Raw genomic sequence first — 217,753 nt, forward strand, 5'->3', positions numbered from 1 at the left:
TGGGTTGCTTGATATAAGTCTGCCGTAACAATTGATGGCCGATTGTGCTCTTTCAGGTACGAACAAACCCTGGAATAGAGGTGGTTCATGGTTTTTGGTGTGCCGATTTTATCGCGCAGCAGCAGCACTAGCCTATCTTCAAAATCCAGGGTCTTGGGATCAACATCTTTGGCCAGGCCATTGAGCCATTCTTCTCGATCTAAGAGGACGCCAGCTTGAAAATAATGATAGTCACGATTAAACAGGTGGCACAGCGCCAGAAAAAACTTCCAGGTTCCTCCCTGCACCAGACCGCCCAAGAGGTAGCTGACAAAGGCAAGGGCAATCACCACCTGAATTGAGAAACTGGTTTGAACGGCAACAATCAAGTCCTGCAAGCTGATCGCTGGGTTGTAGAGCAAGGCTATTGCCAGTATGAGGGGCACACCGCCGATAATGGCGGCAAAAAACTCATAGGGGCCAAGCGCAAATTTGAATAGATCCATAACCTCAGGGTGGCCAGTTTAACGGCAGACAGGTTTAGAAAAATCTCCCAAAGGCTGCCAACACATTGGCTTTGAGCGCAGGGCCAATCCCTTTGATCGGGCATTTGCCGTGCTTCAGCCCATTATGGTAGCCCAACAGCAGGGATCGCACTCCCTGCATCGCTCACCCATCATGCCACTAGACCTGCGGCGGCTTGGGAAAACCGTTGGGAATCTCGAAGCGATCGCCCGTGCGGCAGTACTCGTAGCCCGCCATGCGCCCAATCGCCCCCACTTTATCGACGTCAATGCGGTTGTTCGCTTGCAGCACGTCGTCGCGCACAAACAGGTGCACCACCTGGCCAATCACAACGTGAAACTCGCCCACCGGCACAATTTGCAGCGTGCGACACTCAAAGGCAACCGGCGACTCGGCTACGCGCGGCGGCTGAATCACCCGGCTGGGGGCGGGCGATAGGTTTACATAGTCAAACTCCGACTCGCCGTAGGCCAGCGGTTCGGCACATTCTGCCACCTGGTGGGCGTAGGACTCAATCGCCAGGTTGATCACGTATTCCCCAAGCCCCCCTTCGCTGGGCGGGCGCACATTGCGCAGGGTGTCTTTTTCGCTGCCGTCGGGCTTGAGGCTGATGCTGAACATCAGCGATACGGGCTTGTGGCCCACGGCGTTGAAGTAGGAAAAGGGGGCCAAATTGGCGACGCCCTGGGGCGACAGGCTGGAGACAAAGGCGATCGGCCGGGGCACGATGCTGCCAATCATCAGCTTGTAGCGGGTGGAGGGGTCTAACAGCTCGGGGTCAATTTCCATGGGGGGTTGGGGGTGGGGTGGGCAATGCCACGAATTCTGCCATGAGTTGCCCTGTCAACGGCCTGATTTAGCCAAATTTTAGCTTTGGCGGGTGAGCGCCACCACCGCCTGCACCAGTCGCTCTGGCTCCAGCGGCTTGGTGACATGCTGCTGAAAACCACTGGCGATCGCCTGCTGGCGATCCTCCTCGCGGGCGTAGGCGGTGAGCGCGACGGCGGGCGTTTGGCCCCCTTGAGCAGGCGGCAAGGCCCGAATCTGGCGCAGCAGGCTGTAGCCATCGACGCTGGGCATGCCGATGTCGCTGACCAGTACATCAGGCTGAAAGGAGGCCAGATTTTCCAGCACCGCCGCCGCCGAGGTTACGGCCAGCACCTCGGCCCCGTACTGGGTCAAGATCATGTTCAACAGCTCACGGCTGTCGGGGTCATCATCCACGGCCAGCACGCGAATGCCAGTGAGATCAAGCGCCGGGGCTGGCACCTCATCGCTGGATGTCGTAGCCGGTGCGCTAGTGAGCAGGGGCAGCCGCACCGTAAATGTGGCCCCCAGCTGTTCCCCAGGGCTTTCTGCTGTGACTGTACCCGCGTGGGCTTCTACCAACTCGCGCACAATGGCCAGGCCCAGACCCAGGCCTCCATAGTTGCGCGTGGTCGATCCGTCCTCCTGGCGGAAGGATTCAAAAATGTAGGGCAAAAAGTCGGGGTTGATGCCCTTGCCCCGATCGCTCACCGTAATTTCGGCTGAGCCGTCAACCTGGGCCAGCCGAATCTCTACGTCTGCCTGGGCGGGCGAAAATTTAATCGCGTTGGTCAGCAGGTTCCACACCACCTGCTGGAGCCGGGCCGCATCCCCAGAGACCTGACCGACATTGGGCAGTACCGCATTCAGCGCGATCAACTTGGCCAAGGCAGCGGCTCTCACCGTGTCGACCGCCGCCTCCACCACGGTCGCCAGATTGACCGCCGTCATCGTCAGGCTGAGCTTGCCGCGCAAAATTTTGGCGACATCGAGGAGATCGTCGATCAGCTGAGCCTGGAGTTTGGCATTGCGCTCGATGGTGGCCAGGGCGGCGGCAGTTTTGGCCGCATCCATCGGACGCATCTGCAGGAGCTTGGCCCAGCCCAAAATCGGGTTGAGGGGCGAGCGCAGCTCGTGGGACAGGACGGCCAGAAATTCATCTTTAATGCGGTTGGCGCGCTCGGCGGCTTGGCGAGCAGCTTGCTCCTGCTGGAGCAGGCGATCGCGATCGTGCTCCAGCTGCTTTTGAGCTTCAATATCCGTGGCGGTGCCAAACCATTTGACAATGTGCCCCTGCCCGTCGCGCTGGGGAATGGCCTGGTGCAGATGCCACAGGTAGGCTCCATCGGCCCGTCGCATGCGCCCTTCGGCTTGATAATTGGTACCGAGACTGACCGCCTCGCCCCACCGTTGCACCATCTCGGCCAGGTCGTCGGGGTGCACAATCTGCTCCCACCCAGCGGCGCGGGCCCGGTCGAGCGTCAGCCCGGTAAAGGCCACCCAGCGTTCGCTGACATCCAGCAGCGTACCGTCGCTAATGGCCGTCCACACCAGCTGCGGAATGGATTCGATCAGGTACCGATAGCGCTCTTCACTCTGGCGCAGCGCGTTCTCGGCCAGCTGGCGATCGGTAATGTCGGTATTGGTGCCAAACCAGCGAGACACGTTGCCCTGCCCATCGCGCACCGGAATGGCGCGGGAGAGAAACCAGCGATATTCTCCGTCCCGGCCTCTGAGCGGAAAGGTATCCTCCCAGACTTCGCCGGTTTGAAAACACCGGTTAATTTTCTCCACCACGCGATCGACGTGGTCGGGGTGATGGACCGCTCGCCAGCCATCGCCCTGCATGGCGTCCAGGGTTGTGCCCGTGTAGTCAAACCAGCGCTGGTTGTACCAAAAAATCCAGCCCGTCTCGTTGGCCATCCAGGCCAGGGGGGCAATGTTGTCGGCCAGGGTGCGAAACCGGGCTTCGCTTTCCTGCAGCCTGCGCTCAGCCTGTTTGCGTTCGCTAATCTCTTTAAACAAAATGGCAACGGTGCGGCCGGCGGGGGGACCAATCCGAAAGGCGGAGACCTCAAACCACCGTCTCATGACATCAGAGCCGTTTTCAAACCGGGCTGGCTCCCCGGTGAGGGCGACGCGGCCATAAATTTCAAACCAGTGGGGCTCTAAATCGGGAAGCAGCTGGCGAGCGGTTTGGCCGACCGCGTTCACCAGCCCCGTCTGCTGCTCAAAGACAGAGTTAACCTCTACAAAGCGGTAGTCGGTGGGAGTATCGTGCTCGTCAAACAGCATTTCCACCACGCAAAAGCCTTCATGCATCGACTCAAAGAGCGTGCGATAGCGCTCCTCAGACAGGCGAAGGGCGGCTTCTACGGCTTTGCGCTCTGAAATATCGCGATCCACCCCCGCCATCATCAGCGGGGTGCCCGTGGCGTCATAAAACACTTTGCCGACGCCCAGCGCCCAGCGCACCGTGCCATCGGGTTTGATAAAGCGAAACTCAATGTTGTAGTCGTCTCGCTCGTAGACGGCGCGATCGATCGCCTGCTCAACCCGAGGCAAATCGTCGGGGTGAATCATCGCCTTGACGGTCTCAAATCGACCATCAAAGCCCCCGGTCGCCATGCCAAACAGGTGTTCCAGGTTGGCCGACCAGTGCACCTCTCCCGTCTGAATGTTCCAGTCCCAGCTGCCCATGTTGGCCGCTTTCATGGCCAGATTCAGCCGGTTCTGCTGCTGCTGTAGCGCAATTTCAGTCTGCTTTTGGCAGTCGATATCGGTCATCGTGCCAATCCAGCCTGTGATCTGGCCCTGGCTGGTTTTGGTGGGTACGGCGCGATCGATGAACCAGCGATACTCGCCCCCTCGGCTAAGGATCCGGTGCTCAATTTCAAACGATTCACCGTTGGCGATCGCCTGGCTCCAGCGATCGAAGATGGGCTGCCGCTCGTCAGGATGCAGGGCCTGTACACAAGTCTGGCCAGAGGACTCAGCTTCCTCTAGCCCGGTGTAGTCGTACCACTCTCGATTCCAGTAGTTGACCGTCCCTGCCGCATCCGCCGTCCAGACAATTTGAGGCATCGCCTCGGCCAGATCGCGGCGCTGCTGCTGGCTGGCTTGCAGGGCCGCCAGGGCGCGCTGCAGGTCTAGCTCGGTCTGCCGACGCTCGGTGACATCGCGCCAGGAGGCCACAAAACCATCGTTTAGCCGGGTAGCCCGAATATCAAAGGCCCGCACCAGGCGGCGATCGCCATAGGTGTCGTCATAGATCAGCGAGTCTTTGATCAACGGCTCCCCCGTCTCGACGAGCCGACAGTAGTCGTCAAATAGCCCGGTCTCCCGATGGGCGGGCAGCACTTCACACAGCCCCCGCCCAATTTGCGCCTCCCTCGGCATTTGGTTGCTGTCGCACGCCGCCCCGTTCAAATAATCAATGCGAAAGTCAACGATCTGACCCGCCTCATCGCGCAGGGCTGAAAAAAGGCCGAAGCAGTCGAGCATATTCTCGACGGAGGTTTGAAACTGCGCCTGACTGTAACGCAGGGCTGCCGCAGCTCGGCATTTTCGATGGCGCTTCGCATCGCCAGACGCAGGTCGTCGGGCGTGGTCTGATCCTGGACCAAATAGTCGGCAGCCCCCTGTTTAATGGCCTGAACAGCGGTCCTGGTGTTGCCGCCGCCAACAATGACGATGGGCGGGCAGCGATCGCCCATCTGCTGTTTTAACTGCTGCAGCAGCGCCATACTGTTCTCCTGAGGCCGACTCAGCCCCAAAAGAATGCCGTCGACTAACGGTGTTTGAGACAACAACGACGCAGCGCCGCTGTACTGCTCTAGCAAAATGCTGTAAGCCACGCTCCCATCCTGCTGCAACTGCTGCCTGTAGGGGTTAGCCTGCTCCTGCGTGTCAGCAATTACCAGAACTGTCCGGGGAGTTGACATAGGCAGACTCTAAGTTGCAAGGGACAAAAAGCTGCTACAGCCCAAAGGCGCAGGAGTCGGTAATCACAGTATCACAGTAGGTATAATTTTATCAGCTAAATAGCCCCGTCCAGGCATAATTAAATCGGAATCGGGATGCAGCAGGGAATGACGAAACAGCCGCCCTGAGCCTGTTGAGATTGCAGCACCTGGGCCGCCGATTGGCAGTTTCTAAACTGTTGCGGAGCAAGCCGAATCGCGGCGCTTAAATTTTGATTGAGCAAAATGCGCTGGACATAGTCTGAGCACGATTCGCCATAGAGCACGCCATGGGGGCAAGCAAAGCCTTTGCGCGGTGAAATGTGGGTGCGGTAAACATTGAGCGAGGCGATCGCAGCCCTAGTAGCCGCCAATTCAAGCGTATAGACCGTCATGGGATTTAGCTGAAGATAAACGTCACCCACACTGTCGTTCAAAGCTGCCGCTGGAGGGCTCTATCAGGCGGTCTAAGTTAGCAAGATATAGCCCTAGTCCATCGGGTTAAGACATTCAAAAGTCTGAGGAACGTTAGAACGTTCAAACGTTCTTAAAAAAACTGTCCTCACCCGACTGGCTACAGCTATGTCCGCCCAAACTAGCGCCCGAACTAGCGACAATAGCGATCAATCGGCTGCACTGCCTCAACGGCGATGGGCGACCATTGGCGAATGACAAACTCGCTCAGGCCCACGTGGGCCGGGCGATCGCGATCGAGGCTAGCCCAATCGGCGCTGCTGCCCCAGTCGTAGGTATAGCCCAGCTGAGTCCAGGGGTAGGGCAGAACATTCGCGGTCTGGCGGGCGATCGGCTGCCCCTGGTACTGGTAGCGCTGATCGTACTGGGCATAAAACCAGTGCTGATAGGCGATCGGCACCGCAACAAATTCGTTGGCGGTGCGAAAGGTCAGCTCGGCCTCGTGGTCGGTAATTTCGGGGTCGGGGCTGGGGCGAAAGAGAAACTGCGGGTCAACCCAGACTTCAACCACCTGACGCTGGGCGGCCTGCTCGGCGGGTTCGGGCGGCAAACCCAGCAGTTGGCCAAGGCGAGCCGCTAAAGACACCTCGGCAGTTGGAGTATAAGCCTTACAGAAGCTTTGCAGGTCGGGAACAGCTGTCACCCACACATCGCGAGTGGCAATCAGCCGACTCCCCACATTTTGGGTGTAGCCCGCCCAGTCGGCCCAGGTTGCCACCAGCACGCGGCCCTGGGCATCCCAGGTAAGGGCGCTGTTTTGGCGCGTAATGGCGGTGAGGTCTCGAAAGACTTCGCTGGGTTCCGGCGTTCTGGCATCTTCGACGGCCTCCCAATAGGCCTGGGGAAACTCGGCAGACGAGCCGACCTGGGCCTGGGCTGGAGGCGCGATCGCCCCACCCACCTCAGCCAGGCTCAGCACCATGGCCCCAATACCGAACCGCAGCGTTTGTCGAAGGTGAAGGACCATGCAGTGCAACAGAATTCTATAGCCCTTAGCGTACCCAGATGGTGCGATCGCAGACGGGGGTGCGATCGCACCATCTCGGGGCTACTTATTCGCTTGATTCGCTTGCCACCAGGCCCGCAGATCTTGCACAGCAGCAATTTCATCGTCTTTGGCGGTGCTCAAAAACTCGTAGAGACGTTCCTTGGGCACCTGAGGAAACGTTGGGCTCAGTTCTACCTCGCCGTAAACGCCGTCTTGCAGCACATACACCCGCCAAACCTCACCGTTGAAGCGCCAAAACTCCGGCACCCCTAGGCTGGCGTAAAACTGATTTTTGGCAATATCGGTGTGGGTGATATCGACCTCAACTACCAGATCAGGCGGCGGGTCTTCGCCAAACACCACATTGCGCCCCTTCACCAGGGGTTGGTTCTGGATATAGTAGGCGTTGTCGGGTTCGGCCCCCTTTTTGAGGCTGGGGTAATTCATTGTCGTAGACCCCATGGTTTTGATGCGTAGACCCATGAGTTCTACGAGGGTCAAAATAAATCGCTCAATCAGCCGCCCCGAAAACTCGTGTTCTTCTAACGGCGCGGTGATTTCTAACACTCCGTCGTCGTAGGTGAGCCGCGCCCCGCGCGACTGGGGCAGCGCGGCTAAAATTTGTAGATACCCCTGCCAAGAGACGCCCTGCAACAGCACCCGCTGTTCTCCCACCGGGTGCAGGGCAGATTTAGGTTCTGGGGCAGCGATAACCATTACGTTAAGTGATACTTCCTCTGTATTTCAATTTGGCCTTGCTTCTCCAGAAGCAAGCCCTTCAAGCAGGAGAGGTTCGAGGTGCTCTTTGCGGGCTTTGTCTTGTTGAATGAGAGCCTGAATATAATCGTCGGGAGTATTGTAGTGGCCAGCTGCAATCTGCTCTTGCAAATAGGCTGTAAGGGTCTCGGAGAGCGAAACGGTTAAATTAGTCATAGAGTTTTTCCATGTAGGGCTTCGAGGATTTGTGTGAGCCAATCCAGTAGCAGACCGTCATCAGACATAGATGGCTTCTCTATCTAAACGAGCCTTGAAGCGAGGATTCATGTTTTCGCGGTAGCGGATAACGTCTACAGGACGGTTGAGAAGCCCCATTAGATCCAGTCGCAGCCGCGAGGTGAGCAATAGGTTGGGATAATCTGTCTTGAAAACAATATCTATGTCGCTGTCAGGGCTCGCTTCCCCACGGGCGTAGGAACCAAAATAACCCAAAGCAGTTAGCCGAAGGCTTTCTCCCCGCTGCTCTTTAAATTCTCGCAGAAGCCTTTGCAACTGCTCTGGAGAAACTATGAGCCGACTCTCTAGGGGGGAAATAGTCATGGCATTACCTAGCTTATGATTAGCCTGCCTGTAGTAATTCTAACGTGTGTGTTTTTGAAATAGATAGCGCTTTAAGCTAGATAGAGCGCTAGCGGAACCCAAAAACACTGGTTTTATTGCTGGATTACACTTATGCTGCGCTGTTTTAGTAGTTGTAAACAGGAACCTGAACGAAATGATCGGGTTCTTGCTGATTCAAGATTGTTTGCTGCAAGCGCTCTACAGTTGCTGGAGAAAAAAACTGCTCGCCAGTTTCTTCATTAACGCGAGCTGGCACATTTTGGATCAGGATAACTTGACCGTTCAGGTTCAGAGAATAAGTAACCTGCTTTTCGACTAGGGTTTCTTGCCATTCAGTTGTCATTTCTAGCCTATCTCCTGGTTGTCAAATCGCTTAGGACTTTAACGGAGCGGTAGATATTGCACTTGTCCTTTCAACTCTGGCGTTGATTGTCAAGCCTTGCCATTAGCCGATCGCGGATGCCAATTGGGTTGAAACGACGCTCGTTTTCTTGACGAACTTGCGCGGCACGCTCTTGTCGAATTTTTAGATAAGCATCAACTTCAGTTTTTCGTCGCAGGTAGTAAGCAATCACCGAGTAGACATCTGCAAGTTGAAGAGATGGATACTGCTCGACAATCTCTTCTGCTGTAGCACCCTCCAAGAAGGCAGCAACCACAATATCCAAGGTGACGCGAGTGTTACCGACAAGAACTACGCCGTCCTCATTGGATGTGAGCGGTGTGGGCTCAGTTGAGATCGCTACTGTCATAGGTACCACCAGGTGCGCTAATTTGATGGTAGCAGACCTTCACAAGGTTCAGGGTATACGATTAGCTTCCCCATAACGCCCCATTTACTCGCCGCCAATCGCCTCTCTAACTTCTCGCACCAAAATCTGGTGCGCAATAGACTGATCAACGGCATGCTTAGAAAACTCAAATTGGTCTTCAGCGAACTTCTGGCGTATGCTTTTAATGCTTGCAGCCACAATAGCCATCATAGCCTCGTGGATAGTAGTTTTCTTGGTGTCAGTTAGCCTACATAGACAAGTAATCACACTTGACCAGTTGATGTATTGCAGCGAATCTAAGTAGACAGCAACGGGCAATTCGTGCAAGACCAACTAATGTAGGAGCCAGGTTTAAGATCTTAGCTAACTCTTTATCCTGAGTTGGAGCAGGGACTGTTCTCAACTCTTCGTTACTTGTTCCAGCATCTATTCCAATAAGTGCTCCAAAAGGCACTCCAGTGTGGACATACTTGCTCCTTAAATCATATGCTGCAGCTACAGTTTTCGGGAAAGAGGTTATCTCAAAGCAACCTATTGAACGCAAGTTCTCGGTTCGCGAAAAGAATTCTTGCGTTATTGAAGACAAAACAAAATCAACAAAACGTCTCTTAATTTGTCGCATTCGCGACTCAAAGTGGTTAGCAATTTTCTTGCCATTTTCAAGCTCTTGACGGATCTTCGCAAGATGTTCCGTTGTTACTTCATCAAGGAATTCATGGTTTGAGCGTTTATCTGCTTCAGAGAGAATCTCAAGAGATGTGATGAGATGGAGGTAAGCGATTTCAGAATCTGACTCAAATGAGCGTAGAGCAAGACAATAGAACTTTGCAGCTGTTTGAAAAAGCCGAGCAGGAGGGTTATCTGTGGAGCCATCTTTCAACATCGGTTCGAGGCGGACTACCTGTTCTAAATTCAAAGGAACCTGAAAGTCGACTCTGAAATTATGACTATTGTGAGGAAAATTTGACCGCGCAAATTGATTATAGTGGCTTAAATCAGGTAAGCGAAAATTACCTCGAGTTTGAATAAGACCATGGTTGTCAAATCGCTTGCCAAATAAAAGGCTGAGAAGATGGCTGAGATTCTCAGCCAGAGGTGAATAATCTAGATGCGGCGTTCCCACGGGTGTTTTGTCAGGAGGTGTCCGAAAAACACACATCAGTGCGTTTCTAGACGACGCACCTTCCATAATACGAGCTAACCCTGAAGCATTACGAAAGTCCGGTGATGCGTGCATGATCAACAAATCTGATGACTCGTATTCACCAACTAGGCGACTTGTCGTAGAAATGATAGCTGTTTGGATGGTTTGGGAAGGACGTAGCATTATCTTTAATGTTTAACTATAGACTTTGCAGTCTAGCGGTTGTATTCGGGAGCATGTCACCTTTGCGCCCCAATCATGCCATTGAGGTAAGCGCAGCGATGGGCTAAGGCCTGTGGAACGTTGTCTTCGTTCCACTGAGCACCCGAGATTTTAATGCGGCGAGCAATCTGCTTGATGCCTGATTCGACGGCTCCTGAACCAATCGAACAAATCTGCTCCCGCTGATAGTAGTCGTAGTTGAGGATGCGGTGCTGGTGCTTGCGTAGATACTGACAGAAGTTCTTGGCCGCTTTCTTTTTTAGCGGCTCAAACAAGGTCAGTACTTCATCGACTTTGCCTCGCCATAGCAGCGTTTCAGCTTGGTTGATGCGTTTGATAGAGCCACCAACTTTGTTGAGGTTTTCCACCAAGTGATACCAGTCCAGCACCTCTCGACGCTCTGCTTCAGCCCCCATCTGGGCCACCAGATTCCAGACCCCGTCATGCCCGTCGCCCAAGCAGGTTAAAGGGTTGGCTAGGGGCTGTTGATTGACCCACTCGACCAACTCATCGTTCTGCTGGTAGCAGGCGACAATTGCCGCTTCGCTGGCCACGGCTTTGTAGTCTTTCCACTGGCAGGGCTCTCCCCCAGGGGTTCGCAGACGCACCTTACCGCCATCGACGCTGACTTCCTCGAGTTCTGGTACCTCCGGTTGAGCGAAGTTATGAGACTGAACCAGGCGTTGCTGGGTCTTAGCTGGCACTCGCATACCAGTCAGATAGCTGACATCTTCGCAGGCTTTCGCATAAGACACATTAGCGCTGATGCGCAAACAGCAGTTCTCTAGATGCGGACTAATCTGACGGTAGGCCTCAACTGACAGGCACTCTGCCTGAGCACTGGTCAACACCAGCTCACCTAGGGTGCTTTTGAGCTTACGTTCTTTGCCGGTCTGCGTACCGCTGACTGAACCGATAAAAAAAGCCCCACTTCTGGACTCACATGGGCTTGGATCTGCTCTCGTACCCTCAACTCAATCGCTTCGAGGGTCTGCAGCGACGCTGGGTCACTGTCTTCGTAGAGGATATTAGCGATAGCATCGAGATGCGGTTGCAGCTGGGCTTTTTGCTCCGGGGTCATGGTCGCTACCAGATGTCACGATAGCTACATACTCCACGCTTTCGCTTAATTCTGCAAACCTGACATGCTCCCGTTGTATTCAGAGGCTTGCAATAGCCTCAAGCTTGCGTCGAGATCTCCAAAGTTTGCTGTAATACTGTAATCATTGACATCTCTCATCGCCTAGTCTATTTGTATGGAAGTTGATACTTGGTGCTAACTCCATCAGTTTGAAGTTCAAAATAAATCATCATTTCTCCATCCCAAGTCATTGGCGGAGCACCAGAAGTGTCGATTAATAGCTCCGTGCTTGTGGTACTTCGAGAAAACCTTATTTCTGGCGTTGCTTTTGTACACTCATCTTGAAAGAACAAAATAGGTAGCTTACTGATCTGTTCGGCTATTGATTCTATATTGTACTGACTTACTGGCTCTTGAACTGCAGAAGGGTAAGAAAGTCTAATGCCATGACAACTTTTTATAGATAGAGAGACTGCACTCCTTAAGTGATGACCAATTCGATAGATGTTCGCAAAATGATAGCGCAAGTCCCGATTCAACGAAATTGCTGTCTTACCATCAGGATGGATATCACAATCAGGGCCAATTCTTCCATTTGGCTGAACTCCCTCTAAAAAGTATCCAATAATACGAGCATTTTGTTGAGGAATTTGAATACCCTGATTTGGTGTACGTAAAACTACACCTGTCCCCTTTGAGCACATCATTATAGGGCGTATCTGACCACCATTATGCTTAATTTTATTAACAATAGGAGCGAAAGAGTTTCGATAGTCACTAATAGCAGCTTTGAAGCTCGGATATGCCGGATGCTTCACTTTCTCTAACCAACCTTCTACAAATTTTCCATTTGTTGGCGTGAATGGATAAAGCACTTTTAGAATTCGATAACAGTCATCAATATATGACTGCAAGCTGTGCAAAAGATCTTTCTGTAGATCTGGCAATTTGCCTAAGCGATAATTTAGCTCTCCAGTAGCATCAAATAGAGAGGTATAAATCTTTCCTGCTTCATTCAACAGCTTATCGAGGGATTGCAAAACTTTTTGAATCGAAAGGTTGTAAATTGCAAATGGATGCCGTTCATTGTGATCTTGATGATAACTAGTATTATCAGGAAGATGCTTTAAACAGTTATATACATCAGGAAGTAGATTTCCATCTCTGTAAGTTTTTCTTTCAATCTTCATAAAATAGGAACTTAAGTTGTTTTGATCAATTCTTTTAGTATAGCGAGCTACATCTAGGAGATTTTTTCGATTCTTAAGTAAGGTGCAAGAGCAACTTGTCAGTATCAAATACTAAAACATAGAAGGAACCCCAAGTTTTTCAAAAACTCGGGGTTCTTTGGGAGCTTCTACAGTGGACGATAGACGCGGTAGTTGATCTTGGGGAAGATATTGTCTACCACCTCGATCTTCTCCAGCCAGCCGGAGTCGATTTTTTCGCGCAGAATGTCATCCCACAGCTTTTGGAAGCGCATTAAGTGGGTGCGGGTGCGGCGCACCGCATAGGGCACCATTGTGCCGGTACGCATAATGAAGGCCCAGTCAGACGACTGCGCCAGCAGCAGTTCCCGCGCCGCCTGGTTGAGGGCACGCCACTCTAGCTCGTCGGCGGGTTCGCGGCGGGCCAGGTCGATCATGCGCTCGGCGGCCTTGTGCAGGTGGGGGTAAATCCAGGAGTTGGTTTCATTCAGCCAGTACTCGTGGAAGCCCTTGTAGCCCCAGCTCGACTGGGAAGGACGGGCCACCTGCTGGGTGGGGTGACCCTGGAGGTAGTCAGCCAGGTGAGTCATTTCGTAGGTGCTTTGGTCAAACCAGCTCTTGCGGAACAGGTAGTCGAGGAACCAGGGGCCTTCGTACCACCAGTGGCCAAACAGCTCGGCGTCGTAGGGCGACACGATAATCGGCGGGCGCTGCATCAGGCCGTGCAGGTGGCCGATCTGCTGCTCGCGGTTGTACATAAAGTTGGCGGCGTGCTCGGCGGCTTTTTCTTTGGCCCAGTAGGGGTCGTAAAGCTGCTTGTCAGAGAGGCCCAGGCCCTTGCCGGTGATCTTGTGATACTTGATGCCCACATTCTTGCGCTGGCCGTTGGGCATGATGTAGGGCTTGATGTACTCGTATTCGGCATCCCAGCCCAGGTCGCGGTAAAACTCGCGGTACTCGGGCGCACCGGGGTAGCCCACCTGGGACGACCACACCTGCTGCGACGACTCGTGGTCGCGGCCAAAGGCGGCCACACCGCTCTCGGTGAAGATGGGGGCATAGCTGCCAAACCGGGGCCGAGGGCGGGCGTAGAGAATGCCGTGGCCATCGGTTAAAAAGTAGCGCAGACCCGCATCGGCCACCAGGCGCTCTAGGCCTTCGTAGTAGGCGCACTCGGGCAGCCAAATGCCCTTGGGGGGCTGGCCAAAGGTGTCTTCGTAGTGCTCGGCAGCGACCTGAATTTGCGCCCACACCGCTTCGGGGTACATTTTCATCAGCGGCAGGTAGCCGTGGGTGGCCCCGCAGGTGATGATATCGAGGTTGTTGCTGTCTTGGTACTGCTTAAAGGCGGTGACCAGGTTGCCGCTGTAGCTCTCCCATACGTTGCGGACGTGGTTGAACTCTTTGGCGTAGGTTTCGGCCAGGTATTGCAGGTGGCCGTTGTGGACGTGGCGCTCGACCTCTAGCTCGGTGAGCTCTTCGAGCATGGCCAGGTGGGCGTCGAAGCGCTCTTGCAGCAGCGGGTCTTGCAGCATGGAGACCAGGGGCGGGGTCATGCTCATGGTGAGCTTGAAGTCGACGCCGTCGCGCTTGAGCCCCTCAAACATGGAGAGCAGCGGCACGTAGGTCTCGATGATGGCTTCGTAGAGCCACTCTTCCTCCAGCACGTAGTCACTTTCGGGGTGACGCACGTAGGGCAAATGGGCGTGGAGTACAAGCGCGAGATATCCGGTAGCCATAGGGTGCCGCTGAAGGAAGTGAACTGGGAGCCGAGCTGTCGGGAGGGTAACCGCCGTTGACCAAATTCTAAGGCAAAAGGTAATCGCTAACGGCACTCTGGGCTGTATCCACTAGCTGGGCATGCCCAAGGCGATTGATGACAGTCTGTTTTATTACAGTTTGTGAGATCGGCACTGGTATCCCATGAAACGATGACCTCAGAAAGTTCCGAGAGAACTTTCTGAGGTCCTTTTTGCGATCGCAGTTTATTTAGCCGCACCCACAGCTTCCGGCTCCGCCTCGGCATCCGCGTCATCCGTCTCGGCTGCGATCGCTGCTTCTATGGTTTCAGGGGTTTCGGAGGTTTCGGGTTCGGCAGGAACTTCAGCAACGGGTTCGGCGGCTGCCACAGGTTCGGCGGCAGTGGGTTCCACGGCAACAGCTTCCACTTCAGGGACTTCCGTTTCAGGGACATCTAATTGAGCAGCTTCGGCTTCAGGAACTTCCACTTCAGAAGCTTCCACTTTAGAAGCTTCCACTTCAGGGACTTCCACTTCAGGGACTTCTGTTTCAGGGACATCTAATTGAGCAAGTTCGGCTTCAGAAGCTTCGACTTCAGGAACTTCCACTTCAGGGACTTCCACTTTAGGGACTTCCACGTCGGGGACTTCTACCGCTACGGGGGCGGGGATCGGCTCTGGAGTCTTAGGCACAGCTACCACTACTGGTGCCGTCTTAGCAGGCTTGGTCATTACCTTAGTGACGGTAGGAATTTCGCCGGTCAGCATCATCTGGCGAACGATGCCGCCATCCAGGTCGGTTTTGCCTTGGGCCTGGGAGATTTCGACGATTTTTTGCCCCAGGGCCTGGCCGGTCTGGGTGGCTTCTTCTAAATTGCTGTAGGTCTGCTGGGCCAGCCGCTGCACAGCGAGGTCTAGCTCCTTGTTGCCGCGCCGGGTGGAGGGCTGAATGCCGCTGGCTACCAGCACGTCTTTGGCCCCGCGTCGGAGGGCCTGCTGAAGCTGGCGGATGCTCAGGGGAGATGACTTGATCGATGCCATAGCGTTGTCCTCGGTTGCTGCGTTTTGATGGGTCAGAACCCAAGGCCACGCTACAGCAGGGCCTTGGGTTTGCCGTGCTGTGTGGAATACATCGGGCTTTTGGGAAGGTGAGGGGGTGGGGAAGTGGGGGGGTGAGGAGTGCGGGAGTAGGGGAGTAGATACGATCGCATATCCTCCACGGGTCGGGAGCGTCGTATGATTTGCCGCAGGACCCGATTGCAGTAGTAAGCGCTTTGTCCTTCCTTCCACCCAGAACGCTACGGAAGAACAGCCCTATGGGAAAAACCTGTTACTGGATACTGCTTGCTGCCTTGGCCCTGGTGGGCTGCCAGCGCGAGGCGGCGGTGCCATGGCAGCAGACGTCTCTTTCGGCGGCGGCGTTAGAGACGATGATCTATCCACCGTTTTTAGTGGATGCGGCGACGGCGGCGCGCTACCGACAGGAGGGGCTGACCTTTCGCCAGCAGGGGGATTTTGAACGGGCGATCGCCACCCTCAAAATTGCCGCTGCCCTCGACCCGCGCAACCCCGAGGGTCAGGTGCTCCTGGGCTGGACCCAGCACCTGGCCGGGTACGCCTCCCCTGCGGTTACTGCTTTAAAGACAGCTTTAGCCTACAACCCCGACCACGTGCCCGCCCTCAACGCCCTGGGCATTGTCTATTTGGTAGATGGTCAGCTAGAGGCGGCGGTAGAGACCCACACCCGCGCCGCTGCCCTGGAGCCAGACAACGAAATCCCCCACTACAACCTCAGCCTGGCCTATCAGCGGTTGGGGCAGCAGGAGCAGGCGATCGCTGAGGCCCAGACCGCCACCCAGCTAGAGCCGAGTAACCCACACCCTTGGGTCGCCCTGGCATTGGCCTACTGGTCGGCAGAGGATAGCGCCCAGGCCGTGGCCAACTATCGCCAGGCACTTTCCCTCGATGGCCGTTACGCCAGCCGGGCGTATTTGGATCACCTGGAGCAGGCCGGATTCAGCCAGGAGCAAATTGCAGCCACAGAGGAGATCCGTCAGGCAGCGAAGCCGTAGGAAAATTGTTGCGGTGCTGCTGCTAACTAGACCCTGGCTTTTAACCTCTCCGCGAATAGCTTTGAATAGAATTGTCCCTAGGCGGGCTATGCGGCCCTTTTGTAAACAATTCAGGTGTCTCATCAGCTATGCCAACTCATCTACGACCTGAGCTATCGGCCCAAAACGTGCTCCATGCCCGCGCCCGCCTGGGAGAAGGCCCCCTGTGGGACAGCGCCAAACAGGTGCTCTACTGGGTGGATATTTACAATCACCGGGTTCATGTGTTTGAGCCCAGCAGCGGCGACGACTGCCACTGGGACGTGGGCGATCTGGTGAGCACTCTGGCGCTGATGGCAGGTGAAAAGCTGTTGATGGCCCTGGGTTCTCGCATTGCTTACCTAGATTTGACCTCTGGGGCGATCGAAACCCTTTACTCCTTTGATTTTTCCTCTCCTGGCACCCGCTTTAACGACGGCAAGTGCGACCCCCAGGGACGCTTTTGGGTGGGCACCTGTAGCTCCAACTCTGGCCAGGCCTCGCTCTACCGCTACGACCCCAATGGCTCGGTACAGATGATGGAGACGGGGCTGACGATCTCTAACGGGCTGGGCTGGAGCCCCGACGGCCACACCTTTTATTTGACCAACTCGCCCCAGCGCAAGATCTTCGCCTACCGGTTTGACGGGGAGACGGGGGACATCAGCGATCGCACCGTTGTCGTCGATCTGGGCGATGAACCCGTGGAGCCTGACGGGCTGGCGATCGACCGCGACGGCAACCTCTGGACAGCCCTGTGGGACGGCTGGGGGGTGGCCTGTTTTAGCCCCACGGGCGAGGCCCTAGGGCGGGTTGAGCTGCCCGTACAGCGCCCCACCTGCCCCACCTTTGGTGGCTCCAACCTGTCTACGCTCTACGTCACCACCGCCTCCGTAGGGCTGAGCCAGCAGGAGATTCAGCAGGGGTTTTATGCGGGGGATATCTTTGCAATCGCCGCTCCGGTGCCAGGGCTGCCGACCAACCCCTTCGGCAGTTAGCTCACTGGGATGATTGGTTCAGGTTTTGGGGCTGCTCTATCTTGGGAGAATGACCACCTCTGGCCTTTGGTACAGGCGCAGCACAGGGCAATAGCTCTAGTATGACGACTACTGCTCCCGTGGTTCCTGTAGATGACTTCTCCCTCCAATCCAGACCTGGCTAACCCTGGGGTGCGGCAACCCTCCTGGTTCGATCGCATCTTTCGCGATCGCGACGGCAATATTGTGATTGCCCAACCGCCCAATCTACCAATTCTAGTGGCGGTGGCGGCGACCTTTGTGCAGGCCATTCTCCCCGACGGCGCGCTGCAAACCGCGATCGACCTAATTGCCTTCGGGGCCTGGTTTACCTGGGCCTGGCAGGAGCTGTTTGAGGGGGTCAACTACTTCCGCCGCGCGATCGGCCTGGTGGCGCTGATTGGCCTGATTGCCTTCAGGCTGACGCTGGGCTGAGCAAGAGTCACCTCCGGTGCACCACCATTCATAATTCCATCAGCCAAGAACCCGCCAGGGGAGATTATTCTTCCTTGGCGGGTTCTTCTTTTTGCTGGCGCATCAGCTCTACCCCACGGGAGGTACCAATGCGGGTGGCCCCTGCCTGCACCAGGGCCACGGCCTGGGCCGCCGTGCCAATGCCACCCGAGGCCTTAATGCCCACACGCCCCTGGGTAATTTCCCACAGCTGGCGCACCACTTCGACGGTGGCTCCCCCCTGCCAGCCGGTGCTGGTCTTTAAAAACGATGCCCCCGCGTCCATGCAGACCTCGGCAGCCAGGGCAATCTCCGCCGGGGAGAGCACGGCGGTTTCGAGAATGGCCTTCACCAGCAGCCCAGTTTCTTCGCAGATGGTGGCCACCTCTCGGTGCAGGGCATCGGTTTTACCCGCCTTCAGCCAGCCCAGGTTGATCACCATATCCAGCTCATCAGCGCCCCGCTCGGCGGCCTCCTGAGCTTCGTAGAGCTTGGTGGCCGAGGTGGTTGCCCCGGTGGGAAAGCCAATCACCGTGCAGACTTTGACCTTGCTGTTGTGCAGCAGATCGACCGCCTGGGCCACGTGGCAGGGGGCAATGCAGACGGCGGCAAACCCGTAGCGATCGCCCTCGGCGCACCACTGGGCCACCTGATCTGCGGTTGCCGCGGGGCTGAGCAGCGAGTGATCGATATATGGAGCCAGATCTACCCCGTCATCTGCCGTTGGTCGTCGGGCCATGGGTTTAACCGCCTCTAGTTTCACCAGATTGCACTTCACTATATAGCGTCCCGGCTGCGGCTTATACGGGTGCCGATGCTCTACAGCCCTGCGATGGCCCCATCAGTTAAAGAAATGTGTCGCAGGCATCCGTAAATCTACGCACCCTTCACCCCGACATCACAGAGATTTGCTTTAGGCAACTTAAACAAGCTGGCCTGTAATCCTCGTTTAAGTTAATCAATCTAAAAAACCAGCCGCAAAGCCATGCTTATCTGGCTGAGAAAAAGCCATGGTTGTTCACAAACACAATTTTCAATTCCCGCGATCCCGAAATAAACAATTCAGGGGTTCCTAAAGTGCGATCGCTCAAACATTAGCCCCAGCATTCATTCAACCACATAAACATCCTTGGAATTGCCTAAGTCGTTTACAACACTTTATCCCGGCGAGGGTATCGCTATCTACTTCTTAAGAAATAAGACCCTTCCCGCTTTTGGATGGCATTGGCCAAGATTGTCATCAATCTACAAAATTAGCGGCTATTTTCTGGCCCCTGAATAGACCATTTTGTGTTTCAAGGTTTAAGTGTTCATGCCCTGTTAATAGCTACCACAAAAACGATAAAACAAGGATGTTGAAACACAGCCCTCTGTTAAGGATTAGCTAAATGAGTCTTCAACCAAACGAATTTATGTCAAAGATGGTGTCGCGCATTGACTTTGGTGTCGACGACAAAAAAGTGCTTCAGTCCGCTGCCACTTGGGGCTTAGAAATTGCGCCCGAAATGTCTGATTACTTCTATGAGTATTTGGGCCGCGATGCTGAGATGAACGCCATCCTCAATGAGTCTGAAGGCAGAATTCATCGCCTGCGTGAAACCTTTGTGGCCTGGTTCCACGAAATGTTCACCGGCATGGACGGCTGGGGCAATGACTACGCCGAGCGGCGCTGGCGCATTGGCCTGATTCACGTTCGCATTGGCATCGGCCCCCAGCATGTGGTGCCCGCCATGGCGGTCGTCGTCCACGAGGCCGGCAAGCGCGCCCTGGCCGATGGCAAAGACCAGCAGCTGTGCGATGCCCTGAGCAAAATCTGCATGGTCGATTTAGCCTTCATTGAGCAGGCCTACATCGAAGTATCGGCAGCGGCGGTACTAAAAGAAACAGGCTGGTCAGAGGGCCTATTTAGACGGCTGATCGCAACCGGGGCCGGGGCAATGTAGCCGTCCGCAGGGCTATTTTTCAGCGTTTACGATCTATCCATTTTCCCCTACAAAAAGAGAGAATTACCATGGCGATTAGCACCGAAAAACTGATCAACAGTCTGCAAAGCTTTGTCACCTCCACCACCGACATTCAGGGGGCAGCGGTGGTCACTCCCGATGGGTTACCCCTGGCGGCTGTCCTGCCCGGCGGCATGGACGAAGAGCGGGTTTCGGCCATGTCGGCGGCCATGCTTTCCCTGGGCGATCGCATTGGTAGCGAACTGGCCCGAGGCGGCATCGATCGCATTTTTGTGGAAGGCGACAAGGGCTACGGCATTCTCACCAGCTGCGGCGAAGACGCGGTATTTCTGGTGCTGGCCGACAAAGCGGCTAAGCAGGGCCTGCTGATGCTTGAAATTAAGCGCACCCTGGGCGATCTCAAGGCCATTTTGATGTAGCGCCCGATCCTCCCCGCCCCTTTTTTCAGGGAGGTTTGAGTTCGCTTCAAGATCCCCTTTTTTAAGAGGATGTCGGAAAAGTCTTTTTAAGTACAAGTGAAATTCCCCCAAACTCCCCTTTAAAGGGGGAACCTTTACCCCCCTTTTTAAGGGAGGCAGGGGGGATCAGCAGATGGCTAAAGCTACAGCAGATCACTTTTCAAACGCCCGCTAAGGGGGATCCAGGAGGATCGCTAGCTGATGCGCCTGGCCGGGGATGATTCCTAACACTTGCCAGCCCATTCCTGCTTTTCACCCTTGAATTTAAGCTCCGCCCCAACGACGTTTGACCCTGTTCTTAATTGCCTCCGCCCAGCCATGGAAATCATGCGTTTAGTGGTCACCGGCCCCGTGGGGGCTGGCAAGTCGACCTTTATACGATCTGTTAGTGAAATTGAGGTGGTCGATACCGATCGCCGCGCCACCGACGAGGCGCTGCTGCTTAAAAAGCGGACCACCGTCGCCTTTGACTTTGGCCGCCTACAGTTTGGCCCCGACATGGCGCTGCACCTCTACGGCACCCCCGGCCAGTCGCGCTTCGACTTCATGTGGGACATTTTGATTCAAAAGGCCCACGCCTACATTTTGCTGGTGGCGGCCCATCGGCCCCACGAGTTTCGCGAGGCCCGTCGCATTATGTCCTTTATGAAGCAGCGATCGCCCGTGCCCATGATCATTGGCCTCACCCACACCGACTGCCCCGGCGCCTGGGACGCCGCCAACATTGCCCTGGCCCTGGGCTACCCCAACCCCAATCACCGCCCCCCCGTAGTTGCCGTCAACGCCAACGAAGCTGCTTCAGTGGCCGAGGCGGTGATTGCCCTGGTGCAGCACGCCTGGTCTGGCAGTTTGGCCACCGTCCCCTAAGGATGCGCAACAGGGCTACCACAACGCAGCCACCAGCCACAGCACCGTGGCCAACCACCAGTTCTTTAAACCTCTGCAAAAGGGGACAGTACCCATGAGTGTTACCGGATATCTCGCCGACTTCTCCCTGCCCGAGCTGTTTCAGCTGCTGGAGCAGGGCCATAAAACAGGGTTACTCACCATTTGCACCCTCAAAGAGCCCGCCAGCGGCGATCGCCACAATCACCACATCTGGTTTAGCCAGGGGCAAATTGTAGCCGCTGGCAACAGCCTCGACCAGCAGGGGCTGATGCGGCTGATTGCCCAGCGGGGCTGGATGGGCGACAACGCCGTTTCTCGGCTGTCTCAGACCTGCCAGATCCACACGCCCCTGGGTCTGTGCCTCAAAAACAAGGGGGTGCTCACCGCCGAACAGCTCAAGCTGCTGTTTTATACCCAGGTCATGCGTCAGGTGTGCGCCCTGTTTGCCCTGCCCGACGGCTGGTTTCAGTTTGACCCCAAGGCCCCGCTGCCCTCTGCGGAGATGACCGGGCTGATCGCCACCGCCACCGATGTCACCCTGGCCGGGCTGCGCGCCCTCAAAGACTGGAAAGCCCTCGATGAAAAACTGCCCGACCCCTCGTCGGCCCTGATTGGCGTCATTGAGGGCAAACCCTCCCTGCGGCTCAACCCGAACGAATGGCAGGTGTGGGAGTTTACCAACGGCACCGTGGCCCTAGCCGATGTGGCCACACAGCTCAACTTAACCGTAGCCAAGGCCCAGCAAATCGCCTTTCGCCTGATTGTGACCGGCCTGGCCGAAGAAATGCCTCTAATCGTCGCCCCGCCTCCGGCCTTCTTAGCATCGACTGAGCCCGAGGAACTCGAACTCAGCATTGCCTCTAGATCCGCGCCTAAAACCGCTGCTGGGGCTGCCCCGGTCAGCCAATCGTTTCTCCACAACTTAGTTGGCTTCCTCAAAGGCAAGGTGTAGCCATGACCCACGATGCCCTGCGACTGCTGCAAGGATTTCTCGGTTTGCTCAAGCTAGCCGACCTCATGACCAGCCCCCTGAGCCTAGCCATAACCCTATGGATCTGGCTCCACCTCACTCTGCCCTACCACAGCGCCCTGACCCTCTGGCTGATCGCCCTGCTCCCCCTGCTAGACCACGAATCCCACACCAGCATCTACCCATAGCCCCTCCACCCCCATCCCCCCCATCTCCTCATCCCCCTCACTCCCTCACTCCCCCACTCCCCACCCACCATGACCACCCCAACCCCCATCCACCCCTTCACCTGGAACGACACCCTCAGCACCGGCGTACCGATGATCGACGCCCACCATAAGGAGTTAATCGCTGCGGTCAACGATCTGGGCGTGGCGATCGCCGAGAACAAAGGGGCCACCGCGATCAAAAAGCTGTTTGCCTTTCTCAAGTTCTACGCCGAGTGGCATTTCGAGCACGAAGAAGCCTGCGCGGCTAAGCACCAGTGCGCGATCGCCGACGTCAACCAGAAGGCCCACGCCACCTTCATCGCCACCTTTGGCCACCTGCACGATCGCTACAAAGCCAGCGACGCCAGCGAGGCCGTGGCCCTAGAAATTTATCAGCAGCTGGCCGACTGGCTGGTCAGCCACATTCTCAAAATAGACACCAACATTGGCCGCTGCATCCGCAGTGCCGCCCAGGTTTAGCGCTAGTACTCGGAGGCTGAAATATGCCGACTATTCCAGCTCGCTTGGCTCCCTGGCTCCCCTGCTCCCTCGCGATTGACAATAGCCGTCACACTTGTGCCGCAGTCTACTAGCCAGAGGCATCCCCAGCCCCAGCGCCGCTGGTCAGCCGCGCGCTTTCGTCAAACTGGGTCTGATCAAACATGTGCACCGTGCGAATTGGGTAGGGAATGGTGATGCCGGCCTCGTCGCAGGCGGCCTTGAGGGCGATCGCCACCTGCGACTTAATCCGGCGCACCTCGGCGATCTGCGGCGTGGTCCAGTAGCGCACCTTAAAGTCGATCGAGCTGTCGCCAAAGCCCACCACATCCACCTCAGGAACCGGGGCATTGAGAATGCCCTCCATGTTCATTACGACGTCGAGGAAGGTTTGCTTGGCCAGGGGCAGGGGCGTGGTGTAGTCAACGCCAATATCCAGGTCGGTGCGGCGGCTGCGAAAGGCGGTCATCACCCGCACCGGGTTGGTAAACACGATCGCATTGGGAATTTCCACCAGCTCTCCGGTGTAGGTGCGCAGCTGGGTTGAGCGAATTTTGATTGCCTCCACCGTGCCCTCGTAGTCGCTCATAATCACCTGATCGCCCAGGCGAAAGGGCTCTTCGATTAGCAGCAAAATCCCGGCCAAAAAGTTCTTGAAAATGTCCTGAAAGGCAAAGCCAATCGCCACCGAGCCCAGCCCCAGCAGGCCAATCATGTCTCCCAACCGCAGATCGGGGAAGGCCACCACCGCTGCGATCGTCAAGCCCAACGCCCAGGTGCCAATGCGGGCCACCTGAACGGCCAGCAGCTGCAGCGATCGGCTGGGCACCAGCCGCTGGCTCATTTTGCCCACCACCCGCTGGGCCACTTTAGCGGCATACCCGGTCACCAGAACTAGAACCAGCCCGATCAGGAGACCGGGCAAAAGCTGAACAAACTGCCCAACCAAATCCAGCAGACTGGTCTGGATGCGCTCAATCAGGGGGTTCATAGGGCTATAGCAATCAATCGAGATGGGCTGTTCGCAGCCTAGCACTGAGTCGCCAGCTCGTCATCTGCCCTGAAGGGATTGCCTGGATTCCTCCCATCGCCTTTGCTTCCCTACCTCGGAGGGCGAGTCTAGTAGTGATAACGACAGGAAATAATAGTCAAATAGTGGGTATCTACGGCATAGACAAGGCGATGCGTGTCGTCTATGCGGCGCGACCAAAAGCCAGATAGGTTTTCTTTCAGGGGTTCAGGCTTACCGATGCCTTCAAAGGGGAGAGTTTTAGCGGCTTGGATCAGCGCGTTGATTCGCTTGAGGGTCTTTTTGTCCTGGGTTTGCCAGTAGAGATAATCTTTCCAGGCGGCATCGGTCCATGCCAGCTTGCGATCACTCATCGAGCAGATTTTGCTCTTGGGTTTGGCCCTGGCGATACTGGGCGATCGATCGCTCCAAATGGGCAGCATTAGCAGGAGATTTGAGCAAATAAACGGTTTCTAGCAGGCTATTGAAGTAGTCTAGCGACATGACGACGGCATCCTCGGCATCTCGCCGGGTGATGATGGTATAGTCAGCGTCATTTACCACTTGATCAAGAATGGCTTTGAGCTTGTTTCTGGCTTCGCTGAAGGTAACAACTCGCATAGAACATGTCCAATCGCTTGTACAAGTTTAGCGCGATTCCCGTTCCGAGACCTTGCCTGAACGCCCCGGTGACATAGCCTGTTACTGGTGGTGGGCATCACCCACCTTCCTCATCCCCTCACATCCTCATCCTTCCCTACGGCAGCCAGGGATATTGGCGAAAATTGGGCGATCGCTTTTCTAGAAACGCCTGCCTGCCCTCGGAGCCCTCTTCGGTCATGTAGTAGAGCAGGGTGGCATTGCCCGCCAGCTCTTGCAGGCCTGCCTGACCGTCGCAGTCGGCGTTAAAGGCCGCCTTGAGGCAGCGAATGGCGATCGGGCTTTTTTGCAAAATTTCCTGCGCCCACTGCACCCCCTCGGCCTCCAGATCTTCCACCGGCACCACGCAGTTCACCATCCCCATCTCCAGCGCCTCCTGGGCGCTGTACTGGCGGCACAGGTACCAGATTTCGCGGGCTTTCTTCTGGCCCACCATGCGGGCTAGGTAGCTGGCCCCAAAGCCGCCGTCAAAGCTGCCCACCTTGGGGCCGGTCTGGCCAAAGATGGCGTTGTCGGCAGCAATGGTGAGGTCGCACACCACGTGCAGCACGTGGCCGCCCCCGATCGCGTAGCCCGCCACCAGGGCAATCACCACCTTGGGCATGGAGCGAATCAGCCGCTGCAAATCGAGCACGTTGAGCCGAGGAGTGCCTTCGTCGTCGATGTAGCCGCCGTGGCCGCGCACGCTCTGGTCGCCGCCGGAGCAAAAGGCGTACTTGCCGTCGGTGTGCGGCCCTGCCCCGGTCAGCAGCACCACCCCAATGCGGCTGTCTTCGCGGGCGTTTAGAAAAGCCTCGTACAGCTCGACAATGGTTTTGGGGCGAAAGGCATTGCGCTTGTGGGGCCGATTGATGGTGATTTTGGCAATGCCATCGGCCTTTTGATAAACAATGTCGTCGTAGGACTTAACGTCTTGCCAATCAACCTGCATAGGGGGCGCATCCAGCTAACACTGGTGTCTAGCGTCTCATACCAACTGCGGATTTTGGATTGGCGATTTTGGATTGCAGCTCTCCTACATCTGCTTCAAGTGGTGCAGGCTAAAGAGCTGATCCGCATCGGTCCACACCTGCACGGGCTTAAACCCAGCTTCCATGGCCAAGAGCTGAAACTCGTCGATGGTGTATTTGTAGGAATGCTCAGTGCGCAGGGTTTCGCCCTGGCGAAAGGAAATCTCGGCCTCGCCCAGGCGCACGGTTTGATCGCTCAGGCTGGCGATCGCCATCTCAATCCGCCCTGCCGCGTCGTTGTAGCGGGCCTGATACTCAAACTGGCCCAGGTCAAAATTGGCCCCCAACTCCCGATTGATGCGCTCCAGCACATTCAGGGCAAAGGCGGCAGACACGCCCTGGGCATCGTCGTAGGCGGGTTCGAGAATGGCGGCAGGTTTCTTCAGGTCGACCCCCACGATCAGATCGCCCAGCACCGCCACAGTTTTGAGAAAGGCGATTACCTCGGCTGGCTCCAGGTTGCCAATGGAGGAACCGGGAAAAAAGCCGATGGTGGGCTGGTTTTGTAGTTCAGGGATAGCGGCAATCGGCAGTGGCTGGGTGTAGTCGGCGCAGACGGCGATCGCATCTAGCCCCTCAAAATCGGCCATCAGCGCCGCGCAGGCCTCCTGCAAATGCTGGCGCGAAATATCGACCCCCACGTAGGTTTTGGCCTGGGGAGCCGCACCAAGCAAAATGCGAATTTTTTGGCTGCTGCCGCTGCCCAGTTCAACCAGGGCGCGATCGCCCAATGCCGCCGCAATGTCCGCCGCGTTGGCCCGCAGAATGCTCATCTCCGTGCGGGTCAGGTAATACTCCGGCAGCTGGCAGATGGCGTCAAACAGCTCAGACCCCCGTTTGTCATAGAGAAACTGAGGCGAAAGCGACTTTTGGGGCAGGCTGAGCCCCCGCAGCACCGCGCTGCGAAAATCCTCCACGGGGGGATGAAAGTCGTACAGCTTGACGGCGGGCTGCTGGGTTTGGGGAGAGTGGATGGGGGGCATGGGGGTGGATGGGGGGATGAGTGGGAGGGTAGATGGGTGGGAGGGTGGATGGGTGGGCGGGTGGGCGGGTAGATGGGTGGGCGGGTGGGCGGGTGAGGGTTCAAGTCGCTCCCTTCACTCATCCACTCATCCACCCATCTACCCCTTCGCCAACCGCAGGCCGCTGAACTGCCAGCGAGCGCTGGGCGGGAAAAAGTTGCGGTAGCTGGGGCGCACATGTCCCGGCGGCGTGACGCAGGAGCCGCCCCGCAGCACCATCTGGTTGCACATAAACTTGCCGTTGTATTCTCCCACGGCACCGGGGGCAGGGCGAAAGCCGGGGTAGGGCAGGTAGGCGCTCTGGGTCCATTCCCAGGTGTCGCCGTAGAGCTGCTCTAGCTGACCAGAGCCAGCGGCAGGCTGAGGATGCAGATGGTCGGTCGCCAGCAGGTTGCCCTGGGTAGGGGCCGTTGCCGCCGCCACTTCCCACTCGGCCTCGGTGGGCAGGCGGCAGCCCCGCCACTGGGCGAAGGCATCGGCCTCAAAATAGCTGACGTGGCTCACCGGCTCAGCCAGATTCACGGGTTTCAGTCCGCCCAGGGTAAACACCATCCACTGACCGTCGCGCTGCTGCCAGTAGAGCGGGGCCTGCCAGCCTTCGCTTTGCACCATGGCCCAGCCCTCGGCCAGCCAGTGTGCGGCGGTTTGGTAGCCGCCATCGGCCATGAACTCCAGGTATTCGCCGTTGGTGACCAGGCGGTTGGCCAGGGCAAAGTCTTGCAGGTAGGCGGGGTGGGCCGGGCCTTCGTTATCAAAGGCAAAGCCAGCGGCTTGGTGGCCGATGGTATACAGCCCGCCAGGAAAGCCAACAAAGTCTAGCGGCGTTGGGGGTTTGGCAGCTGCGATCGCGACATCCTTGCGGTAGGCCGGGTACAGCGGATTGACGGCCAAATTGTATTTCAGGTCGGTGAGCAGCAGCTCCTGGTGCTGCTGCTCGTGGTGCAGACCCAGGGTGACGAGTTCTGCTACGGCAGAAGACTGGTCCGGCTGCTGCAACAGCTGCTCCATGGCCTCATTTACGTAGGCGCGATAGTCGTAGACCTCGGCCACCGTGGGCCGCGACAGCAGACCGCGCTGGGGGCGGGGGTGGCGATCGCCCACCGCCTCGTAGTAGGAGTTAAACAGATACCCGTAGCCGGGGTGAAACTCCCGATATTCACTTAAATACGGACGCAATAAAAATGTCTCGAAGAACCAGGTAGTGTGGGCCAAGTGCCACTTCGGGGGGCTGACGTCGGCCATGGCCTGCACGCCGTAGTCTTCGACCTCAAGGGGCTGACAAAGCGTTTCGCTAAGACTACGTACAGCCCGATACTGGGCGATTAGGTCATGATTGGCTGACCTGGCCTCTAAAGGCAGAGCAACGGGAGGAGAAAGCGTCATTATTGGAGCTTTTGGGGACATTGCTGGCAATTGTGTCAGATAGGGGCCATGGCAAGATGATGATTACCTTAAATTGCCTAAGACCTTGCTTAGAAAGCATCGCTTCAGCTTGACCGCTAGGCCCAGCGCGGACATCTACCTACAGAACAACATTGTGAATTCATTCAGCGGGGGCAAAACCCATCCAAAGTGAGTACGGTTCTACCTACCCAGGGGCAAAACGCAGCCTGTTAACTTAATCACATGGGTTTCAGGAATGACCACCTTCCCCAATGTAGGCATTAATTGTGATGTAGATAACCGATAGTCATCTTCTACACATTGATGGGGAATACTAATCACATCCAGCTCAATCTGATAAACCCAGGCCGCACTTACTGCCAGCCAAGCGAGGTATCCACTGTGAGCAATTCTTCCGGCAAAGCCCAAGACCTTTTTAACGGCTTTAAAAACAATTCTGAGCAAGTTAACTCTCTCATGCAGTACGTTCACAGCATGAGTCCAGAAACCATCTCCCAGCTCTCTAACCCGGCCTCCACCGAAGTTCAGCAAATGATGGAGCACAACATCATCGGCCTGCTCGGCGGACTGCCCTCCCAGCATTTCGACGTAGAAATTACCACCAACCGCGAAAGCCTGGGTCGACTGCTGGCCTCTGCTATGATGAGCGGGTATTTTCTGCGAGGTGCCGAGCAGCGCATGGCCTTTGAGCATTCGCTGATGTCGGCAGACTCCTCCTTTGAGGTTGAGTGAGCGACAGACAACGGCCAGCCCAGGCGGAAAATCGCCCTTCCGTTTCCTCCCCAAACCGTCGCCGTTCTACCGCGCGCGATGTTGAGGGTTCTTACACAACGAGTACAGCAAGGGTTTTAAACCAGCCCCTGCTTTCCCCCAATCCGGCCCAGGCGACTCTGCCCTGGCCGGATTTTCCTGTTCAGGCGCTGCGGGGGGCACTGCTGACCTGGTATGCCGACTGGGGCCGCGCCCTGCCCTGGCGCAACATCGACAGCCCCTACGCCATCTGGGTATCAGAAATGATGCTGCAGCAGACCCAGGTGAAAACGGTGCTGCCCTACTACCAGCGCTGGCTAGAGCAGTTTCCCACGGTGGCAAGCCTGGCGGCAGCCGACCAGCAAACGGTGCTCAAGGCCTGGGAGGGGCTGGGCTACTACGCCCGCGCCCGCAACCTGCACCGGGCGGCCCAGCGCATTGTCAGCGAGCACGGCGGCGAAATCCCCCAGGGCTTTGACGTGATTACAGCCCTCCCCGGCATCGGCAAAACCACCGCCGGGGGCATTCTCAGCTCGGCTTTTAACCTGCCCTATGCCATTCTCGACGGCAATGTAAAGCGGGTGCTGGCCCGGCTGGTGGCGCTGCCCGTGCCTCCCGCTAAAGCCATCAGCAATCTCTGGCGGCTCTCGGAACACCTGCTCGACCCCGATCGCCCCCGCGACTTCAACCAGGCCCTGATGGATCTGGGCGCCACCCTCTGCACCCGTCGCCAGCCCCAGTGCGATCGCTGCCCCTGGCAAGCCCACTGCCAGGCCTATAATCGCAATATTCAATCGGAGCTGCCCATGTCAGAAGCCAAAGGCCCCCTGCCCCACAAGCACATCGGCGTCGCCGTGATCTGGAATGACGATGGGCAGATTCTGATCGATCGCCGCAAGCAGTCGGGGCTGCTGGGCGGCCTGTGGGAGTTTCCCGGCGGCAAAATCGAGCCGGGCGAAACCATCGAAGCCTGCATCGCCAGAGAAATTCAGGAGGAGCTGGGAATTGAGATTGCCGTGGGCGATCGCCTCTGCACCGTCACCCACGCCTATTCCCACTTCAAGGTCACCCTCAACGTGCACCACTGCACGCACCTGGGCGGCGAGCCGCAGCCGCTCGAGTGCGACGAGGTGCGCTGGGTCACCCTCGACACCATCGAAGAGTTTCCCTTCCCCAAGGCCAATATTCACATCATCGAGGCGCTAAAGGCCTACACGGCGGGGCAGCCAATAGAGGAGGTGGGTGATGGGGTGATGGGGTGATGGGGAAGGTAGGGAAGGTGGGGGAGATGATGAGTTGGCATTAGGCCGATCGCAGCTGCAAAAAGGCCGATTTGCAGAACAGGGGTTTAAACCGATGATCAACCCCTCCTTTCCGTTGGGTCCAGGGCGACCGATGTTTGTTTGCGCCCCAGTGGGGGCGACGTCCCTGGTCGAGGGGGGCCGGGGAAAACGAAATTCCCCCGGCGGCAGGCTTGGCTTCAAACGTTTACTAAGGCAAGCGCAGAAATCAGGCAGCAAATAACCCCAACAGCAGGCTTTGCTTTCCTACTCCTCACCTCCGTTACCATCGACCCAGAGAACGTAAACAAAAACCTGCATCTTTACAAACTTAGTCCCAGTGCTCGGGTATTGATAGAAAAGCATTACGGAGCACAGGCAGCTATGGGCAGGCATAGGCAAGCGTGGAAACGCCTTCTTCCAGTGGGGCTGGTGAGCGCGGGGCTAGCTACAGGCGCACCCTCAACCCGCGCCGATGAAGCCAGCCTGTGGCACCACCTGCCCCAAAACACCGCCCTGGTGATGCTGATCGACACCACCGCCGACACCTGGGGCCAGCTCAACCAGTTTCAGCTCTTTAAGCTTTTAGAAGAGGAGCAGGGACTCAGCCCTCACCTGCCGGGGCTGCCCTACCTGCCCTACGGCTTTGATTTTGAGAGCGACATTGCCCCCTGGGTGGGCGATACAGCGGTGGTCGCTCTGCTGCCTGCCCCGCCCGACGCAGCGGCGGCCTTCGCCGACCACGCCGTCATGGTGGCCCCGGTGACCAGTAGTGAAGGCTTCGAGCATTTTCGCAGCACCTTTTTTGAGATCCAGGGGGATGATCCTGAAATCACCTCCGCCCTGGGCACCGACATCTACTTCTGGCCCGCCCCTGCCCCAGAGGACTGGCCCGAGGGCGAACCCGGATCGGCCTGTGGCCCTGCCGAAGCCGAGGCAGAACTCTGCGACGACGAAACTCCGCCGCTTCCAGTCAATCTAGAAGAAGGGGCTGGCCAAGCCTCAGGGGATTTGATCCAGACTCAGGTACTGCATTTCAGCGGTGGCGTCGGTCTGCCCCTCACCGCCAGCCCTCGGCCTAAAGGGTCTGAGTCACCGGAGAGCCTTGCCCCCCAGGATACCGGTCCCGAGAATACTGGTCCCGAGAACACTGGTCCCGAGAACACTGGTCCCGAGAATACTGGTCCCGAGAACCTTGAGGTGGAGGTGCCGCTGCCGCTGCCAAAATTTGGGCCGACGGGTCTGGCCGTAGCTTTTTTGCCCGATGCTGTGGTCACCGCAGAAACCCCAGCCGCCATTGAGCAATATCTGCGCCAGGCAGAGGGCACCCCATCGCTGGCGGATAGCCGGGAGTTTCAGCGCACCCTGGTCAACCGGCAGCGGAGCCGAGCGCTGTTTGCGGTCTACGGCAACGCCCTGGAGCTACTCAACTACGACATCTCTACGGCGGGCCTGCCTGACCTACCGCTGCCGCTGCCGCTGCCGCCCACCCCCACGCTCGATATAGAGACGCTGCGATCGCTCAACTTTGGCGGCACCCTGGAGGCGCTGGTGTACCCCCAGGCGGCGGGTATGCAGTTTCGGGGCCGTTACTACTACGACGCGGCGCCCTTTACCTTTGGCCTTACCCCCACCGTGGCCAACGCCGACAGCCCCCTGGCGCTGCTGCCCGCCGCCACGTTTTTGGTCATGAGCGGACGCAACCTGGCCGGACTCTGGCACAATGTCACCCGCGTTTTGGAGGCGGCCAGCGATGTCACCCGCGAGGGGCTGGCCAGCGCCCGCTCCTTCTTTACCCTGGCCACCGGGCTAGACCTCGATCGCGACGTTTTTGGCTGGATGGACGGGGAAGTGGCGATCGCGGCCTTTCCCACCGAGGGCGGCCCCTTGCAGTACCTGGGGCTGGGGCTGCTGGTGCAGACGAGCGATCGCCCCACCGCCGAAAGTACCCTGGCCGCTGTCGATGACCTGGTGGCAGGCTTCGGCGTCTCGGCCCACCCCAGAACCGTCAATCGGCAGCCCGTCACCAGTTGGGAGCTGCTGACGAGCGAAAACGAGGACCAGCCCGCGCTCAGCGTGGGCAGCCACGGCTGGGTGACCGCAGACACTCTGGCCCTCACCTCTGGCGTGGTGCCAATGGCGCAGGTTTTGGCTCCCTCGCCCCGCGACCCCCTGGCCGATTTCTTTTTGTTTGACCAGGCCACGGCGGGGTTTCCTGACCCGAACAACGGCTACTTTTACCTCAACGTGGGTGCCACCCTGGCCCTGGCCTACCAGGTGTTTGATCTCCACAATGACCCCGCCTTTGATGCCACCAAACCCATCCTCGGCAGCATTCGCAGCCTCAGCGCCACCACGGCCCAAACCCCCAACTACCTCGAAATGCAGGCCCAGATGGGCCTGGCCCGCCGCCAGAATTAATCAATCGGCCACGGCCCCTGGCTGAATGCACCGATGCCTGAGCGACGGCGCAGCGGCGCCCTCTGGGTCAGCGGCGGCCTGGGGCAGGTAATCGCAAATAAAGGCCTCAAACTGAGCCATCAGGGCGGGGTCGCGCCAGCCTCGCTCTACCTCCTGGCGCATAATGTCCAGGGAATCTTCCAGGGAAAAGGCGGGTTTGTAGGGGCGATCGTGGGTCAGCGCGTCAAAAATATCAATCAGCTGAAAAATCTGCGCCAGCCGAGGAATAGCCGCTCCGGTCAGCCCGTCGGGGTAGCCGCTGCCGTTCCAGCGCTCATGGTGGTGGCGAATGACGGGCAGCACCCCCTGCATGGTGCGCAGGGGGCGGCAGATGGTTTCCCCGATGGCAACATGCTGCTCCATAACGGCCCGCTCGGCCCCGCTGAGGGGGCCAGTCTTGAGCAGCACCGCATCGGGAATGCCGACCTTGCCAATGTCGTGGAGATAGCCCGCCCAGGCCAGATCGCGAATGTTGATCGGACTCAGCCCCAGGTATTCGCCAAAGCTGCGGCCCAGAACGACGAGGCGATCGCAGTGGTCGCCGGTATTGGGGTCGCGGCTCTCGATGGTGCGGGCAATGGAGAACAGAACCTTTTCGGCGTGGTCCAGATCTTCGTTGAGGCGCTTTTGGTGAATCAGCGACTTGACTCGGGCCGACAGCTCCAGCTGGTCAAAGGGTTTGGTTAAAAAGTCGTCGCCGCCCGCCTCAATCCCCCGCAGCCTGGCCTCGCGATCGCCCAAGGCCGTCACAAACACCACCGGAATCAGCCGCGTATTTTCATTCTCCTTGAGCTGCCGACACACCTCAAAGCCGTCCAGGCCGGGCATCATCACATCCAGCAAAATCAGATCGGGCTGGTGCTGAAAGACGCTGTAAAGGGCGCTTTGCCCACAGTCGGCCTGGGCCACCTGGTAGCCGTCTACCGACAGAAGCGCAACGGCGGTCATGCGGCTGGGGGCATGGTCATCGACGACAAGCACGCGGGGCGGCAAAGAGTTTCGGTAAAGCACAGCAACAACCTGAGGGTGGCAACAACCAGCAAAGGGCACGAATCTTTAGCCTATCGAGGCGGGGAAACTTTTTCACGCGGGGGCAGCCACCGCTTGCGCCAGTGCGCCGTCGGTACTAAGCCTGAAACCGCCTGCTCCTGCTGCCGGCGCTGGCGAATGGCGGCGGCACTGTCGCGGAGAGTTGGATCCCGGTAGGGCACCGCCGCCCGGGTGAGCAAATGCTCCTGCTCCTGGGCCGACAGCGGCGCCAGCCCCAGGGAACTTGCCTGAACCAGAGTACCCGGCCAGCGGCGGCCCGCAGCATTCACCGGGCCAACCGACAGCCCGGCCAGCAGAAACGCCGTTCGCACCGCCGCCGCACAGGAATAGGTAACCAGCTTGCCCTGGGGATGCAGGCAGGTCGCCACCCGCCGAACAAAGTCCACCGTCCACAGCTCGGGGCAGTGGGGCGGCGAAAACGGATCAAAGAAAATCACATCGGCCTGAAATTCTACCCCTTCCAGCTCCTGGATGCGCTGCCGGGCGTCGCCCCACAGCAGCGTCGCCTCCAGCCAGGGACGCTGGGCCTGCCCGGTGGCCGCCAGATCTGCCAGGCAGTCCTGCACCGGGGTAGGCCAGCCGTCAATTAGCCCATCGTCTACGGCCTGGCGGGGCACGCGGGGGTCTAGCTCCAGGCCCACCAGCCGCACCCGACAGGCGGGGTTGACCCGCAAAATAGTTTCCAGGGCCGCCGCCGTGTTGTAGCCCAGGCCATAGCACACATCCAGCAGGGTCAGGGTAGAGGCCTGAGCCAGGCTAGCCAGATCGACGGCCTCGACGTAGGTGGTGTAGGCTTCGGTGTAGGCCCCCTGGCGGCTGTGAAACCACTCGCCAAAATCCTCTGAGAACATCGTCTTCGACCCGTCGGCGGTGGGTTCTACGACCAAAGCTCCGGTGGGAGACAGCATAGGCGGTACGGCGTAGAGAACAGCGGCAGAATGGTTTGGGCGGGTTTTGGATGGCCCAGGCCTGACTCAGAGGCGGGAACCTGCCATTAACTATTGTCAATGGTTACCAATTGCAATTGAAGTGATAAGGGATTTTAACCCCCAGCCCCCGGGTTTAAAGCGAGAATAGAGATATTAAGAAACGTTAGAAGCGTTTTAATTGCTAGACCCAAAGCATAAAGCTCAAGCCTTTGGTTGGCAGCACCTAAGTTTTGCAGGAGGTTCTCCATGGTTGTAGCGGCCCCAGCGCAAAAGCGCCTCACCATTCAAGTCGAAGCGGTGGCGGACGACACCACCACCATTCGCTCCTTGGATTGGGATCGCGATCGCTTCGACATTGAGTTTGGCCTGCAAAACGGCACCACCTACAACTCCTTCATCATTCGCGGCGAGAAGGTGGCCTTAGTCGATACCTCCCACGCCAAGTTTCGGGAGCTCTATCAAAAGACGCTGACCGGCGAAATCGACCCTAAAACCATCGACTACCTGGTGATTAGCCACACTGAGCCCGACCACAGCGGCCTGGTGCGCGACGTGCTGGAGCTGGCTCCCCAGGCGGTGGTGGTGGGCGCTAAGGTGGCCATCACGTTCCTCGAAGATTTGGTGCACCGCCCCTTTGAGCGCCTCGTCGTCAAAAACGGCGACACCCTGGAGCTGGGCAACGGCCATACCCTGGAGTTTGTCAGCGCCCCCAACCTGCACTGGCCCGACACAATCTTCACCTACGACCACAAAACTGGCCTGCTGTTTACCTGCGATGCCTTTGGCCTGCACTTTTGCAGCGACGCCACCTACGACGAAGACTTAGAGGTTATTTCCCCCGATTTTCGCTTTTACTACGAGTGCCTGATGGCCCCCAACGCGCGATCGGTGCTGGGCGCCATGAAGCGGATGGATGCCCTACCCCCGGTGAAGATGGTGGCCACGGGCCACGGCCCCCTGCTGCGCTACAACGTGGAAGAACTCACCGGGCGCTATCGGCGCTGGAGCCAGGAGAAGGCCAAGGCCGAAGATCTGGTGGCGGTGTTCTACGTGTCGGATTACGGATTTAGCGATCGCCTCTCCCAGTCCATCGCTCGCGGCATCACCAAAACCGGCGTCGCCGTCGAAATGATGGACATGCGCTCCGCCGATCCCCAGGAGGTGACCGAACTGGTGGGCCGCGCCAAGGGCCTGGTCATTGGCATGCCTCCCGCCTCCGGAAGCGGCGCCCAAGAAACCCAAACGACCCTAGGCACCATTCTGGCGGCGGTGCACGGCAAGCAAACCATCGGCCTGTTTGAGTCCTACGGCGGCGACGACGAACCCGTAGACCCGCTGGCCAACAAATTTCAGGACCTGGAGCTGATTGCAGCCTTTGCTCCCATTCGCATCAAAGACACCCCCACCGAAGGGGTTTACCAATCTTGTGAAGAGGCGGGCACCGACCTGGGCCAGGGTCTTGCCCAGGCCAACAAAATGAAGAAGCTCAAATCTCTAGACGCCGACCTGGAGAAAGCCCTGGGCCGGATCAGCAGCGGACTTTATATCATCACCGCCCAAAAGGGCGAGCTGTCTAGCGCCATGCTGGCCTCCTGGGTGTCTCAAGCCAGCTTCCAGCCCCTGGGCTTTACGGTGGCGGTGGCCAAGGATCGCGCCATTGAATCGCTGATGCAGGTGGGCGACACCTTTGTGCTCAACATCCTCGAAGAGGGCAAGCACCTGGGCCTGATGAAGCACTTTCTCAAGCGGTTTGCCCCTGGCGCCGATCGCTTTGCCGGCGTGCGCACCCGCCCCGCCAGCAACGGTTCGCCCCTGCTGGCCGATGCCCTGGCCTACCTGGAGTGCGAAGTCACCACCCGGATGGAGGTGAGCGACCACTGGATCGTCTACTGCACGGTACAGGACGGCAAGGTATCTGACCCCGAGAGCCAAACCGCCGTGCACCACCGCAAGGTCGGCAACTACTACTAGCGTCTGACAGGTTAAGGCTATACCTCCGATCAAAGCGGCAGCGGTATGCTTAGGGGCACTTCCCCCTACAGCGGCAGCTATGGAACGCAACCAGTTTCGCATCGGCACCTTCAACCTCAACAATCTGATGCTGCCCGAGCGGGAGTTTTACCAGGGCGAAGTCTATTCCCAGACCGACTACCTCAAGAAACTCACATGGATTGGGGCACAGCTCGATCGCATGAGGGTAGACATCTGCGGCTTTCAGGAAGTGTTTCACCGGGGAGCGCTAAAGGAGGCGCTGCACCGCAGCGAGTACCACCAGCAGCACGAGATTGTGATGGCGGAGGGGTTTGGGCGCGGGCCGGGGCTGGCCCTGGCGACCAACTTTCCGGTGGTGGGGCAGCGGGTGTACGACGAATTTCCGCCGGAGAGCATCCTCGATCTGGAGGGGGCCGAAATTCCGATTCGGCGGTTTTCCCACCCGGTGCTGGCGGTGGATCTGGCCCTGAGCGAAACGATTCACTGCACCGTGTTTGTGGTGCATTTGAAGTCGAAGCGGCCCATGATGGCCAACGGCGTTGATCGCAGCGACCCGGTCGAAATCGCCAAGGGCCACGCCCGATCGCTGATTCGCCGCACCGCCGAGGCGGCCGCCCTGCGGTTTTTGCTGATGGAGGGGCTGCGCGATCGCAACTATCCCGTGATTGTGGTCGGCGATGTCAACGACAACCACACCGCCGTCACCACCCAGATTGTGGCCGGACAGCCCCCCTGGGAATGCTGGCCCTACCGCAAAAAAGCCCCCGTGTGGGACGTGCTGCTGTACCAGGTCAAAGACATTCAGGCCCGGCTCGGCTACGGCGACCACTACTACACCCACATTCACAACGGCCACTACGACAGTCTCGACCACATCATGGTGAGCGAAGAATTTTCGGCCCAAAACCGCGATCGCATTGGCCGGGTCACCTACGTTTCGGTCTTCAACGACCATATTTTTGACCAAACCCTGCTGGAAGACAGTATTGAACCCTGGCAGTCTGACCACGGCCAGGTGGTCGCTACCATCGAGCTGAACCCGCCCCAGTCGAGCCGCCCCCAGCTAGTGGAGCGCTAGGGCGCTGGGCCGTAACCACTGCGGATTTTGGATTGGCGATTTTGGATTAGGCCATTCCTGCTTCGCTAATCCGGTCCCATAGCCACCGGCATCAATGGATAGGGTCCTCCCTCTGCCGATCGTAGACTGCCACCCAGATAACTGAACGAGCCGACCGCACGCGGTATCCTGGGGCAACGATCTGTGACGGGCGAACCAGCGGTGCGCGTATTTTTTGATTTTGTGGTGGGCACCATTGCCGCCCTGTTTCCGGTAGTAGACCCGATTGGCAGCGTGCCGATTTTTTTGGTGCTCACAGCTGGGGTGCCCGCTAGCCTGCGCCATCGCTATGCCCTGCACATTGCCCGCAACGTGGTGGTGCTGCTGGTTGGCACCCTGCTGGTGGGGGGCAGCGTGCTGCGGTTCTTTGGCGTGTCCCTGGCGGTGGTGCGCATCGCCGGGGGCATTGTCGTGTTCCACGCCGCTTGGCGGGCGATGAACTCTGACCCCAAACTCACCGACATCGACAACCAGGAAGCCGTGCAGCGCATCGGCGAGCACAAGGACATCTCCTTTATGCCCATGACCATACCGCTGCTGGGGGGACCAGGGGCGATCGCCGTTACCCTTGGCCTGGCGGCCCAGGCTGGGGGCGATCTCTCGGCCTCTACGGCGATCAACCTGCTGGCAATCGCCACCGCCATTGGGCTGATTGGCCTGGTGATTTTTCTGTCGCTGCGATCGTCCACGCTGCTGCTCAAGGTGCTGGGGGCCAGCGGTATTCAGGCCATGAGTCGGCTGCTGGGGCTGTTTGTGATGGCGATCGGGGTGCAGCTGATCCTAAACGGCCTGGCCGACTGGTTGACCTCCTTGGGATGGGTACCCTAGATCAGCGCCCATGCAACGTCCAACCGCCCGCCGCCGCCGGCCACGTCTGGAGATGCGGCCCGACCCGCGCCCGCCGCCTGGTTTTGGCTTAAACTTGGGGTGTTCCCTGAAAACAATGACTACCCCGGCTCCACTGATTCGGCAACCGAGGTTGGGTGCGCGCTAAGGCGGCAGCACTCTCCGTTGGAGTAGCTGGCCAATGTATCCACCGGATCCCTAGTCCACTGGTGCTCTACAAAGCCTGCAGCGCTCTGTCTGGTCATACTGGTCATATTTGTCTTGTTTGCCGCAGGCCCTCCCAGGGAACCCTTGACCCATGAGCTACCCCAGCTTCCACAGTTTTATTAAACTGCTGCGCAGTCTGCTTAAGCGTAGGCAGCCCTGGCTGTTTGAAGAATCGATCTTTCTGGCCGACCTGTGTTTGGCCTACGGCACCATTGCGGGCCTCAGCGATCGCGACAAAAAAACCCTGTTTTTAGCCGCCCACTTTAAAAATCTGGGGGCCATCTACCTCGAGGATCAAAGCCTCAAGCAAGAGTATCTCGACCACCGCGACGCCATTGTGCAGATGGAGGTGCTGTTTAGGGAAAGTGCCCAACTGGCCAGAGACGCGGGTCTGGCTGAGGTGGCCGACGTGCTAGATCAGTACCACCTGCGGGCGATTCCGCAAAATTCGCTGGCCCGTATTTTTCAGGTGCTCAACGCCTGGGTGTCGTGCCGCCAGCGCAAAGGGTGGCGCAGCTCCATGAGCGACAAAGAGGCGCTGATTATTCTCAAACAGCGGGCCGAGATGAAGTGGTCTGACCCCAAGGTGGTGTTTCACTTTATCGAGCACCTCTGCCGCTACTCGTCGCGGGCTGAGCGCCGCCAGGCCTGCACCATCACCGGGTTTGAGGTGCCCCCCGAGGTGCCCGAGGTGAGAGACTACAGCTTTGATACCCTCGAAGACCAGTTTCAAGAGCAGATCGAAGCAGCCGGCTGACCCAGGCCCTTTGACTGGGCCAGCCTGCCCCCGATAGCATTGGGGGATAGCCAGAAAAAGCGCGAGAGGATACAGTTGGGGAGGCCTTACCGCTGCCCAGCGGCGGGCCAACCGAAGGCCACTGTCTTCTTCGAAGCCCAGGGATTAATCTCGCTATTCTGTACGTTGCAGACTGGTCTTACAATAGTTTTTTCAACAGCTAACCAAGGGTTTGTCATGGCTAATGACGCGATCGATACGGAACTGTCCTACGCCAGCTCACTGTCTGCGGATGAACTGGAGTCGGCTCCTTACGTAGACACCATTGAGGCGGTGATCGCTAGCCTTGACCAGGGAGATGGGGCCATGGTTAGCCACCCCCCTGAGGGCCGGTTGTGGCGGTTTAAGTACGGCAGCGTGGACGTATATGTGCAGCTGACTGGCGAAACCGAGACCGACACGCTGACGGCGTGGTCGCCCGTGCTGCGGCTGCCCGCTAAGGACGAGCCTAAGCTGATGAAGCGGCTGCTAGAGAAAAACTGCAATGAGACCCTGGAGGCCCGTTTTGGCATCTCTGGGGATCAGGTGCTGGTGATTTCGAGCCGCATCCTAAAAGATATTTCCGCCGCCGAAATCTCTCGCATCCTGACCATTGTGGCCACCATCGCCGACGACTCGGACGAGGCGCTGATAGCCGAATTTGGCATGGGCTAAGTCCTTTGGGTGGCTTCTCCCGTCGGTAGCTCGACTCCGCTCAGCTACTGAAGATACTGGCGGCTGAGCGAAGCCGTTCAAGCAGAGAGATCTGGCGGAGAAAGCCAAGGGCTACGGTTAAGCCCGCGCCTCTTCGATGACCGATTTGGCGATCGAGGGCAGCTGTAGCCCCGGCGGATACTGCCCTTCCTCCTTGATGCGCTGAATCATTGCGGGGGAGACGCGCAGGCCCAGACGATCGGCGATCGCGCGCACCACGTCGCCGCGATCGATCGTGCCCGCCACGGCGTCGGCGGGGGTGAGTACCGTCAGCCGCGCCAGCTCTAGCGCTTCGAGCTGATCGATGGCCTCGGTCAGCGGCGTGCCCTCCCGCACCGAAGGAATATCTAGCAGCGGCTTGGCAATGTGGCTGAGGGGCAGCGTTTCCCACTGGCTGCGCTCGATCGCCCGCATGTCATCGACGCTGACCAGCCCTCGGTAGCGTCCGTCGGAGGCGGCAAAGTAGGCCGGAGCGCGGTTCTCATCGAGCAGGTAGGTGTCGGCAAACTGGCGCAGCGACATGTTGGCATCCACCACTTTGAAGTCGCGGGCCATTGCGTCAACGGCTGTGAGGGCCAGCATGGCCTCTTGCAGGTTGGTGACCTGGTTGTAGGCGGCGGCATTGCGGAGGGCAAACCAGCCAATGGCGGCAATCCAGAAGCCAGAAAACGCCTGGTAGGCCAGCGCCATCACCAGGCCAAAGGTAATCGCTAGCCAGCCTAGCAGCTGACCCGAGCGCGCCGCCCAGCGAATGCCCTTGATGCGGCTGTTCGTCACCTTCCACACCAGGGCCTTGAGCACCTGGCCCCCGTCCAGGGGCAGGCCGGGAATCAGGTTGAACAGCGTGAGGACCAGATTGATCTGGGCGACGCTGCCGGTGATCACGCTCACCGGGGTAGGCAGGCTCGGAATCTGGGAGACGGCAGTGAGCAGCAGAAACAGGCCAAAGCTGACCAACGGGCCTGCGATCGCCACCTTGAGCGCATCCTCGGGGGTTTTAGATTCTTTGTCGATGGAGGCAATGCCGCCGAACAAAAACAGCGTGATGGAGTTGACCGCAATGCCCTGGGTTTTGGCGGCAATGCTGTGGCCCAGCTCGTGCAGCAGCACCGAGGCAAACAGCAGCAGGGCCAGGGCAAAGCCCATCACCCAGGCCAGATTCCCCCAGGCCGAGTGCCAGCTGGGCTCTAGCCCGTAGGAGACAGTGACCAGCAGCAAAATGATGAACCAGGAGCTATCGACAAACAGGGGAATCCCCAAAATAGCTCCGACACGCCAGCTGGATTGCATTGCCTAGCTCCCAATAGTTGCTGTAAAAAACCAAGCCAGACCCGATGGCATCTAGTGAGCACTAGGGCGATCGGGCCTGGGGTATGGCTTTATTCTATCAATCGCCCCATCAAGTCGTCGGACAGAGGCTGCTGGAGGGATCGTTGCAGGAGTCTCTGGGTAGCTAGAGCAGCCCGGCGTTGCCCAGGCCCAGCACCATGCCAGCGCCAAGGATGTGGCCCAGGCTTGCGATCGCCAGTAGCTCAGGCAGGCCAAACCCTTCAAACACCATGGGCAGGCTGACGGGCAGCGCCGGACCCACTCCAGGCTTTTGAATGGCGTACTTGCCAATGGCCAGCACAAACAGGTTGCAGGTAATCATGATCAGCGCCACTTTAAAGGACCACTCTGGGGTGGTGGGCACGGTATAGGCGGCAAGCAGGGTAGAAAACAGCAATGTTATTTCTCCGCTAGAGGTCTAAAATTGGGGCTTGAGCAGTAAAACCAGGCTTGAGAAGCAAATTTAACGGCGATCGCCAAGCGCTCAGCCCAGGGGCACCAGGCTTTGGGCATGGTTGGATTATAAAAATCCAGCGACACATACCTAACGGAATGTTTAACAGAGTTAACATGCGGGTCAAGATTTGTGGCATTACTCAGGCGGAGCAGGCGATCGCGATCGCCCGCCACGGTGCCACCCATCTGGGCTTTATCTGCGTGCCCCAGTCGCCCCGCTACCTGTCTCCCGCCGCCCTGGCTGACATCACCCAGGCCCTAAACGCGGCGGGGGTCGTGACCAAAACCGTGGGCGTTTTTGCCGATGCCCCCCTGGCCGAGATGGCTGCCATCGCCCGCCAGGCCCGCCTCAGCCACATTCAGCTCCACGGCCAAGAAACTCCAGAGCAGTGCCAGCAGCTTCTGGCTGAGCTGCCGGGTATTTTCTTGATCAAGGCCATTCGCGTTCGCACCGCCGCCGACCTGGCGCGGGCCGAAACCTATGCCCCCTACGTCGATGCGCTGCTGCTCGATGCCTACCACCCCCAGCAGCTCGGCGGCACTGGGTTAACGCTGGATTGGGATGCCTTGGTGTCGTTCAGGCCCGATTGCCCGTGGATGCTGGCCGGAGGGCTAACTCCTGAGAACATCTCCACCGCGCTTTCGACGCTCCAGCCCGACGGCATCGACCTCTCCAGCGGTGTTGAGCAGTGCCCCGGCGTGAAGGACTTGGCGTTGGTTCAACACCTGTTTGAGCAATTGCAGCCCTGGTTAAACCTCACGGCTTAGATATAGTGGTTTGTTCCGGCCTGGACTGAACGTCTTTCCTATGTTGTGGAGGTGTTAAATGCAAGGCAAGGTTGAGCTGACAACAGCGGAAAAGAACCCATCAGCATAGTTAGAACTCTGCCAAAGATCCTCGCAAAATCTTGGTTCGGGCAGAACCTCACCATCAGCGAGTAACCCTTCTATATGGCAGTTGATAGCCTCAGCAGCATTGTAGAGCGCTTCGTTCAATGTTTCCCCCGCTGAGAAGCAGCCCGGCAAATCTGGCACGGTCACGCCGTAATCGCTGTTTTCATCTTTATGAATCACAACTGCGTAACGCATACTTCCCATGGCGGAAACAGAATTCACTTTGAATCGGGTTTAGGAAAAGTCAACGAGACATCCGAGGAGGAAGGGCTGATGGCGGCGATCGCCAGGTCTTTGCCAGCTTCGTGGTGGGCGACTTCTTGAGCCATTACCTCGATCGCCTCGGGTTGGCAGACGGCGACGTCAAACCAGAACGTGGTGCCAATGCCCACTTCGCTGACCAAATGCACCTGGCTGCTGTGCTTTTCGATGATGTTTTTGACGATCGAGAGGCCCAGGCCGGTGCCCTCCAGGGTGTGAACCCGGTTTTCGACCCGGAAGAAGCGATCGAAGATGGCCTGCTGATCTTCGGGGGCAATGCCGATGCCGGTGTCAGAAATTTCGACGCGAATAAAACCCGTTTCAGCCGGGTTATCGCCCGGGGGAATGATCTGATGCGCCCGCAGCATCACCTGACCGCCAGACTCAGTAAACTTGAGGGCGTTGCCGACCAGGTTGCTAAACACTTGCAGCAGCAGGTCATAGTTGCCCAAAGCCGGGGGTAGATCCGGCTCTACATCCTGCAAAAGCTGAATCTGCTTGTCTTTGGCGTTGAGGCGGTGGGTGCGCAGGGTCTGCTCGATGGGCTGGATGATGTCAACGGCTTCGAGCTGGTACTGGCGGCTCGACTCCAGGCGCGACAGGTCGAGCACGTCGTTGACCAGGCGGGTGAGGCGATCGGTTTCGTGGTTGGCAGTTTCGAGAAATTCTTTGCGCTCGCCGTCGCTGAGGTCTTCGCCGTACTCGTGCAGAGTTTCGATAAACGACTTGATGTTGAACAGCGGCGTACGCAGCTCGTGGGACACATTGCTGATGAACTGGGCCTTGGCCTCGTTGAGGGCTACCTCGCGGGTAATATCCTGCACGGTGATAGCCAAACCCTTGACGTTTTCCTTGGCCTGGTCGAGCACGGTATTGAGCAAAATCCGCAGGGTGCGGCTGCTGGGCTCGGTGATCGGCACCCGAAACTCCATCGCTTCCGCCTCGCCCTTGACCGCCTGAAACAGGGGCCGAGTCAGCTGCACCCGCACGGGGCCAGGAAAATGCTCCAGAATATTTTTGCCGTCTAGAATCTGATTGTCCCAGCCAAAAATGCGGCGGGCGGTGGGGTTGACCAGCACCGCGTGCATGTCGCTGTCGAGCAAAATAGCGCCGTCGGCAATGGTCGAGACCAGGGTTTCGAGCTTGGCCTTTTCGGCAGTGAGTTCCTCAATGTTTTGCTCTTCGTAGCGCTCAAGGCGCTCGGCCATGTCGTTAAAGCTGTAGATCAGCTCGCCGAGTTCGCCCCCCAGGGGCAAATTAATGCGCTGGTTGAAGTTTCCGGCGGCGATGTTTTTGACCCCCAGCACCAGCTCTTTAATTGGCTGGGTAATGGTGAGAGCGTTGAACACCGCGCCTAAAATTACCATCACCCAGATCGAGACAAACACGGCAATGGTGACATCTCGGGTCAGGTGGGAGGAAGCAACTACAGTGGGGTTGGGGTTGATGCCCAGGGCCAGCACCCCCAGGTGGGTGCCGTTGTAGTTGAGGGGTACAAACACATCGGTCACCTCCCCAGCGGGGGTGAGGTGCTGGCGCACCAGGGGGCGATCGGTGTTTTGGGCATAGCCCTCGGGCAGCTGCATGCGCCGCCTCAGGGTCAGCGAGCTCTGCACCGCCGCCTCAGAGAAGGGAATACCAAAAAAGATATCGCCGTTCTCGTCGGCGTAGAGCATGTAGCGGACGCTGGAGGTGCTCTGGTAAAAGCTGTAGGAGAAGCGGGCCAGCTCGGTGCGATCGGCCTCGTTGACCAGGGGTGCCACGTTGGCGGCCAGCAGCAGCCCCAGGTCGCGGGCAAAGCGGGTGTCGTTGAGGCGGGCATCCATTTGGATGGTGTTGACCGCCCAAAAGGTGAGGGCACTGGTAATCAGCGACACCACCAGCGTTGCCCCGGCCATGAGTCGGGTTTGCAGGGTGAAGTCGCCCCACCAGCGCAGGAAGATATCGCGAATTTTAGCCAGGAGCCTGATCAACAGAATCTATCAAATGTCGGATATCAGCCTTCATTCTGGCATGTTCTTTGCATCTTGGCCCTGTCGCTAGCCGTCGAACAGGGTTTCAAACTCGTGGCGCAGGCTGTCGTAGTTGACCACACGGGCCACAATCAAGGCTTGGTTGCCCAGAGTTTGATCGTCCTTGGCGGCGGCAAGCTGCTGCTTCCAGTGGAGCACGTCTTTTTCTTGCCTGAGCCAGAAGGCGACCATGGTGCCTACGATCGCGTCCCAATCCCAATCGGGCCTGCGATGGACGGCTTCGGTGGCATTGATAAACGCGTCGAGGGTGCAGCAGTAGCTGCCCAGAAAAGCCTGGCTGCGATCGGGCTTGGTCTCCACCCGCTGCTGGTGGTTAAAGAATTGCAGCACCGGGGCAATGCCAATGATGTCAAAGCTGTAGCTCATGGCTCGTGGCTCGTGGGAGTGAAGCAAGTTAAGGCCTATTCTAGGCAGTTCTCCCAGGAGAGTTGTTCGCCCGCAACGGTTTTGACGATTCCCACGGATAGGACGTCGTTACCATAGGCCTCATTACCGCTGGATTCACCCGCCAGCTTCAGAGCAACCGCCATGACCACTCTGGGTTTGACCCTCGAAATCAGCCAGCCGTGCAGCTGACCAATCACCAGTTCTATCAGCTCTGCATCCATAGCCCAGATCTGGACTATGAATTATGGCGATCGCGCAAAGCGCGTCAGTGACCGCCATCACACTTCGCACAACGCTTGAGCCCCACCCCTGGGCGATCAACCTGCCGTAAAGATGCCAAAAAAGTGGTGACGCTGCCCTGGAACCAGGGCATTCTAGATACAGATAAGACGGCTTCACGCAATCTATAAGCTAACTCCCTATACTAAACAGCCCCCGGTGCCGTGGCATCGGGGGTTATTTAATGATCACCATCGCAAAAAATCGGGCTTTCTTCGCTATTTTGGGCGGCCTGTTACAGCCAGCGGAAGAAGCCCGGTTTTTGAGCTAGCGAACCAGCGCCTAGGTGCCCACGGTCCAGGAGTTGATGTAAATTTCCTGCTCGGGGGTGAGACTATCGACCTCAATGCCCATGGCCACCAGCTTCAGCCGGGCAATTTCCTTGTCCACCGCTTCGGGAATGGAGTGCAGACCGGGTTCGAGGGAGCCCTGGTTTTTCACCAGGTACTCGCAGGCCAGGGCCTGGTTGGCAAAGCTCATATCCATAACCGCGCTGGGGTGGCCTTCGGCGGCGGCCAGGTTGACCAGGCGGCCCTCACCCAGCACGATCACCGATTTGCCGTTGGTGAGCATATATTGCTGGGTAAAGTTGCGCACCTGCTTGACCTCAGAGGCCATTTCGCCCAGGGATTTGAGGTCGATTTCGATGTCAAAGTGGCCGGAGTTGCAGACCATGGCGCCGTCTTTCATGGCCTCGAAGTGCTCGCGGCGGATGACGTGCTTGTTGCCGGTGACGGTAATAAACAGATCGCCGACGGTGGCCGCCTGGGCCATGGGCATCACCCGAAAGCCATCCATGACGGCTTCGATCGCCCGCACCGGGTCAATCTCGGTGACGATGACGTTGGCCCCCATGCCTTTGGCCCGCATGGCGGTGCCTTTGCCACACCAGCCGTAGCCTGACACCACAATGGTTTTGCCCGCCAGCAGCACGTTGGTGGCGCGAATAATGCCGTCTAGGGTCGACTGGCCCGTGCCGTAGCGGTTGTCGAAGAAATGCTTGGTGTCGGCGTCGTTGACGTTCATGGCGGGGAAGCTGAGCACCCCGTCTTTGAACATAGCCTTGAGCCGCACGATGCCCGTGGTGGTCTCTTCGGTGGTGCCGATAATGTCGGCCAGCTGGGCCTGGCGGTTTTGCACCAGGGTGGCCACTACGTCGCTGCCGTCGTCGATGATGATGTTGGGGCGGTGATCGAGGGCGGTTTCGACGTGGCGGTGGTAGGTGGCGCTGTCTTCACCGCGAAAGGCAAAGACGGGAATGCCGTAGTCGGCAACCAGGCTGGCCGCAACGTCGTCCTGGGTGGAGAGGGGATTGCTGGCAATGAGGACTGCATCGGCACCGCCGTTTTTGAGCGCGATCGCCAGGTGAGCAGTCTCGGTGGTGACGTGGCAGCAGGCCGAAATGCGAATGCCGGCCAGGGGCTTTTCCTGGGCAAAGCGATCTTGAATTTGGCGCAGCACGGGCATCTCGCGCCCGGCCCACTCGATCCGCTGCTTGCCCTGGGTCGCCAGGGCAATGTCTTTGACGTCGTACTTAAATTTAAGAGTTGTGGTCATAGCAAAGTGTCAACCGTAGTGAATCGTTCATCTGCCAGCGTACTTAGCTTAGCGGAATTTTAGGCGGGGTACTGCCCGGATAGGTCAGGCGGGGTACTGACCCGATCGCACCTCCCCACAGAACTGCTGGGCCGCCTCAATCGCCTGCTGTCTGAGGTTAGCGTAGACCTTGGCAAAGGGGGGCTGCCAGGCCGAAAGCCCCAGCACATCCGCCGTCACCAAGACCTGCCCATCGCAGTGCACCCCGGCCCCGATGCCAATGGTGGGAATGCCCAGCGCCTTGGTAATATCGCGGGCTAGCTCGGCGGGAATGTGCTCTAGCACCACACAAAACGCCCCGGCCTGCTCCAGAGCCCTGGCCTCGGCCAGAATGCGATCGGCCTCAGCCTCGGTTTTGCCCTGCTTGCGAAAGCCGCCAAACTGGTTCACCGACTGGGGGGTCAACCCCACGTGGCCCATCACCGGAATGCCCCACTGCACCAGGCGTCGCACGGTGTCAACCACGCCCTCGTGGCCGCCCTCCAGCTTCACCGCCTGGGCACCGGCCTCTTTTAGCATTTGACCCGCCGCGCGAATGGCGTCTTCTACGCTGGTCTGGTAGCTGAGAAAGGGCAAATCTACCACCACCAGGGCATTCTTGACGCCCCGCCGCACGGCCTTGGCGCAGATCAATATATCTTCGGTGGTGAGGGGCAGGGTGGTGTCGTAGCCCAGGGCTACCATTGCCAGCGAGTCGCCCACCAGCGCAATGTCGGCCCCCGCCGCATCGACAATTTGCCCCGACATGAAATCCCAGGCGGTGAGCACGGCGAGGGGTGGGGCGGGCGTACCCGACTGCTTCCACCGCAAAATTTGGTCAACGCTAACGGCCATAGCTGCGCCTGGGGAAGGGTGTAGTTGCCAGGATAACAAACCGACGGAGCCAGAATTTGCCCACTCCTGAGGCGATCGCTCCGGAGTTTGGATCGGCTATCCCCCCAATCGATTTCTCCCCTGGGGAACACAACTCGCTAGAATCAAGAAAACCCGTACAAAGTGGCTGATACGATGATTCCAACCGTTATTGAGCAGTCCGGGCGTGGCGAACGCGCGTTTGACATTTATTCCCGGCTTTTGCGGGAGCGCATTATCTTTCTTGGCCAGGAAGTCACCGCCGACTCGGCCAACCTGATCGTGGCCCAAATGCTGTTTCTCGAAGCTGAAGACCCCGACAAAGATATTTATCTGTACATCAACTCCCCCGGCGGGTCGGTGAGCGCGGGGCTGGGCATCTACGACACCATGAAACACATTCGCCCCCAGATCTGCACCATTTGCCTGGGTCTGGCGGCCAGCATGGGGGCCTTTTTGCTAACAGCGGGCGAAAAAGGCAAGCGCATGAGCCTGCCCAACTCGCGGATTATGATTCACCAGCCCTTGGGCGGTGCCCAGGGTCAGGCCACCGATATTGAGATTCAGGCCAAGGAAATTCTCTACCTGAAGAAGCAGCTCAACGAAGCCATGGCCGAAAATACCGGCCAGCCCTACAACAAAATTGCCGAAGATACCGAGCGCGACTTCTTTATGAGCCCCCAGGAGGCGGTAGAGTACGGCCTGATTGACCAGGTGATCGATCGCACCGCCGTAGGCAGCCGCCCCCTCACCGTGATGTAGAGGCCGCGATGTAGAGCAACAGGGCCGAGGATCAGCCCCTGGCGATCAGTCGCCGGGGGCTGACTGGGTTTCTAAGAACAGTAAAAACTCCAGCAGTTCGTCGTCGGTGAGGTCGTGGCGCGATCGCTTGCCGTAGGTCTTCTCTAAAAACTCGCGGCCCTGGTTCACGCCCCAGCCCAGCCGCTGTAGCTCCACATCGGTCTGGGCGATGATGTCGGATAGATCGATGGAGACCCCTGGCTCGGCCCCCAGAGTTATAAACTCATCAGCCGGGGCGTTGAGGGCATCGGAGGCTTCGTCTTTGGCCTGGGCAGGCAGCTTGGGCAGCGGTGGAATCGCCATGGCGACGGGGGGGAAGTCAAGGGTGGACACGGCCAGCGGAAGCTCCAGCTCTGGAGCTGGCTGAGCCAGGGGCAGCTTGCCTCGGGGTGAAGTCGGCTGCGGCGGCAGAGCGGCGTCGGTTTCAGCCGTGAGCAGGGCCGGTTCGGGCTGGGGGGATGGGGCTGCGGCACTAGCGAGGGGGTCAGGTCCGAGCGGTTGAGGGCCGCTGGTCTTACCTGGGCTGGCGGGGGTGACGGCGGACAGCCCCAGGCGCTCTAGGGCGCGGGCGGTGGCACCATCCTCAGCCGCTTCCAGGGCAGTATTGGCCCCGAGGCCGCTGGCCAGGGTGGTGCCGTCTACCCCAGCGCAGACCTGCACCACGTACAGCCCGTCGTGAATAGTTAGCAGTTCTGACGTCAGGCTGCCCTGGGGATAGCGTTGGCGAAATTGACTCAGCAGCGAACTTAGCACTCCGGCGTCTCCCCTGCGGATGGATGGTAGTGGATGTTAACCGTACTATTCTAAGGAAGTGGGGCGCGTTAGACTAAGGCCATTACGCCGCTGGCTGGGCGGGCTAGATGCAGGCTGGGAGGTTTCCCTCGGTGGTTTAGAATCCCAGGGTCTGCGATCGCCAGTCAGCTGTGCGCCTTTCCTTCAGACCTTTACCATTGCTGCCCTGGGCGGCTGACCTGAGCTGATGCTAGACCGACTGCTGGATATTTCTGCCAATTTTGGGGTTGATACCCTGCTGCTGCTGCCGGTGCTGATTGCCCTGGAGGCGGTGCTGTCGGCAGACAATGCGATCGCCCTGGCTGCGATCGCCCAGGGGCTAGACAGCGAAGCCATGCAGCGCCGGGCCTTAAATTTTGGCCTGCTGATTGCCTTTGTCCTCAGGGTCGGGCTAATTTTGACGGCGGGCTGGGTGCTTCAGTTTTGGCAGTTTGAGGTGATGGGGGCGGCCTACCTGCTGTGGCTTGTCTATCAGCATTTCACCGCTGAAACCGATACCGAAGCCCATCACCACGGGCCGAGGTTTGCCAGCGTTTTGCAGGCGATTCCGGTGATCGCGTTTACCGATTTAGCCTTTTCCCTCGACAGTGTGACTACCGCTCTGGCTCTCTCCAAGGATGTGGTAGTAATTTTGCTGGGCGGCACCATCGGCATTATTACCCTGCGGTTTATGGCGGGGCTATTTATCCGCTGGCTAGAAGAGTTTGAGCATTTAGAAGACGCCGGGTTTATTACCGTCGCCTTTGTGGGAGTTCGCCTGCTGGTGCGGGTGCTTGACCCCACCCTGGTGCCCCCCGAGTGGGCCATGGTGCTGGTGATCGCCCTGGTCTTTACCTGGGGGTTCTCAAAACGCACCGAAATACAAGATGGCGAAACCACGGCGGACCCAGGGAGCGAGGCCAGCCATGGGACCAACGGCAAAGTGCCCACTGTTGCTGAGCTAGAGCCCCAGGGCAGTCATGCCAACCAGGTCTCCTCCAGCCAGGATGACCCCACTCCGGCAGTGCCTCTCCATCAAGATTAGCTAGAGAATTGCCTGGGGACAGAATGAGCTAGAGATAGGAGCACCAGTCGCTCCAGCCGCCCAGGTATAGCTTGGCCATCGGTCGCCCGGCCAGGGTTTGGGCCAGCAGGTTGACGCAGGCCGTAACCCCCGAGCCGCAGTAGACGATCGCCTCGTCGGCGGCATCCAGGGCAGCCCAGTGATTGGCCAGAGCTTCAGGAGACTTGAGCTGGCCGCTGGGTTCTGAAGCATCTTGCCAAAAATAGTTCACCGCGCCGGGAATGCTGCCCGCAACAGGGTCGATGGGTTCCAGCTCGCCCCGGTAGCGCTCGGGCGATCGCGAATCGATCAGCAGGGCCGCCGGGGGGCGATCGCGCACCGCCTCAATATCCACCAGCCAGCCCTGACGCGGGGCAGGCGTGAACTGGCCAGGGCGGGGAGCAGGGGTTTCAGTGCTGGTGGGCCGCCCTGCCCCTACCCAGCCCGACCAGCCGCCGTCTAAAACCGCTACATCGTCGTGGCCCAGGTAGCGCAGCAGCCACCAGAGGCGGGCCGCAAAGGCAAAGCGCGAGTCGTCGTAGGCCACCACCAGGGTGGGCTCTTGGCCCTGGGAGTCTGCGCACTGGGAATGGACGCCCATAGCCGCCAGTTTTTTGCTGAAGCCATCTAGGTCGGGCAGAGGATGGCGACCGCCGTGGGCCTGCACCGGGCTGGACAGGTCTTGGTTGAGATCTAGGTACCAGGCGCCGGGAATATGGCCAGCGGCGTACTGCTGCCGCCCCTGGTGGGGGTCGCTCAGGGCAAAGCGACAGTCCACCACAATCACCTGCGGGTCTGTGAGATGGTGGGCTAGCCAGTCGGCGGTGACACGATTGCGAGGATGGGCCATGGGAGTTTTCAACTGCGGGTAGGGTGTAGGGGCTATCCCGTTTAGGGATAGCGTTGCTCAACAAAAGTAGGGTATAAGTTTGCTGGACTGTAGAAAACCACTGCCCTGGGCGTTCGCCTAGGCGGCGTTCAAATTCGCGAGCATCAACCCCTTTTTAATCCACAGACCTATTGCACAGACCTATTTCACTGAGGCGCTGTTATGACTATGGAACCTCCACCGAGTAGTGAGATTAAAGCGGCAACGGGCTGGATGATTGCCCTCAGCATAGGTTTGATTATGCTGGGTATTCTGGCGATTTTAATGCCGGGCATCGCCTCTGCTCTGTTCACCTCCATGATTGGTTGGATTGCCTTAATTGGCGGCGTTTTACAGATTTTTCAGGCATTTCAGGCCAGGGCGGTGCGGGGGCTGGGGCTGAACCTGGGGGTGGGCGTCCTCTACGCGATCGCAGGACTTTACATATTATTCAACCTGGTCAAGGCCACGGCGGTGCTGACCCTGGCCTTTGGGCTGCTGTTTATCGCCGAAGGTATTTTTACCATTATCATGGCCTTTACCTACCGGGCGGGCCGCAGCATGTCGTGGTTTGTGGCTATCAACGGCATCATCACGCTCATTTTGGGGATTTTGGTGATCAACCGCTGGCCTTTTAGCGCCCTCTGGCTCATCGGCTTGTACGTGGGCATCAGCCTGCTGTTTAGCGGGGCCTCGCTGCTGGGGGCAGCCCTGGCGGCGCGCCAGGAAGTGGCCTAGGCTGTCCAATCCTATAACTGGCCCTATGACCGGAGACTATATTCTTTTTGCCCAGCACGGCTGGGCCGATACCAATCAGTCGATGATGTCTTTGGCCGGGCAGCTGGCCTCGACGGAGGCGCAGATTGTTGCCCCCAGCCTCAACTACGCCATGACCTGGCTGCGCATCGCCCCGCTCATCGATGAGGTCGATGCCCTGGCCACGGCCACCCTGGCGCGGCAGCCCGCTCTGCCCGTGCGCATTGTCGGCCACTCGATGGGGGGGCTGATTTGGCTGGAGGTGCTGAACCGGCACCCGGAGTGGTGGCCGCGCGTGGAGTTTTTGGTGCTGGTGGGTTCTCCCGTGGGCGGGGCCGATCTGGGCCGCATTCTTGACCCGCTCCAGGTGGGGGTGGGCATTGCTGCCGATCTGGGCCGCGATCGCCGCCCTCTAGCCGCTCGCATTGCCGCCGCCATCGCTACCCTATCGATTGCGGGCGATATCGACGGGGGCAGCGACGGCACCATTCCAGTGGAAAGCACGCGGGTGCCCAATGCGCAGTTTGTGTGTCTAAGCGGTATTAACCATCCGGCGCTGCGCTGCCACCCTGAGGTGGTGGAGCAAATTCAGCAATTTTGGGGCGGCGGCAGCCTCAGCGCCCCGCTGTTGCCCCACCCCCTGGTAGACCAGCTGCGCCAGATACCGGGCATGACCGACGCCCATCGGCGCGATTTTGGTCGGGCGGCTGCCTGGCACACCTTTGCCGATGGCACCAGTATTCGCCTGTGGCAAAGTCCTTTGGGCGTCCACCATGTGTTTTTGGCTTCGCCCCAGGGCGACTGTCTTTACTCAGGGTATGTGGGATGGCTGCACCTCACAGAGATGTGGCACAGCCTGGAGGCCCTGCGCGCCGAGGCCGACCGATCCCAGAGCCAGGAAGGCTGAGGGCGACTAAGTTGATGGCCCCTCTGGCGGGCGGCGGCTGGAGGTCAGCGGGCTGGAGACGGAAAGCCCGTCGCCGCTAATCAGGCCAGTGGTGACATTGACATGGCCTTCGCGGTCTTGCAGGTACTGCTCGACGGCGGTATTGACCTGGCTCGCGATCGCTCGCGCCGCCTTTGAGGGGGTCGGCTGCTGCTGCAAAATGTTGAGCTGAAAGCTGACCTGCTCGATCAGCAGTTTCTCGTCGGCGATCGTCAGCTGGGTATCGATGTTAAAGTCCACCTGGTTCTGGAGCACGGCACTGAGGGCCGTCGAGATCAGGTCGGCGCCGATATTGAGCAGAGTCGGGGCGTATTTTTGGACGTAGGCGATGACGGTTTCGCCCACGGCATCGGCCATCGGTTTTTGGCTCAGGGCCGTGGCCAGGGTTTGGGCCAGCTCCAGGTAGACGGGGTTGATCGCGGTGGCGATCGCCCCATCGATGTCAAAGGTCTGCACCACCTGGCTAACCAGGCCCAGGGCCTCGGCGCGGGTGATGGCGTGATCGCTCACCAGGGGTAGAATCGCCGTTGCCATGCTGTTCAGGGTATCGGGGGTTAGCGCAGGCGCGTAGCGCTGCACGTAGGCAGCCATCACCCCCGTTATTTTTTCCCCCAGCTGCTGCTGCCAGCGGTGGGCCTGCTTGGCCAGGGCGCTGCTGGCGCGGCTGACAATGGCATTTTTCAAATCTTCAGGGGTGAGGCCATCGAGCACCTGCTGGGCCACGGCGTCGACCAGGGCGGCGGGCTGCTCGGGCAGATGCAGGCGCAGCAGCGTGCCGAGAATGCCCTGCACCTGCTCGGGGGAGTTGGGCAGCCCGTAGAGTCGCCCGTAGGCGCTGAGGCCGCTAATTAATGTCTGGACAAGCTCAGGGGGTGGGGCGGCGGCATTGATAGCTTCAGAGGGCATCGTCAGCGTCTCCTCTCGGCGGGTATGGGAAATTATTCAGAGAAAATATCCCAGCAGCTTGGAGATATCTTTGGTTCGCAGCACCCTCCTCAATCCTAGTTGACGATTCTGCCGGTGGCGCAGCACAGGTATGACGATTTGCATCCCCAGAGCTGTGCCCTTACAACCGCTACCCACCGCCGCCGTTGTAGCCGCGGGGAGTAATCAGCCAGGGGCCATGGCGCTGGGTGCTCTGGTTGCCGATCAGCACCACCGTCAGCATGTCGATGGGGGCCTCTAGCAGTGCCCCCAGGGTGGTGCGGTGAATGGCTTCATCGGCCCGGTAGACTGCCCTGACCACCGCCACAGGAGTGTCGGGGGAACGGTGGGCCATGAAGATGCCGTGGGCGATCGCAATCTGCCGGGTGCGCGTTTTTGACTTGGGGTTGTAGAGGGCCACCACAAAATCGGCCGCCGCCGCCGCCTCTAGCCGTTTGACAATCACCTCCCAGGGGGTGAGCAGATCGCTGAGGCTGATGGCGCAGAAGTCGTGCATCAGCGGTGCCCCCACCCGCGCCGCCGCCGCCTGGAGCGCCGAAATGCCGGGCAGGACCTCCACCGAGGGGGTGGCGCCATCCCAGCCCGTGGCCTGGAGTTGCTCTAGCACCAGGCCCGCCATGCCGTAGATGCCGCAGTCGCCTGAGGACACCACCGCCACGCTCAGCCCCCAGCGGGCCAGGTCAATGGCGCGATCGGCCCGCTGGCGCTCCTGGGTGATCGGCCAGGGTTCAACAATTTGACCGGGGCGGCAGAGGGGGCGAATCTGCTCGATGTAGAGGCCGTAGCCAATCACCACATCGGCGCGGGCGATCGCCGCCTTGGCCGCCGGAGTGATCTGATTCAGGTCGCCGGGGCCGGTGCCCACCAGCGCCAGGTGGCCGGGGTGGGGAATGTATTCGCGCTCGGCCTGGGCGATCGCCACCGTGACGGCACCGGGCTGCCCTTCGAGGCGGCTCACCTGCTTAGACACCCGCAGCTCTCCCCCAGAGCCGCTTTCAGAGGCCGCCAGAATCGCCGCCGCCTCCGCTACGCTGGGGGTCTGCACCGCCTGTTCCACAACGGTGGACGGGTTGGGCACGGGAATCGCCTTGAGCTGCTCAGCGGTAAAGCAGCGCAGAGGCCACTGGCGTTCGGCGCAGAGCGAGACTAACCCCGCCTCGTCGGCCTTGAGGTCGAGGCTGGCCAGACCTGCGATCGCCCCCTCCGCCAGATGATTGACCCGGCAGGCCTGGGCGATCGCCGCCGCAATCACCACCCGGGGCGTACCCCGCTCGCAGCCCACCCCCACCCACAGCACGCGCGGGTGCCACTGGGCTTTGGGCAGGGCCGCCTTGGGCGCGAACTGCCGCTGGATCGGGCCAATCCACAGGCGGGCCGTTGGCGCTTCGGCCGGCTCAAAGACGAAGGGATGCCCCTGGGGTAAATGGTCTTGCCAGAGGGTAGAGCCAGCGTCCTGGAAAACTTCGACGGGGCGGCCAGTGGACCAGCCGTGGGCGATCGCGGCGCTCACCCCGGTCCAGTCGCCGCCGCCTTTGCTCCAGCCAAAGGGAAGGCCCAGCACATCTACCCCCGGCAGCCCGTGGGCCGGGGCCGAGCCGGTGATAGTCGCATCGGCGCTGAGCCAGTGAGCTACCTGGCGCGTTAGGTCATCCGCGCCGCCCTGGTGCCCGCCGCAGAGACTGATCACCTGACCGCCGGTTTCGGCCACCACCACCACCGCCGGATCGGTGGCTTTGTCACCTAGCAGCGGCGCAATTAGCCGCACCACGGCCCCGGTAGCGAGGGCAAAGATCAGCCCGTCGTAGGCAGACCACAGCTCCGGCAGCGTCGCCTTGAGAGAACCGCCGTAGACCTGGGCCGCCAGGCCGTAGGCCTCCGATTCTGCCGCCAGGGTCGGCGGAATCCACAGCGTTGCGGGCAGAGCAGAGGTCAGGGGCAGCAGCGCCCTCAGGCCCGCCGGAGTAGTCGTAATCGCCGCGAAGGAAGGCAAGATCAAGCCTCAAGGTGAGAGTGAAAAAGCAATCAGAACGGTTAGCCTGGGACAGTTCTCAAGAATAACGCGCCCGATCGCCTCTCGGATCGCAGCTGGGCTAGGGCAGCTCCTCTACGGTGGCTTCCAGCTCAGATCGCGTCGGCAGCGGGCGGCTAAAGCCGTTGATCAAGGGGCTGTTGTCCAAACGCTCCAGGGCCGTGGCGCGATCGAGGGGCTGCACCCGCTGGCGCAGCTGGTCGATATCGCGATCGCCGGGAGACACAAACAGCTGTTCGCCACTATTCAAAATCACCTCCTCCTGGCTGCCCACCAGCCGAAAGGCCACCCGCCCCTCCCAGGAAAAAATCTCGGTGGGGGCACTGGGGTCATCGCCGATATTGACAAACACCGTAGTGCCGCGAATGCCCGCAATACCGACGGGGGTAACGATATCTACGGGTTCTGGCAGAGAACCTTCTACCCAGGTAATCATTTGCCCTGAGGTGAGCTGGAGCTGGCTGGGTTGCAGGGTGAGGGTTGCATCGCCCCCGATGCGAAACATCGCTCCGTTGACCAAGCCCACCTCGGCCAGGGCCTGATCGGCGGTGCGAATTTGGTCGCCGTAGGCCATCGTTTGATTGACTTGGGCTGGCTCTGGCTCGCCTCGGTTGAGGATAACGGATACAGGGCTGGCGACAATGGCCTGGATGGTGGCAATGGCCGGTGATGCCGCTGGCGCTGGTTCAACCGTAGCCTTGGGTTCAGCCCGCCCCTGCACCCCGCCATGGCCACAGCGCCTGCCATCAACAGCGCGATCGCCCAAGTCCCGCCACCAAGTCCGCCTCTGCGGTGAATGGCCCCAGGAGGGATGGACCGAGACCCGTCCCTACGGGCAAACGCGATTCCTCTGGAAAGCTGTTGCATAGTATTGGTGGGGCTAGGTGCCATAGTGCTCAGTCGTATCTATAAGGTATTCAGTGGATGCCGCTGGTTTTCCGGCAGGGTGCGATGTCAGGCCAGAAGTCAGCGATACGGCTTGCTTAGCCGCCGCCCCCTTGCCGCGATTTCAAAACAAGTTTTGCTCTACCTATTTGGAGGTTACATTCTGTGGAACTGGCGATCTGGCTATCGGTGGTACTGGCGGTGCTGGGCTTTGGCATGGGGGTAATGGTGTGGGCCTACCGCCGCCCCCTGGGCAACAGCGCCCTGTTTCCGTCACCCGTGATGGACCTCTCTACCCCAGTGGGCGACAAGGCCAGAGCCCAGTTTGAGGCGGGGTGCGCCGCCTTTGCCCAGGGCCGCTACCCCGCCGCCATCGACGAGTTCACGGCGGTGATGGTGGCCGAGCCAGACTGCGCCGAAGCCTTCCACAATGGCGGCCTGGCCTACGCCAACATGGGCACCGATGGCCTGGCGGTGCAGGCGTTGCTGAAGGCCAGCGAGCTGTACGATCGCCAGAGCACCAAGCCCCGGCTGGATCTGGTCAAACAGCAGCTGGAGCAAATCGCCGGACGGCGGGGCCTCAACCCGCGCACCGTCGCCTAGGGAGATTGTGAAGCAATGGCCAAACAGCGCCTGGATGCCCTGCTGGTGGAGCGGGGTCTGTGCGAGTCGCGGCAGCAGGCCCAGCGGCTAATTCGGGCTGGGGAGGTGCAGGTGAACCACGCCGTGGTGGATAAGCCCGGCACCACCTTTGCCGAGGATGTGGAGCTACTGGTGAAGGCGCGATCGCCCTTTGTCTCTCGCGGCGGCGAAAAACTCGCCAAAGCCCTGGCCGAATTCCCCATCCCCATTCCCGACAGAATTGCGCTGGATGGCGGCATTTCAACCGGCGGCTTCACCGACTGCCTGCTCCAGGCGGGGGCGAAAAAAGTCTACGGCATTGATGTGGGCTACGGCCAGGTGGCCTGGGCGCTGCGCCAGGACCCCCGCGTGGTGCTGCGGGAGCGCACCAACCTGCGCCACCTCACCCCCGACCAGCTCTACGCTGAGGGCGACCCGCGCCCCGACCTGGGGGTGATAGATGTGTCGTTTATTTCGCTGACCAAGGTGCTGCCTGCCTTTTGGGCCTTGCTGGTGCCGCCCAGGGAGGTGGTGCTGCTGGTGAAGCCACAGTTTGAGGTGGGGCGCGATCGCGTTGGCAAAAAGGGCGTCGTGCGCGACCCTGGGGATCAGGCCGATGCGATCGCCGCTGTCCTCGCCGCCGCCCAGGGCCTGGGCTGGGTCTACCGGGGTCTCACCTGGTCGCCGCTGATCGGCCCGGCGGGCAACATCGAATACCTCCTGTGGCTGAGTCAAACGAGCGCTGCGATCCCTGCCCCCTCGCTGAATGATCTAAAGACCCTGGCCACCGACGCCCGCCTCAGTTTAGGAGATTAGCGCTGGCGCTTTGGGAGATCGACCGTCGGCAAGATTAGGGCGGGCTATTTTGGTCGATCAGGGTTTGCAGCAGGGCCAGGGCTTTCTCCGCCTGGGGGGCGGGCACAAACAGGTGATCGTGGTAGAAGGCAGAAACCGAGTTGACGCTGATGCCGTGGCTGGCGAGTTGGGTCGCGATCGCCGCCAAAAAACCCACCGCCTCCAGACTGGAATGCACCGAGAGCGTAATCATGGCAAAGACGGCTGCGTAGGACAAACCCGCCCCATCGGCCCGGGATCGCGGCAGGATCAGCGTTAGCCCTTCCTCTTCCTGGAACAGGCCAATGGGGGTAAGGGCCGCGTCGTAGCCCACGCCAACGGGAAGGCTGCAAAACACATATTCCCCCTCGCGGAGCACAGGCTGCATCGTCGCAAGTAGCCTGGTGAGATCAGTTTCTCCAGCCATGGCGCTCCAATCTCTCAACAACATCTAAGGCCGCGATCGCTCCAGAAGCCTGGGGCGATCGAGCGCAACCATCATAACGAGATGAGTCATGCCGCTACGGTTGCCCCGACCGCCTCACGCCCCAGAGGCCATAATGCTGATGTATAGCGCCACTGCGCCCGCTGAGAACAAGGGCAATTTATGAGAAACATGATCAGCATAGGCAGGCTACCGGGGCAATTGTCCAGATATTTGCTTATTTTTGTCGGCGTTCTCGGCATGGCATATATTTCGCTCTTGTTGTTGCTTACGTTCCGACAGCGTCACTTAATCTATCGTCCTCGACCTGACCTCTCAATGCTGCCAAGCGCTGCTGATTTTGGGCTTCCCTATGAAGATGTCTGGATACCAATTCCAAAGTCCACGGATACGATTCATGGCTGGTGGATTCAATCTGCATCGCCCCAAGAGCAGTATGCTATTTTGCCTCAAGAGCCTGTGCAGGTTCTTAAATCTCCCAGGGTAATGCTGTACCTGTGTGGAGTCGGGCGCAACATGGGGGACTACAACTATTTATCTAGGGTTGCGGCATTTCGACAACTTGGCTTCTCAGTCCTAGTGTTTGACTATCGAGGCTATGGGCGCAGTGAAGGAAACTTTCCCAATGAAGCTCAACTGTATGCAGATAGCCAAGCCGCATGGAACTACTTGAGAGATACACGTCACATTCCTGCTGAACAAGTCATAATTTACGGCGAATCGATGGGAGGCGCTATTGCGCTAGATCTAGCGATCAAACATCCTGAAGCCGGTGGATTAATCATGCAAAGCTCATTTACCTCAATGCTTGAGGTGGTAAAGCAAAAGAGTTTTGCAAAAGCTATACCTCTCAACCTAGTTTTGACTGAGCGGTTTGATTCAATCGCCAAAATCAGCTCATTGAAAATGCCTGTCCTCTTTCTGCACGGCGGCTCTGATTCTGTCGTACCCTCTGAAATGAGCAAGCGCTTATACGCGGCTGCGCCAGAGCCTAAACAATTATTTCTTATTCCTAAAGCCGATCACGTTAGCATTTATCAACCCGGAGATGCATCGTATTTCAAAGCAATTCAGAAGTTCACTGAGTACACCGAGGAATAGATGGCTTCAGACTCTAGTTTCGTCGATTTTGTCTGCGAACAGGTTAGTGATGCAGGGGATGTTACCGCCAGGAAAATGTTTGGGGAATATGCCATTTACTGCGATGGCAAAGTGGTCGGCCTCGTTTGCGACAATCAATTTTTTGTCAAGCCGACCGCTAGCGGTCGTGCCCTGTTAGCCGCTGTTGCAGAAGCGCCTCCCTATCCGGGAGCAAAGCCGTACTTTCTAATTGGCGATCAGCTTGAAGATCGGGCGTTCGTGACGGAGCTGATTCGGCAAACTGCGCTAGAGCTGCCCGCCCCCAAGCCTAAAAAACCAAAGGCTAAGAAATTCAAGCCAGAAAGGGCCTGAATACCCTTCTTCAGCTACTGCCCATCGGCCCGCAGGAAATTCTCGGCCAGCTGTTTTTTGGTTAGCCGCCCCAGGGTTTGGAGAGCCTGCTCAACGGTATCTGACCAGAGCACCGCTGTGTTGAGCCGAAAACAGTTGCCGTAGCACTGGCCCGAGGCCGAAAACATGACGCCGGGTGCGATCGCGATCCCCATTTCCAGCGCCTCTCGGTACAGCCGCATCGAGTCAAACCCCTCGGGCATTTCGAGCCACAGCACGTGGCCCCCCGCGGGCCGAGTCACGCAGGTTTCGGCAGGGAAATAGTCGCGAATGGCCTGCTGCATGCGCAGCATTTGCTCGTAGTAGGTGCGGCGGAGCTGGCGCAGGTGGCGATCGTAGCCGCCGTTGGACAAAAAGGCCGCCACCGTGAGCTGGGGGGCCATCGCCGTATTTTGGTTGAGAATAGATTTCATGCGGGCGATTTCGCTGTGGTAGCGCCCGCCCGTACACCAGCCCACCCGCAGCCCCGGCGACAGGGTTTTGCTCACCGAGGAACAGTAGAGCACCCGGTTTTCGGCATCAAAGGCTTTGATTGCCTTGGGGCGATCGCCCTCGAAGTAGATATCGCCGTAGACATCGTCTTCGATCAGGGGCGTATCGTACTGGTTGAGCACCTCGACCAGCCGCTTTTTCTTGCGGTCATCCATGCAGCTGCCCAGGGGGTTGCTGAAGTTAGACACCAGCAGCACGGCCTTGACTTCGCCGGTTTGCAGCGCCTCCTCCAGGTGGGGCAGGCTAATGCCGTCGCGGGGGTGGGTGGGCAGGGTAAGGGCCTTTAGCCCCAGGCATTTCAGGGCTTCTAGCATGGCAAAGTAGGTGGGCGACTCGATCGCCACCGTGTCGCCGGGCTGGGTGAGGGCTTGCAGACACAGGTAAATCGCCTCGTTGGCCCCGTTGGTAATCACCATCTGGTCGGGGTGCACCGAGCACCCTGCATCGAGCATGCGCTTGGCAAATTCGGCTCGCAGGCCCCCATCGCCCAGCAGCGAGCCGTAGGAATGGGCCAGCAGCGAATGTTCCCGCAGCACCTTGCCCGTCACCCGATTCAGCTGCGCCAGGGGAAGATACTCCAGGGCTGGCAAAGCCGCCCCCATCTGCACTAAAGCTGGATCGCGCATCCGGTGCATCACTTCAAAGGCCAGGGAGATGTCAATATCGGTGGCCTGGCGCGGTGGGGCGGTGGCGGCAGGCTCCTGGGGCAGCTGCAGGTTGGTTTGCTTGACGTAATAGCCCGACTGGGGCCGCACCAAAATTAGCCCCCGATCTTCGAGCAGGCGGTAGGCCTCCATCACGGTGGAGGTGCTGACCGACAGCTGAGCCCGCAGCTTGCGCACCGACGGCAGGCGATCGCCCGGTTGCAGCGTACCGTCGGTAATCAGCTTTTGCAGGCGATCAGCGACTTGCTCGTAGAGGACCTGGTTGGGGGAGAGGGTGACCGGGGAGAGGGGCATGGGGGAGTGGGGGGTGGAGGGGTGGGGAGGGTGGGGAGGGTGGGGGAGGTGGGGGAGGTGGGGGTTGGCTTTAGCTAACGGTCGAAGGATTGCTCCATGGCCTTGGATTCCGGCACTGAACTCCGGGGAGGGCGAAAATTTTGAACTTTGAACTTTGAATTTTGAACTAAATCGGAACAGTTTTGGGGTGAAGATACCAGAACAGTCTCAGGAAATCAAACTGTTACCAATACAATTTACGCGAACTGCCTCTGTTCGGCCAGGGGGAGATCAAAGAAACTTCACCTATAGCGAATCGATTCGCGTTCCGTTGGTCACTTCCTTTTTGAGAGGACAGCCCCATGAAAACCAATAGTTTGTATGCTCAGCTAGAGCTAATTCCAGAGTCGCATCCCACCCAGACCGATTACTCCGTTGGCCGCGCCTGGGCTGCGGCTAAGGCACATCTGAGACCGATGGCGAGCCACCTGCTGGCCTACCTGTGCGGTTCTACCGACGTGAGCGTGACGGTCAAGCGCGTTGGTCGCAGATCGGCCCGAGAGGGCCATCGCTACGGTCAGACTCTGTTTGTGGCCTACGACCCGGCCAGCCAGCGGCGCTATAGCTTTAGCTCCGAGCAAGAGCTGCGGGTGTGGATAGACCGGCGCTACTACGAGTAGGCTATGCTCCCAAATGCGCCAATGGGTCATAGGATCTCAGGGATGGTTTTCAGACGCCTGTGAGCCATCTCTGATTTAAGGTTGGATGTTATTGATTTGATCTGGGGGGCGATCGCGCCGCTCCAGCGTTCCCTGGGCTACAGCGTTTGCGGTGGCTATACAGATCTATAAATTTTGCTCGACAAACTGTGGTTAGCTGCCAGCCCAAGGCTGATATCAGTAGGCTAAGCCTGATGACGTTATTGCAGTGCTAGGCCCTCTCACTGCGCAGGAAGCCCCCATGGTAGAGCTAGTTCGGAGCATATTTGGACGTTACTGGCCAAAATTTACTTGGAAGCTCTTTTATTGGCTATCCGATCCCCACGTTGTCACGCTCACCCTGCTGGTCTTCACCGCAGTTATGCTGCTGGCCAGTGGCCGCCGGTACAAGCAGCAGATGGTAATCCTGGGATTGGGACTGCTGATCGCCTACTGGCTGATGATTTCGCCGCTGTTTTCGGCGGCGGCCACCCGGCTGCTGGTGAGCTTTGTGCCCCCCGATCGCGGCGAGCCCGCCGATGCCGTTGTGGTGCTGGCCCGCGATGGGCAAATTGAGGGCGATCGCCACAGCACCGCCGTCAGCATGGTGGCGGCGGGTCGGGCGCCCAACCTGCTGGTCATGGGCCGCGCCCAGGGCATGAAAGTGCTGAGAGAACTGGAGCGACGCCAGCTGTCACCAGCTCGATTCCTCAGCTCGACCTGTGTGAGAACCACCAACCACGAGGCCGAGTCGGCGGTGGCGGCCCTGGGGTCTAAAGGGCTGAGCCGCATTATTCTCATTACCGATCCACCCCATATGCTGCGCGCCTGGTTAATCTTTAAAAGCTTTGGCTTTTCGGTGATTCCTCACATCGAGCCGATGCCGCCTGAGGTTGCCGCCAACCAGCGATCGCTCCTGGCCATCCGCGAGTATCTGGGGCTAGTCAGCTATGCCGCCTTGGGTCGGTTTCACAATCGCCCCTCCAGCGCCCTACCGCAGGAGGCCCAGGCGTTTGCCAATACCTTTCCGGCCGACCGATGCTTCATGACCGCCGAGCAAATTCGCCAATCTTTATCGAGTAGTTGATTGCTTTATGGCTAAAGGGGTAGCGCTATGACCATTGCTCTGACTCAGGTTGATGCCTTTACCGACGCCGCCTACGGCGGCAACCCAGCGGCGGTGTGCGCCCTGCCCGAGGCCCGCCCCGATCGCTGGATGCAGCAGGTGGCCCAGGAAATGAATCTGTCAGAAACCGCCTTTTTTTACCCCGAGGCCGAGGGCTACCGGCTGCGCTGGTTTACCCCCACGGTAGAAATGGACCTGTGCGGCCACGCCACCCTGGCCACCTGCCACGTGCTCTGGAGCGAAGGGCACCTCCCCCCTGAGCAGGACGCCAGATTCTACACCCGCAGCGGGGTGCTCACCGCCCGCCGCCTGGGCGACTGGATTGAGCTAAATTTTCCGGCCAATCCATCCCGCGCGATCGCCATCCCCGATGGGCTAGCCAACGCCCTGGGAGCCGACCCCAAAGCCGTGGTCGAAAATTCGTTGGGCTACCTGGTGGAACTGGAGTCGGCGGCGGCGGTGCGCGACCTGCGGCCCGACTTTGCCGCCCTAAAGCAGTTTCCGGTGCACGGCATTATTGTCACCAGCCGGGGAGAGGCTCCCTACGATTTTGTCTCCCGCTTTTTTGCCCCATCCATTGGCATCGACGAAGACCCGGTAACCGGGGCCGCCCACTGCTGCCTTGCCCCCTACTGGCGGAGCAAGCTGAATAAGACGAGCTTTCTGGCCTACCAGGCCTCAGCCCGAGGCGGCGTGATCAAGGTGCAGGACGGGGACGATTCCGGGCCGGATGCTCGCTTCGCGGGTCGCGTGCGCCTCAGCGGTCAGGCCGTCACCGTTTTCAAAGGGGAACTGCTCCACTGATCGCCCCAAGCTAATTTCCCAAGCTAAATTTCCCCAATAGGCGCAAAGATTGGGATGGCCTGAGCTGCGATCGCCCGCCAGTGCCCTAAAATTCCTGTGAAACAGCCCGCGCTGAGTTTTGCAGAAATTGCCCCGAGCTTCTATGGCTAATGTGCCGTCCTCCCCAGCCCCTACCCTGCGGCGCGATACGTTCATTTTGGTGGGACTGTGGCTGCTGGCTGCCGCGATCGATCGCCTGTGGATTTTTTTCGACCATGCTCCCCCCGCCTGGGATCAGGGCGATCACCTGACCCGCGCCCTCAACCACTGGTGGGTGCTGCAGCATCCGGACTGGTTTTCTGGCGACTGGTGGCGCACCCTGTGGCAGCAGGCCCCCACCCAGCGAGCCCCGCTGGTGGCCCTGGCGACGGTACCCTTTTTTGCCCTCTGGGGGGCCAGCCTAGACGCGGGGCTGACGGTGAATCTGGTCTTTACCGCCGTGCTGCTGGGGTCGCTCTACTGGACCGGCAGGCGGCTCTTTTCGCCCGCTGTCGGGCTGTGGGCGGCGGGCCTGGGGCTGCTGGCCCCGATTTTGGCCACCCTGCGCCTGGAGTACCTACTCGACTACGGGCTGGTGGCGATGGTCGCCTTTACCCTGATGGGCTTGACCTGCTGGTGGATGGCCAAGCGAGCCTGGCAGCAGTGGCTGTTTACTCTGCTGTGGGGCGTGGGAGTGGGGCTGATGCTGCTGACCCGCACCTCCGGCCTGCTCTTTTTGATTGCGGCCCTGGGCTGGCCCGCCCTGCTCAGCCTCTGGGAGCGGCGCTGGGGCCGGTTGCTTCAGCTGGCCGTGGGGCTGGGGGTAGGGCTGCTGGTGATTTGGCCCTGGTTTAGCACCAGCTGGCTGACCATCATCAGCACCACGGTCGAATCCACTGCCCACGGCGTCATCTACCGGCGCGATCCCCAGGCCAATACCCTGGCGGGGTGGCTCTACTACCCGCAGCAGCTGCCCGCTATGGTCTCGGCCCCGGTGCTGTTTTTGGCCCTGGCGACGGGGGCGCTGGCCCTGCTAACCGGGCGGCTGAGGAAGCGATCGCACCCCCCAGCCGCCACAGCCCGGCGCTCCCAAACCGCCTGGCTGTGGCTGGGCGGCATTGTGCTGATCACCCTGGTGCTGGGGGCGCTGGGGTCTAACAAGCAGGCCCGGCTGCTGGCGCCGATGCTGCCGCTGGTGCTGGTGGGGCTGGCCGCCATGCTGAACGGGTACCGGGTCTGGGCCGTGCGGTGGGTGGCGGCGATCGCCGCCCTGGGGGTCGTCCTGTGGACGATTTTTCCGCTGCCGGGAGCCCCCCTGGGCCAGGGGCTGCCGGCAGGTTTACTGCCCCCCAGCTTTTTCCCCTACACCGGGCCACCCTGGCCCAACGAGGCCATTGTCTCCACCATGACCCAGACCACTCCCCACCTGGAGACCACCCTGGGCATGGCCGTCAACACCCAGCAGCTAAATCCTCAAAACATGGATTTTTACGGCGGTGCGGCCAATTTTCAGGGATTTGCGCGCCAGCTGGCCTTTAGCCCCAATACCGCCGTACAGGATGCGGCCGCCCTCGACTGGTACCTGGCTAAAACCGGCGACCAGGGGGCCTACGACACGATCGAGGCCGGGCAGGCCCTGCTCAAAGACTCGATTCTCAAGTCCCCCGATCTGGAGGTGGTGGCGACCTGGCCCCTGCCCGACAGCAGCGAGGCCCAGCTCTACCATCGGCGACAGCCCCCGATCGCGGTGGTGCCCTCAGCGACGGCGATCGCCCCGGTGCAGCTGAGCGTTGAGGCCCCCGACCAAATCTTTCCTGGCCGCGTCTACCCCGTTACCTATCGCCTCGCTGGCCCCTGGGATCAGCTCCAGAACGGGCTGCTGCTGCTCACCTGGCAGCCCGATTCCGGCGCAGACCCGGTTTGGCTCGGCGACCATGCCGTGGGGCTAGGCCGCCTCTACGGCGACAATGGATCTGAGACCTACACCGTGGCAGAGCGGCTCAGTCTGGCCCCGCCCGTCGATCTACCGGCGGGTCGCTACACCCTGCGTGCAGAGCTGTTGCAGCCCACCACAGGCCGCAGCACCACGCTGGAGGGGCCGCCTGCGGTGGTGCAGGTGCAGCCCGGCATCGATATCCCCGCCACGATTCCCCTGGCGGTGGCCCCGCCGCTCGATCTCGTCACCTACCTGCGCCAGCTGGCCCAGGGCCTGGCGGTGGGCCAGCTAGATCCCATCTTTGCGGAGGTGGGCCGCATCAACCAGTACGATCCCCGCCAGAAATATCTGGTTCACGCCGAGCAAACCCTGGGCCATCGGCTTCAGCAGTCGCCCGATCGCCTCGACTGGCTCTACGGCATGCTGCTGGCCCAGGTGCTCCAGCAACATGCCGAAGATGCGATCGCCACCCTCCACCAGATCACCACCGTAGCCCCCGACAACCCCTACCACTGGGCCTACCTGGGTTTTGTGAATCTCTATGCCTGGCAGCCCAGGAGCGCCCAGGTCGCCCTCGATCGCGCCGCCGAACTCAACCCAGACCTGCCCAATTTAAAGCTGCTTCAGGCCGTCGCCGCCGCCATGCAGCTGCGCATTCCCAGAGCCATTGCCCTGCTCAAGGCCGAGGGCGTACTCTAGCCATTGGCGCAGACTATCGATCGGCGGGTGAGACAGCATCGGTCGTCTCATCCAGCCCGCTGTAGCCTGGCCCAGCCTGGCGATCGAGCCGCAGCGCCTGGGCCAGGGCCGATCGCGCCTGGGCCTTTTGCACCAGCGGGTCGAGCTGCTCCACCGACAGCCCGCTCAGCAGGCTGAGTTCGTGACGGTTTAACCCCTTCAGCAGCATCTCGACGCACCAGGTGGCGCGGGTTTGCTCCAGGCTCAGGGGCACGCCCGTAGGCGAAACAATGTCGGCTGTGACCTCAGCCCACAGCTGCCGCACCCGCAGGGGCGTGATCGGCTGATCGTCCGGCCCCAAGAACATAGCAGGCGAATCATCGCTGCGGCCCTTCAGCCAGCGGGTCAGCGGATTCTTGGTATAGGTGCCGTAGCGCCGACCCATAATCCACTGATTTAACGGCACCTGGCGGTGGTTGGGGCCGACCAGCAAAATATGCTGGTCGCTGTCGTAGAGCGCGCTGGCGCGGGTCAGCAGCGGCACCTCCGCCGCCGCCACTCCGGCCCCCCAGAGCACGTAGACCAGCGCAAAGGTCTGATTGCCAGCCTTGCGGGCCGCCTGCATGACCTGGTGCACAATGGGCGCAGGCAAATCGATCCAGGTTTCGGTATTGAGAGGGTCCCCAGTCGGGCCAGGCTGAGCCGATGCCCGGTCTTCAGCGGCGGGCTGGGGCCGCAGACTCAGCAGCCAGATCACCACGCTGTCCACAAAGTCGGCTCGACTGGGCCAAAGGCCGTGGTTTTCCAGATCGCCCTCGGCCATTCCGCTGGTGGCTCCCTCGATCGCCCCATAGCCCAGCAGCAGGGCCATCACCAGCCCAGCGATCGCCTCCGGAGGCAGCCCAGGGGCATGGCCCGGCCCCAAAACCGCCTCCAAATACTCCGCCATCCCATCGCGAATCGCTTTCAGCCCGCGTCCCATGGCCTGGCTGTTGGCGGCAGAGAACTGCCCCGATTCCCCAATCACCGATCGCACCAGTTCCGAAAGCTGATCCAACGTCTCCAGGCAGTGGGCCAGAAAATCTCCCAAGGCCTGATCAACGGGGGCTTGCCCGTCGGGGTTCAGGACCAGGCGAGAAGCCGAACCATCCAGCAGATCCGCCTCAGTCATCACGGCAGCAAGCAAGCCATGCTTGCTGCCAAACTGCCGAAACAGCGTCACCTCATTGACTCCGGCCAGATCGGCCACCTGGCGGGTGGTTGTAGCCCCCACGCCCTGCCTCGAAAAAAGCTGAAATGCCGCGTCCACAAGCCGCTGCCGAGCCGATTTACGCCGATCTGCCATAGCAAAAAGAAAGCAACACTTGCATTTTACCAAAGAAGTTTGCTAAGGTGATTTTGCAAGCAGCACTTGCAATGGGCTCCAGACCAATCCCCTAGGGGGCCATGAGGAGTCAGGCCAGAGCCTCCGCCCAGACCGGGCGAGCGGCTTAGCCCACCGTTTCCACCTGACGAAGAATGAGGACTTTGCTATGACAACATCGATAAAACCGCCCCTGCAAAAACCGGGCATTGCCGATTTAGACTGGACGCTGGTAGGCTTTTTGGCCGCCATCCACGGCGTTGCCCTGCTGGCCCCCTGGTTCTTTTCCTGGTCGGCGCTGGGCGTCATGGTGGCGCTGCACTGGCTGTTTGGCAGCATTGGCATCTGTCTGGGCTATCACCGGCTGCTGACCCACCGCAGCTTGCAGGTACCGCGCTGGCTAGAGTACGTGCTGGCCACCATCGGCGCGATGGCGCTCCAGGGCGGGCCAATCTTTTGGGTGGCGGGGCACCGTCAGCACCACCTCTACACCGAAGATGCCGAAAAAGACCCCTACGCCGCCAGCCGTGGCTTCTGGTGGAGCCACATGCTGTGGATGGTGTACCGCAACCCGGCCATCTTTAATGGCCAAATCTACCGCCGCTACGCGCCGGACATTGCCCGCGACCCCTACTATCGCTGGCTCGATCGCTACTTTCTGCTGCTGCAAGTGCCGGTTGCGATCGCCCTCTTTGCCCTCGGCGGCTGGCCCTTCGTGATCTACGGCGGCTTTCTCAGAATTGCGTTGCTGTGGCACTCTACCTGGCTGATCAACTCCGCCACCCACATGTGGGGCAAGCGCCGCTTTCATATCGAAGATGGCTCCCGCAACCTGTGGTGGACCGCCCTGCTTACCTACGGCGAAGGCTGGCACAACAATCACCATGCCTTCCCCAACGTCGCCCCTGCCGGCTGGCGCTGGTGGGAAGTGGATGTCACCTGGTACGCCATTTGGACGCTCGAAAAATTGGGTCTGGCCCACCGTGTGGTGCGGCCCCCGGTAGAGGCGATGGCTCAGGTGCGCTAGCATCGGTTTTGGCAAAAAAGCCTGGAACCCTTTAATAGAGTAGATTTAGCCCTAATTTTCACCCAGCCAAGTGGGGGGAGATTTGGGGCTAAACTAGTTTCATCCGAAATTCGATTTGGTCAACCCTGATTCATAACCAGAAACCCTGTAGGGGCATAGCACGTTACTACAAATCGGGGGTATAGCTAGAGCCAGAAGGTTAGGACAATTCACAGTTAGCTCTCATGCGATAGCTATACGCCGATGCGCTGCCCCAGCCTTCGCATTGACGTTCACTACTGTCCTAAGCGCATTGGCCACAGCTAGATTTACTCGGAATTTGAGATCACCAATTGCTTCCCACAGTTTTTTGTAGGGCATCAGAAAGCCTCAGTCAAGCTGGCCAGGCCGTATTGACAATGTAAATACATCTTACCTACATTACAGAGTATGGATGCGTATTTCATGCTCAATGGCATCACCTTCGTTTGGGATGACGAGAAGGCCAGGATAAACCCCATTAATCACGATGGGGTAACCTTTCAACAAGCTACAGAAGCCTTCTTTGACCCATTCCTCGTCGTCGTTGACGCCAGCCGCAGCGAGGAGACACGGGATGCCGTAATAGGTTTCGACAGACGGTGGAGTCTTTTATACGTTGTCTACATCGACCGTGAAAACGACACCATTCGGTTAATTTCGGCTCGTAAAGCGACACGCAAGGAGCGTAACTACTATGAAGGTTGATGCATTAAAGCAGCGGCTCAGCAGAGAGCGGCCTATGACAACGATCACCATTCGGATGCCCGAAGATGTGATCGAAGATTTAAAGCGAGTCGCCCCGCTGCTTGGGTTTTCTGGGTATCAGCCTCTAGCCCGAGCCTATATTGGTCAAGGGTTAAGAGCTGATCTGGAGCGGTTGGATGGAGACACGGTATCTGCCCTTGTTGCCAGTTTGAAACGTCACGGTGTGAGTGATGAAGTTCTTCAGGAAGCGCTGAGTGAAGTTATTCAGCGCTAGTCTCTTCTGTAAAGCCGCCCAGCCTAATTCGGGTCTGACAAAGCACGTGTTACTCTCTATGGCTCAACTGCTTACGCCGATCAAGTGCACCGTTAGGGCGATGGGTCAAGCGGGTGAAAGCGGGGGTGGAGACGATCGCGCACCAGTTCCCCTCCCTTCAAATGTTGCTCCACGATCCTCGGCACATCCTCAGCGGTAATGCGGCAGTACCAGGTATTGCCGGGCATCACCTTCACCGTAGGCCCCGCGCTGCACTGGCCCATGCAGTCGCTCTCAGCGACGAGAATCGTCGGGCTTTGGTGCGCTTGAAACGCCGCCAGCACCGCCGCCGAACCGCCGCGATCGCACGATCGATGCCGGCACACCTGCACCAGCCAGCGCTTGGGGAGAGCGGGTAAAGAAGAAGCCGTCGTCATTTAGCCTCGCGTGCAACCTGATCCCAGCCTGCCACAGAATCCAGCGAACGGCGGCTCGACTACGGCCCGCAGGTGGTCAGCAGTTCGTTCACCCACAGGGCATCGATCGCCCCTTGCAGCCGCTGCTGCTGCTGCTGGATGTACTGATCGCAGGGGCAGGGCTGCAAGCGCGCCACCAGACCATCGGCTTCGTCAATCAATAAATTTAGCAGCGGTTCTGCTTCGGCCCGCCGCAAAATTTCGCCCATGCGATCGGCGCTGGCCTGGTCAAGGCTAGGGCACAGGGCAAGCTGGCAATATTCATACACCGTCGAGCGGTAGGCCAGGGCGCTACCCAGCCATTCATCAGCATTTGGCATAAAAACTTCCTCCAGCCCTTGGCTCAGGGAGGGCCGATTTAGCACAACACAGCACCAGATTGCCGCAGCGGCAACCCACAGTCTACCCCCGTTGACCCATGACGACATTGCAGTCAAAGCAGGTTCCTTGCTGGTTAAGTGTACCCAGCCCCACCGCCGTGACGGGGGTTTTGGTGAAGTTTACGCCCCTGGAGAGATCTCTTTTTGAAGAGATTTTGAAGGAATGGCGACCCTGGCGCTAGGGGCTGGCATCAAATTAGTGGCTGATGGCCCATGAATCAAGGGTTACAGCCCCTAGCTTTTTTTGAGTCGGGCGTAGCAGTGCTGATGGAGTCAGGATGTTTAGCCAGACTTGATGACACGCCTAAGCCGCTACCAAGGCCTGCACCAGGCCCTGGAACAGGGGCAGCCCATCGACCCCGCCCAGCACGGCGTCAGAGGCGCGCTCGGGGTGGGGCATCAGGCCCAGCACGTTGCCCTGCCGGTTGCAAATGCCCGCAATGTTGCCCAGCGAACCGTTGGGGTTATGGGCCGCATCTACTGCCCCCTCGGGGCCGCTGTAGCGAAACACAATTTGGTCGTTAGCTTCCAGTTCTGCCAGGGTGGCCTCGTCAGCGTAGTAGCAGCCCTCGCCGTGGGCAATGGGTAGGGTGATTACCTGACCGGGGGTGTAGCCGTTCGTCCACAGCAGGTTGGTGCGCTCGACCCTGAGCGGGAGGCGATCGCAGATAAAGCGCATATCCCGATTGCGCATCAGCGCCCCGGGCAGCAGCCCCACCTCGGTCAAAATTTGAAAGCCGTTGCAGATGCCCAGCACCGGCTTGCCCGCCTGGGCGTGCTCGACGGTGGCCTGCATGGCTGGCGAAAAGCGGGCGATCGCGCCGCAGCGCAAATAGTCGCCGTAGCTAAAGCCCCCCGGCACCACCACTACATCGATATCGCCCAGGTCGCCCTCTTCGTGCCAGACCATGCGGGTGGGTTGGCCCAGAATGTCGCGGGTGACGTAGGCGACATCGCGATCGCAGTTGGCTCCAGGGAAGACAATAATGCCGAATTTCATGGGGGAGGTGGGGAGGTGGGGAAGGTGGGGAGGATGAGGGAGGTGGGGGAGTGGAGGAGGTGGGGAAGGTGAGGGAGGTGGGGAAGGTGAGGGAGGTGGGGAAAGTGAGGAAGGTGAGGAAGACTATTTAGCCATTTCCTCAACCTCCCCGACCTCCCCTATCTCCCCGACCTCCCCTATCTCCTCGACCTCCCCTATCTTCTTCAAACAGTCGCTAGGGTTTGCAGTTCAAACCGATAATTCTCGATCACCGGGTTGGCCAACAGCTGGTCGCACATGCGATCGAGCTGCTGACTGGCGGCCTCCTCAGAGTCGGCCTCTAGGGTGAGTTCGATGTACTTGCCAATGCGCACTGGCCCCACGTTGCTGTAGCCCATGTGGGCCAGCCCCGACTGCACGGCGGTACCGGCCGGGTCGAGTACCGAGGGGCGCAGGGTGACGTAGATGCGAGCGCTGTAGTGGGGCACGGCCAACTCCAAAGGCGGGGAAATCGTCACAATTGACATCCCCCATCCTACCGTATCGCCCAGTTGATAAACTTGAGGCAGTACGAGTGAGACAGCATGGTACGACGCACCCGCAGTCAAGAGAAAGTTCTAACCGTCCTCAAAGGGTTGAGCAAGCCTATTTCGGCCCAAGCCCTGTACGTAGAAATGCGCCAAGACGGCAACACTACGGGCCTGGCCACCGTCTACCGGGCGCTCGATGCCCTCAAGCTGGAAGGCGCGGTGCAGATGCGCACGCTGCCCTCGGGCGAGTCGCTCTACAGCCTGCCCCAGGAAGATCGCCACCACCTCACCTGTTTGCAGTGCGGCAGCACCATCGCCATTGACCAGTGCCCGGTACACGAGCTAGAAAAGCAGCTGCACAAGGCCCACGAGTTCAAAATTTTTTATCACACCCTGGAGTTTTTTGGCCTCTGCCCCCAGTGCCAGGGCGAGCTGTCGGTCAATCAGGCTCAGGCCTGAGGCTACAGGCGCTTCAAGACCAGCAGCGATCGCGCCGCCACCGGAATCGTTTGATCCTCAGTAAAGATGCGCTCTTCGGTCACAAACCGAGGCTCCTTCGTGTCGATCTCCACGATCCAGGGGTACTCCCGAAACAGTTCATTCAGCTGAAATTCAATCGTTTCGTAGTGGGCATTGAAAAACAGTAAAAAGTCGTTATCGCTGATCCGCTCACCCTGGCTGCCGGGGCTGGGGATCTTATCGCCATTGAGAAACACGCCCACCGACTTGATAAACCCAATTTCCCACTGTTCTTGGGACATTTCGGTGCCGTCGGGGTTGTGCCAGCTGATATCGGTCACCCCAATGCCGTGGATGGCCTGCCCCTGAAACCACTTGCGCCGCCGAAACACCGGGTGCTGCTTGCGAAAATAAATCAGCTCGCGGCAAAAGTTGATCAGGTCTTCGTTGCCGTCGGGTAAATCCCAGTCAAACCACGAAACCTCGTTGTCCTGGCAGTAGCCATTGTTGTTGCCCAGCTGGGTACGGCCAATCTCGTCGCCCCCCAGCAGCATGGGCACCCCCTGGGACAGCATCAGAGTGGTCAAAAAGTTGCGCCGCTGCTGTTCCCGCAGCTTCAACACCTCGGGGTCGCTGGTCGGCCCTTCTTCGCCGCAGTTCCAGGATGAATTGTTGTTGTCGCCGTCGCGGTTGTCCTCGCCGTTCGCTTCGTTGTGTTTGTCGTTGTAGCTGACCAGGTCATTGAGGGTAAAGCCATCGTGGGCGGTGACAAAATTAATGCTGGCATTAGGCTGGCGGCCATTGGTCTGAAAATACAGGTCGGGGCTGCCGGTCAAACGGTAGGCAAACTCGCCCAGGGTTTCATCCTGCCCGCGCCAGAAGTCGCGCACGGTGTCGCGGTATTGGCCATTCCACTCCGACCAGTTGACCGGAAAGTTGCCCACCTGGTAGCCGCCCGTGCCCACATCCCAGGGTTCGGCAATTAGCTTCACCCCAGCCAGCACCGGGTCCTGGTGAATCAGGTCGAAAAAGGCCGAGAGTCGGTCTACCTCGTAAAGCTCCCGCGCCAGGGCCGAGGCCAGGTCAAACCGGAAGCCATCGACATGCATTTCAATCACCCAGTAGCGCAGGCTGTCCATGATCAGCTTTAGCACCTGGGGGCTGCGCATGTGCAGGGAGTTGCCGCAGCCGGTAAAGTCCATGTAGTAGCGCAGATCGTCTTCGACCAGGCGGTAGTAGCTGACGTTGTCGATGCCCCGCAGCGACAGGGTAGGGCCAAAATGGTTGCCCTCCCCGGTGTGGTTGTAAACGACATCGAGAATCACCTCGATCCCCGCCTGGTGCAGGGCTTTCACCATTTCCTTAAACTCTCGGGTCTGCTCGCCTAAAATACCGCTGGAGCTGTAGCCCGAGAAGGGGGCAAAGAAATTGATTGAGTCGTAGCCCCAGTAGTTGCGCAGCCCGCGATCGGCTAAATGACCGGGGCGGGAGAGAAAGTGGTGAATGGGCATTAGCTCCACGGCGGTAATGCCAAGCCGCTGGAGGTGCTCAATGGCGACTGGGTGAGCCATGCCGGCGTAGGTGCCGCGCAGCTCTTTCGGAATGTCGGGGTGCAGGCGGGTAAACCCTTTGACATGCACCTCATAAATAATGGTTTCGTGCCAGGGGGTGCGCAGCAGGGTGTCGTCTTCCCAGTCAAAGGTTTCATCCACCACCACCGACTTGGGCATCAGATGGGCGCTATCTAAGTCTGAAAAGGAGAGGTCTTCATCGGGGCTTTCCCAGTCGTAGCCAAATAGCTCAGGGCCGTTGCCCACTTCCCCAGAGATGGCCTTGGCGTAGGGGTCGATCAGCAGCTTATGGGGGTTGAAGCGATGGCCTTCGTGGGGAGCGTAGGGCCCGTGCACCCGGTAGCCATACTCTTGACCGGGGCCAATGCCCGGCAGGTAGCCATGCCAAACAAAGTTGCTGACCTCGGTGAGCGGAACCCGAGTCTCTTCGCCATTTTTGTCGAACAGGCAGAGATCTACCCCGGTGGCATGTTCCGAAAATAGGGCAAAGTTCGTTCCTTTATGATCCCAATTGGCTCCGAGAGGGTAGACATTCCCAGGCCAAACTGCAACATGCATAGGTTGATGGTTTCTTGAGTGAATAAGGTGTTATGAGCCCGAGAGAACGCGGCTCTCTTGCGTACGGAGGAGTTGCGCAAACAAACAGTTGCACAACTGCCAGCGAAACAGTTTGACCACAGCGGCAGAGGCTTCTCTGCTACTGCTCGCTATTTTCTCTACCGGGGCAATACCCTCTCTAGAAGGTCTGCCCTAGGCTGTCAAAAACTACTCAAAATTTTAGCAAACCCTCCCTCTCCAGGAATCTATCCTCGGAGATACCCAGGCAGGCCTCGGTGCCCAAGGTAGATCCACAATCGCCTAGATTTATAGCCTGGTAGACTGCGGCACAAGTGTGACTACTATTGTCAATCGCGAGGGAGCAGGGGAGCGAGAGAGCCAAGCAAGCTGGCATAGTCGACATGTTTCATGCCTTTGAGTCCTAGCCTCAGAAATCTAGCCGATCCCCAATCCCGATTCTTAGGGGATTGTAAGAAGTTATTGGACATGCTTGGCGGCCCAGTAGTATGCAGAAGGCTGTCACCCTCCCATGACTCTCACAACGGTTCAGGCTGACCGCCTACGACGGCTCAAACGGTGGCTGAAGTGACGTTAGGAAAAGCCTTTCACCCGGTAGGATACTACAGGATAATTTAGCGCTTTAGCCCATGGGGTCTGTGGAGCAGGGTTTGCAACGGTTTACGAAATTACCAACGGAGTAGTAGTCATGGTCGCAATTACATCGGTTCACGGCAGGCAGATTCTTGACTCGCGGGGTAATCCTACGGTTGAGGTTGACGTGGTGCTGGAGGGTGGGGCCAAGGGGCGGGCGGGTGTGCCCTCTGGGGCATCGACCGGCATTCGCGAAGCCCTCGAACTGCGGGATGGCGACAGGGCTGTCTACGGCGGCAAAGGCGTGCTCAAGGCCGTGGCCAACGTCAACGACAGGATTGCCCCAGCCATTATGGGCATGGATGCGATGGATCTGGCGGCGGTGGACCACAAAATGCTGGCCCTAGACGGCACCGACAACAAGGGCACCCTGGGCGCTAACGCTATTTTGGGCGTATCGATGGCTGTTGCCCGAGCGGCGTCCGTGGCCGCCGAGGTTCCCCTCTATGTGCACCTGGGCGGCCCTGATTCAGTGCTGCTGCCGGTGCCCTGCTTCAACATCATCAACGGCGGTGCCCACGCCGACAACAGCGTTGACTTTCAAGAGTTCATGATTGCCCCCGTGGGGGCACCGACCTTCTCGGAGGGGCTGCGCTATGGGGCCGAGGTCTACCATGCCCTGAAGTCGGTGCTCAAAGACGCGGGCTACAGCACCGCTATTGGCGATGAGGGTGGCTTTGCCCCCAACCTGAAGAGCAACGTAGAAGCCATTGAAGTGATTCTCAAGGGCATCGAGAAGGCTGGCTTGCGGCCTGGGGACGATATTGCGATCGCCCTTGACCCCGCCGTCAGCGAGCTGTACCAAAAAGACGGCAGCTATCTATTCTACAAATCTGACAGCAGCAGCAAATCTACCGAAGACATGATTGCCCTGTGGGAGAGCTGGGTCAACCAGTTCCCGATTGTGTCAATCGAAGATGGCCTGGGCGAGCAAGACTGGGCGGGCTGGCAGGCGATGACGAAAACCCTGGGCGATCGCATCCAGCTGGTGGGCGACGATGCCTTTGTCACCAACCCCGCCATCATTGCCCAGGCGATTAAAGACGGCGTCGGCAACTCCACCCTGGTCAAGGTCAACCAGATCGGCTCCATCACCGAAACCCTGGAGGCGATCAAAATGTCCCACGAGGCAGGCTACACCTGCATGGTCAGCCATCGCTCGGGCGAAACCCCCGACGACTTCATCGCCGACCTGGTGGTGGGCTGCATGACCGGCCAGATCAAGTCGGGTGCCCCCTGCCGTGGCGAGCGCCTTTCCAAGTACAACCAGCTGCTCCGCATCGAAGAAGAACTGGGCGCCAAGGCCAAATACGCGGGGGTCGATACCTTTAAGCGCAAGGCTCTGGTGTAGCTCCCGGCTCAGAGCCAGCCGCTCGGCCCCCGCCTTGCCCAGGGCAAAAAAATCCTGGCTGTACAGTCGTAGTCAGTTGAGTTAGACGATCCAGAAACCCCGGAACGTTTAAATGTTTGAACGTTCCGGGGAGTTCTGTCTTCCCCAGATTGGCTACAGCTGCTAGCCAGGATCGCCGCGGGACGCCCGCCCATGGCCAGCGTTCAATCCCTACCCAGCATCTCGCACGTGCCCCCTGGCCCTACGATGCGAAAAGACCCTCCTCCATCCTTTAGCTCCATCTCCAAATAGCCCTGAAACCCAGACAAAACCAGCGCCAGCAGCGCCCCCGTTAGCACCAGCCCCGCCGCTCCCGAAACAGCCTTTACAAACTGCTTAAACGACTCACTTAACATCCCTACCCCCTTCGGCAATGCCTAAACGACCCTCTGGTGGTTAGTAGGCGCAAAGAGGGAACTGAGACAGCGGGCGGCGGGCGGTTGACCCTACCTAGGGCTGCAAATACTGCCGAAAAAACTCAATTTGCAGCTGCGCCGCCTGGGTTTCATAGCTAGACCCGTAGAGGCTATGGCCCACGCCCTCAAACTCGTACAGCGTGACCGGCACGCCGTCCCCGTCAATCACATCGTGGAAGTTGCGGGCCACGTCGATTTGCAAAAAGTCGTCGGAGCCGTGGAACAGCAGCATTGGGGTGCGAATGGCCTCGGCGTTGTACAGGGGGGAGGCCTGGAGGTAGCGATCGGGCGCTTCCATGGGGGTTTGCCCAATCAGGTACGACAGCAGCGACGAATAGCCCAGCTGCCACTCGGTCAAGGTGTCGAGCAGCGAGCACTGGGGGTTGGCGGCAGCGACCATTTGGGGAAACTGGGCCGCAATTTGGGCTGTGTAATAGCCGCCGTAGGAGCAGCCCGTTACCCCCACCTGGGCCGCGGTGGTCCACCCCCGCTGAATCAGCTGGCCAATGATGTCGGCCCCCTCCTGCACATCGATGTGGCCAAAGTTTTGGCCGTCGGCCAGGGCGCGGTACAGCTCGGGGCCAAATCCCTCCCGCCCCGAGAGGGGCACCACCAGCACCGGCAGGCCAAAGTTGGGCAGCAGGTTCAGGGGCATTTCGACTTCCGTGGCAAACTCGTTGGCCATGGAGAACCCCGGCCCCCCCTGCTGCCACAGCACAATGGGCACCCCCTGGGGCGGAAAGGCGCTGCCCGCTGGCTGCACCAGGTATCCTTCGCGATCGCCCTGGCCGGTCGTAAAGCTCACCGCATCGACGCGCACGCGGTTGCTCTCGGCGGCGGCGGCGTTGATCGTGGTGAGCGATCGCGGCGTTCCCCCCCCAGCCGATCCCTCAGTCAAATCAAGGGCAAACAGCTCCGGCGGCTGCGTTACCGAGGAAAACCCGTAGATGATGATGTTCCCATTTGCCGCCGTCACGATCGAAGCTGGATCCACAGACCCTGGCGGCATTGGCAGGGGGGTGAGGACGCGCTGTTCCTCCCTTGTTTGCCCCTCTGTCGCTTGCTTTTCTGCCGCTTGCCCCTCGCCCAGGTCGTATACGTAGAGGTGGCGGTTGAGCCCTTCGGTGCCCCAAAACAGGAGGCGATTGTTGCCCAAAAACTGCCCCGCCGACTCCGTTGGCCCCCGCAGCGCATCGGCAGCAATGGTATCTAGGCGATGGCCATCCAGGTCATACACCTCGAAGTAGGCCGACTCGGGAAACACGTAGGAGGGGTGCATGCGCCCGGCCACCGGGCTAGGGCGGTAGCGCTTGACCAATAGGCGACGGCCATCGGGGCTAAGGCTGACCTCGGCAAAGGGGTCACCGCCATAGTCGGGAGCGACCATCTCTAGCCGCAGCGGCTCGGGCTGCGAAAAGTCAAACACCCGCACCGTGCTGTGCTGGTAAAAGGGGTTGTCGGCAGGGGTGAGATGCCCCAGGGCGTCTTGAACCACCGGGTTGGCCAGGCCGGGGGTATTGGGGGTGCGATCGTACAGCCGCTGCTCTTCCCCGGATGTCATCACCAGCGCCACCTGGGTACCGCTGTCCGACCAGGCCGGGGGGCGAATTTCCAAATCTTCCGGCAGGCGGGCCACCTCCAGCCGCCGCAGCGAGGGCAAAAATACGATGTAGATAATGTCTTCGCCTTCGCCGTAGACCCGCACCGCAAACTTAGAGAAATCGGGCGCCACCCCCAGCACTTCCCCATCTTCGGGCTGGGTGGGGTAGACGCTGGTGCGCGAGGCAATGTCCGTCACCCGGTTCAGGGTAATAATTTCCCATGGTCCGTAGGGGTCCTGCTGCACGTAGCGCAGGGTGTCGTTGTCGATCCACCGCAGCGGCAGGTCGGGGCTAATCAAGTCGTATTCCAGCGCCAGAGCATCGCTCAGCTCCCCGGTGCGAATGTTGAGAAAATGCAGCCGCCGATCCTCTGGCACAACGCGGCTGCTGGTGGCGACAACCAGGGTGGTGCGATCGGGGCTGAGGGTGCTGAGTACCTCGATCTGCTGCACCCCCAGCAGTGCCTCAAGGCGAGCCTGCTCGGCTGCCGCCATGGAGGGCAGAGCCAGCCCATCCAGCCCCACCGGAATGATCTCTCCCCGGCCCGGCAGGGCAGCCACCACCGTTGCGGCCCCCAAAAGGCTGAGGCTCAGCGATCGCCAGAGCGCTTTTTGGCCCACGGCCAGCCCAGGAAAGCGCAGAGTCCGGGTTAAACGCCGCAAAAAAATAGAATTGCTCCAGGAATTTGCCACCAGGGCCTTGTAAATAAAGACAAGCCATCATAGCGTCATCCCCCTGCCCCAGGGGCAATCTAGACGGAGTTTGTTAACAACCCGCCACCCCTATCCCCGAGATTGGTCCGGCAAGCTACCGTGAAAGAAGACCACCCCTACCGCCCGTGATCCAGGCCGTGACCCAGGAATTTCAGATTTCGATCACCCCCGTAGCAGGGGCAAACACCTACTGGTTGCGCACCGAAGCTGTCGCCACCGGAGTTCCTCTGGCCGAAGCTCAGGTCACCTGGCCCCTGGAGGACTGGCTGGCCCAGGCTGAGGCGCTGTTTCAAGACCCCCTGCACGCCCTGCTGCACAACCCCAACCATCGCCTGGGGGGCGATCGCAGCGATCGCCCTCTACCCGACCCAACCCAAGCCGAAAACTCCTGGGTTCAGCTGGGCCAAGCTCTCTACCAGGGAATTTTTCAGGGCCGCATTCGCGATAGCTGGGTAGCCGCCCAGAGCGTGGCCCAGAACCGCCGCCAGCCCCTGCGGCTGCGCCTGGGGTTCAAAGATAGCCAGGTGCAGCGTCTGCCCTGGGAACTGCTCTACGGCGACGACCGCCCCCTTGCCACCGGCCTGGACATCACCCTGTGCCGCTACTACCAGAACCAGACCAGCTTCGACCTGGCCGCCATGGCTCCGCTGGCCCCTGCCAGCGTTCCCCTGCGCGTGCTCCTGGTCATCTCCGCCCCCGATGACCAGGAGCGGCTAGCCCTGCACCAGGAGGTGCAGGGCCTGATGGATCATCTCCAAACCGCTGAACCTGGCCCCCTGGCCCTGGCCGTCACCATTGTGGAGCAGCCGGGGCGACCTGAGCTGGTCCAGGCCCTGGAGCAGGGGAATTTCCAGGTTTTTCACTACGCCGGTCACAGCGACGCGGGCGAAACCGGTGGCGACCTGTTTTTGGTCAACCGCCAAACCGGCCTCAGCGACCGGCTCAGCGGCGAAGACCTGGCCGGACTGCTGGGGAATAACGGCATTCGGCTGGCGGTGTTTAACTCCTGCCGGGGCGCCTACACCCCCCAGGACGACGCCCAGGCCGGTTGGCGCGACCAAAACCTGGTGCAGGCCCTGGTCAACCGGGGCCTGCCGGGGGTAATTGCCATGGCCGATCGCATCCCTGACGACGTGGCGCTCACCTTTACGCAGCTGCTGTACCGCAACCTGCACCAGGGCCACCCCATCGATCTCTGCCTCAGTCGAGTGCGCCAGGGGCTAATGTCAGCCTATGGCTCAGACCAGCCCTTCTGGATGCTGCCACTGCTCTACCTGCGGCCCGATTTCGACGGCTATCTCTATGGCGGAGAGCGTCCTACCCCCGACCTCAGCCAGCTCGGCAGTGGCGAGGAAGACCTGACCGAGGTCGCCCTCATGCTGCCCGACTACAGCACCGACCCCGATATTTCCAGCCTGGCCGCAGAAATGCTGGCTCACCCCGCCGCCGCATTATCCAGTTCCGAGCCCGTCGCCCCCCTCTACGACTGGCTCCAGGAGGTCGAGCAGCCCGAGACGCCCGAGGCCGAGGTTGCCGTGGCCAACCTGGTGCAGCAACTCTCCCAGCCCTCCACGATCCCCAGCGATCGCCCTCTGGTTGCGGACCCCACCGAAAATCTGCTGCCCCATCCAGCCGCGACCCATCGCCCCGTACCGCCGCTGCCCGAACCTCCCTCCAGCATGCCTGTGGGAGAAATGGCCGCAGCTAGGACCTTGGCGCCCCGGCGGCGCTGGTCTGGGCCGCCCAATCTGCTGGTGTGGGGCAGTCTTGGCCTAGCCGGGCTGGGGACGGTGCTGGGGCTTTCCATCGCCACCCTATCGACGCTGCATCGCCCAGACCTAGCCCCAGCCGCAATCGATCGCCCCCTGGCCAATAGCGCCGGGGCCAATCAGCCAGCGCCCAGCTCGACCCTACTGGCCAGCGCCATTCAAGCCCTAGCCCTCGACCACACCGCCACCGCCAGAACGCTGATCGAGCAGCTTTTAGATCGAAACGACCTAACTGCCGCTGAGTCGGCCCTCGCCACCGCCTCTGTCTCTCAGCAGCAAGACCCCGATATCGCCTACGTCCAGGGTCGGCTGGCCTGGCAGCAAATGATCGCGGCCTCGGCAGCGGAAACCAGCCCCTACGACGCCATACGAGACTGGAGCACAGCCACCGACGGCCGCCCTGATTTGCTCGAAGCCTGGGTTGGGTTGGGGTTTGCCCACTACGCCCTGGGCGACTACAGCAAGGCGATTGAAGCCTGGGATCGGGCGATCGCCATCGATCACGCCCAGCGCCGCGACATCGACCCCAGTGCTGGCCCCCAGGTGGCCAACAAAATCACCGTCAATGCCTACGCTGGACTGGCCATGGCCTACCGAAAAGAAAGCGATATGACTATCCTGCCCGAAGAAAAAGCGCCCATTCAGCAGCAGGCCCAGAGCTACTTCGCCCAAACTCTCACCCTTGACTCTACGATGCTGAACCTCAACACCCTGGCCATCGACCACTGGCTCTGGTCAACGCCCCTGATTGACGACTGGCAAACCACCGCGAAGCAGCTGGCTATTGGCGGTGGCGGAACTCTGTCGGGGGAGGGAAACTAAGCGATCGCGGTGCCCAGAACGGAGTGGTAGCATTGAGAGACTATTTAGATGTGCCCATGCCAAGCACCCTGGCGATTCTCGCCCACCCCACTCAGGTCGATCACACTCTGGACTGGCTCTCAAAACACCAGCAGGTACTAACCCACTTCAAGATCATGGCCCCGGCAGAAATGGCCCAGGGCATTGAGCGGGGTTGGGATCTCAAAAATATCGAATTGTTCACCCTCAAAGACTCTGACCAGGGGGGAGATATCGAGCTGGCCGCCAACATTTTGGCCGGGGATGTGGCCGGGGTTATCTTTTTTACCGAACCAGGGGCGATCGCCACCGCTTTTCCCAGCTTCACGCTGGTACTGCGGGCCTGCCAAATCCAGGGCATACCCATTGCCCTCAACGACATGTCGGCCACGCTGCTGCTGCGGGGCATCGTCGAAAGCCAGATCGCCTACCTGATCTTTAACCCAGTGGCTGGCCAGGGCAACCCCAACACCGATCTAGCTCTCATTAAAGAAGTGCTAGAGCCGCAAATCATGGTCAACGTCATCATGACCAAGCCCGACCTCGACCCCGCCGACCAGGCGCGGGAGGTGATTGACCATATTCTCTCCAAAAACGAGCACGACATGGGCCGCAGCCTGATTGTTGCCTCAGGCGGCGACGGCACTGTGTCAGCGGTGGCGGGAGCCGCCATGGGGACTGGCATCCCCTTCGGCGTTATTCCTCGCGGCACCGCCAACGCCTTTTCGGTCGGGCTGGGCATACCCACCAACCTACGAGCCGCCTGTGAAACCATTCTGGCCGGCAACACCCACGTCATTGACGGTGCCCGCTGCAACGATATTCCCATGATTTTGCTGGCCGGGGTGGGCTTTGAAGCCGGCATGGTCGATGGCGCCAGCCGCCAGCTCAAAAATGAACTGGGCAACTTGGCCTACGTGCTTTCAGGGGTACGGCAGCTAGCCGCCGCCGAACCCTTTACGGCCACCCTCGAAATCGATGGCGAAGTATCTACAGTGACGACAAATGCCATCACCGTAGCCAATGTAGCCCCGCCCACCTCGGTGCTGGCTCAGGGTTTAGGCGAAGTCATTCCCGACGACGGCCTGCTGGAAGTGACGATTGCCACCAGCACCACGCGCCTGCAGGGGATCAACGCCCTGGCCTCCCTCATGGCGGCCGCCGCCTGGGGCAACCCCACCCAGCGGGACGACATCACCTGTCTCCGCACCAGCCGACTCAAAATCACCACCGACCCACCCCAAAAGCTGGTGATTGACGGCGAAATTTTAGAGGTCAACCCGATGATGTTTGAGTGTCTGCCCCAGGCGCTGACGGTGTTTGCCCCACTAAAAACGGTCTAGAGCGCTAGCACCTGTCACCCAGGTCTTGTGGCTAAGCATATAGTTGTGCAGATGACCCAGCAGGGCTATGGGGCTGGATTTCCTGCATTTTATTTTAGGCACGGATATTGGCGATGTGGTACTCTCTGGTCACCTTGCTGTGCCAGAGACCTCGGCGACGGCTCAGGAATTGTGCTGTTGCTCAGGCCGGTATTCTCGCAGCCAGCAGCGCTCTAGGAAGCGAATCTGATGCAGGTACCAAAACCGCCAAGGATTGTAGACGGTCTTGTAATTGCGGCAGAAAACTGGTTGATAAAGGTAAGGCAGAATGGGAAACCGCATTGTTCTAAATAGGGCTGACAAATATTCACGAAAGCTCGGATAGCATTCGCTAAATGGCTTATTGGCGGGGCAACACAGCTTACGACTTGGGCTGCTGTTCTCAGTATAGGCAGATGAAAAAAGAGACCCAACACTGGGTCTCTCAGATGGAAAGATATTTAATAATCGAACACAGAATTTATACTGGTGGCCCTGCAACCAAGGCCTCTGGCAGGTGAAAGCATGATCCCAGGAGGCGACCTAGCTAACAAAAATGGAGCTGACGGGAGTCGAACCCGTGTCCGCTCTGAGTATTAACACACCACTCATTCACAGGCTTAGCCCGTCTAACCCTCGGGGCAGGAACCGCCACTTATCCCGGACGGCGGGATTCTCTAGCTAAGTCTTAATCAATGAATCCACTAGAGAAGATTCACTGAAGCATCCGTTGGGGTTTGTCCATAGCTCTTAACGGAGTCAAACTATGAACGCTCGCTAACTAAGTTAGATCTAAACGAGGTTTAGATTAGGCAGCAACAGGTGCAGCTTTACGAGCAAAAGGAACGATAGTGTTCGCAGTTACGTTTGTTTTGAGCCTTGATTTGCGAGAGTAGACTCCCTCTCGGCCTGTATCACAGCGTGACTTTCGTCAAAACGTCGAAACCGTTACAGCCCCCTATTGGTGTGCGTTTATTAATTATAGATCATCAACCCTGCATCCGCAGGCAGGGACGCTTCTCCTCCGGCGATCGGGCTGGAGGCAGCCGGTAGAAATCCCTTATGACGGCAATAATCTTTCGTAAACTCGATGGTGCAGCCATCAAAGTATAATGTTTACTTAATAGTTCTGTTTGCGGCGGGGGTTGCCCATCGGCAGCATGCGCCAAGGCAGTCCCGATTTTTTATCACGTTTCCCAGTCATATCAGCGTTTCGCCCTTGGGCAGCTGATTGCAGCAGTAAGGACTTTTTACCCCTATGACCACGACCAACGACTCTAACAGCGGCAGTGCCGATACCCCCGAAAAAGAACCCACTCGAGCTACCCGAGGTACACGCACCAAGCGTTCCTCCTCGGCGGGTGGCGGCATCGTAAAAGCTAGCCCTGAGAACAGCGATGTCATGGTGCTGGCTGACAACACCCGCGTTGTCGAAACCGATACCCTACCGAACCATCGCCCCATTGCTTTGGGTACCTTTGAAGTTGTCGGCACCCTCGATCGCGCTGGCACTCGCCCGATTGGAGCCAATACCTTCGAAATTTCAACCATCGATACCCTGCCCGGACACCGCCCTGTGGCCGTAAGCACCCTGCACATCGCCGATATCCACACCCTGCCCGGCGATCGCCCCATCGCTCCTAACGATGAGATGGATCCTCCCCCCTCGATTCTGATGGGCTACCTCGACTAGACAGAACCCCCGCTCCACTAAAAAAGCTCCTCAATATTGAGGAGCTTTTTTAGTGAGTCATAAAAGACCGGGTGCCTACTGAGCTAGTCCAGAGTTTTCTGGGTTTTCACCAGGCACCCGGTCTTTAAGCGTAAATCTAAACAGTTGCCACAGTGGCGGCGACGGGATAGACGCTAACTTTCTTGCCGCTCTTGCCGCGACGCTCAAAGGTCACAACGCCGTCCACTAGGGAAAACAGCGTGTCATCACCGCCGCGCCCGACGTTTTCACCGGGGTGAATTTTGGTGCCCCGCTGGCGAATCAAAATGTTGCCCGCGCGCACGGTTTCGCCGCCATAGCGCTTAACGCCCAGGCGCTTAGCGTTTGAGTCGCGCCCGTTACGAGTACTGCCTGTACCTTTCTTGTGAGCCATGGCTGTGTTGTCCTTAAACCTACCTACTGTTCAATTTAGCGCGAGATGGGGAGCGGCGCGAGATAGAGATCTACTCGGCAGCAGCGACCGCCGTTTCTTCAGCCGGGGCGGCCTCAACGGCAGCGGCTTCGCCTGCGATCGCAGTGCCGTTCATCTCAATGGAGTTGATCATCACGCGGGTGAGCTCCTGGCGGTGCCCCTGCTTTTTGCGGGTTTTCTTTTTGGGCTGCATCTTGTAGACAATAATCTTGCGGCCCCGCAGGTGGCTAACGACGCTGCCCACCACAACGGCCCCCTCTACCACAGGCTGCCCCACCACAGCCTCACCGTCGTTGTCCACGAACAACACGCGATCTAGGGTTACCTGGTCGTCGACCTCAAGGGCCAAGCGATCGATGTCGTAGAAGCGGCCCGGCTCTACCCGGAGCTGCTTGCCACCAGCTTCAACAATTGCGTACGTCATTTTTACCTCATAACCGCCGTACAGGTGCCAACTGACCCCAGGGCTTCAGCTCCGTGAAGGTCGGCGTTAGCCTTAGGAACCTGATCCGAGCGCATAAACACAGTCTTTTATTATTCCAACTGGCTTCGCGCTCTGTCAAGGGGCCAGAGAAATTGGCCAGCCCAGCCAGACTTGAGCTACGGAGTTCTTTCGCCAGCAAAACGTCTCTTCTGCAACTGGATTGAGTGATTTCATCCTGATGGACCCAGTCGCGGCACGGAAAAGAAATTGGGATGTCTACATAGAACGAAAGTATGGACGTTTGGCTTTTGGCGGCTCAGCTCATGTTTAGCGGCGCGGCTAACCCCCCTGAGGGGGCTGGCACAGGCTGGGAAGGAGAGCCGAATGCGATCGCGGGTTTCCAAACGGCCTCGGCCCCAGACCAGGCGAATTCCACTGGCCCCAAGGGGGAACGGAACATGGCCGGGGTGGCCCCGGCGGCGGCCGAGCGATCGCTCTCGATGGGTGACGCCGTCAACGGCTGGCCCAGCCCCACTCAGGTGATGACGCCCGGTCGTCGCCCATCGCCATCGCCATCGCTAGATAGTGGCTATCTAAAGCCGGTTACCGGCTCGCAGCTTTACCACTTTCGGTTGGCAGTCGTTGCAGCCGGAGAGTTATATGCCCAGGCGAACCCCTATCAGTACATTGACCAATGGCAGCGGGCCTTTGTCTCCCCCACCGACGCCGACTGGCAACGGCTCTTGGCCGCTGAAGCTGCGACGATGGCCCGCCGCCAGGGGCAGGCCAATCTAGCCGTCATGGTGGGCGACTCCCTAGCCCTATGGCTACCCGTAGACGAGTTGCCCCCTGACCAGCTCTGGCTCAACCAGAGCATTTCGGGTGAAACCACGGCCCACATGCTCCGGCGGCTGCACTACTTTGCCGGCACCCGCCCTCAGACTATTCACATCATGGCAGGCATCAACGACCTCAAGAACGGGGTGCCCGAAGCCGAAGTGGTAGACAATCTGTATCGAATGATGGTTCGCCTGAAGCAGCAGCACCCCCAGGCTCAGCTGGTGGTGTATTCCATTTTGCCAACCCGGATCAACGCGCTGTCGAGCGATCGCATTCAGCGCGTCAATCAGCGCCTAGCGGCCCTGACCAGCCACCAGGGGGCTACCTTTGTGGATTTAAATCCTTCCTTTAGCGATAGCCAGGGCCTACTCCGCCTGGACCTCACCACCGATGGGCTGCACCTCAGCCCTGAGGGATATACCCTGTGGGAGACGGCCCTGGCCAGCTATTAGCAGGGTTTGGCCGGGTGCTCAGCGGTTGCCTGAGGGAGGCTGCTGAGGCCAGGGCGGCATTCTCGCCTGAGTTTGTGTGCTCAGGCCACGCCATAATAGGATCAACTACTGCCCTTTGCCCGAGCGAATACCTGTGTCTAAGCGATCTGCCAAACCCAAGTTGGGACGACTGAAAAAACTCGCCCCTACCGACTATTGGCAGACCCAGGTCGATTTTCAACAGTGGTTAACAGAGCCAGAAACCCTGGAGCTACTGGGCGAAGCGATCGGTCTAGAGCTCATCCTGCCTGAGGCAGAGGCGGCGCAAGCGGAGGGCTATACCCTGCTAGCTGACGCCGACGATGAGGCGCTGGTGGTGCTGGCGGCCCATCTCGATGCGATTGAAATAGCTGATTTGGGGGAGCTCTTAGCCTGGACGGCGATCGCAGGCGCAACAACTGTAGTGTGGATAGCCCCGGCGTTTTCTGCAAATGTGGCTTTTACCCTTGACTGGCTCAACCAGACTAGCCAGGTGACGTTTTTGGGTGTCGCTGTGGAGCTGTGGAGCATTGATAATGCGGCTATGGCGGCAAACTTTATGCCCACCTGCGGCGCTGTGGACGGCAGCGCTACCGAGTCTGAGGAATTTGACCCGGCAGAGGCCCAGGCAGAACTCCCCGGCGAGCCGAAGCCTGAACCCCTAACGGAACTCCAGCAGGAAAATTTAGACTTCTGGATTGGGCTCTGCGATCGCATGGATCGCCAGGGCAGCCTGGTCAAGCCTGGGTCGCCCTCCACGGCGGCAACCATGGGCTTTGCCATTGCCCGCGCCGGGTTTCGGCTCAATGCCATTCTCGATCGCGAGCACGGCAGCCTCTACACCGAGCTGCTGCTCTTGGGCATCGATGCCCAGCCCCACTTTCACCTGCTGGCCCAGGAGCGCGAGGCGATCGCCGACGAAATCGGCCTGCCCCTGATTTGGGACGGCACCGGCGAGCAGGCCTGTATGGTAGCCAGCACCCTGGCCGAGGTAGATCTGGGCGATCGCGATCGCTGGCCCGACTACCAGACCTGGTTTTGCGACTGCCTGGAGCGATTCTATGAAGCCTTCTCTGGTCGCATCAAGCAGCTGGATGCCAATGTCTATCAGCCCCTGCCCAAGAAGCGGACAGCGGATTTGACCGATGCTCTGGTTTTGCCAGCCCATCCGCGGAAGTAGCGGAGTGGGAGAGTAGGGGAGTGGGAGAGTAGATGGGTGTGACGCCGACGGCTGCCTGTCCCTGTGGAAGTGGAGAAATCTTCGAGCGATGTTGCCAGCTTTACCTGTTGGGTACAGCCAAGGCCCCGACGGCTGAGGCGCTGATGCGATCGCGCTATACCGCCTACCACCAGGGCACCATTGACTATCTAATTACAACTCACCATCCCACCCAACGGTATGCAGGGCAGCGGGCAGCCATTTTACAGAGCATGGCTAGCACGCGCTGGCTGGGGCTGCGAGTACTGGCCACCGAGGCAGGACAGGCCACCGACCGCCAAGGTGCAGTCGAGTTTGTGGCCTACTACGCAGATCCGAAACCCGGCCAGCTGCACGAGCGATCGCGGTTTGTGCGCCAAAAAGATCGCTGGTTCTACGTCGATGGCGATGCTCTACCGCCCCTGTTACCCAAACGCAGCGATCCCTGCTGGTGCGGCAGCGGTAAAAAATACAAAGCCTGTCACGGCCCCTGAGAAAAGAGTCCTGAGCGAAGGGTTAAGAATTATCGGCGACTTTGGCTCAGCCCAATGCCGGTATTCCATACTCAGAACCACGCTTTCCTCAGCTTAATCTGCGAGGATATCTTCCAATGCAGCCATGACAGATTCCACCCAGATCCAGCCTGCTGAGCCAGCCGTGGTGCTCTCCCCAGCGGTGATCGACCGCGTACAGGAAGGGGTTGCCATCTCCCAGAACCCCATTGTGCGCCAGTGCATCACGGCCGATTTGGCCGAGCTGAGCGCGATCGCAGCGGGCACCGCCGATCGGCGAGTCAGCGGTCGCTTTCGCCGCTGGGCTATGCGCCGGTTAATCAAAAGCTTCTTTCGGGTGCGCATCGAAAATCCAGAACACATTCCCACCCAGCCCAACGTGCTGACCGCCAACCATCTCAGCCACCTGGATCCGTTTTTGCTGCTGGCTTTTTGCCCTCCCTATCCCTACTACTACATCCTGGGCGATGCCCGCACGCTGTACAACAAACCCTGGAAGCGCTGGCTCATTGGCTGGGCCGGGGGCGTCATTCCCCTAGAGCGCTGGTGGAAGGAGGAAATAGCCGTCATGGCCGCCGCCGACAGCGGACGGGCCGACCTTCAATCCCTCGCTACCGAAATTCTCGACCACGTGCCCAACGGCAGCTCAATTCAGCAAATGCGGCAGATCGATCAGGCCGTGCAGGCGCTGCTGGCCCGAGGTGATGGCGTTATGCTTTTCCCCGAAGGCCGCCTGGGAGAGCAGGAAGGCCACATGCACCCGCTCAAGCGAGGCTCGGTGCTCTACGCCATGCGATCGGGGGTGCCGATCTACCCGGTGGCTATTATTGGCACCAAAACCCTCTACTTTCGCAAGCGGCTGACCCTGCGATTTGGGCCGCCCGTCCATGTGCCCCACCAGCCAAGGCCCAAGCGAGCGGCGATCGATGCAGCCCTGGCTCAGCTAGAGCAGGCCTTTCTGGCCTTGCTACCAGAAAACCCTCAAGAGCCCCAAGGGCCAAAGCTGCTCAGCCACTGGCTCAACCATCTGTTTTGGTAGCGCTGTGGTAGCGCTCTGCTTTGGTAGCGCTGGAGTCAACGGTCCACACCACCGCACCCCAGAACCAGGGCACTTTTTGAGCCCCCTGCCCTTGCCAGAATCCCGCACTCTAGTATCACCCTCGGTGAGGGTAGCGTCTCTATTTTTCTCAAAGCCCTTAACGAGACTTGAACTCGTGACCTCTCCCTTACCAAGGGAGTGCTCTACCGCTGAGCTATAAGGGCAAATTGTCGTGGTGGGCCGGGCTGGATTCGAACCAGCGTAGGCGTAGCCAGCGGATTTACAGTCCGCCCCCATTAACCACTCGGGCACCGACCCGCCCTATCCACGATTTATAATCCTAACATGTAAGGGGAATTAGTTTTGGTAGGCTAAAAAGTTTTCTCCCCTCAACGTTTTTCCCGCATGAGTAACAGCCGAGCTTAGTGAGCATAGACAACCCAGGCCAGCCCCCAGCCGACTAAAACCCCCAACCCACCAAAACGCACGGCCTGCCAAAAGGGTTCCTTCAAATTTTGCCAGCTGACGACCCGACTGGCCAGTTCCAGCTCAAAGCTGTCGGCCGCTTCCTGCAGGCGAGTCACTTCCGCCGCCGACCGCTGGGCATCAGCGGCGGGCACCTGGGCCTGGAGCTGCTGGAGCTGGACCAGGTTAGCCACACCCGCCTTGAGCTGGTGCAGTCGCACCTCCAACCCTTCGAGGTGGTGCATGAGTTCGGCTAGGGACTGGGGAGATGGTTCAGGGGTATCGCCTATCGATCCTTGCTGGCTGTGGTGCCGCTGCCGCCAATCGCCTGGGTTCATTGTGCACAATAGTTATGGTAATGATTTCTGCCCACGATATAGTAACCAGGGCAGGCTATATCTTCTAGTTAACCCCAACTGGTTTCGGTAACTATGGCTTTTTCCTTTGATTCGTCGATGACGCCCCAGACCCAGTCCACCAAGTCCACCGCCGAGATGACCACCCTGGAACTGGCTCAAATGCTGGCGGAGCGTCTAGCCATTAAGCCTGCCGACTGGCACCGACTCAACCGCGATCGCCGAGTGCGCGCCAGCGAGCAACTGGCTGCAGCACTGGTGTTCTTGCTCAAGCAAAACTCTGAGGAAGCTCTAGTGCGAGCTGAACAGGCCATCGGCTGGCTTGACCACAGCCTTCAGGCTCCGCCCTGCCCCACCCACGGAGAGCGCCGGGCCAATCAACCTGGCCAGCAAGGTGAATAAGATTGCACCCTTAGCGAATTAGCGGCAGTCGGCGGGGCTGCCGTACCACTTTACCCAAGTGGAGTTCGCAACCACCGTTGTACCAGGTGACCTGATCAAAAATTTGGTAAAGAATGTATAGCCCACGCCCACATTCTCCGGGATGGGAATGACAGTTACTATCTCTGGCTTCGCTACAGCTGGAGGGGTGGCTAAACCCGCTTCCCTGGTCTGCAATGACCCACCACAGGTGAGAGTTTGAAGCGGTGTACTTAACAGAAATGCACTTAGCCGGGTCAAGCCGATTGCCGTGCTTAGCTGCATTTACCAGCGCTTCCTGCAAACCAAGCCGTATCTCGGCTTGCCACGGGGCGGGTACATCTCTCAGCAAAAGCTCTAGTACAGGCTGCAAATACAGCGTTGATACAAAGCTTAGGGTGTCCCACTTTTGCTGCTGCGCAGATGGAGAAGTTGCAATCACTCAGGCCATCTCCAATGTCTTGAGTTGAATATCTGTGCAAACGCCTGGCTTAAAAACCAAGCATCAACTAATTAAAATCAATCTTGAACGACCAATAAATTATTTATATTTGTTATGGGTTGCCTTGGGCTAGCACTTATGCGTAGCTCTAAGCAGTCTTGGTCTTCAGCGGTTAGGATTAAGGCCATTACTTAAGCCGGAACCCCAGCCGTTGAAAGCGTACCGGAAATAGCAATACGACCACTTTTTAAGTATAGCAAACTTTGCCAGGGTCTCGTCAATGGCCAATTGGATTGCGGCAAAGTCACTGTTTCAGCGGTGTTTTATCTTGTTTTCTCTATCAGCAAACTTTGTCAAGACCTGCGAAAGCCTTTGATAAGCCATAGGAAAGCTTGCTCTGTGAAGCCCGATCTGGACTGCTTTGAAACAGAATATGAGGAAAAGATTACGCAATATTAAGCTGCGCAAAACAGTGAATCTTCTCGCTGAGAAATGAGAAATAGGCTGCGCTAGCTACTTAAATGCTGCCGGGCCGCGCCAGCCACAATGTCAGACTCATCGTTGGTAAGCTGACGCAGCGCGGTTTGGGCCTCTGGCTGTGAAAACTGGGCCAGGGCTTGTACAAGCCGATGGCGCACTTGCCAATCGGGATGGCCGACGTGGTTAAGCAGCAGCGGCAGGGCGCGGCTGTCCCCCAACTCGCCCAAGGCTCCAATAGCGGCGGTGGCAATCAGCTCGTTGTCAGAGGCGAGCGCTTCTTGGAGGAGGTCAAAGGCACTGGGTTCGCCCAGTTCGCCCAGTGCCGCCACAATGCTAAATTTCACGAGCCATTCGTCGGTGCTGTGGTACAGCGCGGCCAGATCGGGATAGGCACTTTTGAGTTTTAGCCCGCCAATAGTGTCAGCGGCGGCGGCCTGCACATCGGGTTCGGGATCGTTGGTGAGCGATCGCAGCAGCAGCGGCTCTACCGTGGCCAAATCCTGCTGCCCCAGGCTAGCGATCTGGCTAATGGCGGCGTAGCGAACTCGGGCATTGCCGTCGTTGGCGGCCAGCTGAACCAGTTCGAAAGCCTCGGTCGGATCTAGCTCGCGCATCTGATTGACCGCCCGCAGCCGATCCCCGTAGTCGTCGGAGTGCAGCAGTTCTCGAACCGAGTCTGGGGTAATAGCCATTTTGTAGAGATAAATACAAATCTGCTCTCTCTACTATCGGCCATTTTGGGGCCTGGCGATAGGGGGTGGGGGCGGGGGAGATGGGGAGGATAGGGGGATGGGGAAGAAAAGGCTCTCTACCTTCCTGATCTTCCTCATCTTGAGTTATGCATAGCTATTCGCCATTTCACGGACAATATCGCCGCGAGTGAGAATGCCAACCACCTGTTTTTCAGGGTTGACCACGGGCAGGCGCCGCACCTGTTTATCGTGCATGAGGTGAGCCGCTTCGCGCAGAGATTTATCGGGGGCGATGGTGACAACGCGATCGGTCATCACATCTTTGACCCGTTGCCCCAGGGCTTTGTGGAGTTCCTGGTTGTACTGGGTGGGGTTTTTGAGGTATATCACGCTGTCGAGCAGCATGATGTAGGCGGGCACATCGACTCCGGTGGTTTGCCACATCAGGTCAGACTCCGACAAGATGCCCACCAGAGCATTGTCTGTGTCGATCACCGGCAGTCCGCCGACGTGGTTGTCGGCCATGAGCTGGATGGCATCTTTCAGCTCGGCATCCGGGGGTACCGAGATCGGGTTTGGGGTCATTACATCCGCAACGGTTTTGGCCATAAATCTGGTTGATACGCTTTAAATTCATTCTAGAAAAGGTTCTTGGCTAACCGGTTGGCTGTCACAGGTCGTTACAGTAATGCTCTAGGATTTGGGCGCAGTGGGCGATCGCACCCAAATGGGCAATCTCGTAGCCGTGGGTATTGTCGGTGGGAAAGCTGAGGCAGGCGGCCCGCGACACATGGCCAAACTTCATGGCGATCGACCCATCGCTGCCAAAGCCGCTGATCACCGCCATTTGGATGGGCACGGTGTTCTGGGTGGCGGCCCGGCGCAGGTCAGCGTTCAGGCCCTCGTCGTAGAGTCCGTAGGCGTCCTGGCTGAGCAGCACCGGAATCTCCCCTGGCTGAATCGGGTACTCCGAAGCCAGGGGGCAAATTTCCAGGGCAATCAGCGCTTCCAGGCGATGGCGCTGGGAGAAATAGAGGGCACCGATCGCGCCCACTTCTTCCTTGGCCGAGGCCACCAGGTACACCGTTACGGGCGGGGACTTCAGGCGCTCGGCCAGCCACAGCAAAATCGCCAGGGAAGCCTTGTTGTCGAGGGTGTAGCTGGCGATGTAGTCGCCCATGGCAAAGGGCCGCTTGCGGTGCTTGCCCACCACCACCCGAGTGCCGGGGCGAATGCCGGCGTCGGCCAGCTCCTGGGGCAATCGCTTGGTTTCAATCCAGGCGGTTTCCCAGGTGACGGGCTTGCTCTCCTGCTGCGCCTTCTGGGGCGACTCGTGGGAAACATGGCGCGAGCCAAAGCTCAAAATACCGCTGATGGTGTGGTGATCCCCGAGTAAATCCACCACGCCCTCGCCGTACACCCAGGGAAACGCGCCGCCCAGCTTGCGCACCGACACCCGACCGTCGGCGTAGATGCTTTTGACCAGGGTGCCGATCTCATCTTTGTGGGCGGTAATGGCGATGGCGCGACTGTCGTCTTTGCCGGGGATTTTGGCAATCACGTTGTCGGCCTCATCCAGCCAGTGCTCGACCCCGAGATCGGCGAGCGCATCCATTAGATATTGGTTAATTTCCTCCTCGGCACCGCTGGGGGAGTGGCATAGGACCATTTCAGAAATGCGGGCGAAGAGATCGTCGTAGGGCATGGGGCTTGGGTCGGCGGGGTAGATGGATTTTTCTGCTTCCATTTTCGCACCCATCACCCCATCACCCCATCACCCCCGCACCCACATCTTCCCCAGTTCCCGTTAGCCAGCTCCCTCCCCTGGGCTTTCTAAAGACAACGAAAGTCTTCGTAAAGCTTGTGCATCTACTCCCTAAATCTCCTTGGGTGCGCTGGGGGATCGGGTTTGGGTTGGGGCTTCTGCTGTTTGTAGGAGTCAGTAGCCAGTTCCACAGCGAGGCTACGCTGCCCACGCTCGATCCACTACCGCAGGACCCATACATTCAGGCCTATTTCAACCAGAACCAGGCGGCGATCTACACCGACCCCTACCGCCACATTACCCGCCACGGCGACAATCTTGAGCAGGTGGTGGTAGATGCGATCGCCACCGCCCAATCCTCCATTGATGTAGCCGTACACGAGTTTTCGCTGCCGGGGATCGCCCATGCGTTGGCCAATCGCGCAGCGGCCGGGATAGAGGTGCGCGTGGTGGTAGAGAACACCTACAGCACCCCCGTGGCGAAGCGGGGGAATCCAGCCACATTCGCCCAGCTTGATGAGCACGCTGCGGCTAAGGCCAGCGATCTATACGCCTTTATCGACGCCAACCAGGATGGCGTGCTGAGCGACGGGGAACTGCGCGATCGCGATGCCCTGACGATCCTCTCCCAGGCGAATATTCCCCTCATTGACGACACCGCCGACGGCAGCAAAGGCAGCGGCCTGATGCACCACAAGTTTATGGTGGTCGACGGTCGCACGGTGGTGACAGGCTCGACAAATTGGACCCTTAGCGGCACCCACGGCGATTTTACCAATCCCGACAGCCGGGGCAACACCAACAGCATGGTAGTGATCGACAGCCAGCCTCTGGCCCGGCGCTTTGCAGAAGAGTTTAGCTACCTGTGGGGCGACGGCCCCGACGGCCAGCCCGACAGTCTGTTTGGGCTGCAAAAGCCTCACCGCACCTCGGCCCTGGTCTCTACCCCTGGATCGGTGCTGGAGGTGCAGTTTTCTCCCACGTCTAAGACTCAGCCCTGGGCGCAAAGCGTCAACGGGTTAATTGCCAAAACCCTGGGCCAGGCCACCCGGAGCGTTGACCTGGCCCTGTTTGTGTTTTCTGAGCAGGCGATTAGCCATCAGCTGCTGCCGGTGGCCAATCGAGGAGTGCCCATTAAAGCGGTGATTGACCCGGAATTTGCCTACCGCAGCTACAGCGAAGGACTCGACATGCTGGGAGTAGTCCTGCCCGACAACCGCTGTAAAACCGATGGCAGCGTTCCCTGGGCAAAGCCCATCACCACCGTTGGCGTACCAGTGTTGCCCCCTGGCGACAAGATGCACCACAAGTTTGCGGTGCTCGACCAAAGCATCGTGCTGGTCGGCTCCCAAAATTGGAGCCAGGCTGCCAACACGACCAATGACGAAAACCTGCTGGTGATTCGCAACGCCACCGTAGCCGCTCACTTTGAGCGCGAATTTCAGCGTCTGTACGACGGAGCAGAGCTGGGGATGACTCCACAGCTTCAGCATGCGATCGCCCAGCAAACCGAAAAATGTGGACATTGAACCGAGCAACTGGTCTAAATCACCCATAGCTAAGGTTAAATATCCCACGAAATAATCCTGAGGACTATCCAGAGGACAGGTTCCTGGGCGATACTTAAGCAACATCCTGAGGATTGTCCAGAGGATAGCTATGAATCCTGGGGAAATTGATCGATATCCAGTCAATCAGCTGCAAGACCGTTATAGTCTCGCCCGCAGCGCCGTGTATAAACGCATGGAGCAGCTGGGCATTGTGCCAAAGAAGGTAGGACAGCGATCGTACATCGGCGCTCAGGAGCTTCGGCTCATGGACGAACTGCATGTCTTTATCAATCAGGGGGGTAACGCCGCTGAATTTATAGAGGCGCGCGGGCTGCGGCAGCAGCCAGGCAACAACGGCAACGGGCAGTCTGGGACTGGGTCTGACCTAACAATCACCCCTAATGATTTTGGGGGCATGATTGGCGCTCTGGCTGAATTGATGGGGCGGATGGGGTTCGGGCAACCCGACCCGGTGCAGTATTTTGAGACCCTCGAAAATGCGGCTAGAAATGGTTGGCTATTTAGTACCAGCGAACTGGCTGGGCTGCTGGATTTATCGCCTAGGGAAGTGGAAGGTTACGGCGATCGCTTTGCCGAGGCCGGGTTTGTCTTCAGCCGCTCAGGGTATCGAAAAAATGGCGAGATTGCCTGGAAGGTCACAAAGCGTTTAAAATAAAAAGACCAGCAGTTCCAGTGCTGGTCTAAATGCAAGTTAGCTGTTTTCTTTTTTTCCTTTGGTGGTGATGTTGGTGGTAGCACTGGCATCACCTCTCTTTTTGGAGGGGCGACGGGTTGTCAGCCGCTCTGGCGTCAGGAGTTTGCCAGCGGGAGCTAAACCCACCAGTGGGGGCGGTGTCTCCCTGGGCCCTTCAACCTTGGTCTTATACTAGCACGTCCTGAGGACACTCCTGAGGACGATACCAAAATATTCCTGAGGACATTCCTGAGGACGAGATGACTTGCCTGGGGAATCCTATCCTGCGGATCCATAAAAAGATATCACTACAGGAGTTTCCTGTGTTCTGCGTTTAGAGGCAAGCATTTATCGCTTCAGCATGACATCCCGATAATGAGACTCAACGGGATGATGGGGAGATTCTGTTTTTTGAACTGTCTGGGGCCGATGCCGCAGGACATTGTGCAGGACAGCGGTATCTACTGTAAGCACCTGGCCCTGATCGATAAGTTGCCTACCCTGAACCCAAGCCGATTCCACAACTTCGGTAGGCCGTCCTAATACCAAGAGCTGGAGCGGATTGGTGCAGGGCAGCATAGATGGATGGTCCAGGTTGTAGAGCACCAGGTCGGCGTCCATGCCGGGGGCGATGGTGCCGGTGCGATCGCCCAAGTTCACGGCCTTTGCCCCACCCACCGCTGCCATCTGCACCACCTGCTCCGGCGTTAGCCAACTCTCATAGTCCTGCTCAGTCACCGTGTGCAGGATGATACCGAGCTTGAGCACCTCCAGCAAATTCTGAGCATCATTGCTGGCAGCCCCATCACAGCCAAGGGCCACGTTCAATCCTGCCTGACGACACTTGAGAATAGGCGCCAAACCACTGCCTAAACGCAGATTGCTGACCGGATTGTGGACAAGGGTGGATCCGCTGCTGGCGAGGAGTTCAATATCCGCATCGTCGATCCACACGCCGTGGGCCAGGGAGGTGCGGGGAGTGAGGCAGCCGAGATCCTTTAAATGCTGTACGGCGCTGATGCCGTAGCGCTCTTGAGCTAAACGATGCTGGGCGCGGGTTTCGAGCAGGTGGGTGTGGTAGCAGAGGTGGAGGCGATCGCTAATCTCTCCGCAGCCTGACAACAGCTCATCCGAACACCGATGGAACCCTGTCGGCCCTAGGCCAATGTAAATGCCGCTGTCCGGATCGTGGAATTCAGCAATAATCGCCTCCATGAGCGCCAACAGCTCAGCTGCCGATTTTGGCGAGGCCGACTGGGGCAGCAGACACCCCTTCGGGAAGCCCGACGCAAAGGGCAAATCCATGATCAGCGGCGCAATCACCGCCCGAATGCCCACCGCTCGATAGCCCCGCACCAGAGCATCCACCGTTTCCATCTCCTGGCCGGGGAGGACGTAGGCGTGATCCATGACGCAGGTGCCACCGGAGAGCAGCGTATCTACCGCCGTACTCACCGCCCCCCAGTAAAACTGCTCTAGCTGCTGCGGGGTCGAGTCGAACACGTTGGCCAGCCATAGCTCTAGCGGCAGTTGGGGAATCAGCCCCCGCTGCCACACCTGGGAAGAGTGGGTATGGCCATTGACAAACCCCGGCAGCAGCAGCTTGGCTTGGCCGTCGATGACCTGCTGGTGAGGCGCAACAGGAATGGTGCCAGCGGGGGCGACGGTGTGAATTTGGGAACCAATCAGCAGGACGTCTACGGACTCAAGCGTATCGTTCTGCAGGGCAAGGACGGACTGGATCAGGGTTTGCATGGGATTGTGACGTTTAAGTTTTGGAGTAAGGCGGATTACGGGGAGAATGGCGCTGGAGAGTAGCCCAGAGCATTGGTAAAGTAGAACTAGAAGCTTCTCGCCGGTAGATCATGTCCCCAGGCGTTAGTCGAGGCGATATTCTTGGCAAGATTAGGGCTCATAGGCTGACTCTCGAGGCCATGGGGGTAAAGTCGCTTGGGTTGTTTGGCTCTGTGGCCCGCAATGAAGCCACCGCCAAAAGCGATATAGACGTTTTGGTAGAATTCTCGCAGCCAGTGGGGTTTTTCCAAGTTTTCGATATTCAGTATTTTCTAGAAGATTTGCTTCAGTGTCCCATTGACCTGGGCACAGTAGATTCTCTGAAAGACCACCTGAGAACTCCAGTTTTAGAAGATATCATCCATGTCTTCTAGAAATTGGCGATCGCGAGTTCAGGATATTTTGGGCGTCATTGAAACGATTCAGCAGCGTATCAATGGCCTTGACTTCCGAGCCTTTGAAGGCAACCCGATTCTAGTCGAGTCGGTGATTTATCAGCTGATTGTCATTGGTGAAGCTGCCGCCAACATTCCACCAGATATTAAGCAACAGGTTCCAGAATTGCCCTGGCGGCAAATGACTGATATGCGGAACATCATGGCCCATGCTTATTTTCGAGTAGAACGAAGGATCGTCTGGGAAACGGCTTGTAATAATCTGCTGCCATTAATTCAGCCATTGCATCACTTACTGCACAATTCACCGCTTTAGCAGTAGGGCGGGCAATGCCCACCGACTCTAAACCCCGGATAAAACACCCCTATCCTGCTGAACCTGCTCATGGGCTTTAATCAACGCCGCCAGCTGCCGCCGCATGATGATCCCCGGCTGGTCCGACGACATGTGCTGTTCACAGGACACGTCCACCGGAGTGTCGTAGTCGGTCGATTCCAGCACTACTTTGTCTTCGTTCACCACCTGGCGATCGAAGGCGATGATCGACTCGGCGCTGGCGTCGGCCTCGCGGTCGTTGCGAATGCAGAACTGCACAATCTGGGAGGTGCGATCGCTCACCGGAGTCGCCGCCGTAAAGATCAGGTGCATTAGCCCGTTCGGGTAGGTGATCTTTAGCGTGCGGCTAAAGGGCGCGTACCAGGTCGATTCCACCTCGCGCACGGTGAGGCTGTCAGGAATGTTGAGGATTTTCTGCTGGGTTGGCGGGTTAACCACGGGCACTGTAGCGGTAACCTTGAGCCCCAGTTCCAGCGGCACAATTTCTGACTTAGCGGGCTTGGGCTGCTCGGTCACGCCAAAGGATTCGGCATGGACAATGCTGAAGTGGGCGTTGTCGAAGGAGTTTTCCATCACCCGCAGGCCGCTGCACTGCCAGGGCTCGTAGAACTGAGGGATCAGCCGATTTTCGGGGACGTCTGCCTCGGCGATCGCCGGCAGAGGCAGCAGCGGATCGTCGGATAGGCAGACCCAGGCGTAGCCGTAGCGTTCTTCGCAGAGGTAGGCATCAACCCGGTAAGTCTTGGGAATCGCCGCACCGGAGTCGAGCTGAGGGACTTTGGTGCAGGCTCCATCAGAGTTATAGGACCAGCCGTGGTAGGGGCAGCGCACGCAGCCATTTTCCACGATTCCTATGGAGAGCTTGGCGGAACGGTGACAACAGCGATCGCGCAGGACCGCCGGTTCCCTCTCTGCGGTCAGCCACAGCACCAGCGGTTCCCCCAGCAGCGTGAAGGATTGGGGGCCGTCGGCGAGATCGGCGATTGGCATGACGGGGTACCAGAAGCGGCGCAGAACGGGGTGTTGGGTGACGAGCATGGTGGTCCTTAGGGGTGGATGGGTGGGAGGGTGGCCTAGGATTCGCCTAGTTGGGATTCTTGCCAATGGTTCGTTTCTTCGGCAATGAAATGGTTGACCAGGTTGCGGTAAAGGGTTTCGATCGCATCCCCATTCAGCCCTTCGGCTTCGGCCCAGGCTCGGCGCTGCTGGAGCATGGCCTGGACGCGATCGGGGGCTTGAACTGCCGCCTCGCTGGTTTTGAACCTGGCGGCGGCCTTGACGTAGGCATATCGCTGGCCCAGCAGGGCAATCACCTGGCGATCGAGGCGATCGATTTCGGCGCGAATTTCGGCCATGGTCTGGCACTGTTCAGGAGTATTCATTGGGGGTATTAGGAGCGGTAGGACGGGCACTGCCCACCAGTCAAAGACTTCAAGCAACGACAGCCTTTTCCAGAAGGCCAGGTGTTGCTGGAGAGACGGGGCTATCTTTTCGCCGCTGCTCCACCTCGCCGTGCTCCTTCAGCAGCTTAGCCAGCCGATGGCGCATGAGAATGCCGGGGCGATCGCTGGCCATGTGCTGCTCTTCGGCCAAACTCAGCGGCGCATCGCAGTCGGTGCCCTCTAGAATCACCCTATCTTCGGAGGTGACCTGGCGATCGAAGGCGATAATGTCGGCGGCTTTGGCCTCAGCTTCCGTATCATTCCGCAGACAGAACTGCACCACCTGGGAATGCTGGTCATCGATCGGGGTGTAGGCGGTGAAAATAACGTGCTCTAGCCCGTTGGGATACTGAATTTTGAGCGTGCGGGCAAAGGGCATGTACCAGGTGCGGGTGTTGGTGCGAATGGTTTTTTCTTCGGCAATGCCCAGGTTTTTCTTTTGCAGGTCAGGGTTGAGCACCTCCAGCCAGTGCTTCATCACAAAGCCAAAGTCGGTCTCGGTCACGTCGTCGATCGGCGGCGGCTGGGGGTTTGACATATCGCCCCAGGAGCTGGCGTGGACGAAGTGACCATGGGCGCTGTCGAAGGAATTTTCGATCGCCCGCAGCCCCCCCACGTTCCAGGGTTCGTAAAATTCGTGGATGAAGCGAAAGTTGCTGTCGGCAAATTCTGGAATTTCGGGAATCGGCTGAAGCGGATTTTCTTCCAGGCAGACCCAGACGTAGCCGTAGCGCTCGACGCAGTGAAAGGAATCGACCCGATAGGTTTTGGGGATCGCCGCGCCCGCATCGAGCTGGGGCACATCGACGCAGGTGCCGCTGGCGTCGTACTGCCAGCCGTGGTAGGGGCAGCGCACGCAGCCGTCTTTGACGATGCCCTTCGAGAGCTGGGCCGAACGGTGACAGCAGCGATCGCGCAGGGCCGCCGGTTGGCCATTCTCGTCAATCCACAGCACCAGCGGTTCTTCCAGCAAGGTGAAGGATTGCGGACCGCTGAGCAGGTTGTCGAGGGGAATGACGGGATACCAAAAGCGCCGTAGCACGGGCTGTTGAGTGGTGAGCATGGGGGTTCTCCGAAAAGGTGATGTGAGAAAAGCGAGCATTCTTTTAGATATAAAGGAGAGTTCATCCCCTTCTGGGAGGGGCAGGGGTGGGTCATTAAGACCCCGCGACCCACCCCGCCCTGCGGGCACCCCTCCCAAGAGGGGAAAAGAGACCAAATTGGCTAATTCTCGTGTTTCATAGCGCTGGAGTGCCAATTTTTGAGCAAAACGTTCGACAGAGCCGAGAGAGCAGCAAAAATGGCAATCCCCGACACTGTAATCAGCAGCAGCGCCGCAAACATGCGAGGGATTTGCAGGTTGTAGCCTGCGATCAAAATCTGGTAGGCCAGGCCCGATTGGGCACCGCCGGTACCGGCGACAAATTCGGCCACTACGGCCCCAATCAGCGCCAGGCCGCCGCTGATCCGCAGTCCGGCAAGAAAGTAGGGCAGGCTGGTGGGCAATCGCAAATACCACAGAGTTTGCCAGCGGTTGGCTTTATTCAGCTTAAACAGGTTTACCAGCGACGGATCGGTGCTGTTTAGCCCCAGCACCGTGTTCGACACGATGGGAAAGAACGCCACAATCCAGGCGCAGACGACTAGAGCGGCGAAGGTATTGTTCTTCAGCCAGATGATGATCAGCGGCGCAACGGCGACGATGGGCGTAGTTTGCAGCAGCACCGCGTAGGGAAAGAAGCTGCGCTCGATCCATTTGCTCTGGGCAAAGAGAATAGCGACGAATAGCCCGGAAACCGTGGCCGCCACCAGCGCCGTGAAGGCGATTTTCATTGTCACAAACCAGGAGGGGATTAGCGTGGGCCAGTCTTTCGCCAGGGTTTGCAGAATCAGGATGGGGCCGGGCAGCAGGTAGGGGGGCGTATTGGTGATGCGCACCGCCAGTTCCCAGGCGGTGAGGAGGACTAGGCCGACAATAATGGGGGCCAGCACATCGGGAGAGAGGAGTGACTTAACCCATTTCGGCGTTGCCGTGGGTTGTTCAAGAGTGGTTGAAAGCATGGCTGTACCAATTTTGGATTTGGAATTGGCGATATTGGATTGGGGTAGTCAGAAACCCGGTTTCTTTTTCGCTCTACTAGCGGCACGACGGCTTTTTGACCCAGAAACCGGGTTTCTTTGCGGGGTAGGTTGAGTGGAGCGCTGGCGGAACCCAACAAAGAGTTGATTGCGTTGGGTTTCACTTCGTTCTACCCAACCTACGATTACTGAGAGACTGCTACAGCGCCAGGGCCAGGGATTCGCCCATGGCGTCGGACAGGCTGTGGGAGACCTCGCGGCAGTAGCGGTTGAACTGGGCCGAGGTACGGTAGTCGGGGTCGCGGGGGTGGGGGCTGTCGATCGCAATATCCGCCACCACGCGCCCCGGCTTCGAGGCCATCACCACGACGCGGTGGGCCAGGTAAACGGCTTCATAAATGCTGTGGGTGACAAAGAGAATCGTCAGGTTGCGCTGGTGCTGAAGCTGTAGCAAATCTTGATTGAGCTTGCCGCGCGTCATCTCATCCAAAGCGCCAAAGGGTTCATCCATCAGCAGCACGTTGGGGCGGGTGACCAGGGCGCGGGCAATGGAGACCCGCATTTTCATGCCGCCAGACAGCTCGCGGGGGTAGACGCGCTCAAAGCCCTGGAGGCCGACCTGGGCGATCGCCTCCGAAACCAGCCCCAGCGCCTGCCGTTTGGGCACCTTGGCCAGCTTCAGCGGCAGCCGAATGTTGTCCATCACCGTGGCCCAGGGCATCAGCGCCGCTTCCTGGAACACGTAGGCCAGCTTGTGGTCGTTACCGCTCCGCCAGGTCATGCGCCCGGTGCTCAGGTCGCCCAGTTCTGAGATAATTCGCAGCACCGTGCTTTTGCCGCAGCCCGACGGCCCCACCAGGCTGGTAATGGTATTGGGCTCCACCGCCAGATTGAAATCTTGTAGAGCAACCGTCCCGTTGGCGTAGGTTTTGCCCACATGCTCCAGCGTGAGGATGGGTTGGGTCTTCATTGCGATCGCACTAGATAAATTTGAACCAATCATCGGCCAAACCTCCGACCTGGAGGGTCTTAGGTGAACAATTCGATAAACAGGTATTTCCGTAAATGGGCAAAGGGCTGGCCCGTGACCATCGCCGGGGTTCGAGCAACGATGGGCACGCTTTGCCCATCCTGCAAATTGGGGTGAATGGCCTAGGTTTGGTAAGCTTCTGGCCCTTGATTCACAAAGTCGAGCGAATAGGCCTGCTTGTAGTCCACCGATGGGTCAAACGTCCCCAGGTCGGCCATGGTGGTGAAAATGTTCTCCCAGCGCTCATCGGTCATCGCCCCAATGCCCATTTTCTCGGCATCGCCGCTGAGAATAATGCCGTACTCCTTCAGCTTGGCCAGGCCAAAGGCCAGCTGCTCGTCGCTCATCTCGGGGTTGTCCTTTTGAATCAGCTCATTGCCAGGAGCCGGATTCTCTAGATAGCTGTACCAGCCCTTAATCGAGGCATCCACAAACCGCTGCACCAAATCGGGGTTGCCCTCCATAATTTCCCGGCGAGTTTCGATGGTGGTGGTGTAGTTGGGGTAGCCGTGGTCGGCCATTAGCAGCACCACTGGCTCAAAGCCGCCTTCTTTCTCAATGGCGAAGGGTTCAGAGGTAATGTAGCCCTGCTGCACGATATTTTTGTCGGCGACAAACGGCCCCACATTAAAGGTGTAAACCCCCATCTGGTCATCGCTGAGGCCATACTTCGCCTTTAGAAAAGGCCAGAAGGTGGTGTGGGCGCTGGTCGACATCAAAATTGTCTTGCCCTTGAGGTCTTCAAAGGCGTTGATGCCCACGTCGGGATGGGCCATCAGCGCCTGGGGGTCTTTTTGAAAGATCGCCGCCACCGTCACCTTGGGCACCCCCTCCTGAATCGAGTTGATGGCGTCGATCGCATAGCCCATCTTAAAATCCTGCGCCCCAGCCATCAGCAGCTGGTTGCCGTTGACCTGCGGGCCACCCATGCTAATAGTGACATCAAGGCCGTGCTCTTTATATATGCCGGTGGCCACCGCCTGATAAAAGCCGCCGTGCTCGGCCTGGGCAAACCAGCTGGTGCCAAAGGTCACCTTGTCCAGTTCGCCAGAGGGCGTTGAGGGTGCCGCATCGGTCGATACTGTGTCTTGGGTGCCGCTAGCACAGGCCGCTAACACCCCTGCCCCCAAAGCCAGAGAGCTGTAGCGCAAAAACCGCCGCCGATTGAAAGCCAAGGAATCTGAAGCAAGAGGAAACGTCATCACAAAAAGCCCAAGTAGATGAGAACAGCAAAGAAACCCGATGAAACAAAAGCCGACCAACCCCCATCGCAAACTTTTCAAAGCTTAGTATCTAGAACTGGAAGGGTTGCGTATACTAGACATACAAAATTGAATACTTTCCTGAATTCAGCCTTGTATACAAGAGAAGGTAAAGGCTTCAAACAACAACTTCCGTATCCTTGGATACCGTTATTCGTTCTTCTTGACATTGGAGTGCGGCCGTGGTCAAAGCAGGTTCTCAAGCTCCTAAAGCCCAGACTGCCAAAATAAACCATAAAAAAGCTGGCAGCAGTGTCGATCGCATCTATCAACAGCTGAAGCAGATGGCGATGACCTACAAATTTCGCCCCGGCGAGCCGCTCAACGAAGTGGAGCTTGCCGCCTCCTTTGGGGTCAGCCGCACGCCCCTGCGGGAGGTATTGAACCGACTGGTGGCTGAGGGCCTGCTCGACTTTGTGCCCCGCAAAGGCTTCTCCTGCAAACCGCTGGATACCAAGCGGGTGTTTGATCTCTACGAAGTCCGCTGCGGTCTGGAGATGATGAGCGCCAAACTGGCCACCGAGCGGGCCAGCGATGATGAAATCGACGCTCTGATCCAGTTCTGGAAAACCGCCACCGAGAAATTCTGCACGTTTACCCCGGTAGACTGCGCCCGCTGCGACGAAACCTTCCACGAACGGCTGGCAGAACTATCGCAAAACAGCGAGCTGCTGCACATGCTGCAAAACGTGAACGCCCGCGCCCACTACCTGCGGCTGATCTCCATGGAGCAGGAGGCCTATCGCCAAAACACCTGCGCCGAGCACCAGCACATTTTGCAGGCAATTCAAGACCGCAATGTGGATGCAGCGGTGAATTCGATGGCGGCCCACGTCAGCCTGCGCCAGGAGCAGCTAGTGGAGGTGATTAAAGAGGGCGTAGCGCGGCTCTACATGCGTTAAGTTTCATCGGGCTTTGGAGCAAGCGCCTCGTCCAGCAAGAGAACGGAAAGATATGTACCAATTTGTATTGACAGTGTAAATACGCTATACCTACATTACAGGTTATGGATATCCACTTCGCGCTCAATGGCGTTACCTTCGTCTGGAATGAGGAGAAGGCTAGAGTCAACCCTATCAACCACGACGGAGTTACCTTTCAGCAGGCGGCAGAAGCCTTTTTTGACCCATTTCTTGTGGTGGTCGATGCCAGTCGCAATGAGGAAGCGCGAGATGCGGTCATTGGCTTAGATAGGTGGTGGAACTTGCTATACGTCGTCTACATTGAGCGCGAGAACGACACCATTCGGATCATTTCGGCCCGCAGAGCAACCCGAAAGGAGCGTGAATACTATGAAAATTGATGCTTTGAAACGGCGATTAAGCAAAGATCGGCCCATGACAACAATCACGATTCGGATGCCCGAAGATGTGATTGAAGATTTGAAGCGATTAGCTCCGCTGCTAGGTTTCTCTGGATACCAACCTTTGGCTCGCGCCTATATTGGTCAGGGATTACGCGCCGATTTAGAGCGGCTAGAGGGAGATACTGTATCTGCTCTAATCGCCAGCTTGAAGCGTCACGGTGTAAGCGATGACGTGCTGCAAAAAGCCATCAATGAAGTAATCCAGCGTTAGTTATATCCATCTCTATCGTTATGTCTTGGCAGGGAGTGTCGGTTGGCCCAAAGCAAGCTAACGGCCAAGGCACGGTACAGTTTTGGGAAGCGTTGAACCGAACAGTTCCAGAAAAGCAAACTGTTACGGTGTCAATTCGTGAAAATTGCCTCTGTTCCGGTTGCTGCAGATTGCGCAGAATAGAGTTATCGAACCGGGCAACCCATGGTTTTGGCTCGAGGAAAACCACACCTGGTTCGTCTCGCTAACTGATTAGCTACTGCACGTCATTCTCAAGCGCTATATCCCTTTGCTTGCCCAGGCTTGAATGCCTTGGGGTGAAGCGATCGCGCGCCTGGCCAAACCTCACTCATCACCCAATCCAGAAAGGAGACACCATGCTGCGGACCCCTCATCACATGGCTGACATCGGGCGCTATTCGACCGGCCTGAGCGATCGCCTGCTCAGACTAGCTGCTGCGTTCGTGCGCTTTAGCAGCTTTTATGGCAACTACCAGGCGCTGCCGCCGTCCAAGCGCCGCCAGTTTGTGCTCAATCAGCAGCGGCAGAAGCCGTAATCTGGCTGATCGGCAGGTGCTTATCCCCGCTGGCTGGGCAGAGTCATTTGTCTTTTAGAACGATTCTGCTCAGGGGATGGCCGCTTGGCCCAGCGTTTGAGTGCCCCTCAGAAAAATCAGCATGACAGAGAAAACTACCATGACTATGTCGCCAAAATCTGATCGAGAGCTGATGGGGTTTGCCTACGGATTGCTGGGCGTCCTCATTTTTAGCCTGACGCTGCCCGCCACGCGCGTGGCGGTTTCAGAACTTGACCCCGTTTTTGTGGGGCTGGGTCGAGCGATCGCGGCGGCAGGTCTATCGCTGATTTTGCTTGTCGCCACCCGTCAAACCATCCCTCCAGTCAGGTTTTTACCCAATTTCTGCATTGTGGTTGCGGGGGTTGTGGTGGGGTTTCCGCTGCTGTCTGCGATCGCCATGCGCGATGCTCCAGCCTCCTATGGGGCCGTCATTACCGGGCTGCTGCCGCTCTCGACGGCGCTATGTGGGGTCTGGCGGGCGGGTGAGCGGCCCTCCCTACCGTTCTGGATCTTTGCCGGTTTGGGCAGCGCCCTGGTGCTTGGTTTCGCGCTGCTCTCGGGGAGCGGCTCAATTCGCCTGGCAGATTTGGCCCTGCTGGGGGCGGTTGCCGCAGCAGGGTTGGGCTATGCAGAGGGTGCCGTGCTCTCTCACCGCTTTGGGGCGTGGCAGGTCATTTGCTGGGCTTTAGTGTTATCGACCCCCGTGCTTTTGCCCGTTGTGTGGCAACACGCACCGACGAATGTTTGGCTGCTTTCACCGAGTGCGGTGGGCAGTTTTTTATACGTCAGCATCTTCAGCATGTTTTTGGGCTTTTTTGCCTGGTATCAGGGGCTGGCCCTGGGCGGGGTGGCCCGCGTGGGGCAAACTCAGCTGCTGCAACCCTTTTTGACGATTCTGGCGTCAACGCTGTTTCTGGGCGAACGTTTAACGCCTACGACCGTAATATTTGCGGTAGGCATTATTGTCTGTGTAGCGCTGGGAAAACGCACGCAAATTGGCACCATGCAGCCGCAGCTCAATCGCTGAGCTGAAATTGCAGGGCGGCGATCGCGTCGTATTCCTTTGCAAACACCTCGGTCAGGTGCTCGAATACGGGCAATACCTTTTGGTAAACCGTCACATTTTCAGCGATGGGCTGGTGGCGATAGGTTTCGCCAATCATCTCGGTCACCGCCTCCAGCGATGACACCCGGCCCAGCCCGTAGAGGCCCAGCACGGCGGCCCCCAGGCAGGAGCTTTCGTAGTGCTCTGGAATGGTGACTTCGCGGTTAAAAATGTCGGCCATCATCTGCCGCCACAGGGGCGACTCGGCAAAGCCCCCGGTCGCCTGAATCAGCTGGGCCGGGCCAGCGAAATCTTCCAGCGCCGTCAGCACCAGGTAGAGGTTGTAGACAATGCCCTCCAGCACCGCCCGCACCAGGTGCGACTTGGTGTGCTTGACGCTGAGGCCAAAGAACGAGGCGCGGGCGTTGGCGTTCCACAGGGGCGATCGCTCGCCCATCAGGTAGGGGTGAAACAGCAGCCCCTCGGAACCGGGGGATACGGCTCCAGCCATTGCCGTCAGCAGGCTATACACGTCTTTACCCAGACGTTTGGCGGTGGCCACCTCGGCATCGGCCAGCTGGTCGCGCACCCAGCGCAGGGCCACGCCGCCGTTGTTCACCGCGCCGCCGATCACCCAGTGGTGTTCGGTGAGGGGGTAGCAAAACAAGCGCTCCTGGGGGTCGGTGATGGGGCGATCGACCACGGCCCGCACCGCGCCGCTGGTGCCCACGGTCACCGCCACCAGCCCCGGCGAAATCGCCCCCACCCCCAGGTTCGACAGCACCCCATCGCTGGCTCCGGCAATCAGCGGCGTCTCGGCCCGCAGGCCCATGGCCTCGGCCATGGCGGGCTTGAGTCCGGTTAGAACTTCAGTGGTGGGCACCAGTTTGGAAAGGGCGCTGGCGCTGACTCCGGCGATCGCCAGCGCCCCTTCATCCCAGTCCAATGTCTCAATATTCAGCAGGCCCATGGCCGTGGCAACGGAGTGGTCCACCACGTAGCGGCCCAGCAGCCGGTAAAACACGTACTCTTTGATCGAAATAAACCGCGCCGCCCGCTGAAATAGCTCGGGCCGCTCGTAGCGCAGCCAGGTGAGCTTGACCAACGGCGACATCGGGTGAATGGGGGTGCCCGTGCGCCGATAGACGGCGTGGCCATCCATATCGGCTTTGATCCGCTTTTCCCAGCCGGCACTGCGGTTGTCGGCCCAGGTGATGCTGCGGGTAATGGGCTTGTCGTCGGCATCGACCAAAATCAGGCTGTGCATAGCCGAGCTAAAGCAGAGCCCTAAGACCTGGGACGGGTTCAGCACGTAGTCTTCCATGAGCCGCCGCACGGTTTTGACCACGGCGGCAAAGATTTCTTCCGGGTCCTGCTCGGCGGTGGCCACATCGGGGGTGTAGAGGGGATAGGTGACCAGGGCTTTACCTACCACTTTGCCCGCCGCGGTAAACAAGACCGACTTGGTGCTGGTGGTGCCAATATCGACCCCAATGATGTAATTTTCGTTGGCCATAGTGATATTTAGAAAGGTGCGTTACAGGCAGGTTGCGTTGAAGGGCTTGGCTGGAGCGGCAGGGTAGAATTCTCTAAATCTTCGTCAAGCAGAGGCTTTGAACCTAAATAGCCCCCGAGCAAGGGGATCTAAAGCCACAATAGATCCCCTTTTCAAACAACCTCTACAGGGGCGTTAGGGCTACAGAAACAGGCTTACGATCAGCATGACGATAAGGCCGACAACGCCGACAATGGTCTCCATTACCGTCCACGATTGCAGGGTTTGCTTCTCGGTCATCCCCAAGAATCGGCCCACCAGCCAAAAGCCCGAGTCGTTGACGTGGGAGAGCACCGTGGCACCAGAGGCGATCGCAATTACAATCGCCCCCACCATCGGCGCCGAGTAGTTGGCCATTTCCACCGCCGGGGCCACCAGACCCGCCGCCGTCACCATGGACACCGTAGCCGAACCCTGGCTTACCCGCACCACCGTAGCGATCAAAAAAGCCAGCAAAATAATCGGCAGGTTTGACGCCGCCATCGCATTGGCCAGGGCTTCACCTACCCCAGTTTTAATTAGGGTGCGGCCAAACACGCCGCCAGCTCCGGTAACGAGAATAATCAAGCCAATTGGCTCAAAGGATTTGGTGGCAATGCGCTGAATATCGTTGCGGGTGTAGCCCCGCTGGGTGCCCAAAAAGTAGAACGACAGCAGCGTCACAATGGTCAGCGCCGTAAACGGGTGGCCGATAAACGCCGCCCAGTTGCGCACGGCATTGTCCTCGGGTAGCGCCACCCCCAGCACGGTGTTGAGCAAAATCAGCACCAGCGGCACGGCCACCAGGGTAATCACCATGGCAAAGCTGGGCAGGGCCTTATCGACGGTGCCCTGGGTGGGCTGGTCTTCCACCTCCATTTCGGTGGGCACGGTCAGGTGAATTTTGCCCGCAATTTTTTTGCCAAAAAATACCCCACCGATCGCCATCGCCGGAATACCAGCAATCAGCCCCATCAGAATTACCCAGCCCAGGTCGGCCCCAATCAGCGAGGCCACCGCCACCGGCCCCGGCGTCGGCGGAATGAACGAGTGCCCCACCGCAATGCCCGCCACCAGGGGAATGGCGTAGTACAGCAGCGATCGCCCGGTGCGCCGACCCAGGCTATACACCAGCGGAATCGACAAAATCAGCGCGACATCGAAAAATACCGGAATGGCGATCAGCACCCCGGCCAATCCTAAGGCCCAGGGGGCGTTGTCCTCGCCGAACTTTTTGACCAGGGAGTTGGCAATCTGCTCGGCTCCGCCCGAGACCTGAAGCATTTCGCCAAACATCGCCCCCAGGGCAATCACAATGGCGATATAGCCCAGGGTATTGCCCATCCCCTCTTGAATCGTCCCGGCAATCTCTGCCGGGGGAATACCGCCAATAATGGCGACAAAAAAGCTCACCAGCAGCAGCGCCAAAAAGGCCTGCAAGCGCATCACAATGACTAAAAATAGCAGCAGGGCAATGCCCAGCACCGCTATAAACAACAACGAAAAAGTAGACATTTTTGAGAATCCTGTACATTGTGCCAAGCATCATTTTGCCCAAAATGCTATGGACAGGCCGAGCCTTGGCAACCGTTATCGAATGCGTAGAAACGCCAAAATCGGACAAAAGTAAATCGACTGCAAGATAGACATTTCTATCAGCGATCTTTACCCACAGGGGCTATGGCTACCAGCCCAACCAAAGGCCAGACCTGAGATAGCGCAAGCACTCCCTACAAGCCAGAGACAATATTACCTGCCAGGTTAAGGACAAATTAACCCGAGAAAAAACCAAGGAAATCTTTAAAGCCCGGCTTTTCCTAAGCGACAATATAAATTTTGTCGATAATATTATCTTAAAAAGAAAGGGTTAAAAAAGAGAAATTTAATTCACAAAAATAAACTGTGCTGCAAAAATTTTGGTGCAGTGCTCAACAAATTGCGAATACTTCACCAAAAATTTCTATCCAAAGTAGGATGACGTTTTGCCTATTTTTGTGGGCGATCGCGCATAGCTTTGTGAATCGTCTTCCAACGCCGTTTGCTGTTAAGGCTAGCGCGGGCATCCTGGCGCTGGTCGATCCACTGCTGCTCGCGCTGGAGCTTGTGGTAGCTGCGCAGGCGATCGCGCTCTAGTTCCCCCGCTGCGATCGCTGCCTCCACCGCACAGCCCGGTTCCCCCTGGTGCCGACAGTCGCGAAACCGGCAGTCCTCCGCCAGTTCCTCAATATCGGCAAAGGTAGCTTCCAGCCCCTCGCTGGTGGTCCAGAGCTGTAACTCGCGCATGCCCGGCGTGTCGATCAGCAGCGCCCCCGAGGGCAGGGGCAGCAGGTGCCGCCCTGTCGTCGTATGCCGCCCGCGACTGTCATCGTCGCGCACCGCCTGGGTGGTTTGCTGCTGGCTGCCCAAAAAGTGGTTCGTCAGCGTAGACTTACCCACCCCCGACGACCCAATTAGCGCCACGGTTTGCCCTGGCCCCAGGTAGGGTTCAAGCTGCTCTAGCCCTGCTCCCGTAGCGGCGCTGACGGCGTGAACCGGCACGCCAAAAGCAATGGACTCAACCTGATCCACCAGTTCATCCAAATCGGGACAGGCATCGGCCTTATTCAACACAATCACCGGGGTGGCCCGGCTTTCCCAGGCGGCCACCAGGTAGCGCTCAATGCGGCGCAGGTTAAAGTCGCCATCGAGCCCCGTCACCAAAAACACAGTATCCACGTTGGCGGCTACCACCTGGCCCTCGGTCTTGCCGCCCGCCGCCTTGCGCACAAATTCGCTCTGGCGGGGCAACACGGCGTGGATGACGGCGTGGGCACCCTCATCCTGCCGCTGCATTACCACCCAATCGCCCACCGCCGGGAAGGTTTGCATGTCTTCGGCCTGGTGGCGAAACTGCCCAGCGATTTCTGCTGACAGTTCTCCGTCTGGGGTTAAGAGTCGATAGGCACCGCGATGCTCCAGGGCGACTCGGCCCGCTTCAAAACCTGCCTCTGCCCAGGGGGCAAACGCGCGATCGCAGGCGGCATTCCACCCGCCTAATTCAGTTAAGTTCAAGGGTCTTTCCTCAAATGAAGCCTACGTAGGGCAAGGCTTCACGCGGTCAGCCCAACAGAGGTGCCGCCTAGCCTTGCCGGAAAGAATGTTGATTGCCGCTCAATACCGACTCAGCCATAGGTACCTCCTTGGCACGAACTTACCCAGGTGCTTAGACCCGTCTCCAAAGCATAGCGATCGCCGCCGCTGCGCGAAGCCCCTTTCCCAAAGCCGAAAAAAAACTTCATCGATCTGCCCTCTTTGATCATGTCCGCTGCGGTGGGGGGAACCCTAACGCCCAGAGCACTTTCTGTAACCCACAGGTCTGTAACCAATCGATCTGAAGTGATACCGATGATTAACATGACTGCGGCAGCACTGCTATCTCTGGGTCTATCCCTGCATGTTTTAGGCGGAAACCACACGCTTTTGGCGGCGATCGGCATTATATTCGCCATGGCATTCTTCCTATTGATGTATCTGCAATACCCCATTCTGTTTGTCGGGTCAGCCCGCTATCCCCTGGCCAGAAAGTGCTTCCCGCTGGTTCGCTGGGCCATCTTTGCCATTTACTTCGCCGATTTATCCACCACGCTGATGGGCTATTTGGGTGGCCCCCAGTGGGGAGTCTCTGTCCATGCCTACAGTATTTGGGCCGGGGTTTACCTGGTGGTCTACAGTCTGGCGATTTTGACCGGGCCGCCCAAGCGGCGGCGGCGCAGAAAGATTCTCCCCCGCTATCGCTGGCGGCAGTGGGAGGGGCAGCTGGTGCCAATTCCGATCTCGTCGCAGCGGTATCCAGAAATTTAGGGATCATTGCCCCTAACTATCGCTCTGGGCGATGGGTTGATGCGATCGCTACACTCTCCTCCATGGAGAACGCTACAGTCCATGGCAATCAACAGACGACCCTATGCCAGAGACTGCTCGACCTAGCTCAGAGATTGCTCGACCTAGCTTAGAGATTGCTCGACTAAACTCAAAGACTACACAACTAAGCTCACAGACTGCTCGACTAGGCTCACAGACTACTCGACCAAGCTCACAGACTGCTCGACTAGGCTCAAAGACTGCTCAACTAAGCTCAGAGACTGCTCAACTAAGCTCAGAGACTACCCAACTAGGCTCAAAGACTACCCAACTAGGCTCAGGGACTACTCGGCTAGGCCCAAAGACTACTTGGCGCAAAATATTACGATCTAAGGCTGAGAGTGTAACAATTCTTACTTGCGTTGGGCAGTGCGATCGCTTAAATTATTCGGCTATAGCTGTGTGCGTGCAGCTTGTCTTCCCAAAAATTTGGTCAAGCGCCACTGGAAGGTGTTGGTACCACCAACCAGCGGCTAACCCCGTCGACAGAACCGAGCTGTCTCGGAGGCTAAGGTTGATTTTACCTGGCCGCCCTGAACTGCACATGTCTGGGGCGGCCAAGTTTTTGGGGGTTTCCTGCCCATCCATCTCTTTGGAGGAATCCCTCATGTTGTGTTCAACCCGTCAAGATCCCCGAGTTCTTCAACTCGACTTTAGCCATTAGCGTAAAGGGCTAGAGAGCAAAAGATGAAGAAACTGGAGCCGAGCCGGACCAACCCGGTAGGCTTAGCTCCAGTGTTATGTCATTAAACTCATGCTGAGTCTACCCAACGAGATTGCGGACGTGTTGGCTCCGTTTCGAGGGGTGTTCGCCCAACAGCGCAGTTGGCAGAAGGCGCAAACCATGCTGGTGGGAGCAATCTTATGTCAGGGCCATCGCACGGTCAGTCGGGTCTTGCAGGTGATGGGCCTAGGACAAACGCAGCAGTATGGGAAGTATTACCGGATGTTGAGTCGGGTGGGCTGGAGCGGGTTGGCTGCCGCGCAGACGCTTTTGAGCCTGATTATGCTGGCATTCGTCGGCACCGAAACGGTGGTGATTGGGATTGATGAAACCTTAGAGCGTCGGTGGGGCCACCGAATTTGGGGGTTGGGCATCTACCGCGATGGGGTGAAATCAAGTCGCACTCACACGGTCAAAAGCAGTGGGGTGCGGTGGCAAGTGATGCAAGTGTTGGTGCGCCTGCCGTGGTCGCCTCGGGTGTGGGCACTGCCGTTTTTCAGCTTGATGGTGCCGTCTGAAGCGACCCCACGGGGCAAGCGGGCTTACCGCAGTAGTTTGGACTGGGCCATCGTCATGGTGCGGGTGGTGAGTCGGTGGTTAAAGCGCTACTGGGTGTGCGTCGGGGATGGGGGCTATGGCAATGCCAAGTTTGGCTGGGCCTGCCGCCGCCACGGGGTGGCGTTAGTGGCTCGATTGCCCTGGAAAGCCAATCTCTATGAGTTTGCCCCCACGATGCCGCCACGCTATCCCGGTCGTCCCCGCACCAAAGGGGTGCGCCTGCCGTCGATGCAACACCACCTGGAACGTCTCAGCGTTGAGTCGGGACCCTTTCACATTCTGCCCTGGTATGGGGGCCACCATGCTCTGCGGCAATTGGTTACCGGTACGGCGGTGTGGGATGTCGATGGCTATCCCCCCTTGCCCTTACGGTGGGTGTTGGTCATTGACCCCACCGGAGTCCACCCCCCCACCGCCTTGTTCTCCACCAGCCTCTTGCTCAGCCCACCTCAGATTGTCGAACTCTACGTCGCTCGCTGGAGCCTGGAAGTGACCTTTGAAGAAGCCCGTGCCCATCTAGGCGTGCAATCCCAACGCCAGTGGTCGAAAGCCGCCACCACTCGCACCACCCCAGTGCTGTTTGCGCTCTTCTCCTTGGTCTGCTTGATAGCCAACCGTCTCCATGCCTTCACCCCACTGGTGCCCCACACCACCGCTTGGTATGCCAAGCCGGAAATCACCTTCTCTGATTTATTGTGGGCGGTGCGAACTGCTCTGTGGCGCGCTCGGGTAGTTCCCCGACTGGCTCCCAGCCCTGATCCGGCATTATCCCTAGAGGCAGAGCGCGAACAGTTGATTCAACTGCTCGCAGCCTCTTTCTGATTGGCTAAAGTCGAGTTCAAGAACTGGGGGATCTAAATCCCTTGCGCCTGACTACTCCCAACTCCCAGCCGGGGCGCGAACGATTGCGTCACCTGATCATCGGCTCACCAGAAGGAGTGCAGGGCGCGATCAACCACCTGCATCTGCTCCACTACGCCGAGCGCCTGGAGTGGAGCCGCCTGTTCACCATCCCAGAATCTGGGATTTTGATCATCCCAGAGCAGGGCGAGGTGTTTAGCTACCTGTTGCGGTATCGACAGATCGGTTAAACCCCAAAAACAAAGCAAGCCTTGCCCGTTGTAGCCACCTAATGGGCAAGGTTTTAGCTTTTCCCCAAATCCCGAACGTTTAGCCAGGATACTGCTTAGCGATGAAAAGCTGCTGACGCTCCAACCGCCGCTCAGAATCGTTTAGTTGCAGAATATTAGTGGTCACTCTTCCTTCCGGAGTTAGCGGCACAATCTCAGCTTCATCACTGAGTTGAAAGTGTTCTTGCCATCGTTGAGTTCTGGGATTAAAAAACGGAGTCAGCTTGTTCGTTACAGGATCGATGGAGCCTAGATCAGTCCCTTTTGCCCGATTGCAGTAAGGACAAGCCAACGCCAGGTTATCCGCTAACGTAGCACCACCATGCTTTTCAGCGACAATGTGCTCCATTTCAAACGTAAATAAGGTTGCTTTTTGAGGAAACAAGCAATATTCACAACGGTTGCCAGCCCGTTGAGTTACCAATTGTCTGAGGGCAGCTGAGACGTAGCTCATGCACTTTTTTGCAACTGACCATAAGCATGAGCCTTGGCCAAGCGAACTAAATGCTCAATGGTTAAATACCGTTCTAGCTCAGCTTCTTCCTTTGAGGCTAAAGTACCGGCTTTGCTTGCGGCCAGCAGTTCGCTGACTCGGCTTTGCAGTGTTGCAGAAGGCTGAATATCTAGAATTTGCTCTGGCGTCGGTTGCCTCGCCAGCAAAGCAATGATGGCTTCAGCATCCAGTCCGTTCTCAGTGCGGCTATCGTTGAGCAGGTCTCGCAGGCCCCGCTCAAGCAGCTCGGGCAAGCGATCGCGGAAGGGGGCTAACCGCTCCGCCAAGTTGTCTGAAAGCTGTAAGGTGATGTGAGCCATACGGAAGAAGAGGGCAATTACTAGACGTATTATCGCAAATAGCCTCGACGCTAGCACAGTCGAGCTTGGACGAAGCTCCTAATTACCAGTAGCCCAAAAAGTCAATAGCCTACCTGACCAGCCGAACTAAGTTCAGCTAAATGCTCCACCAGGTTATATTGAAAATCCCTCAGTTCTTTCCATGCTTGATTGAACCTGATAAAGTTGGGGCTTCTAAAGGAATGAGTGTTGCCATCCCTATATTTAGGATCAAAACCCAAAATCTCTTTTTGATGAGGTAGAAGGTGCCAATCTTTATGTTTGGGCATCCAAATTACTTTAACCAATCGAAAACTTCCTACATCTGTTTTTCGAACGTTTTCATCTAGAAATTCAATGAGATGAGTTACTTTTGCTTGTTGATGCAGAAGCATTAAGTCTCCTGCCTTAGGTCGATCAATTCCGCGACCGCTTGGACGCCACATCAATTCAAAGGTTGGGGTTTTAGATGGCAAAACCCCATTGAGTGGGTACGCCCATCGTCCGGAGGGATCTTTGACATTCTTGATGAAAAGAATTTTCTCTGGGTTACATTCTAGAATGAGTTTTGGTGAGGGTGCTGCCACCTCAGTATTAGGTGATTTGAGATCATTAGAGACTGATTTAGGCCCAGTGATACCCAGTTCCAAAAGGTCAAAAGCCCGTTTGTTTTCTGAGTCCTTCTCAAGTCGAACAAATTGGAACAATTGTAAGAATAAAGGTTTGCTCGGGAGTGCTTCAATAGGCGGCAATAAAACAGGAATTACTTTGACGCCCTGCTGAATACATAAGCTGATCAACATTTCTGTTTCGATTTCTTGCCACCGACCTAGACCTTCTGATCCAATGCATACGATAGCCGTTTTACTTTGACTTATCGCTTCTTGGATTTTATCAAGGAAACGATCCCCTGGAACAATTCTTTCCTCATCTAGCCATAGTTTAACTCCTCTATTTTTTAGCTCCTCACAAATTTGCCGAATAAGTGGTTTGTCTTTGCTGTTATGGGCCAAAAATACATCGAAGGTCTGCTCCGGCATTGATCAAGCGCTCCAGTTAACTTACTCAATCGCAGTCTAGAAAGGCTCTATAAACCTACATCTACTTTGAAAGCAATTCCGGAATAAGTAGTCCTTTCAAATCCAAACTCTTCAAATCGACCTTCGACGAAGCCAGGTCAATCTCCAAACCTACAACACCGCCATTCTCATTAAAATCAACTACCATATCCGGCGCAATTTCTTCTGACTCAGTGCTAGGAGCATCATTCAGCCGAATCGACAGCGTATCGGCATCTGGGAAGTATTGAATTTTCATGGTTCCAGGCCTCTTTGTAGACGAGAGCGAAAATTGCGATCGAAGTAAGCGTTGTGCAGCGTTTCTCCGTCTTCTAGCGTAAACACTCTAAGGCCGCGATCGCCATATTCAGGGATAGCTGCTGCCAGCCATGCTATCTATTCACTCTCAGCTGCACAAAACACTGCTCTAGTCTCGTACCGTTCTTTAGGAGTAGTCGAAGGCGATAACAAACTTATACCCTTTGAGAGAATCGTAACTACCCCTGTAGAGCCTACAGAATGAAGGCTGTCTATGTCAAAAATTGAATAAGCAAGTTGATGCAATGCTGAGGAAATAAATATGGACAGGTCAGCACGTTCCCGATGTAAATGCGGCCAGACTATGACAGTTCAAAACAATTTCTGCAAGGAGTGCTGGAGTTTGCTGTGGTGGCAGGCGATCGATCTGTCTATGAAAGGCAAGCTTCAAACCCCCGTTGCTCTAGGACTCGATGGCACAAACCAGTACAGCCACCACAGGGTCAAAAGTCTGCCTGCGTAGCTCTATTCGAAAGGATCTGCCGCCGTGTGCCTGGGAATTTCTGAATTTTCATGATTCCAGGTCCTTTTGTAGACGAGAACAGAATTGTTATTCCTAGACCGTCCTCAAAAAATTAAAAACCTTATCGAAGCGCTATGGATTGCGGAATAGACAACTGATGCTGTGAAGTTACCACTCAGACGTCCTCAAGGCTGATTCATGTCTGAGCCTACTTCCCAGCAACCCAACTCCGAGACAGATGGCTTTGCCGACTATCTGCCCAATCGCGATCCGATTCAATACGGCATAGACGTGCCATCTCAAGCCGGCCCTTCATTCCCAGACCCCGATCTACCCAACACTATGGACCCTATGGGCGCGATCGCAGCCAGGGGAGAAATTTACCGCAACCTAAAAACGTCCCATGCCCCCTGGTGGACTGTGATCACGAGTTGGCTGGTCTTGGGGCTACCCGCCCTGTTCACACTCGGTTTTGCCCTGGCCTTGGGCCTGCAAACCCTTCAGGAACTACTTGCAGCCTTTGCCCAGTCTCAGGGTTGGTCAAACGTATGGCAGACGAGTTTGATGCTGCTGCTGTCTTTAGCCCTATTCAGTGCCGCCCTGTTGATGATGCTGATTCCCATCCGCAGCACCCGAGCCAGACTCAGACGTCAGCAATCCAGACGATAAACGTTCCAGGCATTAGCAGACTGTGACAGGCTACAAAACCCGAGTCAGAGCCGTTATTTTAGAAATTTTGGCCGGTTCTAACCCAGTCAAGTCGTCAGACTGCACCCAGCCGTCTTTTTTCAGCTTGGCCAGCACAAACAAAATCTCGTCGTCCCGGTCATCGTATTTGCCATCGATGTCAAAGCGGCGGGCACTCAAAAAATCGTGCAAATTCCAGACCTCGTCAATGGAATTGACATTACTCGCTGTTTCGCGCACAAGCTTGATCAAAGCCGCCAATTCTCGCTGCTGGGCTGCGCTCAGCGCTCCCCTAGCGATGCTTCTTTCCTGCGTTGACCACTGATTTTCCGTCACCTGTTCCATGAATTATTGAAAAAAACTAATCGACTGCTTTAATACTTCTCAATATTAGAACAGTTTACAGAACTTTGCATTGTCCTCAGGTTCGAGCACAAGCCCCATAGAGCAAACCGCCCCTTGCCGAGACAAGAGGCGGTTCACCAGCAGCTTCCCAGCCTCAACCAAAGGTTAGCGGGCCAGGTTCAGCAACTCCTTGGGAGACGCCAGCAGGTCAATGGCGACAAAGAAGATTTTGCCCTCGGGGTTCAGCAAAAACCGCCAGGCAATGTTCATGCCTACCCCGGCACCAAACCAGGGAGTCTGGCATTTGCCCGTCACCTTGATCTGAGTGAAGCCATCCTCTGCGGGTTCAGAAACTCCCCGCTCGGGAATCAGCTTCAGATTTTGGCACTCTTCCCTAAAGAACCGCAGAACGCTCTCCTTGCCCACAATGGGTTTGCGGAAAGGAGGTTGCAGTGCGCCATCGGCGACAAATAACTCGATGAGGGCATCAAAGTCGTTAGCGTTGAGGTTGTCCATGTAGGACAAAACGGTGGGGTTGTCAATTCCTTCGATGGTGACCTTTGTGCGCTGGCCCATGTCCTTAGGGGGGGCCACGGGTTCAGCCACTCGCTGGTACGAGCTCATATTGCTGGTATCAAAGCCCATATCAACAACGGCATTGCGCAGTACCGTAATTTGCTGGCCCGACTCCAGGTTTCTGATGGCTTGAAGCACGGAGGAGGCGTTGGCAGACTGCTTATACCCTTCTGGAATGGGAGCAACTTTTCCTTCTTCCATCCACTGGCCTAAGCGGTACCAAAACCCCAGCTTGATGTTGGGCGACCAAGATGCATAGGTGCGTCCAATGGGGGTATCGGCCCGGTTCGCCAAATCGCACATCACCTGCGACTGCTGCTGGAAGGGCATTCGACGAATTTCTTCCAGGGTGGGTTCTGCAAACTGCATGCTGGCCGCACCAGGCGCTGCGATCGTGATGGCTTTGCCCATTTCTAAGTAGGCAAACCAGATTAGAGCCAGCTGGTCTTCTGCATTGAGCTGGCTGAATCGAGCGATCGTTGCGGGTACCGCATCAGCACTCAGAGTATTGGGGAAAATGGATCGAGCTGAATCAATTGTAAAGGGCATTTATGCCTCCTTTGTACGACTAAAACCAAACCTAAAACCCACTGCAAAGCAAAGATAGTTACTAAAATAAAGCACTATCAAATACAAGCTTTAGGCCCAGCACTTGCGTGTGTAAAGAAATTATAAGCTATTGAGGGGACGTTATTTGCACATAATTTTTTGAATTCAATAAATTCATATATTGTCTAATGCAATTAGTAAAACTTATGAGGAATAAAACAAGAGGTTTTAGGTGGGGCTGCTTGTACCCAAGGCTTTTATCATGCCCTACGGACTGTGGATAGACTGGCGTCTTATGTTGGAAAATATTGAGATCAAAAATTTCGAGGGATCCGCTAGGTGCTTTTTAACCGTCGCAATGAACCCTCTAGGCAATAATTTTTTGATGCATTACATCTTGCTGTCTCGGTAAACCCCAGGCAGTTGAAACCAGGACAGGTGGGGATTTAGATGATGCTCTAGGTGATAGCCAAAGTGGTAGCAGGCTAAGAACGACCAAAAAGCCGGTAGATGGGTGCTTTTAATAGGATGAGAAGATCCAGATGCACTATCGCTTTGTCGGTGCGGGAGGAAGATGCCAAAGGTGAATAGCTGCAAAGAGCTAATCACCATAGGAATAATCCAAAAGAGAACTACATTAAATATGGGAATTTGGAGGCCGACAAAGACGCAGAAAATAAAGCCAATGCCGATTAAAGACGTCCAGAGTTGCCCATCGGCCTGGTACATTTTCATGAATTTGAGATACCAAGGCCAAAATTTATCTGCGCCTGTGCTGTGATAATCAGGGTCTTGCTCTGTCGCAGGAAAGCGATGGTGGAGCCGATGGTTTTTAGCAATTAATTTATAGGGCAGCAGCGCATACAGCCATGAGGTCGCATAACCGAATGCATCGTTGAGCCTGCGAGAGCTAGAAATGACATTGTGAATGGCCTCATGGGTAACGATAAATAAGCCGGTGTGCAAGAACGTCCTGATGAAAACTCCCAAAAGCACATAGACCACAGGAGTTTGGGCATCCACAAGGGCGAAGGCACCCACTAGGCTAACAAGCCACAGCAATACAATTGAACCCGCTAAATACAGACTCAGTTGTGGAGGATTGAAGCTACTAACGCAGCAAGATTGCGATCGACTGACCATACCTGTTCATATTTCCACCCTGATCAACCCGCTATTATTTGAGCGCTTCCAAAGCTCCATCGCCATCGTTGCCGAGGCCCCAGGCTTCTTTGAGAATTCCACGAAAAGTGACGGCTTGATACATCATGGCCTCTCGAAGCTGAACCAGAAGAGCCGTGGCGTCTGACTGGGACAGGTTTTGCACCTGGGTCTCAAATACCTGAAGCTCGAACTGCTGTTCCAGAGGGAGCTGTTCTCGGATATTCATGGGTAACTTCTCTCACGGTGTAACAGGCTACGTTAGTGAGTGTAACGCAATGTAACTTTTTGTTAAAGTCTTTTGGTCAATCTCTGCCTTCCGTGGTAGCTCGCCGCTGTTCAGTGGCGAGCTGGTGCTTGCATTCGAGTTTCGAGGCGTTGCTAGGGCAGCCAAAAGCTGGGTAGCCCCTGAAACCCTTGCTTTGCCCACCGATTTAGCGATCGCAGCGCCTGAATATGGGGCTCGTCGGGAATTACCGGCAAAATCCCCGCAGGCTGCCCCTGGCCTAGCCTCGCAACCACCCGGTTTGCCGCTTCCAGCCCAGTCACGTAGGCTTTCTCCTGCGACCAGGAGCCGTGGCGCGTCACAATCCAGTCGCCCGCCATGAAGAGATTGTCGAAGCTGGTGGTGGCGGGCAGCAGGTAGCGATAGCTGCCAGGGGCAAAGTGGGTCACCCCCTGGGGAATGCGCACCACGGCATGATCCACAATCTTGGCCTCACCAAAGGCGGGAATACACCCGGCCAAATCTTGCTGTACCTGCTCTAGAACCTGGTCATCATCCAGCGCCAGCAGCTGGTTGGCGTGGTAATAGTCGGCCTCGACTACGGTGCCGGGTTCGTCGCGGTACTCGTCGTGGAGGGCATTGAGGTCAAAGAAGGTCCACCCCGTGGTGGGGTGAAAGCCAAAGCAGGCGTTGGAGGGCAGGGGAATGTTGACCTTGCGATCGAGCCACAGCCGCGTGGCCAGCACATCGATCGCCCCCAGGTTGCGAATATCGCGGAATTCGGTGCGATCGCGTAACCCCCTCGACTGCTCCACAATCTTCTTTAGCCCGCTAATGCCCACGGCAAACACCACCGCATCGGCCTCAAACACCTCGTCGCCGCACACTACTGCCGTTACTCGATTATTCTCCACCGTCACATCCGATACCCGGTGGTTGGCGAGTATCTTGCCCCCGGCCCGCTCGATCGCCTCCGTCCAGGGCCGAAAGATCTGCGCCCCCACGGTGCCCCGACACCAGCGCACATCAAAGTCGGGCTGGTGGGCGAGGATGAAGTAGTAGAGCATGCCCAGGGCCGCCGCCGCCGAGCACTGTTCGCCCGGCGCAAACAGCCCCACCAGCAGCATCGGCTCAAAGGATTCGTGGTAGAGCCGGGCCGACACGCCGTACTGGCGAAACAGCTCGCGGGCGGTGATGCGATCGTACCTTTGCCAGGCCTCGTCAGAGTTGTCGAAGTCGATCAGCGCTTGCAGCAGGGGCAGGGCCGAGAGGCGATCGATTAGCGGCAGCCGCTTGAAATCAGTGTAGAGAAAGGTGCCCAGGGGCGTCGGCAGGTAGGGCTGAGCCTGAAACAGCGGCGACTCGACCTCCAGACCATGGGGCGAGTACTGGGCCGATCGCGTCCAATCGGTAAAGGGCTGAATGCCAAGATGATCCGTCAGGGCAAAGATATTGCGGTAGGGGTACCAAAACCCGTGAATGCCCGCCTCAACGGCGCGACCCTGGCCGGTTTGCCAGCCCGCCACCAGCCCGCCGGGGTAGGCTCCGGCCTCCAGCAGCGTGACGGCGTAGCCCTGGCGGGCCAGGTGATAGGCCGAGCCCAAACCAGCCCAGCCCGCACCAACCACCACCACCCGTTTCTGCCCGCTATAGTCCGCTGTCATGGTGCATTCATCCTACTGAGCCTCTTTACCCTACGCCATTTGGGCAGGGGTCGTGTCTTTTCTGCCATCGGGTGGGATCGCTGCCTGCTGGCAATTTTGGGGCAGTCGGCAGGTTTTATGGAGCAGTTCACAGGGCTCAGGGATGGTAGCGATCTATCGAGGGGCGATCGCATAGAGGTACAAAAAGGCTTCAATTTCCTCGGGAGTGGGCTGGGCGGCGATCGCCCCCGGCTTCAGCGTTGTCAACGCCCCCACCGCACTGGCGTAGCGCAAAATCTGCTCGATCTGATCGGCCTGCTGAAGGCAATCCCACCCCCGCTGGCAAAGCTGGTGAATCACCCCAGCCAGAAAGGCATCCCCGGCCCCGGTGGTGTCGATGCTGTCCACGGCAAAGGCGGGCTGGGTGACGCTGTGGTGCCCGGTGGCGCAGGTGCTGCCGCTGCCGCCGTCGGTGAGCAGCACCGCCTGGCATTGGGGAACCTGCTGGCCAATCTCGGCAGCATCGTCGGTATTGAACAGCCACAGGGCTTCTTCGCGGGAGAGCTTGAGCAGATTGGCGGCGGCCAAAAATGCTCGGATGGTTTGAGGTGCAATGTCTTGGTTAGGCCAAAACACCGGACGCCAGTTCAGATCGATGATGATTTTTGTCCCGGCTGACTGGGCTTTATCCCGCGCCCGTTCCATCGCACGGGCGGTGGCGGGGTAGGCCAGCCCCAGCGTGCCCATGACCAGGTAGCCCACGCCGCTAAAATCTACGGTATCGATCCAGTCGGGAGCGAGAAAGGCGTCGGCAAAGGCGGCGGGGTCTGGGGCGCTGAAGCCGATAAACTGGCGATCGCCCGATTCATCCCGCTGCACCAGTACCGTCCGCGTTGGCGCCCCCTCCACCCGCTGAATCTGGCAGTCTATCCCCTGGTCTTGGAGCACCTGTAGCAGCCAGTCGCCCCGGTCATCCTGGCCCAGGGCACTGATCAGGCGGGCAGGGGTGCCGAGCTTAGCGATCGCTGCCGCCACATTGGCCGGTGCTCCCCCAGGATAGTCGGTATAGTTTTTCAAGCCTTGAGCAGGCCTGCCCACCTCAAACAGACGATCAACCAGGCATTCTCCCAGGCAAATTACAGGTGTGGTCATTGGGTTTTCTTATTCTTCCAAGACGTGCGCGGCCCAAACTTCAGGATAAAGCTCGGGCGATCGCAAATCCCTGCCCCCTTAGCTACAACATTGCCTTCGTGGCAGAATACAGCTATGCAAATTCTCCACGGCACCTGGATACCGCAGCCCGCAGCCTTTGTGCAGACGGGAGCTTTTTGCCTGTGGATAGAAACTGACCAAAAAAGTCGCCGTCGGTTGCCGCCGCAAACGCATCCTTGCCATCTGCCGGAGGCCGACCTGGCGACGGTGTTGGCCGATGAGCTGGGGCTAAAATCCTCCGATCGCCGCCCCCTAGACGCTTTCATTACCCCCCGCACATTCCTGCTGCCCACCGCAGACGATCAGCCCCTGCCCTCGCTAGAGCTATCCCGCTATTTAGAACTGGAGATGCCGGAACGCTTCGGCTGGCAATACTGGCAGGTCGATTGCTACGCCATTCCCATCCTCAGCGACATCATCAAGGCCCTCAACGATCTGCACTTTTTGACCGTCTACAACCTGGCTGAGGTGCAACTGGGGGCCGATCTGCTGTTTTGGTACCACTACACCCAGAGCTTTAAGCAAGTCATTCTGCGCGATCAGTACATTCCGGCGCTGAAGTATCGGCAGGTAGAGGTTCCAAAGACAACCCGACGCAAAGCGGGGACTAAGACGACAAAAAAACAAGCGGCGAAACCAGAGCCGGAGTTTGAGATTTATCCAGGCTGGGAGATCATCGGCGATCGCTACCACGAGCACCTGCAAACTTATGTGGACTACATGCCGCTGCTCTGCGTTGCCGGGTTTGAGGACCCACCCCAGTCCTTCCGAGAGCCGATGTTCTATGACCGGGAAACCCTGCTGCGCCACTTCTCGGAATGCTGGCTGGACGACCTGGTGAAGGGCACGGCCATGCCCCAGAGCTATCTCAAAACCGTTGAAGACACCCTGATTCAAGACTGTTTGCAGGGCAGGACTCCGGGAAAATCGGCGGCGGATCTGGAGCGGTATCAGCAGTGGCAGGGCTGGCGCGATCGCATCAGCCGCTCCGAAACCGCCGCCCCCTTCCACATCGGCTTCCGCCTGGAAGAACCCGCCACCCCAGACTCCCCCTGGCACATCCAGTTCCTCGTTGCCCCCAAGGATGACCCTTCCTTGCAAATTGCTCTGGAAGACTTTTGGCAACTGCGGGGCAAGAAACAAGCTCAGCTGCGCCAGCACCTGGGAGACAATTTTGAGCAGCATCTATTGATGAATCTGGGCTACGCCGCCCGCATTTATCCCAAGTTTTGGGACGGCCTCGAAACCGACCAGCCCGTCGGCATTCCTGTCGATCTCGACACCGCCTTTAGCTTCCTGAAAGAATCCGCCTGGGTGCTGGAAGATGCGGGCTACAAAGTCATCGTCCCCGCCTGGTGGACGCCCAAGGGTCGCCAGCGGGCCAAGGTGCGGCTGCGGGCCAAGGGCAAATCGGTAAGCGGCGGCGACAAATCGAAGGGCTACTTTTCTTACGACACCCTGGTGCAGTACCAGTACGACCTGGCGATCGGCGATCAGCCCGTCACTGAGACCGAGTGGCAGCAGCTCGTCAGCGCTAAGTCGCCCCTGGTCAAGTTTCGCGGCCAGTGGATGGAGCTCGACCAGGACAAAATGCAGCAAATGCTGGAGTTTTGGCAGCAGCAGCAGGCCGAAAACCCCGAGATGAGCCTGCTCGACTTCATGCGCCTGACCAGCGGCGAGGCCGACGATGATCTGGAGGTGGAGTTCGATCGCGACGATGCCCTGGCCACCATGCTCACCCAGCTCAGCGACAAAACCCGCCTCGAACTCACTCCCGACCCCAACCAACTCCAGGGCCACCTGCGCGACTACCAAAAGCGCGGCCTCTCCTGGCTGCACTACCTAGAGAATTTGGGCCTAAACGGGTGCCTGGCCGACGACATGGGCCTGGGCAAAACCGTGCAGGTGATCGCCCGCCTGATTCAAGAGCGCGAAGAAGCGGCTCAGAACGGTGGTCAAAAACTGCCGCCCACCCTGCTGATTGCACCGACCTCTGTTGTCGGCAACTGGGAACATGAAATTCACAAGTTTGCGCCGCACCTGCGGGCGGTGGTGCACCACGGGGGCGATCGCAGCTCAGATACCAAAGCCTTCAAAGCAATCTGCCGCGACCACGACGTGGTGATCACCTCCTTCACCCTGGCCCGCAAAGACGCCAAGCTGCTGGAGGGCGTCACCTGGCACCGCATCGTGCTCGACGAAGCCCAGAATATCAAAAACCCCAAAACCGCCCAGACCAAAGCCATTCTCAAGCTCAACGCCAACCACCGCCTGGCCCTCACCGGCACCCCGGTCGAAAACCGCTTGATGGATCTGTGGTCGATTTTCAACTTTCTCAACCCCGGCTACCTGGGCACCCAGAGCCAGTTTCGCAAACAGTTCGAGCTGCCCATCCAAAAAGAAAACAGCCCCGCCCGCTCCGCCACCCTCAAAAAGCTAGTGGAACCCTTTATTCTGCGGCGGCTCAAAACCGACCAGTCGATCATCAAGGACCTGCCCGACAAGGTGGAGCAAAAGCTGTTCTGCAACCTCACCCCCGAGCAGGCATCGCTGTACGAAGCCGTGCTCAAAGATGTCACCGAGCAGATCGAAACCAGCGAGGGCATTCAGCGCCAGGGGCTGATTCTCTCTACCCTGACCAAGCTAAAGCAAATTTGCAACCACCCTCGCCAATTTTTGCAGGATAACAGCGACTTTACGCCGGAGCGATCGCACAAACTCAGCCGCCTGCTCGAAATGCTCGACGAAGTGGTGGCCGAAGGCGAAAGCGCCCTGGTCTTCAGCCAGTTCCGCGAAATTGGCGACGCCCTGGAGCACCACCTGCGCCACACCTGCCGCTACAACACCTACTACATCCACGGCGGCACCAACCGCAAAAAGCGCGAGCAAATGATCGCCGAGTTTCAAGACCCCGACAGCGAGCCCGCCATCTTTGTGCTGTCGCTCAAGGCCGCTGGGGTCGGCATCACCCTCACCCAGGCCAACCACGTCTTCCACTTCGATCGCTGGTGGAACCCCGCTGTCGAAGACCAGGCCACCGATCGCGCCTTTCGCATTGGCCAAAAGAAAAATGTCTTTGTCCACAAGTTCGTCGCCATGGGCACGCTGGAAGAACGCATCGACCAGATGATTGAGGATAAGAAAAAGCTGGCGGGGGCGATCGTCGGTGCCGACGAATCGTGGCTGACGGAGTTAGACAACGATGCCTTCAAACAACTCATCGCCCTCAACAAAAGCGCCATCATGGATTGATGCAACCCCTAATCTGGGCATTAGTCTTCATTGGTGCTGATCACTTCTCTGTTGCCTTCTCGCTCGTACAATTTAGATGTAGCTTCAACCTGCTCCTACCATGAGCCCCAAACTGGCCCTTCACCAAGCCATTGAAACCCTTAGCGACCCTGAGTGCAGCAAACTCCTCCTGCTGATCAACACCTGGCACAATTCCGTTGCCCCCGCCCTGGTTCAGTTGGCGGAGAACTCTACCTTTCAAGTCCCCTCCCAGACCCTACCGATTTTCCCTAGCGTGGTTCCTATTCATGCCGAGGGGCCAACCGCCTCTGCCCAATTAATTGAGGAACGTCGTTGAAGGTTGATTATGTAGATGCCAGCGCCTGGGTCAAGCGCTACTACCAAGAGCCGGGCACCGAAGCAACCCAAGCTCTTTTTGTAGAAGGAGCCGTTTTGGCTTGTGCCTCTCTGGGGCCAGTCGAGGTGCTGGCAACTTTATCGCGAAAACGGAAGGCCCGCCAAATTAGCCAAGCTCAGCTTCAGCAGAAGCGGCTTAACCTTGAGGCTGACTGGCAACAGTTTATTCAGGTGCAGTTTTCCGCAGAAGTGCTAGAAAAGGCACTGACACTGGCGGCAGACCTATCTCTGAGAGGAGCGGATGCTGTGCATTTGGATTCTGCCATAGTGCTCCAGCAAAATCTACCAACCCTGGAAGGCTTTAGGCTAGTGTGCTGTGACAACGAATTGCTAGAAGCAGCCCAGCAGATGGGCATAACAACATTCAATCCAGCGTCTTGCTGAGAACGCAGAGCCAGATGCTCACGTCTGCCTCTGCTACCTGTGGCAACTTTTGTTAGAAGAAGATGGATTACCTCTGCCTAAGCCTCGTTTGCCTGCTGCTTAACATGAAATGGTGGGCACTGCCCACCCTACAGTTACTCAACAAAAGCGCGATTATAGATTGATTGCTTGAGGCTCAAAAGTCAAATATTAAACATTGGCACATTGCAACTGATCTGACTAGCCACTATCAGTAGATCGAAAAGATTATCCAGTGGCTGGTAGGAAAATAGCTTGGATGAGCGGGAAGCGGCGTTCAACGGCATGGCAGAGGAATTCCAGCATCGTTTTCAAGGGGAACCGCTCTTGGTAGACCCGTCGACCGCCTCGCCGCCTGACACTGAGCTGAGTCCACAGCAGCCAAATCCAGAGATTCACGAGGAGAAACGCTACGGCCACAAATAGCAGTCGCACCACGGGACGCTTGGTGGTGGTGCGAATCCGGCACTGATTCTTCACGCGATAACTGGTTTCGATGCCGAAACGGTCCCGGTAATGGTGGGGTAATTGATGCACGGCCACCTTAACCCGATGGACGACAAACAGGAGATAGCGAATGCCATGGCGTCCCCGCTTCCCTTTGTGATACCCACACACCACCGCCATTCGGCAGTCGACAGTCCCATACTCAGCACTCTTGAGGGTATAGGTCGTGTAATGACTCTGCCGTCCCTGGCAGAGCGCTCGGGTTCCCCCCTGCTTGCCGCGGATGATGGCGGGTAGGATGAAGGGGACGTTGAGCGCCTGCAACCACCGAATCACCGGCACACTATAAAACCCTCGGTCCAGGTAGAGCCGCTTCACCTTGACCCGCAACGGCGTCAGGCGGGACAGCAAAATCGTCAGGGTTGCTACCAGCGTTTCCCCCCGAGGAATGGCATGGGCCGCCAGGGTGACCCGTTGATGACACCGAACCACATAGACCGTGGCATAGGCAAAGAAGGTCGTGGTGCCCGCTTTCGCTTGACACCGATACAGGTAGCCGCTCCTGCTCAGTCGGGGTTCCATAGTAGGGAATCAGATGCAGATCAATGGCTAAGCGATGGCGATGATTCGCAATATCTTCGGGCAGCCGTTGGTGCAACGCCGCATTCAGTTGCCGTTCTAGGGGCAGCATCTGCTCCAGCTTGTTCAAATGGTGGCGGACACCATTGCCACTCGGCACGCCCGCTAACACCTGACAGGTATGCTCGATGGTGTCGTGACGACTCGCGGCCCACAGCAACACATAGTAGAGGGTGGCCAGAGGATAGCTCCCCTGAGTCTCGAGAGGAATGAACTCGAGCAGGCTCTTGAGGGCAACTTGCAACGTGGCTTCATCGGTCAGAGCGGGGGAAGAGGATACTGAAGATGGGTAGGTCGTCATGGCTATCGTTTTACTCAGCTAGCCTGACCCTACCCTTTTCCTCAAGGCAATACCCTCTCTTGAGAGCTTTTGCGATCTACTGACTATAGCTTCGCCTCGTTCCATAGTCTAAATGTTTTACGTGTCAAGCATGTCCCAATCATCTCCCAAAACCCATCGAAGTGCCGACAGCTTACCGTTAATCATCCCCCACTCGAAATCATCCCAAGGTCCAAGATTTTCCTCTCCGTAGCGGCGCTCAACCCTTCGCGCAGCCTTTATAGCGACTTTCAACACGTTTCTCTGGATTGTTTCTGGTGAATCCGGTTTCCGAGGATAAATTTCTTTATCTACAATTTTGATTTTTCCTGCTCTAATCTTACTGCGCAGGTTCCAATGTCGGCTATACCAGACCTGATGGAAAAGTAAGTCTTCGGCTTCGAGAATTTCAGTCAATCCACGTGGCTCTTGCATCCAAGAGTTTTCGAGCATGATATCAGTGACCAGAGAAGGTTCAATTTGGCGAAGCGCCTCCGCCAAGTTAATAAAATATAGCGATTTGGCAGATGAAAAGAAGTCGTCAAAATCTGAATTGGGAACCTTTTGATTTCCGATTTCATTGCCAAAGTCGCTCTTATTATATGTGACAAAAGCAAATTTAGTATCAGATTCTGACTGATCACTTATGTAGTCGCCATATGTTTCAATAATAATTGCATCAGCCATCGAGTTTTTGCCACGATGAAATGGAGCCTTCTTTTCAATTGCCCTTTGAGCCGCGCGGAGTTTTACTGCCTCGGATGTTTCGAGTATAAAAGCTGAGGAAAGCAGCTTTTCAATACGATTTAGCGTACCTGCAACCTCGCCACCAATGATCGGAATTTTGTGATTAACATCGTCTAAATACGAAAGAATAGTCTGCGTTTCCTCTTTGTCACCATCCAACTTATTAACAGCTTCCTTCACAAGCCTAAAATGCGTGGAGAGGCTTTTGGTGCTTTCTTTTGCTATACGCTCTCTATTCCCCTGAAACTCATCGAGTATGATACGTGGCACTATAAGACTGATAATATTGAGTCTAAGCAGCTCTTCAAGGCTACCGAGTATAGGCAATTGCTTCGTATCTTTTGCAAGATCAAGCCACACACATGTATCAATAAGAATCTTCCACATCTGAGTTTCTCCAAGCAAATAATATTCAACTTTTAGCGAAAGTAAATCTATTATTGATCACACAAATAAACCTCATCTTGGCAAATGGGACTGGGAGCATGTCAGGTTTGCAGAATTAAGCGAAAGCGTGGAGTATGTAGCTATCGTGACATCTGGTAGCGACCATGACCCCGGAGCAAAAAGCCCAGCTGCAACCGCATCTCGATGCTATCGCTAATATCCTCTACGAAGACAGTGACCCAGCGTCGCTGCAGACCCTCGAAGCGATTGAGTTGAGGGTACGAGAGCAGATCCAAGCCCATGTGAGTCCAGAAGTGGGGCTTTTTTTATCGGTTCAGTCAGCGGTACGCAGACCGGCAAAGAACGTAAGCTCAAAAGCACCCTAGGTGAGCTGGTGTTGACCAGTGCTCAGGCAGAGTGCCTGTCAGTTGAGGCCTACCGTCAGATTAGTCCGCATCTAGAGAACTGCTGTTTGCGCATCAGCGCTAATGTGTCTTATGCGAAAGCCTGCGAAGATGTCAGCTATCTGACTGGTATGCGAGTGCCAGCTAAGACCCAGCAACGCCTGGTTCAGTCTCATAACTTCGCTCAACCGGAGGTACCAGAACTCGAGGAAGTCAGCGTCGATGGCGGTAAGGTGCGTCTGCGAACCCCTGGGGGAGAGCCCTGCCAGTGGAAAGACTACAAAGCCGTGGCCAGCGAAGCGGCAATTGTCGCCTGCTACCAGCAGAACGATGAGTTGGTCGAGTGGGTCAATCAACAGCCCCTAGCCAACCCTTTAACCTGCTTGGGCGACGGGCATGACGGGGTCTGGAATCTGGTGGCCCAGATGGGGGCTGAAGCAGAGCGTCGAGAGGTGCTGGACTGGTATCACTTGGTGGAAAACCTCAACAAAGTTGGTGGCTCTATCAAACGCATCAACCAAGCTGAAACGCTGCTATGGCGAGGCAAAGTCGATGAAGTACTGACCTTGTTTGAGCCGCTAAAAAAGAAAGCGGCCAAGAACTTCTGTCAGTATCTACGCAAGCACCAGCACCGCATCCTCAACTACGACTACTATCAGCGGGAGCAGATTTGTTCGATTGGTTCAGGAGCCGTCGAATCAGGCATCAAGCAGATTGCTCGCCGCATTAAAATCTCGGGTGCTCAGTGGAACGAAGACAACGTTCCACAGGCCTTAGCCCATCGCTGCGCTTACCTCAATGGCATGATTGGGGCGCAAAGGTGACATGCTCCCTATCAACGCTTTGTACCCCTCACTCCGCGATTATCCTCTCTTCCCCTAAGTCGTCATCTTCCACACGGTTTCACAACGCTCATTGCAGGTTGAGTACAGATATTCCTTCTCAATCCTTACGAACCCTCTACCGCAATGGTGTCTTTGTCTCCCAAACGGCTTTCGAGCCGACAAAAGTCACAGAAATCGAGCTATTAAATGTTTTCAAGACATGTTTTCTAACAATTGACTGACTGTTTCTAGAAGAGGAGGAATCTTGTTCCGCGCAACATCCCAAATGATTTCATCCTCAACTTTAAAATAGGCATGGGCCAAGATATCTCTCAATCCGGCAATTTTTCGCCATTCTATTTCAGGCCTAAGGAGGCGCGCATCATCAGGGATACTTTTGACAGCCTCTCCAATAATTTCAAGGTTGCGAATAACAGCATCAAACGTACGCTCATCCGCCACGAAATTCTCAAAATTCATTCCTTCGGTATAATGCAGGACTTTTTCTCCTGCCATCAAAATATCGGTCAAGTAAAGTCGCAGGTCACGAGACATAAACTGCCTCTTTTTCCACCATCTCCCGCAGCTGAGGCTTTAGCGACTTCCAGCTAACTAAATCGACCTTTTTACCCAGATGGTCTTCCAGATAAAACTTAACATCCATATAGCGATCGAAGGTTATAGGCTGTTCAAACTCGACCAGGATGTCGATGTCGCTGCTGGGTGTAGCTTCATCCCTTGCAACCGACCCAAACAATGCTAGCGATCGCACACCCAAATCCCTCAACATCGTTTGATGTTGCTTTAAAGTTTGCAGGATTGTACTACGCTGCATGGCCAGCACCATATTTAGGGCAAGGGTACCAGTATTGTAGTCAAGAACCCCCTCTCTTCCATCAAGGGGCTGATTGGGGTGCGGATGGTGGTACTTACTGAAATTTTCCTTGAGGTCTTTACTGGTCAGCCTCGAAGCATCTCTCAATCCGAATTTTCTGCCCAACACATAGGCTCGGCCTACAATAAAGCCAGTACGGGAGGCCAGCGATGGCAAACTTTAGCCGCACCTGGTGGGGAAAGAGATTCATTGATGCGATCGAGCGTCTGACCGACTCGGGCCGATTGCAGCGGGGCCGCTCCTACGCCAGCGGCGGTAAGGTCAAAAGCTTTGAGATCGATGGCGGCCTGGTCACGGCCAAGGTGCGTGGGTCGGTGAACCCCTACTTTGGGGTGACCAAGGAACCGCTGTACACCACCACCATCGACTTTGCGCCGATCAGCAAGGCCAAGTGGGCCGCCGCGATCGCCCTGATCGCCTCTAAAGCCAGCCTGATCTCCCGGCTGCTGCTGAACGAAATCCCTGACAATATTGAAGACAGCTTTGAGACTCTGGGGCTGCACCTGCTACCCGCCAGCAGCAAAGACTTTAAGACCAAATGCTCGTGCCCCGACTACAGCAACCCCTGCAAACACATCGCCGGAGTCTACTACCTGATCGCCGCCGAACTCGATCGCGATCCCTTCCTGCTGTTTGAGCTGCGGGGTCTTTCCCGTGACGCTCTCCGGGCTGAGCTAGCCAAATCACCTCTGGGGCAGGCGCTCTCGGCGGAACTGTCGGCCCAGCAGCGGCCTCCCGATCCCGTAGAGCACTACTACACTCAGCCCCAGACTGTTGAGGGTTCCCCAAGCCTGAAGGATTTTTGGCAAGGGGAAAAGCGACTGCCCCAAACCCTTGAAGTCGCCACTCCTTCAGCGGTTCCGGCAATTTTAGTGAAAAAGCAGGGAGACTTTCCTGCCTTTTGGCCCCGCGATAACTCTTTTATAGAAGCGATGGAGAGTCTCTACGATCGCGTCAGAGCCAAAAACAAAGACCGGCTGTAGCGTTCGGGCGCCAGCGAGGCTAAGATTCAGCGCTTGGCGGCGCTTTGCTGATTCCCAGATCCTCAGTACTGACCTTGGCTGTCTTGGGTTTGGCCTCCGATCGCGCTTCTTCCGCCTGCGTTTGCTCACCATCCGGCCCCATCTCGCTGGCGATGACGTCAAAGGCTTTCACCGCAGAGCGATCGCGAAAGGTCAGCGTATAGATCTCGGTGGGCATCTCTACCCCTGCCGCCTGAAGCTGTTCTTTGATCACCTGGGCTGCGACGGAAGTCACCTGCAAAAACGACTGACGCCGAGAGTTCACCCAAAACCGCACCACCAGATTTACGGTACTGGCGGCTAGCTCCTGAACTAAGATCTGCGGCGGCGGCTCCGGCTCGATCTCCTTCACCTGCTTCAGCGCCTCCAGAATCACCTGCCGAGCGGTGCTGATGTCAGCGTCGTAGTCGATGCCTACCACCACATCGCTGCGCCGCACCGGAGAGTCGGTGTTGTTGACCACGCTGCTCTGAAACACCTGCTGGTTGGGAATGTAGACCAGTCGCCCATCGTAGGTGCGCATGGTGGTGGCCCGCAGCTGAATTTGCACAACGGTGCCTTCGTAATTGCCAATTACCACCTGGTCGCTGATGCGAAAGGGCCGCGCGGCCAGCAAAATTACCCCCGAAATGTAGTTGCTGAGCACGTCTTTGAGGCTAAAACCAATCGCCACGCTGGTCAGCCCCAGGGTGCCGAGCAGGGTGGCAAAATCGAGGCCCAAAACCCCCAGGGCGACAATGCTGCCCAGCACCCACACGCCGCCGTAGCACAGCCGCCCGATCAAAATTTCGGTGCTGCGATCGCCTTCCGTTTGCCCAGCCCACAGCAGCCCCACCCGCCGCACGCCAATGGCCACCAGCCAGGTGAGTACCACGAGCACCAGCGCGCCGATTAGCGAGGGCAGCAGCACAATCGTGTTATCTACCAGCTGCCGCGCCGTGCCGTCGAGCCGTTGCAGCACATCCACCGCCAGGTTGGGCTGGGTCAGCACTTGATTCAGGCGATCGGCCCACTGCTTGGCCAGTTCTGCCACAGGGAGACCAAAATCCGTCGCATCCTGCTGAGTGACGGTCATAATCACCCGATTATTCACCGTCAGCAGGGCAATCTGACGCTTCTCGTCAACCTGCACTGTGACATCTCCCAGAGTCTGAGACTTGCTCAGCAAGCCCGCAATGCGGCGATTGATGGTTTGGGCGCGATCGCTGGCACTCAGCCCGGTCAAGCTGCCCACCTGAAACACCGGCTGGCCGCGCACCAAAACATCGGCAAAGAACAGCCCGTTGTCGGAGCGCTCGGGTGGTTGGCTATCGGTTGCAGCCGGGGTCGCAGGGAGTTCCTCGGGGCCAGCGTCTTCTTGCGCCTGAAGCCTGGCCGCAGGCAGCAAAAGGATGAGTATCAGGAGCATTCCCCCGGCCTGCGATCGCCAAATCCGCTGAAAAATGCTGACCTCCCGCTGCTTTAAACAGCTCTAGTAGAGTAACCATCTCGCCCCTTTGTGCATCTAAGCTGGGGGAGATTGTAGCGGCTGAGTGGGGGCCATGGACCCTCCGCTAGCGGCCAAACCTGAGCCGGTGGGGCGCGCGGCCAATCCAGATTCTTGCCCGGTTCAACCCTCAACAGCTTAGGATCAGAATCAGGTCGAGACACCTTCCAAACGGCCTATCCCTTGTTTTAAACCTCTTAGTTTTCAGCCCCATGAGCAAGCCCAAATTTGTCAAAAGCGGCATCAATACCGTGATGGGGGTCAGCGACGGCACCCGCGATAAAACCATTCAGACCGATTTAGCCAATCCCCAGTGGGACAGGCGGGCGACCCTGATCTATGTGGGGGCGACGATCGCCCAGGTCGCGGCCATGACCGCCCTGCTAGGGGGTATGGATCTGGCCTTTGGGTATTTCAATTTGGGTGCGCTACCCCAGGGAGCGGTGACGGCAATCGCGTGCCTATTCTTTGCGGTGGTAACACTGCGATCGCGCTTCTTTTCCCTGCTCGACAATACCCGCAACAGCGGTCGCTACACCTCGCTCCAGCGTCCGGGCTGGGCACCGCCGCCGTTGGCCTTCCCTATTGTGTGGATGAGTATTGCCGTGCTGCGGGTGGTTTCGGCCTATTTGGTGTGGTCGGCCATGGGGCAAACGTTTCTGTGCCTGCCTTTGATTCTCTACGTGGCCCACCTCAGCCTGGGCGACACCTGGAATACGATTTTCACCGTAGAAGGGCGCTTGGGCGCGGCGGTGCCGATGGTGATTATTGGGCCGCTGCTCTCGGTGGCGGTAGTTACCTTGAGCTATTTTCAGACCGTACCGCTGGCGGGGTGGATTATTTTGCCGTCGCTGGTGTGGCTGGCGATCGCCACCGCCCTCTGCATCAGCCTCTGGCGCTTGAATGGCCAGGAACCGCTATATCCAGTCGTATCGACCCGATGACTGCCGCAGCATCCGTGCAGCGATGCAGCGACGCAGCGACGCACCACGCCGGGGCTATGTCACCGATCTAATAAGTTAGGCTGGCCTTAGCAGACGCTAGCAATACCGAGCATTCTGTTCTTCTCTACTGGTGAGAGTGCCCATGGTCACCATTGAGCTACGCCAAATCGATGTGCCCCTGGGCCAGAGCCTGCTGCTGCGCGATGTGAGCTGGGCCGAGTTCGAAGCCATTTTGGCCGAGCTGGGCAACCACCGCAGCACTCGCATCGCCTACGACAAGGGATGGTTAGAAATTATGGCTCCCCTGCCAGAGCATGAATATTTCAAAGAAACGATTGGCGATGCAGTCAAAGACATAGCCGAAGCAATCGATGTGGAATTTGCCAGCTATGGCTCAGCAACCTGGCAGCGCAAGGCCAAGCAGGCCGGAATTGAGCCCGATAACTGCTTTTACTTCCAAAACGAGGCGCTGGTGCGAGGCAAGCTGGAGTTTAACCTGGACCGCGACCCGCCCCCTGACCTCGCCCTCGAAGTCGATCTCACCAGCAAATCCCTCGATCGCTTTGCCATCTACGCTCGCCTGGGCGTGCCAGAAATTTGGTGCTACGACAGCGGTGCGCTGACGATTTATCTGCTGGCAGGCGATCGCTATGGGGCGTCAAGCCAAAGCCGGGTGTTCCCAACGCTGGATATTTGCGCCCTGCCCCAGCTGATTGAATCGCAGCGATCGGCGGAGCGGCTGGCCCTGCGGCGGGCTGTAAGAGAATGGGTCAAAGCGCAAAGATAGACACCCGGGTCAGCGCCATGCGCCCTACGAGGAATAGCGCCGTTTGACCCCATAGACAACAACACCTATACCCACGGCCAGCAAGCCGAAGGGCAGTAGGTTAAAGCTAATGCCACTGCCAGCGGCATCGTTGCGCCAGCGCAACAGTAAAAATGGCCCATCGCCAACGCTGAATGCAGGCACGTTGAGCACCTGTAAAAAAGCGGGTAGGGCCGCAAACACCAGCCCCAAAACGATAATCGTCGCCAAAAAAATTTTGAAAGCTCGCACCATGGCCCACTAATCGAATTGCACTGTGGGCTGGTTGCCCCGCAATCTCCGGTGTCACTACTTTTTTCAGGTTAAAACGCTGACTTGCCGATGGCCATCTATCGTGGGTTCCCCATCGCTGGCACGGGCTAGAAGGCCGACGTTGATGATGGCGGCAGGTCGGCTGGCCCTGCGGCGGACCGCGAGTTAAGCACCCCTAAGGTGCATTGCTTCGCGATGCACCTTACAACTCCCGTGGGCGGCGACCGCCAGGTTGGGCAGATTGCCCTCCCCTCGGGGTTGTGTTTCAGCGCGATTACCTGTAGAAAGGTCAGGTGAGCTGGCAGCCAGGTGATGATTACTTCATTTTAGGAATCTATGGCCCCCTCCCCTGCATGTGCATTTCCCTGGTTACCACAGCTGGGATGGTCTTTGCTCAAGACATCGCTTAAGACCCTAGGAGCACCCGTCTACCCCCTGTTGTTTGCGAGCGCCAGCTGGGGGCAGACCACTGCTGCGATCGCAAAAACCAGCCCCCGCGAGCCACTGCCGCCCTCCACTCAGGCCCAGGATCTGGTTGTGCCATCCAGCGCTGGTCACCCCCGTGGCTCGACCAGCGCCGAGCCAGCAGACGCTGCGCTAGTGCTGAATCAGGCCGATGTAGACGCCGATCCAAACAATTTTTTCTTTGGTTTTGGGCTGACGCTGCCGCCGCCCACCGCCCTGCACGGGTCGGCGCGCCCGGTGACGGTGCCAGCCCTCTCCAACCAGGCGGTGGGCATCTCCGGCGGCATTCGCTTTGGGGTAAGGAATTTGGGGGGCAACGGTCAGACCGTTTCGTTGGGGCTAGAGGGCGGCGAAAAAACCCTGGGCTTTGACCTAGACTTTCGCCAGTTTTTGGCCGACGGCTCGGGCTATGCTGTTAATGTTGCCAATCGCCGGGGCGTAGAGCCCGAGTTCGATCGCGGCAGTACCGAGGTCAACCTGCCCAACGGCCGCAATCCCTTTGTGCATCGCCTGGGGGGCGGAGTGGAGTATTTTCGCCCCCTGGCACCGGATATAAACATTGCCGTGGGGCTTTCCTACCAGCGAGTTTCGGTGAGGGACTCGTTCTTTACCTCTGAAATTCAGCCCGTAGATGCGTTGGGCAATCGATTAACCGTGAGCGATTCGGGCCAGGATGATCTGCTGACCCTCAACCTGGTCGGCGTTTGGGATCGCCGCGACGACCCCCAGTTTCCCACCCGGGGCGATCGCCTGCTGGTTGGCCTCGATCAAGCGCTGCCGGTGGGCAACAGTGCGATTGCCTTCAGCCGCCTCAGCGCCAATTACACCCACCTGATGCCGCTCAATTTGTTTGGCTTTACAGCCGGGCCGCGCACCCTGGTGCTCAACGTGCAGGGGGGCGCGAGCCTGGGCGAGGTGCCCCCCTACGAAGCGTTTAGCCTGGGTGGGGCCAACTCGGTGCGCGGCTACAGAACCGGGGCCTTGGGCAGCGGGCGCAGCTTTGTGCAGGCCACTGCCGAGTACCGTTTTCCCGCCTTTTCGTTCACGGTGTTTGACGAAGCAATTGATGTCGGCGGCACGTTGTTTGTAGACTACGCCAGCGATTTGGGCTCGGCAGGCGGCGTAATTGGCCGCCCGGCAGAGGTCCGCAACAAGCCGGGAAGCGGCTTTGGCTATGGCGTAGGACTCCGCGCCCTGTCTCCCTTTGGGCCGATCAGACTAGAATTTGGCCTCAACGACGCGGGCGGGGCTCAGGTGTCTTTCAACGTGGGCGATCGCTTTTAAGTGGGCGTTTGAAAGGTGATCCGCTGTAGCTTTAGCCACCTGCTGATCCCCCCTGCCCCCCTTCAAAAGGGGGTTAAAGGTCCCTCATCCTTCTAGCTATCTGCCGCTCCCCTTAAAAAGTGGGGTAGAAGTTTAGCGTTTTGAAAGCTTGCCCAGCTCAATCATGATCAGCGCGCCGCCGCTAGCAAAAGCACCGCCGACCATGCCACGGGCCACCCGCACACTGGGCGGCTGGCTGAGGCAGTAGCCAGGTATTGTGTGAGCTTGGTTGCAAGCCTGGTTTTGAACCCGCGCTGCACCGCCACCTAAGAGAATGCCTGCCCCGATCGCCAGAGTGGCTCCCCACAGCAGGTTGTTTTTTTCGCGTTGGATAAACATTTTGGTAGTTGACAAACGGTGGCTCTAGGGTGCCCAACCGCATCAGCTTCCATAACGCGCGATCGCCATCGACCCTCCAACGTTCGCAGAATGCCGGAGTGGATCCATCAGTATCGGTGCAGGCGGGGTGCTCTACTCAATCAGCACGGTTTTGGTGGCGATCGCCATCCACAGCTCGGTGCCACCCAAGGCCCCGCCAGTGGGCGGCACAGGAATGGGGTCGCTCCAGTCGTTGGGGTCGGTGTAGCCGAGGGCGTGGAGGATTTTGATGGTGCGGTCTATGCCTGCCAAGCTGCCGTAGAGCATGTGGCGCACCTTTTCGGGGGTTGGGGGCTTTAGAGGCCGGGTCACTCTGTCGTTGCCCCCGGCCCCTGATGAAAGCGGCAGGGACCCGGTGTTCCCCTGATCATCGCTGGCGTTTGGTTCGAGATAGTCAAACATCGGTTCTGTCTCCAGGTGTGGGTTAGGAAGACAGAACGCGAAAACCCCAGCCACCCGCAGCTAAAGTGCAAACTGAGGGGGCTAGGGTACGATGAACCTAGCCTCGCAATCTGCCGGTCAGAATTACGGGGTTAGCTGTCTGTTGGTGCTCGTAACACCTTCAGACAGCGCTAAGATTTTCGAGTTCTGCGTAGCCACCGCTCTTGCCGAACGGCTTAACGATAGAGAATACTGATACAAGCGCTCCCCGTCAACCGTAGTGTGAATGCGACACCTACTGCCAGCCTTCATAGAGGTACACAGAGGCTTTTCAGGCGACTTTCAGTAGCCAAGATATACTCTACGTAAACTTTTCATATAACTACCCTTCTTGGGGAAATTATACGGAAACCGTCAGTATAACTATCCTCTGAAAGGCATTTACACGGAAACTGTCGGCATAATAAGTTGTCATACAGCCCGCACTGTGCGTAAGGACACGTTCTTTCGTATACTCATCCTCGACGAGCAGTACTTGTGAGGGTGATTTGCGTGCCAATGCTTCAAGTCCAAGAAGCCTACTCTTTCTATAGAACATATATCCTTGATTACAGCCGAAATAAAGCCGAAATTTATGAGCAGTACGGTTTTTCTTTGCAAGGTAGTGTAGGTTCAAAAGATTGGGAAGTATTCGCAGCAATTTTAGTGAACGATAGAGCAAGAAGAGGCGATGGGGCAGATTTGGTGAACTATGAAGTGAAATCTGCCACGATTGGAGGTAGCTTTGAGTACCAGTACCACAGAAATCGCGGACTAGATAAACTAACTGATGACAGGGATGTAGATCATATTTTCGTCGCCAGAAGCGCAACCTACATGGATGTTGAAGTTTGGCTGGTTGAGCGTACTAAAATGATCCCTATATTTGATAGATGGTTGCCTGAACTCATCCAAAATTATGAAGCCGCAGACAGGCAAAGATTTCGACGTTCAGTGACTTACGGGTTTGTTAGGAACCAAGGCGTTCGATTGCTAGAAATCACTGGTGGAGAACTAAGCCACTTTCTCGAAGTGACTTAGCTAGAGGGTTTAAGATATTTTCAGCAATCCAGACAATAACAGGTACACAAACGGCATCACCAAACCCTGTCAAAGCTTGATTGATTTGTAGTGGAAGTGGGTAATCGTCTGGAACACCTTGCAGTCTTGCATACTCCCGAGGTGTCATCAAGCGCATTTTAATAGCTCCTTGTCCAACTCTAACAAGCATTTGCCGACTACTACCACCTCTGGCAGTTCTTAAACAACCAGCAAGACCATCTTTTCTGAGTTCTGCCCTTTGCTTACCTCCGCGAACCCGCCTATACATAGGGCAGTATGAATATGTTGATAATTCTTGCAGTCCTTGTAAATGTGCGAGATTAATGGGTGACATCATATTCAAATGACGCTTTACTTCGTTGTCAGCCCACCAGCGATCATCGTCATCTGTAATTTCTTCTATGACAAAACTCAAATCACCTTTTATCTTGTCTGGTAGTGCTGGAACATCTAGAAAGTTCCAGCATAGATCGAGATTATTTATAACCGCCTTCTCAATCGCCTGCGTTTTAAGTGAGGAAGAACGCTTAGAGAAAACGAATATATTCTGATTTGCGCTAGGTGCCTGCATTCCAACCACAAATACCCTTGGTCTACTTTGAGGTACAAAATGAGCCGCATCAATCGCGAAAACATCACAAGCATAACCTAGCCGATTCAGTTCTTGAATTGTAATTCGGAAGTCTTGTCCGCTGTTTGATGTTAACCAACCAGCCACATTTTCAAGCATCACAAGCTTAGGCTTATTTACTTGATTTTCAAGAATCTTAGTAAATCCCCAAAAAGCGCTGGAATGCCGTCCATCAATACCTTCTAAATTGCCTGCTAAAGATAAGTCAATACAAGGAAATGATGCTGTCGCAAGTGTTGTGTTAGGAATATCCGCAGGACAAACGGAAAAAATATCTTGAACCTTATAATGTTTACTTGCATCCCTAAAATGGGCTGAGTACATTTCAAACTTGCTATGCGCCCAGTCATTAGCGAAGACAACGTTCCAACCTACTTGCTCTAGTCCTAATCGGACTAGCCCAATTCCTGCAAAATACTCTGCACAGGTTAGGTCACCGTAAGGGCTTGCAGCCTCTCTTACACCAACTAAAGCCTTGTTTTTCATCACTGAAAGGGGCATAGTGCTTGCATTACCAATTTACAGGAACAAATTCATAGCTATTGCTATGAAAGCATAGCGCCATACTTACTGCCGAGTCAACTAAATTTATGAGGCGATTTGGGGAAAAGCTTTATCAACTAAGGACTCGGCGGGGCTTGACACTGACAGAGCTAGGTAATTTGCTAAGCGTCCACAATACATTTGTATCACAACTAGAGAAGGGCAGGAAGGTTCCTAACGCTGAAATGATTCTTAGGGTGGCAGATACTTTCGGCATAACTACCGATCAACTAATGCGTGACGAGTTGGATTTACCAGAAGAAGAAGACTGAAACGCTGAAACACTGTATAACAAGCCCAATGCACCCGACCGGCGAGAGTTTATTGGTTGAAGTTTTAAGGTCATCTGCGGCGGGTGATTGGGAACGTTGAGCAGTCGCAATTAGGTATCGGAAGTAAAGAAGCAAAAACAGGCATGAAGACCCAATACTACACAGCCACAAGCCTTGACGGGTTCATCGCTACTGAAGATGACTCGCTGGACTGGCTGTTTTCGCTTGGCGACCTGAATGAGTCCAGCTACCCAGAATTCATCGCTGAGGTAGGTGCATTGGCGATGGGATCGGCCACCTACGAGTGGATGATCCGCAATGCCGATGAAGTTGCTGCCGAAACCGGGTCATCGTGGCCGTACACCCAGCCTGTCTGGATATTGACTAGCCGCAAGATTCCGGTAATCGAGGGTGCAGACATCCGATTTGCAAAAGGGGATGTGCGCCAAGTTCACAATGAAATGCGGTTGGCTGCGGAGGGCAAGAACATCTGGATTGTGGGAGGCGGTGACCTGGCAGGTCAGTTCTATGATGCTGGGCTTTTGGATGAGCTAATCGTTCAGATTGGGTCGGTTACCCTGGGCAGAGGTAAGCCGCTGTTTCCCCGCCGGGTTCTATTTCCAACCCTGCGTCTGGTGTCGGTTCGACAAATCGGCAGCGGTATGGCTGAACTTCGGTATGAAGTGGAACAGTAGTTTTAGCCTTCTCCATCCGTCTTACGCTCCACCTCTTGCACCAGAGCATCTAGCTCCTTCTGCATGGTATCGACCACCTGGTGATAGCACGCTTTCACATAGGCGCGATCGCGGCTGGCCTCATACCCGGTGCGCTCAAACACAATCGGCGGACACACCCGCGTATGAATTTGGCTGGGCCAGGGAATATTCGGCAAGGGGCCAACGGCCAGGCCCCAGGGCAGGCCAAGATAGATGGGAAACACCTCTGGATCGATGCCCAGCAGCCAGGGAATGCCCAGATCGTGGATTTGCTTGACCTGCTCGTAGCAGTCGCCCAGCACAATTAGCGTGTCGTGGGCACCCCAGGAGATAAATGGCACAATCGGCAGCGAGTGCCACAGGGCCAGGCGAATAAACCCGGTGCGCTGGTTGAAATAGATGCGATCGCGCAATCGATGGGGCCGAAATGCATCCTCGCCGCCGCCCGGATACACCAACACGCTGGTGCCCTGGTCTAAAACCGCCATGGCATTGCGAGCATAGAACGGAATCGCCCCCACCCTGGCGGCCATTTGGGCGATCGCCGGATACACCTGCCACATTTTGGCGTGGGCCAAGCCGTAAACTTCGCGATTGTAGCCAAACCGCCGAAACCAATCGACTAAAAACATCGGCAGGTCGGGGGTGGCCAAACCGCCATTGTGGGAGCCTACAAACATGAGCTGGCCCTGGGGCGGAATATGCTCCCAGCCCTGGGTCTGAACCCGAAAATAATTTTGATAAAACCACTCCAGCACCGGCATGAGCTGTCGAATAAACTCAGGATCTCGCTCGACGATAGGGGAATGGGGCAAGGCCAGAAATCCGTTTTTGATAGAGCAGGGTGAGCCTACACCGTTATATCATCTGCCTGGGCCGAAAAATAACGAAATATGGCCTAGAATACGCGATCGCCCCATTCTAGCGCCTAATCTGCCTGTTTTTGGCAACCTGTTTTTGGCAGAATGCTCATCCCCGGTGTTACCAGGCCCCAGCAGATTGGGGCACAAGGGTGACGGCTATTGTCCATTGCGAGGGAGCGGGGGAGCTAGGGAGCCAGGCGAGCTGGAATAGTCGGCCTGTTTCACACAGTATTGGCATGGGCAAAATTTCAGGGCCGTGCGGCGGAAATCTCTGCCCTTCTACAACCCGCACTCCCTCCATTGAGCGATGGGGCCAGCCCAGTTTAGCCGTTAGAACGTTAGACACTGCAACGATTGCCCACCTTTGTTTATTGGCCACACTTGCCAAATTTACTAACCATTGGTTAACACCTGGGCGGTGGTTGCTGGCTTCGCACAAAAGGAGGAAGCTCAATGGCTTCACAACACAGACGCGCGGTGGGCATTCTGCCCGATCGCCCCAGAACGGCCTCTGCATTGCAGGCGCTGAATGACTCAGGCTTTGCCATGAGCCATGTGTCGATCGTCGCCAAGGACCCCGACCGGCAGGGGGCGATCGCAGGCATTGATGTCAAAGGCGAAGTGAGCAACCAGGCCGATACCGGCGGCACCGTTGGGGCCGTCACGGGCGGCCTGCTGGGGGGTGTTACCGGGCTGCTGGTGGGCCTGGGCACGCTGGTGATACCCGGCATTGGTCCAGCGATGCTGGCTGGAGAGGCCGCTGTGGCGCTTTCCACGGTGGTAGGTGGCGCGGCGGGCGCGGCGGCGGGCGGTTTGGTGGGTGCCTTGGTTGGCATGGGCATTCCCGAGCACCGGGCCAAGCACTACCGCGACCGCGTGGCCCAGGGTGACTACCTGATTTTGCTGAGGGAAACTGAGCCCGAAATTGCTCGCGCAGAACGTACCCTGAGCGCCGCTGGCATCGAAGATTGGGGCATCTACACCATTCCAGCGGCGGTGCCCGAAGCTGCCACCGCTGCCGCTAGCGCCAGGTCCGGTGCTCCCAACGCTACATTCAGCGGCGATCGCGAGAAGGGCCGTGGAGATGACCGAATTGCCACTGGCGGGGTCAATCCTTCCGATCGTGGTGAATCCCCGGCGGAGAGGCGCTATCCCCAGCGGTAGGCGCCAAAAAAAGCTTCAGGAGCAGCGCTAACCCAGCGGGGCCAGCCAGGGCAACTGCCTGCCGCTGGCTGCCGCACCCCAGTCCATTTGATCTGATTTGATCTGTTGAGGAAACATCTATGAATATTCTGAAATCTATCCAGCGCGGGGCGATTGCCCTGTGCCTGGGCCTGATTTTGCTCACCACTAGCGCCTGCGGCAGCGCCACCCAAACCAGCGCCGCCCCTGGGCTGTCTCCCACGGCGGCCTACGGTCAGCTGGAGCGAGGCGATACCGCCAGCGGCGAAAGCTATGGCCGCTGGGTTATGCAAACCGCCAAAGGATTGGTCAGCGACGCCTTTGTGCGCGACAACGACAAGCTTGGCGTAGTCATCGCCCCCGAGGTCAAGCCCCAGGAGGTGAAGACCCTGGCCCAATCGCTGGTGCAGGGGTTCCACAAAAAATTCCCTAACCGCGACCTGAGCGTGCTGGTTTACGCCCCCGACAAGCAGCTGATTTTAACCGCCAACTACGACGACTCCACCCGCCAGGTCGAGTATCAGTAGGCGTCGCCCATTCTCTACACACCATTTCTCAAGCACTAACAAGCAGTAAAGCAAGAGAGTAGACCCCCTATGACTAGCAGCAAAGACTATAAACGCCAGATTATGAATGACCTGGCTGGCGGCAACGTCGAAAGTATCGACGCAAAAGCCACCCAGCCCGAGCGTGAATACGCCAATTTTGACGACTTCGCCAACCGTTCATCGCGCGAGGAGCGGCGGGAACTGGGGCGCGGGTTCCACCCCGATCGCATTCCCCCCAGTCAGATGGAGCCAGAACTGCGCCAGGCGATCGCCAAAATCAAGCCCAAGGAGCGCGACGACGTTGCCCGCGATCTGCTCAAGCACCTGAAAGGGCGCGGTCTGAGCGATCGCGACCTGGAGCAGCAGCTGGGCCTTTCGACCCACCATGCCAGCCGCATGAGCGAAGACGATGTGACCAAGCTGGCGGCCTTTACCTATCACAGCCACCCCGACATCTTTCAGGATGTGCTGGCCGATCAGCCCGGGATTATGAAGTTCTTCAGCAACCCGCTGGTGGGTGCGGCAGTGGGCGCGATCGCCGCCAAGTGGTTGAGCAAGCATTAAAACGCCCGTTTGCTGCTCTGGTATGACTGTAGGCGGTCTGGTTAAGACAGGTTGCGTATGAGCGTTCAAGCGTATGAGCGTTCGTGGGGCTTTTGGATGTTCTAACCGACAGGGCTCTGGCTGTAACGCCAGAGCGGCACGCCACCTGATTAGTTCGATCAATTGCAGAACCGCCGAGATGTTCCGGCGGTTCTGGCTGTTTAAAGAACGTGAGTTCGACAGAGAACACTTCTTGAGTAAACAGATGGCTCGTCCCCTCCGGGGAGGGGTAGGGGTGGGTTTTTCTGGGCTGAGAAGCCGTTTTCTCCGTATTCAGAAGCTTGCTTTCTGTCGCCATGTTGACCCACCCCGTCCTGCGGGCACCCCTCCAGGGAGGGGATGGGACCGACTTTTCTGCTGCATGAGACGCCATCGAACTGACGTTAAAGAGGTTTCTGGAACCCTATCCCGCTGGGGTCAGCGGCCCAGGGGTATGCTTAAGGTAAAGCGAATCGAACTAGCGTTGGCAGGGAAACAGGGTTTGCTAAATCGTGGTGGATTGACAGTTTGGCGGTGGGCGGCGGGGCTGGTTTTGGCCGTGGCGCTGGTTTTGTGCCTCACGGTCCCCGCCCAGGCGCAAACCTTGGGTGGCGCAGCCGTGCTAGAGCTAACGGTTTACCGCAGCCCCACCTGTCGCTGCTGCGGTCACTGGATCGACCACATGAAAGCCGCCGGGTTTGCGGTGCAGGATGTGGTCACCGACGACATGGTTGCCATCAAAGCCCGGTACGGCGTGCCGGACGATGCCGCCTCTTGCCATACGGCGATCGCCCATGGGGGCAACAGCAGCGATTATTTGATAGAGGGCCATGTGCCCGCCGCCGATGTGCAGCGGTTGCTCAGCGAGCAGCCCAACGTGCTCGGCATTGCGGCACCGGGGATGCCGATGGGTTCCCCCGGCATGGAGATGGGCGATCGGGTAGACCCCTACACCGTGGTCTCATTTACCCAAGCTGGCACAACGACCGCCTTTGCCGAACATCCCTGAATAGCCCAATTCTATGGCCTACTACCGCTGCCAGCCCGAGGCCTTTTCCGCCGCCTACCTGCACAACCTGCGGGGGGCCATTCAGTCGTGCCGCTACTTTGCCACCAACAACCTCAACCGCGATTTTGTCGCCACTAAAGGGTTTTCGGTGGTGTTTACTGGGGCGGGGCGGGCCGAGGTCGATCGCCAGTTTCCCTACTTCAAGCCCTACCTCGATCGGGCGCTTTTGCCCGACTGCAACGCCTTTTACCTCAACCCGCTGCTGCTCAAACAGGGGTCGCGGGTTGACCCCCACATCGATCGATCGCTCCGGTCGTACTGCAAAACCATCGACCCACCCGACCAGGTGAGCGTGCTCTACGTGCAGGTGCCCGCCGACCTGGCCAGCGGCGAGCTGGTGCTGCAGCGAGGGCGGCGGCAAGTGGCGCAGATTCAGCCCCAGCCAGGACTGCTGCTGCACTTTCAGGGCGATTTGACCCACTCCATTAATGCCATGGCCAGCGCTGGCAGTCGCCTCAGCCTGGTGTGCGAACAGTACGCCCTCGACGGCGCTGCCCTGGAGGATATTCCCGAGTTTTTGATTGAATCCAGGGCGTTGGCGAAACCCCTGCCCGGTAGAATCGCTGCGGCCAAAACCAGATCCTAAAGCGCCGATACAGTAACCATACAACATCTATACAACGGGGCCAATCCGCTCGGCTTTGTCGGCCTATTTGTCGGCCTTATTTGGCAGCCCTAGGGGCAGTTTGAGGCCAAAGTCAGTAAGCTATGTCAATACTGTTGAGCTGATGCAATGAGTTTGATTCAAGAAATATTTCTCGAAACCGATTGGGAAGAGGTCGAGCAAGCCCAGGCCGCCTGCGACGAACGGGCCACGGAACTGCGGGCGGAAGGCCATACCTGCACCTGCACCACCCTCTACCGCATCACCGACGGGCGGCGGGTTTTTCTGCTAGAGGCTCAGCACCCCGATTCCCTAGAGCCAGAGCACAAACCCTCGCGGCGAAAGCCCCCCTCGCGGCGATCGACCCCCAGAAGCTGAGTTTCGTTACCTCTGGAGCAGGCTCAACGCCACGGCTTCTGCCACCCGAATGCCGTCGATGCCGGCGGACAGAATTCCCCCCGCGTAGCCCGCCCCTTCCCCAGCGGGGTACAGCCCGGCGGTGTTGAGGCTCTGGCATTGCTCGTTGCGCTTGATGCGAATGGGCGATGAGGTGCGGGTTTCGACCCCGGTGAGCACGGCGTCATCCATGGCAAAGCCGTGGATTTGGCGATCGAAGGCGGGGATGGCCTCGCGGATGGCGGCGATCGCGTACTCCGGCAGGCTCTGGCTCAAATCGCCCAGCGTTACCCCCGGTTTGTAGGAGGGGTACACCGAACCAAACTCGGTGGAGGAGCGGTTGGCCAAAAAGTCGCCCACCAGCTGGCCGGGAGCGTCATAGGTGCCGCCGCCCAGCTTAAATGCGCCTTCCTCCAGCCGTCGCTGGAGGGCGATGCCCGCCAGCGGCCCCTCGGGGTAATCTGCGGGGGTAATGCCGACGACGATGGCGCTGTTGGCGTTCGACTCATCCCGCGCGTACTCGCTCATGCCGTTGGTGACCAAGCGGCCCGGTTCTGAGGCCGCCGCCACCACCTTGCCGCCGGGGCACATGCAAAAGCTGTAGACCGATCGCCCGTTTTCGCAGTGGTGCACCAGCTTGTAGTCGGCAGATCCTAAACGCGGATGCCCGGCCTGATCGCCCAGGCGGCAGCGATCGATTAAATCCTGCGGGTGCTCGATGCGAAAGCCGATGGAAAAGGGCTTGGCTTCAATGTACACGCCGCGATGGTGCAGCATTTCAAAGGTGTCGCGGGCGCTGTGGCCCACCGCCAGCACCACATGGTCGCTGGCAATAGTTTCACCGCTCTCCAGCCGCACGCCGCGCACCTGGCCCCGGTCGATGTCGAGATCGACGACCCGGCTCTGAAAGCGAATCTCGCCGCCGAGGGCTTCGATATTGGCCCGCATATTCTGCACAATTTTGACCAGCCGGTAGGTGCCGATGTGGGGCTTGTTGACGTACAGAATCTCAGGATTGGCACCGGCATTCACCAGTTCTGTCAGCACCTTGCGGCCATAGTGGTGGGGGTCGCTGACCTGGCTGTAGAGCTTGCCGTCGGAGAAGGTGCCCGCGCCGCCTTCGCCAAACTGGGCGTTTGACTCGGGGTTGAGATTTTTTTTGAGCCAAAAGCCAAAGGTGTCGACGCTGCGATCGCGCACCGCCTTGCCCCGCTCCAGCAGCAGGGGGCGCAGCCCCATCTGGGCCAGCAGCAGGCCCGCAAACATGCCGCAGGGTCCGGTGCCAATCACGACCGGGCGGGGCAAAGCATCCCCCAGCCCAGCCTTGCCCAACTGCTGGGGAACCTTCACCACGGGGCGGTAGGTCATATCGGGCGTCGGCGCCACGTGGGGATCTTTTTTAAAGCGCTTGAGGAGGGCTTGTTCCTTAGGCGTTTCGACATCTACGATGTAGACCAGGGTAATATTGCCCTTTTTGCGGGCGTCGTAGCTGCGCTTAAAAATGGTGAAGCGGCTCAGGTCTGCCGCCGCCAGGTGCAGCTTTTTGAGAATCGCCTGCTCCAGGGCGGCTTCAGGGTGGTCGAGGGGCAGTCTGATTTGGCTGAGGCGGAGCATAGGTCGCGGGAACACATTCCCAGGGAAGCGCAGAGGACCATCATGCCATATTGGCCTGGGGTCTTGCCAAGCTAGTACTCTGAGGCGGAAATATGCCGACTGTTCCAGCCCGCTTGGCTCCCTCGCTCCCCTGCTCCCTCGCAATTGGCAATAGTCCCCACACTTGTGCCGCAGTCTACTAGGCGATCGCCCGTCGGGAATCGCCTGCCGGGCCGCTGTAGCTGTGGGTGTAACGCAACGGTGTAGCCGCGCTAGCGAGGATATAGAACGATGAAACTCAAACTGCCCTGGGCACTTTTGGGGAGCCTGCCGCTGAGCCTGTTGAGCGGTTTGGGCGCAGCGGCTCTGGCCAATACGATTGAACTCAGCGTGCTGCCGCTCGATGGCCCGGCAGCGAACTGTCCCGCCAGCCTGACCGCCCACGAAACGCTGCGGCCCTACGTTGAGGGGAGCTACACCACCGACGGCATGATCAAGCTGCGGGAGATCGCCACCGATATCAGAGTGCTCCAGTCGGATCGCTTTAGCACCACCTGGGTGGGCACCCTCAAGCCCGAATATCGCCGCTGCCAGGCCTCCGGCGGCATGGCCAGCCTGGATGGCGAGGCCTACCAGGGGCACTCCTATATCCGAGTGCAGCTGTTCGGGGGTCAGGTCAAGGCCATTCTCGACATGACGGGAATGGGCGACGCCAACGGGTTTACCCCTGTAATCACCTACAAAGGCCTCCAGGAGGGCAATCCCCGCTGGACCTGGGCCGGTACCGACTAATTTCTTTATTCCCAGAGTTTATTCAGGCAAGATCTACCCAAGGTCGCACCAAGGCGGCGAATCTGGCTCCTAGAGTGAAGGGGCACTGGATTTTTCTGCCCGGATTTACGGCCTTAGACACCTGTGGATATCTATATTCTCGATCTGCTGATGATAGGCCTGCTGCTGCTGGCCGTAACCCTGGGCTCTGGGTTGATTGGCCGACTGCCGCTCTCCTACGCCCTGATCTATCTCCTGGTTGGCATTGTGCTCAGCCCCTACGGGCTGAACCTGATTCGGGTGCGGCCCGACGCGGCCCTTTTAGAACGACTGACCGAGCTGGTGGTTTTGGTGGCGCTGTTTAGCTGCGGCCTCAAGATGAATCGCCCGCTGAAGGCCTGGGCCTGGAATTCTACGGTGCGCCTGATCGGCTTTTTGATGCCGATTTCGATCTTTGCGATCGCCGCCATTGCCCATTTTGCCCTCAAGCTGGAGTGGGGCGAGGGCATTTTACTGGGCGCGATTTTGGCCCCCACCGACCCCGTTTTAGCCTCCGAAGTGCAGCTGTACGACCCCAAAGACCGCGACGAGCTGCGCTTTGGCCTCACCTCCGAGGGCGGCCTCAACGATGCCCTGGCCTTTCCCTTTGTCTACTTTGGGCTGCGCTGGCTCAAGGACGACGACTGGCAGAGCTGGTTTGGGCAGTGGGTGGCGGTGGATCTGCTGTGGGCGATCGCGGCTGGGCTGCTGGTGGGCATAGCGGTCGCCAAGGGGGTGTGCTGGCTAGAGCACTGGCTCGAAAAAAGCCACCCCCACGACGAGCTGATGGACGATTTTGTCGGACTCAGCGTTATTTTGCTGAGTTATGCCCTGGCTGAGCTGGTGCACGGCTACGGGTTTCTGGCGGTGTTTGTCGCCGGGGTGGCCATGTACCACCAGGGCCTCACGGCCGAGCGATCGGCCTCGCGCCTGCGGTTTATGGAGCGGCTCGAAAAGCTAGCCGAAATCGGGACGATTTTGCTGCTGGGGTCGCTGCTGCGGCTAGAGCCCATGCTGCGGTTTGCGGGTCCGGCCCTGGTAATTACCGGGTCGCTGCTGTTTATCATTCGCCCCCTGGGCGCGTGGGTCAGTACCATTGGCTCCCCGGTGCACCCCACGACCCGCTGGCTGTTTGGCTGGTTTGGCATTCGCGGCGTAGGCTCGCTCTACTATTTGACCTACGCCCTGGGGCAGGGGCTACAGCAGGAAACGGGCGAGCTGATCGCCTGGCTGACTCTGATTACCGTCGCCAGTTCGGTAGCGCTCCACGGCATTAGCTCTACGCCGCTAATGGGCTGGTATGAGCGCCATATAGAGGGCAACAACGCCCTGGAAAAAGACCTGCCCAACCTTGAATAGCCCGGTCCCCAGTCCGGGACTGGCGCTACACTTGGGGCGGCGCTGTTTCTGCTGGCCCGCCCATGACCACCTTTGTTGCCCTCGACTTTGAAACCGCCGATCGCTACCGCGACAGCGCCTGCGCCATCGGCCTGGTGAGGGTCGAGCAGGGCCAGGTGGTTGATAAAGCCCACTACCTGATTCGCCCGCCGCGACGGCAGTTTGAGTTCACCCACATCCACGGCATTACCTGGCCGCAGGTGGCCAGCCAGCCCAGCTTTGCCGAGCTGTGGCCCCAGCTGGCGGCCATGTTGGCCGGGGCAAACTTCTTCGCCGCCCACAATGCCTCCTTCGATCGCAGCGTGCTCCACGCCTGCTGTAAGGCCGCCAGTATTCTTCCCCCCGCGCCTGAGTTTGTCTGCACGGTCAAGCTGGCCAGGCAGACCTGGAACATTCGCCCCACCAAGCTGCCCAACGTGTGCGACTACCTGGGCATTCCCCTGAACCACCACGACGCCCTATCGGATGCGGAGGCCTGCGCCCAGATTGCGATCGCGTCAGCATGGTGTGCTGGCAGCGAGTTGCCAACAAGAGGATGACGCTTTATCTCTAGGCCATTTATAAGGTGTTGGGAGTAGGGAAATTAAACACGCCTTGTTCTGGCAAGCCTTTGTTGTGGGATGCTTTGCCTGGGGTTGAGGGGATTTAAGCCATGGCAGATCAGCGTTTCGACCGGGGTGCTGCGGGTATCTTCTGGCTGAAGGTGGCTCTCATCGCCGGGGTTTACCTGCTGCTACAGCTGCTGATGCTGACGGGCAGCGGCACGGGGTGGCAAAAATTTTGGGTGCTTCAGCCCGTAGAAACCTTTGACTACTGGGATGCCATTCACTACGCCAATTTAGCGGTAAATCCCGCCTGCGGAGCGTTTTATCCCCTCTGGCCAGCGCTGGTGCGATCGCTAGCCTCCCCCGAAACTGCGGCCCAGGCGCTCAGGGTTGGCATCCCAGGCTCAGAGCTGATTTTTTTGGCCTCGCTGCCCCTGGCGCTCTTGACCTTTGAGCGCATTGTTGGGCATCGACGCCTGGCGCTGCTGGCGTTTGTGCTTTACACCCTGGGGCCAAACGCAGTCTTTCAGTCGATTGGCTACACCGAAAGCCTGTTTGGGCTGCTGAGTCTGCTGTTTTTGCTGTGCCTGCACAAGGCCGAGCAGAAGCAGGGGCGGCAGGGCAAAATGCTGGCGCTCTACATCGCGGTATTTGGCCTATCGACGTTGCTCAATTTGGTGCGCCCGGCCCTGATTCAGTCGTGGTTTGCGATCGCCTTTACCCTGGGCATTTTGTGGCTGATTCAGCACCTTACCCCGTCCACCCAGGGCCGCCGGGAGATGGGGTCTCGGCCCCTAATATTGGCCAGTTTGATTGGGGCGGGTAGCCTGGTGGGCTACAGCATATTTGGCCTGTTCTGCCTGCGCACCACGGGTAACTTTTTTGGCCCCTTTCAGGCCCAGGTGGAGTGGGGCCGCACCCTGGCCTTTCGGCCCTGGCTGCTGGTGCTGCCCCGATCGCTGCTCTTCGACCTGCACGGGCTGTATACCCCCATGCTAGTTTTTGCGGCGCTGGGCTGGGTGCTGTGGGGAGCCTACCGGCAGCAGCAACTCCGGCTGAGCCTGCCCAAGTCGCCCTGGCTCTATATTTTCCTCCTGCATCCCCTCGCGTTTGTGCTCGTCATGCTGGGGCTGGGGCGCTTCGGCCAGCGCTGGCTAAAGCCGCTACCCGTCCAGCCTGGGGCGGTGCTGCAATCCGTGGGGCGGTTTTCGGTGCTATACGCGATCGCCTTCTCCGGCGTGCACTCGATCATCAATTTTCTGGCCAACTCCGGCTACCTCTACAGCACGGCCCGCCACTACTTCGGCACCCCCTATGCCTTTGTCGCCATCGGCGCGCTGCTGGCCGCCTTTGCCCTGCCCCAGCTCAACCGCCTGGCCTGGGTAGCTGCCGCCGCCGGACTGCTCTGGCTGGGAGAACAGTGGTTTTACTACGGCAGCGGTCGGTGGCTAGGCTGAGCGATCGCCGCTAGCGCTGCCGCTGGGGGCAACCGCCCCAGCACGCACCTCAACGGTGCCGCGAAACATGTTCATGCCGCAGGTAAACTCGTAGCGCCCAGGCTGCTCAGGGGTAAACTCGATCGCCGTGGTTTCGTTGATCGGCAGATCCTTGGCAATGCGAAAGCCGGGAAAACGCACCGCCTCCAGGCAGCTGCTGGGGTCTTTGCGGTAGAAGTTGAGCCGCACCGGCTGCCCCGCCTGCACCACAATTTGGCTGGGCTCGTAGCCCCCATCGACGGTGATGGTAATGTCTTGCCTGCCCCCTGCGATCGCGGCCTGGCGAGACCTGGGCTTGCTGAGCAAAAACCACCACAGCTCTAGCCCAACCAGGCTGAGGCCGCCCCCGGTGACGGCCACCTTAGTCCACAGGGGCTGTTCAATGCGCTGAAACTGCCCAGGGGGGTCTGCTGCGGCATTGTCCATGGCGCTGTGGGGCGTTTGGGCCGGGCCACTGCTGGCTAGGACAAGCAGTAGAGCCAGGCTGAGGAGACTGTTGAGGATGAAGGGTTTGAGTGGCATGGGGGGATTGGGGGTGGGAGGGCGTGGATGCGGGGGGGCGTGGATGAGTGGATGAGTGGGGGCGTGATGGCGTGGGGGCGTGATGGGGCGTAAGGGCGTAGATGTGGGGGGGGGGTGGGGCGTAGATGTGGGGGGGCGTGGGGCGTGGGGCGTGGGGGAGTCTTAATTCCATCACCCCATTACTCCATCACCCCATCACTCCATCACCCCATTACCCTCCCAGTCTGGGCCGAAAATTCCGCAGCCGCAGCGCATTGGTCACCACCGATACCGAGCTAAAGGCCATCGCGGCCCCGGCCACAATCGGGCTGAGCAGCCAGCCAAAGACGGGGTAGAGAATGCCCGCTGCGATCGGAATGCCTAGCGTGTTGTAAATAAAGGCAAAGAACAGGTTTTGGCGAATGTTGGCCATGGTGGCGCGGGAGAGCTGAATGGCGGTGACGATGCCGCTCAGGTCGCCGGAAATCAGGGTGATGTCGCTGGCGGCGATCGCCACATCGGTGCCCGTACCGATCGCCATGCCCACATCCGCCTGGGCCAGGGCGGGGGCGTCGTTGATGCCGTCGCCTACCATGGCCACGATCTTGCCTTCCCGCTGGAGGGTGTCGATCTGGGCGGCTTTTTGGTCGGGGCGCACCTCGGCAAAGACGCGGGTAATGCCGACTTCGCGGGCGATCGCCTCGGCGGTGCGGCGGTTGTCGCCGGTCAGCATTGCCACCTCCAGGCCCATGCGTTGCAGGGTGGCAATGGCTCTGGCCGAGGAAGGCTTGACGGCATCGGCAATGCCCAAAATGGCTTCAATCTGGCCATCCACCGCCAGCCAAACCACGGTGCGGCCCAGGTCTTCCAGCTGCTCCCACTGGGTTTGCAGGCGATCGGTGACGATGCCGAGTTCCTGCATCCAGCGGTGGGTGCCAATCTGCACCCGCTGGCCCGCGACAACACCCTCAACGCCGCTGCCCGTCACAGACTCAAACTCCTGGGCCTCCGTCAGACTAACGCCCTGGGCCTGGGCATACTGCACCACCGCCTCGGCCAGGGGATGCTCGGAGTTGCGCTCTAGGGTTCCCGCCAGCTTCAGCAGGTGCAGTTCGGTGGCGGTGCCGTTCACCGTCAGGTAATTGGTCGCGGTCGGCTTGCCCTGGGTAATAGTGCCGGTCTTATCCAGCACAATGGTCTGAATTTTATGGGCCAGCTCCAGGCTGTCGGCCCCTTTGATTAAAATGCCGTGCTCGGCCCCTTTGCCGGTGCCCACCATAATCGAGGTCGGCGTCGCCAGCCCCAGGGCGCAGGGGCAGGCAATAATCAGCACCCCCACGGTGGTAATCAGCGCCATGGTGAGATTGCCCATGACGTTGTACCAGACGATGAAGGTGAGCAGGGCGATCGCGATCACCACCGGCACAAACCAGGCCGTCACTTGATCCGCTAATTTTTGAATCGGCGCTTTAGACCCCTGGGCCTGCTGCACCAGCTTGACAATCTGAGCCAAAAACGTGTCTTTGCCGACCCGCGTAGCGCGGAATTTGAAGCTGCCGGTTTTATTCAGCGTCGCCCCAATGACCTCATCCCCGGCCTTTTTCTGCACGGGCACGCTTTCCCCCGTCACCATCGACTCATCTAGGGTGGAAGACCCGTCAATGATTTCGCCATCCACCGGAATTTTCTCGCCGGGCCGCACCACAATCACGTCCCCCAGTGCCACCTGAGCGATGGGAATATCCACAGTCTGCCCCCGGCGGATGACGCGGGCGGTCTTGGCCTGCAAGCCGATCAGCTTGCGAATAGCCTCAGAGGTTTGCCCCCTGGCCCGGTTCTCAAACAGGCGTCCCAGCAGAATCAGCGCGACAATCATCGCGGCGGCTTCAAAATATACGTCGGGGCTGAGGCCCTGATCGATAAACCACTGCGGGTAGAGGGTGGGAAACAGCGAATAGAGAAAGGCCGTGCCGGTGCCCACCGCCACCAGGGTATCCATGCTGGCGGTGTGGCGTTTGAGCGCTTTCCAGGCGTTGATGTAGAAGGAGTTTCCCGCCCAGGCCAGCACCGGGGCGGTCAGCCCCAGCTGTAGCCAGGGGTTGTGCAGCCACGAAGGAATAAACGGAATGGGCAGCCCCGTCATCATCGGCAGCGAACCGATCACCAGCAGGCTGCCGATCGCCAAACTAAAGACAACTTTGCGGGTAAGCTGGCGGGTTTCGGCGGCGCGCGATCGCCGCTCGGCGTCGTCTTCGGGGGCCAGCACATCGTCGTTGAGGGGCTGGGCGGTGTAGCCTGCATCGTCCACCGCCGCCTGAATCTGGGCCAAATCGGTTTGGTGGGGGTCGTAGGTAACGGCAGCTTGCTCAGCGCCAAAGTTGACGCTGCAGGCTTCCACACCGGGCACCGATTGAATCGCCGATTCAATGTTGCTGGCGCAGGCGGCACAGCTCATGCCGCGCAGCTTAAACGTTTGATTGTCCATCGTGTCATGCTTGAGCAACGGTATAGCCAGCGTTAGTAATGGCGGTTTTGACTGCGGCCTCGGAGGCGGCGGTGTCAACGTTGACCTGCTTAGTTTTAGGGTCGGCGCTCACCTGGGCGGCGGCATCGACCGACTGAATGGCTTTGGTCACCGTGTCTACACAGGCAGAACAGGCCAGATCAGGAACATGAAAGACAAGTGCCATCGGTAAATTCTCCTTGAATATCTCTATGGCTCTATTTTGGAGGCTCTAGTGGACTGGAGAGTCAAGGGGGTATTTGTATCGAAAGTCTCTATTTTGTTGCAAACCGATGCCTCCGTTCGCCCGGTTGCTAAGCCCGATCTAAGCTAGAGATACAGCATCTGACCTCAGCTTCGTGGCAGTTGCAAAGCAGTCAGCTCCACTCCAGGCGGTGGCGTTATGCCCCTTTTAGCTGCCCCTCTTAGCTGACTGAGCAAGAACAGGTTGTAGACGTTAATTCTCGACGCCCCTCCGATTGTCCAGGTTGGATCGAGGGGCGGACAAAACGGGGCCACGACGAAAGGCGATCGCTGATTCTGAAGTCTATCTCTAATGAGGAAGGCTACCCCATGACGACAAAATTTGCTCAGCTGGCGATCGCAGCTCTATCTGGAGCCGGGTTAGCAACCCTACTCTTTACCGTTACGCCGCTGCGGGCCCAAACCAACTGGATGCCCATGGGCGGGCAGATGTATGGCAACCGCTGGCAAGGCCAGCCTATGAGGCCAGACAGACTAGACCCAGGCGATGACGCCATGCCCTGCCTCAGCAGCGGCGTATTCGACCCCGCCAACTTAGAAACGCTCCAGGGGACAGCCACCGAAATCGATCGCTACGGCGGTCATCAAGGCATGTTTCTGACCCTGACCACCGCCCAAGAAACCCTGGCCGTACACCTGGGGCCCGCCTGGTACCTGCAAGATCAGGGGTTTGATATTGCTACTAACAGCCCCATTGAGGTAACAGGCTTTCGCAGCACCTGGAATGGCCGCTCGGTGCTGATGGCCTCAGCGGTCAAACAGGGCGATCGCGTCCTACAGCTACGCGATGCTAAGGGCTATCCCCTGTGGATGCAGCAGGATCTTCCCGCCCATTAATTCGCCTTTGGGGACGCATCCCAAGGCAGATCGCCCCTGGAAAACAGCTGGCTATATCAGGCCCTTCTCCCCCCGATGCTCACGGTGAGAGTGCCTGATATAACAGTAAGGGCCTATAAAATTTGCTATTTATACGTTGAAAAGTCAAGAGCTTAGTGCTTTGGCAAACGATTTTCTGCCTGCTTAGCCTGGGCAGATTTTGCAATCGCTTAAGCATCCCAGACGTTTATTCGACGATTTTTATATGAGTTACACCGAAAAAATGCTGCCCTCAGAGCGCGGCATTGTACCCAGACTTAGCCGTACCTGGCACGCTCTGAAACGCCGCCGACTATGGGCAGCTTTAGGATTGACCGCCCTAGTTTTACTGATCGCCTCTCCCCCAGCCTTTGCCCAAGATGAGGCCGTAACCGGGGCTGACGTTATTTTTAAGCCGATTGTCGACCTGATGTCGGCCCTCCTCTTCTTCAAAATTGGCGGGGAAAATGGGTTTCCGTTCATTGTGCTTTGGCTCTTTGTGGCGGCTATTTTCTTTACCTTCCGCATGAAGTTTATTAATCTTCGCGGCTTTAGGCACGCCATCGAAGTGGTGCAGGGCAAGTTCGACGACCCCCACGACGACGGCGAAGTTTCCCACTTCCAAGCGTTGGCTACGGCGCTGTCGGGCACGGTGGGCCTGGGGAATATTGCAGGGGTGGCGATCGCCATTCAGCTGGGCGGGCCAGGGGCCATGTTCTGGCTGACCATGGCTGGCTTTTGCGGCATGGTAACTAAGTTTGTAGAATGCTCCCTCTCGGTTAAATATCGCCGGGTGCTAGACGATGGCACCATCCTCGGCGGCCCCATGTACTACCTGACTCGGGGCCTATCCCCCCGGGGTATGCGTCCCTTCGGGCAAGGTCTGGCGGTTTTATTTTGCATCCTGTGCCTGGGCGGCAGTCTGGGCGGGGCAAATATGTTCCAGTCCAACCAGGCCTACGCCGCCATTGCTGGCCTCATCCCTGGGCTTCCCGCCTGGCTGTTTGGGCTTGTCTTAGCCGCCCTGGCCGGGTTTGTCATTATCGGCGGCATTAGCCGCATCGGAGCCGTGGCCGAGAAGCTGGTGCCCGCCATGGCGGTCATCTATGTGGTCGCCTGTCTATTCGTGATTGTGGTCAACATTGGCCAGGTGCCCGCCGCCATTGCCACCATTTTCCGCGAAGCCTTTGCCCCCACAGCGGCGGTCGGAGGCATTGTCGGGGTCATGGTGCAGGGCATTCGGCGCAGCTCCTTTTCCAATGAAGCGGGCGTGGGTTCCGCAGCCATTGCCCACTCCGCCGCCCGCACCGACGAGCACATCCGCGAAGGTTTGGTGTCGCTGCTGGAGCCTTTTATCGACACCGTGGTGATCTGCAACATGACCGCCATCACCATCGTGCTGACTGGAGTTTACCAAGACACGGGCTCAGAACTCAGCGGCGTTGCTATGACAGCGAGCGCCTTTGCCTCGGTGATTGGCTGGTTCCCCATTGTCCTGAGTATTGCCGTTTGCCTGTTTGCCTTCTCTACGATTATTTCCTGGAGCTACTACGGCATTCAGGCCTGGACATACCTGTTTGGCGAGCGCAGCAGCATTATCTTCAAGCTTCTCTACGTGATCTGCACCTTCCTGGGCTGCCTGACCAGCCTGGGGCTGATCATCGACTTTAGCGACCTGATGCTGCTGGGCATGGCGTTCCCCAACCTGATCGGCTGCTACATCCTGTCCAATGAAATTGCAGGCGATCTGAAGGAATATTGGGGAAGGCTGACATCGGGGCAAATGCCCACCTACGATGCTCTAGCCGTGGGTGTTTCTGAAGACATGTGATCGCGTTTCTGTTTGGAGCCTCTATGCCCCTGGCAGAGCCAGGGATATGGAATTACCTCGAGGGCAGCGTTGCCTCTAGTTCGACAATGAACTGGCGGCGTAGGCTCGGCGGTCTGGACTGATACTCGCCATATAAGTTGCAAAATCGCCAAAATTTTTGCAGCGTTGCCCAGGGGCGACTGTCTGCCGCGATCGGCTCCAACTCGTCTGATACGTGGACCATGGAAAGCCAAAGCATAGGAGCCTCCTCGATAACTATAGCTAGCGGTTGATCTATCTCAATCTTAGATAGCCCGCTTCCAGGCAACAAAAGGCAGAATCGATGGCATCTATGCAAAAAAAACATAGCGCGATCGCCCCTCAAGAGGCGATCGCGCTATGTTTTTACCCTAGCTGGGTTGGGGCTCAGTGGCGAAGCACTAAAACTGGGCATTTAGAAAACCTCACCACCCGCTCGGCCACAGAGCCCAGCAGGAACCTAGACAGGCCGGTCCGGCCATGGGAGGGAATGACAATTAGATCAATGGAATTTTCTTCGGCATAATCAATAATTTCAGAACTGGGACTGCCAATTTTTACGGTGAATTTAACCTGCTTATAGGCCTCGTCCGTAAATTTTTCGTGGAAGAGGGTTGTAATATTGTCAATGCGAGTTTGACTGTCTATGGTTTGCCAGACCACTCCTGGTGCCGTAGGCTCCAGTGCTGGCAGCACGTGGACGACGTGAATTTTAGCCGGATCTTGAATAAACGCCAGGGTCTCGGTTAAGGCTTGATGAGCTTCTTCAGAGAAGTCAATGGGTACCAGAACATTGTTGCTGGCAAATAAGGTCATTTTGGTAATCCTATTGCGACTACAAAAAACAGAGCCATTAGCAAGATATAGAATGAGAAAATACTCTTAAGCTGAGCCCGAAAGTATTTCTTGCGCATTTTAACGATGGCTGTTAGTCACAGTCTAAGGGGAACAGGGAAATTTCCCTGTGTCATTTGTTTCGATTTATCGATTAATCCTCAATTTGCTGAGGATAGAGCCTGAAAAGCGGTTCTTTAAGGCAGTCGCGAGTAAATCTGGCGGCTCGATCCCTGAGCTGACAGATGCGATCGCCTCCCACCCCCAGTGCCGCTGGCCAGGGCGACTACGGCATGGCGTCCTGTTTAGGTTGGCAACCTTAAACAGGGGCTAACCTAGCCAATGAATTCAAACTCAACGACATCGTAATTGCTGCCGCGCAGCACAGACTCGATCTGCTTGCCGCGTAGTCGTTTACCCGTGACTTGCTCAAGCACGCCTTGAACAGCTCCCAGGGTAAAGGTCAGTTTCCGAGGAGACCCTTCCGGTTCCCCGGCAGAGCAGATGGTCTCTTGGCAATAAACGGTAATCGACTCGTCCGATTCGACAATCTTGCTGACGATGCAGAGTCTTGTGCCCTCTTTTCCCAGCGCTGCCTGGAGGGAGGCCACGAGGGTTTCAGAGGAAAGGCTTTGTCCGGTTAGCCCGAGCTGCTTGGCAAGCTGCTTGCCCCGCTGGCGACCGGCGGAGATGAGCGCGATCGCGGCAGCCTTCTCCCCCAGAGCTTCCTCCGCTCCCACAACTACTGCCTTAAAACAGATAATGCTGCTAAAATCGCCAAGCTCAGAGCGCAGTTGATTGACAGCAGGAATAGTAACCGTAGACATCATCCATACTCCATAAATTTTAGAACAGCTACTTAGAGATAATGAAAATACTGCTCCAAAAGACTTTCACTATCTAGCAACCCAACAGCCCATTTATAACAAGCGAAGCTATCTGGCTAGCCTAGCGATAATACGTAGGTTTCAATAAAGAAATAACTCATTTGCAGAGAGCAATTCAGGCTCACATATGACAAAAATTAATGCTTATTTGTTACGTTAAGAATTAGGTCAACCTGCTCAACTAAAGACCAAACAGTGGGTACGAACTTAACTATCTACCGAGTAAAGTAGCCTCTGGGAACTGGTCGATCAAAAGCTTTGATCCTCGATCTGGGCCTCCCAGGCTTTGGAGAGAGGCTACGGAAAAAACTATGGCTTCGCTGGTGCCCTGTTCACTCTCGTTGACCACGGCTACTAAGTGTTTTTGCAAGCTAGCCCACAGAACTTGCAGAACAGATTGATCGACCGCGCATCGTTCTATGTCGATCGAGCTGAGTAGATCTAGCTGGCACCGGCCAGTAGACTGCGGCAAAAGTGTAATGACTATGGTCAATCGCGAGAGAGCTAGGGTGCCAAGCGAGCTGGAATAGTCGGCATGTTCCAGCCTTCAAGTGCTAGATATTGGCAAGTAATGCGGATGGCGAGACTCGAACTCGCACAGCGTAAGCCACACGCCCCTCAAGCGTGCGTGTCTACCAATTCCACCACATCCGCTGGTATGCTCCAAACCGTGCTTAGAGCGGCTAAATGAGGGAAAGCTGCCGCCCAAGCACAAGCTCAGATTTATTAGAGTAAACCATAACTGCTGCTTTGTCAGACCTCGTTCAGCAATATTTATCGCTCTGTCCCCGTGATAGGATCAGCAACCGTCGTATGATGCTGGATGTGGTCGGTTGCGGCAGTGGGCTGGGGTTGCTTAGCTGGACTGCTACGCCCAAACTCAATGGTCTGTTGCTATTTGCCCTACGTACATGCGCTTTTCCAAGATTTTGATTGCCAACCGAGGAGAAATCGCGCTGCGCATCCTCCGGACCTGTGAAGAAATGGGCATAGCCACCGTTGCGGTTCACTCCACGGTCGATCGGCACGCTCTGCATGTGCAGCTAGCCGATGAAGCGGTGTGCATTGGCGAAGCGCCCAGCCAGAAAAGCTACCTCAACATTCCCAACATCATCGCCGCCGCGCTAACCCGCAACGCCAGCGCCATTCACCCCGGCTACGGTTTTTTGGCCGAAAATGCTCGCTTTGCTGAAATCTGCGCCGACCACCAGATTGTCTTTGTCGGCCCCTCGCCCGATTCCATTCGCAGAATGGGCGATAAGTCGACCGCCAAAGAAACCATGCAGAACGTGGGGGTGCCCACGGTGCCGGGCAGCGGCGGTTTGCTCACCGATGAGACCGAAGCCTATAAGGTTGCCAGCGACATTGGCTACCCGGTGATGATCAAAGCCACCGCCGGGGGAGGCGGGCGCGGCATGCGTCTGGTCAACAGCGAGGCCGAGCTGATTAAGGCCTTCATGGCAGCCCAAAGCGAGGCCCAGGCAGCCTTTGGCAATTCCGGCGTCTACATGGAGAAGTTTATCGATCGCCCCCGCCATATTGAGTTTCAAATCTTGGCCGACAGCTACGGCAACGTGGTGCACCTGGGCGAGCGCGACTGCTCAATTCAGCGCCGCCACCAAAAGCTGTTGGAAGAAGCTCCCAGCCCTCGCCTGACCCCGGAGCAGCGCGAAAAAATGGGCTCGGCGGCAGTGCTGGCGGCTAAATCGATTAACTACATGGGGGCGGGCACCGTAGAGTTTCTGGTCGATAGCCAGGGCAACTTCTACTTCATGGAAATGAATACTCGCATTCAGGTGGAGCACCCCGTCACCGAGATGATTACGGGCATTGATTTGATCGCGGCGCAGCTGCTGATTGCCCAGGGCGAAAAGCTGCCCTTCACCCAGTCAGAGATTCAGATTCGCGGCCACGCGATCGAGTGCCGCATCAATGCCGAAGACCCAGACCACAACTTTCGCCCCAATCCGGGCCGGATTAGCGGCTACCTCGCCCCCGGCGGCCTGGGCGTGCGGATGGATTCCCACGTCTATACCGACTACGAAATCCCGCCCTACTACGACTCGCTGGTGGGCAAGCTGATTGTGTGGGGGCCGGATCGGCCTACCGCGATTAGACGGATGCGCCGCGCCCTGCGCGAGTGCGCCATTACAGGGCTGCCCACCACCATTGGCTTTCACCAGAAGGTGCTGGAAAATGCCAACTTTCTCAGTGGCGATGTCTACACCAACTTTGTGGCCGAGATGATGGCGATTAAGTAAGGTGCGTTTAAGCAAGATGCGTTCGGTGGCCCACTCCCCTTTGCATTCGACACTCAAACCCCAATCCACCAATTACCTGCATAAGCGATCTGCTATGCGTTACCCAATCATACGCAGTAGTCCCTGCTGCCCCACGAGGATTTCGCGCAGCAGAGTAACAATGCCGACCCAAATGACCGGAGTAATGTCGACACCGCCGATGGGGGGCACAAGCCTGCGCACGGGGGCTAAAAAAGGCTCTGTAGGCCAGGCAATGAGGGCAAAGGGCAATTTAGAGAGATCGACCTGGGGGTACCAGGTGAGCACAATGCGAAAGATAAACAGCAGGGTCATCAACCCCAGCAGTAGACTCACACCCAAGTTTAGCCATTGTGTAGCGGCCACGGTTGCCCTCCAGATACGCCGTTGCAGTTATGTTCAATTCTAAGGCCTTACCCGACGTATTCTGGTTGCTGGGCTGCCTTTGGCCCGGCCCGGCCCAGCAAATTTGGGGCCATATCTTGCGATCGCCAGGATCAAGCTATGCGCAGGGGGCGTAACTTGATCAATAATGATCAGTAACAATTTGTCTAAATCATTTATCAGGACAAGGGCATATGACACCGTCTTTAACCAACTTCTTGCTGAGCCTGCTGGCCGGGGCCGTGATTATTGTTGTGCCTGCCACCATCTTCCTGGTGTTCGTCAGCCAGCGCGATAAAATCCAGCGCCAGTAGTGCAGCCGGTGCCCCTAAGGCATAGGTCTGGGGGCACAACTTGCTAGCTTTGTGGTCGGGAACCCTGCGGGCGGTCCCGATTTTTTCGTTAAGTCGGCTAGAATTAACGTGTTCGGTTGGCAGAGGCGATCGCCTAAGAGGAATTTGCCGTGAATTTTGGTACCCCCGTCCCCCTGCTACTGGGCATCTTTATGGTGATTTGCGCCGTGGCGCTTTTCTTCCTGGATCGCCTGAAGCCTGGTTATGAGCGTGATACGGACAAGGTATACGCCATTCTCTTCCTGATCTCAGGGGTGTTTTTACTCGGCAACTTGACGATGGATTTGATTCCCTCCTTTCAGCAAATGCTGATGGTGGGCATGCTGGTGTCGCTAACGATTCAAAACATCAATTCCAGAACTCCCCATGCCGTTCGGCCTGACCTGCCCGCAGATGCTGGCTACGGCGGCTATCGACCCCCCAGTCGGGGTGGGCGCCCCCCAGCCTATGCGCCCGACAACCGAACTAACCTGCGAGCCGAGCTAGATCGCCGCGACTACGGTCCCGCCGACCCCTACAATCGCCCCCGGCCTATGCTGGAAGGGCGAGGTGAGCCCAGTGGTCGCCCTCCCTACAATGCGGATGTCTACGGCGACGGTCGCCCTATGCGCCCTGACGATGCCCCCATGGATCGCCCCCCGGCTAACAATCGCCCCGACGATCGCTTCGGGGATAGTCCCGATGGGCCTCCCTACTACGGTGGTGGCTCTCGGCCCACCGACGATCGCGTGCGTCGCCGTCGCCCCCCCAAAAGCCGCAGCGAGTACAACGATCGCTACCGCATTGACCCAGGGCCACAGCCGCCGCGTTCCGACTATCGCCCCGATCGCGATCTGTTCTAGGGGTGAGTAGCGCTGTTTTCTAGCTGATTGCTTCACTTCGGTAACTGCTTTGTCGCCTTTGCCCGTAACCTTTGACACCGCTACGATCGCCGGTACTGCTCTGTGGGCGATCGCGCTGTATCTTGGGTTTTCGCCCGTGGCCGATCGCGTTATCGCTGCCTTTGAGAGCTGGCTGGGCCAAGGGGCAGCGGCGGCATCTCTGCTCAGCGTAGGGCCGTTTTTACTGATAGGCGGAATGGTTTACTACGGCCTGACGCTAACCATGGGCGACAGCTGGGCCGTCAGCCTGGGGGTAATTGCGGCCGTGGGCTGCGGCGTGTACGAACTGGGTCGGCGCGACGGTCAGGCCTCTGAGTAGGAACGCTGGGAACCTGCCGCCCCTGAAGTCCTCCCATGCCCTGCCTCTCGAATGCCAAACGCTCCTTTGGGTGGGAAGGTCTCGGCGCAGCCCCGGCTCGATCGCTAGGGCATACCGCCGCTGGTTGTCAGGCTCACCTCAACCGGAGGGGATTTTATCGCCGTCTGTGGTGGGGTGGCCGCAGCCTCTGCCGTCCCTGCCGCCGCGATAGCGGTAAGCTGCTGCTGGCACCAGGCTACCGCCTGGGAATAATCGGCAAATACCGCGTTTTTGCCGGGCGCAAGGGTTTTGCTTTTAAGCAACAGGCTCTGGCAGGATTCAGTCAGCTGACAAAACACCAGGGTGCAGTTGTGGTCCTGGGCCAGTTTGGCGAGTCGGCTCAGGCCCATGGCGGCTGAGGAGTCAAGGGCCAGCACCTGCTGAAAATCCAGGATGAGGTACTGCAAGGGCGGGACCGCTGGAGACTGGTAAAGGATGCGATCGCACAGCTGCTGACAGACTCCCTTAGCGGTGCCAAAAAACAAGAATCCCCGGAGCTTGACTGTAGCTACGGCCTTACCCTGGCTGGAGTCTAGCCAGGCCCTCAGCTCTGCGGCAACAGCAGGGGACAGATCGGCGATCGCCGGATCGTTCTCTCCTGTGGGCTGGTCCTGCGGCCCATCGGCCCCGACCGCGACCACAGCCTCTAGGCGACTGCAATGCACCAAAAACTGCATGGCCGCCAGGCCCAGGCCCAGGCCAATTCCAGGAATAAACCCAGCGGTGTTGATCGCCAGCAGCGTGGCCCAGATGATCAGGTAATCTGCCACCGGCAGCTTAAACCAGGCGCCATAGAGCCACTGCCACAGTAAATCTAGCCCCAAAAACAGCAGCAAGCTCCCCAAAACAGGCTTCGGGAAATAGTTCAAAAAGGCTGGCCCCAGCACCAGTACCAGCAGGCAGGGCAGGGCCTTAACAATTCCGGTCATGCGATTGGCCGCGCCCAGCCGATGCACCAGCAGCGTGCTGGGCAGCGCCTGATTCCCGGCCATCGTGCTGCCCAGGCCTGCCACCAGATTGGCTAAACCGACGGCCTTTAGCTCGCAGTTGAGGTCCACATCTTTTTCTACCGCTAGCTCAATGCTGCCGTTGGTCAACACCAGCGAGACCAGACTGACAAAAACTAGCAGCCCCAGGGTTGGGCCAGCCTGGTAAATCACTCCCCACTGCACCTGAGACAAATTCCCTGGGGTCAGCGGATGCCACAAATTGCCCTGGGGAAACGGCCCTAGCAGCCAGTCCTGGGCGCGCACCGTGGCCAGAGGAGTCTGGCCAACCCAGATGGTGCCGTAAAATCCTAGGGTGGCTGCCGCCAAAACCACCGGCATGACCAGGACATGGTGAAACTGCTTGGTCGCCCACAGCAGCACCGCCGCGATCGCCAAACCGGCTAGCCAGCGAGGGCATTGATCGACCTGGCAAAACCAGCTCAGCTGCCCCAGAGACACATCCTTCCCGGTCATCACCTTAAACGCCCCGCGGACTAAAAGCAGCCCGGTGCCTGCCATAAACCCGCCCACAACCGGGTAGGGTAAAAACTCCATGCCTCTGCCCCATCCCAGCTGTCCCAAAATCCACAGGGTCAGGCCGGTCAGCACAGAGCCCAGGGCAATGGCCGCTACCACGGTTGTCACCGCCGCGCCCGGTGCAGCCCCAGGGCCGAGCCGCTGGGCTATAGCCGCGGCCAAAGCCGCCAAAACAACGGTGGGGGCGGCCAGGGGAGTCGCAATCATCCCCGGCAGGGAGCTGGTTAAGGCCACCACTACGCTGATTAGCGCCGAACCGCAGACCGCAATGCCAACCCCTACATTTAAGCTGGGGGCTAAGGGGCCGGAGAAAATTAGCGCCGCGTAGGAAATCGCCCGAATTACCCCAATCATGCCGGTAATACTGCCTGCAACCAGGCTGGAAACCAGGCGATCGGGGTCTAGTTCAGCGGCAAAAGCCCGACAGGCGGCTGACTGGCTGACGGAGGCGGGAAGATGCTTTAGGAGCATGGGCTACAGCAAAAATGGACGGCGGGGGCTCAAGGGACTGGGGGCACAGACAGCTGGCCGTGGCGCCAGCGGCTGGGTTTAAATCGGCCAGGGGATCACTGCATCACCCGCAGCTGCTCGCCCCGGCGCACCAGACTTTCGCAGAGAATTTCGACGATGTGCCGCTGTAGCGCATGGGCCAGGTCGGGAGCGTCCTGCTGCATCCGCTGAAAATTCTCCTGGGAGAGGGAATAAAGCTGACTGGGGGTATCGGTAATCACCGAGCTTGACAGGGGAGGTTTGTTGAAAAACCGCATTTCTCCAAGCAGGTGACCAGCCGAGCAGGTTTGCAGCCGTTTAGTGCGACCGTCTTCTAGCTCCAGCAAAACGCTGACCTGGCCGGACTCAATGAAGTACAGCTCTGGCCGTCGCTCCCCGGGCTGAAAAATGTAGTGCTGCGCCGGGAGGCTGTGGTGTTTTAGGTAGGTGACAAACTGATTGGCCTGATCCGCCGTGAGAAACAGGTTGGATAACAGATCGGCCAGGGACGTCGGGATCTCGCTGGTTGGCGCGGTGTTGCCCAGGATTTGCCCCTCGCACCACTCCAGGCCGCGATCGATATCGGGCCATACCTGGCAGCGATCGCCGCCTACATCTAAACCCTGGCCCTGCTTTAGCGCGGCCTCAAACTCAGGCAGCAGATTGGTCAGCACCAGCGTAAAGTCGTGCTTGCGGGCCAGCTTGAGGATTTTGTTGAAGGTCAACACGGCAGAAGAATCTAGCCCGCTGACCTGGCGAAAGTCGATTACCACGTAGCGCAGGGGTTCAACCGCTGCGCCATCTGAGCCCGTCGCGGCAGCCTCTGCGCTGGCACGGGGAGCGATCGCGCGATCGCGCACCTTGGTTAAGAGATAGTTAGCCGTGCCGAAAAACAAAAAGCCCTGCAACTCCAGGGCGTAAATTTGACCGCCCCGCTGCGATAAAAGCGCTTCTTCCGTGGGGCTGCGCTCTACATTGCTGCGGCTGGTAGCGCCCGAGAAGACCTGTTTGGCCACATCTACCTGGCTGTAGCGCACCATAAACAGCACCACAGTAATCACAAAGCCCATGCCAACGCCCTGCAAAAACCCCACCGCGTCGATTAAAACCAGGGTGATCCACACCGTCAGGTAGTCACTCAGCGGCAGCTTGAAATAGGCCTGATACAGCCACTGCCACAGCAGCGACAGCCCCAAGTACAGCAGCAGGCTGCCCAGCACAACCTTGGGCAAATAGGACAAAAACGACGACCCCAGCGCCAGCACCGCCACCGACGGCGCCACCGCAACTAGCCCCGTCAGGCGATGGTTGGCCCCAATGTCGTGCACCAGCAGGGTACTGGGCAGGGCCTGGTTGCCCGCCATACCCCCGCTCAGCCCCGAGGCAATATTGGCCAGACCCACCGCTTTCATTTCGCTGCTCAGGTTCAGGTCGCGTCCAACCACCAGCTCAATGCTGCTGTTGCTCAGCAGCAGCGACAGCAAACTGACAAACATCACCGTCAGCAGACTGCCGGTTTGATGGGCAATGGCAGCCCAGTGAATGTGGGGCAGCATCGTTGGGGTGAGCGGCTGCCAAAGCTGCTGACTGTCGGGAAACGGCCCCAGCAGCAGCCCCGCCGCCCGCGCCTGATCTAGGGGAATATCTGCGATCGCCAGGCCGACAAAAAAACAGGCGGCACAGGCAAACAGAGTGGCGGGCATCACCCAAAACTGTTTCCAGCGGCGGGTGGCGATCAGCAGGGCGATCGCAAACCCCAGACCGGGCAACCACCGCCAGAGCATCTCCGGCTGCCAGAACTCCAGCAGAGACGACCAGGTGAGCGGGCCATCCGTCGCAACCTGGAAAAATCCCTTCGTCAACAGCCAGCCGGTCCCCGCCATAAAGCCGCCAATCACCGGGTAGGGCACAAACCGAATCCGCTCTCCCTGGCGTAACAGCCCCAGCAGCAGCAGCATGGACCCCGTCAGCAGCGCACTCAGGGCGATCGCGATCAGAACGGTGGTGAGCATATCGCCCGGGGCCGCACTGTCCATCTCCCTGGCAATGGCCGCTGCCATCAGCGCCACAATGGTGGTGGGGGCCGCCAGGGGGGTGGCAATGATGCCCGGCAGCGTGCTGGTCAAGGCCACTACGGCTATTGTGATGCCGGTACTCACCACGGTCATGCCCAGCCCCGTGGGCAAATGCATGGCCAGCGCCCCCGAAAAAATCAGGCTGGCGTAGGAAATGGCCCGGATCACGCCGATAATGCCGGTCACCAGCCCCGCCGCCAGGCTCGACAGCCATACCTGGGGCTGTACTTCCGCCTGCAATCGTTGCAGCACCGACGTCGAAGAGGGGCGATTGAGAAACGATTGCATAGTGGTTGGCGTGATGGGGCAGAATGCTCACCGCGCTGCGAAAAAGAGCGCAAATTGGTCCTAACGGAAGCAATCCCTACCTATTCAGTACCCCAGAAGTTGACCGCAAGAATGTAGCAGCACAGACACTTTGGCAAGGATTCAGCCCCAGGGAAGGGGCTCGACGGCCCGCCTGAGCCAGCGGGGGTGCTCGGTTTGCGGGCGATCGTTTGCCGCCTGGGCTCAACCAAAAATTAGCCCTATGCCTTAGGTTTCGCGCTTTCAACTGTATCGCGATGGTCATCTAGCCAATTTTTTAGGCGAAATAACAGCTGGTGCAGCAGCTCTATTTCTTCAGGCTTCCACTCCGCAAATATCATCTGCGCGTCGGGCAAAATGTGGCTGATGGCTTCCCGGTGTATCTGTAGCCCCGCCGCTGTAATGTAGTGATACTTGACCCGCCGATCTTCCTTGCTCACCTGAACATCTAAATAGCCCTTTTTCAGCAGATGTTGCACCGTTTTGGTAATGGCGGGCTGATTGGCCTGAAAAGCGGAGGCCAGCTGAGTGATGGTGCGGCCCTGCTCGGGGTCGCGGCTAAAGTGATTGAGCATGGTGAACTGAGGCAGCGGCAAATTGCTGTCGCTCATCAGCTGGTTAAAGCGCGTGGTCGTGAGCTGATTGGCCACTCCAATCCAGACCAAAATCTGTTTTAGCTTTTCAGGATCATGCTGGTTCATAGCGTCTAGCCAGGGAATTCAGGCCTGTAAGGGTTCTAAACGGTCTCAGAACCCTCAGGTTGAGCATACTGAGAAAGCCAACAAAATCAATTGTCCGGCTTGCCTTTGAGCTGTTCACGATACCAGTTCACGGTACGTTCCAGTCCAGTCTGAATCGACGTGGGCTGAAGGGAGAAGGCCTCGCCGATGGCATGCGATCGCACCTCGAAGGGCTGAGTAAATTCGTACATCATTTCGACAGAAGCCCGAGCCTCGGGGATGAAAAGACCCGCCAGCCGCATCATCAGCGGCGAAATTACCGTCAGCTGCGGCTCGACCCCTAGAATTTGGCAGGTCGTTTTAACCATGTCTGCCTGGGTCACCGCCGGGGCGTGGGGCGCAATCCAAATCTGGCCGAGGGCTTCAGGGCGCGTGCCCAGCACGGCTGCCGCGCGCCCAACGTCTTCAATGTAAGCAAAGGAATGGGGCATGGTGGCAGAGCCGCCGACTTGGGCTTTTTTGCCCTCAACTAGATTGCCAAACACCATGTCCCCCAGGGCTGAACCCGTCACCCCCGGCCCGTAGTAGTCGCTGGAGCGCAGCACGGTGGCCTGAATTTCCCCCCAGCTATGGGCTGCCATCACGGCCTCAGCCATGTGGGCCCGGAGTTTGCCTTTCTGCGACAGGGGCGCAATGGGGGAGGTTTCGGTGATCGGCTGGGCGGAGTCGTACATATAGAGGTTATCGATAGAGACGTAGCGCGCCCCGGTGGATTTTGCGGCGGCAAGCGCGGCCGCCTGGAGGGCCGGAAACTCCTGCTGCCAGCGGTGGTAGGGAGGGTTCAGGGCTTGATAGATCACCGTTGCACCCTGGGCGGCGGCGATCGCCTCGGCCTGGTTGGCCGCATTGGCCGCAACGATCTCCACATCGGCAGGCATCAGCGCCGGGCGATACCCGGTTCGATTGATCGCTCGGGTGGGCAGATTCATGGCCTGTAGGCTGCGGGCAATCCAGCATCCGACTGGCCCGGTACCAAAAATAACGTGCTGTTCGTGGGTCATGGCGTTTCTCCTGTTGGGTTCAAATGCTCGTGAGGTCAATTCTGTGGGGTCAATTCAAGGCCGCCGTCTGGGGGCTGAGGCAGGCCGTCGCCCGACTCAAAACTCAGGCGTGAAACCTTTGCTCAGGCAGGCTTCACGGGGCTTATGGACCGCCAGCGCTCGGGGAGAAAAGGGTCGAAATGGAATCGTCGTGCCGTAAACCTGCACCGATATCAGGCCGCTGGTGCAGTCAACGAGCAGATTGGTGGCGATTCCTCGGCGCGCCATCCCCGTGGGGGTGGTATCGACCGATGCCCAATCCACAGGGGTGCCAGTCCAGCCGACATAGGGAGGGTCGTAGCCGCCCTGGGTGCGGTCAAAATTTCCGATATCGATCGCGAGTCCTCTGAGAACAAGGCCCGCCGATAGCATGCCTATACCGGCAAACGTCCAGAGGGTAGCGCGTCCGAGGCTGTGGGTCAGCGTCATGGGGAGATCTCCTTTTGGGTGAGAGGGCGATTGGGTAGGAAGGGTTAGCGATCAAACTCTGGCGGGCTTTTGCAGGGCCATGAGGGCGATCGCCACCATGCCGAACTGCCAGCCAATATTGCTGAGCGTCAGCACCGGGCCAACATCAACGCCAAATCCAGCCGGAATCGCCGCAAACAGGCTGATCCCCATGGCCACCACAAAGCCTCCTGCAATCGTCGCGGTGCGGCCTCTGGACTGCATGATCACCGCACCGACCAGCACCGTCCAAAGGCCGGTAATCAACGCGACTCCCAAGATTTCTCCGATTCCTCCCGCATAGTCGTTGAGCGTTGTAAATAGCAGGTCAATCGCGTTCTGATCTGCCCCGGCGCTGTCGTAGGCCCGCGCCAGCACGGGCGCAGCAAACAGCCAGCGCGCAATGCCAATGGCCTTGGCCAGAGCCGAGATGATGGCCAGGGCCAGGGTTGTTTGCCCCAGAGCGCCCCTGAGGCCAAATCGAACGTTGAGGGCGGCGGTGGCAGGCACCAGCAGCAGGGCCACGGCGAGATAAAGACCGTAGCCCGTCATCACCGAGCCGTAGTGCTCTAGCAGCCGGGGTAGCGCAACGCTGGCCGGATCGTCCAGGCTCGCCGGCCAGTTAATTGAGCTAGAGAGAACAAAGAATGAAGTCCACATCAGGACAAATTGGGCAATTAAAAAGAATCCGGCGCTGCGGCCAGCGCGGCGCAGCGCCATTAGCCGATCCCGATCCGGGGCGGGCAGGTCCGTTTTCGGTCTGCTGAAGGAAGACATAGCCGATAACCTCATTTACATTCCTGAGAATACAATAACATTCCTAAGAATGCTTTGGTAATTAATTTGCCCCTAACGGCCAATGCCCAGCGACCGATCGGCATAACTCCCCAAAAAGGTGCGCTAGGCCAACAGTTTTCGCCTGATCCTCTGGCAGGCAGCCAATATCAGGCCAAAATCTGGCCAGATTCTGGCGAACTGCCCCGCTTGGGCGTTTTATGCAGAATTAAGCCCCGCCAGTCAGGCTAAGCCGTAGCTATGCCGCTAGCTCTTGAGTGGGGACAGGAGGCTAAAAATTACCTGCGGGTGTTCGGGGGCCAAGCCATTGCGGCGTTGTAGTATCGTGTAGCATGATTGAAAGGTTTATCTAGCTGTAGCCAGTCTGGTTAAGCATGTCTCCTATGAACGTTCAAACGCTTGAACGCTCACGGCCATAGATTCTTGCGCGATCGCCTGTGGAGTCCTCAGCCCAGATGTTGACAAACAAACAAATCGAGCAGTTCATCGCCAGCGGCTATGTTCGGATCGAACAGGCATTTTCCCGTGAGCTTGCAGATCGATGCCGCAAGATACTTTGGGCTGACACCGAGTGCGACCCCGGCGATCGCTCAACCTGGAAGCAGCCTGTAGTTTGGCTGCCCGATCACAGCGAACCTCCGTTTGTGCAGGCAGCCAACACGCAGCAATTGCATGCGGCCTTCGATCAGCTTGTGGGCCAGGGGCGATGGCAACCAAGGTTTAGCTCAGGGTATTTTCCAGTGCGCTTTCCGTCTCACAAAGATACTGAAGACACGGGTTGGCACGTTGACTCAAGCTTCCCAGGGGAAGACTCAGACCCCAGTGACTTCACAACGTGGCGTATCAACATCCATTCCCGCGATCGGGCATTGCTCATGCTGTTCTTGTTTTCGGACGTCGGCGAGCAGGATGCACCTACCCGTCTTCGCTGTGGGTCCCATAGGGAGGTAGCGCGAATCCTTGCACCTGCGGGAGAAGAAGGGTTAGCAGGTTTCGATTTGAGCGCCCAGCTGAGCATCACAGAAAACTGCCCCGAAGCAACTGCCACAGGAGCAGCGGGAACAGTGTACCTCTGCCATCCATTTCTGGCCCATGCGGCCCAGATAAATCGCGGCTCTCAACCTCGATTCATGGCGCAGCCACCGCTTTATCCGGTTGGAGCCTTTAAGGGTGCAGGCAAGCAAACGTCTCCGATTGCGCATATAGATCAGACAACGTCTTCTATTCCCATTGAAGAAGCTGTTTGCAGAGCGTTGAGAAAGCCAGCCCCGGACGCTGCGTAACAACCCGCCTGAAGCGAGCTGTTAGAAGATCTAGATGGGGTTGCAAAGGTTACGTGCCGCCGCCCACCTTCACTGCTAGGCCAACTCCCGATGGCGAAAGCAGTCGATGGTGTGATCGTTGACCATGCCCGCCGCCTGCATGTAGGCGTAGCAAATGGTGGACCCCACAAACGTAAAGCCGCGCTGCTTCAGGTCTTTGCTCATGGCGTCGGAGGCGGCGGTGCGGACGGGGGCGGCGGCTAGGGTGGCCCAGGCATTCTGCACGGTTTGGCCATCGACAAACTGCCAGATGTAGCGATCGAAGCTGCCGAAGGTCTCCTGCACCTTGAGAAAGGCCTGGGCGTTGCGGGTGGCGGCGGCGATTTTGAGGCGATTGCGCACAATGCCTGCGTCCTCTAGAAGTTCCTGATGCTTCAGCGCGTCGTAGCGGGCCACCGCCTCGGGGTCAAAGCCATCGAAGGCGGCGCGAAAGTTTTCGCGCTTGCGCAGAATCGTGATCCAGCTCAGCCCGGCCTGAAAGCCGTCGAGAATGATGAACTCGAAATGCTTGCGGTCATCGTGCAGCGGCACGCCCCATTCCTGGTCGTGGTAGGCCACCTCGATTGGGTCGTCGTGGACCCAGCCGCAGCGGGGGAGGGCATCGGGGGATGGGGACATGGGCGATCGCAGAGCTAGGACAATGCAATTGTACTGGTCAAGCTGGCGGGAGCGATCGCCCGCCCAAACAATCGCGCTCGGAACAGTCATGACCTCAGATTGATCGCTAGTATGGAGAATGTCCTGTACCTTCCAGCACCTCCATGTCTACCGCTGCTCCCCCCATCGCGCCCCAGGCTATGGATGACACCAAACACGGCCTGCCCGTCACCATCATCACCGGCTTTTTGGGCAGCGGCAAAACCACCCTGCTCAACCACATTCTGGCCAACCAGGAAGGGCTTAAAACCGCCGTGCTGGTGAATGAGTTTGGCGAAATTGGCATCGACAACGATTTGCTAATCGCCACCGAAAACAGCGACGATACCATGGTCGAGCTCAGCAACGGCTGCATCTGCTGCACCATCAACAACGACCTGATGGAGGCGGTGTACAAGGTGCTGGAGCGCCAGGACAAAATCGACTACCTGGTGGTGGAAACCACCGGGCTGGCCGACCCGCTGCCCATTGCCCTCACCTTTTTGGGCACCGAACTGCGCGACATGACCCGGCTCGACTCGATTGTGACGGTGGTGGACGCGGAGAACTACAGCCTCGATTTGTTCAACAGCCAGGCGGCCCACAACCAGATTGCCTACGGCGACATCATTCTGCTAAATAAAGCCGATCTGGTGGATGATGCGGATCTCGACCTGCTGGAGGTCAAAATTCGCGACGTGAAAGAAGGCGCGCGGATTTTGCGCACCACCAGGTCAGAGGTGCCGCTGCCGCTGATTTTAAGTGTGGGGCTGTTCGAGTCAGACAAATACTTTGGCTCTGACGCTGCCCCAGACGCCCATGACCACGACCATGGCCACGATCACCACGACCATGAGGCCCACGGTCATGAGGCCCACGACCACAGCGACTGCGACCACGATCACGGCCACTGTGAGCACGACCACGGGCACGATCATGGGCAGGGGCACTACCACTCTGACCACCTGGCCATTGATGGGTTTACCTCGCTGTCCTTTGCCAGCGATCGCCCCTTTGCCATCCGCAAGTTCCAGCACTTTTTAGACAACCTGCTGCCCGAGTCGGTGTTTCGGGCCAAGGGCATTCTCTGGTTTGACGAAAGCCCCAAGCGCCACATCTTTCACCTCAGCGGCAAGCGCTTTTCCCTAGACGACGACGAGTGGAAGGGCGAGCCTAAAAACCAGCTGGTGCTGATTGGCCAAAATCTCGACCACGATGCCCTGCGACAGCAGCTCAACGCCTGTCTATGCCTGCCCTCCGTAAAGCGGGGCCAGGGATTTGGTAAATAGTAGGACACCTAAATAGGACACCTCAGGCTATGAAACGTCGAGACTTTAACAATTTGCTTGGGTTGGGGCTACTGGCCAGTTCGCTCCCCGTTGCGATCGCGGCCTGCCAGTCTGATACCGCCAGTTCATCCGGCGATGCTGCCGGTAGCGGCAGCTTTGTTCCCGTTGGGACAGTTGCCGATCTAGATGCCCAGGGCAGCCTGACCAGCGAGGCTGTAAAGGGCAAAAAACTGGCTGTCATTCGTGACCCCAGCGGCTCAGGGGCTGTACTGGCCGTGAGCACAGTCTGTACCCATGCGGGCTGCACGGTCGCGTGGGAAGGCGGCCAGGGGCTATTCGTTTGCCCCTGTCACGGCGGGCGCTTTAACCCAGACGGCACGGTCAGCGGTGGCCCACCGCCAAAACCTCTAACCAGCTTTGAGGCCAAGATCGAAGGCGAGCAGGTCATGGTTAAGGCTTAAGTCACCTGCCCCAAAAGCCTTATCTGCCCTATTGTCTCCCCCCGGCATTCTCATCCCCATGACCGCTAGCGGCCCCCTCTCCCAACTCCACCCCGACTGCCTGGCCTGCCAAATTTTGGCCGGAACCCAGGCGGTATCCGGCGGCACCATCGCCGAAAATGCCTGGTGGGTAGCCGATCACTGCGTTGGCCCCTACGGTCTGGGGTCAGTGGTAATCAAGACCCGCACCCACCGCGAAAACCTGTGGGAACTATCGATGGCCGAATCGGCCTCGCTGGGGCCGTTTTTGCAGCAGATGTCAGAGGCGATCGCCCTGGCGATGGAGGCCGAGCGGGTCTACATCAGCCTCTGGGTTGACCAACCCCCCTACCACGTACACTTTGTGCTGCAACCCCGCTACCCCGACGGCCACAACCCCCAGGAGCTGGGCTTAAAAGGGCTGGAGCTGCAAGTGTTTCGCACCCTAGGCAAGCCCCCTACCGAGGCGGCCATGGCCGAAGCCGCCGCCCGTATTCGAGCGGTGTGGCAGCAAAAATTTGCGCCGACAGCGTCGACACAATGCGAGTCGTAATTCAGCGGGTAACAACCTCCAGCGTGGCGGTAGAGGGGCAGACAATTGGCCAAATTGGCCGGGGACTAACCCTGTTCGTCGGCATTGCGCCCACCGATACCGCCGCAGAACTAGCCTGGATGGCGCGCAAGTGTCTAGATCTGCGGCTGTTTCCGGTAGGCACCGATAGCCCTGAAGGGGCGATCTCAAACCAACGCTGGGATCTATCCGTCCAAGATATTCAAGGCGAAATTCTGGTCATCAGTCAGTTCACGCTTTACGGTGACTGCCGCAAGGGGCGGCGACCGTCCTTTGATGGTGCAGCCCCACCGACCCAGGCCCAGGCTCTTTACGAAGAGTTTGTGGCTCGGCTAGGCGCTAGCGGCCTGCGGGTGGCTACCGGCCAGTTTGGAGCCACGATGCAGGTCAGCATTGCCAACGATGGCCCCGTCACGCTGCTGCTTGAACGCGAGGCCCAGGGGCTCGACCTCGCCAAGGCTTTGTAAGTCTTCCGTAGGGCCTGGTCCAGGCGGCGGTATCCGGTGACCCAACGGCCTACGGGAATACGCAGTGGTCATTTTAGACTTGGGTTGCTAAAGTAAATGAGCTTTGATTTTTGTAAAGAATTTATTAACAAAGCTTATATATATCAATGTTTGATGGTATCAATCCGGGTCGCCTATAACGGCGGGGAGCGGCTGTAGTCTATGTCTGCGATCACCATTTTTTGCGATTTTGACGGCCCGATTGCCGATGTCTCTGAGCGCTACTACGCCACCTACCGCCAGGGTCTAGAGTGGGTGCAGGCCCAGGGGCGGCTCCAGGGCCAGGAGCTAGCCATTCGCTATCTGTCAAAGTCTCAGTTTTGGACCTTTAAACAAAACCGCCTACCCGACCGGCAAATTGCCCACTGGTCTGGGCTAGAAGGAGCCCATATCGACGCTTTTCTGGCCCAGGTTAGCCGCATTGTCAACCATGCTACCCTGCTCGATCGCGATCGGGTGCAGCCCCAGGCCCGGGCTGGTCTAGAACTGCTGCACCAGTGCGGAGTGCGCGTGGTCCTGGTAACCCTGCGCCCCCCCGATCAGGTCATGCAGTTTTTAGATCAGCACGCTCTGCACTGGGCGATTAGCGATCTCTACGGTATGCCCAGGGTAGATGCGGCCTACCAAAACCAGGCCAGCCACAAGATAGAACGCCTTAGAAATGCGATCGCCACCCAGCAGCGCCAGGGTTATGACCTGCGCCAATCGTGGATGATCGGCGATACCGAGGCAGACATTATGGCCGGTCAAGCCCTCGGCATTGATACCGTTGCGGTCACCTGCGGCATCCGCAGTAGCAGCTACTTACAGGGCTTCCGCCCTACTCACCTGCTACCCGATCTCTGGACAGCCTGCCAAAAGCTTCAGCAGCGCGTTACCCTAACCCAGCGTCATCTTTGTCCTTAGGGCTCAGGCGAGTAGCGATCCCACCAGCGGTTGAGCGGATAGTATAGCGCCGGGGCCCACAGGCTGCTCAAAATAGCGGAGCTCAGGGCTATGCGCTGGTGGTACAGCCAAATTTTTCCCAGGGAGGGGTAAAGCGAGTCAGCCGCTAGAAGCTGGTTCAGGCTAATCTGCAGCGCCAGCACCGTCTCCGCAATCACCGCCATCGCAAACACAATCAGCGCCACAGATATGATGTCCTCTTGCAAGTAGCGCTGCTTTTGCAGTCTCGCCGTCAGCACCCCCACCACGATGAGACCCAGCGTATGGGTCGGGTGAGGAGAGGTCATGGCGTCCTGTAGTAGCCCCAGCACTAGCCCGGCCACAGCCCCCTGCCACTGGGTGCGCTTGACGCTCCAGGCCACCACCCAGATCAAAAGCCAGTGGGGCGCTACCCCCAGCAGCTCCATGCCCGGTATTCGGCTTGGCAACAGCAGCAGGCAGACCAGCACCGAAGCGGCCGTAACCATGCTGTTGATAGCCCAGGGCTGTCGCCATAACGGTAGTGACGATATCCGCGTCCCTGTAGTCATGGCCTAGACTCGCTACCACTCTCTGGAATCGTTCCATTTTCGGGAGTAGCGCCGGGCAGCACCGGGGCATCTACGGTCTCCTGCGGCTCAAAGGGGTGCACCTCTGCCCACTCTAAAATGGGCAAAGGTGCCGACAACTGAATCACCGCCTCCGGAGCCGGACTCTTGGTCAGGTCGATGGATTCAATCCGCCCAATCGGAATATCTTTTGGAAACAGACGGCTGTAGGAGGAGGTGACAATTACATCCCCCGCCTTGACATCGGGAAGTTTCTCAAAAAACTCCATCACTACCCGATTGTTGGACTGCCCTCGCACGACCCCCATGGCCCTGGTACGGCTGACCTTTGCCCCCACCCGGCTGGTCGGGTCGCTAATCAGCAGCACTCGCGCCGTGTTAGGAGAAACCGCCACCACGCGCCCAATCAACCCTCCTGGACCAGTGACCACATGGCCCACCGCTACCCCTTGGCGGCTACCCCGGTTGAGCACAATCTGCTGCCACCAGTGATCGGCAGCACGACCAATGACCGCCGCCCGGATGCCCTTTTGGGTAGCCGTGGACTCATAGTCATCCATGGTGTGCAGGACTCGGTTCTGGTTTTCGAGCTCTACAATACGCTCCTGCAGCTCAAGGATATAGCTGTTCTCGAACTGCTGCTCCCGGCTGAGGCCCGGCTGCAGTGGCCGGGTCACCCAATTATAGGCCTCGTAGATCATGGCCCCATCATTAGCCCGCAATAGCCAAGCTGAGGAAACGGCCAGGGTAACCATTCCCGCCTTGAGGGCATGACGTGTCCACCAGCGGCGTAGAGCAAACATAGGTTCTGGGTAGATGACGACTCTGACGGGGCTCTACAGGCTCGATCGCCCGCTAAAGACCCGCCCCATCTGGCTAAAGTTCTCCAGCACTCGCCCGGTGCCCAGCACCACACAGCTCAGCGGGTCAGCGGCGACATGCACCAGGATGCCGGTCTCGTGGCTAATCAGGGTATCTAGACCCTTGAGCAGAGCACCACCGCCAGCTAGCATGATGCCGCGATCGATAATGTCAGCCGCTAGCTCAGGCGGAGTGCGCTCCAGGGTGCGCTTCACGGCCTCCACAATGACCGAGAGGGGTTCCGCCATGCTCTCGCGGATTTCAGCACTCTTGACGGTCACAGTGCGGGGCAGACCCGACAGCAGGTGTAGGCCCCGCACATCCATGGCAATTTCGTGGTCATCGGGGCTGGGGTAGGCTGAGCCAATGGTAATTTTGATCTCCTCGGCGGTGCGCTCCCCCACCACCAGGTTGTGCACCTTTTTCATGTAGCTGGAGATAGCTTCGCTCAACTCGTCACCGGCCACCCGCACCGATTCACTCAGCACCGTGCCCTGCAAGCTCAGCACCGCCACCTCGGTGGTGCCGCCGCCGATATCGACGATCATGTTGCCGGTGGGTTCGGCTACGGGCAGCCCAGCTCCGATCGCAGCGGCTACCGGCTCATCAATCAAATAGACGGTGCGAGCCCCAGCCTGCTGAGCTGCATCCATTACAGCCCGCCGCTCCACGCCCGTTACGCCGCTGGGGATGCCAATGACGATACGGGGGGACACCAGAGTACGGCCTTCGTGCACCTGGCGGATGAAGTGCTTAAGCATGAGCTCGGCGGTGTCAAAGTCAGCGATCACACCGTCGCGCAGAGGGCGAAGGGCCAAGACATTGCCGGGGGTGCGGCCCAGCATGCGCTTGGCTTCCTCTCCCACCGCCAAAGGCTTCTTTTCGATTTGGTCAATGGCGACTACAGAGGGTTCTTGCAGGACCACCCCTTTGCCAGAAACATATACGAGGGTGTTGGCCGTGCCCAGGTCAATACCCATGTCGCGAGAAAATCTGTCGAAGAGAGCCACAGGCAATAACGCCCCTACACTAAGAAAAAACAGTGAACCAATGCCCAAGCGCAACCCCGAGGACTGACGCCGATGCCGATGTGGATTCTATTACGTTTCGTATCGGTGCGTCCAGTGATGAAATAAGCATCTGATAACGAAAAAACGAATCTCCGTAGAAAACTGCTGTGCGGCGGGGCTTTGAGGATTTAATCGGGTTAGCTCAGCTCCGACTCGCCAACAGCCTGATCCCAGACGCGAGACCCGCCGGATAAGTTCCCCGCTGCTCTCGATATTACCCTGACGATTTGCCTGAGGTTTCGCCTACAATGCGGGAACGTGCATTGGGCAAGTAGCGATGACGATTAACGTAGTCACTCTGGTAGGCCGAGTCGGCACCGACCCAGAGGTAAAGTATTTTGAGTCGGGCACGGTAGTGTGCAACCTCACCCTAGCAGTGCGGCGGCGCTCCAGTCGAGACGATAAGCCCGACTGGTTTAACCTGGAGCTGTGGGGTAAAAACGCTGAGGTGGCGGCCAACTACGTGCGCAAGGGCAGCCTAATTGGTGTGAGCGGTGCCCTCAAGCTTGACCACTGGCAAGATCGCTCCACCGGAGCCGCCCGATCCAAGCCCGTAGTGCGGGTCGATCGCCTCGATTTGCTGGGCTCTCGCCGCGACAATGAGTCAGCCATGAGCTATAGCGACGACGAGTTTTAGAAAGCCTCTGGACAATGCCCTCAAGCGATAGGAGTAGGCAGCTATTACTCTGAGGCGGAGGTTTAGAGACTATTCCGGCAAGCTAGGGAGCAGGGGAGCTAGGGAGCCAAGCGCGCCAAAACGGTGGAGATATTTCAGCCTTCGAATACTAGGTTCTGCCCCAGAACCAGAGCGAGCCAGTCACAAGCCTTACAGAGCGGCGGGGCCGACCTCCTCAAGCCAGTCGAAGATTTGGCTGAGCTGTTCTGTGGTCACCAGACCGTACTGCCAGAGGGCCATAGGCAGCAGGTTTGTGGTTTGCCCTGCTTTGCGCAGCCCCATGGCGATCGCTTCAGATGAAACGGCCAGCTCCGTCTGTAGAAATTCAATTAGCTGCTTTTGGCGGTGGGAAGCCATAGGACTTGGGTTAGAGGCGTGTAATTAGCTGCCACTATAGCGACTCTGGTCAAACCTTGCCTCTGCCCCAGGGCAAGGGGGCTCCCAATCCCCAGAAACCCTTTGGGAATAGCAGCCCAATTGAGGGCCTGATCTAGTTCAGCTTGTGCAGCTGCGGGATGGGCGAGCGACGATTCGGCGATGGGGCTCTGCGCCGCCTATTCAAGCCCATCCCCCAGGGTGTTGACCGCAGCGGCGCTAGAGCTTCCTGTCTACGACCGCAGTCAGCCGAGTGAGGGTATCGTTTAGCTTTTCTTCGATGGATGGTTCTGCGGCTGCCTCGACGTCCTGTTTTCGTTTAGCCTTCTCAAACAGGCGAATCAGAACAAACAGCACAAATCCAATCACCACAAAGTTGATTACAGCCGAGAGAAACAATCCGTACTTGACGCCGTTGGCAGAAAGATTGGCAATATCCTCAACTCCCGCTGCTTTCAGGGCAGGATTGAGCAGAAGAGGCGTGATGATATCTGCGACAAACGAATTAACGATGGCACTAAAAGCCGCACCGATAACCACAGCAACGGCTAAATCAATCACGTTGCCGCGCATGAGAAACTCTCTAAAATCTCGCATGAAGCCCCCAGCGGAGTTCACTGCTCGATTCCGAGCTTGTCCATTAGCCATGTCTCCTGAGTCCTTAAATACGGATGGAACAGCACTTTCTCGAAGGAAAGCCAAACATTTGCCTAGAACAATATCATTGCTTGAGCTAAGGGGGAGGAGCTTAAAGTAGCGTTAACCCTGCCTGAGGCGGCAGAGCTATAGAATTGCGACGGCCTCTGCGAGCAAACGCTGACCTATGCTAAACCCGATTCAAGTCGTTGAGCTGTTGATGACGGCCCCTGCCCAAAAGGAATTTATGGCCGGGGACACGATCTTTGAGGTCGGCACCGTTGGGGACTTTATGTACGGAGTGATTGAGGGAACCGTCGAGCTTTGGATCAATGGCCGCGTGGTTGAGACCATTGCCGCCGGAGATGTGTTTGGGGAAGGGGCGCTGGTGCAGATTCCCCACCTGCGGGCTTCTACGGCGGTGGCTAAGACCAACTGTCGCCTGGCGCTGGTCGATGAAGCCCACTTTAAGTTTTTGGTGCAGGAAACGCCGATGTTTGCCCTGGAGGTCATTCGCAGTCTCTCAACCCGGCTGCGGGCGCTCAAGGCCGCCTGAGCGAAGCCTGGGGGCAGCAGGGCTTACTTTGGCAGGGGGATGTCGGGCTGTATGTTTGGCCACCCTTTTTGTTGTCGTCGCCGTCCTATCCTAAACTGCACCTCAGGACATTAGTGAATACGGTTTAGACCGAGGAGTTACAGGATGGACGCCTCCGCGCTCTGGCAACGCTACAAAGACTGGCTCTACTACCATGAAGGTCTGGGCTTTTACCTGGATATTAGCCGCATGGGCTTTGACGATGAGTTTGTCGCTGCCATGCAGCCTCGCTTTGAAAAGGCCTTTGCGGATATGGCCGCCCTGGAGGCGGGGGCGATCGCAAATCCCGACGAAAACCGTATGGTGGGTCACTACTGGCTGCGCGATGCCGACCTCGCCCCCACCCCTGAACTCAAGCAGGACATTCTCGAAACCCTGACCAGTATTGAGCAGTTCGCCAGCCAGGTGCGCACCGGCAGCATTTATCCCCCCGGCCAAGAGCACTTTACCGACGTGCTCTCCATTGGCATTGGCGGTTCGGCCCTGGGGCCGCAGTTTGTCGCCCAGGCCCTGGGGCCAGACTTTCCGCCCTTAGACATTCACTTTATCGACAACACCGATCCCGAAGGCATCGATCGCCTGCTGGCCCGCCTCGAAGACAAACTGCCCACCACCCTGGTGATTGTTACCTCTAAGTCGGGGGGCACCGCCGAAACCCGCAATGGCATGGTCGAGGTGCGCACCCGGTTCGAGCAGCGGGGCTTAAATTTCCCCAAGCAGGCCGTTGCCGTTACCGGGCGGGGCAGCAAGCTAGAAAAACAGGCCCTCAGCGAGGGCTGGCTGGCCACCTTTCCCATGCGCGACTGGGTGGGGGGGCGCACCTCTGAGCTGTCGGCGGTGGGGCTACTGCCCGCCGCCCTGCAAAACATCAGCATTCGCTCGATTTTAGGCGGCGCTAAGGAGATGGACGCCGCCACCCGCGTCCCCGACCTGCACCGCAACCCCGCCGCGCTAATTGCTCTGGCCTGGTACTACGCCGGCAACGGCAAGGGTGAAAAAGACATGGTGGTGCTGCCCTACAAAGACAGTCTGCTGCTGTTTAGCCGCTACCTGCAGCAGCTGGTAATGGAGTCGCTGGGCAAAGAAAAAGACCTGGATGGCAACCTGGTTTACCAGGGCATTGCCGTCTACGGCAACAAGGGCTCCACCGACCAGCACGCCTACGTGCAGCAGCTGCGCGAAGGGGTGGCCAGCTTCTTTGTCACCTTTATCGAGGTGCTGAAGGATCGAGAGGGCGATTCGGTGGAAATGGAGCCCGGTGCCACCAGCGGCGACTTTCTCTTTGGTTTCTTGCAGGGCACCCGCAAAGCCCTCTACGAAAACCGCCGCGGCTCTATCACGCTGACCCTGCCCGAGGTCAACGCTCACACCGTCGGCGCTCTGATTGCTCTCTACGAGCGAGCCGTGGGCTTTTACGCCTCCCTGGTCAATATCAACGCCTACCACCAGCCAGGGGTGGAGGCGGGCAAGCAGGCCGCCGCCGGAGTGCTGGAGCTTCAGCATGCGGTCGTCAATGCGCTGGCTCAGAGTGCTGAGCCCCTCAGCCTGAGCGAACTGGCGGCGCGGGCGGGGGCACCCGATCAGGTGGAGACGATCTATGCGATCGCGCGCCACCTCCACGCCAACCAGCGCAGCCTGGTCATCCACGGCAACCCTGGCCACCCAGAGGCGATTAAAATCGCGGCCCTGTAAGCGTTGTCGGCGCGGTGCTGCAGCGCTCCGTTAGTCAGGAATCCAAACGTAGGGGCTACCTGAAACCGCCACGCCCTCTGCTTTGGAGAAACGGATGACGACCACCCTGGAGCTATCGCGGCCCAGATCCAGGTAGCCGCTGGCCCAGCGATCGGAGCGCACCACCCCAGTAATTTCGAGCCGATAGCCGCCGGGGGGCAGGTAGAGGGTTTCCTGGCGATCGAAGTTGTGGGGGCGATAGACCAGGCGGTTGTCCAGGTAGACCGCGCCCCAGTCGCTGCCCCGGGCGTCAAACTCGACCCTGACCCGTTCCGTCTCGGGAGCGGGGCGGGGATAGGGCACAATGATCACCGATGGCTGCCGAATAATAACCGGCGACTGCCGGATAATCACCCGATTGCCAGGGCGAATAATGCGGTCCGGCTGACTGTCGGCCTGGACGTCGGACTGAACGGTGGTGACCTCCTGGGCCTGAACACCCATAGCCCACAGCATTGCTCCGGCCCCTGCTGCGCCCCAGAGCATGCGCCGCCAGCCTCGCGGTAGCCTCCAAAAACTGGTCTTTGGAGGCTTTAACGCCCTGTTTTGCCCCGTGCCAAGCTCCATAGTTCCTGTCCTCGCAAGTGTGGTCACTGTGTTGGTAGCTGCACCTGCCCGGCAAACCGGAAACCGGCCCTCCATCTAGGCTAACCAACGGGCAGATATCCACACCTCGGGCTGCCTACCGAATTCGGTAAAGTTGACTAAAATTTAGATAAGGAAAAACAATTACCTGGGCTTAGCGGTTAAGCTGTCTCTCAAGTTTGTTATCGAGCTGTGCGATGGTCAAAGACCGGCCCAAAAGGGCCGTCGCTCTACCCCGGGTAGCTAAATCTATTTTGCCAAATCTATTGCGTTGTATGAGGATAGGGCTTTGAGTAATACCAGCAATTTTCGTGAAGCCATCAGTAAGGCCAAGGGGCAATCCCTAGTCGGCCCCAACGTGATCAAAAACGCGCTGCCCTTCGTCGGCGGCGGCCTGATCTTAACCGCTCTGGGCTCCTTTGGCGGCCTGAGCGTGATGGCCAGCAACCCGGCCATCTTTATGCCCACCTTTTGGGTGGCATTCATCGCCCAAATTGTTTTGTTCTTTGTGGCTATGAACGTAGCCGCTAAGGGCAACAACAGCACCGCCCTACCGCTGCTCGCCACCTACAGCCTGCTTACCGGCTACACCCTCAGCGGCCTGCTGGCCGTTGCCCTGGGCACAAGCGGAGTAGGGGTGACCGGCATTGGGTTTTCGGCCCTGGCCTGCGGTATTGTCTTCATCGCGGCTCGCCAAATTGGCTCCAACCTCTCGGAAGAAGACGGCTTTGCCCTGACCCGCACAATCGGCATCGGCATTGTGGCTGTGCTGATTGCGGTGGTGGGGCAATTTATCTTTTCCCTCTTTGGCGGCCCCATTCCCCAGTTCCTTGACATTGCCATTTCTGGTCTGGGCGTCCTGGTGTTCTGCGGTGCTTCGGTGGTGGACTTTTTTGTTCTACCCCGCACCTACAAAGATGAGCAGTACCTATCGGCGGCGCTGTCGATGTACCTCACCTATATCAACCTGTTTGTGTTTATCCTGCGCCTGCTGATCGCGATCAACCGCGACTAATGCCTGCCGCGATCGCAGTATCCCTCCGTTACAGCGTAAAGGCCCTGCATTCTTTTGGATGCAGGGCTTTTGTGTGGGAGAGAGGGGAAACACCTGCTGGCAGGGGATTCTCGATCGCCTCGTAAATGGCCCCCGCCGCCAGCCGTCCCGTCTGGGCGGCCCCGTTCATGTAGCCGTAGTACTCGTCGCTAAACTGTTCTCCGGCAAAGGCCAGGTTGCCCACCCGCACGCTCTGGCGCTCTGAGGGATGGTCGGACTCGACGTAGAGAAAGTCTTTGAACCTGAGGTACTGCCCCGGCCTGAAGGTGCTGTAGCTGCCGCCAAAGTCGGGATCCTTGGCCCAGGCGGTGCGGGCGTAGCGATCGCCTGCCGCCGTCTCCAGATCTTGCAGGAAAGCCGTTGTCTTGCCCACCAGCTGGCGGCCCTGCTCGGTCACGCTGCCCTCGGCTCGGTCTGGCTCGCTGCCGCCTAAAAAGAAGGTCAAAACGCCCTGATGCCGCTCCGGCTGGCGCTGGGTATCATCCCACAGGCCGCTGTAGCCCAGATCGCTCCAGGCCCCGCCCGTAAAGCCCCTGGGCTGGAGCCAGGGACGGTGGGTAAAGCTGGCAAACAGCTTTTCGTTGCGCCCCGGCCCGCATTCGGCGATGAACTGACGCAGCGGCAACGGCAGGTCCAGGGCCAGATCGACCCGCCGCAGGGCCGGAAAAGGCATGGCCAGAATGACGTAGTCGGCCTCGATCTCCCCCGGCTCAAATTGCAGCCGAAACCCGCTGCCGTGGGATTGCAGCGATCGCAGCCGCCAGCCCGTTTTCACCGATTCTCCCAGCCGCTCTGCCAGGGCCTGGGGAACGCGCCCGGTGCCGCCTTTAACCAGAAACAGCTCATCGGCGACCAGCGGCTCAGCCCGCCGATTGCGCACCCGAGGCAGGTTGTAGATCAGCTGTAGCGCCGAGGACTCGTGGGCCTCGACGCCGTACTCGGTGCGAATAGTGGCCTCTAGCAGCGATCGCACGTATTGCCGTCCAATCTTGTCCTGGTGCAGATCCAAATAGCCTGCCACCGACAGCGCATCAAACCGGGGTGCGTAGCGGTCAAAATCGCTGACCAGCAGCGCCCCGTCTCGGCCAATCTGGGTGGCTAAGGGCAGCAGGGACTGCACCAGTTCCGATTCCTTCAGGGTGCGGCCCTCAAAGTAAAACGCCACCTCCGGAAAGGGCAGCGTCTCGGTCAGGGTGCGGCGATCGAAGAGTTCTAGCCCCAGCTCTGCTACCAGGGCGAGCAAATCGGCGTGGTCTGAGTTAATGAAGGCTGCCCCCAGATCGTTGACCAGCCCAGGCACAATCAGCCCCGTGCGTGACTGAATGCGCCCGCCCACGTAGGGCTTGGCCTCGTAAATCGTGGCCGCCAGGCCCAGTTTTTGCAGCGTGTAGGCGGCAGTTAACCCGGAAATGCCGCCGCCCACCACTGCGATACGCGGCGTTGAGCCGGGCGCAGACTGCTCGGCATGCTTCAGCTCGCCCAGGGCCAAAGCCCCCGCCGCCAGGGCTGAGCAGCGCAGCAGACTCCGCCGCGATAGGGAAACATTGGGGTGAGGAGCCTCTGTTTCGGAACCCCCAGAATAGGCTGATGAAAATTTTTCAGACAGAGAAGCCTTCGCAACGGCTCGCTGCAAAAGCTGAAATAGCGCTGTGTGTGCCATAAAAATGCCGCAGGTCTGCTGCCTCGCCCAGGCTGGAAAGAAAGGCTGTAGGGCAACACACCGATTTCGTTTGTAAATAATTGACAAATCCCATTGTAGTTCCACCGGCAGACGGTTGGCGGCCAGCCATCTGCTCGCCTAAAAACTGCGTTTCGCGCCCTATCCTTCCTATACTGATACCTTGGTGCCCGTTGCGCACCAGCCGCCCCCGAACTAGTGGTCCCAGAATTAGTGGTCCCAGAATCAGTTGTCAAGGAGTCCCATGTCTGTCATCCGCGCCCTGCATCAACAGTTGGTCAACAAAGAGCGCTCTGCGGTGGAAATCACCCAGGGCTACCTCGACCAGATCGCAGCCCTGGAACCCCAGATTCGCAGCTACCTGACCGTCACTGGTGAGCAAGCCCTGGCCCAGGCGGCCCTGGTGGATGACCGGATTGCCGCTGGCGAGGGCATCGGTATGCTGGCGGGCATTCCCATGGCCCTCAAAGACAATCTCTGTACCCGCGGCGTGCGCACTACCTGCGCATCAAAAATTCTGGAGAATTTTGTGCCGCCCTACGAGTCGACGGTGACCGAGCGGCTGCAAAAAGCCGGGGCGATCGCCCTGGGTAAAACCAACCTCGACGAGTTTGCCATGGGCAGCTCCACCGAAAACTCTGCCTACCAACTCACCAGCAACCCCTGGGACGTGAGCCGGGTGCCGGGGGGCTCCTCCGGCGGCTCCGCTGCTGCTGTCGCCGCTGGGGAATGCGCCGTGGCTTTGGGGTCCGATACGGGCGGGTCGATCCGCCAGCCCGCCTCGTTTTGCGGCGTCGTGGGTCTAAAGCCCACCTACGGGCTGGTGTCGCGCTTTGGGCTGGTGGCCTTTGCCTCTTCCCTCGACCAGATTGGCCCGCTGGCCCGCACCGTTGAAGATGCGGCGCTGCTGCTCCAGGGCATTGCCGGCCACGATCCCAGAGACTCCACCAGCCTCAATGTCAAGATTCCCGACTATACCCAGTGCCTCAAGACCGACCTCAAAGGGCGTCGGGTAGGCATCATCACCGAAACTTTTGCCGCCGAGGGTATTGACCCTGCGGTTCGAGCCGCCGTAGAAAAGGCCATTCAGCAGCTTCAGGCCCTCGGCGCAGAGATCCAGGAAATCTCCTGCCCTCGGTTCCCCTACGGTCTGCCGACCTACTACATCATTGCCCCCTCAGAAGCGTCGTCCAACCTGGCCCGCTACGACGGAGTCAAGTACGGTGCTCGCAACAACAACGACAGCCTGCTCTCGATGTACACCAAAACTCGGGCCGAAGGCTTTGGCCCTGAGGTCAAACGGCGGATCATGATCGGTACCTACGCCTTGTCGGCAGGCTACTACGATGCCTACTACCTCAAGGCCCAAAAGGTGCGCACCCTAATCAAGCAGGATTTTGAAGCGGCCTTTGGGCAGGTCGATGTGCTGGTCTGCCCTACCGCCCCAACCACCGCCTTCAAAGCCGGGGAGAAGGTAGACGATCCACTCAGCATGTACCTGGGGGACCTGATGACGATTCCGGTCAACTTGGCGGGGCTGCCGGGGCTGAGTTTGCCCTGCGGTTTTGATGACCAGGGCCTGCCGATTGGCCTACAGCTGATTGGCAATGCCCTGCGTGAAGATCTGCTGTTTGAGGTGGGCTATGCCTACGAGCAGGCGACGAGGTGGCATCAGCGGACGCCGATGTAGCTGCAGATGGGGGCAGGGCAGGCGGAGACAATTGTGTACCAGCTAAGGGCCTTCCCGCTGGGACAGCAACCCAGTGTAAATAGACCTCTTAATCTGGCAGGGGGGGTTGATCTAAATCTTTAGCGGCTTGAAAATCGTCACAGGGGGGCATGGGTAAATAGAGCAAATCCCCCATAATAAAGGGCAAGCATTTAGGTGTTCCTGGCGTTGCTCATAGATCAATCTCCCCAACTAACCCTTTTTTACTTACCCACGGCCTACCCTTCTGCATCCATGTCCATCCTCAAGCTCTTGATTGGTGTTTTGGGCGTTGCAGGGGTTGTCTATCTTTCGCTGTGTGGGGGGCTATGGGCGGCGCAACGGCGGCTAATGTACATGCCGAGTCCTACCATTGAGGCCACTCCTGGGGCTTTTGGCCTCCCCTACGTCGACGTGTGGATCCCACTGGAGCCGTTGGATAGAGGGAGGCTGCACGGCTGGTGGCTGCCTGCGGACAGCGGCAGTGAGCTGACGATCTTGTACCTCCACGGCAATGCCGGGAATGTGTCTAGCAACTTGGGCAAGGCCATGCAGCTGCGATCGCTGGGCGCTTCTGTCCTGGCCATCGATTACCGAGGCTTTGGGCTGAGTTCAGGGCCGTTCCCCAACGAACAGCGGCTCTACAACGATGCCCTGGCGGCCTGGCGGTTTTTGCAAAATGAGCAGCGGGTTGCGCCCCACCAGCTGGTGATCTACGGCCATTCGCTGGGGGGTGCCATTGGCATCGATCTGGCCAGTCGTATTCCCAACCTGGCGGGCCTGGTGGTTGAAGCGTCCTTTACGTCCATGGGCGATATGGCCACCCTGACGCAGTACAATCGCTGGTTTCCGGTGTGTCGGCTGCTCACCCAGCGGTTTGACTCCCTGGCTAAGGTGAGCCGTCTCCAGGTGCCCGCCCTCTACCTGCACGGTCAAGCCGATGCCTCGGTACCCGCCGCCATGAGCGAGGCCCTCTATCGAGCCAGTGGCGGGCCAAAGGCTCTGTGGCTGGTGCCCAATGCCGACCACAACGATCTGCCAACCTGGGCCGGGGAGGAGTTTGAACATCGCCTGCAACAGTTTTTACAGGACCACGTGCTAGTTGAGCACTGACCCCCGCTGCGGCTCTGCAAAGCTGGCGTAAATACCGTCAGCAGCCTGGTTAGGGAAGACGCCGAATTTGCTATGGTTAGCCCTATAGAGCGGCTGCCGGTGCCCTGGCGATCGCGCTTATCGTCAATCCAGTCGGGTCGGGCAATTGCCGGTGACTCCCTAGCAGTGTCTCTACCGCTTTTTAAGCCTGCTCAACCCATCGCGCTCAACACTATAGAAACTTTTATATGGCCCGTCTTTCTACAGAACTTAACCGCTATTTTTTTGAAGAAGTCAGCACGCCCCAGGTCACCCTCAAAGAAATTCTCACCCTGGCTGGGGAACGGACCTTTGGGTTTCTGTTTGTGGTGCTGGCGCTGCCCTCCGCCCTACCGATCCCGGCCCCAGGCTACTCAACGCCGTTTGGCATCGTGATGTTTTTGCTGGCGGTGCAGCTAATTGCCGGACGAACTCGGCCCTGGATGCCCGAAGGCTGGAACCACAAACAGTTTGATCTGGGTTCGGTGAGAAAAATTGTCAAGGCGGGCAGTCCCTGGCTGCGGCGGCTAGAGGCGGTTTCTCGCCCCCGGCTCACGGCTGTCTGCACCAGTCTGCCGGGGCGTACCGTTCTGGGTTTGGCGATCGCCCTGATGTCCATTTCTATGATGATCCCCATTCCGGGCACCAACACTCTGCCGGCCATGGGTATTTTTGTCACCGGCTTTGGGCTGCTTGACGACGACGGCCTGATTAGCCTGGGAGGCCTGGTGCTGTGCGTGATGGGAGGCATCCTCACCACTCTGATCTTGACCTTTGGCTACGAGGCGGTAAAAACCGGCATTGAATTCCTGGGCAACGGCGTTTTTCAGCGCTAGCCAACCCCGAGGGTAAGGCCCCAGCCCAGCAGCGTACCCGTGGCACCGGGGGCGCAATCCACAGCCCGCAGTCGCCAGGTGCCTCGAGCCGACTCACCCATCAGCCGCAGCAGTACTGGGGTCGTCTGGAGGCTATAGGTTTGGCGCAGCTCCGTCAGCCCCCCCAGCGTGCGCCCCTGGATTAGCACGGCAGCGCCGCTGGGGGCGGTCAGGGTAAGACAGAGATCTCCCAAAAAAGCGTGGTCAACGCTTACATCTATTTGCACATCGGTGACGCGGCCAGCGGCGGCGATCGCGACACTGCTCTCCACCCCGCTTGGCTGATTGTCTGGGATGGCCAGGGAGGTTTGGTTTTGCTGCTGCACCACCTGACCCAGCTGCCGCCCCGCAAAGGCTCGCCGCTGGGCTTCCCGCACGGCTGCCGCCGCATTGACCTTGCCGTAGCCAAACCACGGGGAGTGGCCATTGGCATCATAGGTGCCGTACTGGAGGCCCAGCTGGGGGTCGGGGGTGCGATCGACGATTTTATCGGCGGTGGCCTGGAGAATTTCACGCACCTGCCGGGCCGTCAGACCGGGGTTGACCGAGAGCACTAGCCCCGCCACCCCGGCCACCACTGGGCAAGAGCTAGAGGTACCGCCAAAGACATTGGTATAGTCATCGCCGCTGTAGCCTGCCGCCTGGGTGCGATCGCTAGTGACCATGCCCAGACCCGGCAAAAACTGGGTCAGCGGTGGCCCCGTAGCCACGCTCCCCACCTGGGGCAGGCTCATACTGGGGGGCGCGTTATTGCTGGGGGCCGCCACGGCAATGTGCTCGCCCCAGTTGCTATAGGCGGCCTTAGTGCCCAGGCTGGTAGAGGCCGACACGGCAATTACATCGGGGTGAATGGCAAACCCGCTCAGCCATCGGGTAGGACCGCTGAGGACATTGGAAGGCCACTGGGTTTCATTAATTGTGCCGCTGACGGGACGGTTGGCATTGCCCGCCGAAAAGACAATCACGCAGCCCTTGCCGTTGCGTCCGGTGGTGGCGGCCCGAGTCAGGGCATTGGTTTGCCGCAGGGTCAGCGGAAAGTTGTTCGACGCTGGCGACCAGCTACAGACAATCACCGCCGCCCCCCGCCGCACCGCCTCATCGAACAGCTGCTCGATCGCCCTGTCGTCAATAAAGCCGGTCGTGCGAATGGGCAAAAAGGCACAGCCGGGGGCCACCCCGACAATGCCAGTGGCGTTTTCTTCGCCAATGGCCAGTCCCGCTACCGCCGTCCCGTGGTTCTCGCTTGGCTGGGTGGGCAGAGGCACGGCGTCGTTGTCGTGCAAGTCGAGGGGGGCCACTAGCTTGCCCATGCCTTGCAGGTCGGGGTGGTTGAGGTCAAAGCCGTCGTCGCTGACCGCAATCACCACCGATCGCGATCCCCGGGTAATATCCCAGGCGGCCTCTGCCGAGATATGCGACCCGGCGGCCAAGTTGGCCCCGCCATTGTGGAACAGGTGCCACTGCTGCCGGTAGCGATCGTCGGTGGGGCGGTAAAGGCTGCCGATTTCTATGGACAGGTTGGGTTCTGCCGCCAGCACGGCGTCCAGCGCAATCAGGCGATTGGCCAGTTTGATCGGATTTTCGGCAGCGGCTGGAGTCACCTGCACCACAAAGGTGTTCGGAATTCCGGCCAGGGGCTTTTCAATCGCCAGACCCAGCTTTTCCAGCGTAGCGTCAACCGTTTGAGCCGCCGTCTCGGGCGCGAATTGCACCGTCAGCTGCTCGGTCAGGTAAACCCAGGTTTGGGGGCTGTCGGCGAGGCGGTACACGTGGCTGGCAAACCGCACATTGGGGTCACGACGGGCCTGGGCGAGGGTAGCCTCCAGGTCAGGCTCAGCGACCTGCCATTCCACCAGCTGCCCTCCCGCCACAGGCCGCAGGCCCGTAGGACTGAGGCGCTGCCGCAGGGGCTCAAGGGCGGCGGGGGTGGTCAGGCGAGTGGTAAAGCGCGTAGGCAACTTTTCTAGCAGCAGTTCTTCGCCGCCGCGCTGCAAGATTTCCCCCCGAAAATTAGGGCGGGGACCGCCGCTAGAGACATGGGAATCAGCGGAAGATGGCGGCATAGATATCGAGCCAATCGCAGGAACTTTTTGGGGGCGAACCAGTCTGTGATCCGGCCATAGCACCAGGCTATACCCTGTGGCAGTTGCTCTACTGGGTCAGAAGTCGGTAATACGCCATACCGAGATGATAAGATACCCCAGTGTTTTTCAGTCCGGTTGTCCCTCACCCCTCATTAGTATTCATGGTCGTTTCCCCTCGTTTTTTGCGCTATACCCTGGGCGGTTGGGCCGCTGCTGTGCTGTCTGTAGCCCTAGCTGGGGGATTGTCTGGGGCGGCTTTGGCCCAGGCCACTGGCTCTGATCCAGTGCGCCCGCTCAACCAGACCACTAGCGCCCTGAGCATTGCGGCAGGACAACAGTTGATGACCGAAGCCAGCGCCGCGATCGCCGATCAAAACTACGCCCTGGCCGAAGAAAAGCTCAAGCAGGCCCGCGACAGCTTCAACCAGATCTCCTCTTACTACCAGGAGCTGGCTCAGATGTTCATCGGCGTTGACACTGCAATCAACCGCAGCAACCGTGAAAAGGCACTGGAAACGGCTCAGCTTCGCGATCAGGCCTCCTATCAGCTGGCGCTGGTCTACCGTTCCCAAGACAAGCCCAACGAAGCAGTTCCCCTGCTGATGGAAATTTTGCGCAGCCAGCAGCCGACCCGCGAACTGGGCCAGCGGGCCTATCAGCAGCTGTTTGAGCTGGGCTTTGTAGATGAGCCCTACAGCGGGCGGGCCGCCGCTACCCCTGCCGACCCTACAACCTCCACCGATCCGGCTGAGCCTGCCGCTCCCGCCGAGTAGCTACAGTCCGATCGGCCATCCTGTTTTCTCGGTCATCTATAGCTAGATTTAATGCCTCTGGGTCAACCACTGAGGATTGATCCTGGCAATATGGATTTGGGGGATTCGAGTACCCCAGCTGTCCATCCCACAAGGAAACCGCGTCATGATTACTCCCGATCAGGTTAGCGCCATGATTAAAGCTGGTCTCCCCGATGCCGATGTGCAGGTGCAGGATTTGACCGGCGGTGGTGACCACTACCAGGTGGTAGTGGTGTCCTCTAAATTTGAGGGATGCAGCCTGGTACAGCAGCATCAGCTAGTCTATGGCGCGGTGCGCGAGGCCATGTCCTCCGAAGCCATCCATGCGCTAGCCTTGAAAACGTATACCCCAGCAGATTGGGTGGCCCAAAGCGCCTAAGTCTGGACCTCTCTTTGCCTCAACCGTTCACTCCCCTCCGCAAAGGTATCGACACTATGGATTCGGCCACTAAAGAAAGACTCGACCAGCTGGTTCAAAACAACACCATTATGGTGTTTATGAAGGGCAACAAGCTGATGCCCCAGTGCGGCTTCTCCAACAACGTGGTGCAAATTCTCAATGTTTTGGGGGCGCCCTTCGAGACCGTTGACGTGCTGGCCGACCCCGACATTCGCCAGGGCATCAAAGAGTACTCCAACTGGCCCACCATTCCCCAGGTGTACATCAACGGCGAGTTTGTCGGCGGCTCGGACATTCTCATCGAGCTATACCAGAACGGCAAGCTCCAGGAAATGGTTGAAATTGCCCTGGCTTCCTAAAACCAAGGCCTGGCTTCCCATAGCAGTGGCTAGGCTGGTTAAGACAAGCCTCCTATGAACGTTCAAACGTTTGAGCGTTCATAGGGTTTTTAGCTGTCCTAACCAATGTGACTGCTGCTATAAAACCCAGAAAAGATTGCCCTCCCCAGGTTTTGGCCTTCGTTTTGAGAGCCTATGGGGAAACAATGCCGCCTGTCCACCGCAGGTGGATGGTTGAGCGCAGCTAGCCCTGGCCTACGGTGGGCTACCGATCGCTCAAGCCGTGTAGAGTGAGCCTAGACCCAGCGATCGCAGCCCTCGGCGGTAGGCAATTGAGGTCTTGTCGGCCCCAATGTGCGATTCTGCTGACATATCCAGGGGCAGGTCTTCGGGGTACTGCGCTTCGACCACCTCCTTGTCTTCCGCAAACACCTGGTAGTTAAACTCGTACACCGGCTCCAGGGGCATATCTTTGTCAAAGTTGCGGCAGATAGGCACAAATACCCGCGTTTTGCGGGCGGAAATTGGGCTGGCGGCATTGAGTACGCAAAGCCGTCCTTCGCCGGGAAAGTGCACCGTGAGTCGGGCCGTAAAGGGCAAAAATACGTCGAACACCCGCAGCCACTTAAAATCGGCTGGAGCTCTGTCCTGTAGCGCCTTCGGGAAATTGCTCACGGTGCTGAGGTACTCCGCCCGCAGGCCCTGCTCCGTGGGGGTAACCTCGTAGCAAGGCACCACTGGGTTATTGATGTCGCCGAAGGTTTCTGTGTGCACAAAGGCAAAGTGAGCCACATCTAGAAAGCCTTCTACCTGCCGCCCCGCCGCCGCGTCCAAATTCACCGCATCGGGCAAAATTTGCTGGTAGTCGGGGTCATTCCAGGCCGGCATCTCGGGTAGAGGATACTGATTTCCGCTGCTCAGACTCGTCCAGATTAGGCCGTAGGCTTCTTTTACCGGATAGGTTTTAAGGCACAGTTTTTTAGGAATGCTGGCCTCGGGGTTGGCGGGCACTTTTACACAATGGCCATCGGCGGAGTAGTGGAAACCGTGGTACTTGCACACCAGATAGTCCTCTGCAACCCAGCCCATGCTGAGGGGAATACCTCGATGTAGGCAAATATCGTTGGCCACTGAAATTCCGGCGCTGGTGCGCCAGATCACCAGCCGCTGGTCGAGCAGGGTAGCGGTGACGGGTTTTTCGGCAACGTCGCGGCTAAAGGCAACGGGATACCAAAAGGGGTAGAGTGCATCCCAGTCTGATTCGGCAAAGGTGCAGCCCCTGGGGTAAACCTGCTGGTGTGCCACGACACCCACTCCTTGAGCGAAACGGTGAGCGACTTCACAGGTACCAAACTCGCCTGGCCAATGTCTGACATAGAGACTACAGCAGCGATCGCAGTGGCATGCAGAGGAACGAGTCCCAGACTCTGGCAGAATCCCGGACTCGTTCCATGCACCCTAGAGCAGGCCAGGTGGGGGCTGCTCTAGCGATGCGCCCTAGTAGTCGAAGTCGCCGCCCATGCCCGCGCCCGCGCCTGCGGCAGGGGCCTTGGGCTCGGGCTTATCGACCACAATGCACTCGGTGGTCAGCACCATGGAGGCAATGGAAGCGGCGTTTTGCAGGCCAGAGCGAGTCACCTTGGCGGGGTCTACAATGCCAGCTTCGTACATGTCGACAAACTGGTTGGTGGCCGCGTCGTAGCCCACGGTGAAGTCTTTTTCCTTCACCTGCTCCACGATGACAGCGCCGTTGACGCCTGCGTTCTCAGCGATGCGGCTGAGGGGGGCGGTGAGGGCGCGGGTGACGATCTGAGCACCCAGCAGCTCTTCGCCGCTGAGGTTGTCGCTGGCCCAGGCTTCGAGCTGGGGGGCCAGGTGGGCCAGGGTGGTGCCGCCGCCGGGGACGATGCCTTCTTCCACGGCAGCCTTGGTGGCGTTGATGGCGTCTTCCAGGCGCAGCTTGCGGTCCTTCATCTCGGTTTCGGTGGCGGCCCCAACTTTGATCACCGCGACACCGCCGGAGAGCTTGGCCAGGCGCTCTTGCAGCTTTTCTTTGTCGTAGGTGGAGTCGGTTTCGTCGATCTGGCGGCGGATCTGCTCGCAGCGGGCCTTGACATCCTTCTCGTTACCTTCGGCGACGATGGTGGTGGTGTCTTTGGTGATGGTGAGGCGGCGGGCGCTACCCAACATCTCTACCTTGACGTTCTCTAGCTTGAGGCCGGTGTCTTCGCTGATCACCTGGCCGCCAGTGAGCACGGCAATATCTTCCAGCATGGCCTTGCGGCGATCGCCGAAGCCGGGCGCCTTCACCGCCGCCACGTTCAGCACGCCGCGCATGCGGTTCACCACCAGGGTGGCCAGGGCCTCTTTCTCGATGTCTTCGGCGATGATCATCAGGGGCTTGCCAGAGCGGGCCACCTGCTCCAGCACCGGCACCAGATCCTGCACCAGGGCAATTTTCTTGTCGGTGAGCAAAATGTAGGGATCGTCGAGCACCGCTTCCATGCGCTCGGTGTCGGTGACGAAGTAGGGCGACAGGTAGCCCTTGTCGAAGCGCATCCCTTCGGTGACCTCCAATTCAGTGGTCATGGATTTGCCTTCTTCCAGGGAGATCACGCCTTCGCGACCGACTTTATCCATGGCGTCGGCGATCATTTGGCCCACTTCGTCGTCGTTGCCAGCAGAGATAGAACCCACCTGGGCGATGGACTTGGAGTCGCCCACGGGGCGGGCATACTCAGCAATTTTTTCGACCAGAAACGCGGTGGCTTTGTCGATGCCGCGCTTCAGCGAAATGGCGTTGGCCCCGGCGGCGACGTTGCGCAAGCCTTCTTTGACGATCGCATGGCCCAGCACCGTAGCGGTGGTGGTGCCGTCGCCAGCGGCATCGTTGGTTTTGCTCGCCGCCTGGCGCAACAGGGAAACGGCGGTATTTTCGATATGGTCTTCTAGCTCAATTTCTTTGGCAATGGTGATGCCGTCGTTGATGATCTGGGGCGCGCCGTACTTTTTCTCCAGCACCACGTTGCGGCCTTTAGGGCCGAGGGTGACGGCCACGGCTTCGGCCAGCATGTCAAAACCGCGCTCCAGGGCGCGACGGGCATCTTCGTTGTAAGTGATGGTTTTAGCCATGGAAAAATAATCCTCCCAACAAGTTGAATGGATGAATTGCGTTGTGTTTGAGGGTCGGTAGGGTGTGTCATGGCAAAGCCTGACGCACCAAGCTTGCTTCAAAAGGATGTCTCGAATGGATAAGACATTTCCTTTAATGGATTTCCGAGCGGTGCATTGCTGCGCATTGGCGTAGCCGCGCCATAGCGCTATGCACCCCACGGGCTGGACTACGGATTGGATTGCGATCGCCGAGGTGAATGGTGGGCGGTGCCCACCCTACAGGGCTGGCGGAAGAGAGCTAACATCCAAAATCGCAAATCCAAAATCCAAAATTGATTTAGCCCAGGGCGGCCAGCACGTCGGTCTCGCGCAGCAGCACGTAGTCGTCGCTGCCGAGCTTGATGTCGGTGCCAGCGTACTTGGAGTAAAGCACCTTGTCGCCGACTTTCACTTCCATGGCTTGGAAGGAGCCGTCGTCGTTGCGCTTGCCGGGGCCGACCTGCACCACTTCGCCCACCTGGGGCTTTTCCTTCGCGGTGTCGGGCAGCAGAATGCCGCCAGCGGTTTTTTCTTCGGCTTCGCTGACTTTGACCAAAATGCGATCGCCCAGAGGCTTCACGGTAGACACACTCAGGGTGACTGCGGCCATAACATACCTCCAAAGGTTTTGGGATTAAAGGGTTGATAGACGGGAAGCTGCTTTAGCACTCTCGCGTCCTGAGTGCTAATTTAGCCGCCAAAAAGTTCCTTCAGCAATTCTCGATGAGGTGTGGTTTGCCGAACTTGGGTGGATGGGGGGATGGGGAGATGGGGGGATGGGGAGATGGGGTAAATTCACCTTGAATATCTCTTACTGCCCCACGCCCTCACGCTCCTACGCTCCTACGCCCCCACGCCCTCACCCTTGCCACTCGCCAAACACAATCGACTGCGCCACCTTACCGATGCGTCCCAAATCCTCATCCAGCATGGGCGGCCACACTACGCCCGCCTTCTGCCCCTGGGCGTAGAGCTGGCGGCTTTCGTAGGAGAGAATGAAGAGGGACTTGATCAGGGTGCGATCGAGGGTAGGTTCATTCTTGAGCCCCTCAAATAACACCTTGAGGGCCAGCAGCAGAGAGGTCACCTGGCCCGGAATGGGGGGTTTGCCCTGGCGCAGGCAGGCGATGAACGTGTCGGGCAAATCGTCGCTGGTGCCGAGGGTTTGGCGCACCACAAATTCGTGAGCGGTTTCAAAATCCATAGGGGTAACGGTAGCTGAATAGGGTGATTTAGCCCCGCGTGTGCAGACCGAGCGGCTTTGCCATGGGTCTGGGGTAGCTGGCCCCAGCGGTAGGAATGGCGCTAAGTCTGCCCTAGTCTACCGCCTGGACCAGATTTGAGATGCGTTGGCACAGCCTCTTCGCAGAAGAATTGCCCGCCCATTCTGGCCCTGGTTTTGAACAATAGACTACAGGAGTTAGATGACTCTGGGCGTGTTGACTTTCCTGTTACGGGTTTTGCGCAATCGGGCAATCTGAGCGTGAACAGCGTCAGCCTTCGCCCATCTACCCTGGCCAGTATGACTATTTCTCCCCCGCCGACCGTTCCCTTTGTGGATTTGACCTGGCAGCATGCGCCGCTGCAAGAGGCGATTCAGGGCGTCATCAGTGCCGTTATTGCCCAGGGCGATTTTGTGTTGGGCCAGGCGCTAAGCACCTTTGAGGCCGACTTTGCGGCGGCCTGTGGCGCTCGCTTTGGGGTTGGGGTAGGCTGCGGTACCGATGCGATCGCCCTGGGCCTCGTCGCCTGCGGCATTGCCCCCGGCGATGAGGTGATTTTACCCGCCAACACGTTTGTGGCGACGCTGATGGGGGTACTGCGGGCCGGGGCGGTGCCGGTGTTTGTGGACTGCGATCGCGCCACCGCCCTGATGGACCTTGACGCCGCCGAGCGAGCCATCACCCCGCGCACCCGCGCCATTTTACCCGTGCACCTCTACGGTCAGATGGTATCGCCCCAGGCCCTGCTAGAGTTGGCCGATCGCCACCGACTGATTGTTTTTGAAGATGCCGCCCAGGCCCACCTGGCCCAGCGCGACGGCTATACCGCTGGCTCTATTGGCCTGGGGGCCGCCTTTAGCTTTTACCCCAGCAAAAACCTAGGTGCCCTTGGCGACGGTGGTATGTTCGTCACGCAGGATCAGCTAGTGGCCAGGACGGCGCGATCGCTGCGCAACTACGGGGCCACCAGTAAGTACTGCCACACCGAACCCATGGGCACCAACAGCCGCCTCGACACCCTGCAAGCCGCCGTGCTCAACGTCAAGCTGCCCCACCTGCCCAGTTGGAACCAGGCCCGCCACCATCTCGCCCAGCACTACGATCGCCGCCTCGCGCCCCTCACCGAGTACGGCATCATTCCCATGCGCAACGACGCCGGTTCTGGCCATATCTACCACCTCTACGTCGTGCGCGTTGCTGGCCCCACCAGCCGCACCGAAATTCAGGCTCAGCTCACCGCCGCTGGCGTACAAACCGGCATTCACTACCCCATTCCCTGCCACCTGCAACCCGCCTTTCGCTCCCTCGGCTACGCCCCCGGACACTTTCCCCAGGCCGAAGCCCTCAGCCAGGAGGTGCTTTCATTACCCATGTACCCCGGCATGACCCTTGAGCAGGTTGATTACGTCGTAGACGCTATGGTGGAAACAGTCGCAGCCGTGCGATTAGAGCGCGTTTTGCCCGGAGTGATGGGGTGATGAGGTAATGGGTTGATGAGGTCGCCACTCCCCTACCCCCTCACTCCCCTACCCTCCCTCACTCCCCTACTCCCTCACTCCCCTACCCTCCCCCACTACCCCCCTCCCCCTCCCATGCCCTCCCCCCGCCGCTACCCCTTCCCCACCTGGGCGATCGCCGTTCTCCTGGCCATCCTCTACGGGCCGCTGCTGGCGCACTGGGTCGATGGCTGGCTGCACAAAACCATCAGCATTCAGCACGAGTATTTCAGCCACGGGCTGTTGGGGCTGCCCTTTGCGGCCTACGTTGCCTGGGGCAAGCGCAAGGCCTGGGGCGAGTTGCCAAATCGCTGCCACCCCCTGGGGCTGGGGCTGGTGGGCCTGGCCTGCCTGATGTATCTCACCCGCCTGCCCGACTGGATGAACCTATCGCTGCCGGTGATGCTGGGGGGGCTGTGTTTAAGCCTGAAATCTATGGCAGGGCTGCGGCTTCAGGCTATTTCCCTGGTGCTGGTGGCCCTGGCAACGCCCAACCAGCTGCCCTACCTGATCGAACCGTACATTCTGCCGCTCCAGCAGTTCATTGCCTCGGTGGCGGGGTTTCTGCTGAGTCAGTTTGGGATTCCGGTCACGGTCGAGAGCATTTATGTATACGTCAACGGTCAAACGGTGGAGGTCGCCCCCCACTGCGCCGGGCTGAAGATGCTGTTTACCGGCCTCTACGTAGCCCTCATGCTGGCCTACTGGACGGGGGTTTACACTTCCCGATTGAGAACCGTGCTGCTGTTTGCTGGCACGGTTCTCATTACTCTGGTGGGGAACATTCTGCGCAATGCAATGCTGAGCTATTTTCACGGCACGGGGCGCAGCGGGGCCTTTGAGTGGCTCCACGAAAGCTGGGGTGGCGATCTCTACTCGGCGATTTTGCTGTTGGCCATCGTTTTTTGGCTGCGGCTGATTCAAGACCGGGTGCCCGCCAGCCTCAAGCTGGCGGTGCAGTCGCCGTCGTCGTCGGTGTAGCCGTTGTTTTTTGAGGATGCGATCGCCCGTTATGACCGCCCAGCCCACTCCCTCTCGCCCAAGCCCTTTGCCCCACCGCTGGGTGAGCCTAGCCCTGGTGCTTGTTCTCGCGGCCCTGGCGGTCGTTGCCATTGTGCCCGCCTATTTCAGCGGGCAGTGGCCCTGGGTCAACACGCCCCAGGTGGCCCAGATCGATCAGCTCCGCACGCTGCGAGCCGAGGGGCTAGCCTTACCGGGCTGGCAGCTGACCAGCACCGAACCGATCGCCATCAACGGCCATACCTGGACCCTGGGCGAGTACCGGGCCAGTTCTCCGGCGGCCCCGGTGCAGCAGTTTGCGCTGCTGCTGTACCCCCAGCCCTGGCACAGCGACCAGCCTCAGGTGGAATGGGTTGACCTGGCCGGAGCCCAAAAGTGGCGCATTGAGTCGCGCCAGTGGCTAAGGGTGGCCGCTTCCCCCGGCGCCGGGCCAGTGAGCGCCAAATTCTTTCGGGCCTGGGGCGATCGCCAGAGCTTTGCGGTGGTGCAGTGGTACGCACTGCCCGGCGGCGGCAACCCGTCGCCCAGCCACTGGTTTTGGGCCAACGAGTGGTCTCAGCTCACCCGGCGCGCCCTCACGCCCTGGGTGGCGGTCAGCGTGCTGCTGCCCATGCAATCGTTGGATGCGATCGCCGACTACCAGCCCCAGGCCCAGCAGCTCACAGCCCTCATTCAGCAGCAGTTGACCGACACTGTTTTCAACTGACGTGGCAGCGGAGCCAAGAACCTGAAAAAACGCCTGCCCCAATGGTCAGGGCAGGCGGCTATGGTTCTAAACCAGTTGTGACGGAAGCTTTTGTACAGCCCTGGGACTCAGGCCTCAGGTAGCGATGTCTGCTGCTGGTCAACGGGGGTATGTTGTTCATACTCATAACCACAATTACTGCACCGCTGCTGCTGAAACCTGACGGAGCCATAGGCGGCTCGCATGCCCCCTGGTATGACGACTTGCCCTCTGCCCTTGGGGCATTCCAGCCGCATAGGACCATAGAAGTCATCCTGGTTTGGCGGTGGAGCAACCATCTCGATGAGATACTCGCTCAGGTAAGCCCGCTTGGCCGCATCTGGCAGATCAGTCTCGTCTACGTCGGTATAGAAGTAGTCAATAAACTCCAACCATTCCATCAGTCGTTCATCGTTTTCAGCATGACTCCAAATCTCGGAGATTTGGGCGATCTGTTGATCAGGTTCCATATCTGGATTCGTGATCAACAGATAATAATTCCACACCTGTCCCTTCTGATCAGGGTTGAGGGAAAAAAGAAACTGTTGATCTAGAGTGGGAGTTTTCATAGTGTTTGTCGAACGCTCCACGTTCTTGACTATAGTGCTTGTTTGAATTGAGGCACCAGACAACTTCAAAATACTATCCGCCATGTTAGGAAACAATCTACCAATCATAAATTTCGGATGAAATTGAACTAGTCTGGGCCATTCTTTAATGGCAGCTCAAGGCGCTGAACTTACACCTCCTTCATAGAGGTCAAAGAAGTGCTTCTTTAACCGCTGGAGGGCGCGAGATTCGCGTTTTCTGAGTGCCTGAACTGAGGGTGCAGTTTTGCCTTCACCTTCGGCAATATACTTATAATGCTGACGAATTTGCTCGTAGGTTTTACGCTGCAAAAACTTCATTCGGATGAGTACTTGATCTTCTTCCGAAAGCTCATTAAGCGCCTTCTCTAGAAATTCCAACTGCTCAATGAGCTCTGACTCAGCCAGCAAGCTATGAGAATGTTGTGTCAGTGTTGTCAACTGATCAACTTTTCGTTCATCTTTGATCGTAGCATCAACCTTTGCCCTGAGAATATTCAGACATACCTGCCTGAGCCAGGATTCGGGCTTTTTGATAGGTTCACTATGACGCTGGATATACTCAATTCCTCGTTTAATACCCTCAACAATCACCTCATCCAAATCAACGTTAGCAATGTGCCACTGCCGAACAAATCGAATTAAGAATTTGTACAGCGCGGTTCCTTTGAAATCATCAGGCATCAACAGATAGCTGACCGCAGTGATAAATTCATGGACCAACTTATCTGATACTTCATTGCCAATCGGTTGCTTAAGACGATGCTTTGGAGTTTTATTGGCTTTAGTCATGATAAGTTCCCTGTAAGGTGAGTGGTGGGCTAATAGTGAAAAACTGGTACCAGTCGAGATTTATAGGCTGTAGGGCTGTGGTGCATTCCCAGGCAAACTGGGGACTGTTAAGCAAGTTATTCAGGTTCTGCTGTGGGTCAAGAATGTCGAATCGCGGTTGAAGCCGTTGTTTGATCAACCGGCTCAACCGGACCACTATTTGCCGAATAAATCGCACCGCGCTGGCCAAACAGTTCCTAAATCGCAATCGCTTGGGAAGGTTTGGACGCTGCCGGGCAAATCGCCTGGCACTGGCTATCCAACCTTTGAAGCGCAGGCGATCGGGAATATCCGCCGCATCTGTATCTGTAACCACAAAATTGGTAATCACGGGTCTATGTCCTTAACGAACGTTGCAAAAATCGAAGCATCTGTGGGGTAGTGGGCGCTGGGGCCAAAGTGTGACCCCATGGAATGAAAATTGTTTTTCGCCATTTCCCACAGCCACTGCTGCCCAATATCTAAGCCCGACTAAGCTGGCTCAATTAGCAGGGTGTTGCCCTGGCGATCGATGGGCCGAATTGCGTCACCGGCCTGAAAGCTATAGCCAGCGAGGGCGGCACGGGCCGTCCAGTACACGCCGTTGACGCGCACGACCCACTCCAAACCGGGCTGTTCCACCGAATGAATGACGCCTACGCCCGGATAGAATTTGCTTTCAAGCACGGCACTGATGGGGGTATTCAACATAGACATGGCGGGTTTGCCTCCCTTTCTTCCCTCACTTAGTAGTGCTGGCAGAATCAAATGTGTGACATGTTGTAGTACGGCTCATACAAAAAGCTCGCTCCCGTTTGGGAGCGAGCTGAATAGAGCTGAACTAAGCTTCATTTAAGGCGAGACACGGGGTGTATCTGGGGAAGCCCTTAGATCGGGCAGTGCATTGGCGGCTAAATTACCTCAATAAACACCCCTAAATAAACGCTACAGAATGACAAATTCTGATCAACTGCCACTTGGGGCGGTAGTCAGTACCGTCAAGGTGAAGGCTAGTCCAGGCGCCTGCGACCAGCAAAATACCCAGGGCGATCGCACGCATGTAAAACGCAAAGGCAGACACGTAGCTCATAGAATTCTCATCCAACGCTTTCACAGGGTAGTAGCGCCGGATAGGCAGGTGTGACGGTGGTGGGGTTGTCCACTGGGCGACAAAGTGCGGTTTAAACGTCCCCTAACGACCCCGCGCTGTCGGGGCAAATGGCCCTTGCTCTACTCCACGACCAGGCGAGAGAGGCTGGTACCGGGATAGTAGTTGCCTAAAATTTGGGTGTAGCTGTAGCCCTTAGAAGCCAGTTCCATGGCGCCAGTCTGGCTCATGCCGCTGCCGCCGTGGGCCGCCTGCACGATCGCATCGGAGGCCGCGTATAGGGACTCCACGATGCCGCCGTTGTAGCTGACAAACTCGCCCGTGGTGGCAGCCACCGCTTGCTGGGTGGTATTGGTCTCTTTGGCAATGCCCAGGTAGGCCTGGTAGCGCTGGGTGTTGTCGAGGTCGTAGGCGCGATCGGCGTAGCGCACGTGGTGCACCAGAGCGTAGGATCGGGCCGCCACCGCCTGGGCCTTGAGCGCTTCTATAGGCCAGTTGACATACATTTCGCTGCCAACCACGCTGCTGAGGTAGTCGTACAGCAGCACAAAGTTGACGGCCATCAGACCAGAGCCGTCGGTAATGAGCAACACTCGGCCCTTGTACCAGCTGTCGCCCACGTATACATAGCCCCCTTCACCGGGTTCCAGCCAGACGGTGTTGGCCAGGGTGCAGCTACCGGCGGCCATGCCCGTTCCCTGGGGTCTGAGCACCACGCTGTTTTGGGCGCTCAGGTTGCAGTAGTTTTGGCCGCTCAAATCCATCAGATAGCCATCGACGGAGGTGGCAACCTCAAGGCTGGGTGAATTTTTGGCGATCGCAACCCGCATTTCAAGGTTGGCATCGATGGTTTTGCCCACATCGACGCTGCTGGCAGCCTTGGCGGCGGGTGGAGCGGCGGGTTGAGGTACAGAAGGGGCGCTGCCCGAGGCACTCGCCGCAGCCGCGGGCGGGGCCTGCGGAGCAGAGGGGGCAGTGGATGCCGTAGGGGCGGTAGAGGCGGTAGTCTGAGGTGCTGTTTTGTCAGCAGTCTCCGGGGGCAGAGCAGCCTGCACCAGCAGCCGCCGCGCTCGGTACAAATCGACGATGGACTGACGCACCATGCCCGTAGATTGCCACAGGGCCGGGCGGAGGGTGCCAGACTTGCTGTTGGCGTGGCCGCCAAAGGGAGCGGCCGATACCTGAACCAGCAAAAGGCCCGCAAAGGCCAGGCCGCTAAATACCTTTAACCGCGCTGAGGAGCTGCTTGCAGCCCCAGGCAGCGGCCCCGGAGCGCCCGGCTTTGACCATCGCAGCGTTTTGAAGCTCAGCGGCTTGAGCCGGACCGATTTGAGCCGTACCGGCCGCAGCCTTGGTAGCCGAGCCTTCCAGAGATCTCTCATGGTGGTTGAACCCAATCTCCACTCTTCACGCTAACGAAACCATGGCCGAAAGCCTTTTCCTATTTAAGGATAAACGTTAACAAATGCGTCAATCGGGACACATTCGTAACATATACCCAAAGGAAGAGATCGCCGCAGCGGGGAAATTGTTCCCCAGGGAGTGGGTCAATACCGGGCCATTGCCGCCGGACTAAAGCTCAGCCACCGAATTGAGGCCCACAATATCTTCGTAGGCCGCTGCAATGATACACACCGAGAGGGGCAGAGTCACCAGGAGACCCACGCCCAGCAGAATTGCCCCCGCAACATTGAGCAGAAAAATGACTATCAGCAGGGCAAAGAACGAGAACCACTTTTTGGTAACCAGCTTGCGGCTCATTTCCATCGCCTGCCAAAAATCGGCGTTTTTGTCAATCACCAGAGGCTGGGCAAAGATATAGGCTACCGCCAGATAGATACCGGGCAAAATCAGCAGCACAAACCCGATCGCGGTCAGGATCGTGGATACTAACGCCGTCAAAAAGATCGGCAAAAATTTGTTGAATCCCAGAAAGAAATCGCCAAAGACAGCACTGCGACCCCGCGCCAGCTGAAAGGCCACAAAATAGTAGCCCGCCGTCAGGGCCGGAGCGACAATGTTAAAGGCAAGGTTAAGAATGCCGCCGCTTGGGCCGTCCCCACTTCTTGCCCCCAGGGGAAAGGGCAGCACCGAGATCACAACCTGAATCAAAAATAATAAAAGCGTAAACAGAATAAAAAGCGGTGCTTTTGATTTGAAGATTTCCCAGCCTCGGCTGAAATAATCGCCAATTTTAACCTCATAGTCTCGGTCGACTAAATCGGAACTAAAGCTACTCATAATCGTTCTCCAAAATCCCCAAAGATTATGAGTAGAATAGCGGTTTCGCGTTAACTGGAGTTAACGCTGCGGCAAAAATTTACCTGCGATCGCTTAACCTGCCCCTGGCAGACCGCCAGCGGAGCGCCAAAGAGGTAGTATGCGAGAATTAATCCACCACTGGGCTGCCGTGGTGATGGGTCATGTACCACTGCCCGGCCATGCGCTCAAACCCGTTGGTAGCCATCGATCGGGCCTCCAGACGGCGATTGGCGAAGCGATCGGTTTCGGTAGCGCCACCGCTAATTTGCAGGACGTTTTCCACCAGCACCACAAAGGCCAGATCGCCGCTGACTTCGACGGTGAGAATGTCGGTGTCGATTTCGAGGTAGCTGGTGTTTTTGAAGATGCGCTCCCAGGCCTCACGGATATCGGGCCAGCCCTTGAGGGCATCGCGACCAGGGTGAATGCAGAGGCAGCCCATGCCCTTCGACCAGACCGCCTCCATGGCCTCTATGTCCTTCTTCTCAAAGGAGCGGTAAAAGGCCTTGTTTGTAGCCAAGACCAGGTCGCGATCGCCAGCCATAGGGTCCTCACTGATAAGATACAGGGGCGTTTCCCTGCCTCCTGTCTTGAGCATAACCAACAGCAGGGGGAGGCAGCCACCTCCTGCCCCAAAGTTGCCCAATTGCATGCTAAAGCTTGAAAATCTTTGTAAGCGCTACGGCTCTAAGGCGGTGCTGCAAGACCTCAGCCTCGACCTCCAGCCGGGGGAAGTCTACGGCCTGCTAGGCCCCAACGGGGCGGGCAAAACCACCACCATCAACATTATCTGCGGGCTGCTCAAGGCCGACAGCGGGACGGTCACCATCGGCGGACGGCCAGCGGGAGAGGCCACCAAGGCCTGGGTGGGGGTGACGCCCCAGAGCAATCTGCTCTACGGCAGCCTCACCTGTAGCGACAATCTGTTCTTTTTTGGCCGCCTCTACGGCCTGAGCCGCAAAGACTGCCTGCGGCGCATCGATGTCTGCCTGGAGGCGGTCGACCTGCTGGAGCAAAAGCACACCCCCGTCGAGCGCCTCAGCGGCGGTATGCAGCGGCGGCTGAGTATGGCGGCGTCGATGCTGCACCGTCCCAAGCTGGTGATTCTAGACGAACCGACCACCGGGCTGGATATCGAAGCGCGCCAGGAGCTGTGGCAGCTGATTCGCCAGTTCAAAGCGCTGGGGGTGACGGTGCTGCTGACCTCCCACCTGCTCAATGAGGTCGAGCGGCTGTGCCAGCGAATTGGCATTTTGCGCCAGGGGCAGCTGCTGGCCGAGGGCACCCTGGCGGAGCTGCGATCGCGCATTCCGGCCCGCGAGGTGGTCACCGTTGAGACTCGCGACCCCGAGGGGGCGATCGCCCGCGCCCGGCAGCTGGGTTACCCCCACCGCACCTACGGCGGCGACCTGGCTTTTTGGGTGCCCGAGCCGCTCGAGCTCAAGGAATTAATCAATCGCTTCGAAGGCATTCCCCTCGACTCCATTGCCCGTAGCCCGGTCAGGCTAGAGCACGTCTACCTCGAAGTCACCCGCCCATCGAGCGCGGGGGCTGGGTCCGCAGGGGCAGAGTAGACTGCGGCGCAAGTGGGGGGGCTATTGCCAATTGCGAGGGAGCAGGGGGCGAGGGAGCTGGGGAGCTAGGGAGCTGGGGAGCTGGAATAGTCGGCATAAAGCAATCGTCACGTTGGTTATGACGTTCAGAAACCCTATGAGCGTTCAAACGTTCGAACGTTCATAGGAGACATGTCTTAACCAGACTGGCCACAGCTATATTTCAGACTTCGTGTACTAGGCGTTTAGCTGCGGCTAAACCGACCGCTGGCACCTACGCAGAGGCCCGCCAGCAGAAAAGCCAGGGCTGCCCCCAGGGTGTTGCCCGTCAGCGACAGGCCGCCGCTGCCCAGCAGCATGCCCCCCAGGCTGGCGGCCAGTGCCCCACCGCTGAAGTAAATGCCCGTGCCCAGTCCCGCCCGCGCTGGCGACACCATGCCCAAAGCGAAGGGCAGCGTACCGTTGGAGACCAGGCTGAGGGATGCCCCAAACAGGGCCGCCAGCAGCACCCCCACCAGGGTGCTGGACAGAATGCCGACCGCGATCGCCAGGGCGGCCATGGCGCTCAGCCCCAGGATCATCGCTCGGCGGTTGCCCAGGCGCATGGCCAGCTGTCCGGCGGGCAGGGCGGTGAGGGCCAGAGCCACAAACAGGGAGCCTAGCACCAGGGCGGTATTGCCCTCCGGCACCCGCTGGGCGATCGCCATCGGCAGCGCCGTCATCACCAGCCGAAAGCCCAGGGCCACCCCCACTCCCGCCCCAAATACCAGGGCGAGCCCGGTCCAGGGCGATCGATCAGCAGAGGGCTCAGAACGCTGGGCAGCGGGCCGAACATCCTGCCCTTGGCTGGCCTGCTCTAGGCTGGCCTTATCCACGCTGGCAATACCGTTGGGCTGGGCCAGACCGAGGGCGATCGCCGCCAGCAGCAGCACCCCCGACCCGGCGGTAAACGCCACCCAAGGCCCCAGGCCCAGAATAAACTGGTTTGCCAGCGGCCCCATCGCCCCAGCCAACCCGCCCACCAGGGTGAGAATGCTGGCCGCCTGGGGCAGGCGGGTGCCGACGGCGTAGCGCCCCAGCAGCGACATTGCCGGGCTGCGAAACACCGTCATCGCCAAGGCCCAGGCCACCAGCAGCAGCGGCAGCCCCCAGCGCAGCAGCCCCTGTCCCCACAGCAGGGTAGTGGGCAGCAGCACAAAAATACCCGCCGACAGCAGTACCCCCAGGCTGATGATGGGCAGGCGAGTGCCAATGCGGTGCTGCATCTGGTCAGAGAAGGTGCCCATCAGGGGTTCCATCACCATGGCCAGCAGGTTTTCGACAATTAACAAACCAGTGGCTAATTTTAGGGGCAGCCCCAAACTGGTCAGCAATTCCCCCAGATACAGGTTATAGATCACCCACAGCAGGGAAATTGCCCCCTGCACCAGGGCCAGGCCCCAAACTGGAGCCCAAACAATCGATGACGTACGTGTGGCCATAGAGCGGTGTCGGAGCGCGAAGACAAAGACCAGCCCCAGGGAACAGAGCCCTTGGCAAGCGGCAGGGAACGGGTACCCATGCCAAAATCGCGGGGTTTGGTATCAAGACCTTAGCTCTTCGACCACCATCGCCGCCAGCTTTGCCGCCGCCCCCGCTTCGCCCCGCACCGATCGCAGGTCTCGGCGCATGGCCTCTAGAGCCGAGGGATCGTCCAAATAGCTCACCACCTGGGCCGCCACCGCCGACGGCTTCAGCGGGCCGATTAGCTCCGGTATCACCGCCCGCTTGGCCCAAATATTGGGCCAGGCAAACAGTCGTCCTTCCTTATATATTTGGCGCAGTATTAAAGTGTTAATTATTTTGGCGAAGCGGTCTCCCACCAGGGGCAGATTGGCCAACAGCCCAGGAATGCCGTCCCAGGCTTTCATCGCCTCTAGCTTTTGGGTGGGCAGCAGCACCATCATCGGCACGCCGAGGGATCCTAACTCTGCCGTGTTGGCCCCAACGGTGGTAATACAAAACTGCATCTGGCTCATCACGTCGTAGGCGGGGTGGCCTGGCCACAGCATCACCTCTAGGCCGCTGGGGGTGCGCAGCCGGGGCAGGGGTGCCTCTGCCGACTCCAACTCTGCCCTCTCCAACTCTGCTCTCTCCAACTCGGGCGTCCCCGAATCTGCGTCGACCAGCTCCGCCGTGGCTGCCCCCTCAAACAGGCGAGCATCCGGATTTTGGGCCGCGTCGGCAAACTGGGCCAGCGCCTCCAGCGACAGCATCGGCGCCACCGGAATCACAAACTGGGTTTGGGGTCGCAGCTGGTGGATAGCTTCGGCGATGCCCAGGCAAAAGGGCAAGCCGACGCTGAGCTTGTTTTTCTTGGACCCCGGCATGATGCCAATCAGGTCGCAGTCGGGCCGCAGATGGAGGCGATCGCGCACCCCCTCAATATCCGCCGCATCTCCCTGCACGTCGGCCATCAGGTCGCCAATCACCTGGCACTTGTGGCGAAACTCCATCGGGGCCGCCTCGACAATCGACGGCGTCATGCAGCCGAAGCGATCGATCCAGCCGTGCCAGCGGGCGTCCCACTCGGCATAGATCACGGTGCGGTAGCCCAGGCGACGGCCCACCACCACCGGGTAGATCTGGTCGCCGCCCAAAAACAGCACCACCCCGCGCGATCGCCAGTCCCAGTTTTCTGCGGTCTTGCCCCTCAGCAAAAAGGAGAAGAAATGCTCCGGTCCCTGAACGCGATCGACCTCTGGCAGGCTGCGGGCTATCTCGGCTTCGCGGCCCGAGGCGTTGGCGCAGGGCGACAGCACGACGGAAATGCGGGCCTGACTGGCATCGGGCAGCTGCTGCCGGAGCGATCGCACCACCGGACGCACCCAGGTCGAAATTTCCCCCGGCCCGTTGGACAAAATCAAAATATCGCTGGGGAACGAAGATGTAAGCCCTGCGGGGGAGGCGTCGTGATCTGAGGTCGAATTGGCCTGGTCAAAGCCCATGGAAGGGGTGTCTCTCAATAACGCCCTATTTTAGCTAGAACGGGTTGACAGCGAGATTCGCCTCCTCGGTCAGAAGCAGTAAGCCTGCGGGGAACACATCAAGCCAGTTCAATCTACCTTTCGCAATACAACGATACGTAATTTAAACTACAGAGCAGCTTTCTCAGAATCGGGCGGCCTAGCTCTACAGCTCTCATAGAGACCTATAGATCCCCAAAATCTTTATAGGCAGAGAACTCCGTCTGGGCTGTCAAAAGTTGCCTGAGGAACTATAGCGTTCCCTAAAACGCCATTTCTGAGAATGATGATAAGCACTGTTACAATTCAGCGACTTCCTTCAGGATCGTTGTCGGCGCCTGATCCCGGTGCTAACGTCTGAGTCATGGTTCGAATGGTCTTTTGCGAAGGAGAGCTATACCCATGATCCAAGCTCATCGAGCATTCCATTAAACAGGTTAAGGATTGGCCATCTCGGGCCAGTCTTGCAGCTATTGCCCCTAGGGTTCGAATGGCCGTCATGATTCCGTTCAGCCCGCCCTATCCCCCGGCCTTGGCCCAATTACCTCATCAGCACCCTGGGCTAGGGGGACATTCTCACCGATGAGAGCGTGGTTATTCAAGTCCATTTTCCGGCTGTCCCTAGACTGGGCCGTAACCCGGATGGCACCGAGCACGCGAGTCATCTTCGAGCTTTTCAAGCTAAGTCTTAAACACGCTGACTGAAACATTTCAGGCTCAGCAGGAGGTTTTCTATGCTTTTTCACGGTAAAACTGCTCTGATTACCGGTGCATCGCGCGGCATTGGCCGCGCCATTGCCCACGCCCTGGCCCGCCAGGGTATGCAGCGTATTTTGCTGGTGGCCCGCAACGCCCAGCGCCTAGAGACCGTGGCCGAGGAGGTGCGGCAGCTGGGGGCAGAAGCCATAGTGCTGCCGGTCGATTTGACCGACCCGATTCGCGCCAATGTGGTGATTGCCCGCGCCTGGCAGCACCACGGCCCGGTCCATCTGCTGATCAACTGTGCTGGGGTGGCGTACCAGGCCCCGTTTTTGCAGGCCAAGCTGCCCCAGGTGCAGTCGGAGATTTCAACCAACCTAATTGGTCTGTACACCGTAACGCGCCTGGTTGCCCGGCGCATGGCCACCCGCCGCGAGGGCTGCATTGTCAATGTGTCTAGCCTGATGGGCAAGGTTGCCGCCCCCACCATGGCCACCTACTCGGCGACCAAATTTGCCATTGTGGGCTTTACCCAGGCCCTGCGCAGCGAGCTAGCGCCCCACCGGGTGCGAGTGGTGTCGCTGCTGCCCTCGCTAACCGACACCGACATGGTCAAGGAGTTCGACTGGTTTCGCGGGGTGCAGCCCTCAACCCCCGACCAGGTGGCCGAGGCCCTGGTGCGCGGGCTAAACCAGGGCAAATCTGAGATTGTGGTGGGCTGGCAGAGCCACGCCGCCCTGTGGGCTCAGCGGCTGGTGCCCTGGCTGGTCGAACCGATGATTCAGCTGTTGGCACCGACCAAGCCAGCCCAGGTACGCCAGCGGCCAGTGCGATCGACTTAAACCAGGCGGGCGACTTCGCCCCGGGTGATGCGTTGCCGCGCCGGATAGGCAGTGCTCTTTGCCTGTCCGGCGCGGCAATGGGTCTGGGTAAGCGGCATGGCCACCTGCCCCCTACTTGATCGCAGCCGTGGTACCAAAAAAATCGATGCGATAGTCAGTAATGGTCACCCCAGTCTGCGCTTCGATCTGCTGGATTAGATCGGCGGGTAAGGTCACCTGGATATCGATAATTTCGTCGGTGTCGAGGCAGTTGATATGGCTGTGGGAGTCGCTCAGGTGGCCGTAAAGGCGACCATCGGCCCGCTCCACGCACTCAATAATGCCCTGCTCTGAGAGGGCATCAAGGTTTTGGTAAACGGAGGTGTGGCCAATTTCGCGGCCCTGCTGGTTGAGGCGATTGTAAATTTCACGGGCGGAAAGGTGGCCCTGGTGTTGCCAGAGCAACTCTAAAATGTAGCGCCGCTGCCGACTCAGCCGCATGCCAAGGGCCTGACAGCGCTCAATGGCGCTATCTAGGGAGGTGATGGGCTGATTGAGGGCGGCCTGCTCATCCATAGCGGAAGATATAATTCATAGTCAGTACCACTTTAACTTGTTTGAAAGAACAGTGTCTATAACTACAACTACAG

At 58.2% G+C, this 217,753-nt stretch carries 229 protein-coding genes, 3 tRNA genes, 1 other RNA gene and 1 pseudogene (1 of these 234 only partly in view); 106 read left to right on the forward strand and 128 right to left on the reverse strand.

What is annotated here, in order from left to right; all coding sequences use genetic code 11:
* The 17 genes from LEPTO7104_RS0110485 to LEPTO7104_RS36860 all read right to left on the reverse strand — a co-directional run.
* On the reverse strand, positions 1-485 hold the 5' portion of the coding sequence (locus LEPTO7104_RS0110485; RefSeq protein ID WP_017298531.1) for a hypothetical protein. It extends 217 nt beyond the left edge of the window; 485 of the gene's 702 nt are visible here — the first part of the coding sequence; its start codon is at positions 483-485; its stop codon lies beyond the left edge, outside the window.
* A 178-nt stretch (positions 486-663) separates the two neighbouring features.
* Positions 664-1,293 carry a flavin reductase family protein gene (locus LEPTO7104_RS0110495; protein WP_017298533.1) on the reverse strand — a complete coding sequence of 210 codons (630 nt, stop codon included), beginning with the start codon at positions 1,291-1,293 and terminating at the stop codon, positions 664-666.
* Positions 1,294-1,371: 78 nt separating this feature from the next.
* On the reverse strand, positions 1,372-4,710 hold the full coding sequence (locus LEPTO7104_RS0110500; RefSeq protein WP_422879850.1) for a PAS domain-containing protein: 3,339 nt from the start codon (positions 4,708-4,710) through the stop codon (positions 1,372-1,374).
* A gap of 26 nt (positions 4,711-4,736) precedes the next feature.
* Positions 4,737-5,255 carry a DNA-binding transcriptional response regulator gene (locus LEPTO7104_RS0110505; protein ID WP_017298535.1) on the reverse strand — a complete coding sequence of 173 codons (519 nt, stop codon included), beginning with the start codon at positions 5,253-5,255 and terminating at the stop codon, positions 4,737-4,739.
* A gap of 119 nt (positions 5,256-5,374) precedes the next feature.
* Positions 5,375-5,668: a membrane protein insertion efficiency factor YidD gene (yidD, locus tag LEPTO7104_RS0110510; protein ID WP_017298536.1), complete on the reverse strand. Its 294-nt coding sequence runs from the start codon at positions 5,666-5,668 to the stop codon at positions 5,375-5,377.
* Between the two features lie 212 nt (positions 5,669-5,880).
* Positions 5,881-6,714: a hypothetical protein gene (locus LEPTO7104_RS33430; RefSeq protein ID WP_017298537.1), complete on the reverse strand. Its 834-nt coding sequence runs from the start codon at positions 6,712-6,714 to the stop codon at positions 5,881-5,883.
* An 81-nt stretch (positions 6,715-6,795) separates the two neighbouring features.
* On the reverse strand, positions 6,796-7,452 hold the full coding sequence (locus LEPTO7104_RS0110520) for a Uma2 family endonuclease (protein ID WP_017298538.1): 657 nt from the start codon (positions 7,450-7,452) through the stop codon (positions 6,796-6,798).
* 27 nt (positions 7,453-7,479) lie between these two features.
* The gene (locus tag LEPTO7104_RS40010) at positions 7,480-7,668 is read right to left on the reverse strand and encodes a ribbon-helix-helix domain-containing protein (protein ID WP_155523587.1); all 189 of its coding nucleotides are present in this window, start codon (positions 7,666-7,668) and stop codon (positions 7,480-7,482) included.
* Positions 7,669-7,728: 60 nt separating this feature from the next.
* On the reverse strand, positions 7,729-8,052 hold the full coding sequence (locus LEPTO7104_RS0110530) for a nucleotidyltransferase family protein (RefSeq protein ID WP_017298540.1): 324 nt from the start codon (positions 8,050-8,052) through the stop codon (positions 7,729-7,731).
* A gap of 145 nt (positions 8,053-8,197) precedes the next feature.
* Positions 8,198-8,416 (reverse strand): hypothetical protein, encoded by a 219-nt coding sequence (locus LEPTO7104_RS0110535; protein WP_017298541.1) that lies wholly within the window; start codon positions 8,414-8,416, stop codon positions 8,198-8,200.
* A gap of 70 nt (positions 8,417-8,486) precedes the next feature.
* Complete coding sequence (locus tag LEPTO7104_RS0110540) at positions 8,487-8,825, reverse strand: DUF433 domain-containing protein (RefSeq protein ID WP_017298542.1); 339 nt, start codon at positions 8,823-8,825, stop codon at positions 8,487-8,489.
* Between the two features lie 84 nt (positions 8,826-8,909).
* On the reverse strand, positions 8,910-9,056 hold the full coding sequence (locus tag LEPTO7104_RS40015; RefSeq protein WP_155523588.1) for a hypothetical protein: 147 nt from the start codon (positions 9,054-9,056) through the stop codon (positions 8,910-8,912).
* Between the two features lie 37 nt (positions 9,057-9,093).
* Positions 9,094-10,173, reverse strand: a complete 1,080-nt coding sequence (locus tag LEPTO7104_RS40020) for a HEPN domain-containing protein (RefSeq protein WP_155523589.1) — start codon at positions 10,171-10,173, stop codon at positions 9,094-9,096.
* A gap of 56 nt (positions 10,174-10,229) precedes the next feature.
* Positions 10,230-11,293, reverse strand: a protein-coding gene (locus tag LEPTO7104_RS0110555) for an ISKra4 family transposase (RefSeq protein WP_155523590.1) whose coding sequence is annotated in 2 segments (ribosomal slippage) — positions 10,230-11,137 and positions 11,137-11,293 — 1,065 coding nt in all. Because the reading frame shifts where the segments join, the coding sequence is not laid out codon by codon here.
* Between the two features lie 167 nt (positions 11,294-11,460).
* Positions 11,461-12,483, reverse strand: a complete 1,023-nt coding sequence (locus tag LEPTO7104_RS38155) for a hypothetical protein (RefSeq protein WP_071527216.1) — start codon at positions 12,481-12,483, stop codon at positions 11,461-11,463.
* A gap of 167 nt (positions 12,484-12,650) precedes the next feature.
* Positions 12,651-14,240: a glycoside hydrolase family 57 protein gene (locus tag LEPTO7104_RS0110565; protein ID WP_026072573.1), complete on the reverse strand. Its 1,590-nt coding sequence runs from the start codon at positions 14,238-14,240 to the stop codon at positions 12,651-12,653.
* Between the two features lie 246 nt (positions 14,241-14,486).
* Positions 14,487-15,281, reverse strand: a complete 795-nt coding sequence (locus LEPTO7104_RS36860) for a hypothetical protein (RefSeq protein ID WP_017298548.1) — start codon at positions 15,279-15,281, stop codon at positions 14,487-14,489.
* Positions 15,282-15,556: 275 nt separating this feature from the next.
* Here LEPTO7104_RS36860 and LEPTO7104_RS0110575 point away from each other — a divergent pair, with 275 nt between their 5' ends.
* The 3 genes from LEPTO7104_RS0110575 (at position 15,557) to LEPTO7104_RS0110585 (ending at position 17,781) form a co-directional block, all read left to right on the forward strand.
* Positions 15,557-16,312 carry a tetratricopeptide repeat protein gene (locus tag LEPTO7104_RS0110575; RefSeq protein ID WP_026072574.1) on the forward strand — a complete coding sequence of 252 codons (756 nt, stop codon included), beginning with the start codon at positions 15,557-15,559 and terminating at the stop codon, positions 16,310-16,312.
* Positions 16,313-16,440: 128 nt separating this feature from the next.
* Positions 16,441-17,328 (forward strand): SMP-30/gluconolactonase/LRE family protein, encoded by an 888-nt coding sequence (locus LEPTO7104_RS0110580; RefSeq protein ID WP_017298550.1) that lies wholly within the window; start codon positions 16,441-16,443, stop codon positions 17,326-17,328.
* 132 nt (positions 17,329-17,460) lie between these two features.
* On the forward strand, positions 17,461-17,781 hold the full coding sequence (locus LEPTO7104_RS0110585) for a hypothetical protein (protein WP_017298551.1): 321 nt from the start codon (positions 17,461-17,463) through the stop codon (positions 17,779-17,781).
* 64 nt (positions 17,782-17,845) lie between these two features.
* Here LEPTO7104_RS0110585 and deoC read toward each other — a convergent pair whose 3' ends face one another.
* Positions 17,846-18,538 (reverse strand): deoxyribose-phosphate aldolase, encoded by a 693-nt coding sequence (deoC, locus tag LEPTO7104_RS0110590; RefSeq protein ID WP_026072576.1) that lies wholly within the window; start codon positions 18,536-18,538, stop codon positions 17,846-17,848.
* Between the two features lie 649 nt (positions 18,539-19,187).
* On the opposite strand from deoC, the gene LEPTO7104_RS0110595 reads away from it, so the two are divergent.
* The 6 genes from LEPTO7104_RS0110595 to LEPTO7104_RS0110620 all read left to right on the forward strand — a co-directional run bounded on the left by LEPTO7104_RS0110595 (position 19,188) and on the right by LEPTO7104_RS0110620 (position 22,768).
* Positions 19,188-19,742 carry a protoglobin domain-containing protein gene (locus LEPTO7104_RS0110595; RefSeq protein WP_026072577.1) on the forward strand — a complete coding sequence of 185 codons (555 nt, stop codon included), beginning with the start codon at positions 19,188-19,190 and terminating at the stop codon, positions 19,740-19,742.
* Between the two features lie 68 nt (positions 19,743-19,810).
* Positions 19,811-20,182 carry a roadblock/LC7 domain-containing protein gene (locus tag LEPTO7104_RS0110600; RefSeq protein ID WP_017298554.1) on the forward strand — a complete coding sequence of 124 codons (372 nt, stop codon included), beginning with the start codon at positions 19,811-19,813 and terminating at the stop codon, positions 20,180-20,182.
* A 357-nt stretch (positions 20,183-20,539) separates the two neighbouring features.
* A complete protein-coding gene (locus LEPTO7104_RS0110605; protein ID WP_017298555.1) occupies positions 20,540-21,088 on the forward strand; it encodes a GTP-binding protein in 549 nt (182 codons plus the stop codon).
* Between the two features lie 94 nt (positions 21,089-21,182).
* Positions 21,183-22,061: a DUF4388 domain-containing protein gene (locus LEPTO7104_RS0110610; RefSeq protein ID WP_017298556.1), complete on the forward strand. Its 879-nt coding sequence runs from the start codon at positions 21,183-21,185 to the stop codon at positions 22,059-22,061.
* A 2-nt stretch (positions 22,062-22,063) separates the two neighbouring features.
* On the forward strand, positions 22,064-22,267 hold the full coding sequence (locus tag LEPTO7104_RS0110615; RefSeq protein ID WP_017298557.1) for a hypothetical protein: 204 nt from the start codon (positions 22,064-22,066) through the stop codon (positions 22,265-22,267).
* A 69-nt stretch (positions 22,268-22,336) separates the two neighbouring features.
* The gene (locus LEPTO7104_RS0110620; protein ID WP_017298558.1) at positions 22,337-22,768 is read left to right on the forward strand and encodes a bacteriohemerythrin; all 432 of its coding nucleotides are present in this window, start codon (positions 22,337-22,339) and stop codon (positions 22,766-22,768) included.
* Positions 22,769-22,877: 109 nt separating this feature from the next.
* Here LEPTO7104_RS0110620 and LEPTO7104_RS0110625 read toward each other — a convergent pair whose 3' ends face one another.
* From LEPTO7104_RS0110625 to egtB, 6 genes are all read right to left on the reverse strand, one after another.
* Positions 22,878-23,777, reverse strand: a complete 900-nt coding sequence (locus tag LEPTO7104_RS0110625) for a mechanosensitive ion channel family protein (protein ID WP_017298559.1) — start codon at positions 23,775-23,777, stop codon at positions 22,878-22,880.
* A gap of 128 nt (positions 23,778-23,905) precedes the next feature.
* A complete protein-coding gene (locus LEPTO7104_RS0110630; protein ID WP_017298560.1) occupies positions 23,906-24,169 on the reverse strand; it encodes a Txe/YoeB family addiction module toxin in 264 nt (87 codons plus the stop codon).
* Complete coding sequence (locus LEPTO7104_RS0110635) at positions 24,162-24,416, reverse strand: type II toxin-antitoxin system Phd/YefM family antitoxin (RefSeq protein WP_017298561.1); 255 nt, start codon at positions 24,414-24,416, stop codon at positions 24,162-24,164. Before LEPTO7104_RS0110635 ends, LEPTO7104_RS0110630 begins: the two co-directional genes overlap by 8 nt.
* A 136-nt stretch (positions 24,417-24,552) precedes the next feature.
* Positions 24,553-25,386, reverse strand: a complete 834-nt coding sequence (gene menB, locus LEPTO7104_RS0110640; RefSeq protein WP_017298562.1) for a 1,4-dihydroxy-2-naphthoyl-CoA synthase — start codon at positions 25,384-25,386, stop codon at positions 24,553-24,555.
* An 84-nt stretch (positions 25,387-25,470) separates the two neighbouring features.
* Positions 25,471-26,448 (reverse strand): L-histidine N(alpha)-methyltransferase, encoded by a 978-nt coding sequence (egtD, locus tag LEPTO7104_RS0110645; protein WP_017298563.1) that lies wholly within the window; start codon positions 26,446-26,448, stop codon positions 25,471-25,473.
* Between the two features lie 138 nt (positions 26,449-26,586).
* Positions 26,587-27,870, reverse strand: a complete 1,284-nt coding sequence (gene egtB / locus LEPTO7104_RS0110650) for an ergothioneine biosynthesis protein EgtB (RefSeq protein ID WP_051158491.1) — start codon at positions 27,868-27,870, stop codon at positions 26,587-26,589.
* Between the two features lie 402 nt (positions 27,871-28,272).
* Between egtB and LEPTO7104_RS0110655 the strand changes: the two genes are divergently transcribed.
* The 3 genes from LEPTO7104_RS0110655 (at position 28,273) to LEPTO7104_RS0110665 (ending at position 32,342) form a co-directional block, all read left to right on the forward strand.
* Positions 28,273-28,623 carry a DUF760 domain-containing protein gene (locus LEPTO7104_RS0110655; protein WP_026072579.1) on the forward strand — a complete coding sequence of 117 codons (351 nt, stop codon included), beginning with the start codon at positions 28,273-28,275 and terminating at the stop codon, positions 28,621-28,623.
* A complete protein-coding gene (gene mutY / locus LEPTO7104_RS0110660) occupies positions 28,620-29,903 on the forward strand; it encodes an A/G-specific adenine glycosylase (RefSeq protein WP_017298566.1) in 1,284 nt (427 codons plus the stop codon). Before LEPTO7104_RS0110655 ends, mutY begins: the two co-directional genes overlap by 4 nt.
* Positions 29,904-30,305: 402 nt before the next feature.
* Positions 30,306-32,342 carry a DUF3352 domain-containing protein gene (locus LEPTO7104_RS0110665; RefSeq protein ID WP_083887052.1) on the forward strand — a complete coding sequence of 679 codons (2,037 nt, stop codon included), beginning with the start codon at positions 30,306-30,308 and terminating at the stop codon, positions 32,340-32,342.
* Here the strand turns inward: LEPTO7104_RS0110665 and LEPTO7104_RS0110670 are convergent, their stop codons facing one another.
* Together LEPTO7104_RS0110670 and LEPTO7104_RS0110675 are read right to left on the reverse strand one after the other, a co-directional pair.
* Positions 32,343-33,392 carry a response regulator gene (locus tag LEPTO7104_RS0110670; RefSeq protein WP_225886962.1) on the reverse strand — a complete coding sequence of 350 codons (1,050 nt, stop codon included), beginning with the start codon at positions 33,390-33,392 and terminating at the stop codon, positions 32,343-32,345.
* Between the two features lie 50 nt (positions 33,393-33,442).
* Complete coding sequence (locus LEPTO7104_RS0110675) at positions 33,443-34,339, reverse strand: tRNA (5-methylaminomethyl-2-thiouridine)(34)-methyltransferase MnmD (protein ID WP_017298569.1); 897 nt, start codon at positions 34,337-34,339, stop codon at positions 33,443-33,445.
* Positions 34,340-34,606: 267 nt separating this feature from the next.
* Between LEPTO7104_RS0110675 and LEPTO7104_RS0110685 the strand changes: the two genes are divergently transcribed.
* From LEPTO7104_RS0110685 to LEPTO7104_RS0110705, 5 genes are all read left to right on the forward strand, one after another.
* Positions 34,607-36,331, forward strand: a complete 1,725-nt coding sequence (locus LEPTO7104_RS0110685; protein WP_017298571.1) for a diflavin flavoprotein — start codon at positions 34,607-34,609, stop codon at positions 36,329-36,331.
* Between the two features lie 79 nt (positions 36,332-36,410).
* Complete coding sequence (locus LEPTO7104_RS33445) at positions 36,411-37,430, forward strand: endonuclease/exonuclease/phosphatase family protein (RefSeq protein ID WP_017298572.1); 1,020 nt, start codon at positions 36,411-36,413, stop codon at positions 37,428-37,430.
* 183 nt (positions 37,431-37,613) lie between these two features.
* The gene (locus LEPTO7104_RS0110695; protein WP_017298573.1) at positions 37,614-38,297 is read left to right on the forward strand and encodes a MarC family protein; all 684 of its coding nucleotides are present in this window, start codon (positions 37,614-37,616) and stop codon (positions 38,295-38,297) included.
* A 316-nt stretch (positions 38,298-38,613) separates the two neighbouring features.
* Positions 38,614-39,279: an HD-GYP domain-containing protein gene (locus LEPTO7104_RS0110700; RefSeq protein ID WP_017298574.1), complete on the forward strand. Its 666-nt coding sequence runs from the start codon at positions 38,614-38,616 to the stop codon at positions 39,277-39,279.
* A 216-nt stretch (positions 39,280-39,495) separates the two neighbouring features.
* Complete coding sequence (locus LEPTO7104_RS0110705) at positions 39,496-39,972, forward strand: YbjN domain-containing protein (RefSeq protein ID WP_017298575.1); 477 nt, start codon at positions 39,496-39,498, stop codon at positions 39,970-39,972.
* A gap of 117 nt (positions 39,973-40,089) precedes the next feature.
* Here LEPTO7104_RS0110705 and LEPTO7104_RS0110710 read toward each other — a convergent pair whose 3' ends face one another.
* A complete protein-coding gene (locus LEPTO7104_RS0110710; protein ID WP_017298576.1) occupies positions 40,090-41,301 on the reverse strand; it encodes a site-2 protease family protein in 1,212 nt (403 codons plus the stop codon).
* A gap of 163 nt (positions 41,302-41,464) precedes the next feature.
* Positions 41,465-41,737 (reverse strand): photosystem I reaction center subunit PsaK, encoded by a 273-nt coding sequence (psaK, locus tag LEPTO7104_RS0110715; RefSeq protein ID WP_017298577.1) that lies wholly within the window; start codon positions 41,735-41,737, stop codon positions 41,465-41,467.
* Between the two features lie 173 nt (positions 41,738-41,910).
* Here psaK and LEPTO7104_RS0110720 point away from each other — a divergent pair, with 173 nt between their 5' ends.
* Positions 41,911-42,564 (forward strand): phosphoribosylanthranilate isomerase, encoded by a 654-nt coding sequence (locus LEPTO7104_RS0110720; protein WP_017298578.1) that lies wholly within the window; start codon positions 41,911-41,913, stop codon positions 42,562-42,564.
* Between the two features lie 54 nt (positions 42,565-42,618).
* On the opposite strand, the gene LEPTO7104_RS42300 is transcribed toward LEPTO7104_RS0110720, so the two are convergent.
* The 6 genes from LEPTO7104_RS42300 to panB form a co-directional block, all read right to left on the reverse strand.
* Complete coding sequence (locus LEPTO7104_RS42300) at positions 42,619-42,912, reverse strand: type II toxin-antitoxin system HicB family antitoxin (protein WP_264308162.1); 294 nt, start codon at positions 42,910-42,912, stop codon at positions 42,619-42,621.
* Positions 42,909-44,924, reverse strand: coding sequence for a two-component system sensor histidine kinase NblS (gene nblS / locus LEPTO7104_RS0110730; protein WP_017298579.1), 2,016 nt, complete (start codon positions 44,922-44,924; stop codon positions 42,909-42,911). Before nblS ends, LEPTO7104_RS42300 begins: the two co-directional genes overlap by 4 nt.
* 66 nt (positions 44,925-44,990) lie before the next feature.
* A complete protein-coding gene (locus LEPTO7104_RS0110735) occupies positions 44,991-45,350 on the reverse strand; it encodes a hypothetical protein (RefSeq protein ID WP_017298580.1) in 360 nt (119 codons plus the stop codon).
* A gap of 35 nt (positions 45,351-45,385) precedes the next feature.
* Positions 45,386-45,592 (reverse strand): hypothetical protein, encoded by a 207-nt coding sequence (locus tag LEPTO7104_RS0110740; protein ID WP_017298581.1) that lies wholly within the window; start codon positions 45,590-45,592, stop codon positions 45,386-45,388.
* 340 nt (positions 45,593-45,932) lie between these two features.
* Positions 45,933-47,207, reverse strand: a complete 1,275-nt coding sequence (gene ahcY, locus LEPTO7104_RS0110745; protein WP_017298582.1) for an adenosylhomocysteinase — start codon at positions 47,205-47,207, stop codon at positions 45,933-45,935.
* An 84-nt stretch (positions 47,208-47,291) separates the two neighbouring features.
* The gene (gene panB, locus LEPTO7104_RS0110750) at positions 47,292-48,080 is read right to left on the reverse strand and encodes a 3-methyl-2-oxobutanoate hydroxymethyltransferase (RefSeq protein ID WP_017298583.1); all 789 of its coding nucleotides are present in this window, start codon (positions 48,078-48,080) and stop codon (positions 47,292-47,294) included.
* Between the two features lie 174 nt (positions 48,081-48,254).
* On the opposite strand from panB, the gene clpP reads away from it, so the two are divergent.
* Positions 48,255-48,860: an ATP-dependent Clp endopeptidase proteolytic subunit ClpP gene (gene clpP / locus LEPTO7104_RS0110755; RefSeq protein WP_017298584.1), complete on the forward strand. Its 606-nt coding sequence runs from the start codon at positions 48,255-48,257 to the stop codon at positions 48,858-48,860.
* 45 nt (positions 48,861-48,905) lie between these two features.
* Here clpP and LEPTO7104_RS0110760 read toward each other — a convergent pair whose 3' ends face one another.
* Positions 48,906-49,652, reverse strand: coding sequence for a hypothetical protein (locus LEPTO7104_RS0110760; RefSeq protein ID WP_017298585.1), 747 nt, complete (start codon positions 49,650-49,652; stop codon positions 48,906-48,908).
* Positions 49,653-49,878: 226 nt separating this feature from the next.
* On the opposite strand from LEPTO7104_RS0110760, the gene LEPTO7104_RS33455 reads away from it, so the two are divergent.
* Positions 49,879-50,715 carry a TerC family protein gene (locus LEPTO7104_RS33455; RefSeq protein ID WP_017298586.1) on the forward strand — a complete coding sequence of 279 codons (837 nt, stop codon included), beginning with the start codon at positions 49,879-49,881 and terminating at the stop codon, positions 50,713-50,715.
* A 28-nt stretch (positions 50,716-50,743) separates the two neighbouring features.
* On the opposite strand, the gene LEPTO7104_RS0110770 is transcribed toward LEPTO7104_RS33455, so the two are convergent.
* A complete protein-coding gene (locus tag LEPTO7104_RS0110770) occupies positions 50,744-51,583 on the reverse strand; it encodes a sulfurtransferase (protein ID WP_017298587.1) in 840 nt (279 codons plus the stop codon).
* A gap of 201 nt (positions 51,584-51,784) precedes the next feature.
* Here LEPTO7104_RS0110770 and LEPTO7104_RS0110775 point away from each other — a divergent pair, with 201 nt between their 5' ends.
* Together LEPTO7104_RS0110775 and LEPTO7104_RS0110780 are read left to right on the forward strand one after the other, a co-directional pair.
* Positions 51,785-52,339, forward strand: coding sequence for an HdeD family acid-resistance protein (locus LEPTO7104_RS0110775; protein ID WP_026072581.1), 555 nt, complete (start codon positions 51,785-51,787; stop codon positions 52,337-52,339).
* A gap of 25 nt (positions 52,340-52,364) precedes the next feature.
* Entirely contained in the window at positions 52,365-53,264 is a 900-nt protein-coding gene (locus tag LEPTO7104_RS0110780; RefSeq protein WP_017298589.1) for an esterase/lipase family protein, read from the forward strand.
* A gap of 6 nt (positions 53,265-53,270) precedes the next feature.
* Here the strand turns inward: LEPTO7104_RS0110780 and LEPTO7104_RS0110785 are convergent, their stop codons facing one another.
* The 3 genes from LEPTO7104_RS0110785 to LEPTO7104_RS0110795 all read right to left on the reverse strand — a co-directional run bounded on the left by LEPTO7104_RS0110785 (position 53,271) and on the right by LEPTO7104_RS0110795 (position 57,043).
* Complete coding sequence (locus LEPTO7104_RS0110785) at positions 53,271-54,209, reverse strand: hypothetical protein (RefSeq protein WP_017298590.1); 939 nt, start codon at positions 54,207-54,209, stop codon at positions 53,271-53,273.
* Between the two features lie 169 nt (positions 54,210-54,378).
* Positions 54,379-56,244, reverse strand: a complete 1,866-nt coding sequence (gene cobJ / locus LEPTO7104_RS33460) for a precorrin-3B C(17)-methyltransferase (protein ID WP_017298591.1) — start codon at positions 56,242-56,244, stop codon at positions 54,379-54,381.
* A 94-nt stretch (positions 56,245-56,338) separates the two neighbouring features.
* The gene (locus LEPTO7104_RS0110795; RefSeq protein WP_017298592.1) at positions 56,339-57,043 is read right to left on the reverse strand and encodes a FecR domain-containing protein; all 705 of its coding nucleotides are present in this window, start codon (positions 57,041-57,043) and stop codon (positions 56,339-56,341) included.
* 284 nt (positions 57,044-57,327) lie between these two features.
* Here LEPTO7104_RS0110795 and LEPTO7104_RS33465 point away from each other — a divergent pair, with 284 nt between their 5' ends.
* On the forward strand, positions 57,328-57,765 hold the full coding sequence (locus LEPTO7104_RS33465; RefSeq protein WP_017298593.1) for a tetratricopeptide repeat protein: 438 nt from the start codon (positions 57,328-57,330) through the stop codon (positions 57,763-57,765).
* A 15-nt stretch (positions 57,766-57,780) separates the two neighbouring features.
* A complete protein-coding gene (locus tag LEPTO7104_RS0110805) occupies positions 57,781-58,599 on the forward strand; it encodes a TlyA family RNA methyltransferase (RefSeq protein WP_017298594.1) in 819 nt (272 codons plus the stop codon).
* Between the two features lie 34 nt (positions 58,600-58,633).
* Here the strand turns inward: LEPTO7104_RS0110805 and LEPTO7104_RS0110810 are convergent, their stop codons facing one another.
* Positions 58,634-59,044 (reverse strand): ACT domain-containing protein, encoded by a 411-nt coding sequence (locus tag LEPTO7104_RS0110810; protein ID WP_026072582.1) that lies wholly within the window; start codon positions 59,042-59,044, stop codon positions 58,634-58,636.
* A gap of 180 nt (positions 59,045-59,224) precedes the next feature.
* Here LEPTO7104_RS0110810 and LEPTO7104_RS0110815 point away from each other — a divergent pair, with 180 nt between their 5' ends.
* Positions 59,225-60,163 carry an alpha/beta hydrolase gene (locus LEPTO7104_RS0110815; RefSeq protein WP_017298596.1) on the forward strand — a complete coding sequence of 313 codons (939 nt, stop codon included), beginning with the start codon at positions 59,225-59,227 and terminating at the stop codon, positions 60,161-60,163.
* Positions 60,164-60,514 carry a TfoX/Sxy family protein gene (locus LEPTO7104_RS0110820; RefSeq protein ID WP_026072583.1) on the forward strand — a complete coding sequence of 117 codons (351 nt, stop codon included), beginning with the start codon at positions 60,164-60,166 and terminating at the stop codon, positions 60,512-60,514. It begins immediately after the preceding gene.
* 14 nt (positions 60,515-60,528) lie between these two features.
* Here LEPTO7104_RS0110820 and LEPTO7104_RS0110825 read toward each other — a convergent pair whose 3' ends face one another.
* Positions 60,529-62,004, reverse strand: coding sequence for an aminotransferase-like domain-containing protein (locus tag LEPTO7104_RS0110825; RefSeq protein WP_017298598.1), 1,476 nt, complete (start codon positions 62,002-62,004; stop codon positions 60,529-60,531).
* A gap of 341 nt (positions 62,005-62,345) precedes the next feature.
* Here LEPTO7104_RS0110825 and LEPTO7104_RS33470 point away from each other — a divergent pair, with 341 nt between their 5' ends.
* From LEPTO7104_RS33470 to LEPTO7104_RS0110845, 4 genes are all read left to right on the forward strand, one after another.
* Positions 62,346-62,663 (forward strand): hypothetical protein, encoded by a 318-nt coding sequence (locus LEPTO7104_RS33470; RefSeq protein ID WP_017298599.1) that lies wholly within the window; start codon positions 62,346-62,348, stop codon positions 62,661-62,663.
* A gap of 280 nt (positions 62,664-62,943) precedes the next feature.
* Complete coding sequence (locus LEPTO7104_RS0110835; RefSeq protein WP_017298600.1) at positions 62,944-63,768, forward strand: YdcF family protein; 825 nt, start codon at positions 62,944-62,946, stop codon at positions 63,766-63,768.
* 27 nt (positions 63,769-63,795) lie between these two features.
* Positions 63,796-64,611: a PhzF family phenazine biosynthesis protein gene (locus LEPTO7104_RS0110840; RefSeq protein WP_017298601.1), complete on the forward strand. Its 816-nt coding sequence runs from the start codon at positions 63,796-63,798 to the stop codon at positions 64,609-64,611.
* Positions 64,612-64,753: 142 nt separating this feature from the next.
* Positions 64,754-67,264 (forward strand): glycosyltransferase family 39 protein, encoded by a 2,511-nt coding sequence (locus tag LEPTO7104_RS0110845; RefSeq protein ID WP_017298602.1) that lies wholly within the window; start codon positions 64,754-64,756, stop codon positions 67,262-67,264.
* Positions 67,265-67,277: 13 nt separating this feature from the next.
* Here LEPTO7104_RS0110845 and LEPTO7104_RS33475 read toward each other — a convergent pair whose 3' ends face one another.
* Positions 67,278-68,588: a TetR/AcrR family transcriptional regulator gene (locus LEPTO7104_RS33475; RefSeq protein WP_017298603.1), complete on the reverse strand. Its 1,311-nt coding sequence runs from the start codon at positions 68,586-68,588 to the stop codon at positions 67,278-67,280.
* 187 nt (positions 68,589-68,775) lie between these two features.
* Here LEPTO7104_RS33475 and LEPTO7104_RS0110855 point away from each other — a divergent pair, with 187 nt between their 5' ends.
* From LEPTO7104_RS0110855 to LEPTO7104_RS0110865, 3 genes are all read left to right on the forward strand, one after another.
* Complete coding sequence (locus LEPTO7104_RS0110855; RefSeq protein WP_017298604.1) at positions 68,776-69,633, forward strand: acyl-CoA desaturase; 858 nt, start codon at positions 68,776-68,778, stop codon at positions 69,631-69,633.
* 429 nt (positions 69,634-70,062) lie between these two features.
* A complete protein-coding gene (locus LEPTO7104_RS0110860; protein WP_017298605.1) occupies positions 70,063-70,359 on the forward strand; it encodes a BrnT family toxin in 297 nt (98 codons plus the stop codon).
* Complete coding sequence (locus LEPTO7104_RS0110865; protein WP_017298606.1) at positions 70,349-70,633, forward strand: hypothetical protein; 285 nt, start codon at positions 70,349-70,351, stop codon at positions 70,631-70,633. Before LEPTO7104_RS0110860 ends, LEPTO7104_RS0110865 begins: the two co-directional genes overlap by 11 nt.
* A 92-nt stretch (positions 70,634-70,725) precedes the next feature.
* Here the strand turns inward: LEPTO7104_RS0110865 and LEPTO7104_RS0110870 are convergent, their stop codons facing one another.
* A complete protein-coding gene (locus LEPTO7104_RS0110870; protein ID WP_017298607.1) occupies positions 70,726-71,049 on the reverse strand; it encodes a (2Fe-2S) ferredoxin domain-containing protein in 324 nt (107 codons plus the stop codon).
* 59 nt (positions 71,050-71,108) lie between these two features.
* Positions 71,109-71,408, reverse strand: coding sequence for a hypothetical protein (locus tag LEPTO7104_RS0110875; protein ID WP_155523592.1), 300 nt, complete (start codon positions 71,406-71,408; stop codon positions 71,109-71,111).
* Positions 71,409-71,506: 98 nt separating this feature from the next.
* Here LEPTO7104_RS0110875 and LEPTO7104_RS40025 point away from each other — a divergent pair, with 98 nt between their 5' ends.
* Positions 71,507-71,650 (forward strand): hypothetical protein, encoded by a 144-nt coding sequence (locus tag LEPTO7104_RS40025; RefSeq protein WP_155523593.1) that lies wholly within the window; start codon positions 71,507-71,509, stop codon positions 71,648-71,650.
* 122 nt (positions 71,651-71,772) lie between these two features.
* Here the strand turns inward: LEPTO7104_RS40025 and purQ are convergent, their stop codons facing one another.
* Positions 71,773-72,468 carry a phosphoribosylformylglycinamidine synthase subunit PurQ gene (gene purQ, locus LEPTO7104_RS0110880; protein ID WP_017298609.1) on the reverse strand — a complete coding sequence of 232 codons (696 nt, stop codon included), beginning with the start codon at positions 72,466-72,468 and terminating at the stop codon, positions 71,773-71,775.
* 203 nt (positions 72,469-72,671) lie between these two features.
* Positions 72,672-72,974 (reverse strand): phosphoribosylformylglycinamidine synthase subunit PurS, encoded by a 303-nt coding sequence (gene purS / locus LEPTO7104_RS0110890; protein ID WP_017298610.1) that lies wholly within the window; start codon positions 72,972-72,974, stop codon positions 72,672-72,674.
* 57 nt (positions 72,975-73,031) lie between these two features.
* On the opposite strand from purS, the gene LEPTO7104_RS0110895 reads away from it, so the two are divergent.
* Positions 73,032-73,436 (forward strand): Fur family transcriptional regulator, encoded by a 405-nt coding sequence (locus tag LEPTO7104_RS0110895; RefSeq protein WP_026072585.1) that lies wholly within the window; start codon positions 73,032-73,034, stop codon positions 73,434-73,436.
* Between the two features lie 2 nt (positions 73,437-73,438).
* Here the strand turns inward: LEPTO7104_RS0110895 and glgX are convergent, their stop codons facing one another.
* A complete protein-coding gene (gene glgX, locus LEPTO7104_RS0110900) occupies positions 73,439-75,565 on the reverse strand; it encodes a glycogen debranching protein GlgX (RefSeq protein WP_017298612.1) in 2,127 nt (708 codons plus the stop codon).
* Between the two features lie 706 nt (positions 75,566-76,271).
* On the opposite strand from glgX, the gene eno reads away from it, so the two are divergent.
* On the forward strand, positions 76,272-77,567 hold the full coding sequence (gene eno / locus LEPTO7104_RS0110905; protein ID WP_017298613.1) for a phosphopyruvate hydratase: 1,296 nt from the start codon (positions 76,272-76,274) through the stop codon (positions 77,565-77,567).
* Positions 77,568-77,770: 203 nt separating this feature from the next.
* Here eno and LEPTO7104_RS0110910 read toward each other — a convergent pair whose 3' ends face one another.
* Positions 77,771-77,962: a hypothetical protein gene (locus LEPTO7104_RS0110910; RefSeq protein WP_017298614.1), complete on the reverse strand. Its 192-nt coding sequence runs from the start codon at positions 77,960-77,962 to the stop codon at positions 77,771-77,773.
* Positions 77,963-78,056: 94 nt separating this feature from the next.
* Complete coding sequence (locus LEPTO7104_RS0110915) at positions 78,057-80,315, reverse strand: alpha/beta hydrolase family protein (RefSeq protein WP_017298615.1); 2,259 nt, start codon at positions 80,313-80,315, stop codon at positions 78,057-78,059.
* 146 nt (positions 80,316-80,461) lie between these two features.
* Between LEPTO7104_RS0110915 and LEPTO7104_RS33480 the strand changes: the two genes are divergently transcribed.
* Both LEPTO7104_RS33480 and LEPTO7104_RS0110925 read left to right on the forward strand, forming a co-directional pair.
* Complete coding sequence (locus LEPTO7104_RS33480) at positions 80,462-82,927, forward strand: CHAT domain-containing protein (RefSeq protein ID WP_017298616.1); 2,466 nt, start codon at positions 80,462-80,464, stop codon at positions 82,925-82,927.
* 32 nt (positions 82,928-82,959) lie between these two features.
* Positions 82,960-84,288: a YegS/Rv2252/BmrU family lipid kinase gene (locus LEPTO7104_RS0110925; RefSeq protein ID WP_264308184.1), complete on the forward strand. Its 1,329-nt coding sequence runs from the start codon at positions 82,960-82,962 to the stop codon at positions 84,286-84,288.
* 572 nt (positions 84,289-84,860) lie between these two features.
* Here LEPTO7104_RS0110925 and ssrA read toward each other — a convergent pair.
* Positions 84,861-85,264: a transfer-messenger RNA gene (ssrA, locus tag LEPTO7104_RS38165) on the reverse strand.
* 300 nt (positions 85,265-85,564) lie between these two features.
* On the opposite strand from ssrA, the gene LEPTO7104_RS0110930 reads away from it, so the two are divergent.
* Positions 85,565-85,999, forward strand: a complete 435-nt coding sequence (locus LEPTO7104_RS0110930) for a hypothetical protein (protein ID WP_017298618.1) — start codon at positions 85,565-85,567, stop codon at positions 85,997-85,999.
* A 136-nt stretch (positions 86,000-86,135) separates the two neighbouring features.
* Here the strand turns inward: LEPTO7104_RS0110930 and rpmA are convergent, their stop codons facing one another.
* Both rpmA and rplU read right to left on the reverse strand, forming a co-directional pair.
* Complete coding sequence (gene rpmA, locus LEPTO7104_RS0110935) at positions 86,136-86,411, reverse strand: 50S ribosomal protein L27 (RefSeq protein ID WP_017298619.1); 276 nt, start codon at positions 86,409-86,411, stop codon at positions 86,136-86,138.
* Positions 86,412-86,481: 70 nt separating this feature from the next.
* Positions 86,482-86,874: a 50S ribosomal protein L21 gene (gene rplU / locus LEPTO7104_RS0110940; RefSeq protein WP_017298620.1), complete on the reverse strand. Its 393-nt coding sequence runs from the start codon at positions 86,872-86,874 to the stop codon at positions 86,482-86,484.
* A gap of 293 nt (positions 86,875-87,167) precedes the next feature.
* On the opposite strand from rplU, the gene LEPTO7104_RS33485 reads away from it, so the two are divergent.
* The 4 genes from LEPTO7104_RS33485 to LEPTO7104_RS0110960 all read left to right on the forward strand — a co-directional run bounded on the left by LEPTO7104_RS33485 (position 87,168) and on the right by LEPTO7104_RS0110960 (position 90,933).
* Positions 87,168-88,166 carry a GDSL-type esterase/lipase family protein gene (locus LEPTO7104_RS33485; RefSeq protein WP_017298621.1) on the forward strand — a complete coding sequence of 333 codons (999 nt, stop codon included), beginning with the start codon at positions 87,168-87,170 and terminating at the stop codon, positions 88,164-88,166.
* 133 nt (positions 88,167-88,299) lie between these two features.
* A complete protein-coding gene (locus LEPTO7104_RS0110950; protein WP_017298622.1) occupies positions 88,300-89,364 on the forward strand; it encodes a DUF4268 domain-containing protein in 1,065 nt (354 codons plus the stop codon).
* A 32-nt stretch (positions 89,365-89,396) separates the two neighbouring features.
* Positions 89,397-89,876 (forward strand): YchJ family protein, encoded by a 480-nt coding sequence (locus LEPTO7104_RS0110955; RefSeq protein WP_026072586.1) that lies wholly within the window; start codon positions 89,397-89,399, stop codon positions 89,874-89,876.
* Between the two features lie 124 nt (positions 89,877-90,000).
* Positions 90,001-90,933 carry a lysophospholipid acyltransferase family protein gene (locus tag LEPTO7104_RS0110960; RefSeq protein WP_017298624.1) on the forward strand — a complete coding sequence of 311 codons (933 nt, stop codon included), beginning with the start codon at positions 90,001-90,003 and terminating at the stop codon, positions 90,931-90,933.
* 152 nt (positions 90,934-91,085) lie between these two features.
* Here the strand turns inward: LEPTO7104_RS0110960 and LEPTO7104_RS0110965 are convergent.
* The 3 genes from LEPTO7104_RS0110965 to LEPTO7104_RS0110975 form a co-directional block, all read right to left on the reverse strand.
* Positions 91,086-91,157: transfer RNA gene (locus LEPTO7104_RS0110965), tRNA-Thr, on the reverse strand.
* 9 nt (positions 91,158-91,166) lie between these two features.
* Positions 91,167-91,251 (reverse strand) — tRNA-Tyr (locus tag LEPTO7104_RS0110970).
* 104 nt (positions 91,252-91,355) lie between these two features.
* A complete protein-coding gene (locus LEPTO7104_RS0110975; RefSeq protein ID WP_017298625.1) occupies positions 91,356-91,736 on the reverse strand; it encodes a sll0565 family protein in 381 nt (126 codons plus the stop codon).
* 117 nt (positions 91,737-91,853) lie between these two features.
* On the opposite strand from LEPTO7104_RS0110975, the gene LEPTO7104_RS0110980 reads away from it, so the two are divergent.
* On the forward strand, positions 91,854-92,156 hold the full coding sequence (locus LEPTO7104_RS0110980; protein WP_040696502.1) for a DUF6439 family protein: 303 nt from the start codon (positions 91,854-91,856) through the stop codon (positions 92,154-92,156).
* 10 nt (positions 92,157-92,166) lie between these two features.
* On the opposite strand, the gene LEPTO7104_RS38170 is transcribed toward LEPTO7104_RS0110980, so the two are convergent.
* The 4 genes from LEPTO7104_RS38170 to LEPTO7104_RS0110995 all read right to left on the reverse strand — a co-directional run bounded on the left by LEPTO7104_RS38170 (position 92,167) and on the right by LEPTO7104_RS0110995 (position 95,493).
* Complete coding sequence (locus LEPTO7104_RS38170; protein ID WP_071527219.1) at positions 92,167-92,616, reverse strand: ATP-binding protein; 450 nt, start codon at positions 92,614-92,616, stop codon at positions 92,167-92,169.
* A gap of 509 nt (positions 92,617-93,125) precedes the next feature.
* Entirely contained in the window at positions 93,126-93,788 is a 663-nt protein-coding gene (nblB, locus tag LEPTO7104_RS0110985; RefSeq protein ID WP_017298627.1) for a phycobilisome degradation protein NblB, read from the reverse strand.
* 144 nt (positions 93,789-93,932) lie between these two features.
* Positions 93,933-94,397, reverse strand: a complete 465-nt coding sequence (locus tag LEPTO7104_RS0110990; RefSeq protein ID WP_017298628.1) for a CBS domain-containing protein — start codon at positions 94,395-94,397, stop codon at positions 93,933-93,935.
* A 61-nt stretch (positions 94,398-94,458) separates the two neighbouring features.
* A complete protein-coding gene (locus LEPTO7104_RS0110995; RefSeq protein ID WP_017298629.1) occupies positions 94,459-95,493 on the reverse strand; it encodes a M42 family metallopeptidase in 1,035 nt (344 codons plus the stop codon).
* Positions 95,494-95,702: 209 nt separating this feature from the next.
* Here LEPTO7104_RS0110995 and LEPTO7104_RS0111000 point away from each other — a divergent pair, with 209 nt between their 5' ends.
* Together LEPTO7104_RS0111000 and LEPTO7104_RS0111005 are read left to right on the forward strand one after the other, a co-directional pair.
* Positions 95,703-97,082 (forward strand): phospholipase D-like domain-containing protein, encoded by a 1,380-nt coding sequence (locus LEPTO7104_RS0111000; RefSeq protein ID WP_225886964.1) that lies wholly within the window; start codon positions 95,703-95,705, stop codon positions 97,080-97,082.
* Positions 97,083-97,212: 130 nt separating this feature from the next.
* Positions 97,213-97,779: a hypothetical protein gene (locus tag LEPTO7104_RS0111005; protein ID WP_017298631.1), complete on the forward strand. Its 567-nt coding sequence runs from the start codon at positions 97,213-97,215 to the stop codon at positions 97,777-97,779.
* Between the two features lie 366 nt (positions 97,780-98,145).
* Here the strand turns inward: LEPTO7104_RS0111005 and LEPTO7104_RS0111010 are convergent, their stop codons facing one another.
* Complete coding sequence (locus LEPTO7104_RS0111010; RefSeq protein ID WP_017298632.1) at positions 98,146-99,552, reverse strand: amidohydrolase family protein; 1,407 nt, start codon at positions 99,550-99,552, stop codon at positions 98,146-98,148.
* 179 nt (positions 99,553-99,731) lie between these two features.
* Between LEPTO7104_RS0111010 and LEPTO7104_RS0111015 the strand changes: the two genes are divergently transcribed.
* Positions 99,732-99,965 (forward strand): nucleotidyltransferase family protein, encoded by a 234-nt coding sequence (locus LEPTO7104_RS0111015; protein WP_017298633.1) that lies wholly within the window; start codon positions 99,732-99,734, stop codon positions 99,963-99,965.
* Positions 99,955-100,302 carry a HepT-like ribonuclease domain-containing protein gene (locus LEPTO7104_RS0111020; RefSeq protein WP_026072590.1) on the forward strand — a complete coding sequence of 116 codons (348 nt, stop codon included), beginning with the start codon at positions 99,955-99,957 and terminating at the stop codon, positions 100,300-100,302. The genes LEPTO7104_RS0111015 and LEPTO7104_RS0111020 overlap by 11 nt, the downstream gene beginning before the upstream one ends.
* Positions 100,303-100,329: 27 nt before the next feature.
* Here LEPTO7104_RS0111020 and LEPTO7104_RS0111025 read toward each other — a convergent pair whose 3' ends face one another.
* The 6 genes from LEPTO7104_RS0111025 to LEPTO7104_RS0111050 form a co-directional block, all read right to left on the reverse strand.
* Positions 100,330-101,361 (reverse strand): aromatic ring-hydroxylating dioxygenase subunit alpha, encoded by a 1,032-nt coding sequence (locus LEPTO7104_RS0111025; RefSeq protein ID WP_017298635.1) that lies wholly within the window; start codon positions 101,359-101,361, stop codon positions 100,330-100,332.
* A 35-nt stretch (positions 101,362-101,396) separates the two neighbouring features.
* Positions 101,397-101,705 (reverse strand): isochorismate lyase, encoded by a 309-nt coding sequence (locus LEPTO7104_RS0111030; protein WP_017298636.1) that lies wholly within the window; start codon positions 101,703-101,705, stop codon positions 101,397-101,399.
* 49 nt (positions 101,706-101,754) lie between these two features.
* Positions 101,755-102,828, reverse strand: a complete 1,074-nt coding sequence (locus LEPTO7104_RS0111035; RefSeq protein WP_017298637.1) for an aromatic ring-hydroxylating dioxygenase subunit alpha — start codon at positions 102,826-102,828, stop codon at positions 101,755-101,757.
* Between the two features lie 161 nt (positions 102,829-102,989).
* Complete coding sequence (locus tag LEPTO7104_RS0111040) at positions 102,990-103,826, reverse strand: ABC transporter permease (RefSeq protein WP_051158492.1); 837 nt, start codon at positions 103,824-103,826, stop codon at positions 102,990-102,992.
* A gap of 217 nt (positions 103,827-104,043) precedes the next feature.
* The gene (locus LEPTO7104_RS0111045; RefSeq protein WP_017298639.1) at positions 104,044-104,814 is read right to left on the reverse strand and encodes an ABC transporter ATP-binding protein; all 771 of its coding nucleotides are present in this window, start codon (positions 104,812-104,814) and stop codon (positions 104,044-104,046) included.
* A gap of 182 nt (positions 104,815-104,996) precedes the next feature.
* Positions 104,997-106,076 (reverse strand): ABC transporter substrate-binding protein, encoded by a 1,080-nt coding sequence (locus LEPTO7104_RS0111050; RefSeq protein WP_017298640.1) that lies wholly within the window; start codon positions 106,074-106,076, stop codon positions 104,997-104,999.
* A 242-nt stretch (positions 106,077-106,318) separates the two neighbouring features.
* On the opposite strand from LEPTO7104_RS0111050, the gene LEPTO7104_RS0111055 reads away from it, so the two are divergent.
* From LEPTO7104_RS0111055 to LEPTO7104_RS0111075, 5 genes are all read left to right on the forward strand, one after another.
* Entirely contained in the window at positions 106,319-107,038 is a 720-nt protein-coding gene (locus tag LEPTO7104_RS0111055) for a GntR family transcriptional regulator (protein WP_017298641.1), read from the forward strand.
* Positions 107,039-107,142: 104 nt separating this feature from the next.
* The gene (locus LEPTO7104_RS0111060) at positions 107,143-107,439 is read left to right on the forward strand and encodes a BrnT family toxin (protein ID WP_017298642.1); all 297 of its coding nucleotides are present in this window, start codon (positions 107,143-107,145) and stop codon (positions 107,437-107,439) included.
* Positions 107,429-107,713 (forward strand): hypothetical protein, encoded by a 285-nt coding sequence (locus LEPTO7104_RS0111065; RefSeq protein WP_026072592.1) that lies wholly within the window; start codon positions 107,429-107,431, stop codon positions 107,711-107,713. Before LEPTO7104_RS0111060 ends, LEPTO7104_RS0111065 begins: the two co-directional genes overlap by 11 nt.
* Positions 107,714-108,090: 377 nt before the next feature.
* Complete coding sequence (locus LEPTO7104_RS40030; RefSeq protein ID WP_155523595.1) at positions 108,091-108,270, forward strand: hypothetical protein; 180 nt, start codon at positions 108,091-108,093, stop codon at positions 108,268-108,270.
* A 145-nt stretch (positions 108,271-108,415) separates the two neighbouring features.
* Positions 108,416-109,318: a DMT family transporter gene (locus tag LEPTO7104_RS0111075; protein ID WP_017298645.1), complete on the forward strand. Its 903-nt coding sequence runs from the start codon at positions 108,416-108,418 to the stop codon at positions 109,316-109,318.
* Here the strand turns inward: LEPTO7104_RS0111075 and gntK are convergent.
* The 3 genes from gntK to rsgA all read right to left on the reverse strand — a co-directional run bounded on the left by gntK (position 109,308) and on the right by rsgA (position 113,921).
* On the reverse strand, positions 109,308-110,852 hold the full coding sequence (gntK, locus tag LEPTO7104_RS0111080) for a gluconokinase (RefSeq protein ID WP_017298646.1): 1,545 nt from the start codon (positions 110,850-110,852) through the stop codon (positions 109,308-109,310). The two genes, LEPTO7104_RS0111075 and gntK, sit on opposite strands and share 11 nt — an antisense overlap.
* A 180-nt stretch (positions 110,853-111,032) precedes the next feature.
* Positions 111,033-112,385 (reverse strand): GntT/GntP/DsdX family permease, encoded by a 1,353-nt coding sequence (locus LEPTO7104_RS0111085; protein WP_017298647.1) that lies wholly within the window; start codon positions 112,383-112,385, stop codon positions 111,033-111,035.
* Positions 112,386-112,856: 471 nt separating this feature from the next.
* The gene (gene rsgA / locus LEPTO7104_RS0111090; protein ID WP_017298648.1) at positions 112,857-113,921 is read right to left on the reverse strand and encodes a ribosome small subunit-dependent GTPase A; all 1,065 of its coding nucleotides are present in this window, start codon (positions 113,919-113,921) and stop codon (positions 112,857-112,859) included.
* Between the two features lie 333 nt (positions 113,922-114,254).
* On the opposite strand from rsgA, the gene LEPTO7104_RS0111100 reads away from it, so the two are divergent.
* From LEPTO7104_RS0111100 to LEPTO7104_RS0111110, 3 genes are all read left to right on the forward strand, one after another.
* Positions 114,255-114,710: a hypothetical protein gene (locus tag LEPTO7104_RS0111100; protein WP_155523596.1), complete on the forward strand. Its 456-nt coding sequence runs from the start codon at positions 114,255-114,257 to the stop codon at positions 114,708-114,710.
* An 814-nt stretch (positions 114,711-115,524) separates the two neighbouring features.
* Positions 115,525-116,874 carry an IS701 family transposase gene (locus tag LEPTO7104_RS33490; RefSeq protein ID WP_017298651.1) on the forward strand — a complete coding sequence of 450 codons (1,350 nt, stop codon included), beginning with the start codon at positions 115,525-115,527 and terminating at the stop codon, positions 116,872-116,874.
* A gap of 41 nt (positions 116,875-116,915) precedes the next feature.
* Positions 116,916-117,143: a hypothetical protein gene (locus tag LEPTO7104_RS0111110; protein WP_017298652.1), complete on the forward strand. Its 228-nt coding sequence runs from the start codon at positions 116,916-116,918 to the stop codon at positions 117,141-117,143.
* Between the two features lie 79 nt (positions 117,144-117,222).
* On the opposite strand, the gene LEPTO7104_RS0111115 is transcribed toward LEPTO7104_RS0111110, so the two are convergent.
* From LEPTO7104_RS0111115 to LEPTO7104_RS0111130, 4 genes are all read right to left on the reverse strand, one after another.
* Positions 117,223-117,636, reverse strand: coding sequence for an HNH endonuclease (locus LEPTO7104_RS0111115; RefSeq protein ID WP_026072594.1), 414 nt, complete (start codon positions 117,634-117,636; stop codon positions 117,223-117,225).
* A complete protein-coding gene (locus LEPTO7104_RS0111120; protein WP_017298654.1) occupies positions 117,633-117,995 on the reverse strand; it encodes a hypothetical protein in 363 nt (120 codons plus the stop codon). Before LEPTO7104_RS0111120 ends, LEPTO7104_RS0111115 begins: the two co-directional genes overlap by 4 nt.
* A gap of 101 nt (positions 117,996-118,096) precedes the next feature.
* Positions 118,097-119,053: a toll/interleukin-1 receptor domain-containing protein gene (locus tag LEPTO7104_RS36865; RefSeq protein ID WP_017298655.1), complete on the reverse strand. Its 957-nt coding sequence runs from the start codon at positions 119,051-119,053 to the stop codon at positions 118,097-118,099.
* A gap of 61 nt (positions 119,054-119,114) precedes the next feature.
* Complete coding sequence (locus tag LEPTO7104_RS0111130; RefSeq protein WP_017298656.1) at positions 119,115-119,330, reverse strand: DUF2283 domain-containing protein; 216 nt, start codon at positions 119,328-119,330, stop codon at positions 119,115-119,117.
* Between the two features lie 363 nt (positions 119,331-119,693).
* On the opposite strand from LEPTO7104_RS0111130, the gene LEPTO7104_RS40035 reads away from it, so the two are divergent.
* Entirely contained in the window at positions 119,694-119,852 is a 159-nt protein-coding gene (locus LEPTO7104_RS40035) for a hypothetical protein (protein WP_155523597.1), read from the forward strand.
* A 198-nt stretch (positions 119,853-120,050) separates the two neighbouring features.
* Positions 120,051-120,521, forward strand: coding sequence for a hypothetical protein (locus tag LEPTO7104_RS0111135; RefSeq protein WP_017298657.1), 471 nt, complete (start codon positions 120,051-120,053; stop codon positions 120,519-120,521).
* Between the two features lie 30 nt (positions 120,522-120,551).
* Here the strand turns inward: LEPTO7104_RS0111135 and LEPTO7104_RS0111140 are convergent, their stop codons facing one another.
* From LEPTO7104_RS0111140 to LEPTO7104_RS0111165, 6 genes are all read right to left on the reverse strand, one after another.
* On the reverse strand, positions 120,552-120,884 hold the full coding sequence (locus LEPTO7104_RS0111140) for a hypothetical protein (RefSeq protein WP_017298658.1): 333 nt from the start codon (positions 120,882-120,884) through the stop codon (positions 120,552-120,554).
* A 165-nt stretch (positions 120,885-121,049) separates the two neighbouring features.
* Complete coding sequence (locus LEPTO7104_RS0111145; protein WP_017298659.1) at positions 121,050-122,009, reverse strand: orange carotenoid-binding protein; 960 nt, start codon at positions 122,007-122,009, stop codon at positions 121,050-121,052.
* A 390-nt stretch (positions 122,010-122,399) separates the two neighbouring features.
* Positions 122,400-123,050, reverse strand: coding sequence for a fatty acid desaturase (locus LEPTO7104_RS33500; protein ID WP_196358104.1), 651 nt, complete (start codon positions 123,048-123,050; stop codon positions 122,400-122,402).
* Between the two features lie 136 nt (positions 123,051-123,186).
* The gene (locus LEPTO7104_RS0111155) at positions 123,187-123,399 is read right to left on the reverse strand and encodes an NblA/ycf18 family protein (RefSeq protein ID WP_017298661.1); all 213 of its coding nucleotides are present in this window, start codon (positions 123,397-123,399) and stop codon (positions 123,187-123,189) included.
* Positions 123,400-123,551: 152 nt separating this feature from the next.
* Positions 123,552-125,060, reverse strand: a complete 1,509-nt coding sequence (locus LEPTO7104_RS0111160) for a hydroxysqualene dehydroxylase (RefSeq protein ID WP_017298662.1) — start codon at positions 125,058-125,060, stop codon at positions 123,552-123,554.
* A 153-nt stretch (positions 125,061-125,213) separates the two neighbouring features.
* Positions 125,214-126,191: a carbohydrate kinase family protein gene (locus LEPTO7104_RS0111165; RefSeq protein WP_017298663.1), complete on the reverse strand. Its 978-nt coding sequence runs from the start codon at positions 126,189-126,191 to the stop codon at positions 125,214-125,216.
* A 114-nt stretch (positions 126,192-126,305) separates the two neighbouring features.
* Here LEPTO7104_RS0111165 and LEPTO7104_RS0111170 point away from each other — a divergent pair, with 114 nt between their 5' ends.
* From LEPTO7104_RS0111170 to LEPTO7104_RS0111180, 3 genes are all read left to right on the forward strand, one after another.
* A complete protein-coding gene (locus LEPTO7104_RS0111170; RefSeq protein ID WP_017298664.1) occupies positions 126,306-129,503 on the forward strand; it encodes a DEAD/DEAH box helicase in 3,198 nt (1,065 codons plus the stop codon).
* 100 nt (positions 129,504-129,603) lie between these two features.
* Positions 129,604-129,840, forward strand: a complete 237-nt coding sequence (locus tag LEPTO7104_RS0111175) for a hypothetical protein (RefSeq protein ID WP_017298665.1) — start codon at positions 129,604-129,606, stop codon at positions 129,838-129,840.
* The gene (locus LEPTO7104_RS0111180; RefSeq protein ID WP_017298666.1) at positions 129,837-130,283 is read left to right on the forward strand and encodes a type II toxin-antitoxin system VapC family toxin; all 447 of its coding nucleotides are present in this window, start codon (positions 129,837-129,839) and stop codon (positions 130,281-130,283) included. Before LEPTO7104_RS0111175 ends, LEPTO7104_RS0111180 begins: the two co-directional genes overlap by 4 nt.
* A 246-nt stretch (positions 130,284-130,529) precedes the next feature.
* Here LEPTO7104_RS0111180 and LEPTO7104_RS39355 read toward each other — a convergent pair.
* Positions 130,530-131,688: pseudogene (locus tag LEPTO7104_RS39355) on the reverse strand (transposase).
* Positions 131,689-131,805: 117 nt separating this feature from the next.
* Positions 131,806-132,840 (reverse strand): PIN domain-containing protein, encoded by a 1,035-nt coding sequence (locus tag LEPTO7104_RS0111190; protein ID WP_017298669.1) that lies wholly within the window; start codon positions 132,838-132,840, stop codon positions 131,806-131,808.
* A 164-nt stretch (positions 132,841-133,004) separates the two neighbouring features.
* Between LEPTO7104_RS0111190 and LEPTO7104_RS0111200 the strand changes: the two genes are divergently transcribed.
* Positions 133,005-134,068, forward strand: a protein-coding gene (locus LEPTO7104_RS0111200; RefSeq protein WP_155523590.1) for an ISKra4 family transposase whose coding sequence is annotated in 2 segments (ribosomal slippage) — positions 133,005-133,161 and positions 133,161-134,068 — 1,065 coding nt in all. Because the reading frame shifts where the segments join, the coding sequence is not laid out codon by codon here.
* A gap of 213 nt (positions 134,069-134,281) precedes the next feature.
* Here the strand turns inward: LEPTO7104_RS0111200 and LEPTO7104_RS0111205 are convergent.
* Entirely contained in the window at positions 134,282-134,623 is a 342-nt protein-coding gene (locus LEPTO7104_RS0111205) for a HepT-like ribonuclease domain-containing protein (protein ID WP_017298670.1), read from the reverse strand.
* On the reverse strand, positions 134,613-134,903 hold the full coding sequence (locus tag LEPTO7104_RS43580; protein ID WP_026072595.1) for a nucleotidyltransferase family protein: 291 nt from the start codon (positions 134,901-134,903) through the stop codon (positions 134,613-134,615). Before LEPTO7104_RS43580 ends, LEPTO7104_RS0111205 begins: the two co-directional genes overlap by 11 nt.
* Before the next feature lie 209 nt (positions 134,904-135,112).
* On the opposite strand from LEPTO7104_RS43580, the gene LEPTO7104_RS0111215 reads away from it, so the two are divergent.
* Positions 135,113-135,946 carry an SWIM zinc finger family protein gene (locus LEPTO7104_RS0111215; RefSeq protein ID WP_017298672.1) on the forward strand — a complete coding sequence of 278 codons (834 nt, stop codon included), beginning with the start codon at positions 135,113-135,115 and terminating at the stop codon, positions 135,944-135,946.
* 19 nt (positions 135,947-135,965) lie between these two features.
* On the opposite strand, the gene LEPTO7104_RS0111220 is transcribed toward LEPTO7104_RS0111215, so the two are convergent.
* Positions 135,966-137,393 (reverse strand): mechanosensitive ion channel family protein, encoded by a 1,428-nt coding sequence (locus tag LEPTO7104_RS0111220; RefSeq protein WP_017298673.1) that lies wholly within the window; start codon positions 137,391-137,393, stop codon positions 135,966-135,968.
* Positions 137,394-137,683: 290 nt separating this feature from the next.
* On the opposite strand from LEPTO7104_RS0111220, the gene LEPTO7104_RS0111225 reads away from it, so the two are divergent.
* Both LEPTO7104_RS0111225 and LEPTO7104_RS0111230 read left to right on the forward strand, forming a co-directional pair.
* Positions 137,684-138,415 carry a TspO/MBR family protein gene (locus tag LEPTO7104_RS0111225; RefSeq protein WP_017298674.1) on the forward strand — a complete coding sequence of 244 codons (732 nt, stop codon included), beginning with the start codon at positions 137,684-137,686 and terminating at the stop codon, positions 138,413-138,415.
* 142 nt (positions 138,416-138,557) lie between these two features.
* Positions 138,558-139,202 carry a Uma2 family endonuclease gene (locus tag LEPTO7104_RS0111230; protein WP_017298675.1) on the forward strand — a complete coding sequence of 215 codons (645 nt, stop codon included), beginning with the start codon at positions 138,558-138,560 and terminating at the stop codon, positions 139,200-139,202.
* A gap of 24 nt (positions 139,203-139,226) precedes the next feature.
* Here LEPTO7104_RS0111230 and LEPTO7104_RS0111235 read toward each other — a convergent pair whose 3' ends face one another.
* The gene (locus LEPTO7104_RS0111235) at positions 139,227-139,475 is read right to left on the reverse strand and encodes a hypothetical protein (RefSeq protein WP_017298676.1); all 249 of its coding nucleotides are present in this window, start codon (positions 139,473-139,475) and stop codon (positions 139,227-139,229) included.
* A 408-nt stretch (positions 139,476-139,883) separates the two neighbouring features.
* On the opposite strand from LEPTO7104_RS0111235, the gene LEPTO7104_RS0111240 reads away from it, so the two are divergent.
* Positions 139,884-141,242 (forward strand): BamA/TamA family outer membrane protein, encoded by a 1,359-nt coding sequence (locus LEPTO7104_RS0111240; RefSeq protein WP_225886965.1) that lies wholly within the window; start codon positions 139,884-139,886, stop codon positions 141,240-141,242.
* Between the two features lie 132 nt (positions 141,243-141,374).
* Here the strand turns inward: LEPTO7104_RS0111240 and LEPTO7104_RS0111245 are convergent, their stop codons facing one another.
* Both LEPTO7104_RS0111245 and LEPTO7104_RS33510 read right to left on the reverse strand, forming a co-directional pair.
* Positions 141,375-141,620 (reverse strand): hypothetical protein, encoded by a 246-nt coding sequence (locus LEPTO7104_RS0111245; RefSeq protein WP_017298678.1) that lies wholly within the window; start codon positions 141,618-141,620, stop codon positions 141,375-141,377.
* A 132-nt stretch (positions 141,621-141,752) separates the two neighbouring features.
* On the reverse strand, positions 141,753-142,061 hold the full coding sequence (locus tag LEPTO7104_RS33510) for a hypothetical protein (RefSeq protein WP_017298679.1): 309 nt from the start codon (positions 142,059-142,061) through the stop codon (positions 141,753-141,755).
* A 537-nt stretch (positions 142,062-142,598) separates the two neighbouring features.
* Here LEPTO7104_RS33510 and LEPTO7104_RS0111255 point away from each other — a divergent pair.
* Complete coding sequence (locus tag LEPTO7104_RS0111255) at positions 142,599-143,120, forward strand: hypothetical protein (RefSeq protein ID WP_017298680.1); 522 nt, start codon at positions 142,599-142,601, stop codon at positions 143,118-143,120.
* Here LEPTO7104_RS0111255 and LEPTO7104_RS38190 read toward each other — a convergent pair.
* Positions 143,080-144,273 carry a DNA cytosine methyltransferase gene (locus tag LEPTO7104_RS38190; RefSeq protein ID WP_083887054.1) on the reverse strand — a complete coding sequence of 398 codons (1,194 nt, stop codon included), beginning with the start codon at positions 144,271-144,273 and terminating at the stop codon, positions 143,080-143,082. The genes LEPTO7104_RS0111255 and LEPTO7104_RS38190 overlap by 41 nt on opposite strands.
* 89 nt (positions 144,274-144,362) lie before the next feature.
* Here LEPTO7104_RS38190 and LEPTO7104_RS43585 point away from each other — a divergent pair, with 89 nt between their 5' ends.
* Both LEPTO7104_RS43585 and LEPTO7104_RS0111265 read left to right on the forward strand, forming a co-directional pair.
* Complete coding sequence (locus LEPTO7104_RS43585; protein WP_017298681.1) at positions 144,363-144,587, forward strand: helix-turn-helix domain-containing protein; 225 nt, start codon at positions 144,363-144,365, stop codon at positions 144,585-144,587.
* A gap of 143 nt (positions 144,588-144,730) precedes the next feature.
* Positions 144,731-145,282, forward strand: coding sequence for a dihydrofolate reductase family protein (locus LEPTO7104_RS0111265; protein WP_026072596.1), 552 nt, complete (start codon positions 144,731-144,733; stop codon positions 145,280-145,282).
* A 2-nt stretch (positions 145,283-145,284) separates the two neighbouring features.
* On the opposite strand, the gene LEPTO7104_RS0111270 is transcribed toward LEPTO7104_RS0111265, so the two are convergent.
* A complete protein-coding gene (locus tag LEPTO7104_RS0111270) occupies positions 145,285-146,067 on the reverse strand; it encodes a lysophospholipid acyltransferase family protein (protein ID WP_083887171.1) in 783 nt (260 codons plus the stop codon).
* A gap of 552 nt (positions 146,068-146,619) precedes the next feature.
* On the opposite strand from LEPTO7104_RS0111270, the gene LEPTO7104_RS33515 reads away from it, so the two are divergent.
* The 6 genes from LEPTO7104_RS33515 to LEPTO7104_RS0111305 all read left to right on the forward strand — a co-directional run bounded on the left by LEPTO7104_RS33515 (position 146,620) and on the right by LEPTO7104_RS0111305 (position 150,529).
* Positions 146,620-147,330, forward strand: coding sequence for a hypothetical protein (locus tag LEPTO7104_RS33515; protein WP_155523599.1), 711 nt, complete (start codon positions 146,620-146,622; stop codon positions 147,328-147,330).
* A 119-nt stretch (positions 147,331-147,449) separates the two neighbouring features.
* Positions 147,450-147,875 (forward strand): hypothetical protein, encoded by a 426-nt coding sequence (locus LEPTO7104_RS0111285; RefSeq protein ID WP_017298686.1) that lies wholly within the window; start codon positions 147,450-147,452, stop codon positions 147,873-147,875.
* Positions 147,876-147,944: 69 nt separating this feature from the next.
* Positions 147,945-148,460, forward strand: a complete 516-nt coding sequence (locus tag LEPTO7104_RS0111290; protein WP_017298687.1) for a hypothetical protein — start codon at positions 147,945-147,947, stop codon at positions 148,458-148,460.
* 538 nt (positions 148,461-148,998) lie between these two features.
* A complete protein-coding gene (locus tag LEPTO7104_RS0111295) occupies positions 148,999-149,487 on the forward strand; it encodes a DUF411 domain-containing protein (protein ID WP_017298688.1) in 489 nt (162 codons plus the stop codon).
* A gap of 13 nt (positions 149,488-149,500) precedes the next feature.
* A complete protein-coding gene (locus LEPTO7104_RS33520; RefSeq protein ID WP_017298689.1) occupies positions 149,501-150,133 on the forward strand; it encodes a hypothetical protein in 633 nt (210 codons plus the stop codon).
* A gap of 147 nt (positions 150,134-150,280) precedes the next feature.
* Complete coding sequence (locus LEPTO7104_RS0111305; RefSeq protein WP_017298690.1) at positions 150,281-150,529, forward strand: hypothetical protein; 249 nt, start codon at positions 150,281-150,283, stop codon at positions 150,527-150,529.
* A 6-nt stretch (positions 150,530-150,535) separates the two neighbouring features.
* On the opposite strand, the gene LEPTO7104_RS0111310 is transcribed toward LEPTO7104_RS0111305, so the two are convergent.
* The gene (locus tag LEPTO7104_RS0111310) at positions 150,536-152,161 is read right to left on the reverse strand and encodes an NAD(P)/FAD-dependent oxidoreductase (RefSeq protein WP_017298691.1); all 1,626 of its coding nucleotides are present in this window, start codon (positions 152,159-152,161) and stop codon (positions 150,536-150,538) included.
* Positions 152,162-152,431: 270 nt separating this feature from the next.
* Between LEPTO7104_RS0111310 and LEPTO7104_RS0111315 the strand changes: the two genes are divergently transcribed.
* From LEPTO7104_RS0111315 to LEPTO7104_RS0111330, 4 genes are all read left to right on the forward strand, one after another.
* Positions 152,432-152,932 carry a hypothetical protein gene (locus LEPTO7104_RS0111315; RefSeq protein WP_017298692.1) on the forward strand — a complete coding sequence of 167 codons (501 nt, stop codon included), beginning with the start codon at positions 152,432-152,434 and terminating at the stop codon, positions 152,930-152,932.
* Between the two features lie 123 nt (positions 152,933-153,055).
* On the forward strand, positions 153,056-154,309 hold the full coding sequence (locus tag LEPTO7104_RS0111320) for a cation:proton antiporter (protein ID WP_017298693.1): 1,254 nt from the start codon (positions 153,056-153,058) through the stop codon (positions 154,307-154,309).
* A 62-nt stretch (positions 154,310-154,371) separates the two neighbouring features.
* Entirely contained in the window at positions 154,372-154,887 is a 516-nt protein-coding gene (locus tag LEPTO7104_RS0111325) for a 3'-5' exonuclease (RefSeq protein WP_017298694.1), read from the forward strand.
* Positions 154,888-155,000: 113 nt separating this feature from the next.
* Positions 155,001-156,350, forward strand: a complete 1,350-nt coding sequence (locus tag LEPTO7104_RS0111330; protein WP_017298695.1) for a hypothetical protein — start codon at positions 155,001-155,003, stop codon at positions 156,348-156,350.
* On the opposite strand, the gene LEPTO7104_RS0111335 is transcribed toward LEPTO7104_RS0111330, so the two are convergent.
* From LEPTO7104_RS0111335 to LEPTO7104_RS0111345, 3 genes are all read right to left on the reverse strand, one after another.
* Entirely contained in the window at positions 156,342-156,911 is a 570-nt protein-coding gene (locus LEPTO7104_RS0111335) for a cupredoxin domain-containing protein (protein WP_017298696.1), read from the reverse strand. The genes LEPTO7104_RS0111330 and LEPTO7104_RS0111335 overlap by 9 nt on opposite strands.
* Before the next feature lie 211 nt (positions 156,912-157,122).
* On the reverse strand, positions 157,123-159,375 hold the full coding sequence (locus LEPTO7104_RS0111340) for a heavy metal translocating P-type ATPase (protein WP_017298697.1): 2,253 nt from the start codon (positions 159,373-159,375) through the stop codon (positions 157,123-157,125).
* A gap of 4 nt (positions 159,376-159,379) precedes the next feature.
* Entirely contained in the window at positions 159,380-159,580 is a 201-nt protein-coding gene (locus LEPTO7104_RS0111345) for a heavy-metal-associated domain-containing protein (RefSeq protein WP_017298698.1), read from the reverse strand.
* 386 nt (positions 159,581-159,966) lie between these two features.
* On the opposite strand from LEPTO7104_RS0111345, the gene LEPTO7104_RS36875 reads away from it, so the two are divergent.
* Positions 159,967-160,494: a MamS/MamX family magnetosome protein gene (locus LEPTO7104_RS36875; RefSeq protein ID WP_017298699.1), complete on the forward strand. Its 528-nt coding sequence runs from the start codon at positions 159,967-159,969 to the stop codon at positions 160,492-160,494.
* A gap of 244 nt (positions 160,495-160,738) precedes the next feature.
* Positions 160,739-162,343 (forward strand): alanine/glycine:cation symporter family protein, encoded by a 1,605-nt coding sequence (locus LEPTO7104_RS0111355; protein WP_026072598.1) that lies wholly within the window; start codon positions 160,739-160,741, stop codon positions 162,341-162,343.
* Between the two features lie 52 nt (positions 162,344-162,395).
* Here LEPTO7104_RS0111355 and LEPTO7104_RS0111360 read toward each other — a convergent pair whose 3' ends face one another.
* The 4 genes from LEPTO7104_RS0111360 to LEPTO7104_RS0111375 form a co-directional block, all read right to left on the reverse strand.
* On the reverse strand, positions 162,396-162,581 hold the full coding sequence (locus LEPTO7104_RS0111360) for a hypothetical protein (RefSeq protein ID WP_155523600.1): 186 nt from the start codon (positions 162,579-162,581) through the stop codon (positions 162,396-162,398).
* A 167-nt stretch (positions 162,582-162,748) separates the two neighbouring features.
* A complete protein-coding gene (locus tag LEPTO7104_RS0111365) occupies positions 162,749-163,177 on the reverse strand; it encodes a universal stress protein (protein ID WP_017298702.1) in 429 nt (142 codons plus the stop codon).
* A 353-nt stretch (positions 163,178-163,530) separates the two neighbouring features.
* Positions 163,531-164,025, reverse strand: coding sequence for a hypothetical protein (locus LEPTO7104_RS0111370; protein ID WP_017298703.1), 495 nt, complete (start codon positions 164,023-164,025; stop codon positions 163,531-163,533).
* A 629-nt stretch (positions 164,026-164,654) separates the two neighbouring features.
* Positions 164,655-164,736 (reverse strand) — tRNA-Leu (locus LEPTO7104_RS0111375).
* 257 nt (positions 164,737-164,993) lie between these two features.
* Here LEPTO7104_RS0111375 and accC point away from each other — a divergent pair.
* Positions 164,994-166,343 (forward strand): acetyl-CoA carboxylase biotin carboxylase subunit, encoded by a 1,350-nt coding sequence (gene accC, locus LEPTO7104_RS0111380; RefSeq protein ID WP_017298704.1) that lies wholly within the window; start codon positions 164,994-164,996, stop codon positions 166,341-166,343.
* 99 nt (positions 166,344-166,442) lie between these two features.
* On the opposite strand, the gene LEPTO7104_RS0111385 is transcribed toward accC, so the two are convergent.
* Entirely contained in the window at positions 166,443-166,727 is a 285-nt protein-coding gene (locus LEPTO7104_RS0111385; protein WP_026072600.1) for a YggT family protein, read from the reverse strand.
* A 212-nt stretch (positions 166,728-166,939) separates the two neighbouring features.
* On the opposite strand from LEPTO7104_RS0111385, the gene psbX reads away from it, so the two are divergent.
* From psbX to LEPTO7104_RS0111400, 3 genes are all read left to right on the forward strand, one after another.
* Complete coding sequence (psbX, locus tag LEPTO7104_RS0111390; RefSeq protein ID WP_026072601.1) at positions 166,940-167,059, forward strand: photosystem II reaction center X protein; 120 nt, start codon at positions 166,940-166,942, stop codon at positions 167,057-167,059.
* 149 nt (positions 167,060-167,208) lie between these two features.
* Complete coding sequence (locus LEPTO7104_RS36880) at positions 167,209-167,940, forward strand: Ycf66 family protein (protein WP_017298707.1); 732 nt, start codon at positions 167,209-167,211, stop codon at positions 167,938-167,940.
* A 58-nt stretch (positions 167,941-167,998) separates the two neighbouring features.
* Positions 167,999-168,298, forward strand: coding sequence for a hypothetical protein (locus LEPTO7104_RS0111400; protein WP_017298708.1), 300 nt, complete (start codon positions 167,999-168,001; stop codon positions 168,296-168,298).
* Positions 168,299-168,402: 104 nt separating this feature from the next.
* On the opposite strand, the gene LEPTO7104_RS33535 is transcribed toward LEPTO7104_RS0111400, so the two are convergent.
* The 6 genes from LEPTO7104_RS33535 to LEPTO7104_RS36885 all read right to left on the reverse strand — a co-directional run bounded on the left by LEPTO7104_RS33535 (position 168,403) and on the right by LEPTO7104_RS36885 (position 175,737).
* Entirely contained in the window at positions 168,403-170,334 is a 1,932-nt protein-coding gene (locus tag LEPTO7104_RS33535) for a SulP family inorganic anion transporter (protein WP_017298709.1), read from the reverse strand.
* A 95-nt stretch (positions 170,335-170,429) separates the two neighbouring features.
* Positions 170,430-172,715 carry an SLC26A/SulP transporter family protein gene (locus LEPTO7104_RS0111410; RefSeq protein ID WP_017298710.1) on the reverse strand — a complete coding sequence of 762 codons (2,286 nt, stop codon included), beginning with the start codon at positions 172,713-172,715 and terminating at the stop codon, positions 170,430-170,432.
* A gap of 239 nt (positions 172,716-172,954) precedes the next feature.
* Positions 172,955-173,434, reverse strand: coding sequence for a MarR family winged helix-turn-helix transcriptional regulator (locus LEPTO7104_RS0111415; RefSeq protein ID WP_017298711.1), 480 nt, complete (start codon positions 173,432-173,434; stop codon positions 172,955-172,957).
* An 86-nt stretch (positions 173,435-173,520) separates the two neighbouring features.
* A complete protein-coding gene (locus tag LEPTO7104_RS0111420) occupies positions 173,521-174,474 on the reverse strand; it encodes an NAD-dependent epimerase/dehydratase family protein (RefSeq protein ID WP_017298712.1) in 954 nt (317 codons plus the stop codon).
* A gap of 96 nt (positions 174,475-174,570) precedes the next feature.
* A complete protein-coding gene (locus LEPTO7104_RS0111425; RefSeq protein WP_155523601.1) occupies positions 174,571-174,942 on the reverse strand; it encodes a hypothetical protein in 372 nt (123 codons plus the stop codon).
* A gap of 51 nt (positions 174,943-174,993) precedes the next feature.
* Entirely contained in the window at positions 174,994-175,737 is a 744-nt protein-coding gene (locus tag LEPTO7104_RS36885) for a DUF4386 family protein (protein WP_026072603.1), read from the reverse strand.
* A 473-nt stretch (positions 175,738-176,210) separates the two neighbouring features.
* Between LEPTO7104_RS36885 and LEPTO7104_RS0111440 the strand changes: the two genes are divergently transcribed.
* On the forward strand, positions 176,211-177,038 hold the full coding sequence (locus tag LEPTO7104_RS0111440) for a phytanoyl-CoA dioxygenase family protein (RefSeq protein WP_017298716.1): 828 nt from the start codon (positions 176,211-176,213) through the stop codon (positions 177,036-177,038).
* Between the two features lie 75 nt (positions 177,039-177,113).
* Here the strand turns inward: LEPTO7104_RS0111440 and LEPTO7104_RS0111445 are convergent, their stop codons facing one another.
* The gene (locus LEPTO7104_RS0111445) at positions 177,114-177,785 is read right to left on the reverse strand and encodes a DNA-3-methyladenine glycosylase I (RefSeq protein WP_017298717.1); all 672 of its coding nucleotides are present in this window, start codon (positions 177,783-177,785) and stop codon (positions 177,114-177,116) included.
* 53 nt (positions 177,786-177,838) lie between these two features.
* Between LEPTO7104_RS0111445 and LEPTO7104_RS0111450 the strand changes: the two genes are divergently transcribed.
* The 5 genes from LEPTO7104_RS0111450 to LEPTO7104_RS33550 all read left to right on the forward strand — a co-directional run bounded on the left by LEPTO7104_RS0111450 (position 177,839) and on the right by LEPTO7104_RS33550 (position 181,464).
* Positions 177,839-179,002, forward strand: coding sequence for a CobW family GTP-binding protein (locus LEPTO7104_RS0111450; protein ID WP_051158494.1), 1,164 nt, complete (start codon positions 177,839-177,841; stop codon positions 179,000-179,002).
* A 29-nt stretch (positions 179,003-179,031) separates the two neighbouring features.
* A complete protein-coding gene (locus tag LEPTO7104_RS0111455; RefSeq protein WP_017298719.1) occupies positions 179,032-179,463 on the forward strand; it encodes a QcrA and Rieske domain-containing protein in 432 nt (143 codons plus the stop codon).
* Between the two features lie 58 nt (positions 179,464-179,521).
* Positions 179,522-180,034 carry an HIT family protein gene (locus LEPTO7104_RS33545; protein ID WP_017298720.1) on the forward strand — a complete coding sequence of 171 codons (513 nt, stop codon included), beginning with the start codon at positions 179,522-179,524 and terminating at the stop codon, positions 180,032-180,034.
* On the forward strand, positions 180,022-180,519 hold the full coding sequence (gene dtd, locus LEPTO7104_RS0111465) for a D-aminoacyl-tRNA deacylase (RefSeq protein ID WP_017298721.1): 498 nt from the start codon (positions 180,022-180,024) through the stop codon (positions 180,517-180,519). The genes LEPTO7104_RS33545 and dtd overlap by 13 nt, the downstream gene beginning before the upstream one ends.
* Positions 180,520-180,720: 201 nt before the next feature.
* Positions 180,721-181,464, forward strand: coding sequence for an HAD family hydrolase (locus tag LEPTO7104_RS33550; protein WP_017298722.1), 744 nt, complete (start codon positions 180,721-180,723; stop codon positions 181,462-181,464).
* Here the strand turns inward: LEPTO7104_RS33550 and mreD are convergent.
* Genes mreD through LEPTO7104_RS0111485 form a run of 3 tightly spaced genes read right to left on the reverse strand, consistent with a single transcriptional unit; the run spans position 181,461 to position 183,922 of the window.
* Complete coding sequence (mreD, locus tag LEPTO7104_RS0111475) at positions 181,461-181,970, reverse strand: rod shape-determining protein MreD (protein WP_017298723.1); 510 nt, start codon at positions 181,968-181,970, stop codon at positions 181,461-181,463. The two genes, LEPTO7104_RS33550 and mreD, sit on opposite strands and share 4 nt — an antisense overlap.
* A gap of 59 nt (positions 181,971-182,029) precedes the next feature.
* Positions 182,030-182,854, reverse strand: a complete 825-nt coding sequence (gene mreC / locus LEPTO7104_RS0111480) for a rod shape-determining protein MreC (RefSeq protein ID WP_071527221.1) — start codon at positions 182,852-182,854, stop codon at positions 182,030-182,032.
* A 33-nt stretch (positions 182,855-182,887) separates the two neighbouring features.
* A complete protein-coding gene (locus LEPTO7104_RS0111485) occupies positions 182,888-183,922 on the reverse strand; it encodes a rod shape-determining protein (RefSeq protein WP_071527222.1) in 1,035 nt (344 codons plus the stop codon).
* 337 nt (positions 183,923-184,259) lie between these two features.
* Between LEPTO7104_RS0111485 and LEPTO7104_RS0111490 the strand changes: the two genes are divergently transcribed.
* On the forward strand, positions 184,260-184,619 hold the full coding sequence (locus tag LEPTO7104_RS0111490) for a single-stranded DNA-binding protein (protein WP_017298726.1): 360 nt from the start codon (positions 184,260-184,262) through the stop codon (positions 184,617-184,619).
* 189 nt (positions 184,620-184,808) lie between these two features.
* On the opposite strand, the gene LEPTO7104_RS0111495 is transcribed toward LEPTO7104_RS0111490, so the two are convergent.
* Both LEPTO7104_RS0111495 and mscL read right to left on the reverse strand, forming a co-directional pair.
* Complete coding sequence (locus LEPTO7104_RS0111495; RefSeq protein WP_017298727.1) at positions 184,809-185,015, reverse strand: DUF2949 domain-containing protein; 207 nt, start codon at positions 185,013-185,015, stop codon at positions 184,809-184,811.
* 237 nt (positions 185,016-185,252) lie between these two features.
* Complete coding sequence (mscL, locus tag LEPTO7104_RS0111500; protein WP_051158495.1) at positions 185,253-185,681, reverse strand: large conductance mechanosensitive channel protein MscL; 429 nt, start codon at positions 185,679-185,681, stop codon at positions 185,253-185,255.
* Positions 185,682-185,856: 175 nt separating this feature from the next.
* Between mscL and LEPTO7104_RS0111505 the strand changes: the two genes are divergently transcribed.
* Complete coding sequence (locus LEPTO7104_RS0111505) at positions 185,857-186,225, forward strand: cyclic nucleotide-binding domain-containing protein (RefSeq protein ID WP_017298729.1); 369 nt, start codon at positions 185,857-185,859, stop codon at positions 186,223-186,225.
* A 144-nt stretch (positions 186,226-186,369) separates the two neighbouring features.
* Positions 186,370-187,956, forward strand: coding sequence for a glucose-6-phosphate isomerase (locus LEPTO7104_RS0111510; RefSeq protein ID WP_017298730.1), 1,587 nt, complete (start codon positions 186,370-186,372; stop codon positions 187,954-187,956).
* A 30-nt stretch (positions 187,957-187,986) separates the two neighbouring features.
* Here LEPTO7104_RS0111510 and LEPTO7104_RS0111515 read toward each other — a convergent pair whose 3' ends face one another.
* The gene (locus LEPTO7104_RS0111515) at positions 187,987-188,481 is read right to left on the reverse strand and encodes a hypothetical protein (protein WP_155523602.1); all 495 of its coding nucleotides are present in this window, start codon (positions 188,479-188,481) and stop codon (positions 187,987-187,989) included.
* 388 nt (positions 188,482-188,869) lie between these two features.
* On the opposite strand from LEPTO7104_RS0111515, the gene LEPTO7104_RS0111520 reads away from it, so the two are divergent.
* On the forward strand, positions 188,870-189,595 hold the full coding sequence (locus LEPTO7104_RS0111520) for a Bax inhibitor-1/YccA family protein (RefSeq protein ID WP_017298732.1): 726 nt from the start codon (positions 188,870-188,872) through the stop codon (positions 189,593-189,595).
* Between the two features lie 28 nt (positions 189,596-189,623).
* Here the strand turns inward: LEPTO7104_RS0111520 and LEPTO7104_RS33555 are convergent, their stop codons facing one another.
* Complete coding sequence (locus LEPTO7104_RS33555) at positions 189,624-191,294, reverse strand: flavin monoamine oxidase family protein (protein ID WP_155523603.1); 1,671 nt, start codon at positions 191,292-191,294, stop codon at positions 189,624-189,626.
* Between the two features lie 262 nt (positions 191,295-191,556).
* Between LEPTO7104_RS33555 and gatA the strand changes: the two genes are divergently transcribed.
* The 3 genes from gatA to LEPTO7104_RS0111545 all read left to right on the forward strand — a co-directional run bounded on the left by gatA (position 191,557) and on the right by LEPTO7104_RS0111545 (position 194,987).
* On the forward strand, positions 191,557-193,002 hold the full coding sequence (gatA, locus tag LEPTO7104_RS0111530; RefSeq protein WP_017298734.1) for an Asp-tRNA(Asn)/Glu-tRNA(Gln) amidotransferase subunit GatA: 1,446 nt from the start codon (positions 191,557-191,559) through the stop codon (positions 193,000-193,002).
* A gap of 375 nt (positions 193,003-193,377) precedes the next feature.
* Positions 193,378-194,133 carry an alpha/beta hydrolase gene (locus tag LEPTO7104_RS0111540; RefSeq protein WP_225886966.1) on the forward strand — a complete coding sequence of 252 codons (756 nt, stop codon included), beginning with the start codon at positions 193,378-193,380 and terminating at the stop codon, positions 194,131-194,133.
* Between the two features lie 227 nt (positions 194,134-194,360).
* Entirely contained in the window at positions 194,361-194,987 is a 627-nt protein-coding gene (locus LEPTO7104_RS0111545; protein ID WP_017298736.1) for an exopolysaccharide biosynthesis protein, read from the forward strand.
* On the opposite strand, the gene LEPTO7104_RS0111550 is transcribed toward LEPTO7104_RS0111545, so the two are convergent.
* Entirely contained in the window at positions 194,984-197,089 is a 2,106-nt protein-coding gene (locus LEPTO7104_RS0111550; RefSeq protein ID WP_071527223.1) for a S8 family serine peptidase, read from the reverse strand. The genes LEPTO7104_RS0111545 and LEPTO7104_RS0111550 overlap by 4 nt on opposite strands.
* Positions 197,090-197,271: 182 nt before the next feature.
* Between LEPTO7104_RS0111550 and LEPTO7104_RS33560 the strand changes: the two genes are divergently transcribed.
* The 3 genes from LEPTO7104_RS33560 (at position 197,272) to grxD (ending at position 198,663) form a co-directional block, all read left to right on the forward strand.
* The gene (locus tag LEPTO7104_RS33560) at positions 197,272-197,883 is read left to right on the forward strand and encodes a hypothetical protein (protein ID WP_017298738.1); all 612 of its coding nucleotides are present in this window, start codon (positions 197,272-197,274) and stop codon (positions 197,881-197,883) included.
* 145 nt (positions 197,884-198,028) lie between these two features.
* Entirely contained in the window at positions 198,029-198,283 is a 255-nt protein-coding gene (locus LEPTO7104_RS0111560; RefSeq protein WP_017298739.1) for a BolA family protein, read from the forward strand.
* Positions 198,284-198,339: 56 nt separating this feature from the next.
* The gene (grxD, locus tag LEPTO7104_RS0111565; protein ID WP_017298740.1) at positions 198,340-198,663 is read left to right on the forward strand and encodes a Grx4 family monothiol glutaredoxin; all 324 of its coding nucleotides are present in this window, start codon (positions 198,340-198,342) and stop codon (positions 198,661-198,663) included.
* Positions 198,664-198,918: 255 nt separating this feature from the next.
* Here grxD and LEPTO7104_RS0111570 read toward each other — a convergent pair whose 3' ends face one another.
* From LEPTO7104_RS0111570 to LEPTO7104_RS0111585, 4 genes are all read right to left on the reverse strand, one after another.
* Positions 198,919-199,956 (reverse strand): Rieske 2Fe-2S domain-containing protein, encoded by a 1,038-nt coding sequence (locus tag LEPTO7104_RS0111570; RefSeq protein WP_017298741.1) that lies wholly within the window; start codon positions 199,954-199,956, stop codon positions 198,919-198,921.
* A gap of 183 nt (positions 199,957-200,139) precedes the next feature.
* Positions 200,140-201,774, reverse strand: a complete 1,635-nt coding sequence (gene groL, locus LEPTO7104_RS0111575) for a chaperonin GroEL (RefSeq protein ID WP_017298742.1) — start codon at positions 201,772-201,774, stop codon at positions 200,140-200,142.
* Between the two features lie 319 nt (positions 201,775-202,093).
* Positions 202,094-202,405 carry a co-chaperone GroES gene (groES, locus tag LEPTO7104_RS0111580; RefSeq protein WP_017298743.1) on the reverse strand — a complete coding sequence of 104 codons (312 nt, stop codon included), beginning with the start codon at positions 202,403-202,405 and terminating at the stop codon, positions 202,094-202,096.
* 249 nt (positions 202,406-202,654) lie between these two features.
* A complete protein-coding gene (locus LEPTO7104_RS0111585; protein ID WP_017298744.1) occupies positions 202,655-202,999 on the reverse strand; it encodes a hypothetical protein in 345 nt (114 codons plus the stop codon).
* A 318-nt stretch (positions 203,000-203,317) separates the two neighbouring features.
* Here LEPTO7104_RS0111585 and LEPTO7104_RS0111590 point away from each other — a divergent pair, with 318 nt between their 5' ends.
* The 3 genes from LEPTO7104_RS0111590 (at position 203,318) to LEPTO7104_RS0111600 (ending at position 206,240) form a co-directional block, all read left to right on the forward strand.
* Positions 203,318-204,496 carry a DegT/DnrJ/EryC1/StrS family aminotransferase gene (locus LEPTO7104_RS0111590; RefSeq protein WP_017298745.1) on the forward strand — a complete coding sequence of 393 codons (1,179 nt, stop codon included), beginning with the start codon at positions 203,318-203,320 and terminating at the stop codon, positions 204,494-204,496.
* Positions 204,497-204,610: 114 nt separating this feature from the next.
* Positions 204,611-205,495, forward strand: coding sequence for a cyanoexosortase B (gene crtB / locus LEPTO7104_RS33565; RefSeq protein WP_017298746.1), 885 nt, complete (start codon positions 204,611-204,613; stop codon positions 205,493-205,495).
* Positions 205,496-205,526: 31 nt separating this feature from the next.
* Entirely contained in the window at positions 205,527-206,240 is a 714-nt protein-coding gene (locus tag LEPTO7104_RS0111600) for a cyanoexosortase B system-associated protein (RefSeq protein WP_017298747.1), read from the forward strand.
* A 107-nt stretch (positions 206,241-206,347) separates the two neighbouring features.
* Here the strand turns inward: LEPTO7104_RS0111600 and LEPTO7104_RS0111605 are convergent, their stop codons facing one another.
* The 8 genes from LEPTO7104_RS0111605 to LEPTO7104_RS0111640 all read right to left on the reverse strand — a co-directional run bounded on the left by LEPTO7104_RS0111605 (position 206,348) and on the right by LEPTO7104_RS0111640 (position 211,569).
* Positions 206,348-206,728, reverse strand: a complete 381-nt coding sequence (locus tag LEPTO7104_RS0111605) for a hypothetical protein (RefSeq protein ID WP_155523604.1) — start codon at positions 206,726-206,728, stop codon at positions 206,348-206,350.
* A gap of 255 nt (positions 206,729-206,983) precedes the next feature.
* Positions 206,984-207,637, reverse strand: a complete 654-nt coding sequence (locus tag LEPTO7104_RS0111610; protein WP_017298749.1) for a sigma-70 family RNA polymerase sigma factor — start codon at positions 207,635-207,637, stop codon at positions 206,984-206,986.
* On the reverse strand, positions 207,630-208,007 hold the full coding sequence (locus LEPTO7104_RS40040) for a hypothetical protein (protein WP_155523605.1): 378 nt from the start codon (positions 208,005-208,007) through the stop codon (positions 207,630-207,632). The genes LEPTO7104_RS0111610 and LEPTO7104_RS40040 overlap by 8 nt, the downstream gene beginning before the upstream one ends.
* A 140-nt stretch (positions 208,008-208,147) precedes the next feature.
* Complete coding sequence (locus tag LEPTO7104_RS0111615; protein WP_155523606.1) at positions 208,148-208,372, reverse strand: NfeD family protein; 225 nt, start codon at positions 208,370-208,372, stop codon at positions 208,148-208,150.
* 217 nt (positions 208,373-208,589) lie between these two features.
* Positions 208,590-208,745 carry a hypothetical protein gene (locus tag LEPTO7104_RS0111620; RefSeq protein ID WP_155523607.1) on the reverse strand — a complete coding sequence of 52 codons (156 nt, stop codon included), beginning with the start codon at positions 208,743-208,745 and terminating at the stop codon, positions 208,590-208,592.
* Positions 208,746-208,885: 140 nt separating this feature from the next.
* Positions 208,886-210,145, reverse strand: coding sequence for a SpoIID/LytB domain-containing protein (locus LEPTO7104_RS0111625; protein WP_225886968.1), 1,260 nt, complete (start codon positions 210,143-210,145; stop codon positions 208,886-208,888).
* 190 nt (positions 210,146-210,335) lie between these two features.
* Positions 210,336-211,004, reverse strand: a complete 669-nt coding sequence (locus tag LEPTO7104_RS0111635) for a hypothetical protein (protein WP_017298754.1) — start codon at positions 211,002-211,004, stop codon at positions 210,336-210,338.
* A 148-nt stretch (positions 211,005-211,152) separates the two neighbouring features.
* On the reverse strand, positions 211,153-211,569 hold the full coding sequence (locus LEPTO7104_RS0111640; RefSeq protein ID WP_026072610.1) for a nuclear transport factor 2 family protein: 417 nt from the start codon (positions 211,567-211,569) through the stop codon (positions 211,153-211,155).
* A gap of 106 nt (positions 211,570-211,675) precedes the next feature.
* On the opposite strand from LEPTO7104_RS0111640, the gene LEPTO7104_RS0111645 reads away from it, so the two are divergent.
* Positions 211,676-212,599, forward strand: a complete 924-nt coding sequence (locus tag LEPTO7104_RS0111645) for an ABC transporter ATP-binding protein (RefSeq protein WP_017298756.1) — start codon at positions 211,676-211,678, stop codon at positions 212,597-212,599.
* A gap of 224 nt (positions 212,600-212,823) precedes the next feature.
* On the opposite strand, the gene LEPTO7104_RS0111650 is transcribed toward LEPTO7104_RS0111645, so the two are convergent.
* Together LEPTO7104_RS0111650 and LEPTO7104_RS0111655 are read right to left on the reverse strand one after the other, a co-directional pair.
* Positions 212,824-214,059: an MFS transporter gene (locus LEPTO7104_RS0111650; RefSeq protein ID WP_040695403.1), complete on the reverse strand. Its 1,236-nt coding sequence runs from the start codon at positions 214,057-214,059 to the stop codon at positions 212,824-212,826.
* 102 nt (positions 214,060-214,161) lie between these two features.
* The gene (locus tag LEPTO7104_RS0111655) at positions 214,162-215,565 is read right to left on the reverse strand and encodes a glycosyltransferase family protein (protein WP_017298758.1); all 1,404 of its coding nucleotides are present in this window, start codon (positions 215,563-215,565) and stop codon (positions 214,162-214,164) included.
* A gap of 752 nt (positions 215,566-216,317) precedes the next feature.
* Between LEPTO7104_RS0111655 and LEPTO7104_RS33570 the strand changes: the two genes are divergently transcribed.
* Positions 216,318-217,124, forward strand: a complete 807-nt coding sequence (locus tag LEPTO7104_RS33570; protein WP_017298760.1) for an SDR family NAD(P)-dependent oxidoreductase — start codon at positions 216,318-216,320, stop codon at positions 217,122-217,124.
* 111 nt (positions 217,125-217,235) lie between these two features.
* Here LEPTO7104_RS33570 and LEPTO7104_RS0111670 read toward each other — a convergent pair whose 3' ends face one another.
* Positions 217,236-217,679, reverse strand: coding sequence for a Fur family transcriptional regulator (locus tag LEPTO7104_RS0111670; RefSeq protein WP_017298761.1), 444 nt, complete (start codon positions 217,677-217,679; stop codon positions 217,236-217,238).
* Positions 217,680-217,753: the final 74 nt, after the last annotated feature.

Origin of the sequence: Nodosilinea nodulosa PCC 7104 (genome assembly GCF_000309385.1) — a bacterium.
Lineage (GTDB): Bacteria > Cyanobacteriota > Cyanobacteriia > Phormidesmidales > Phormidesmidaceae > Nodosilinea > Nodosilinea nodulosa.

What these genes read in the sequence shown, in the direction of transcription:
- LEPTO7104_RS0111450 (WP_051158494.1), top strand. Translation starts at nt 177,839, where the DNA reads ATGTCTACCGCTGCTCCCCCCATCGCGCCCCAGGCTATGGATGACACC.
- LEPTO7104_RS0111490 (WP_017298726.1), top strand. Translation starts at nt 184,260, where the DNA reads ATGACGATTAACGTAGTCACTCTGGTAGGCCGAGTCGGCACCGACCCA.
- LEPTO7104_RS0111140 (WP_017298658.1), bottom strand. Translation starts at nt 120,884, where the DNA reads ATGGAACAGGTGACGGAAAATCAGTGGTCAACGCAGGAAAGAAGCATC.
- LEPTO7104_RS0111255 (WP_017298680.1), top strand. Translation starts at nt 142,599, where the DNA reads ATGCTTCAAGTCCAAGAAGCCTACTCTTTCTATAGAACATATATCCTT.
- LEPTO7104_RS0111175 (WP_017298665.1), top strand. Translation starts at nt 129,604, where the DNA reads ATGAGCCCCAAACTGGCCCTTCACCAAGCCATTGAAACCCTTAGCGAC.
- LEPTO7104_RS0111585 (WP_017298744.1), bottom strand. Translation starts at nt 202,999, where the DNA reads ATGGATTTTGAAACCGCTCACGAATTTGTGGTGCGCCAAACCCTCGGC.
- LEPTO7104_RS0110605 (WP_017298555.1), top strand. Translation starts at nt 20,540, where the DNA reads ATGGAAATCATGCGTTTAGTGGTCACCGGCCCCGTGGGGGCTGGCAAG.
- LEPTO7104_RS0111590 (WP_017298745.1), top strand. Translation starts at nt 203,318, where the DNA reads ATGACTATTTCTCCCCCGCCGACCGTTCCCTTTGTGGATTTGACCTGG.
- groL (WP_017298742.1), bottom strand. Translation starts at nt 201,774, where the DNA reads ATGGCTAAAACCATCACTTACAACGAAGATGCCCGTCGCGCCCTGGAG.
- LEPTO7104_RS0111420 (WP_017298712.1), bottom strand. Translation starts at nt 174,474, where the DNA reads ATGACCCACGAACAGCACGTTATTTTTGGTACCGGGCCAGTCGGATGC.
- LEPTO7104_RS0110770 (WP_017298587.1), bottom strand. Translation starts at nt 51,583, where the DNA reads ATGGCCCATCCTCGCAATCGTGTCACCGCCGACTGGCTAGCCCACCAT.
- grxD (WP_017298740.1), top strand. Translation starts at nt 198,340, where the DNA reads ATGGATTCGGCCACTAAAGAAAGACTCGACCAGCTGGTTCAAAACAAC.
- LEPTO7104_RS0111065 (WP_026072592.1), top strand. Translation starts at nt 107,429, where the DNA reads ATGAAAATTGATGCTTTGAAACGGCGATTAAGCAAAGATCGGCCCATG.
- LEPTO7104_RS0110870 (WP_017298607.1), bottom strand. Translation starts at nt 71,049, where the DNA reads ATGACGACGGCTTCTTCTTTACCCGCTCTCCCCAAGCGCTGGCTGGTG.
- LEPTO7104_RS0111285 (WP_017298686.1), top strand. Translation starts at nt 147,450, where the DNA reads ATGAATATTCTGAAATCTATCCAGCGCGGGGCGATTGCCCTGTGCCTG.
- LEPTO7104_RS0111560 (WP_017298739.1), top strand. Translation starts at nt 198,029, where the DNA reads ATGATTACTCCCGATCAGGTTAGCGCCATGATTAAAGCTGGTCTCCCC.
- LEPTO7104_RS0111170 (WP_017298664.1), top strand. Translation starts at nt 126,306, where the DNA reads ATGCAAATTCTCCACGGCACCTGGATACCGCAGCCCGCAGCCTTTGTG.
- LEPTO7104_RS0111190 (WP_017298669.1), bottom strand. Translation starts at nt 132,840, where the DNA reads ATGTGGAAGATTCTTATTGATACATGTGTGTGGCTTGATCTTGCAAAA.
- LEPTO7104_RS0111615 (WP_155523606.1), bottom strand. Translation starts at nt 208,372, where the DNA reads ATGTCTATGTTGAATACCCCCATCAGTGCCGTGCTTGAAAGCAAATTC.
- LEPTO7104_RS0110635 (WP_017298561.1), bottom strand. Translation starts at nt 24,416, where the DNA reads ATGCGAGTTGTTACCTTCAGCGAAGCCAGAAACAAGCTCAAAGCCATT.
- LEPTO7104_RS0110595 (WP_026072577.1), top strand. Translation starts at nt 19,188, where the DNA reads ATGAGTCTTCAACCAAACGAATTTATGTCAAAGATGGTGTCGCGCATT.
- LEPTO7104_RS0111020 (WP_026072590.1), top strand. Translation starts at nt 99,955, where the DNA reads ATGTCTTCTAGAAATTGGCGATCGCGAGTTCAGGATATTTTGGGCGTC.
- LEPTO7104_RS0111355 (WP_026072598.1), top strand. Translation starts at nt 160,739, where the DNA reads ATGAGTTACACCGAAAAAATGCTGCCCTCAGAGCGCGGCATTGTACCC.
- LEPTO7104_RS0110580 (WP_017298550.1), top strand. Translation starts at nt 16,441, where the DNA reads ATGCCAACTCATCTACGACCTGAGCTATCGGCCCAAAACGTGCTCCAT.
- LEPTO7104_RS0110860 (WP_017298605.1), top strand. Translation starts at nt 70,063, where the DNA reads ATGGATGCGTATTTCATGCTCAATGGCATCACCTTCGTTTGGGATGAC.
- LEPTO7104_RS0110500 (WP_422879850.1), bottom strand. Translation starts at nt 4,710, where the DNA reads ATGCCGAGGGAGGCGCAAATTGGGCGGGGGCTGTGTGAAGTGCTGCCC.
- LEPTO7104_RS33515 (WP_155523599.1), top strand. Translation starts at nt 146,620, where the DNA reads ATGGCTTCACAACACAGACGCGCGGTGGGCATTCTGCCCGATCGCCCC.
- LEPTO7104_RS0110520 (WP_017298538.1), bottom strand. Translation starts at nt 7,452, where the DNA reads ATGGTTATCGCTGCCCCAGAACCTAAATCTGCCCTGCACCCGGTGGGA.
- LEPTO7104_RS40035 (WP_155523597.1), top strand. Translation starts at nt 119,694, where the DNA reads ATGACAGTTCAAAACAATTTCTGCAAGGAGTGCTGGAGTTTGCTGTGG.
- rplU (WP_017298620.1), bottom strand. Translation starts at nt 86,874, where the DNA reads ATGACGTACGCAATTGTTGAAGCTGGTGGCAAGCAGCTCCGGGTAGAG.
- accC (WP_017298704.1), top strand. Translation starts at nt 164,994, where the DNA reads ATGCGCTTTTCCAAGATTTTGATTGCCAACCGAGGAGAAATCGCGCTG.
- LEPTO7104_RS0110685 (WP_017298571.1), top strand. Translation starts at nt 34,607, where the DNA reads ATGGTTGTAGCGGCCCCAGCGCAAAAGCGCCTCACCATTCAAGTCGAA.
- egtD (WP_017298563.1), bottom strand. Translation starts at nt 26,448, where the DNA reads ATGCCCCCCATCCACTCTCCCCAAACCCAGCAGCCCGCCGTCAAGCTG.
- LEPTO7104_RS0111440 (WP_017298716.1), top strand. Translation starts at nt 176,211, where the DNA reads ATGTTGACAAACAAACAAATCGAGCAGTTCATCGCCAGCGGCTATGTT.
- LEPTO7104_RS0110810 (WP_026072582.1), bottom strand. Translation starts at nt 59,044, where the DNA reads ATGGCTGGAGAAACTGATCTCACCAGGCTACTTGCGACGATGCAGCCT.
- LEPTO7104_RS0110720 (WP_017298578.1), top strand. Translation starts at nt 41,911, where the DNA reads ATGCGGGTCAAGATTTGTGGCATTACTCAGGCGGAGCAGGCGATCGCG.
- LEPTO7104_RS0111345 (WP_017298698.1), bottom strand. Translation starts at nt 159,580, where the DNA reads ATGGCACTTGTCTTTCATGTTCCTGATCTGGCCTGTTCTGCCTGTGTA.
- LEPTO7104_RS33510 (WP_017298679.1), bottom strand. Translation starts at nt 142,061, where the DNA reads ATGTTTGACTATCTCGAACCAAACGCCAGCGATGATCAGGGGAACACC.
- groES (WP_017298743.1), bottom strand. Translation starts at nt 202,405, where the DNA reads ATGGCCGCAGTCACCCTGAGTGTGTCTACCGTGAAGCCTCTGGGCGAT.
- glgX (WP_017298612.1), bottom strand. Translation starts at nt 75,565, where the DNA reads ATGCATGTTGCAGTTTGGCCTGGGAATGTCTACCCTCTCGGAGCCAAT.
- LEPTO7104_RS0111635 (WP_017298754.1), bottom strand. Translation starts at nt 211,004, where the DNA reads ATGAGTAGCTTTAGTTCCGATTTAGTCGACCGAGACTATGAGGTTAAA.
- LEPTO7104_RS0111305 (WP_017298690.1), top strand. Translation starts at nt 150,281, where the DNA reads ATGAGTTTGATTCAAGAAATATTTCTCGAAACCGATTGGGAAGAGGTC.
- LEPTO7104_RS33570 (WP_017298760.1), top strand. Translation starts at nt 216,318, where the DNA reads ATGCTTTTTCACGGTAAAACTGCTCTGATTACCGGTGCATCGCGCGGC.
- menB (WP_017298562.1), bottom strand. Translation starts at nt 25,386, where the DNA reads ATGCAGGTTGATTGGCAAGACGTTAAGTCCTACGACGACATTGTTTAT.
- gntK (WP_017298646.1), bottom strand. Translation starts at nt 110,852, where the DNA reads ATGGCCAACGAAAATTACATCATTGGGGTCGATATTGGCACCACCAGC.
- deoC (WP_026072576.1), bottom strand. Translation starts at nt 18,538, where the DNA reads ATGGCCCGACGACCAACGGCAGATGACGGGGTAGATCTGGCTCCATAT.
- LEPTO7104_RS0110980 (WP_040696502.1), top strand. Translation starts at nt 91,854, where the DNA reads ATGACGCCCCAGACCCAGTCCACCAAGTCCACCGCCGAGATGACCACC.
- LEPTO7104_RS0111045 (WP_017298639.1), bottom strand. Translation starts at nt 104,814, where the DNA reads ATGAAGACCCAACCCATCCTCACGCTGGAGCATGTGGGCAAAACCTAC.
- LEPTO7104_RS0110780 (WP_017298589.1), top strand. Translation starts at nt 52,365, where the DNA reads ATGACCGGAGACTATATTCTTTTTGCCCAGCACGGCTGGGCCGATACC.
- LEPTO7104_RS0111290 (WP_017298687.1), top strand. Translation starts at nt 147,945, where the DNA reads ATGACTAGCAGCAAAGACTATAAACGCCAGATTATGAATGACCTGGCT.
- LEPTO7104_RS0110530 (WP_017298540.1), bottom strand. Translation starts at nt 8,052, where the DNA reads ATGACTATTTCCCCCCTAGAGAGTCGGCTCATAGTTTCTCCAGAGCAG.
- LEPTO7104_RS0110930 (WP_017298618.1), top strand. Translation starts at nt 85,565, where the DNA reads ATGACCACGACCAACGACTCTAACAGCGGCAGTGCCGATACCCCCGAA.
- LEPTO7104_RS33485 (WP_017298621.1), top strand. Translation starts at nt 87,168, where the DNA reads ATGGACGTTTGGCTTTTGGCGGCTCAGCTCATGTTTAGCGGCGCGGCT.
- LEPTO7104_RS0110840 (WP_017298601.1), top strand. Translation starts at nt 63,796, where the DNA reads ATGACCATTGCTCTGACTCAGGTTGATGCCTTTACCGACGCCGCCTAC.
- LEPTO7104_RS33550 (WP_017298722.1), top strand. Translation starts at nt 180,721, where the DNA reads ATGTCTGCGATCACCATTTTTTGCGATTTTGACGGCCCGATTGCCGAT.
- LEPTO7104_RS0111075 (WP_017298645.1), top strand. Translation starts at nt 108,416, where the DNA reads ATGTCGCCAAAATCTGATCGAGAGCTGATGGGGTTTGCCTACGGATTG.
- LEPTO7104_RS0111645 (WP_017298756.1), top strand. Translation starts at nt 211,676, where the DNA reads ATGCTAAAGCTTGAAAATCTTTGTAAGCGCTACGGCTCTAAGGCGGTG.
- LEPTO7104_RS0110665 (WP_083887052.1), top strand. Translation starts at nt 30,306, where the DNA reads ATGGGCAGGCATAGGCAAGCGTGGAAACGCCTTCTTCCAGTGGGGCTG.
- gatA (WP_017298734.1), top strand. Translation starts at nt 191,557, where the DNA reads ATGTCTGTCATCCGCGCCCTGCATCAACAGTTGGTCAACAAAGAGCGC.
- purQ (WP_017298609.1), bottom strand. Translation starts at nt 72,468, where the DNA reads ATGAAATTCGGCATTATTGTCTTCCCTGGAGCCAACTGCGATCGCGAT.
- egtB (WP_051158491.1), bottom strand. Translation starts at nt 27,870, where the DNA reads ATGACGCTTTCTCCTCCCGTTGCTCTGCCTTTAGAGGCCAGGTCAGCC.
- LEPTO7104_RS0110735 (WP_017298580.1), bottom strand. Translation starts at nt 45,350, where the DNA reads ATGAGCTACAGCTTTGACATCATTGGCATTGCCCCGGTGCTGCAATTC.
- LEPTO7104_RS0110705 (WP_017298575.1), top strand. Translation starts at nt 39,496, where the DNA reads ATGGCTAATGACGCGATCGATACGGAACTGTCCTACGCCAGCTCACTG.
- LEPTO7104_RS0111410 (WP_017298710.1), bottom strand. Translation starts at nt 172,715, where the DNA reads ATGCAATCGTTTCTCAATCGCCCCTCTTCGACGTCGGTGCTGCAACGA.
- purS (WP_017298610.1), bottom strand. Translation starts at nt 72,974, where the DNA reads ATGTCAATTGTGACGATTTCCCCGCCTTTGGAGTTGGCCGTGCCCCAC.
- LEPTO7104_RS0111370 (WP_017298703.1), bottom strand. Translation starts at nt 164,025, where the DNA reads ATGATGTCTACGGTTACTATTCCTGCTGTCAATCAACTGCGCTCTGAG.
- LEPTO7104_RS0111155 (WP_017298661.1), bottom strand. Translation starts at nt 123,399, where the DNA reads ATGAATATCCGAGAACAGCTCCCTCTGGAACAGCAGTTCGAGCTTCAG.
- LEPTO7104_RS0111415 (WP_017298711.1), bottom strand. Translation starts at nt 173,434, where the DNA reads ATGAACCAGCATGATCCTGAAAAGCTAAAACAGATTTTGGTCTGGATT.
- LEPTO7104_RS43585 (WP_017298681.1), top strand. Translation starts at nt 144,363, where the DNA reads ATGAGGCGATTTGGGGAAAAGCTTTATCAACTAAGGACTCGGCGGGGC.
- LEPTO7104_RS33560 (WP_017298738.1), top strand. Translation starts at nt 197,272, where the DNA reads ATGGTCGTTTCCCCTCGTTTTTTGCGCTATACCCTGGGCGGTTGGGCC.
- LEPTO7104_RS0111115 (WP_026072594.1), bottom strand. Translation starts at nt 117,636, where the DNA reads ATGAGCTACGTCTCAGCTGCCCTCAGACAATTGGTAACTCAACGGGCT.
- LEPTO7104_RS0111540 (WP_225886966.1), top strand. Translation starts at nt 193,378, where the DNA reads ATGCCGAGTCCTACCATTGAGGCCACTCCTGGGGCTTTTGGCCTCCCC.
- eno (WP_017298613.1), top strand. Translation starts at nt 76,272, where the DNA reads ATGGTCGCAATTACATCGGTTCACGGCAGGCAGATTCTTGACTCGCGG.
- LEPTO7104_RS0111600 (WP_017298747.1), top strand. Translation starts at nt 205,527, where the DNA reads ATGACCGCCCAGCCCACTCCCTCTCGCCCAAGCCCTTTGCCCCACCGC.
- yidD (WP_017298536.1), bottom strand. Translation starts at nt 5,668, where the DNA reads ATGACGGTCTATACGCTTGAATTGGCGGCTACTAGGGCTGCGATCGCC.
- LEPTO7104_RS0110710 (WP_017298576.1), bottom strand. Translation starts at nt 41,301, where the DNA reads ATGCAATCCAGCTGGCGTGTCGGAGCTATTTTGGGGATTCCCCTGTTT.
- LEPTO7104_RS36860 (WP_017298548.1), bottom strand. Translation starts at nt 15,281, where the DNA reads ATGGCATCGATCAAGTCATCTCCCCTGAGCATCCGCCAGCTTCAGCAG.
- LEPTO7104_RS0110740 (WP_017298581.1), bottom strand. Translation starts at nt 45,592, where the DNA reads ATGGATGCAGAGCTGATAGAACTGGTGATTGGTCAGCTGCACGGCTGG.
- LEPTO7104_RS40015 (WP_155523588.1), bottom strand. Translation starts at nt 9,056, where the DNA reads ATGATGGCTATTGTGGCTGCAAGCATTAAAAGCATACGCCAGAAGTTC.
- LEPTO7104_RS0111270 (WP_083887171.1), bottom strand. Translation starts at nt 146,067, where the DNA reads ATGCCGGTGCTGGAGTGGTTTTATCAAAATTATTTTCGGGTTCAGACC.
- LEPTO7104_RS0110865 (WP_017298606.1), top strand. Translation starts at nt 70,349, where the DNA reads ATGAAGGTTGATGCATTAAAGCAGCGGCTCAGCAGAGAGCGGCCTATG.
- LEPTO7104_RS0110990 (WP_017298628.1), bottom strand. Translation starts at nt 94,397, where the DNA reads ATGGCCAAAACCGTTGCGGATGTAATGACCCCAAACCCGATCTCGGTA.
- LEPTO7104_RS0111495 (WP_017298727.1), bottom strand. Translation starts at nt 185,015, where the DNA reads ATGGCTTCCCACCGCCAAAAGCAGCTAATTGAATTTCTACAGACGGAG.
- LEPTO7104_RS0110895 (WP_026072585.1), top strand. Translation starts at nt 73,032, where the DNA reads ATGGTACGACGCACCCGCAGTCAAGAGAAAGTTCTAACCGTCCTCAAA.
- LEPTO7104_RS0111335 (WP_017298696.1), bottom strand. Translation starts at nt 156,911, where the DNA reads ATGCCACTCAAACCCTTCATCCTCAACAGTCTCCTCAGCCTGGCTCTA.
- LEPTO7104_RS33490 (WP_017298651.1), top strand. Translation starts at nt 115,525, where the DNA reads ATGCTGAGTCTACCCAACGAGATTGCGGACGTGTTGGCTCCGTTTCGA.
- LEPTO7104_RS0110825 (WP_017298598.1), bottom strand. Translation starts at nt 62,004, where the DNA reads ATGCCCCTCTCCCCGGTCACCCTCTCCCCCAACCAGGTCCTCTACGAG.
- LEPTO7104_RS33430 (WP_017298537.1), bottom strand. Translation starts at nt 6,714, where the DNA reads ATGGTCCTTCACCTTCGACAAACGCTGCGGTTCGGTATTGGGGCCATG.
- LEPTO7104_RS38190 (WP_083887054.1), bottom strand. Translation starts at nt 144,273, where the DNA reads ATGCCCCTTTCAGTGATGAAAAACAAGGCTTTAGTTGGTGTAAGAGAG.
- LEPTO7104_RS0110700 (WP_017298574.1), top strand. Translation starts at nt 38,614, where the DNA reads ATGAGCTACCCCAGCTTCCACAGTTTTATTAAACTGCTGCGCAGTCTG.
- LEPTO7104_RS0110565 (WP_026072573.1), bottom strand. Translation starts at nt 14,240, where the DNA reads ATGGCTACCGGATATCTCGCGCTTGTACTCCACGCCCATTTGCCCTAC.
- LEPTO7104_RS0110610 (WP_017298556.1), top strand. Translation starts at nt 21,183, where the DNA reads ATGAGTGTTACCGGATATCTCGCCGACTTCTCCCTGCCCGAGCTGTTT.
- LEPTO7104_RS0111060 (WP_017298642.1), top strand. Translation starts at nt 107,143, where the DNA reads ATGGATATCCACTTCGCGCTCAATGGCGTTACCTTCGTCTGGAATGAG.
- LEPTO7104_RS0111035 (WP_017298637.1), bottom strand. Translation starts at nt 102,828, where the DNA reads ATGCTCACCACTCAACAGCCCGTGCTACGGCGCTTTTGGTATCCCGTC.
- LEPTO7104_RS33470 (WP_017298599.1), top strand. Translation starts at nt 62,346, where the DNA reads ATGAAAACCAATAGTTTGTATGCTCAGCTAGAGCTAATTCCAGAGTCG.
- mscL (WP_051158495.1), bottom strand. Translation starts at nt 185,681, where the DNA reads ATGGCTAATGGACAAGCTCGGAATCGAGCAGTGAACTCCGCTGGGGGC.
- LEPTO7104_RS0111025 (WP_017298635.1), bottom strand. Translation starts at nt 101,361, where the DNA reads ATGCTCGTCACCCAACACCCCGTTCTGCGCCGCTTCTGGTACCCCGTC.
- LEPTO7104_RS0111225 (WP_017298674.1), top strand. Translation starts at nt 137,684, where the DNA reads ATGAGCAAGCCCAAATTTGTCAAAAGCGGCATCAATACCGTGATGGGG.
- LEPTO7104_RS0110540 (WP_017298542.1), bottom strand. Translation starts at nt 8,825, where the DNA reads ATGACAGTAGCGATCTCAACTGAGCCCACACCGCTCACATCCAATGAG.
- LEPTO7104_RS0111160 (WP_017298662.1), bottom strand. Translation starts at nt 125,060, where the DNA reads ATGACAGCGGACTATAGCGGGCAGAAACGGGTGGTGGTGGTTGGTGCG.
- LEPTO7104_RS0111015 (WP_017298633.1), top strand. Translation starts at nt 99,732, where the DNA reads ATGGGGGTAAAGTCGCTTGGGTTGTTTGGCTCTGTGGCCCGCAATGAA.
- LEPTO7104_RS0111265 (WP_026072596.1), top strand. Translation starts at nt 144,731, where the DNA reads ATGAAGACCCAATACTACACAGCCACAAGCCTTGACGGGTTCATCGCT.
- LEPTO7104_RS0110995 (WP_017298629.1), bottom strand. Translation starts at nt 95,493, where the DNA reads ATGCCCTACGACGATCTCTTCGCCCGCATTTCTGAAATGGTCCTATGC.
- LEPTO7104_RS0111010 (WP_017298632.1), bottom strand. Translation starts at nt 99,552, where the DNA reads ATGCAAACCCTGATCCAGTCCGTCCTTGCCCTGCAGAACGATACGCTT.
- LEPTO7104_RS0111340 (WP_017298697.1), bottom strand. Translation starts at nt 159,375, where the DNA reads ATGGACAATCAAACGTTTAAGCTGCGCGGCATGAGCTGTGCCGCCTGC.
- LEPTO7104_RS0110675 (WP_017298569.1), bottom strand. Translation starts at nt 34,339, where the DNA reads ATGCTGTCTCCCACCGGAGCTTTGGTCGTAGAACCCACCGCCGACGGG.
- LEPTO7104_RS0110585 (WP_017298551.1), top strand. Translation starts at nt 17,461, where the DNA reads ATGACTTCTCCCTCCAATCCAGACCTGGCTAACCCTGGGGTGCGGCAA.
- LEPTO7104_RS0110775 (WP_026072581.1), top strand. Translation starts at nt 51,785, where the DNA reads ATGACTATGGAACCTCCACCGAGTAGTGAGATTAAAGCGGCAACGGGC.
- LEPTO7104_RS36865 (WP_017298655.1), bottom strand. Translation starts at nt 119,053, where the DNA reads ATGCCGGAGCAGACCTTCGATGTATTTTTGGCCCATAACAGCAAAGAC.
- LEPTO7104_RS0110910 (WP_017298614.1), bottom strand. Translation starts at nt 77,962, where the DNA reads ATGTTAAGTGAGTCGTTTAAGCAGTTTGTAAAGGCTGTTTCGGGAGCG.
- LEPTO7104_RS0111510 (WP_017298730.1), top strand. Translation starts at nt 186,370, where the DNA reads ATGGACGCCTCCGCGCTCTGGCAACGCTACAAAGACTGGCTCTACTAC.
- LEPTO7104_RS0111620 (WP_155523607.1), bottom strand. Translation starts at nt 208,745, where the DNA reads ATGAGCTACGTGTCTGCCTTTGCGTTTTACATGCGTGCGATCGCCCTG.
- LEPTO7104_RS0111215 (WP_017298672.1), top strand. Translation starts at nt 135,113, where the DNA reads ATGGCAAACTTTAGCCGCACCTGGTGGGGAAAGAGATTCATTGATGCG.
- LEPTO7104_RS0111625 (WP_225886968.1), bottom strand. Translation starts at nt 210,145, where the DNA reads ATGAGAGATCTCTGGAAGGCTCGGCTACCAAGGCTGCGGCCGGTACGG.
- LEPTO7104_RS0110805 (WP_017298594.1), top strand. Translation starts at nt 57,781, where the DNA reads ATGGCCAAACAGCGCCTGGATGCCCTGCTGGTGGAGCGGGGTCTGTGC.
- LEPTO7104_RS0111130 (WP_017298656.1), bottom strand. Translation starts at nt 119,330, where the DNA reads ATGAAAATTCAATACTTCCCAGATGCCGATACGCTGTCGATTCGGCTG.
- ahcY (WP_017298582.1), bottom strand. Translation starts at nt 47,207, where the DNA reads ATGACCACAACTCTTAAATTTAAGTACGACGTCAAAGACATTGCCCTG.
- LEPTO7104_RS0111315 (WP_017298692.1), top strand. Translation starts at nt 152,432, where the DNA reads ATGAAACTCAAACTGCCCTGGGCACTTTTGGGGAGCCTGCCGCTGAGC.
- LEPTO7104_RS0111640 (WP_026072610.1), bottom strand. Translation starts at nt 211,569, where the DNA reads ATGGCTGGCGATCGCGACCTGGTCTTGGCTACAAACAAGGCCTTTTAC.
- LEPTO7104_RS0111325 (WP_017298694.1), top strand. Translation starts at nt 154,372, where the DNA reads ATGACCACCTTTGTTGCCCTCGACTTTGAAACCGCCGATCGCTACCGC.
- LEPTO7104_RS0110845 (WP_017298602.1), top strand. Translation starts at nt 64,754, where the DNA reads ATGGCTAATGTGCCGTCCTCCCCAGCCCCTACCCTGCGGCGCGATACG.
- panB (WP_017298583.1), bottom strand. Translation starts at nt 48,080, where the DNA reads ATGGCCGTTAGCGTTGACCAAATTTTGCGGTGGAAGCAGTCGGGTACG.
- LEPTO7104_RS0110855 (WP_017298604.1), top strand. Translation starts at nt 68,776, where the DNA reads ATGACAACATCGATAAAACCGCCCCTGCAAAAACCGGGCATTGCCGAT.
- LEPTO7104_RS0111085 (WP_017298647.1), bottom strand. Translation starts at nt 112,385, where the DNA reads ATGTCTACTTTTTCGTTGTTGTTTATAGCGGTGCTGGGCATTGCCCTG.
- LEPTO7104_RS0111655 (WP_017298758.1), bottom strand. Translation starts at nt 215,565, where the DNA reads ATGGGCTTTGACCAGGCCAATTCGACCTCAGATCACGACGCCTCCCCC.
- LEPTO7104_RS0110955 (WP_026072586.1), top strand. Translation starts at nt 89,397, where the DNA reads ATGGGTGTGACGCCGACGGCTGCCTGTCCCTGTGGAAGTGGAGAAATC.
- LEPTO7104_RS0111120 (WP_017298654.1), bottom strand. Translation starts at nt 117,995, where the DNA reads ATGGCTCACATCACCTTACAGCTTTCAGACAACTTGGCGGAGCGGTTA.
- LEPTO7104_RS0110620 (WP_017298558.1), top strand. Translation starts at nt 22,337, where the DNA reads ATGACCACCCCAACCCCCATCCACCCCTTCACCTGGAACGACACCCTC.
- LEPTO7104_RS36875 (WP_017298699.1), top strand. Translation starts at nt 159,967, where the DNA reads ATGACGACAAAATTTGCTCAGCTGGCGATCGCAGCTCTATCTGGAGCC.
- LEPTO7104_RS33455 (WP_017298586.1), top strand. Translation starts at nt 49,879, where the DNA reads ATGCTAGACCGACTGCTGGATATTTCTGCCAATTTTGGGGTTGATACC.
- LEPTO7104_RS0111650 (WP_040695403.1), bottom strand. Translation starts at nt 214,059, where the DNA reads ATGGCCACACGTACGTCATCGATTGTTTGGGCTCCAGTTTGGGGCCTG.
- LEPTO7104_RS43580 (WP_026072595.1), bottom strand. Translation starts at nt 134,903, where the DNA reads ATGCAGCGTAGTACAATCCTGCAAACTTTAAAGCAACATCAAACGATG.
- LEPTO7104_RS0111670 (WP_017298761.1), bottom strand. Translation starts at nt 217,679, where the DNA reads ATGGATGAGCAGGCCGCCCTCAATCAGCCCATCACCTCCCTAGATAGC.
- LEPTO7104_RS0111515 (WP_155523602.1), bottom strand. Translation starts at nt 188,481, where the DNA reads ATGCTCTGGGGCGCAGCAGGGGCCGGAGCAATGCTGTGGGCTATGGGT.
- LEPTO7104_RS40020 (WP_155523589.1), bottom strand. Translation starts at nt 10,173, where the DNA reads ATGCTACGTCCTTCCCAAACCATCCAAACAGCTATCATTTCTACGACA.
- dtd (WP_017298721.1), top strand. Translation starts at nt 180,022, where the DNA reads ATGCGAGTCGTAATTCAGCGGGTAACAACCTCCAGCGTGGCGGTAGAG.
- nblB (WP_017298627.1), bottom strand. Translation starts at nt 93,788, where the DNA reads ATGGCTATTACCCCAGACTCGGTTCGAGAACTGCTGCACTCCGACGAC.
- LEPTO7104_RS0111425 (WP_155523601.1), bottom strand. Translation starts at nt 174,942, where the DNA reads ATGACGCTGACCCACAGCCTCGGACGCGCTACCCTCTGGACGTTTGCC.
- LEPTO7104_RS0110505 (WP_017298535.1), bottom strand. Translation starts at nt 5,255, where the DNA reads ATGTCAACTCCCCGGACAGTTCTGGTAATTGCTGACACGCAGGAGCAG.
- LEPTO7104_RS0110625 (WP_017298559.1), bottom strand. Translation starts at nt 23,777, where the DNA reads ATGAACCCCCTGATTGAGCGCATCCAGACCAGTCTGCTGGATTTGGTT.
- mreC (WP_071527221.1), bottom strand. Translation starts at nt 182,854, where the DNA reads ATGTTTGCTCTACGCCGCTGGTGGACACGTCATGCCCTCAAGGCGGGA.
- LEPTO7104_RS0111605 (WP_155523604.1), bottom strand. Translation starts at nt 206,728, where the DNA reads ATGGAACCTGATCAACAGATCGCCCAAATCTCCGAGATTTGGAGTCAT.
- rpmA (WP_017298619.1), bottom strand. Translation starts at nt 86,411, where the DNA reads ATGGCTCACAAGAAAGGTACAGGCAGTACTCGTAACGGGCGCGACTCA.
- LEPTO7104_RS38155 (WP_071527216.1), bottom strand. Translation starts at nt 12,483, where the DNA reads ATGAAGATTGAAAGAAAAACTTACAGAGATGGAAATCTACTTCCTGAT.
- LEPTO7104_RS0111220 (WP_017298673.1), bottom strand. Translation starts at nt 137,393, where the DNA reads ATGCTCCTGATACTCATCCTTTTGCTGCCTGCGGCCAGGCTTCAGGCG.
- LEPTO7104_RS33445 (WP_017298572.1), top strand. Translation starts at nt 36,411, where the DNA reads ATGGAACGCAACCAGTTTCGCATCGGCACCTTCAACCTCAACAATCTG.
- LEPTO7104_RS0111005 (WP_017298631.1), top strand. Translation starts at nt 97,213, where the DNA reads ATGAATCCTGGGGAAATTGATCGATATCCAGTCAATCAGCTGCAAGAC.
- LEPTO7104_RS40030 (WP_155523595.1), top strand. Translation starts at nt 108,091, where the DNA reads ATGCTGCGGACCCCTCATCACATGGCTGACATCGGGCGCTATTCGACC.
- LEPTO7104_RS0111145 (WP_017298659.1), bottom strand. Translation starts at nt 122,009, where the DNA reads ATGCCCTTTACAATTGATTCAGCTCGATCCATTTTCCCCAATACTCTG.
- clpP (WP_017298584.1), top strand. Translation starts at nt 48,255, where the DNA reads ATGATTCCAACCGTTATTGAGCAGTCCGGGCGTGGCGAACGCGCGTTT.
- LEPTO7104_RS0110575 (WP_026072574.1), top strand. Translation starts at nt 15,557, where the DNA reads ATGGGAAAAACCTGTTACTGGATACTGCTTGCTGCCTTGGCCCTGGTG.
- LEPTO7104_RS0110600 (WP_017298554.1), top strand. Translation starts at nt 19,811, where the DNA reads ATGGCGATTAGCACCGAAAAACTGATCAACAGTCTGCAAAGCTTTGTC.
- LEPTO7104_RS0110615 (WP_017298557.1), top strand. Translation starts at nt 22,064, where the DNA reads ATGACCCACGATGCCCTGCGACTGCTGCAAGGATTTCTCGGTTTGCTC.
- LEPTO7104_RS0110535 (WP_017298541.1), bottom strand. Translation starts at nt 8,416, where the DNA reads ATGACAACTGAATGGCAAGAAACCCTAGTCGAAAAGCAGGTTACTTAT.
- LEPTO7104_RS0111545 (WP_017298736.1), top strand. Translation starts at nt 194,361, where the DNA reads ATGGCCCGTCTTTCTACAGAACTTAACCGCTATTTTTTTGAAGAAGTC.
- LEPTO7104_RS33475 (WP_017298603.1), bottom strand. Translation starts at nt 68,588, where the DNA reads ATGGCAGATCGGCGTAAATCGGCTCGGCAGCGGCTTGTGGACGCGGCA.
- LEPTO7104_RS0110630 (WP_017298560.1), bottom strand. Translation starts at nt 24,169, where the DNA reads ATGAGTGATCGCAAGCTGGCATGGACCGATGCCGCCTGGAAAGATTAT.
- LEPTO7104_RS0111610 (WP_017298749.1), bottom strand. Translation starts at nt 207,637, where the DNA reads ATGACTAAAGCCAATAAAACTCCAAAGCATCGTCTTAAGCAACCGATT.
- LEPTO7104_RS33555 (WP_155523603.1), bottom strand. Translation starts at nt 191,294, where the DNA reads ATGGCACACACAGCGCTATTTCAGCTTTTGCAGCGAGCCGTTGCGAAG.
- LEPTO7104_RS0111550 (WP_071527223.1), bottom strand. Translation starts at nt 197,089, where the DNA reads ATGCCGCCATCTTCCGCTGATTCCCATGTCTCTAGCGGCGGTCCCCGC.
- LEPTO7104_RS0111050 (WP_017298640.1), bottom strand. Translation starts at nt 106,076, where the DNA reads ATGACGTTTCCTCTTGCTTCAGATTCCTTGGCTTTCAATCGGCGGCGG.
- LEPTO7104_RS0111235 (WP_017298676.1), bottom strand. Translation starts at nt 139,475, where the DNA reads ATGGTGCGAGCTTTCAAAATTTTTTTGGCGACGATTATCGTTTTGGGG.
- LEPTO7104_RS33520 (WP_017298689.1), top strand. Translation starts at nt 149,501, where the DNA reads ATGGCCTACTACCGCTGCCAGCCCGAGGCCTTTTCCGCCGCCTACCTG.
- LEPTO7104_RS0111445 (WP_017298717.1), bottom strand. Translation starts at nt 177,785, where the DNA reads ATGACTGTTCCGAGCGCGATTGTTTGGGCGGGCGATCGCTCCCGCCAG.
- LEPTO7104_RS0110960 (WP_017298624.1), top strand. Translation starts at nt 90,001, where the DNA reads ATGACAGATTCCACCCAGATCCAGCCTGCTGAGCCAGCCGTGGTGCTC.
- LEPTO7104_RS0111230 (WP_017298675.1), top strand. Translation starts at nt 138,558, where the DNA reads ATGGTCACCATTGAGCTACGCCAAATCGATGTGCCCCTGGGCCAGAGC.
- LEPTO7104_RS0110975 (WP_017298625.1), bottom strand. Translation starts at nt 91,736, where the DNA reads ATGAACCCAGGCGATTGGCGGCAGCGGCACCACAGCCAGCAAGGATCG.
- LEPTO7104_RS0111040 (WP_051158492.1), bottom strand. Translation starts at nt 103,826, where the DNA reads ATGCTTTCAACCACTCTTGAACAACCCACGGCAACGCCGAAATGGGTT.
- LEPTO7104_RS33545 (WP_017298720.1), top strand. Translation starts at nt 179,522, where the DNA reads ATGACCGCTAGCGGCCCCCTCTCCCAACTCCACCCCGACTGCCTGGCC.
- LEPTO7104_RS0111330 (WP_017298695.1), top strand. Translation starts at nt 155,001, where the DNA reads ATGGCAGATCAGCGTTTCGACCGGGGTGCTGCGGGTATCTTCTGGCTG.
- LEPTO7104_RS0111365 (WP_017298702.1), bottom strand. Translation starts at nt 163,177, where the DNA reads ATGACCTTATTTGCCAGCAACAATGTTCTGGTACCCATTGACTTCTCT.
- LEPTO7104_RS0111165 (WP_017298663.1), bottom strand. Translation starts at nt 126,191, where the DNA reads ATGACCACACCTGTAATTTGCCTGGGAGAATGCCTGGTTGATCGTCTG.
- LEPTO7104_RS0111205 (WP_017298670.1), bottom strand. Translation starts at nt 134,623, where the DNA reads ATGTCTCGTGACCTGCGACTTTACTTGACCGATATTTTGATGGCAGGA.
- mreD (WP_017298723.1), bottom strand. Translation starts at nt 181,970, where the DNA reads ATGGTTACGGCCGCTTCGGTGCTGGTCTGCCTGCTGCTGTTGCCAAGC.
- LEPTO7104_RS40025 (WP_155523593.1), top strand. Translation starts at nt 71,507, where the DNA reads ATGACGACATTGCAGTCAAAGCAGGTTCCTTGCTGGTTAAGTGTACCC.
- LEPTO7104_RS0110495 (WP_017298533.1), bottom strand. Translation starts at nt 1,293, where the DNA reads ATGGAAATTGACCCCGAGCTGTTAGACCCCTCCACCCGCTACAAGCTG.
- LEPTO7104_RS0111310 (WP_017298691.1), bottom strand. Translation starts at nt 152,161, where the DNA reads ATGCTCCGCCTCAGCCAAATCAGACTGCCCCTCGACCACCCTGAAGCC.
- LEPTO7104_RS0110785 (WP_017298590.1), bottom strand. Translation starts at nt 54,209, where the DNA reads ATGCCCTCTGAAGCTATCAATGCCGCCGCCCCACCCCCTGAGCTTGTC.
- LEPTO7104_RS0110875 (WP_155523592.1), bottom strand. Translation starts at nt 71,408, where the DNA reads ATGCCAAATGCTGATGAATGGCTGGGTAGCGCCCTGGCCTACCGCTCG.
- psbX (WP_026072601.1), top strand. Translation starts at nt 166,940, where the DNA reads ATGACACCGTCTTTAACCAACTTCTTGCTGAGCCTGCTGGCCGGGGCC.
- LEPTO7104_RS33535 (WP_017298709.1), bottom strand. Translation starts at nt 170,334, where the DNA reads ATGCTCCTAAAGCATCTTCCCGCCTCCGTCAGCCAGTCAGCCGCCTGT.
- LEPTO7104_RS40010 (WP_155523587.1), bottom strand. Translation starts at nt 7,668, where the DNA reads ATGACTAATTTAACCGTTTCGCTCTCCGAGACCCTTACAGCCTATTTG.
- LEPTO7104_RS0111245 (WP_017298678.1), bottom strand. Translation starts at nt 141,620, where the DNA reads ATGTTTATCCAACGCGAAAAAAACAACCTGCTGTGGGGAGCCACTCTG.
- LEPTO7104_RS0110835 (WP_017298600.1), top strand. Translation starts at nt 62,944, where the DNA reads ATGGTAGAGCTAGTTCGGAGCATATTTGGACGTTACTGGCCAAAATTT.
- LEPTO7104_RS0111455 (WP_017298719.1), top strand. Translation starts at nt 179,032, where the DNA reads ATGAAACGTCGAGACTTTAACAATTTGCTTGGGTTGGGGCTACTGGCC.
- LEPTO7104_RS0111100 (WP_155523596.1), top strand. Translation starts at nt 114,255, where the DNA reads ATGATTAACATGACTGCGGCAGCACTGCTATCTCTGGGTCTATCCCTG.
- LEPTO7104_RS0111030 (WP_017298636.1), bottom strand. Translation starts at nt 101,705, where the DNA reads ATGAATACTCCTGAACAGTGCCAGACCATGGCCGAAATTCGCGCCGAA.
- LEPTO7104_RS36885 (WP_026072603.1), bottom strand. Translation starts at nt 175,737, where the DNA reads ATGTCTTCCTTCAGCAGACCGAAAACGGACCTGCCCGCCCCGGATCGG.
- LEPTO7104_RS0110815 (WP_017298596.1), top strand. Translation starts at nt 59,225, where the DNA reads ATGAGAAACATGATCAGCATAGGCAGGCTACCGGGGCAATTGTCCAGA.
- LEPTO7104_RS0110820 (WP_026072583.1), top strand. Translation starts at nt 60,164, where the DNA reads ATGGCTTCAGACTCTAGTTTCGTCGATTTTGTCTGCGAACAGGTTAGT.
- LEPTO7104_RS0111360 (WP_155523600.1), bottom strand. Translation starts at nt 162,581, where the DNA reads ATGCTTTGGCTTTCCATGGTCCACGTATCAGACGAGTTGGAGCCGATC.
- crtB (WP_017298746.1), top strand. Translation starts at nt 204,611, where the DNA reads ATGCCCTCCCCCCGCCGCTACCCCTTCCCCACCTGGGCGATCGCCGTT.
- LEPTO7104_RS0111505 (WP_017298729.1), top strand. Translation starts at nt 185,857, where the DNA reads ATGCTAAACCCGATTCAAGTCGTTGAGCTGTTGATGACGGCCCCTGCC.
- LEPTO7104_RS0111135 (WP_017298657.1), top strand. Translation starts at nt 120,051, where the DNA reads ATGTCTGAGCCTACTTCCCAGCAACCCAACTCCGAGACAGATGGCTTT.